Raw genomic sequence first — 230,686 nt, 5'->3', positions numbered from 1 at the left:
ATTTGTTACAGGGCCTGGGCCTCAAATATGATAATGGAAAGATTTCCTATAGCAACTCCAATGTACATTCCGTTAAGATGCTCCTTGACAATTATCAAATTCCAAATGAGAATGAGGCCTACATATCCTTTGGGAGTATCAATCAAAATGAAAGGGTATTGCAACTGTTAACGGAAGTACAGGGCGCCAAGGGTACGGATTTAGGCGCTACCGCTTTTTTCCTTCCCATGCTACTGCCCCAAATTTATAGCTCAATGGCTCCGGACTATCGAAAGAAATTTGAAGAATATAGCTTAAAGGCATACCTCCGTAATGCGGAAGGAATCCATTTGTCTTATGAAAAATCTCCAAGAGATTATATACAACTGTTCAACGCCAAAGGGTTTTATTTCGAGCAAAGAGAGGATGAAATTTATATCAGCTCAATATACTCCAATCAAGGGGTCAGTAGTCCGTTAGGATCAAAAAATCAGGCATATATTAAGTCGATCAAGAATTTGGATACGGTGTTGAACGATCAATCCAAAACCATATCCAACATTACGGACAAGGGTAGGGGAGAGTTCAAAAACTTATGGCTTTCTTGTTTAATAGAAAAAGGATTATACAGGAAAGCTTCTTTTATGATGGTCTATGATAAATTACGTCCAAATTTGGATAAGGACATAATGGAGTACCACTTGGAAAAAGGATTACGGGAACAGTTACTTGATGTATCCAAACAAAAGTTGAACTCACAACAGGCAACTATTTTACGTAGGAGTGCCTTTGCTTTCAGTTCCCTTTTAGGAGGTAGCCATTATAACGAGGAAGAAGTCTTTAATGGGTTTAAGGACGAGCTTACGGATTATTCTAAGCGAAATGGAATTTACCTTTCTTGAAGAGTTGAAATTGGATATAGGAGATCATAGCAATGATAATTCAGAAGGCGAGAATAGAATAATCTTAATAAAGAACAAGAGTAAGTTTTACCCTTGTAGCACGAACAAAGGTAAATTTTCGTTATATTTACCCTTGTTAACCATACGTAAGTAATTATTACCCTTGTTCAAAATGACAGCATTTAATAGAGATACGCCATACAATAGCCTACCATTATTGCCACCAAAAGCAGCCTTGGAAACTACTAAGGTGTTGCGTAAGACCATTGATGCCAGTAGGGCATTGGCACAACTAAATGGTATGCTGACCAATTTACCCAACCCAACGTTGTTTTTGGACACCATACATTTACAAGAAGCAAAAGCGAGTTCCGAAATAGAGAATATCATTACTACTAATGATGATTTGTACAAATCTATAGTTGCTGACAAAAAGTTTGATAACCCTGCAACAAAAGAGGTGATTAGCTATAAAGAAGCACTTTGGAATGGATTACGCGACATAGAAAAACGCCCATTTATAACTACCAACTTGTGCATTGAAATTGTACAAAGTATTAAAAAGAATACCGCAGGCATTAGAACAACGCCAGGAACTGCATTAAAAAATGAAAAAGGTGAAACTATCTACACACCTCCTGAAGGTGAAAATGTGATAAGGGAGAAATTAGCAAATCTTGAGACCTTTATAAATGGTGAAGATTCAATAGATCCTTTAATTAAAATGGCTTTAATGCATTATCAATTTGAAGCAATACACCCCTTTAGTGATGGCAATGGTAGAACCGGGCGTATTTTATTGCTGCTCTACCTAAAACTTGAAAAATTGCTGGATACCCCTGCTATTTATTTAAGTGAGTATATTATAAAAAATAAAGCCGACTATTACAACAAGCTACGTGAGGTAACCGAAAATAATGCTTGGGAATCGTGGATATTGTATATGCTTGAAATGGTAGAGTATACCGCTAAAAAAGGATTGCAACGTTTAAAGGATGTAACCGATTTAATGCAATTGATGGCATCTGAAATTAAAGAAATCTTGCCAAAAGTATATACTAAAGAGCTTGTGGAAATATTATTTAGATTGCCATATACAAAAAGACAATTTTTAATTGATGCCAAATTAGGAACACCCAAAACGGTTGGTAATTACCTAATAGCCTTAGAGGAAGCTGGGTTTTTAATATCTGAAAAAGTAGGCAAAGAGAAATTATATCTCAACCATAGATTAATGGCTGTTTTAGAAGCCTCTTAGCTACAAAATACAGGATTACGAAATAAAGTTTAACGTGAAATTTATTCGCTTTAATGATACTACATTTTTTAAAGATTCACATCAAAATCGTGCCTAGAGAATTCCTGAAAACCGTGACACTTAGAGAAACGGATAATGGTTGGAAGCATTGTAGTAAATAAAATTGAATTTTGTAAATAAAAGACTTACACCATATGGGTGTTTAAAGTGTTAATGCTCATTAAGTTTTACTATTTTAGAGGCATACTAACTCACCTAAATAGTTAATGGCATTATTTCAAACATCCGTACTTAAATCACATCTCGCTTTACTTAATCAAGAAGCAGTCGATAAAGCATATAAAAAGCACCAAAAATACTTCTGGAACACTACGATACAGGAAAATATCAAAAGTGCAAAAGAAGAACAATATCAAGCAACATTTCTTAATGAATTATTCGTTAATATATTAGGCTATACCCTATTTCCTAACCCTAATTCAAACCTGACTACAGAGTTTAAAAACGAAAAGAATGCACGCAAAGCAGACGGTGCAATTCTTAAAGACGGAAGTGCTATTGGAGTTATTGAATTAAAAGGCACCAATACAAAGGACCTAGAGAGCATCCGTAGACAAGCGTTCGATTATAAAGCAAATCAAAAAGGATGTATCTATGTAATCACATCAAATTTTGAAAAGCTACGTTTTTATATCAACGATGCCACTGAGTTTGAAGAGTTTGATTTGTTTACACTTTCACCTGAGCGTTTTAAATTGCTTTATTTGTGTCTGCACCAAAGTAAAGTACTCAACAATATTCCGCTCAACATTAAGGAAGCATCTATTGCTGAGGAAGAAGAAATCACCAAAGCTTTTTATAAAGATTATTCGGTATTTAAACGTGAACTGTTTAGAGATTTGGTGCGCAACAATTCTAAAACCGTCAAGGCGAAGCTCAGTACCAACATCGATGAAGATGAACAGCTTGCCATTGCGCGATTAGAGAAGAATGTGAAACTCACTTTGTTTAAAAAATCACAAAAACTGATAGACCGTTTTCTGTTTATATTTTTTGCTGAAGACCGGATGTTATTGCCATCTAATTCCACCTTGCAAATCCTTAAAAAATGGAAAAATGATCAAGATTTCGGGGATGACCGTCCGTTGTATGATCTGTTTAAACAGTATTTTAACTTTTTAGATACCGGAAGAAAAGGAACCCAAAACCGTGCTGAAATTTATGCTTACAATGGTGGCTTGTTTAAACCAGATGCTATTCTTGATGCCGTAGAAATTGATAGTGATCTATTGTTCAAATATACCCTTAGCTTATCCAATTACGATTTTGAAAGTCAGGTAGATGTGAATATTCTGGGACATATTTTCGAAAACTCGCTCAACGAGATTGAAAGTGTGAGTTCAGAAATTGAAGGTGGGGAGTTTGATAAACAAACCAGCAAGCGTAAGAAAGATGGTGTCTTTTATACCCCAAAATACATTACCAAATACATTGTAGAAAATACGATTGGCAAACTATGTGAAGAGAAGAAAATAGAGCTAAGCTTTCATGAAGAAGAATATTTCAAAGGTCGTAAAAACCGAAATAAAACAACTATAGCCAATCTTGTCAATATTCTAGATGAATATCGTGATTGGTTATTACAACTGACTATTTGTGATCCTGCCTGCGGTTCTGGCGCATTTTTAAACCAAGCATTAGATTTTCTAATTAAAGAACACAGTTATATTGATGAATTGAAAAACAAAATTTTAGGTGGTGGTTTACAATTCTCTGACATAGAAAATACCATTTTAGAAAATAATATATATGGGGTTGACCTGAACGAGGAAAGTGTAGAAATAGCTAAACTTTCCCTTTGGTTACGTACTGCCCAACCAAGAAGAAAACTGAACGACTTAAGCAGCAATGTAAAATGTGGGAACAGTTTAATTGATGATAGAAAAGTAGCTGGAGATAAAGCATTCAAATGGGAGACTGAATTTCCTCATGTTTTTAAAAAAGGTGGTTTTGATGTGGTGATTGGGAATCCGCCTTATGTTAGGGTACAAAATTTGAGATATGATGAAATAGATTTTTATAAAGAAAAATATGAGGTGGCTCACAAACGAATAGATGTCTCATTAATGTTTTTTGAATTGGGGTTCCAAATCATTAAACAAAACGGGCTACTATCATTCATAACTTCTATTCAATTTGTAAATGCAGAGTATGGAAGAAAAATTAGAGAATTGCTTCTAAATTATAGAATAAATGAATTTATAGATTTCGATGGTTTAGGAGTTTTTGATGGCGCAACCACTTATCCAGGGATATTAATGCTGCAAAAACAAAAACCATCTGATTTTGACTACTTCAAAATTCATGAGATAGGAGCAACCAGTCTTTTTGAAAAACATAACCAAGATTCTTTATTTTCATTAAAAAGGACGATATCACATAGTTCGTTAAATGATGATGTCTGGGTTTTCGGGTCAAAAGATTATCAAAATGTTTTAGATAAGTTAGAGGAGAATTCAATAAAACTTAAATCATTTGCTAATCCTTGCACAGGTCTAACTAGTGGTAAGGACAAGGTTTTTATTTTTGACAAGTCACAAGTTGATGCACTCGATCTAGAGAAAGAAATTTTATTACCCGTCGTTAGGGGAAGGAATATTTCTCGTTTTTATATAAGTGATGAAACCGACTTTGTACTGTATCCTTACAGATTAATTAACGGAGAGACTAAGATGATACCTGAAGATGATTTGGCCTTAAATTATCCAAAATCTTATGCTTATTTGAAGGAACACCGGATTGAATTAGGAAAAAGAAAGGATTCTCGAAAGTTACTCTCCGAAACAGGTGATTGGTACAAATTAATACGAAAAGGTAGGTTAGAGCTCTTTCGATCTCAAAAAATTCTTACTCCTGGTATTAGTAAAGAAAATAGATTTGCTATTGACCATGACGGTTTTACTTATTTATGTGGCGGTGCAGGTGTTTTTGGTTTAGTTCAGGAAAAATTTAACATTTATTACTTAACTGCCATACTTAATAGTAAAGCAGTTGAATTCTTTCTGCATTCGATTAGCACTAAAAAGCAAGGGGGTTACTATTCATATCTAAATAGTTTTTTAGAACAAATCCCTATTCCCATAAAACAGAATATCGATATTTTATCAGCTTCAGAAAATATTGAAAGATTGATTAAAAAATCTGTTGATATCAACGAAAAGTTGAAAAAGTATATGAGTGAAAAATTCAACATTTCAAATTTTTCAACTAAACTCCAATCTTGGCACGAACTCTCCTTCGGTGATTTCATTAAGGAGTTAATCAAAGCTATCAAAGCCAACAATAAATTAAGAGCGGCAGAAGATTTGGCGCCTGTTCCAGAGTTGACCAAAAAGGATGAGTTCGAATGGATGGAACTTTTTGAAGAGAACAAGAAAAAAGCACAGGACCTTCAATCTCAAATTGCCAAAACTGAGAAAGAAATTGACCAGATGGTTTATCAGTTGTATGGGTTGAATGAGGAGGAGATTAAGATTGTTGAGAATAGTTAAAAAAGGTATTAATAAATAAGGCTTGTAATTAGAATATAAATAATATCCAATATGCACATAAAGTTTTTCCATCTTCAAAATTTCAGGAAACTTAAGGATTGTAGAATAGATGTCTCGGCAAAAGAAACGGTTTTTGTTGGGGCAAACAATAGTGGCAAAACATCGGCTATGGATGCTTTGATATTATTTCTAACAAAAAATAGAGATTTCGACTTTAAAGATTTTACGCTTTCCAATTGGGCTGAAATAAACAAAATAGGAGATAATTGGCTTAATGAAAAAGATTTAGCAAAAATCGAATTTTCATTAAATTCTTGGGTTTCTGAAATACCCACTCTCGATATTTGGTTAAAAGTTGAGAATAATGAATTACAGCACGTTAGCCATATCATCCCTACGTTAGGTTGGAAAGGAGGCATTTTGGGGGTACGATTAAGATATGAGCCTGCTGATTTGAAAGCTTTGTTTAGTGAATTTGTAGAAGTGACTAATAATACACGAAAAATTTATGATACGGAGAAAGATAAAGAATCTACTTTCAAATTGTGGCCAAAAAATTTAAGAGATTTTTTAGATAAGAAATTAAATAATCACTTCAAAGTTCAGACATATCTTCTGGACCCAACACAGCACGAGCATCCTCAATTGCTCTCAGATAAAGATGTTGCAATTCAAGGAGATGTATTGGACAAACTTATTAACGTAGATATAATTAATGCTCAACGTGGATTTACAGATGCTAATGCTGATTCTGGGGAAGGTGGAAATTCAAAAAATTTATCAACTCAATTGCGTGGGTACTATGAAAAACATCTTAACCCAAGTATAAATCCAACCGAAGCTGATATAGATGCATTAAAACAACTTCATCAAGCTAAAGAGGCCTTCAATAAGAATCTTCAAGACAGCTTTGTTGATGCATTAGATGAACTGGGAGATTTAAATTACCCTGGTTTCGGAAATCCGCGCATTAGGTTAAGCAGTGAGATAAACACAGCAAATAGTCTTCAACACGATTCTGCTGTGCAATATTCTATGAATGATGGTATTTCTGATTTGTCCTTACCAGAAAAATACAATGGACTTGGATATCAAAATCTTATCTCAATGATTTTCAAACTGATAAGTTTTAGGGATAAGTGGATGAAAAAAGGAAAAAGTTTCAATCCAGCAGATAGTGAGATGATTTTTCAACCTATTCATTTGGTTTTAATAGAAGAACCAGAAGCTCATTTACATGCACAAGTACAGCAGGTTTTTATAAGAGAAGCCTATAAAGTGTTAAGAAAACATGAAAATCTACAAGAAAAGAAGGAGTTTGAAACGCAATTAATAATAAGTACACATTCTAATCACGTTGCGCACGAAATTGATTTCACTTCATTACGTTATTTTAAGCGTAATATTACTGATACTAGCACAATCAATACGTCATCTGTCGTCAATCTTTCTAAAACGTTTGGAGGGGATAATGAATCTACAAGATTTGCTAAAAGATACCTCAAGACAACTCATAGTAATTTGTTTTTTGCTGATGCAGCAATAATGGTTGAAGGTCCTGCGGAAAGAATGCTGATACCCTATTTCATTAAGCATCATACTCAATTGAATAAATGCTACTTGTCAATTTTAGAAATCGGTGGTAGTCACGCCCATACCTTAAAACCTTTAATTGAAAACTTGGGGCTAATTACTTTGATTATAACAGATATAGATTCAATAAATCCGAAATTAAGTCGAAATAAAGTACAACCGGTTCTCAAAAATCAATTTGAAACAGGAAACACCACTTTATCGAATTGGATACCTAAAGAAAAAGATTTGGATGCCTTACTATCAATGAATTCACTAAAGAAAGAGGACGATAATAACCCTATTAAGGTTGCCTACCAAATTCCAGTGGAACTAGAAGATGACAAAAAGAAAATCATAGTTTACCCATATACATTTGAAGATTCATTAGTACTCGAAAACAGAATAATATTTAGAAAGCTTACTAATTCAAAAGGTCTACTTAAAAGAATGGTTGATGCTACAAACGAACAGACGGTTCAGAAATCAGCAGATAAGATGTATGACATAATAACAAACCCTGCAGCAAAAAAGGCGGAGTTTGCTCTGGAACTATTTTATTTTGAAGAGCCTAATGTTTTAAGTACCCCAAAATATATTGAGGAGGGGCTAGAATGGCTTGAAGAAAAACTTATTTCTAGAAAAACTGGATTTCAAAATTTACAAAAATAGATATGGGTGCCTCGCTAAAAGACAATAATATTGATGATTCTGTTGATATTCAAATATCGGAATGTTTAAATCCTCACAACCCAAAAAGTTTTTTTTTGTTCGCTGGAGCAGGTTCTGGAAAAACTAAATCCCTTGTCCAAGCATTGATGAGATTTAAAGACTCTTTTGGATATGGATTCGCTCTAAAAAGTCAAAAAATAGCGATTATCACCTATACTAACACAGCAGCTGATGAAATAACTCAAAGGTTAAAATTCGATCCAATTTTTAATGTAAGCACCATACATAGTTTTGCTTGGGAATTAATAAAGTCACTTACTTCTGATATTAAAATATATGTAGAAGGTCAATTAAAGGAGGATTTGGAAGAATTGAATGATGCCCAAACTAAATCGAAAGATTTAAATAACAAAACCTCTATCCAAAGGGCAAAGAAAATTGTATCAAAAGAAAGGCGTTTAAAAAACTTACCAGAAATAACACAATTCACATATAACCCGAATGGCGATAATATCAAAAAAGATTCACTAAATCATACCGAAGTAATTGGTATAACCGCACATTTTATGGAAAATGAACCGTTGATGCAAGATATTATTGTTGCTCGATTTCCAATAATATTAGTGGATGAAAGTCAGGACACTAAAAAAGAGCTAATTAAGGCACTATTTTCTCTACAAAATAACAAGAAAGCTGTTTTCTCTTTAGGATTATTTGGGGATACCATGCAACGAATCTATGCTGATGGTCAGCCAAATTTGGGATTATCTCTGCCAAAAGATTGGTTGCTTCCGTCAAAACAAATGAATCATCGTTCTGATAAAAGAATAATAAAGCTCATAAATGATATTCGTAAAGGCGTAGATAAGCAAGAACAGTTACCTAGAGTTGAGAAAGCAGATGGTGTTGTTAAATTATTTATTTCGAGTAGAGATAAAGACAAAACTTCGGCGGAAGAATTAGTTGCTGAAAAAATGTCCGTTTTATCAAAAGACAAAAACTGGTTAAATGCCGATGAAGTTAAAATCTTGATTTTAGAGCACCACATGGCAGCAAAGCGAATGGGGTTTCTTGATTTATTTCAACCATTGTACAATGCAGATAAATTGAAAACGAGTCTATTGGATGGCTCCCTTTCGGCTTTAAATATTTTTAGAAAAATAATATTGCCATTAGTTGATGCTAATAACACAAACGACAAATTTGCAATAGCAAGAATAGTAAAATTAAATTCCCCGCTTTTTGATAAAAAAAGAATAGAGTCTACAAAAAATCAACTGGAGTATATTTCAACTATTAACAACCACGTAGAGAAATTACTTAAATTATGGGAAGATGAAGCAGACCCATTACTAATGAATATAGTTGAAGTCATAAAAGAAACAAATCTGTTTTCCTTGCCGGGAGATTTAAAAATTAGTGTTTCAAAAGAATCGGAGGACAGAGATGATACAGATGAAGAAGAAATAGATGATAATAGTCAAAGCTCGGTTGAAATAATTGAAGCCTGGGAAGCTGCTCTTCAAACACCCTTCTCGCAAGTATTTAATTACAATGAATACTTATCAGAGAAGTCTAGATTTGCCACACATCAGGGAGTAAAGGGTTTAGAATTCCCGAGGGTTATGGTAATAATCGATGATGAGGAGGCAAAGGGATTTATGTTTAGTTACGATAAATTATTTGGTTCAAAAGGATTTTCAGCTACTGATATAAAAAATTTACAAGAGGGAAAAGAAACAGGTATTGATAGAACAAGGCGATTATTTTATGTCGCTTGTAGTCGGGCAGAAAAAAGTCTTGCAATAGTTGCATATACTAATCATCCAGAAACGGTAAAAGCTAATGCTCTTGCATATGGTTGGTTTGAAGAAAGTGAGATAGAAATTATATAGCTTATCATCGATTATGAGAAATAAAACAAACGATAACGACTATCAAAACGATTGGGCATTCAACGACGATTTCACCAAAGAAATCCATATTTCTGAGGCTAAAAGCGGACTCAATGGTTATTATTGTTTGGGCTGTAAAAAGGAAATGCAGGCAGCTAAAGGTTTAAAAAGAGTTCATTATTATAGGCATCACGCAAAAAATGTAGATAAAGGCAATACAGAATGTGTCGTAGCTAGCAGAAATTATAGAGAACGTTTAGCCAGAGATATACTTCAAAGACTAAAGGAATTAAAAGTTCCAGAAGTATTAAAATTTCCAGCTATAGGAGAGGAAGGTGTGCCAATGCTTTTAAAATTACCCGAGACTATAAGAGCTTATAAAGTGAAGTCTGAACTAACTTTTTACGAAGATGAGAATTGCCAAATTAATTTTGGTAAAAACCCAGATATAGACGAGAGGTTTTTATTGATAAGACCAGATATTACTTTTTTCAATGAGAAAGACGAGCCTGTTTTGCTCATTGAATTTGTTTTGTATCATAAAATAGATATTGAAAAGAAGTTAAAACTTAAACGTTTAGGTTTAAATACTGTACAAATAATCATTCCAAAAAAGCCTGGGAATGAAATTGAAAATGCACTAAAATCAAGAACAAAAGTTAAATGGGTTTACAATGAAATCGAAGCCAACACCAAATATATATTCGTTTCCGAAGCAACTGATAACGGAGTATGGTCTATTGATGACGACCAGAGAAACATTTTCGAAGAAAATTACAAGTGCAGAGCAAACCAAATTAAATATCTTATACGAACAGTTAAAAGAGCTTTGGAATCGCAATCTTACAAAAGAGCTGAACAACACTTTGAATCAGAAATATCTAGAGTTGAGAGAGCTACAGAAGCTGAGAGGAAGGGACTGGAAGAAATGGAAGCAAGAATTGATGAAGAGGTACGAGAGCAATTTAGAGACAGAGCTTTCGATGTTGAATCACAGAGAGGAAATCTTAGTATTAGAGAAAGAGGATTTAGAGAAAAATTTAATGACTTGGACGATAGATATCAATCTAAAAAAGAAGAACTTAGAAGGGAGCAAAAAGGAGTTGATAGAGATAAAGAGTCAGAACTCGAAAACGGAGGAACTGAGGAGTCAATTAGAGAAAGATTTAAGCGTTCAAGCGAGGAATTACGAGACGAGTTTGAAGAAATATCAGAAGGCGATAAAAGAATTATCCATAATAGAATGGAATCTAACGGAAAAATATCAGAAAAAACAGAGCAGCTTACAGAATTATTTGGACAGTTTGAAAGTGAAGAACAAGGAAGCTTTACAAATAGAAAAAATGATATTGGAAAAAGCTTCAAAGACCAGTCTAGACTTGAAGAAGAAAGCCTATCAGAAAATAATAGAAGAGAAGAAAGAAGTATTAAAGAATTACAATTCAAAGAGAGAACCTTATCAGAAGAGTTTAGAAAACTTGAAGAACGAGAACAAGAAAGCTATAGAGAAGGAAGAGCTGAAATTGATCGAGAAGAAAAAGGATTTGAAGAATCAATACGTGAAGAACTTATTAGAGAACTCGGACAAACCGCCAACAAATTACCCAAAAGACTTAAGTTTGTATTGGAAGCACAGCGAGTGGGACGCGATTACGAAATTGCTCATCGCGAAGAACAATACTATAGAAGGGCACGAGAGATTTTTAACAAGGGAACTTGGAAAACACAATAGATCTTTAGATTGGTTTTTAGAAGTGTTTGAAGATGACATTATTGATCGGTAGCATGCAAATTTGAAGGGGCTTTCCCTTAAGGTTTTTCTCGCATGTTTTGATTTATGAGAAAAACCAAGCCTCGTAAACAATGGTTAACGCGGCTTTTACCAGTGTAGTTATAGTAGGAGACCAACACTTTCCTCACTCTGGTAACCCAGCTATTTTTTAAATCTTCTTCTTAAACTCCGTCAAAGCGTTAACAATGGCAGTCTCCATATCTCTGTACTCCTCTTGAACATCGGCCTGGTACACTACATTTTCCCCAATATTGTCCTTAGGTATAAACTCGTTTTCCTCTGTGAGGATCCATGCGGGGTTATAGCCCAAAGAATAGTAATACAAAATCAATTTGATGGTAGTCAAAGATATGGCCCCACGTTCTACGTTGACCAAGGTATTATAGTCCATGTCAAAACGTTCCGTGATCGATTTTATGGAAAATGCACTTGAACGTTTGTTGCCGGTATCCTTTTCGATCAGTTCTTCGCGAATCATCTTTAAACGTTCGCTGATGTACGCAAAATCCTCTGTGGAGGCTCTCATCATCTCATCTAAATCTTTCATGTGTATGATTTTAATTATTATTCCTATCCATTTCTATAGGATAGCTTGAAAATAAGGTTTCCAAATTCCCCAAAGAACCATCAAACACATCGGTTTGGTTCAACGCTGAAACTTTTTCAAAAATAGGTATTTCATGTTGCCTACGAAAAGCATCCGCCAACTCCCTACTTGGCCTACTGCGATATTTTTTTATAAAATCTTTAGCTATGATTTCGTCTTTTTTCAGGGATGCTGCTATTTCATCGGTTATTTTATGTTTGTCAAAAACTGCCAGTTTTGGTTTATTCCCCGTACATCGGACATATTCCCGCTCCACAAGCACATTGATATCACTGATTACCTTCATAAAATTGGCGTCCAAAACCCTATCTATTTCTTGGTCAATGTACATTCGATCTACCAGGGCAGTAATATACTGTTCTATCTTTTGTGTAGCAGCAGAATCCTTTTTTGTCAATTCCTCTAGCTTTTGTAGATGGTCGAACAGTTTCAGTTCATTAGCCAATGGAATGAACTGCATTCGTTGTATATGATTCCCATATTGAACTGCCGCAAACTTTTTGATGTATTTAGTATAGAAGTCCAAATAATTCGTCTGACCAAAATCAAGATCTCGCACTACCTCAAAAAAGTTAAGACTGTGTATTAGTTTCATTTTGGACTCCACCAATTCCGGATGATCTTTACTTTTAAATTTGGTGTGGACGGGTATTTCGTATTTTCCTTGGATTTTTTTGGATTCCATATTGGGCTTTAGTAACCCAAAACACAGCTTTTGTTCAATAGGATTTTCAAAGGTATCTGCTACAATCCCCCCAAAATGGCCTGTAGACATACAGGTAATCTTGCTTTTTGGCAGTAATTCCGAAAGGATGGTGCTGAAATTGACCGTTGTATCGTTGTTGGATACAGCCCTGCTCTTTTTTTCTTGATGGATGCGTCCAAATATCTCGCTGATTCTACGTGCTGTTTCTCCTTTTGCCGCCCCACTGAACACATTGGAGCAGTTGTCGAAGATGACTTCCGCCAGTTCCCTGCCGTAATCTGCTATTAATTGTGTAATGCTCTGTATGCCCAACACCGTGGCTACGTAATGAGACCTTCCTGTGTCGATTATCTTGCGCAGTCCCATAATGAAAACAGTAGGGAGTTCATCCAGGATCAGACCCATTGGTCTACATCCAGGTTTGTTTACCACCTGTAAAATCTTATTAATGTAAAGGCCTATTGGAGCTGCATAGATTTCGGAACGGTCGGGATTATTCTGAATACAGACTATTTTTGGTTTTTGTGGGTTATTAATGTCCAATCGAAAATCGTTGCCGGTCATGATATAATAGATTTCCTTGTTAGCTAGCATGGAAAGGGATATCTGGGCACTTGCGGTCTGGCCGGCCAACTGCTGACCCGCTTGCCGTTCCATGGCATCCTTGAAAGGAATCATCAGACTGCGAACTTCTACTTCCCTCATCATAATTTCCAACAAGTATTCAATGTTTATGGTGGATAAGGTTATAACATGGGGCAAAGTGCAGATATTCTCACCAGTCTCCTCGGATTTTTTCTTCAAGTACCAGATCAGGCCTGAAACAAAACTAATGGCACTCTTGGAAAAGAAATCACTGCGTTTTATCCATTCCTTATTTAGATTTTTCATGATAATGGTAGCAGCATCTGCAGCATCGGTCTGGTTTCGCATTAAATAGGGGTCAATAGGATTACAGCGATGCGATTTCTCAATATTATCAAAACTCAACGTATAAAAATCGGGTAGGGTAGAAAGTTCGTTGTCACCGGTTATACGTTCCTTTTTTCTTCGCCAGTAGTTATAGGCAACTTTACTTAGGGTATCGAACTTAAAATCATATATCAAAAGTGTAAAGTTTTTTTCAATCATTTGCTCTATAATCTCTTCGATCAAAGCGAAGGATTTTCCACTACCTGGAGTACCTATGACCAACAAAGCCCGGAACAGGTTGACAAAATTAATCCAACCTTTCCGTAGTTGTCCTTTGTATTGGTATTCATAGGGGATGTTTACGGAATACTTGGTATCTATGCGATCTTCCATTTGTTGAAAGGTTTCGTTCTGGTCGTTGAAAGGATCCTCTTCGGCCTCATTAGAAAAGTCCATCACTTGAAAAAGATGCATTGAGCCAGAAACAGTTAATAGAAAACCGATACAATATAAAGTCAAGGAGTACCAAAGCAAACTGAGTTGTAGAGTTCTAAAATAGCCTGTTATAAATAATAATATACAGCCGATCCCTAAATAAGATAGCCCGGTCATTAAGGATCTGTCTTCTTTTTTTCTGGGGTTATAGAGCATGACCGAACCCAAAATAATCATCACTAGCATAACTCTACTGATATAAGGCTCTTGAAAAGCTTTAAATCGTATAAGGAAATTGTGGATAATCTCTGAAAGTTGTGAATCCCATTTCAGATATTGCACAATCGGGAAATAGGTGACAAAACCTATTACTGCAAATGAGATTGCCGATAGTAACATTGCCGAGTATGCTAGATTCTTGTCGTTCATGATGAAAGCAAAAGGTTTGGGTGTTTATACCCATAACAGACTATTTGAACATGCGTCCTTTCCAGAGTTCAATTACATGTGAAGACGCAATCTGGAAGGAAACATCGTTTTCGCTGACATAATCGATGGTTTGGTCCTTAAGGAGCCCTGCCTGTTCATTGATGAACCTCGCATAGGTATCTGCCTTTTGAAGTCTGTGTTTTAAGGACATATCGGTTTCCTCGATAAGTTGGTCCAAAAGTGTAATGTAATATTGATTGTCCTTTAATTCTATAGATATGGATTCCATGAGTATCATTTTATAAAGTTTTGTAAGTTATCATTTTTCCTCACTTTACCATTTCTTTTTTCAAGTATAAGGGAATCCTTTTTCCTTAAGTGCATGCTGATTTCCTTTAAGGGAATGGTGTAATTATTTTCCAATCCAAAATCGCATTCCACACTATTGTTATGTACAACCTTAATGATGCCAATGTTGGGAGTACCCTGAGGACCATAGGTTGTTTTTAATTTAATTTGATCCCCGATGGCCATTGCATTCTGGTTGATGGTCTCCATCTCAATATATTTAACCTTCTTAGAATCCATAAGATCATCGTTCCAGTCCTTTCCTTTAGATTTATGAATAGTGGCCTTAAACGGTAGATAGAGCTCGCTAATGGTTGCTAACAACGTTTTGAAGAGGTTTTTGTCTCCGTCAATCTGAATAGTATTAATAATTTCTGGCAAGTAGAATTCCAGGAGGATTTTGTCCGAAGTTATTGTCCATTGGAGCCAATTGAACATAAGCTTATCCCATTGGAAATGGGCAGTCAATTTTTCTTCTATAAAAGTGGCATGATTGTTCAATAAAATCCCATTGCCTGCGGAGTAGTTAAACAGTAGGCTTACAGATCTGTTCCTATAAGAATATTCCACATAAATGTTCGGATTATAAAGGTTCATAAGGTTGGTAAATAGTATTAAGTCAAATTCGTAACCTTTGATGTCATTATCCATTATGGATATTAAGGTCACCATGTTTGACTTTAAGTAAGTTTCGGTTAGCTGACCGAAAAACTGAAGTTTTTTTTGATACAGGTTACCACTAAAGGAGACATAAAAGTTATCCAGACTACCATGGAGTTCGTGATAGGAGAGGAGGTCTATGCTGCTTTCCGCGACTATAATTTTTGAAGGATCTTTAATGGGGCTGGAATGGAATAGAAAATGATCCTTTTGGTTCAGTACCAAGCGAAATTTTTTTATTTTGTTGTCGCTTCTGCTTCTATATGATTTGTTGTAGAGAATGTAATTTTGGGGATTTCTATCCAAATCGTACTTTGGAAAGGCAATGTTGGCTATTTTATTGACATTTTCCCCATTGGGATAAGCATTATATATACGGCCCTTAAATATTGGATTGTTTAAAGTTGTCCTTGAAATACCTCGTTGCTGTCTTAGATAACTGGAGTTCCGTAATGGAGCAATAGTAAAATTATCTTCCAAGGATTTTTTTGTTACATTGGTATTTCTCACTTCCATCGGTATATTTCCCATATAACCAGTCCCGTTCACAATTTCTAGTCCGGCTTGCACCGCCTTATAAAAATTAGTATTCCTCAGCATCAAATACCCGAAAAATAGCCCTTTGTCCTGGGAATCATTTCTGTTGAAATAGGTTACTGGCTCCCGGGCCGTTTGCAGTACAATGCGATCTTTGTGGTTCTTGAATTCCATAGAACCTGCACTTTTCTTTATTAATTTGTACCCATTTTGATGTAAGTACATTGGAAAATTGGCCTCAACATTGATTTTTGAGATCAATCTTTTATAATGTTCAGGATCATCTATGTAGTTCGGACTTTTCATCGGAAGGATGTAAAATAGCCGACATGCCAAGCAGGTCGGCTATTAAATTGAGTTAGTATAAAAGGGTTACATGCTTACGGCCTTGTTAAGCTGACTCTTTTTTTTTTCGCCCTCAACAGTTACGTTCTCCTTGGTCTCTTTCTCCTTTACATTGGTTTTATCCAAATTTTTGTAGAGAAAACGTTGGCCTTTGGCACTCCATCGGACCATATAGGTCAAAGGTCCTTTTTGGGTCTTTCGAATAGTGATTTTCACTTCTTCCCCCTTGTTTAAATTGTCCGCCTGTTGTTTGGACAATACTTGGCCCAAAACATACATGTTGGCGGAGACAGCAGATTTTGTACGGATGTCGTTCAGTTTTGGCTCATAATAGGCCAATTTCTGGAAGGAATCGCCGTTTAAGGAAGTTCCGGTGAACTGAATGGTTTTACCCTCGTTTACCATAGCTTGGTATTCATCCTTGGTAAACTGATATTGGTAGGCGTTCGCCTCTTTTAGCTTAACCAGTTCCTTGCGTTTAATCTGAACGTCCAGTCTAGAACCGTAAGTGGAGTTATATAACATTTGAACCATCTTAATCGACTCCTTCAATTTGCCATCATTGATGTACGTTGTCTCGATCAACTGTTCTTTACCTTCTAAAATTGATTCTTGAATGTTGGGTTCTAACTTCTCAAAACTTATATAGGCCCCTTCCATCCGTCTTTTTGTGTCGGCCTCAGCAAATTGTTGCTCCATATTCTTTTGAACTTCAACATTCCTACTGTCCTTGGACATTACAAATGACGGATTATTACCGGCTTTAATTTTGAAGGTTTTATCATCTATGGATATCGCTTCGCCCTTTTGCCAAACTTGGTTGACATTGACGAATACTTTTTGAATCGTGTTTTCTACTTGCTTTTCCATTTTTGAGTGATTTTTAATTGTTACGGAATTTGAATTTGTTACTTTTGAATAACTTTCAAATCAGGAGTGATTTGTGAGTTACGGAATTTGAAGGAAAGAGGGCGGGAGCGCCCTTTTTCCATTTTATAGGGCAATTCTATATTCTTTCAATTGCACCTCCTTCCCTTCATTGACTTGATTTTGAGTGTTTTCCCATTCAGTATGCCAATTGTTTGACTTTGGCTTTAGAATATCTATCGTTTTGTTTAAATAGTTTTTGTAATACGACCAGACCAATAATTTGATGGCGTTTGATTCTATGGGCAACCGGACCTTAATATCTTCTTTGTCTTTGGAAACCAGAATACTGTATTTGTTCAGCCTATTTTGGTCGATGATTTTATTGAAATTCAAAAAGCTTTGGGTCAACTCTTTGTTAAAACGTCTTGTATGATCGTAAAATCGGGAGAAGGATTTTTCATTTTCCATGGGGAAACGCAATAAAATATCCCTATCGGTCAAGGTCAAATTAAAATCAGAATCGTTGATATACGATATAAAGTGGAGGTCCCTCAAATACCCTTCTATTTTTTTGTTACCCGTAAAGCTTAAAAAGAGTTTGTCCACTTTCGTTAGCCGTTGTATCTGGAAAAGTATGTCAGTCGTTTGGAGATTTATTTCTCCCAACGCCATGTAAACCACATTTTTTAATTGAAATTTTCTATGGAAGGCCAAAGCCTCCTTAGGATTGTTAAAAAGAAAGAGACCCTCAATTCTCTTTGGAATATTGGAGTACCAAAGAGAATGCTTTATAGCCGACTCTCGATAGGGAACCACTTCTTTACCTAAATCTTGGAAATAACCGCAGACCTCGTTTTGCAAATTGAACATGGGAAACAGCGGGGAACCTTCATCGCTTAAGAACACACGCCCTGAAAAGGGATTGGAGTTTTCCACACCGTAATAAAGATTTTCTGAAACCTCTTCCAGTGGTAACTGGTAAGATAAAAAATGATTAAAGTCCGGTTGAACTGTTATGAGAGTGTCCTCTGGGTTATTCTTTATTAACAGGGCTGTGGTTTGCAGTACTTTGTTATAGTAGTTATCCACCTTATCCCATATCAGTTCCTTACCGAGTGCCTCCACCTTTGATACATATTCTGTAATTAGATCTGATGCGGATAGTTTTTCCTGTGGGCGTTGTACTTTATAATAGAAATATTCCTTTTCGGTATTTATAATCACATAGTGCTCACCACCGTTTTTAAATATATGATGGGAATTGTCGGATCTCACAAGCCGGAACCCCAAATATTCAAAGAGTTTAGGAAGGTGTATCAGGTGGTCTTTTAGAAGCCAGTTGTTCATCTTATTTGTAAATATGTCGTTAATTGTATTTAAATAGTAAATTTGTATATAAATACAAATATATGATATTTTTTGAATCTACAACGTTTTGGAGTAAAATATTGGGTGTCACTAAACCAAAACGGGATAAATCTTTTGGGAATAAAGAGCTTGCCTATTTTCTCTTTTTAATCCTAATGTGCCTATTCTATATAATATGGCACAGTCCTTATGTTTCAACACAACGACTTAAGGACACCACGGTAACAATGGATTTTTATGAAGAACGTCTTAAATTGAATCTGGAATCAAGCTCAATGGATGTGGATCTTACAGAAAGGGAACGCGATCAATTGCTACTAGCCATAGAAGAATTAATAGTTGGTTTTCTATACCAAATACCCGATTACTCCTATATAAGCTCATTAGAGACATACCTTCAGTACCGACCTAAGTTATTGGAGCAATTTCCTTCTGCCGTCCCTTTGGAAAAAGGCAATTATACTATTACAAGCAACTATGGCATTCGTATCCATCCAATTTCAGAAAAAGAGAAGAAACACTATGGAATTGATTTGGCCACCGCTCGTGGAAAATATGTTTATGCATCGGCATCAGGTACCATCCTGAATATCTTATATTCCAAAAAAGGGTATGGCACACACATTATAATCAAACATCGCTTTGGTTTTATAACATTGTATGGACACCTGGAAAAGGTGCTTGTCCAAAAAGGGCAAATTGTTAAGCAACACGAAATTATTGGTACGGTGGGTAGTACAGGAAGTTCTACAGGGTACCATTTGCATTATGAGATATTGAAGAATAAAAACAAAATAGACCCAAAACCTTCGTTCAATCTAAAGAAGGATGTTTATACACATTTAATTAAAACAAGTACGATTAAAGGTGGAGCAGAGTAGGAGAGAAAGGGTGGATAAAGGGTTGCATATGAACAATTCCCCAAAGATACCTGGTTGAGTCCAGTATTACGGATGGATTAGCCGCAGGCGCTTTTAACCTGTTAAGTATCCTAGCCAACACTTTTGTAATCGACGACTGGGAATAGAGCTTATCCCTTCCATGGTAATTAATCAAGTATTTCCCGAATGATAGCAATCTATAAACGCTTTTAGGCACTTGCCTAATAATTTGGACAATATTACATATCGGATAACTCCATGTTTGTGGCTTATTGTTTCCAAGTTGGAGGCCTGGCCTAGACAGACTCTTAAAATTCTGGATATTCTTTGCCGACATGTTTTGGAGGACACTAGGTCTCAAGGATACCAGCAAGATGACAAGAACCCGATCAAGATCATCGATGCTAAATTAAAAAGGACATTTAAGTCTTGGTTGCCCTAGCTCTTATCATTAAATTACAACCTCAAAATATAGATGAATTGGTTTTGTATTATTATATATGTTCGATTTTAGGTTAAAAGTTTTTTATACTGTTGCAAGAAGGCTAAGTTTTACTAAGGCTTCTGAAGAATTATTTATATCACAACCTGCTGTTACAAAACATATTAAGGAACTGGAAAGCCAGTTTAACCTCGCGCTTTTTGATAGAAAAGGAAATAGGGTTATTCTGTCCCCTGCAGGGGAGGTATTGTTAAGACATACCGAAAACATTCATGAAATATATAGACAAATAGAATTTGACTTAAATCAGTTTAATCATACTCTTAAAGGTATTTTACATATAGGTTCCAGTACTTCAATTACCCAATATGTCCTACCGCCATTACTAGCCCAGTTTCACAGGATGTATCAAGATGTAAAAGTAGAATTGCTCAATGGTAATTCTGAGCAAATAGAAAATGCACTGCAGAATAAAAGCATAGAACTAGGGGTTATTGAAAGCAAGTCTAAAAGGCGTGAAATTCACTATAGTCCATTTTTAAAAGACGAAATAGTGCTGGTGTGTAGCAATAAAAATCCTTTGGGCAAAAAGGATGAGATAGGACCAGAGGATTTAAAAAAAATCCCCCTTCTCATGAGGGAACCAGGGTCAGGAACGTTGGAAGTAACTTTAGATGCCTTAAAACAAAAAGGAATTCGCTTAGCCGATTTAAAAGTAGAAATGCAATTAGGTAGCACTGAAGCTATTAAATCCTATCTCCAACACTCCAATTGTATGGCATTTGTTTCCTTACATGCCATTCTTAAGGAATTGGAAAGTGGCGTCTTAAAAATAATTGAAATCAAAAAACTACAGATACATAGGAATTTTTATTTTATTACTCCGCAAGGAGCTGAAGGTGGGCTATCTGCCTTATTTATTCAATTCTTAATCCGTAATAAGAATTTATAACGGTCACTCTATCGTTTATCGATTCTTATAATTATAACAATAAATTTATTCCTAATTCTTCCGAAAAATCGGCATCATTATAACCTTAGGTTATACTAGATTAGAAATTGTTATTGGTTACTTATGTATTTCCCCGATACCTTTGTTACGTTAAAGAGAAGCTATTAATTGCGATAATATCTTTACCTGTAACTAAAAAACTAGAAAATCATGAGTTTAAGAATTGGAGATGAGGCACCAAATTTTACAGCACAAACTACCGAAGGTGAAATTGACTTTCATTTATGGTTAGGGAATAATTGGGGGGTAATTTATTCACATCCGGCAGATTTTACCCCTGTATGTACAACAGAACTTGGACGTACTGCGCAGTTAAAGAATGATTTTCAAAAAAGAAAAACAAAAGTCATCGCGGTGAGTGTAGATGACCTGGATTCCCATCATAAGTGGATAGTGGATATCAATGAAACTCAAAATTGCACCGTAGAATTCCCAATAATTGCAGATTCAGATAGAAATGTTGCAACTCTATATAACATGATCCATCCGAAAGCTTCAACAAGTACCACGGTAAGATCTGTATACTTTATTAGCCCGGATAAAAAGATTCAAGCGATTATTACTTATCCAGCTTCAACGGGAAGGAATTTCACGGAGATCCTTAGAGTGATAGATTCTCTGCAACTTACAGCCGAATATCTTGTGGCTACTCCAGTTGATTGGGAAGTAGGGCAAGATGTTATAATTCCTCCTAGCGTAAAACAAGAAGATGTTGAAAAGCAATACCCCAAAGGTCATCGTGTTATAAAGCCATATTTACGTTACACTCCACAACCAAACAAGTAATTTGATTTACCTATGGAATTGATAAAAGCACTGGGAAGAGGTCCGTTTAATGATAATCAGGCAGAAAAGCTTAGTGAAGCTTTGACTGGACTAGATTCTGGACAACTCAATTGGTTAAGTGGTTATTTTTCCGGCCTAGACCAGACATCCTCTTTAAGCGAAATGATTGCAGCAACTTCTACTGATGTTGTTAAAGAGATTCCAAAAAAATTAACTGTATTATTTGGGAGCCATACCGGAAATAGTGAAGCACTGGCTCTTAACCTAGCTACACTTGCAAAGGAAAATAGGTTGGAAGTTGAGGTTTTCGATATGGCTTCCTTTAAGACAAAAGAATTAAAGAAAGTTGATAATCTAGCCGTAATCGTAAGTACACATGGGTTGGGAGATCCCCCGATCCAAGCAGAGGACCTCTATAATTATCTACACAGTAAAAAAGCAGCTGATCTTTCCCATATAAAATTTTCTGTGTTAGCTCTTGGTGATAGTAGTTATGTAGATTATTGTAAAACGGGAAAGGATTTTGATGTGATTCTTGAGAAATTAGGTGCCGAACGTATTATAGAACGCATAGATTGTGATGTAGATTATGAAGACAATGCAGCTGCTTGGCAGCTAAATTTTCTTAATCAGATAAAGCAAATGACTTCCTCTGTGGTCACGATAGAGAATGCTTCCTCTGATTCCTTGAGCCCTTTACAGTATTCCCGAAAAAATTTATTTGAGGCCACTATCCTTAATAAAATTAATCTGAACGGGACGGGATCTTCGAAAGAAACAGTGCATTTAGAACTGGACTTGGGAGGGTCTGGGATAACCTATGAACCAGGTGATGCCTTGGGCGTTTATGGGACTAACGCTAGCCAACTAATAGACCAAGTTCTAACTGCCACTAATTTATCCGGCGAGGAAATGGTAACCACACATAAAGGAGAAAAAACGTTATACGAAGCACTTACCGATGATTATGAATTAACCCCCTTAACTAAAGTTACGCTATCCAAATACGCTGAATTGGCGGATAATGGGGAGTTGAAAAATACTCTAAAAGATAATGCTGCGGTTGTAGCATACCTCTCTGGTAGGGATATTTTGGATTTAATTACAGAAGCACCCTTTGAGTTTTCTCCAGATACCCTTATTTCAATATTAAGAAAGAATACACCTCGTATGTACTCTATTGCCTCTGCCCAAGAAGCAGTAGAAGAAGAGGTACACTTGCTTGTTTCTGTAGTTCGTTATAATGCTTTTGGTAGGGATAGGGAGGGGCATTGCTCTACTACGCTTGCAGATAGGTTGGATGTAGATGACAAGGTTAAAATATTTGTTGATAAAAACACTCGATTTAAGCTTCCAAAAAATCCCGACACCCCAATTATAATGGTAGGGCCCGGAACCGGAGTGGCTCCTTTTAGATCCTTTATGCAGCATCGGGAGGTAGCAGAGAAGAAAGGATTGTCATGGCTCTTCTTTGGAGATCGAAATTTTACCACAGATTTTCTATATCAAACAGAATGGCAGCAATATCTAAAGGAAGGGATATTAACCAAAGTAGATGTTGCGTTCTCAAGAGATCAAACAGAAAAAATGTACGTTCAGCATAGAATGCTAGAAAGTGGTAAGGAGCTGTACAACTGGTTAGAAAACGGCGCTCACCTATACGTATGTGGAGATGCTACCCAAATGGCCAAGGATGTAGATCTCGCCTTAAAACAAATAATTCAACAACAAGGTGGAGTGACGATAGAAAAGGCAGAAGAATACATTAAAAAACTTCAATTATCCAATAGGTACCAGGCTGATATTTATTAATAGACGAGGACCGTGGCATAAAACCCTTGTATTTCAAGTTATGAATTATCAGTATTAACGTAATGCCCGTTACAAAGTGAATACTTATGTAACTATTAATTTTTTAAACAATTGAATTCCTCAGAAAACGCCAATATGACAGAACAACTTGATAAAGATAAATTATCTGAAGATGAGCATATTAAAGATAAAAGTGATTTCCTTAGAGGAACCATTATCGAAAGCTTAAAGAATCCCATAACGGGTGCGCTACACCCTGATGATGTGAAACTTATTAAATATCACGGATCGTATCAACAACATGATAGAGACCTTGAAAGAGAACGGAAACTTAAAAAACTAGAACCTTTACACCAATTTATGGTGAGGGTAAGAGCTGCGGGGGGTATAACGACTCCTGCGCAATGGCTTGCCCTAGATGGACTTTCTGACAGCCTTGCCAATGGTACCTTGAAATTAACTACCAGGCAATCATTTCAGTTTCACGGCATCCTAAAACGAAATTTAAAACCTACGATCCAAACAATAAATGAAGTATTATTAAGTACACTGGCGACCTGTGGTGATGTCAACAGAAATGTAATGTGTAGCCCTAATCCATACGAGTCTACTATCCATGAAGAAGTGTATAAGCTGGCAGGAGAGATCAGTGATTATTTTCTTCCCAATACTACCGCATACCATGAAATTTGGCTGGACAAGGAAAAAGTAGTAGGCGCCCCTGATGTAGAACCATTATATCACCATACCTATTTACCTAGAAAGTTTAAAATAGCATTGGTAATTCCTCCAAATAATGATGTGGATGTTTTTGCAAATGACCTTGGATTAATAGCTATAGAAGAAAATAACAAAGTTAAAGGATGTAATATCTGTGTCGGAGGAGGATTGGGTAGTACTTTTGGTATGGATACCACCTATCCGCGTCTTGCAGATGTTATAGGTTTTGCACCAAAAGAAAAAATTATTGAGGTAGCCAAAACTATTATCGAGATACAAAGAGATTACGGGAATCGGGAGGAAAGAAAATTATCTAGGCTAAAACATACGATCGATGATAGGGGACTGGAATGGTTTGTAACTGAATTACATACGCGTCTTGGATGGAATCTCAGTAGACCATATCCATATAGCTTTACGTCTAATGGAGATACCTATGGATGGTTGAAAGGAATAAACGAAAAGTGGTTTTATACGCTTTTTGTAGAGCACGGAAGAGTGAAGGACGAAAAGGGGTATACCTTAAAAACCAGTTTGAAAGAAATAGCTCAACTTCATAGAGGGGATTTTAGATTAACAGGGAATCAGAATCTTATTATTGGAAATGTAGCGGAAAAAGACAAGGAGATAATTGAAGCTATATTGGAGAAAAATGGCGTTAAAAATCACCCCAAATTAACCGGACTTAGAAAAAGCTCAATGGCTTGTGTGGCATTGAATACCTGCGGACTCGCTTTTGCCGAATCGGAACGCTATCTGCCTTCTTTAATCGATAAGCTCGACGTTATAATGAAGGATAATGGGCTTGAGGACGATGAAATTACAATAAGAATGACGGGCTGTCCCAATAACTGCGCAAGATCATCCCTCGGTGAAATAGGATTTGTGGGAAGAGCGATTGGTAGGTATAATTTATATTTGGGTGCTAGCCATAACGGGGATAGACTAAACTCGCTTTATAAAGAAATGTTATCTGAAAAAGATATTATTAAAGAGTTGGAACCCATAATAGCCACCTATTCAAAAGAAAGAAATAAAGGAGAACATTTTGGCGATTTTGTTATAAGGAAAAAAATAGTTAACAAAACTGATCGTCCATTAAAAGTGCTGTCTTCCTAAAAAGCCATACTTAACCAGTTCTTAAAGATTACTATTCTAAACAATATTTCTCTTTATTATTAACCTGGGTATAGATTAGATCCTAAAATAAAGACTAATTAATAAACCTTTGAACACACCTTATGAGCCACCAACATGGACTCTTAAAAACCAAAATTGTATTGATTAATTCAAATTTTATAGAATTTACACCTTCATTTATACTTCGAAAGTTCTTTGCATTCATCAATCATAAAAGGTTTTAACTAAAAGTAGTTTAATAGGGAATCGTGTGTAAATGACGAACTGTTGCGCATCTATAAGTAACATACCAAAAGTTTTCATCCATGAGTATCCACTGAAAAAACGGGAAGGACGATGAGAAATGTTATATGTCAGTATACCTGTTTATTCCGAATTGACAATGCTTTCGCGATAAGAAGCTTTGGTCGGACAAGTAGTTTTTTTAAGCAAGTCAGCTATCTTGGAATTAAGATAATTATACTATGTTTATCTATGAACTAGCTTTCTTAAAATTTCTTCTTACATAAAGCATTACGAAGTTCTGCAAAAGAGCTTTTAACTCATTACTAATCAATTTTTAAAGCTAAAAGAAGATGCAAACTCAGAATCTTGGCTATCCGCGAATTGGTAGCAACAGAGAATATAGTAAGTCCAAAACGGGCAAGGGCAAAGAACGGGGCATTCGTCCCAAAAGAATTCAGCAAAGGGAACACTAGAAAACAACTCTTGGCCAGAAGAAGGTACCTGCTATATAAATTGGCTAACAACTGGTCGCAAAGCCAATCCTAAAGAAGTAATATATAGTTAGCCCAATATCCCGATATAAAAGTCGCCTTCGCTCTTGTGAAAGGGCTCATACTCAGGCATATATTCAATACGACTACTTCTATTCAAGTAGCATATACAAAGCTGGCACATTGGTACAAAGACGTAGAAAATACATGCTTTAGGGCGTTCAATACTATTGCAAATGCGATATCGCTCAATTGAAGGTGGATCCTGAACTATTTTATAAACAGGAGCACAAATGCATCGGCAGAATCCTTCAACACAAAAATAAAAGCCTTTAGGGCCCGGTTCATAGGTGTGAAGTATGTGGAATTCTTTCTATACAGATTAACGATAATTTTTGAATAAACACAACAATTGGTCATGATCTCAAGTTAACCTATATCCATTTTCTATATACTAATCCAAGACCTTTTTTATGTTCTGGAAAGATATTTGGTCTTTCTTAGGATTAAAATGGATGTAAATCCTAGATGTTTTACTTAAAATTCCAATGGAAAAACGCAAAATAAATTTTATTTTTTCTATAAATGGAATCCAAAACAATAGAGATATGCCTTTTGTAGTGATTGTGTCAACGTTAAATTTGACCTCAAAAATGTTGTACATATGTTGTACAGAAGAAAAAAACCCAAGAGTATAAACTCTTGGGTCCCTTTGTTTACTGGTAGCGAGAACGAGAGTTGAACTCGTGACCTCCGGGTTATGAATCCGACGCTCTAACCAACTGAGCTACCTCGCCATAGTATTTTTTAACGGCTGCAAATATATAGTTTAATTTCTTGTCTTTCAAAATTAGATTGCAAAAAAATTTAAATTCGTGATTTATTTTTTTATCATTTTTAAATATATATATTGGCGACCATAAACAATACATTGGAATGAACGATAAAGTTAAATATGAAGTTGAATTTGTGATACAGTCATCACCGCAGTTGCTGTACCAATATATATCCACTCCCTCGGGACTGTCGGAATGGTTTGCCGATAACGTAAATTCTAGGGGGGAAATGTTCAATTTTATTTGGGATGGATCGGAAGAACAGGCAAAATTGCTCAAACGAAAAAGTGATGAGTTTGTTAAATTTACTTGGATTGCAGAAGAGGACGATAGCTTTTTTGAACTCCGCATTATTGTGGATGAGATAACCAAAGATGTTTCTTTATTTATCACCGATTTTGCAGATGAGGATGAAGTGGACGAATCTAAAATGCTTTGGGAAAACCAAGTATCTAGTTTGAAACAAGTTTTGGGATCGGCTTAGCCCTTTGGCAAAATAAATGTACCTTTGGCCTTGATTTTTCAAGGCTTTTTTTATGATCAATTTTAATGGTGACCTACTTTCCAAAAATTCATTTTTTCTTAACCATGAGAATAGGGGACTGCGTTATGGGGATGCACTTTTCGAAACAATAAGGGTCGTAAATGGCAAAGTGTTTTTTTGGGAAGACCACTACCTGAGGCTTATGGCCTCTATGCGGATCTTGCGTATGGAAATTCCAATGACTTTTACCATGGAATATCTGGAAGAACAGATAATGGCAGCGGTTACCGCAAACTCCTTGGAAAATAGTCCGGTACGAGTACGGCTAACGGTTTTTAGAAATAATGGTGGACTCTATTTGCCGCTCACGAATGATGTTTCTTACTTTATTGAGGCCAATGCCCTAGAATCTCCCTTTTTTGTGCTCAATAAAAACACCTATGAGGTTGAGCTTTTTAAGGACTTTTATGTCAATCCCGACATGCTGTCTACCCTAAAGACGAATAACAAGCTTATTCATGTGGTTGGGAGTGTGTTTGCCGAAGAAAATGGCTATCAGAATTGTTTGCTATTGAACAGCGAAAAGATGGTTGTAGAAGCCCTTAATGGAAATCTATTTTTGGTAAAAGGCAATCATATTAAAACACCTCCAATTAAAGATGGCTGTCTAAACGGTATTATCCGTAAAAAATTAGTGGGTATTTTAGGGGCTTTGGAGCAGTATACGATTGAGGAATCCCATATCTCTCCTTTTGAACTTCAAAAGGCGGACGAATTGTTTATTACGAATGCCATTGTAGGTATTCAGCCAATAAGTAACTATAGGAAAAAGGAATATTCCACTGTTGTGGCCATGGATCTTTTGGGCAAATTGAATGCTACGGCAAGACTAGGGTAACATAACACCAGACTAATTTAGATTGGGGTTTTCAGGGGAATTGCACCATATTAGATAATTTCCACCCAATTCCACCATTTTTTCCTTCCAAAATGCATTGGCAGATTTTTGAATGATGCTACTTTGGTAGGCATTTTTTAGAACGATCCAAGATTTGGAGTTTAATTCCTCCTCCAATTGAAGGGACGACCACCCAGAATATCCCAAAAAGAAACGGATATCATCTTCAGAAATAATCTTATTGTTTATTAAGGCTATTATAGAGTTAAAATCGCCTCCCCAATAAATACCATCGGAAATTTCAATACTATTTACAATCAATTCCGGTACTTTATGGATAAAATATAGATTGTCCTGCTCCACAGGACCGCCATTGTACACCTGAAAGGGCAGATCAATTTCAGTGACCAGATCGTTTATATTATAACTTAACGGTTTGTTTAGGATAAAACCAACAGATCCTTCCTCGTTATGTTCCGCCAGCAGTACAATAGACCTGTGAAAGGACACATCACCAGATAATGTTGGTTCGGCAATAAGTAGTTTGCCTTTTTTTGGTTTCTCTGCTACCATATAATTATCTTATGTTCCCTAATTTACTACAAATACCTTAGTTTGAAAAAAAAAATAAACAAAAAAAGCACTTCTGATTGGAAGTGCCTTTTATGTATTATGTAATTATGACTAGTTTACAGCACTACTTAATTCAGAACCTGCCTTAAACTTAACAACATTTTTTGCTGCAATCTGGATAGTCTTTCCAGTGGATGGATTTCTACCTTCTCTAGCATTTCTTTTAGATACAGACCAAGATCCGAAACCTACTAAAGATACTCTACCACCATTTTTAAGTGAACCTTCAACATTTCCTAAGAAAGATTCCAATGCCTTTTTTGCTGCTGCTTTTGTAATGCCAGCATCAGCTGCCATTGCATCGATTAATTCTGTTTTGTTCATAATTTCGATAAATTAATAGTTAATATTTATAATTCAATACTTCAACAAATTTATACGGATTTGCCAGTAACACAAGTAAAATAGGGGGAAATCGCTATTTTTGTTAATAACTTCGGGCCATTGTTGATAAAGTTGGAGACTTTTTACGATTCTCGCTACCGTCAATGTACATGGGGGTTTAGCGCATAAAGGCATTTTTTTTCAATTTTAGCCCGTTCAAGACCTCCTTGGTTGTCATTTTTCGCTTTCCCGGTAATTGAATTTCCATTAGATTTATATAGCCCCCTGCCACAGCAACCTTTAGTTCACTTTTGGTAGCGACTACCGTGCCAATCTTCAACGGATGCGCTGCTACTTCCTTAGTGGAAGCATATATTTTAACAAATAGCTCTGCCTCGTCATTGTATAGGGTACTCCAAGCGGTAGGGTAGGGACTTAATCCCCTTATCTTATTATTGATTTGGTCTAAAGATTGACCCCAATCAATTTCACAAGTTTGCCTATGAAGTTTATGTGCCACTTTTAAGTGGCTATCCGCTTGCTGTTTTTTCGGGCTTATTTCCCCAGCTATCAATTTATTTACGGTTTCAATGACTAGCTTGGCCCCAAGCTCCATTAGCCTATCATGTAGAGATCCTGCGGTATCTCCCTCCGAAATTTGTATTTTTTCTTGTAATAATATTTCCCCTGTATCTATTTTTTCATCGATAAAGAAGGTGGTGGCCCCGGTTTCCTTTTCCCCATTTATAATTGCCCAGTTTATGGGTGCAGCCCCTCTATAATCGGGGAGGAGGGAGGCGTGAAGGTTAAAAGTCCCCATATTAGGGATCTCCCAGACTGCTTTTGGCAACATTCTAAAGGCAACTACGATCTGCAAGTCTGGCTTTAAGGATTTTAGATGGTTCAGAAAATCATCATCCTTTAAATTGGTAGGCTGTAAAACGGGAAGCCCATTTGCCAGGGCGAATTGTTTCACGGCAGATTCGTTTAATTTCCTACCTCTGCCGGCAGGTTTATCCGGGGCAGTAATAACCCCCACTACGGAAAAGTCATTTTTATGAAGGGCAGCTAAAGTGGCCACCGCAAAATCTGGGGTGCCCATAAATACGATTCTCGGCTTTTTCATCATCTGTTTATTGTGTATTGATTTGTTGTATTTACGCTGATTTTCCCATCTTCCAATAATCCTTGTAACGCTAAAATAACTGAACTCTCCTTATAGGTCAGAAGTCGTATTAGATCTCGGGAACTGTAATTAGTGCTATTTAATAATCTGAAAATTTCATGTTGAATAAGGGTAATGATATCGTGATCTACGGGATTCTTTTGGATACAGACATCACATTTACCACAATCAGCGGTCGTTTTTTCACCAAAATAGGCGAGGATTTGGGTGTTTCTACAAACAGACCTATTTTTTACGTAAGCCAGTATTTGAGACACATTATCCGTTTTTACAGCTATGATCTGTTTTATTTTTTTTGCAAAAATATTAATGGTTCGTTCATCTTCCCTAGGAACTAAAAAGGTGATTTCTAGGTCGCTGTGTTGTGCATTATAGACTATAATTTCATCCTTCTCCAATTTCTCCAAAGTACGAATCACCTCTTTTTCCGTTTTATTGACTTTTTTGGCGATCAAAAGCGTGTTTATTTTGGTTTCGAAATCGAACACCCCGCCATAAGTTCTTAAAATGGTCTGTATTATGGGAGCCAATACCTGTTGTTTATCCAAGTAATTGAATATGGTGCTTTTGGAGGTAATAAACTGGATACTGGTTTTTTGGGAAAATGATTCTGTTAGGGATATAACCGAATTTTGGTCCAACATCCGTAACCCATTGTAAGTCAGGTTTCCATTTAATTTATAGGTATCACAAAATGAATTAAAGGGTAACTGAAAGGTTTCACTACTTCCTTCCCCAAAAGGAATCTGGAAATAATTATTTAGCTTGTTGTATAGCAGTTTTATAAAGTCTACATTGGGTAGGGCTCCTAAAAATTGATTGCGTACTTGAGTCTCATCGTTTTGATTTACGATCATGGCAGCACGTGCGGGTTCCCCGTTACGTCCCGCTCTCCCAGCTTCCTGGAAATAATTTTCCATACTGTCCGGAATCTGGTGGTGGATCACTAGACCAACATCGGCCTTGTCTATTCCCATGCCAAAGGCATTGGTTGCCACCATGATCTTTACTTTATTTCCCAGCCAGTTGTTTAGTCGATCTTCTTTTTCTTTTTTGCTGATACCGCCGTGGAAAAAGGTGGCCGTATGGCCTTGATGTGTCAAAAATTTGGTTATCTCCACCGTCATTCTTCTACTTCTTACATAAACAATGACACTGGACTTGCATTCCCGGCATAATTCTTTAAGCCTATAATTTTTATCCTCCTCCCAAAAAACACTGAAGGCAATATTGTTCCTGGCAAAAGAATCCTTTACTTTAAGAGGGTCTTGTAGGTTTAAATTATCGCAAATATCCTGCACCACTAAATCGGTTGCAGTGGCGGTTAAGGCAATTACAGGCGCATTTGGGGCCATTTCCCTTAGGAGGGAACATTCCAAATAGGCCGGTCTAAAATCGTTTCCCCACTGCGATATACAATGGGCCTCATCTATGGCAATAAGGTTAACGTTCATCTGCTGTATGCGGTCCCTAATAAGGTCTTGTTGCAAGCGCTCTGGAGAGAGATACAGAAATTTATAATTGCCGAACAGACAATTGTCCAATAGTTGGTTCACCTCTTCGAAGGAAATACCCCCGGTCAAGGCTATGGCTTTTATGCCAAGAGATTTTAGAGTATCTACCTGGTTTTTGATCAGTGCGATTAAGGGCGATACCACAATACAGATTCCGTCTTGCGCTAAAGCTGGAATTTGATAACAGAGTGATTTGCCACCACCCGTTGGCAGCAAGGCCATAACATCTTGACCGCGCAATACGGCATGGATAATTTCCTCCTGCGAATTTTTAAAATCCTGGAATCCCCAATATTGTTGTAATATCTCCTGTGGATGCAGCTTCACTAGTAATTTTTTAATTTATTAAGTATAAAATTAACCCTTCCATCCACAGTTTCTTTGGGAACATCTATAATAGAATAGCCGTATTCCCTATAGGTGGCTTCTAAAAATGAATGAATGCGTAGGGCTTCCTCATAACTTTCATAACGCACGTTGTCCGATGCGTGTATTTCTTTCCAAGGAGGTAATAGAAATATATAATCGTACCTATGAGCTTTGCAATTGTCTTCAAAATGTTGATCGTAGGTTTGACCGAAACAATCCATATAAGCCACAACATCCGGAATTCCTCGATCGTAGAAAACAATTGGTTTTTCTATTTTATCCCCTGCCTTAAATTGTCTTATTCTTCCCTCCATAATACGTTCACTAAAAAGTAAGGGATCCGATTTAAATAAATGTGGAATTCCCTCATTCCTAGCTTCCAAGGTGATTTCCCTAGATATTTCCTCAAAGCAGAAGTACCCAAGCGCTTCTATTTTATTGATGATAGAAGTCTTTCCAGTGCTAGGTCCTCCCGTGATTACAATTTTTTTAATATTCAAAGAATGTGATTTAGTGTTGCACAAATACATGCAAAAATAGTCGTGTAAAGTAAGGAAATACCATAAAGATTAAAAAATTGACAAGGATACTTTATATATTTGCAAAAACATTGGCATGGATCAAAATCAATCGGACGATTTTTACAATCGATTAAAAGAGCAATTATCAGCGGTAAGCAAGTGGCCTTCCAATTACTTGTATAAGTTTATTTTACCTACGGATACTGAAAAAATTAAGCAGATTCAGGATATCTTTGATAATACAGGTGCTGTAATTGAATCCAAAAAATCCAAAAACGCCAAATATACTAGCTTGTCCATTACGGTGAATCTAAAAAATCCGGACCAAGTTATTGAAAAATATAAGGAAGTAGGGGTGATAGAAGGGGTAATATCGCTATAAACTAGCATATCTGGCATAATTTTATTATTTTGCAACCGTTATTAGATTACTCCACTTATCATAAATCATAAGCAATAAATATTTCACTTTGAATTTAGTAGAAAACTTAGAATACAATACTGAGCGCTCAAAGCTCATTATACCCGAATACGGGCGCCATTTCCAAAAAATGGTGGACCATGCCATTTCCATAGAGGACGATGAAGAGAGGAATAAGGTGGCACAGGCCATAATTAGCGTTATGGGAAATATTCAGCCGCACTTAAGGGATGTCCCCGATTTTCATCATAAACTTTGGGATCAGTTGTTCATTATGTCAGATTTTAAACTGAACGTAGCGTCTCCATTTCCGATCACTTCCCAAGAAACCTTGCAAAAAAGACCGGAACCTTTAGAATATCCCCAAAATTTTCCAAAATATCGATTTTATGGGAATAATATTAAACGTATGATCGATGTTGCCGTAAAATGGGAAAAGGGCGATATGAGGGAAGGTTTGGAGTTTGCCATTGCCAATCACATGAAAAAGTGCTACCTAAATTGGAATAAGGACACTGTAGATGATAAGATCATATTTAAGCATTTATATGAACTTAGTGACGGACAGATAGATCTTGCCACAGAAGGAGAGAACTTAACGGAAAGCGGGCAATTCCTAAAAAACAGGGTTGCAAAGACCCCAAGGGTCACCACAAAAAAAAATACACAAAGAACTCATAATCGCGGTAAAAAGCGTTACTAATATTTTCCACCTTTAATGGGAACATTTAAAATAGAGGGCGGACATCAGTTGCATGGTGAGATTACGCCACAAGGGGCAAAGAATGAAGCACTTCAAATACTTTGTGCCGTACTGCTCACTTCAGAAAAAATATCGATTACCAATATCCCGGATATAGTAGATGTTAATAAACTAATCTCCTTACTGGAAGATTTAGGGGTTAAAATCCAGAAAAAAGGTCAAGGTTCCTATACTTTTATAGCCGATGACATTAATTTGGATTACCTTCAATCGGCCAAATTCAAAGAAGATGGACGAGGATTGCGAGGTTCAATAATGTTAGTAGGTCCTTTATTGGCGCGTTTCGGAAAAGGGTATATTCCAAAACCGGGAGGCGATAAAATAGGCCGAAGACGATTGGATACCCATTTTGAAGGCTTTATAAAACTAGGAGCCAAATTCAGGTATAACAAAGAGGAGCACTTTTATGGGGTAGAAGCCAAGCGATTAAAGGGCAGTTATATGTTATTGGACGAGGCTTCGGTTACTGGGACTGCCAATATAGTGATGGCGGCCGTGCTTGCCGAAGGAACAACCACCATTTACAATGCCGCCTGTGAGCCATACTTACAACAATTATGTAAGATGCTCAATAGAATGGGAGCAAAGATCAAAGGAATAGGGTCTAACTTATTGGAAATAGAAGGTGTTGAAACCTTGGGTGGGACCGAACACCGAATGCTTCCCGATATGATTGAAATTGGGAGTTGGATTGGATTGGCTGCCATGACCAAAAGTGAACTTACCATTAAAGACGTGAGTTGGGACGATTTGGGACAAATCCCCACTATTTTCAGAAAAATGGGCATTCAATTGGAACGCAAGGGAGATGATATCTATATCCCAGAACACAAGGATGGTTACGAAATACAAAATTATATAGACGGTTCTATTTTAACAGTATCTGATGCACCCTGGCCAGGGATGACTCCAGATTTGTTAAGTATTATCTTAGTGATGGCCACCCAAGCAAAAGGAGAGGTCTTGATCCATCAGAAAATGTTTGAAAGTCGATTGTTTTTTGTAGATAAATTGATCGATATGGGCGCTAAGATTATCCTATGCGACCCACATAGAGCTACCGTAATAGGGCATAACTTTAAGTCGAGCTTAATGGCCACCACCATGGTTTCCCCGGATATCAGGGCAGGAGTTTCTCTATTGATAGCCGCGTTGTCGGCCAAAGGTACTTCTACCATACACAACATAGAGCAAATAGATCGTGGTTATGAAAATATAGATACCCGTCTAAGGGCTATAGGAGCCAAAATCACAAGGGTCTAGTTCGTTTAAATCACCATAGTTGCTGTTGATTTTTAAGAAACAGATTTAATATAAAAAAAACTCCTGTGAAGTTGATTCACGGGAGTTTTTTATTTGACATGTCCAGGCCATACCTTTCTTTTGTCCAACTCGGTTCCTTAGTTCACTCATGGTTGTAAAGGGGTACGAAAAAAGGAGGGAAACCACCCCCTCCTTCAAGTAAAAAACTAACTCAACTATTACTCAACTAGTAATGTTTTAATTATACCCGGGTGATTGTACCAACAAGGGGTTTCTTCCGATCATATCAGTAGTAATGGGTAAAATCATTTTAAATTCATCTCCTGGACTTAAGAATTCAATATTGTCAAATACAGAATTGGTCCCAGCTCTTCTTAAGTCCCACCATCTTTTACCTTCACCTATAAATTCTTTATATCGTTCATTTAAAATGGCATTAGCGTTATCTGTTTGTGAACCGTTCACGTAGGCATGGATAATTGGAGTAAAGTTATCTCCATAGGCTCTTTCCCGAATTTCGTTTATTTCTCCTGAGGGGTCTTCACCCAAATGGTTTTTAGCTTCTGCTAAGAGTAATAACACATCCGCATATCTATAAACTGGTACGTCATTCTCAAAAATTCGTTCAGAACCAATTACCTGTCCCAAGAATTTATTAAAAATAGCGCCAAAATATTTAGGTTCGTTATAGGTGGGATACCCTAAACCTCCGTTGTCATCGATATACAGACTAATGAAAGTGGCATCCTTACGACTATCATCATTGTTGTCCAATAAAAGGATGGTTTTTTCAGACGGACCATATCTATTGGCGCCTGCAATTACAAAGCTACTCATAGACTCCCCGCTGTTATTAAACTGAGGGTTAATTTCGGTACTTCTACCGGTTAAGCTATTGTAAAAGTTCTCTGCTTCGTCTTGCTTATAATTCAAGGCAAAAATAAACTCGCTGTTATCTTCATTATCCACTCCCCATAAATCTTCAATACTAGGTGCTAAACTTACCCCTAAACTGGCAATTTGCTGTAAGGCAGATTTGGCTTCCGTAAAATCTGCATTCCCTCCGCCAAGTAAATTCCCAGACCAGATGAAGACGTCTCCTTTAAGAGCTAATGTTGCTGCTATGGACCAATAGGACCTACTCCCTTCAAAAAAGCTGTCATCGGATCCAAAGGCACTTAAAGAAGCTGTTAGGTCGGACTTTATCAAAGTCATTACCTCGCTTTGGGACGACCTTTCCCTAGCCAGGGTTGCTGGATCTACCTTGCCCAATGGCTCTAAAGTAATTGGCACATCACCCCAAGTCTTTAGTAAGGTGTAGTAGTATAACGCTCTTAAACCATAAGCCTGTCCAATAAGGTGGGTCTTATCGTCTTCATTGATAAAGGTTACATTTGAAATATTTGTCAAAAAGTCATTTATCCTATGGATTCTGGTGTATAACTCTGCCCAACCACCAAAAGGTGCTGTGGCGACTGTAATGTTAGATTGGATTAAGGAGATGTTAGCTTCCGACTCGTAAGTCCGTCCACCCCAAATATCACTCCTTATTTCTCCTAATAGCCATAATTCATCGGCTGAAGATCTTAAGTTCGCATATAATCCTGTATGCGCGGTTCTCGCTCCTTCTTCTGTATCCCAGAAACCAGCGGTGGTTAATTCACTTGGGTTTGGTAAATCGAGTTCACTTTCACATGAACTAAAAGTAACAAGAGCTAGTAGTATATATATATAATTCTTCATTTTGCTACTATTTAAAAAGTTAGATTAAGTCCTATTGTTATTGTTTTTGGAAGTGGAAATGCTCCATTTTGAACACCACCAATTTCTGGGGTATCACCACTCATACTTTTAAAGTAATGTAAGTTAGATCCTGTAAGGAAGATGTTAAGTCTTTTGATGGTATTCTTAAAGTATTCTGCCGGTACATTATAGCTTAAGGTTATCTCTCTAAGCGCTAAATAATCTCCTTTTTCCCAGAATTGTTGGTTGCCAAAATTTTGTAGACTTTCATCAGATTCACTACCTCTCCATACATTTTTCGCGTCATTTACAAAAACAAAACGTGGCCAATCTGTAATTGTATTAGTAGGGGTCCAAGAATCTAATACTTCAATAGGTTGATTTAGGTTACCCTGCGTTTGTCCGTAACCTTTATTTTTAATATGGTTCCATATTAAATGTCCAGTTGCAAAATCGGTTTTAACAAATAAACCAAAATTCTTGTATTTAAAATTAGTAGTTAAACCTCCAAGGAAGTCTGGCGTAGTGCGTCCTATAACTTTCCTATCAAGGCTATTGATAACGCCATCATTATTTTGGTCCTTCCATTTAACATCACCGGCCCAACGTTTATTTCGGCTAGCTGCTGGCATGAAATCGTCCGTGATGGCATTGTCTGCATCAGCTTCGGCCTGAGTGGCATAAATACGCTCTTGTTCAAAAGCTATCACAAGATCGTGACCCGATCGTTGTCCTTCTTGAAAACCACCCGTCCATTCTTCTTCACCAGTCTTTGAGTTCCAGATCAATTCTCCTCCTTGTCTGTTTAAGTCATTATCGTTTTCAGGAAGATCTATCACGTAATTTTTGTTGGAGGTAAAAGTAGCACCAACATTCCAGCTTATATCTTCAGTTCTAATAATATCACCATTGACCTGTAGTTCAAAACCTTTATTCCTAATGGTTCCGTTGTTGGTTAATATACTGCTAAATCCTGTGTAAAAAGGTAGGGTAAGGTTTGCAAGTTTGTCCTTAATATCTCTAGAGTAAAGGTCAGCAATAAAAGAAAGTCTGTTATCTAAAAACGAGATGTCCAACCCGACATTAAGTGTGGTCGACTTTTCCCATTTTAGATCCAAGGTAGCTAGGGAAGAATTAGCATAGCCAGTTTGACCATTGTATACACCTTGACTTCCGTAAGCACCGAAAACACCATAATTACTTAAAACATCCTGGTTACCATTAACCCCATAACTTAATCTTGGTTTTAATCTAGTGATGTATTCGTTTAAATTAGCTTCATTGAAGAAACTTTCATTATGTGCATTCCAACCTACAGATACTCCTGGGAAAAATCCAAATTTCTGGTTTCCCAATCTAGAAGATCCGTCACGTCTAAAAGTACCACTGATTAAATACTTGTTGTCAAAATCATACAACAAACGTCCAAAGGTAGATACGATTACATATTCTGTTTCAAAACTGGAAGGAATACCTTCAGCTTCTGCTCCAGCATTAAGGGTTTCAATTAAATCTGAAGGAGAATTTCTTGTTCCAGCAGAAGTAGTAAAGTAATTATCTTTAAAGTATTCGGCCCCGATTAGGGCGTTAAAATTATGGTTGCCAAATTTTTTGGTATAATTTAAAGTACTGGTCAACTGATTTCTTAATGTTCTCTCTAGCCTAACCGATGCCTCGCGGCCAGTTCGTAGAGGTCCAGAAGTGCTTCCTACCCTGTAAGCTCTGTTAAAACTCTCGTCGTGATTGTTGATGGTAAAGTGGCTTCCGTCTACAGATAAGATAAGGTTGTCAAAAACATTCCAGTCGATTCCAACCGAAGCGGATAAGCGTTGTTCAAGGTTTTTTCTAACAAACTTATCCTGATAGTATAATGGGTTTCCAAATCCTTCGTTTTGTCCTACTGCATATATATCTGAAAACGTCCCGTCTGGGTTATTGTCAAAATCCCTAGAGGTAGGAGCCTGACCTTGAAACCTTCTAAAGGCGAAAATATCACTTCCCAATGGACTTCTACTTAAGTTAGAATGAGAGTATAATACGTTGGAATTTACTTTTAGATTGTCTGATATTCTATAAGTCCCTGTAAATTTTCCTGAATATCTTTTAAAACCAGATCCTAAAATTAAACCGTCATTATCCAAAAGTCCCAACCCTAAATAGTAGGTACCTTTTTCGTCACCACCGTCAAAAGATAAATAATGATCTTTTGTTTCACTACTTTGGTAGATACGGTCTCCTACATTTTTATTATTGTAAAATAAAATCTGTCTGGAAGGGTCTAAAATGTCAGGAATAGAGCTCCATCCAGGTTGATTCAATAAATATTGGTTGTCCGATGTTAACAATTGGGTAGTGAAGGGAGAATTAGTAGTGTTACCTCCTATACCAAATGAGTTGTCTCCATTGATGAATTGACGGATGAAATTTGGATTTCCACGTGTTGCTTCAGAGTATGCATGTCCTTGTCTGTTGTAATTTAAAAAATCAGCAGCTTCTAGGTACTTTTGACTATTTCTCTCCTCATTCATGCTATATTTATATTTATAATTAATAGAGGATTTTCCAGGCTTACCAGATTTGGTGGTTACCAAAATAACCCCGTTGGCAGATCTTGCACCGTAAATAGCGGTGGCCGCAGCATCTTTTAATACTTCAATAGATTCAATATCATCAGAGTTTAATGCATAAAAAGAACCAGGAATACCATCTATTAAAATTAGTGGTGAACCAGATCCGTCAAAATTAGTACCTCCCCGTAATACAATGGATGGTGTTGAACCGGGTTGACCGGTATTGTTGGTGACCCTTAGGCCAGCTATGGTCCCTTGTAAGGCCGTTGCAGCATTGGATCTCGTAGAGGTTTCCAAAATTTCGGTATCCAGTTTAGAAACCGAGGTGGTTAAAGTTCCTCGGGTCTGACTGCCGTAACCGGTAACAACTACTTCATCTAGCATGGCAGCGTCTTCCTGTAGGGTAACATTTATAGTGCTTTGATTTCCCACGGGAATACTTTGTGTAGTAAATCCTAGGTAGCTAAATACCAATACATCGTCTTGGTTGGTTTGGATGGAATAGTTACCATCAAAGTCAGTCTGACTACCGGTGCTAGTGCCTTTTACCAAAACGTTAGCACCTGGGAGGGGTTTGTCCACTGCCATCAGAAATAGTTCCGGTGACCGTTCTTTCTTGTGCATACAAACCCCCTATAAATAGAAAGGCAGCAAGTGTAAGCACATACTTTAAAAGTTTGTTTTTGTATATCATTCCGTTAGTTATTATGTATTACATAATGCAATATTATCAAAAAACTAAATATCAGCAAAACTTTTTTTATTGTTTTTTGGCGAAAAAATTACATTTATCTTAATTATGTAAGTTTTTAAATATTAAATTAATAATAATTCTTATGTTTTTGTAAGAAAAATTGAATATTTCTAAGTTGAATTTGCACTGTATTTGTAGGTTTAAGAATTTAAGGATGCAATTCATAAATTATTATGAATCATATTTTATTTAAATCCCTAATAATATATATTGTACACCTCAAAATGTTTGATTAATTTTGTATTATGTACAACATAATTAAAGAATAGATATGAAAGGACTTATAGCAGCGACCTATGCACCCATGCATCAGGACACTTCGCTAAATTTAGGGGTGATTCCTAAGTATGCGAAATTCTTAAAAGGAAATGGGGTGAAAGGCGCATTTATCAACGGATCCACTGGTGATTTTGCTTCTTTGTCCATAGCCGAAAGAAAACAGATTACCAGTGCTTGGGGAGAAAACAAAACTTCAGATCTTTTTGTAATCGATCATGTAGGTCATACCAGCCTAAACGAGGCTAAGGATTTGGCTAGGCATGCTGCAGATAAGGTAGACGGTATTGCCGCACTTGCTCCCTACTACTTTAGACTCTCTAATATTCATAAATTGGTGGAGTATTGCAAGGAAATTGCCGCATGTGCCCCCAATACCCCATTTTTCTATTACCATATTCCTGTATTGACAGGGGCAAATTTCAATATGGTCGAGTTTTTGGAACTGGCCACCCCACAGATTCCAAATTTGGCAGGTATAAAGTTTACCAACAATAACCTAATCGACTATAAGTATTCCAAGGAATTTAACAATGGTTCCGCTAATATTTTATTTGGATTTGATGAAGTTTTTCTTTCCAGCCTGCCTTTTGGCGCAGATGGTTGGGTAGGGAGTACCTATAATCATTTAGCCCCCTTGTACTTGGCAATAGTCGAGGCTTTTAATAACAACAATCATAAGTTGGCTGCAGACCTTCAGCAGAAATCCATGAAATTTGTGGATGTACTAAATGCTAAAGGCGGATTTAACGGTGCGGCAAAGTCATTTATGAGGGCACTGGGTGTAGATCTTGGTCCTAGTAGATTTCCACATACTACACTTACCGATGCTCAAATAGAGGAGGCCAAAACTGAATTGGACGCTTTGGGAGTAACACCTTATTTAAGTAAAACATAGAGGAGGTAAGATTCCTAGTTAGTTTGGAGTCCACTCCTAGTTGAAGATGAATAATTTATCAGTATTAAATTGAGAATTGTTTGTTTACAGTTCCTATGCCAATGGGAATTTAACTCATGTTGCTGAGATTCCGGCAGCTACTTTTACCAATTTGGCGGATTAGTATTTTTCAAATTATGTTTACCTTTTGTTCAACATTAAAAATAGGCATGGAAACTATAATCAAAAAAAAATATTTTCAAAGTTTTAAGATAGGAGTATCCATCTTGTTTTTGGCCTTTTTTGCACTGAGTGCTAATTCTCAGGAGAAATCAAATGGGCTCTCTATGAAATATCCCATAATTCCGACTCCGCAGGAATTAACTTATGGGAATAAAGAGGTTTCGTTTTCTGCCTTAAATATTAGTAACAATGATTTTATAGCGGTTGGTCTGCAGCCACAAAAAGTGTTAGGTAAGGAGGGATTGTGGTCCGATTCCAAAGGCTTTAGTGTCGAAATATTACTGGACAAAAAAATTCCCAATAAGGAAGGGTATACTTTAAGTATCGATAAAAAGGTGACCCTTGCTGCCCACACTATAAAGGGTGCTTACTACGGGCTACAGACTTTGGGCCAGCTATTAAGGAGGGAAGGAGGACACTGGAGCCTACCACAATTGGATATAAATGATTGGCCAGCCTTTAAGATACGTGGTTTTATGCACGATACCGGGCGAAATATCCAAAGTGTGGATCAACTTAAGGAACAATTGGATATCCTAGCCCAGTACAAATACAATATTTTTCATTGGCATTTGACCGATGATCCGGGATGGCGCTTGGAAAGTAAATTGTATCCAGAATTACATTCGGACAAAACTTTTAGCCGTCATGTAGGTAAATATTATACCCAAGAGGATTTTAAGGAAATAGTGGCCTACTGTAAGGAGCGCCAAATAACCCTGATCCCTGAATTTGATATTCCAGGACATACCGTTGCCTTTAGAAAGGCTTTTGGGTTTACTAGCATGAAAGATGAAAGGGTACTGCCCATTCTCATAGATCTATTTGAGGAGCTGATGGGACTTGCGGATGCTGAAGAAATGCCGTATATCCATATCGGAACCGATGAAGTAAGGAATGCACCCGAATATGTGGAGGATGAGATGATCCTCACCCTAATGGATCACATTAAAAATAAGGGTCGGGAACTAATAGTATGGAAAGAAGGTATTGTCATTGAAGAAGATGCCACTTCCATTAATCAACTTTGGGCCCAGCATGAAGTTCGCGAGGGTCACCGATTTATAGATTCTAGAGCTAATTACATCAATCATTTGGACCCTTTTGCTGGGATGGCACGCTTGTTTTTTCAGCAACCCTGTAGACAGTCTGCTGGAGATTCCTTGGCGTTGGGCGGTATACTTTGTGCTTGGCCAGACAATAATGTAGCGGAGGAACGTGATATATTAAAACAGAACCCGATTTATCCTTCAATAGTTTTTTATTCTGATGCCATTTGGAAGGGAAGGGAGAAAAATTATCCCGAGTATTGGGCCAAGCTCCCACCGAAAAATACGGAGGAGTTTAAGAGGTTTAGGAATTTTGAACAAAAGGTTTTAGAACATAGGGATCTGTTCTTTAAGGACAAGGAATTTCCCTATGTTGAGCAAACAAATGCTTTTTGGAAAGTGATTGGCCCTTTTGACCATAAGGGAGACTTTTCGGCCGCATTTCCAGTTGAAAAGGAACTTGCACCTTCTTATTCGGTAGATGGCAAAGAGTACACATGGGACGATAGTCCAGTTGGGGCTACCGTACATTTGAGGCATTTTTTTGGTTTTCCTGCAATAACCGATGCGAAATCGGGTACCTACTATGCGCATACCAAAATTTATTCCCCAGAGGCAAGGGAACAGACATTTTGGGTAGGGTTCTACGGTTGGTCTAGGTCTGGAGGTAGAAGGGGAGGCCCAGCTCCTAAATTAGGGCAGTGGCACACAACCGAGCCTAAGGCTTGGGTGAACAAGAAAGAAGTCTTGCCTCCAGTTTGGAAACAGCCAAGTTTTGCGGTAAACACGGATGAAATTCCTTTTGTGGATGAGGATTATTTTTATAGGGAGCCTGCCCTAATAAATTTAAATAAGGGATGGAATACGATTTTGCTTAAGATTCCACATGGAGGGAATTCCTGGAAATGGATGTATACCTTTATACCAGTAACACTAGATGGTAGTAATGTGAGGGAAGTAATGGATTTAAAATTTGACCCCTCTTTTTAAATGATATAACGGTATGAAACGATTATTCTTTTTTTTAGGATTGATGTTGGTGTGTTTAAATTTGGAAGCACAGACTTTTTCTGACCATTACTATCAACGAAAGGCACAATTTGAAGCGGCACCGGATACCGAGGATGAAATAATATTTTTAGGGAACAGTATCACTGAAGGAGGGAATTGGGAGGCTTTGTTCCCAAATAAAAATGTAGTGAATAGGGGGATAAGCGGGGATGTAACAGCTGGCATTCTCAATAGGCTATCGGAAGTAATCTCCTCCCAGCCCCAAAAAATATTCCTACTGATCGGGACCAATGATCTTGCCAGGGGAGAGACGGAATCGTATGTGGTAGATCATGTGGCATCCATTTTGCAAGAAATAAAAAATGAATCAGAGAACACAGAATTATTTTTACAAAATATCCTTCCAGTAAATCCTGCGGTAGGTGATAAATTTTCAGGACATAAAAAGAATCAGCAATTAATCGTCTCCGTGAATAGGGTGTTGAGCGAACTTTCTAAAAGGATGAATATCACTTTTATAGACCTCCATAAAAACTTCAGCAACTCAAAAGGAGTGTTGAAGCCGAGATATACCGATGACGGTTTGCATTTGAATAAGAAGGGATATCAAAAATGGAAAAGGGTATTAAAAAACTATATGAGATGAAGCAGCAGAATATAAGACCTTATGTATTGTCAGAAAACAATTGGAAATCCGTTAAGGAGATCGCTTACCAAGTTGCAGTCTTACCATGGGGGGCAACAGAGGCGCATAATTATCACTTACCATACGCAACAGATAATATATTGGCCGAGAATATAGCGGTGGAAGCGGCAAAACAAGCTTGGGAAAATGGATCGAAAGTGGTGGTGTTGCCAACTATCCCGTTTGGGGTGAATACTGGGCAGATGGATGTTAAGCTTTGTATGAATATGAGCCCTAGCACACAATATGCGGTCTTAAGGGATGTGGTTCAGGTGTTGAATGCCCACAACATTCAGAAGCTGGTCATAGTGAACGGCCATGGGGGAAATCACTTTAAACAATTTATAAGGGAATTGAGCTTAGAGTTTCCAAAGGTGTTTATTTGCTCCTTAAATTGGTGGACTAGCACGGATCCCAAACCTTATTTTAACGAACCTGGAGATCACGCCGGGGAATTGGAAACTTCGGTAGTGATGCATTTAACCCCAGAATGGGTTTTGAATTTGCAAGAGGCAGGATCTGGAGCGGCCAAAACCTTTAAAATTAAAGGATTAAAGGAAGGCTGGGTGTCTTCTCAACGCAAATGGACACAAGTAACCGAAGATACCGGTGTTGGAAATCCAGAATTGTCGACCGCAGAAAAAGGGAAACAGTTCTTTGAGGCTTCTGCCAAAACTATTGGCGAATTTTTTAAATCGCTGTCCCAAACGGATCTCAATGATATGTATGAGTAATTCAAAATGGTATTGTAATAAATTAAGGGAAATTATTGAGGAGGGCTTAAGGGTGCCTATGGTGTATTCCTCGGATAATTTATTGGAAACTGCTAAGCTAGATAAGAGTAGAATAATTATAATTTAATAAACAGAAAATGAGAAATTTTTTTATTGGGCTGTTAATATGTAGCAGCATGGTCCTAAGCGGACAGACGGAGAAACATGAAATTGCAGATGGGGTAATAGTTTATCAAGACCTTTTTAATGCTGCAGAGGTAGAAGGAGTAGCCTGTTTTAGAATTCCGGCAATTGTTACCGCTCCCAATGGCGATCTTATTGCTGCTATAGACGAAAGGGTACCCGGTTGTGGTGACCTTAAATGGAGCAAGGATATCAATATTGTAATCAAAAGGAGTAGCGACAATGGGAAGACTTGGAGCGATATGGAAACAGTAGTGGATTTGCCGTATGGACAGTCCGCCTCCGACCCCTCAATGATCGTAGACCGAGACACTAAGGAAATAATTATGTTCTATAATTATATGGACTTGGATAAGGAAAAGGATGTCTACTATTTTCAAGTGGTTAAAAGTTCCGATAATGGAAAAACATGGACACAACCAGAAGATATTACCAGTCAGATAGCCAAGGAAGAATGGCATAACGACTTTAAATTCATCACCTCAGGACGTGGAATCCAGACCAGAAGCGGTAAATTATTACATACTATGGTAAATCTTAATAGTGGACTCCATCTTTTTGCCAGTGATGACCATGGGAAATCTTGGTATTTAATAGACACACCTATCCAACCGGCAGATGAATCAAAAGTGATTGAACTGGCCGATGGGACTTTGATGATTAATGCCCGTGTAAACAAGGCGGGGATGCGTTATGTGCACCGTTCTTCGGATAAGGGAAAATCGTGGACTACTACTGAAGAACCAGATCTTATTGATCCTGGTTGTAATGCCAGTATTATTAGATATACCGCCATTGAGGACGGATTTAAGAAAAATCGCCTACTTTTCTCAAATGCGAAAATGGAAAAAGGGAGAATGAATATGACAGTCCGTGTTAGTTATGATGAAGGAAAGAGTTGGACCGAAGGAAAAACGATATATTCAGGAAGTTCTGCCTATTCTTCTATGACGGTATTAAAAAATGGGGATATAGGGTTGTTTTTTGAACAGGATGAGTATACAAAAAACCCATATGTAAGTTTCTCACTAAAATGGTTGACGGACGGTCAGGATAAATGGAAAAAGCCTTCTAAGAAAAGAAGAAAGTAATCTTAAGAATTTCTTTGAGGCTAGGTATTAGAAATGGTTTTAAAGAATGATGTTTTTGGAAAAGAAGCAAAAAAAAATAGCGGGCAATGCCCGCTATTTTTTTTCATTTTTAAATATTCTGTCGAAATGCGGTTCCAAATGTCTTCTCATGGCAACCCGAAACGTTTCAGGTGTGCCTACTTTTAGGTTGTCCAATAGCATTCTGTGGGTTACAAATTGTCCACTGGAATATTTGTAATCTTTTAGATTGGGATCGCTTTGGTGGACAAATTCAAAAACGGGAAGTAGTAGGTCTTGAAATTTTTTGAGAGTAGTATTATTGGACATTTCATAGAGTTTTCCATGAAATGCAATTTCTTTGTCCAATGTAAATACTTTCATATTGTAACTAGTTTCTTCTTCCAAGACTACAATTTCTTCCAATTCCTCCATCTGCTTTTGCGTTTTATGCTCATAAAGGAAGTCGGCCATCCCCATTTCCATAATCAGTCGAAATTCAAAAAGATTTTTCAATGTACCCGACGCCAAAAGAGTGGGGTCTAACATGCGCTCAAAATTATGCATGATATCTGGGTTGGTCAAGATCATTCCCCTGTGCTTTTTTGACTCGATTATTCCTAAGGTTCGAAGGCGTAAAATAGCTTCCCTTACCACAGTGCGACTTACACCTAAAGATTGTGCGAATTCTAGTTCCTTGGGAATAGAATCTCCTGCCTTTAAGTTGTTTTCTTTAATGAATTGCAACAAACGCGCCTCTACTTTATCAGCTAAGGATAAAGTCTCCAACGGTTCCAATTTCGAAAGTTTATTCATGGTTATGGTAGGTTTTAGTTTTGACAAGAAAGAAGTCAAGAGCGCAAATCGTAAAAGTAATATTGTTATTGATATTAAAAAATTAATTTTTTATTGCCAACTATTTAAAGAAAGAACCCTCTAATATAAGAATAATATTTAAATTTGTATTATGTACAACATATTAATGTTATGAAAAATTCGAAACTTTACAAAAACACCCTTTTAAATGATATTTTACCATTTTGGGAAAAGCATTCCCTCGATTTAGAGAATGGAGGTTATTTTACTTGCTTAGATCAAATGGGACAGGTGTTCGATACCGATAAGTTTATATGGTTGCAGGGGCGACAGGCTTGGACGTTTTCCATGCTTTACAACCAAGTGGAGAAAAATCCAAAATGGTTGGAAATAGCGAAATCTGGAATCGATTTTATCAGGGAGCATGGAATGGATAAAGAAGGAAATTTCTATTTTTCGGTAACTAAAGAAGGTAAACCCTTGGTACAGCCGTATAATATTTTTTCGGATTGCTTTGCGGCAATGGCCTTTAGTCAATATGCAAAAGCAACAGGAGATGAGGATATCAGGGCTTTGGCAAAACAGACCTACTATAATATTTTAAAGAAAAAGGACAACTCAAAAGGAGTATATGAGAAGAATACGGACGTAAGGCCGCTTAAAGGATTCTCCTTACCCATGATCCTCTCTAATCTAGTGTTGGAGTTGGAAGATGTGTTAGATAGTGAAGAAATTGAAAAAACCTTAAACTTCAGTGTAAGCGAAGTAATGGAGGTGTTTTTACAAAAGGATTCCGGAATTATCTATGAATTTGTAAATCCAGATGGATCCCTTAGTAATAGTTTTAACGGTCGGTTATTAAATCCAGGTCACGGTATTGAGGCCATGTGGTTTATGATAGATATAGGAGCTCGGAGAAACGATACTGATCTCATAGAAAAGGCAACCAAGGTTATTTTAAACATTTTGGAATACAGCTGGGATAAGGAATATGGTGGAATCTACTATTTCCTAGATGCCATGGGTAAACCCCCACAGCAGCTAGAATGGGACCAGAAGCTATGGTGGGTGCATTTGGAAAGCCTAGTGGCCTTGGCCAAAGCCTATGAACACACCGGAAACAAGGAAATAAAGGAGTGGTATCAAAAAGTACACGACTACTCCTGGTCCCACTTTTCGGATCCTGAAAACGGGGAATGGTTCGGTTATCTCAACAGGGAAGGAAAGCCATTACTAACCTTAAAAGGAGGTAAGTGGAAAGGATGCTTTCATGTCCCAAGAGCCATGTTTCAATGTTGGAAGAGCTTTGAGAATATAGAAGGCAATGTATTAAGTAGTTAGTACATAGTAGTGAGTACAAAGTATTGAGATGTGAGTATTGTACTCCCTCGGTCAGGTCTGAGGACACGAACTTTATCGAACCATTATTCCTGTATCGGGAATAGCATCAAACGCCTATTTAAATAAACATTAGGAATAAGAATTTAAAACATAAGTTGTACGGTTTTTCCGTGGTAATGCGATGTGGGTTAGCGCGCAGTTGAGAACTCTTTTTATAGTTGTAACCACCTTCATTTTTAAAGTATATTTCTGTTTTTTTATATCATTTTCCCAAAATCATTTATCTTAAAAATAAAATCAAGTTTATATGTCCTACATAATACTTGATTTATTATCTTGTGGCTTTGAAAGTATTGAAAAACTGTTTCATAATGAAAATTCGTAAAGTTCTCTCCTGTTTGGTATTTTTATTTTTATTTTCAACTTCCCTATTTGGGCAAGGGAAATCCAAAATAAATATGTCCAATTTACCTTCCTTGCCTGCCTTGGAAAAAGGGAGTAGTTCCCTTGGATTTGCTGGAATGATGGGCGGCATGCACAATGGTATGGTCATCGTAGCCGGTGGGGCCAATTTCCCATCAGGGTTACCTTGGGAAGGAGGAGCTAAAAAATGGTACAATTCCATCTATATTTTGGAGAAGGACAGATGGAAATTATCCTCCCAAACCCTACCTATTCCACTGGGGTATGGGGCATCGGTTTCTACCGAAAAGGGAATTTTAATTATTGGCGGGGATAACCAAGATCAGGTAAGAAATAACGTTATTTTATTAGCCTATAATCAGTCTAAAAAAGATATTGATATTATATCCTACCCAGACCTTCCAGAGCCATTAGCCTATTTATCGGCAGTGTTTACGGATGGGTATGTCTATGTGGCTGGGGGGATGAATTCAGAAACTAGCAGCAATTCTTTTTATCGACTAAATTTAGAAGGAAAAAGTACATGGGAAAAATTACAAGACTTTCCTGGGGAACCTCGTGCCTTGCAAGCTATGGTGGTTCAAGAAACCTCGCATTCCAAAAATATATTTTTAATTGGCGGTAGAAACCAGAGAAAGGGACAGCTATCAAAGCCGTTGACCCAGTATGTTTCCTATGACTTGGATAAAAAACTGTGGATCAATAAAGGGGACCTAATCGTAAATGGGAAGCCAAGGATAATAATGGGTGCAGTAGCAGAACCCATGGGTTCTATGCATATTTTGTTATACGGAGGGTCTGATGACCTCCTATTTACGGAACTCGAGAGCCTAGGTCAGCAACTAAATCAAGTAAATAATGATAGCCTTGCCAAAAAAATAATAGCACAAAGAGATCAAATATTAAATACCCACCCAGGATTTAGCAAGGAGATCCTGGCATTTAATTCCATAACGGATAAATGGTTTGTGTATGATACGGTTAGGGTGAAGCTGCCTGTTACTACTTTAGGGATAAAAAAGGACAATAACTTTCTGATCGTTTCAGGAGAAATTTCTCCAGGAATTAGGACACCGGAGGTGTATAGCTTTACCGTAGATGAACCTGCGCATGCCTTTGGGGCTCTAAATTATACGGTATTGGCCCTATATCTGTTTACTTCGTTAATGATCGGGGTATATTTTGCTAGAAAACAAAAATCTACAGATGATTATTTTATGGGAGGCGGACGTATACCGTGGTGGGCGTCAGGATTAAGTGTTTTCGGAACGCTATTAAGTGCCATTACTTTTATGGCCATCCCGGCAAAAGCCTTTGTAACGGACTGGTCGTTCTTTCTTTTGAATATCGCCGCAATTATCATTACCCCTCTGATCGCATTTTTGTTTATTCCATATTTTAACCGAATGCACATATCCACGGCCTACGAGTATTTGGAGAAGCGTTTTAATTATCTGGCTAGAGCCATAGGCAGTATTTCCTTTATTTTATTCCAATTAGGGCGAATTGGGATTGTTTTATTACTGCCTTCGTTGGCAATTTCCATTGTTACTGGGATCTCAGTAGAAACTTGTATTCTGCTAATGGGATTATTGTGTGTTCTCTATACCACTTTTGGGGGAATAGAGGCCGTTATTTGGACCGATGTTTTACAAGTGATTGTACTTATGGGTGGAAGTATTGTAGCTATTGTATGGATTATGTTGCATACGGAAACTCCTTTTAATGAAATGATTGCCTACGCTTCTGAACGGGAAAAATTTAATATTATAAATTTCGATTTTAATTTCACCGATTCTACCTTTTGGGTAGTATTAATTGGGGGATTGGCTTCGGCCATGGTTACTCAGGGAACAGATCAGACCATCGTACAGCGGTATTTAACGAGTTCTAGTATAAAAAATTCCCAAAAGACCTTATATACCAATGCTTTATTAACGCTTCCGGCAACTATAATATTTTTCGGTATCGGTACGCTGCTTTATATATTTTATACAGAAATGCCAGAACGACTATCCCCTGCAATCTCCAATAACGATTCTCTTTTTCCATGGTATATCGTAAGGGAACTGCCAGTTGGGGTGTCTGGACTATTGATAGCCGGAATTTTTTCTGCGGCTATGTCGAGTATTAGTAGTAGTTTAAATTCGGTTTCCACAGCTTTTTGTAATGACCTTTATAAGCGTCGCTTTCCAAAATTAAGTGATCTTGGGATGCTTAAAGTAGCACGAATAGTTACCGTTTTTGTGGGAATTATTGGGGTGCTATTGGCCCTGTGGATGGCTAATGCCAATATTAAATCGCTATGGGACCAGTTTTATAGATTTCTAGGCTTGTTTACGGGTGGTTTGGGAGGAATGTTTCTCCTGGGAATGCTTACCAAACGAGCCAACAGTACCGGAACACTTATGGGATTGGTAGTAAGTGGTATTCTGTTATGGTATATCAGTGTGTATACTTCCGTAAACTTTTTAATGTATTCCTTTATTGGGGTAGCTTCCTGTTTTGGTTTTGGGTACGTGTTTAGCCTATTCTTCACAGACAAAACGCCCAAGGTTATAAGGAAATAACACCCTTATTTTATAAATCTAAAAAAATTAATGGTTTGAATTTCTTGTTATAAAACAGCATAGGAATACGCAGATCATAAGTTGGTTTAGTTGCCAGACTAAGGGGCCTTGAGGAATTTTGGCAGGAATAGGACAAGGGTTGGGGATTGGGATTTTTGGTGAAATTACAAATCAAATCAAGGTCTCAAAAAAATCCTCAAAACTATCGTTTCCGGCAATATTCAATTTTTTCCGCAATCTGTGTCGAGCAACCTTAACCGAGCTTAAGGAAATATTAAAGAGGGTGGCAATATGCTGGGAATTAAAATTTAATTTGATCAAGGCACACAATCTAATTTCCCGGTCACTAAGCTGCGGACAGTAACTTTTTAAGTTCTTAATAAAGTTAGTATGTATCTGATTGAAGAGATGGTAGAAGTTTTCCCAATCGTCATCGAGCATTAAACTGTCATCAATTAGGTGAATAATCTTTTTTAGGTTCGCTTTTTTGGGAGTAGTTTCCTTGCTTGCTTTAAGAAGGTTATCCTTAATTTCGGTAAGTAAGTGGTTTTTGTGAACGGTACGTAAGGTGTAATTGGTGAGCTCCTCGGTTTTGAAATTCAAATCTTCAATCAGCTTCTTCTGATTTAAATCCTGATTATCCTTTTCTACCTTTAATAGGGCAATCTCACCTTGATAGACCTTCTCTTGTTGGGTCTTTATCACCTCGGTTTTAGATGCTACCAACAATTGTAATCGTTCCTGTTGTTTCTTAATGGTAGATAATCGGAATCTTATAAATACTATCACAAGAAATACTCCAAATAAAACAATTACAGCCTTAACCCAGGATTTTTGCCAAAAGGACGGGAGTACTGTAATTCCAATAACTGCGATGGAGGTCTCGTCCTGATCGATATTTTTGGCAGAATTTACTTTTAAGGAATACGTGCCAGGTTTTAAATTGGAAAAGGTGAGCGCCTGCTGATTGCCAATTATTTGCCAATCTTTATTTAAGCCTTCTAATTTATAGGCATAGTTATTTTTTTTAGGATTCCAATAGTCAGAACTGGAGTAATGGATAGAGAGGATATGATCTTCTGGGTTTAGAGTTATTTGGTTATTTCCTCTAGAATTAATAATTAAATCCCTTGTGCCATTTGCGCCCAAAATAGTCCCTGATGTGAAAAACATTTTTGATGTACCCGTATTATTTTCTTCTAGCTCAGATGCTTTAAAGTAGGAGAGTCCCAGTCGTCCTCCCATTAATATATGATTGCTTTTGGTAATAATGGCACTCCCGCCTTTGTAGGATTGAACTCCATATCGTAATCCAAAGTTTTCTACTGTTCCATCTGGTTTAATTTTGCTCATTCCTAAATTGGTGCTACACCATATATTTTTATCATGATCCATAAATACACCCCCAATAATGCTGGCTTCCAAACCCTTATCTTTGCCTACTCTAGTGAATTTGTTATTACTTCTTTCGTATCTGTTTAAACCATGACCATACGTACCTATTAAGATAGAAAGATCGTCGTCTTCGGTTATAGATCTAATACGATTACTGCTAAGAGAGTAAGGATCGGTTTTGTCAGATTTAAAGGATAGCACAGTATCCGTCTTAAAAACATTTAGCCCTAGGTTTGTTCCCACCCACATATCACCCTTTATGTCATTATATAAACTGGTAATAAAGTTTGCGTTTAAATTCTTCGTGTTTTCTGATGTGAATGTCCGAACAATTTTTAAATCTGAATTATAGACTTTAATCCCGGTACTAGAACCTACCCAGATATTATTTTCAGTATCACTTGCAATAGCAAAAATGGCTTTACACTGAAATCTGTCCTCAGCATTTAAAAAAGTATTACTCTTGGTATCAAAAACATTTAATCCACCACTGTAAGTTCCTATCCAGATTCGTTCATAATTGTCTTCAAATAAAGATATTACATTGTTTCCACTAAGATCATCATCCTTATCAGGATTGTTTATATAAACAGTAACCTTTCCGTTTTGTGGATTATATCGTCTTAACCCATTTCTGCCTGCCGTAATCCAAATGTCTCCGTTGGAAGCCTCCAATATTTGGGAACCTTGTTCATCTATTTGATCAAAAGCTAAAACTGAAGGGGGTATATGACTAATAGTGATATGATTTTTAAAGTAGCTTACGCCACCATGCACAGTACCAATCCATATTATGTTGTTTGTTCCTTGATAGATGCTCAATATAGTGTTGTCCGCAATGGGGAAGTTAGTATAAGTATTCTGTTTGAAAGTGTAAAACTTGTTTTCGTCTGGTTGGTACAGGTTTAATCCGCCTCCATCGGTACCTAACCATATATTATTGTCCTTATCTACTAAAACATCCAATATTATATTGTTGGAGATGCTATTTGATCTGCTGTTATTGGAGGTAGTATAATGTAGCGTGGTATTGTCTTTAGTATTGTACTTAAACAATCCGTTACCGTTGGTTCCAATCCATAATTGATCATTTTTGTCCATGGATATGGCGTTAATATAGGTGTTGTTGTTTTGAAGATTTACCTGTGTAAATGTCGATTCCTGATATTTAAAAACATCCCCTCTGCTGGAAGCAATCCAAACAACTCCATTATTGTCCTGAAAAAGATCGGTACCATTGCTGATACTGTTGTTAGATTCCTCTAGGGGCATTTCATGAATCACTGTATCTTTCTTTGAATTGGGTTGTAGTGCTATAATCTCACTATTTGCATTGGTACACCAAATAGCACCATTATCAACTTCCAATAGACTAAGAATATAGCCACTTATGCTGCTGTTTATTACTGGATCCGAAGAAGTATACCGTTCAAAACGATCTTCCTCCACATCAAAATAAAATAGCCCACTGGAGGTAGCTGCCCAAATCACACCAGTCCGATCTTGGATTAAGTCATTTACCTGATCATCTTCATTAGGCAGATGATATGATTTTGATTTTTGTCCATCATATTTGTCGATACCTAATTGAGTGCCAAACCATATAAAACCTTCGTTGTCCTGTAAAATATTATTTATTCTGTTATCGGAAATCCCGTCTTCAAATGAAATTTTTTGAAATTGGATGATTCGGTCTTGGGTAAATCCGTTAAAACTTAAAAGCATTATTAAGAGGGAGACTGTTAACTTAACTTTAACCATATGTTACCTTCTTTAAATTCTAAACAAAGATATATAAAAATAGCTATGGACCCTGATAAATATACGGTGTAGAGGAAGATTTGTAAATAAAAGATTAAGGAAATGTAACCTAAATGTAATTGGATGTAACCTATAATTATACCCCTATAGCTTTAAGTTTTGTTTAACATATTATAATTTAGCAACCGAATTTGTGAGCCTGGACATAAAATTAGGTCTGGGTCTCCACTTTAATATTTAACCTAAACTATTCAAATGAAGAAAATTGCAATTTTATGTTGCTTGTTGATGGTGCAGATGCATTTATTTGCACAGCAGCCCGTAACCTCCGTTAAAGGATTGGTTTCGGATGCGGAAACAGGTGAGCCCGTTCCGGGAGCTAGTGTTGTCGAAAAAGGGACTACTAAAGGAGTAGTTACTAATTTTGATGGAGAGTTTGAAATTAATGTTCCAGCAAATGCTACATTGGAAGTAAGTTATTTGGGATATGCCGCCACCACAGTTAGTGTAAAAGGGCGAACACAAATACAAATTAGTCTAGAACCTCAAGCCGAGGAACTGGGAGAAGTGGTGCTAATAGGTTATGGTACTCAGAAAAAGGAAAACCTAACTGGGTCTATAAGTACTATTTCAGCCGAGCAATTGGAAAGTCGGCCTGTAAACAATGTTATGCAGGCTTTACAGGGAGCAGCTCCCGGTCTATTGTTGACGGTTGGTAATTCTGGTGGAGAACCAGGGGCCAACATGAATATTAGTATCCGTGGGGTTGGTAACCTTCAAGGTACCGGATCTCCTTTAGTAATTGTTGATGACATTCCACTGGATAATCCATCTGACCTTAATGATGTTAACCCAGATGATATAGAGAGTATTTCGGTACTTAAGGATGCGGCTTCTTCTGCCATTTATGGATCACGTGCTGCCTTTGGGGTAATCATAGTGAAATCTAAAAGTGGAGAGCTTATGGATGGAAATAAAGTTACCTATTCCAATAACTTTATCTATTCTTCTCCCCTGAATACGCCTAATATGATGAATTCTTTGCAATTTGCGGATTATTTCAATCTAGCTTCTACCAACGGTGGTAGTGGTCCGGTATTCTCAGATGAGGTTATAGGTCGTATAAAAGCCTATATGGCTGATCCTGTAAATACCCCGGTTACGGTTCCTAACGCGGATGGTACCCGTTGGCAACAGTATACTGGTTCTAATGGTAATACGGATTGGTTTAAGGAAATGTATAAAGGTGTTGTTATGCGCCAACAGCACAACTTGAGATTTTCTGGCAAACAGAAAGGTATTAGTTACAACGTTTCCGGGTCTATATTGAATGCTCCAGGTATTATGAATTTTGGTGATGATTCTTATAAGCGTTATACCTTCAATTCTAGAGTGTCTAGCAAGATAAACGATTGGATTACCTTTGCCGCAAATTTAAGGCTATCCCGTACCGATACCGAACGGCCAAGTTATGATAGAGGTCTTTATCTGCACAATATAGCCAGAAGATGGCCTACAAACGGAGTGGTAATGCCCGATGGTGGCTATAGCGATGGTTCTGAAATTCCTTTTCTATTACAGGGTGGACGTTATACTGAAATCGATCAAGGTATGGATGGTTCAGTGAATTTTGTTCTAGAACCAGTGAAGAACCTTAAAATTAAACCAAGTATCCTATATCGAACTAATAATTTTAACTACAAAAATCATAATGCCAAAGTATCGGTTTTAGAGCCAGATGGAGTGGAAAGATTTATTAGAAGTAACAATAGCTTTTCAAAATATTATAGCGAAAATTCCTATATATCTCCTAACTTGGTGGTGTCCTACGATAAATCTGTTAACGACGTCCATAATTTTGCGGGATTAGTTGGATACCAACAGGAGGAAACCAGATATGGTAGCTTATATGGCTCCAAAAATGATCTTATCACGGACGGTGTTCCTTCTATTTCAACTGGGGTAGGTGAGGATAATGTAAATGATGGTGCTGGATCATATGCTACACAAGGGTATTTCGGTAGATTTACCTATAACTATAAAGAAAAATATCTTTTTGAAGTAAATGGGCGTTATGATGCTTCATCGCGTTTTGCATCAGATAGTCGTTGGGACTTCTTTCCATCTATTTCTGCAGGTTATAATGTTGCCAAGGAAAATTTTTGGGGTATTGATCAGATCAGTATGTTTAAGTTTCGATATTCCACCGGTAGCATTGGTAACCAGAACGTACCTAATTACCTTTATGTTGGCCGTATGCCAATTAGAACCAATTTATGGTGGTTGGGCAACAATGGGAGACCTAACTATACGTTAACTCCAAACATTATCAGTCCAAATATTACTTGGGAAACGGTATCTACAGACAACTATGCTTTGGATATAGCTGCCTTAAACAATCGTTTACAGTTTTCTTTTGAATATTTCATAAGAACTACTAAAAACATGTTTGGTCCAGCAGAACGCTTACCAGCTGTTTTGGGTACCAATGCACCACAAGCCAATAATGCGAACTTAGAGACTAAAGGCTTTGATTTTAACGTATCATGGAAAGATAGAATTGGAGAGGTAAACTACAATGTTGGATTGGTGCTTTCAGATGCGGTAACCACGGTAACAGAATACTCTAATCCCAACAATTTATTGAATACCTATAGAGCAGGTCAAAAATTAGGGGAAATCTGGGGCTTTGAAACCGAAGGTTTATACCAGAACCAAGCCGAAATAGATAACGGCCCAGATCAAACTCCCGTTTACGGAGGTGTTTGGTTTCCTGGGGATGTACAATACAAAGACCTTAATGGTGATGGAAAGATAGATTATGGTGATTCTACCTCTGATAATCCAGGTGACCGAAAAGTAATTGGAAACGCTACACCTAGATATAGCTTTGGATTCCACGGAGGCCTAGATTATAAAGGATTCGATTTTTCTATGCTTTGGCAAGGAGTTGCTAAGAGGGAAGTGTGGACCGGTGACGCCTATACTTTCGGAGCGGTTGGTAACCTTTGGCAGTCTGCAGGGATGAAAGAACATCTAGATTATTGGTCAGAAGATAATCCTGGTGGATTTTTCCCAAGACCTACCTTTAGGTCTACTTGGAGAAATCAACAAACTCAGTCTAGATATCTTCAGAACGGTGCCTATGTTCGTTTAAAGAACGTAAGCTTAGGGTATAATTTACCATTTGGTGTAATTGACGCCCTTGGACTTTCTAAATTTAGAATCTTTGTGACAGGGGAGAACCTTATTACCATCTCCGATATCTCGGGAATATTTGACCCTGAAGCTACCGGAGGGTACTGGGGTAGCGGAAAAATTTATCCATTGCAAAAATCATACTCAGTGGGTGTGAACGTACAATTTTAAATTATAAATTAACATGAAAAATATACGATACATTACATTTTTGCTACTTGCGGTCTTTGCCGTATCCTGTAGCGATGATTTGTTAGATAAGCTTCCGGAAGATGAAATTTCTCCGGAGCAATACTGGAAAACTCCTAATGATCTGGCGTTGTTCCTAAATCAATTTTATACATCTTTCCCTGTACACCAGGGTTGGAATGGTGGAATTTTCGAATTTGACAATAACAGTGATAACTTGGCCGATGTTAGCATTAATACCAGGTTTGTTGGTAGCAATAACACCGCACCTACTTCCGATGGTAATTGGAATGGGAGTTACAGTGGTATTAGGAGTGTAAACTATTACTTGGAAAATAGTGCTACCGCAGAAGGTCCGGCAGATCTTATTGAGGCTTACAACGGTGAAGCATACTTTTTTAGGGCAATGTATTACTTTGAATTATTGCAAAGATTTGGAGGAGTACCTTATATAGATAAGGTTTTAAATACCGATTCTCCAGAATTGATGTCGGCTAGAATTCCAAGGAATGAATTAGCCACCAAAATTGTTGAGGACTTGGATAGGGCTATTGCCAAACTAAAGCCCAAAGCATCTACTGAAGCGTTTAGGGTTCATAGGGGAATGGCGTTGGCTTTAAAATCTAATGTATCTCTTTACGAAGGTACTTGGGAAAAATACCATCAAGGAACTCCTTTTGCAGCTTCTGTTAACGAAAGTGCCAAATTTCTACAATGGGCTGCAGATGCCGCCGAAACATTGATAAATGAAGGTAATTATACCCTTTATAATAACGGAGAGGCTAATACCTACTGGGATTTATTCACCAAAGTGGATTACTCCAATATTTCAGAAGTAATGTTTTGGAAAAAATATGATATTAACGAAGGTGTAGATCACAAGGTTGGTCATTATATCCCGCAAAATGGAGCAGGTACCGGGGTAACAAAATCTTTGGTAGATTCTTATTTAAGTATAGATGGACAGCCTACAGCTGTAAGTCCTTTGTACGATTCCAGTCGAGAAAGCAGTCTTTCTGATATTGTTTTGAATAGAGATCCAAGGCTTGCTCAAACCATTTGTACGCCTGGAGACCTAATTACTGAAAGATCTGGAAATCCAGATATATTTTTCGATTTTCCAACATTCGGAGAAAATAATGAAGTAGATTCTACTACGGGATATCAAATTTATAAAGGTGGTAATACCGATGAAGCTCAAAGATATGACAGTTTTATTGGCGCCATTATTTACCGATACGCAGAGGTGCTCTTGAATTATGCTGAGGCTAAAGCCGAATTGGGAACTTTAACACAAGATGATCTAGATAAAACAATCAACTTGTTAAGAGCCCGTGTTGGAATGCCTGCACTTACTCTTACTCCAGTTGCTGATCCAAACAAAGCATTTCCTGGAGTTAGCGACCTTATTAATGAGGTAAGAAGAGAGCGTAGGGTAGAAATGGCTTTGGAAGGTAAGCGATTTGATGACCTTATGCGTTGGAAAGCAGATCATCTTATTATTGGAAAAAGACATCAAGGATTCAAAATTATAGGGAGTGATATGGAAACTGAATTTGAAGATTTGATCACAGGTGGTTCACTTCTTGTAAATGCTGATGGCTACATTGATCCATATATCAATGCATTACCAACTGGCTTTGGTTTTAATCCCAATAGGGACTATTTATCAGCTGTTCCATCCGAGCAAATTATTTTGACCGGTGGTGCAATAACCCAAAACCCAGGTTGGGAATAAAGCCTTAAGACATTTCCATTATATTATTTGTGTAATTGGATATGAATATTGTTAGTGGTTAATTAATAAATCCCGCCCGGCTCATATTTGCCGTGCGGGATTTATTTTTTTTCCTGCCCATTCTGATGGATTATTTCAATCCTTTTTTACTGGTAACTTTAACGATCTACAAAAGGTAAGGATTTAGGGTGATTTGTAATTTCTGAGCGGTGGTTTTTATAACCAATAGTAGTATTTGTGTGCTATTTATTAAATGATATTACATTTAGGACAATTTAAAAATAAGTACATGTTTTCTATGTTTATATTGCACGGCGAATCTGTTTTTAATCTATTTACCTATTTAGTTATGAAGTATTTGTATGTTCTTAGTTTACTGTTTCTTTTTACATCCTGTTCTGAGAAGAATAAGGAAACAATTGAAAAAAGTAAGCCAAACATTATTTTTATCATGTCAGATGATCACGCCTATCAGGCTATTAGCGCCTATAGTGATAAGCTGATCCAAACGCCTAACATAGATCGGATTGCAAATGAAGGTATGCTCTTCACCAATGCCAGTGTCACTAATTCTATTTGTGCACCGTCTAGAGCGGTGATTCTAACGGGAAAACACAGTCACCTTAATGGAAAAATAGATAATCTCAGTAAGTTTGATACTACCAATGTTACTTTCCCGCAAATTCTACAAAAGGCTGGTTACCAAACCGCCATGTTCGGAAAACTTCATTTTGGCAACAACCCTAAAGGGTTCGACGAATTTAAAATCTTACCGGGACAGGGGAGTTATTACAATCCCAAATTTATTACACAAAAAGGGGATACCATAATTAATGGGTATGTCACCGATATCACCACCGACCTTGCGTTAGATTGGATGGAGCATCGAAGGATCCCAGAAAAGCCATTCTTATTGATGTATCTACATAAGGCACCACACAGAGCTTGGTATCCGGACGAAAAGCATTATAGAGAGTTTACCAAAAAAACATTCCCATTGCCAGAAACTCTATTTGATAACTATGAGGGTAGGGTAGCAGCTAAAACTGCAGAAATGAATATTTTAAACCACATGCACTTGTCTTATGACAACAAGGTGGAGGAAGATGTTTTAAAACGATTGCAAATTAAAGGTGGGATGGCTAGGTCAGAAGTAAACAGAATGACTCCAGAACAACGAAGTAGTTGGGAAAGCGTGTACCATCCGATTAATGAGGATTTTGAAAAGCGCTACCCGTCCATGGATGATAAAGAGCTGATGGAGTGGAAATATCAGCGCTATCTTCAGGATTACTTAGGGACTATAGCCTCCGTTGATGACAATGTTGGACGATTGTTGACGTATTTGGATGATAATAACCTGTCTGATAATACCGTAGTAGTCTATACTTCGGACCAAGGGTTTTACTTAGGGGAACATGGTTGGTTTGATAAGCGTTTTATGTACGACGAATCCTTTAAAACCCCATTACTAATAAAATGGCCCAATAAAATAACCCCTGGAACCACCGAAGATGAAATGGTTCAGAACCTCGATTTTGCTCAGACATTCTTGGAAATGGCCGGTGTAAACGCGCCAGAAGATATGCAAGGGGAAAGCTTGGTACCAATACTGACGGGTAAAAAAGAACTTTGGAATAGGGATGCCGTTTATTATCACTATTACGAATATCCCGCCGAACATGCGGTAAAAAGACATTATGGTATTGCCACCAAAGAATATAAGATCATTCATTTCTATTACGATGTGGATGAATGGGAGCTTTACGACCGTATTAATGACCCACAAGAGATGAACAACGTATACAGCGACCCTGAATATGCAGAGGTGGTTGCGGAAATGAAACAAAAGTTGCAAGAAGTCCGTGAAAAATATAAGGATTCTGAAGCTTTGGACAATCACTATATCCAGTTATACAAAAAATAAATCCCATAACAATTTGGAAGGATTACCAATTGATATACATGAGAATAGATTTGATTCTGGATTAGTATATTCGTCCCCACTTCGTCTAATAGGTTTTTTAGATGCGCTATATTATATAGGAATGCGCTATGTGAAAGCCAGAATTTTTCTATTCAATATATAGTTATATAGCTGTGCAGTAATCAAAAGGCGGTATTTTATTTGTTAAAAGAGGTAACAAACCAACAATAAAAAAAAGTATGTACAAGTATTTGGGTGTGGGACTAAGTTTGGTGTTAATAGCTTGTGGATCTCAGCAAAAAGGGGTCTCCCAGCATCAAAATAAAATAAAGCAAATACAAGGTGAAGAGACTAGTTTTCAGCCCCCTATGATGGGCTGGGCAAGTTGGAACAATTATAGGGTCAATATCAATGAACAAATAATTAGGTCCCAAGCAGATGCCATGGTCTCTACCGGGTTAAAAGACGTGGGTTATTCCTATATCAACACAGACGATGGTTTTTTTGGCGGTAGGGATGAAAATGGAAAATTACTACACCATAAGGAGCGTTTTCCCAGCGGCATGAAATCGCTTTCGGAATACATCCATTCAAAGGGTTTAAAAGCAGGGATATATTCCGATGCAGGTCCCAATACCTGTGCCTCCTACTGGGACAAGGACACTATTGGATCAGGAATGGGGCTCTTTGGTCACGAGTATGATGACCTTAGTGTCTTTCTAAAGAAATGGGATTACGATTTTATAAAAGTAGATTGGTGTGGGGGCGAATGGATGGGCCTAGATGAAGAAAGCAGGTATACCGCCATCGGAAATATAATAAAATCTATAAAACCATCGGCCAAATACAATGTTTGTAGATGGGAATTCCCAGGGGAATGGGTGACAAATGTAGCCGATTCTTGGCGTATTTCTGGAGATATAGATAATACCTTCGGATCTATTTTACATATCATCGATCTAAATGCCGACTTGTGGATACATAGTACCGCTGGCCATTATAATGATATGGATATGCTACAAGTAGGTAGAGGGATGACCTATGAAGAAGACAAGGCGCATTTTTCCATGTGGAGTATGATGCATTCCCCACTGTTGCTAGGAAACGATCTAACGGCAATGAGTAATGAAACCATTGCGATTATCACTAACGAAGAAATTATAGCCGTAAATCAAAGTCCATTTGTTTACCAAGCAAGGAGATTGGTAGATGATGGTGATTTGGAAGTTTGGGCAAAGCCTATGATCTCTACGATGAGCGGGGAAATAATAGTCGGACTGCTCAATAGATCGAAGGAAGTTGCTACCATGACAGTGAACTTGGAGACTATTGGAATAGATGACTCCGTAGGGTACCACATGCGAGATTTATGGGGCAAAGAAGATTTTGCTAGTTCCACAGAGCCCAATAGGTCATTTACGGTTCCTTCTCACGGAATTGTAGTGTTGAAAGTGAAAGGTAAATCTCTTCCATACAACAAGTTTCAATATAAGGATGAAGAGTAATCATACGGAATGCTTTTAAATTTGGGTTTTACCTATAATTAATTATTTCCACAATTTATTTTGAGATAGGTAACTAATTTAAAGCCTTTTCAGAAATAAAAAACCTGAAAGGGTTATTGCCTATTCCCTCCAGATAACAAGGATCTTCAATAGCAATAGCTCTTCAGCAATGGTAAAAATCAGCTAACTGTCCCTAGCTTTGAACCGATGTATTTTAAGTATCTGGTTTTCGGCTAAAGCCATATCCTGATTTTCTTGGTCCCATGATAAATTACAGGGCAATAGAATGCACAAATTTCTAATCTTTTACAGACCGCAGGAATTTAAATCAAAAGTGATATTGTTTAGACCTCCCATCACTGCATTACATGAGCTCTGTCCCCAGTTGGGGATTGGTGGTTTCACATTAAGACAGATGGGTTTAACTCCCCTAAAACGCGTTTAGGACAGACCAAGTGGAAATTTAATTTAAGAATTATAAATTATTCTACAGGTACATGTTTTGGTTCTTTCTTACTAACTTTTACAGTACTAGTTAGCCTTAAAACTATGTATCCGATGACTCCCGAAATACTCGAACCAACAATAATGCCCACTTTTGCGGAGTCTATATAACTTATGTTATCGGCAAATGCTAGGTTGGCGATAAAAATCGACATAGTAAAACCAACGCCGGCAAGAATAGCAACTCCTATAATTTGCTTAAAAGTTATATCACCAGGCAAAATTGCAAGTTTCAATTTCACTCCAATCCAGGACATTAGTGTAACCCCTATTAATTTACCGAGAAATAAGGCAATGGCAATATGGAACAATAAATCGGTATCCAGTTCTATGTCCGTACCCAATGCCACTCCCGCATTTGCTAGGGCAAAAACAGGCATAATAAAATACGCAACCCATCCGTGTAGCTTATGCTCGGATCGTTGTAAGGGCGATTTAAATTTGTTACCCAAAGCCTCCAGTTCGTCCATTTTCACGATTTGTTCACTCGATAGAACAGGAAGATAATCCCTTTTAGTTTGAGCAAAGCCTTTTGAAATATCTGAAAGCTTCTTCATAAAAGAATCCATATCGATCCTTTGTCTCAATGGGACGGTGAATGCCAGTAAAACACCAGCGATTGTTGGATGGATACCCGATGCGAAAAATAAGATCCAAATCACAAACCCTAATAGGATCATGAGAGGTCTGGAGTACAAATTGCGATAAGATAGATAGAAAAGCACACCTAAGAGGACAAAGGCGTAAAAAAGTAGCATCCAATCGATTCCTGTGCTATAGAATAAGGCGATTACAATAACCGCACCTAAATCATCCACTATGGCAAAGGCAGTTAGAAATATCTTTAGACTTAAGGGGACTCTATTACCCAAGACCTTCAGGATAGCTAGGGAAAATGCGATATCTGTTGCCATTGGAATACCCCATCCAGCATGTGTTTCTGGCGAGTTGTTTAGAAAAAGAAATATACTCATAGGGATCAACATGCCACCTACGGCCGCAAACATTGGTAATGCGGCTTTACGTAAACTGTTTAATTCCCCAATCAAGAGCTCCCGTTTAATTTCTAATCCAATTAAAAAGAAGAAGAGCACCATTAAGGCATCATTGACCCATAGGATCAGCGGCAGACTAAAACCAAAAGTCTCTGAACTAATACCTAAGTGAAATTGCCATAAGGCTTGATAGGATTCGCCATAACTCGAATTTGCCCATAGCATTGCAATGATGGTTGCAGTAAATAATAAGATGCCACTAAAACTTTCTATTTTAGAAAAATTTAGTAAAGGGGTAAGTATTCTTTTTTTTATCATTATAATTATTTGATAAAGTAATATGCAGTTCTAGTCAAAAATACTAATATTCTTTAAAATTCAATTGTGAGGTTATAGTTATTTCTTCACTTTTAGTAATCTTATTCTAAAATAAAACGATCAGGATTTTTATCGATAGCCAAAAACGACTTTCTATTCATTATTTGTTTGGAATCACTACTGTGCAGATCTCGAAATTTATTAAGAAAATAATATCCTCAATTTCACCGGTACTTTATAATCCATTCAGTATAAATGCGATCTAATTCCAGTACTTTTTCCTTTTTCTCTTCTGCTAGATTCTGGATCTCTGTAGGATCATTTGTCATATTGTATAAATCCCATTGGGAATTTTTACCGTTCCGTACAATTTTCCAGTTGTTTAGTCGTACGGCCTGACTACCTCTCCATTCCCAGAATAAAGGACCTTCCCGGTCCATATCAGGATTCTTAAAAACAGCTACTAGGCTTTTTCCTCGTAAGGGAGTAATTTTCTCTCCATTGTATACATCTGGATAACTAGCCCCAGATAATTCCAGAAAAGTGGACATGAAGTCTATAAAATGCCCTGGGTAGTTGGTAAAGGTGTTGGGTTTAATCTTGTTTGGCCAATAAGCAATAAGGGGACTGTTGATGCCTCCTTCGTAATTGTGATTTTTGTAAAGTCTAAAGGGGGTATTGGCTACATTGGCCCAGTCCTTTCTCAGGGAGGTCCATCTTGCCATAGCGCCTAAGGGCGCAGAATTATCATCGTTTTCTAAATCCACAATCTCCGCTGAGGCCCCGTTGTCCGAAACAAAGAGGATAATGGTGTTTTCGGCAGCTCCTATTTTATCTAGTTTCGCCAAGAGTCGACCTATATTCTGATCAATCCGATCTACCATAGCAGCGTATACCTCCATGACGGAAGCTTCATACTCTTGCTCGATAGGGGATAGGCTATCCCAATTCTTATGAGTGGGTTCAGGGAGTGTTATCATATTATCCAATAGTCCAAGTGACTTTTGTTTTTCAAACCTTTGTTGTCTAATATAGCCATAACCAAGGTCGTATTTCCCCTTGTACTTCGCTATGTCCTCTGGCCAAGCCATTAGCGGATCATGTGGTGCCGTATAGGAGAGGTATAAAAAAAAAGGTTCATTTTTCATTTTGCTTTCCTCCATATAATCCAAGGCATAGTTGGTGAAATAATCCGTAGAATAAAAATCCCGTTCCTTTGGGGTATAGGGTTTAAAAATAGTGCTATCTATTCCCCATTGCCGATCATTCCTCTTTTGTGCAGGTTTTGGTTCTCCTTCTCTTTGCTTTCCAGGGTTAAAGTGGTTGAATGCCCCATCTATTAAACCGTAAAAACGTTGAAATCCCCTATTGTAGGGATTATCAATTCCGTGATGCTTCCCAGAAAAATAGGTGGCATATCCCGCATCCTGTAAAACCTCTCCCAAAGTTACCGCATTGCGGATGGGATTGGTATGTGTTTTGTCATAGCCACAATCTTGGGCATACACGCCAGTTAATAAGGCGGCCCTAGAAGGAAAACATTTTCCTGCATTATAGAAACTCCTAAATCGCATTCCATTTATGGCCAGCTTATCAATATTTGGGGTACTTATTTCTCCTCCATAACACCCTAGATCGGACCAGCCCATATCGTCAACGGAAATCAGGATAATGTTGGGTCTAATTGGCTCATTTTGACCAGAACAGCTTAAGAGAAACAAAAAAAGGAAAAAGAAGCTTAAGGCGGACTTCCAATGATAGTGGAATCTGTATAAACCGTGACTGTAATTTAGCGGGGTCATTATAAACTGATGAAAAATAAATAATAGTTAAAGATAGAAAATCATATTGAACGTGGTCTAAAAATAAGTGCTAAGGAGAAAGGCATTGAATAATCTCAGTGCTTTAAACAGAGAAAAAAGGAAGGTTTACCTTTTTTAGATGATCAAGGGCAATAATTATAACTTCCCCGGTTTTCCTGCACCTATCCCCATATACATTTTAAAGATGATAACTACAAAAAGCAGGATTAGGGAGTAGGTCCACCCTCTGGTAAAATCAAAAAGACTGCCAAAAATAATGGGTCCAGTAGCGGCTACTAGGTAGCCGATGGATTGTGCCATCCCTGAAAGTTCCGTAGCGGTATCTGCATCCTTGGATCTTAAGACGATAAAAAGCAACGCCAGACCAAAAGTACCTCCTAAAACAAACCCGATTAGGGAAACCCATAGTGCAATAAAACCAAGAGATGGAAGTAACAAACCTAAAACACCAATACTCTCCACTAGCATCAAAATAACTACAATATTGCGTTGATCTCGTTTTTTTCCAGCCCACTGTGGAATAATTATAGACCCAAGAATTCCCGTTGCCTGAGATAGGGAAAGCATCCACCCCGCATAATCTGCATCATACCCACGGCTTTGGACAATAGCGGGGAGCCATGCTAGGATTACATAAAAGGTAAAGGATTGCAAGCCCATAAAAAAGGCAATTTTCCATGCTTTAGGTGCTTTGCCTAGCGCTTTCATTGCTGCCCTATAACTGCGTTTTTGGTCAGATATACCCATCCGGGAAAGTTGGGGAATCCATAGTAATAAACCGATCAAAGCCAATATGGACCACACTGCCAAAGAGCCCCTCCAGCCCAAATCCGTCCCATCGGCCAAGGGTACACTGATTCCTGCGGCCAAGGAAGCTCCGATGGCCATTACACTAGAATAAAGACTGGTAACAAAACCCGAGTTTGATGAGAAATTTCGTTTCGTAAGACTAGGTAGTAATACATTGCCAAAAGCTATGGCAATACCAAACATGAGGGTCCCCAAATAAAGGGGTAATATGCCTTGCAAGGATCTAATACCAATCCCTATAGTCATTAATAATAAGGCACCAAATAAGGTGTAAGCGATTCCAAAACGCCTTGTAAACAAAGGGGTCAGGGAAGAGACTACCCCAAATGCAATCAACGGCAAAGTAGTCAATAAACCCAACATAGAACTGGAAAGCCCCGTAGCAACCCTAATATGGTTTATCAATGGACCTACACTAGCAAGAGCCGGGCGTAGGTTAATGGCAATAAAAAGGATGCCGGCAATCAATAATATATCGTTGGCACTAAATTTTCCCTTCTTAATAGTTGGCCTTTTTTCTGGCATTTTATTACAATTGGATTAATTGTATTGGTAATACGAAAATATACAAAGCATTAAGATGATTTGTATTCGGCCCCGTTTAAATTTGTCCTTCGTTGATGTAGCACGATTTGACGGCCTATAAAATCAATGGACTTTAATCGTATCCGCTGCTGATCCTTGCAATAGATCAATAATCCGAGTAAATAGTTAGGAAAAGAGATATAAGTTTAACATTTTAGTATAGATTGAGGTACTTTTAGAAGTAAAGGAAGCAACCAATGGCAATAGAGAACATCCCCGAAATATATCTTAGCGAACCAGAAGTAACCATGGATCTATTTGTGCACGACTTTAAAATGACCAGTAATGTCGTTAAAAGTAAAGTTAACCTAAGCATGAATATGTTCAGTTTTTTAAAGGAGGGTAAAAAGCAGGTCCATTTTGCCGATACTTCGGTCGCCGTGAATAAACAACAATCCCTTTTGCTTAAAAAAGGCAATTGGTTATGGACCGAACTGTTGGATACAGACGCTATTTATTATTGTAAACTTTTCTTTTTTTCGGAAAAAAAGCTCACTGATTTTCTAAGTAAATATACCAATGGCATAAAACCTTTTCAAGAAGAAATCCCCTATTTCATTATCGAAAACGACGATTATATTGCTGCTTATTTAAATTCTTTGTCATCTAACATCTATACAAATCACAGTTATAGCGATGCTTTATTATCTTTAAAATTTGAAGAAATAATGCTCTATTTACTTAATAAGTATGGTAATAAACTAGAGTTTTACTTACAATCCTTAATCTCTAAAGAGATTTCCCCCTTTAAAAAAATTGTAGAAAGCAATGTGTATTCTAATTTAAAATTGGAAGAAATAGCCTTCTTATGTCATATGAGCTTATCTACTTTTAAGCGTCATTTTAGCTCGGAATATAATGTAGCGCCCGGAAAATGGCTGCAAGACAAACGACTTCAAAAAGCTAAAACACTCTTGCAGGGAGGCGATTTAAAAGCATCTGATATCTATTTAGATATTGGCTATAACAACCTGTCTAACTTTAGTATAGCCTTTAAGAATAAGTTCGGAATTAGTCCAACTGATATTTAAAATCAGAACAACTGTATACAAGTAGCTGTATTTTAGCTCATTAATGGCTTGATATTTTTTCTACTTCCCATAAAAACCCACATTGACCTGTTTTCATAAGTTATTGAACTGTATCAGTAAATAGTAAGGTAATAACTCTGCCTACCTTTGTAGTAGTACTGCACAAGGCTTGTTTTAGCAAGCATTAATTAAGAACTAAAATTAAATATATAACTATGGCAAATGTAACAAAACCCAAATTTAAAGAGAGATACGGGAACTTCATCGGCGGAAAGTTCGTCGCTCCCGTAAAAGGACAGTATTTTGATAACGTATCGCCGGTAGATGGAAAAGTATTTACCCAAGCGGCCCGTTCAACTAAAGAAGATATCGATCTTGCTCTTGACGCAGCACACGAAGCATTCCCAACTTGGAGTACTTCTTCAGCTACAGAACGCAGTAATGCGCTTTTGAAGATTGCACAGGTAATGGAGGACAACTTTGAATACTTGGCAACTTTAGAAACTATCGATAACGGAAAACCAATTCGCGAATCCCGTGCCGCAGATATTCCTTACGCAATTGATCACTTCCGTTATTTCGCAGGCGTTATACGTGCAGATGAAGGAACAATTTCAGAGCACGACAAAAACACGGTAAGTATTGTATTGCACGAACCAATTGGTGTTGTTGGTGAAATTATTCCATGGAACTTCCCAATGTTAATGTTGGCCTGGAAAATTGCTCCTGCTTTGGCCGCAGGTTGTACCGCTGTGGTTAAACCAGCAGAACAAACCCCCACCAGTGTCATTGCACTAATGGAGCTTATAGGTGACCTACTGCCTGCAGGTGTTTTAAATATCGTAACTGGTTTTGGTGCAGAAGCTGGACAAGCCTTGGCAACGTCTACCCGTATTGCAAAACTTTCATTTACTGGGTCTACAGAAACAGGTCGTAAAGTTTACCACAATGCAGCCGAGAACATTATCCCTGTAACTATGGAACTAGGTGGGAAATCTCCAAACATTTTCTTCCCATCGGTAGCAGATCACGACGATGAATTCTTTAGCAAAGCTATTGAAGGCGCGTTAATGTTCGCACTTAACCAAGGAGAGATTTGTACTGCTCCATCGCGAATTTTAGTACACGAAAGTATAGCGGATCTTTTCATAGAAAGGATGCAGGAACGCTTAAAGGCGGTTAAGACAGGTAACCCATTGGATCCAGAAACTATGATCGGTTCCCAAGTATCCAAGGCGCAGTACGATAAAATACTTAGCTATATCGACATAGGTAAAGAAGAGGGTGCAACCGTATTGGCAGGTGGAGACGCCGGTAATTACGATGGGGAACTTTCTGAAGGATATTACATCCAACCTACGGTATTGAAAGGACAGAATAATATGCGTGTATTCCAGGAAGAGATTTTTGGACCGGTTGTAGCCTTGACAACCTTCAGCTCTACTGAAGAAGCCATCTCTATAGCCAATGATACCCCTTACGGATTAGGTGCCGGTGTTTGGTCCCGTGATGCTCACGAATTGTTTCAGGTACCACGTGCTATCCAAGCGGGTAGGGTCTGGGTTAACCAATACCATACCTATCCTGCACACGCTCCCTTTGGTGGCGTTAAGGAATCAGGATTTGGTCGTGAAAACCATAAAATGGCCTTAGATCATTACCGTGTTGTAAAAAACATGTTGATCTCTTACGATAAGAAACCTATGGGATTCTTTTAATTGAAATATAAGTTTAAGCACTTTGCATAACCCCGGACAACCGGGGTTTTGTTGCTTTTATCAGAAGTCGGCTCACAAGCCGTGAACACAAAAATATAATTATGAATAAACCGTTTTACGCCTTTCGCTATATCAGTTGGATAGCGATATTGTTTTCACTTTTAGGATCCCTGCTCCTTTTTATTATGGGGGCCTTAAAAACGCTGAACGCGTTTCGGGTATTCTTTTTGGGGTATATCCCAAAGGACAAGGCCCATTTGCACACCGTAGATATCGGTATTACCTATCTTATCAAATCATTGGATACCTTTCTGATCGCTTTGGTGCTGTTCATTTTTGCCCGCGGGGTGTATACCCTATTTATTTCCAATACCACTAGCAGCGAGAGCAGCGGGGTCCTTAACTGGATCAAAACCCCAAACATTGGCCATTTAAAGAACATTTTAGGTGAGGTAATCGTGATCATCCTTTTTGTAAAATTCTTGGAGGTGGTATTTGTCAATATTGGTAACCTGAGCTGGGAATTATTAATACTACCTATCTCTATAGTATTGATGGCAGTGGGACTAAAAATCCTAAAACTCAACAAAGTAGAGGGGGAAAAGGAAATGAAATGAATTCCTATTGGGAGGTTTAATCGTGAAAATTTCGTTTTATTTGTTTGTATAGAAGATATTTAATAAACTGTAATAAGTTACTAAATTAGTAGGAATAATAATAGGTAAGGTTATTACAACAAAAGCAAAATCATGAGCAGGGGATTTGTAAGAGAGGATGATCAAGAAGAAATTCCGTTAGTACCACCTAGGGCCGACTTACCAGATGGGGTTACCAATTATGTGACCCAAACAGGAATGAATGCACTATTGGATGAAAAAAAGGAACTTATGGAAGAAATTGCGAATTTAGACAGTGCCAACGAAAGTGAACGTAGAATAGCGGTGAACCATATCAATGCTAAATTACAATTACTGAACAATAGGATTTCTACGGCCAAAATAATCCATTTGCACGAGCAACCAAAAGATGAAGTTAGGTTCGGCGCAATGGTTGTCCTGAGGGTAATGGCGACAAATAAAACTCAAAAATTTCAGATCGTTGGTGTGGATGAAGCTGATATTACAAAAGGAAAAATTGCATTTATCTCTCCTATTGCAAAAATTCTGATAGAAAAAAGGGTAGGGGATAAGGCAGTATTACAATTGGCAAATGAAAATCGTGTTTTTGAAATTTTAGATATTAGTTACCGATAATGGGTTCATTGCAAAATCAATAGACCATCATCCGTGAAAAGTTCTGCATTTCCCTAAATCTAGGTTTATAAAGTAAATAAGTTTACTATATTGTTAACTAGTTATACCTTAGCAGAAACTATCTAAAGAATCATTAACTTGAATATTACAGAAGTAAAAAAACAACTTATTGAAGAGATTGGTCTAGGTATTGGAGACCGTATGGGGGTGTCCCCACTTGCAGCGAGAATTTATGCGCTCTTGACACTTTCGTCTTATGATGGTTTAACTTTTGAGCAGGTGAGGGAAGCCTTAGGTTCCAGTAAGAGTTCAACCTCAATTAATCTCAATGTGCTTACACAGCTTAAATTTGTAGAATACTATACCAGACCTGGGGATCGTAAAAGGTACTTTAAAGTCGCTAAATATTTTCAGAAGAATTATTTAAATCAATATGCACTGACCTTAAATAATGAAGTGGGCCTAATTGCCAAAATAAACACGTACAATCAGGAACATTATCCCGAGAAATTCGTAAATGAAAAATCTATGGGCACCATTATGCAAGATTACCTAAAGGCGCAACAAAAACTAGTAGAAAGCACCCTGAAGAAAATGTCCGATTTTCTGGAGGATAAAAACCCATAGTCACAGTACCGAACTACCTTGCTCGAATTTAAATTTAACAAAATTTTATTTTAGTTAGTTCTAATAGTTACGAACTAATAAATATCTTTGCAAAGTATACTAAACATTATATAATTTATGAAGACAAAATTGATTCCTATATTGCTATTGACCATTAGTGCCATTAGTTGTACTACTCAAAAAAAACTAGCTACTGAAACAGCCTCAAAAAGTGAAATGGAAATACAAGCAAGTTTAACCGATACCCAATGGATACTTACGGAACTTGAAGGGGAAAAAGTAGATGTAGACCAAGGGGAGAACAAGAATATTAATTTTCTTTTAAACAGTAAGGACAATACCTTTAGTGGTTTTTTCGGATGTAATACGGGATTTGGTAGCTTTATCTTGGAGGATGGGAATAGAATTCGCTTCACTAATATGGGGACAACTCGCATGGCCTGTCCAGATATGACCATTGAAGAATCTCAAGTTTTGGAGGCGTTTCATTTGGCAGACAACTTTACCCTTAATGGAAATACTCTTTCATTGAATGTAGGACGAAGGGCTCCCTTAGCGGTTTTTAAAATGGCAGAAATACAAAAAGATCTGATAACGGAAAAATATTGGAAATTGAAGACTTTGGAGGGCAAGGAAGTGAAAATGGCTGATAATCAAGAGCGTGAGATTTATTTTATGCTTAAGACTGATGAAAATAGAGTTGTTGGTTTCGCAGGCTGTAATACTTTTGGAGGTGAGTATAGCCTTGAAGAAGGGAATCGCATCAGATTTACACAACTACTATCTACACTTAAGGCCTGTCCTGATATAGCGGTGAGCGAAGCCGAGTTTTTAAAAGTTTTCGAATTGTCCGACAACTATACCATTGATGGTGATACCTTAATGCTCAATGTGGGTAGAAGGGCACCTCTGGCCGTGTTTGAGGCAGTTTATCTAGATTAAGGTTAACCATACTACTTTTATCAGGAGGTAAGCTACCCCTGAGAATAAAGGGAATATTAAATATTTTAAAAAGCAATTGCTCCGAGCAATTGCTTTTTAACGTTACCGGATTATGGAAAAAATAGTCGAAAACAAATGGTTTCTCCTCATTGTTATAGCACTGACTTGGGGTAGCTCTTTTATTCTGATTAAAAAATCTTTATTAGTATATACTCCTTACGAAATTGGCGCCATCCGTGTTGGCGTATCTGGCCTGATTATGGCATATATTGGGATTCCTGCGTTGAGAAAAATGCCTAAGAAATTGTTGTTTTGGGTTATCCTGACTGGTTTTTTTGGAAATTTTTTCCCCATGTTCCTTTTTCCCTTGGCGCAAACCCAAGTAAGTAGCTCCCTTGCTGGAATATTGGATTCCTTGGTCCCTGTTTTTGTGCTGATATTCGGATTTTTATTTTTTGGGATCCGCAGTAGATGGATACAATTTATTGGAGCAATTATTGGTTTTATCGGGGCAGCAAGCCTCATGTTCTTTTCGGAAACCAGCACAGAGGATTCCCAATTTTTCTATGCCTTATTAGTTGTTCTGGCTACCGCTTGTTATGCTATAAGTGCCCTTATCATTAAAGAAAAATTACAGGAGCTTCCCTTCCTAGAATTATCTAGCGCAGTATTCACGGTATGGATGGTCCCTTCGTTTATGATTCTATTTTCTTCTGGTTTTTTCCAAAACTTTGAGGCAAACGCTGAATCCTATGAAGCCTTGAGATACTTAGGGATTTTAACCATTTTGGGGACTGCCATTGCCATGATATTATACTATAAACTTATACAAAATACTTCGCCCGTATTTGCTAGTACCGTTACGTACTTACTTCCAGTGGTGGCAGTAATTTGGGGTTTATTGGATGGGGAGCGTTTTACTATATGGTATATGTTGGGTGGAATCCTGATTCTTATCGGAATCTATTTAATTGGGAAAAACAAAGATCTTAAACGTCCTCCCTTAAACTAATTGGACTCTTTTTTGATGACAGCTATCATATTAACAAAAATTTATATTTCATTGGTTCGTAAATTTCCGAACTAATCATACCTTTGCGTTAAAATTTGATAGGTATGTCAATGGTAATCCAAGAGAAAAAAGTACTAATAGAGGAGATCGGCCTTATTTTAAGTGAAAGGGCAGGTCTAGCCCCCTTAGCCGCACGTATATATGCCACTTTAATACTCTCCTCTAATGAAGGCTTAACTTTTGACGAGATTATTGATATTACAGAAGCTTGTAAAAGTTCGGTTTCCAGTAATTTAAATGTCTTGTTACAACTAGATTATGTAGAATTCTATACTAAGTCGGGGGATAGGAAGCGATACTTTAGAACCTCCCCAAACTTTGTAAAGAATGCGATGAAACAACATGGAAATTTGCTTAATAAGGAGTTAGAAGTTATCAATAAGATCAGGGATTATAATAAATTGAACAATCCTGATAAATATAATAATGATGAAACTGTGGGAAATATGTATCAAGATTATTTGGTAGCACAGTTAGAGTCTATCAATAAAAAGGTACAGGAAATCAGTGATCTACAGAATCAAACTTAAATAATCCATTAACATATTCAATACCCAATACTGGAGAACTTCCGGACTATAATTTAATTGCTCACTTTAAACTAAGAATAATTTACTCACCAAATGAAATGAGCATGACCGAAAACTGCTCGCAAATACGAATGAAGATATGCGAATCGCATATGCCCGTTAAAAAGCAATAAATATCTACATATGAAAACAACTTTTAAAACTGCTATTCCCATTTTATTATTAACGATTTTAGCTTCCTGTGGTAGCGATAAATCAGGACAGATTAGTGCGCAAGCAAGACCTGCGCTTCCATTTCCAGTAATGAATGTTCCTACTAAAACCGTAACTACATATGCCTCATATCCTACTAATATAGAAGGAATTGTAAACAGTGAGGTGAGGGCCAAAATCTCTGGCTATATTACTGAAGTTTTAGTTGATGAAGGGGAAAAAGTACGAAAAGGTCAGGCGCTCTTTAAATTGGAGACTCAATCTATGAACCAAGATGCGGAAGCGGCAAAGGCCAATGTTAACGCGGCGCAGGTGGAGGTAAATAAACTACAACCATTGGTAGCTAAAAATATCATTAGCGAAGTACAATTGGAAACCGCCAAGGCAAAATTACAACAAGCGAAGAGTGGATATAACAGTATTGCGGCAAATATTGGCTACGGTACCATTGTTAGTCCGGTAGACGGATATATAGGGGCAATACGCATGCGTACAGGCGCCTTGGTGAGTCCTACCAATCAGACTCCACTTTCTACGGTTTCTAATATCAGTAAAGTATATGCATATTTTTCCATGAACGAGAAGGAGTATCTAAACTTTTTACTAAATGCATCTGGTAATACCAAGCAAGAAAAGATAGCAAATTTACCCGAGGTAACTCTGATATTGGCCAATGGTAAGGAATATGACCAAAAGGGCACCATAGAAACTATCAACTCACAGATAAATCCCAATACAGGAACAATAACTTTTAGAGCGTTATTTGACAATACCGCGGGCTTGTTAAACAATGGCAATAGTGGTACTATAAAAGTACCTTCTGTTTTTGAGAATGTCCTTGTGGTGCCACAAGAGGCCACTTTTGAGCAACAGGAAATGACTTTTGTCTATGTGCTTTCCGAAGATAATACGGTAACCTCCAAAGCCATAAGAATTAAAGGTAATGCCGATAGTATGTACATCTTGGAGTCTGGACTACAAGAAGGAGAGACCATTGTTGCCAAAGGTGTTGGAAAACTTAGAAATGGAAGTTCCATTACACCACAGAAGGTAGAATTTGAACAAGTGGCTCAACTTAGACAAACTGAGTTTCAATAAAAAATAGGAAATACAGAGAAACCATGATTAAGACTTTTATCACCCGTCCCGTACTTTCTACGGTAATATCCATAATTATTGTGATTTTGGGGCTGTTGGGTTTACGATCCCTATCGGTCACCCAATATCCCGATATCGCCCCCCCTACTATACAGGTAACGGCTAGTTATCCTGGAGCCTCAGCGGCAACCATATTAGAAAGTGTTATAATTCCTTTAGAGGAACAGATAAATGGGGTGGAGGGAATGACCTATATTACCTCTACTGCCACCAATAACGGAACTGCGGCCATTACCGTATATTTTAACCAAGATGTGGATCCAGATATTGCAGCGGTAAACGTACAGAACCGTGTTGCACGGGCAAATCCCATGCTACCGCAGGCAGTAAGGCAAACAGGAGTGCTTACCCAAAAGCAGCAGACAAGTGCTTTAATGTTCATTAGTTTCTATTCTGATTCAGAAGATTACAATGATGTTTTTCTACAGAATTACCTAAAGATCAATGTGGTGCCTACCTTCCAGCGTGTAGAAGGGGTAGGAGACGTAAACGTATTTGGAAGTAAGGACTACGCCATGCGCGTGTGGTTAAAGCCTAATAAAATGGCTGCATATGGCTTATCTCCCTCCGATGTTACCGCGGCCATAAATGAACAGAGTCAAGAAGCTGCTGCAGGTACTATTGGTGAAAACCATGGAGAGGCTTTTTCCTATGTAATTACCTATGATGGTCGTTACAGGACCGAAAAAGAATATGGAGATATCGTGATTAAGGCCCTAGGTGACGGGGAGTATCTCCGATTAAGGGATGTGGCCACTGTTGAATTGGATGCACAATCTTATTCTAGTAGTGCTAAAACGGACGGACACCCCAGTGTAGCAATGGCTATTTATCAGACTCCTGGTTCCGATGCTCAAAAGATAATTGAGGAAATAAGGAGTGAACTGGGAAGTTTGGAAAAAGGCTTCCCAGAGGGCATAAAATATGTTATCCCTTATGACACTAACGAGTTTTTGAATGCTTCCGTAGAGAAAGTGGTGCATACTTTTATAGAAGCCTTTATTTTAGTCTTTATAGTGGTCTTTATTTTCTTACAGGATTTTAGATCCACCTTAATTCCAGCGATTGCTGTTCCAGTATCGATCATAGGTACCTTCTTTTTCTTAAACCTTTTTGGATATTCCATTAACCTATTAACGCTTTTTGCCCTATTGTTGGCTATTGGTATTGTGGTAGATGATGCCATTGTGGTAGTAGAGGCGGTACACGCCAAGATAGACGAAGGAGCAAAGGATATAGAAAAGGCCACCGTTGAGGCAATGGAGGAAATTACAGGGGCTATTATTTCTATTACCCTAGTTATGGCCGCGGTATTTATACCAGTGACCTTTATTACTGGTCCTACTGGAGTATTCTATGAACAGTTTGGGATAACCCTTATTGTGGCGATCCTCATTTCTGCCGTTAATGCCCTTACTTTAAGTCCAGCATTATGTGCTCTTCTTTTAAAACCTCATACAGAGGAAGAAAATAAAAAAACCTTCCTACAGCGCTTTTTCCGTGCTTTTAACGCTGGCTTTGATGCTACCGTAAGGCGATATGGAAAATCACTTGGATTTTTGTACCGTAACAAATGGATCACAGGAGCTATTCTTGTAGCTTCTATTGTGGGAATTGTTTGGGCTTCCAATACTACTCCGTCTGGATTTGTACCTGATGAAGATAGGGGATTGGTATTTGTCAATATCGAATTACCTCCAGGGGCGTCCATAGACCGGACGGCGGAAGTAAACCGTGAAATATACAGTAAAGTTAAAGATTTACCAGGGGTCAGTAGTGTTACTCTTATTAATGGAATTAGTATCATTAATGGAGCGGGAAACAACTATGGTCTAGGGTTTATTAAACTAGATGAATGGAAAGATCGTGAAACCGATGATCTTTCTACCAAGGCTATTACCGGAAAATTATTTGGTATTGCAGCAACAGTTTCCGATGCTAACATTATTTTCTTTTCCCCTCCGAGTATTCCAGGTTTTGGAAACTCGTCGGGAGTAGAAGTGAATCTTTTAGATCAGTCCGGAGGTGATTTTAGTGAACTGGATCAGGTGAATAAAGAGTTTATAGGAAAATTGATGCAACGACCAGAACTTATGTATGCGCAGTCTTCCTTCAGCACTGAATATCCACAGTACAAGTTGGATATTAACGTACCCTTGGCAAAGGATTATGGCGTAAATATAAACAGTATATTCAATACGCTTCAAGGGTATATAGGAAGTATCTATGCGGCTGATTTCTCTCGTTTCGGGAAGCAGTACAGGGTCTATATTCAATCCTTACCGGAAAGTAGGGCCGAAAAGCAAGATTTAAACAGTCTTTATGTGAAGACGAAAAGTGGGGAGATGGCTCCTATTACTCAGTTTGTGAGTGTAGAGCGAGTCTTTGGACCGCAATCGGTAACTCGTTTTAACCTTTTTAATTCAACCAAAATAACAGCTGCCGTAAATCCAGGATTTAGTACTGGGGATGCTATTTCTGCTGTGGAGGAAGTTTCTACAGAGTTACCTGCCAATTTCAGCACTGCTTATTCTGGACTAACTCGTGAGGAGATCAATGCTGGGAACCAAACCACCGTTATTTTAATATTGGTAATTGTGTTTGTGTACTTCTTATTAAGTGCCCAGTACGAAAGTTACTTATTACCTTTTGCCGTATTATTTTCCTTGCCACTGGGAATATTTGGAGCCTTTATATCCACTAAATTCGCAGGTTTGGAAAACAATATTTATTTCCAGATTGCTTTGATCATGTTGATTGGGCTCTTGGCTAAGAATGCTATTTTGATTGTGGAGTTTGCCATACAAAGAAGAAAGAAGGGAGAAACAATCTTCGATTCCGCAATTGACGCTGCAAAAGCTAGATTGCGACCAATTTTGATGACCTCTTTCGCCTTTATCTTTGGTTTATTGCCTTTGGTCTTGGCTACTGGTGTTGGTTCCGAGGGGAACCGTGCCATTGGAACCGGAGCTGTTGGAGGATTATTGATAGGTACTATTTTAGGCGTATTTGTTATCCCTATCCTCTTTATTTTGTTCCAGTGGTTGGATGAAAAAGTGAGCAGAAAGCCTAAAAATCAACATTTAGAAATTCCAGAAGAAGTATAAAACTATGAAATCAGCACGATTAAAGAAATATATAATTATTGCCAGTATGCCAGTACTATTGGTATCCTGTTTTTCAGCAAAGGACTATGTACAGTCAGATCAGGTTCAGATTGAAGAAGGTACCTTTAGAACGGACCAACTTTCTCAGGACAGTCTTTCTGTTGCAGAAGTCTCATGGAGAGCACTTTTTACTGACCCGGTACTTACCCAGTATATAGAGCAGGGACTTGCCAATAATATAGATATACGGGTGGCCTTGCAGCAAATAGTTGCTGCAGAGGCTTACCTAAAGCAAGGAAAAGCTGGGTATCTCCCAACTCTTTCTGCCAATGCGACGTATACCCATCAGGAACTGTCTAAGAATAGCAGTTTAGGTGCTTTAAGCAATTCTCAAGATCTGTACGGGCTTAGCGGAAATCTTGCTTGGGAAATAGATATATGGGGGAAGATCCGCAGTAATAAAAGAGCTTTTCAAGCTTCATATTTACAAACAGTTGCTGCCCACCATGCTGTGAAGACAAGGCTAATAGCCAATATTGCATCGGTCTATTACCAGTTGCTCACCGTGGACGAGCAAATTGAGGTTACCAAAGAGACTATAGTTACACGTAAACAAAGTCTGGAAACTACTAAAGCATTGAAGGAGGCCGGGAATGTTACCCAGGTTGGTGTAAAACAGACTGAGGCACAACTCTATACTGCAGAGGCCATATTGGTAGACCTGAATAATCAGGCATACCTATTGGAAAACACCTTATCCGTGCTACTTGGTGAGGCACCAACGGCTAAGGAAAGGACCCTTTTAGAAGACCAGAACATTTCCACAGAACTAGTTATTGGGGTGCCAGCACAGCTTTTGCACAATCGCCCAGATGTTATGGTTGCGGAATTGGAATTGAGAAAGGCGTTTGAACTTTCTAATGTAGCAAGGAGCAGTTTTTATCCCTCCCTAACTCTTTCGGCCACAGGAGGCTTTCAGAGTCTGGATTTAGACCAATTGTTCAATGCCAATTCCCTTTTTGCCAATCTAGTAGGAGGCTTAGCACAGCCTGTATTAAATGGACGAAAGATTCGCACTCAATATGAGGTTTCCAAGGCACAGCAAGAAATGGCCAGTTTAAATTTTAAACAGTCAATTCTAATTGCAAGCAGGGAAGTATCGGATGCTATGTATTCCTTTGGTACGGCAACCGAAAAAATAGCCATAAAACAAAAGGAATATGACGCTTATGCCTTGGCTACGGAGTATTCTCAAGAATTATTGAATAATGGTCTAGCAAATTATTTAGAGGTCTTGCGGGCACAGGAAAACACCTTAAATTCTAGCTTGGATCTAGTAAATACAAGAAATAGACAATTACAATCCGTTGTAGATTTATATGAAGCATTAGGGGGCGGATGGAAATAAGTTATATTTTTGGCTACTGTAACTTTGTTACCACCATAAAAAGATGACTGATTTTTTTGAACTTTACAGACCACACTTAATTTTTGGTCTATTAATTATTATCACGGTTTTGGTACTGCGGGGGTTAACTAACCTGCTTTACCACTGGCTACTAAAAAAGGGAGATCAAAAATTTCCTGGAGAAAGGCCTAAGGCAATTCATTTGGTAAAGCGTATCCTTAATTCGTTATGGATTCTACTTGGCCTAATTGCCTTAGGCTTTATTTTTGTAGGGGAGAATAGGTACGGGATACTTAAACACAATTTTCTCCTACTATTATATTTGGGCTCGGTGGCGGTGATTACTATAGCACTGACAGCCTTTGCCAATTTATGGTTTAAGCGTGAAATTCAACGGAAGGCCGTCACAAATGCCGATGCGACAAGCATCAAGTTTTTGGGCTATGTGGTAGTTTTTGCTATATATACGGTAGGATTGCTGTTTGGACTCCTTGCTTTCCCAGCTTTCCGGGGAGTTACACAGACCGCTTTGGGCGGGGCTGGGGTACTGGCCTTAATAGCAGGGGTGGCTTCCCAAGAAGCTCTCGCTAACCTAGTGGGAGGTATTTTCATCATCAGTTTTAAACCCTTTAAAATAGGAGATATTATTAAGATAACGGATAGTATGGTTGGGACTGTTCAGGATATTACCCTACGGCATACGGTAATCCGTAATTTTGAGAACAAAATGATTGTAATCCCCAATGCTATAATCAATAAGGAAAAATTGATCAATTACAACTTAGGGGATCTCAAATGTTGCGAGCATATAGAGATCGGTATCTCTTATGATAGTGATATTGCCCTCGCCAAAAAGATTATGCAGGAAGAATGCGAGAAACATCCCTTAATTCACGATAACCGCTCCAAGCTAGACATAATAGATGATAAACCTATGGTAAGGACAGCGCTCACAACATTAAACGACTCATCCGTTACGCTAAGAGCTTGGGCATGGACCAAGAATTATGGCGACTCCTTTAACTTGAAATGTGATGTCTTGGAAAGTGTAAAAACGCGTTTTGACAACGAGGGAATTGAAATCCCCTTTCCTTACAGGACTGTGGTTATAAAAGAAAACACGAAGAAAGAAGACCAATAGGATATTGAGGAAATAGCTTGTAAATCGGAATCATCGCCATTTGAAAGACCTTACCATCCATAAAAAACAATATTTTGAAGCTTAAACGCAGAAGAAAACTTGTAACCTACCTAAATATTCTAGATCAGCCTATTCGATTTAATCCCTTTGTTTTTAGTCGTACTTTCCTCTTATGGGCATTGTTAGGGTTAATTGGTGGTGTTATTGCTGGTCTCTATTGGATTGTGTTGCAGTTTTTAACACATAAAATCGCTTATTTTGAAGGTTGGGTAGTGATTCCAGTTATGGCGATATGCGGTCTCTTGGCAGGATTAATCATTCATTTTATTGGAGATCCAGGCGAAATCCATTTAATTGTAAATAACATCCGCTTCAATAAGGGAAAACTAGACCCCAAGAACAATCCATCCATGATCCTATCCTCCCTGCTGTGTGTGGCATCTGGAGGAAGTTTGGGTCCGGAGGCACCTTTAGTACAAGTAACGGGTTCTACAGGCACTTGGTTGGGGAAGATATTTAGATTAAAAGGGGAAGAATTGCGCTCTTTAAGCATTGCTGGGATGGCTTCCGGATTTACGGCCTTGTTTGGGGCACCTTTGGGGGGAAGTTTGTTTTCCTTAGAAATATTACACCACAAACATGCCGTGGAATACTACAAGGCTATTATCCCAGCCTTGGTGGCCAGTAGTTTCAGCTATGTTATTTTCGCTTTGATCATTCAATTGGGGCTTGGAGCTACTTGGAACTTAAAAACGTATGAGTATTCTGGTCTGTTCGATTTTGGACTGGCAGTGCTATTTGCTATGATCGCCACCTTTGTGGGTTGGGGATTTATTTACTGTGTGAAATTTTTTAAAGCCTTATTTCAAAAAAAACCACTTCCCATTTACATAAAGACTTTGATCGGAGGGATCTTGTTGGGGACTATAGCTTATTATTTTCCATTGACCAGGTATTTTGGGCATCATGAAATAAATGAACTGTTGGATTCCCAAGCCTCACTTACCTTATTGTTGGGGCTATTGATTTTTAAAATACTGGCGATTTCCATTACGGTAACTTCCGGTTGGCGCGGGGGATTTATCATTCCTCTATTCTTTGTGGGGACTACCCTTGGGTTGATTATTCATCATATTTTTCCGGCTACCAATCCTACTTTGGCCATTATTAGCTGTATGGCCGCAATTAATGCCTGTGTCACCCGGACTCCTATGAGTACTACTATCCTACTTGCTACATTAACTGGGTTCACTTATTTTATCCCCATTCTGTTCGCTAGCTTAACAGGGTATTTTTTAGCTCCTAGGATTCCTTTTATCGGGTCACAAGGGGAAGCTGAGAAAGCTTAACTAATATGTTTTATTTAATTAATTTACAACCAGTTGATTACGATGTCTTACCGAAACTATAGGATTATTTAATTTGGAGGAGGAAATTCTGTTCTATTGGAACCATATATCAGCTTTGATGGTCTGCTTCTGAATGGTAGGAGGCGTAGAAAACTATGGGATAAATTGATTCGAGAACGGTTTATTGATCTCCCTTAAATTTTAAATAATAGATTCATTTCTTGACCAAATTTATAAAGAAGGGTTATTTTTGCAAAAATTGTAATTAGAGCAATATGAATTTAACCATCGAAAATATACTGTTAGTTGGCTCATTGCTCCTTTTTATAAGTATTGTTTTAGGTAAGACCTCCTATAGATTTGGTGTCCCCATCTTATTGCTTTTCCTAGCGATTGGAATGCTGGCAGGTTCTGAAGGTATCTTAGGTATTCGGTTCGACGAACCAAAAATTGCCCAATTCATTGGGATTGTTTCCTTAAATTTTATTTTATTTTCTGGTGGACTCGACACCAACTGGGGAGAGGTTAGGCCCATTCTCAGGGAGGGTATTGCATTGTCTACCATTGGGGTGCTACTGACCGCAGTTTCTATTGGGACCTTTGTATGGTTTATTACAGATTTCACTATTTATGAGAGTATGTTATTGGGATCTATTGTTTCCTCAACGGATGCAGCAGCAGTTTTTTCTATTCTCCGGTCCAAAAATTTGGCACTCAAAAAGAACTTAAGACCTACTTTGGAATTGGAAAGCGGAAGTAACGATCCTATGGCCTACGTGCTTACCGTTGCTTTCTTGACCCTAGTGGTGAATCAGGACCAAAGTTTATGGTCTATTATCCCAATGTTTTTACAGCAAATGATTGTTGGAGCCATTGCTGGATTTGCCTTTGGAAGTGTAAGCAAATACGTCATCAACAAAATTAAATTGAGTTTTGAGGGACTTTACCCTGTATTGGTAATAGCCCTTATGTTCATTACTTTTTCAGCAACCGATTTTTTAGGTGGTAATGGGTTCTTATCTATTTATATATGTGCAGTTTATCTGGGCAATCAGGATTTAATACATAAAAGATCAATATTGAAAATGTTCGATGGTCTTGCCTGGTTAATGCAGATCGTACTGTTCCTTACTCTGGGACTGTTGGTTTTTCCTTCGGAAATTGTTCCAGTTATGGGAATCGGACTGCTCATTTCCCTATTCCTGATCATTGTAGCCCGACCAGTTAGTGTGCTCCTTAGCTTAATGTTTTTTAAAATGAAATTCAGGAGGAGGGCCTATATTTCCTGGGTAGGTTTGCGAGGGGCAGTTCCTATTGTGTTTGCGACTTATCCGCTCCTTGCAGGAATAGATAAGGCAGATATGATCTTTAATATAGTTTTCTTTATTTCCGTTACTTCAGTACTTATCCAGGGCACCACACTTTCTATTGTGGCTAAATGGTTAAGGGTTGCTTTACCTGCACAGAAAAAGAGGATGACCGCTACAGATTTATTATTAATGGACAATCCAAAAACATTGCTAAAGGAAATACCTATAGATTCTGATTGTAATGCCGTTAATAAAAAGATTGTAGAATTAGGTTTTCCCAAGCATGCCATAATTGCGATGATTAAAAGAGAGGGCGAATTTATAACCCCTAATGGTTCCACTAGGATAGAGGATAAGGATACACTTTTTGTTCTTGCGGATAAGGATGAGATTATTGATGAGGTAAAAAGGGTGCTTGGAAAAAAGTAATACGATAATTGGGTGGTTTCACCCGTTCATTATAACTCCTTATTGTACAGGCGTCCTTAGCATTTTTATTGTTTTAGTCCATCAGAATCAGTTAAACCGTAAACCAGGTCGAGCTACACCACCTATTTTTGTCCCTATTTACTTTAAATTTTAAGCGGTAATAATAGTGTTTTGAGAAATGGTTATCGATTTTCCATTGACCATAATTTGCAGCTGTTCGCCCTTTGTCAAGGTAAAATTGGACTCATTTTGTGAGATAGTTACCTGAATGGTATGGTTTCTAAAATTGACCTTAAAGGTATAGGCATCCCATTGTTTTGGAATTTTTGGTTGAAAGGATAAAGTATCATTAACCACCCTCATTCCGCCAAAGCCCTCCACTATACTCATCCAAGTACCCGCCATAGAGGTGATATGCAAGCCTTCTTCCACTTCCTTGTTATAGTCGTCTAGATCCAATCTAGAAGTTCTTAAATAGAAGCTATAGGCTTGGTCCATCCTATCTAATTTAGCGGCAATGATACTATGTACGCAAGGGGACAAGGAGCTTTCATGTACGGTAAAAGGTTCGTAGAAATTAAAATGACGTTCTATTTCCTCCCTACTAAATTGGTTTTCAAATAAATAGAAGCCTTGCAAGGTGTCCGCTTGTTTAATATAAGGGGATCTTAAAATTCGGTCCCATGACCATTTCTGATTTATAGGGCGTTGTGACTTGTCTAAGCCCGCAACGGTGGTAAGCTCTTTATCCAAAAACCCGTCTTGTTGTAAATACACTTGGTGCTCTTCCGAATATGGAAAATAGAGATTGTCTGCCACTGTTTTCCACGTTTCAATTTCTTTTGAATCAAGAGCTACTTTTGTAATGATCCTATGGTAATCGTTGTTATAATCAGTTGCTACTTTCTCTAGGGTTTCCATGGTAAAATTGAGGCACCATTGGGCAATGTAATTGGTGTACCAATTGTTATTGATATTGTTCTCGTATTCATTAGGACCTGTCACCCCTAGGATAACATATTTGTTCTTATCCGTGGAAAAAGTGGCTCTTTGCTTCCAAAATCGAGCAATAGCGATCAGAACTTCCAACCCTTTTTCTGGAATATAAGAGTAATCGCCTGTATAACGATAATAATTAAAAATTGCAAAGGCAATGGCTCCGTTTCTATGGATTTCCTCAAAGGTTATTTCCCATTCGTTATGGCATTCTTCCCCATTCATTGTAACCATGGGGTATAATGCCGCACCCTCGGTAAAGCCTAATTTTTCTCCATTTTCAATGGCCTTTTCCAGATGGTTGTACCGATACTCCAAAAGCTTTCTACCTACCTTTTGCTCCTTTGTGGCCATGTAGAAGGGCAGGCAATAGGCTTCCGTATCCCAATAGGTGCTCCCGCCATATTTTTCTCCAGTAAAACCTTTGGGGCCTATATTTAATCTGGCGTCGGTGCCTAAATAGGTTTGGTTTAATTGAAAAATGTTAAAGCGTATGCCCTGTTGCGCCTTTATATCGCCCGTTATCATAATATCGGATGTATCCCAAATCTTGGACCAAGCAATTTTCTGCGCTTCTAATAGCTTGTAAAACCCCAATTTAATAGCTTTTGATAACGCTTTCTTGGCTGCAGGGATCAATTGGTCCTTATCGTGATTTCTATCCACGGTATACCCGGCATATTTGTGAATAGTGAAAACTTGATGCTGTTCAATTTCCGAACTGTAATGAAAGTAAATTTTTTTATCCAGTTTTTCTACAGTAGGGGATAGGGTAGCGGTAGTACCATTCACAAAGCATTGAGACTGCATAAAAGTGCAGGTGTTAAAGTTGGTCTTTAGGGTATGTGCCTCAATAAAGGCCATATTGTTTTCATAGGCTATATTGGTGATTTCCCAAAACTTGTCGTCCCAATTACTATCTTCGTTAGTAATACCAGCATCAAGATAGGGGGTATAGGTGATTTTAGCGTCCCCAGAAATAGGGGTAATGGAATAGGATATGGCGCCAACTTCATCTAAAGACAGACTTAAGAATCGTTTGGTTTCTATCTTTATTGTCGTATCATTTTTTAAGGTGGCTGTGAGACTTCTAGACAACCAACCTTCTTGCATGTTTAGCTCTCGTTTAAAATTAGATACCGAACTGCAATTGAATAAATCCAAGATTTCTCCATTGACAGCAATATTAATACCGATCCAATTAGGGGCATTCAGAACCTTTGCAAAATACTCCGGATACCCTTTTTTCCACCAACCTACCTTTGTTTTATCGGGGTAATAAACTCCCGCGATGTAGCTCCCTTGGAAAGTTGGTCCTGAATAATATTCCTCAAAATTAGCCCTTTGTCCCATGGCACCATTTCCCAAACTAAATAAGCTTTCCGAAGATTTGACCATGTCCGGATTAAATCCCTCTTCTATAATGGACCACTCGTTTGGAATAATATAATCTTGATTCATAGGTAATTCTTTTATTTACAATAAGATAGTGTTCTTAAATGATGTATGCTAACACCTTGTTTTTATGGTCTTAAATCTAATTACTGTATCCTCTAAAACAAAGCTTTTTTAAAGTGCTTTTTTCTAAAGGTCCCTCCTTTCAAAATAAGTCCGCCAAACCATAAAAGTATTCTTTCCTAATCAATTTCCCTCCTTAATTTGGTAAGAAATGGCATGTTTATCGGTAATTAATAGATTACAGAGACCTGCTATAAGTAGGCTTATTCCGGCAATAATCATGGCGTTTATGGTTTCCTTCCCCAAAAGATTGGATACTAAATTTATCCCTCCCAGGGCGGCTATAATTTGTGGCAGAACGATAAACATATTAAAGATACCCATAAAAACACCCATTCTATTCGGGTCTACAGCGCTAGACAACATGGCGTAGGGCATAGATAAAATGCTGCCCCAGGCAAACCCTATTAAAATAAAACATCCGGAAAGGTACGCTGGGGAAGGGATATAGTACATTAAAATAAATCCTATTCCCCCAAGGAAAAGAGAAAACATATGTACCCATTTTCTGTTGACATTTCTTATGGCGGTATACAAAACCAGGATTAGGGCAAATGCCATTGAGGACAAGCCGTAAACACCCATATAGGCGCCCACTAGATTGGAAGATTTTTGAAAAGCGGTGTTTTGTACTTGAAAATCTGCCAGTTGAATGGGGTCCTTAAAATTAAACGACGCTTCTATTGGTGCTGGGTTGTTGAAGACATGTTCGGTTAAGGCGGGATTTGCCAAACTCCACATAGTAAAGAAGGCAAACCAGCTAAAAAACTGTATGACGCCCAATTTCTTCATGGTTGAGGGCATATTACCAATATTATCGACAATATCCGTGACGAAATTATTCTTTTTTGTCTTTTCTATTTTAAAGGCTTCCATATCTTCTGGAGGATATTCCGAAGTAGTGAATATGGTGTAAAGAATACTCAATAAAAACACGAAGGCCCCAATAGCAAATGCTATTTTCACCGACATAGGGACCACTCCTGAAGGTGCAGAATCGCTAACACCCAATTGGGAAATCATCCATGGTAAATTACTGGCGATCCAAGTACCTATCCCTATTATTAATGTCTGTATTACAAAACCGTAAGACCGTTGAGAATCTGGCAGTTTATCAGCTACCAATGCCCTAAACGGTTCCATGGAAATATTTATGGATGCATCCAAGATCCATAAAAAACCTGCTGCCATCCATAAGGTAGGGGAATAGGGTACAAAAAATAAAGCTATTGAACTTAAAATGGCACCTATTAAAAAGAAGGGCCTTCTCCGCCCCCAACGGGCGCTCCACGTTTTATCACTTATATACCCAATGATTGGCTGAACAATTAAACCAGTTAAGGGAGCTGCGATCCATAATAGCGGAATCGCATCTTTTTCTGCACCTAATGTTTGAAAAATTCTGGACATAAAACCCCCTTGAAGGGCAAATCCAAATTGAATTCCTAGAAATCCGAAACTCATATTCCAGATTTGCCAGAAACCAAGTTTCTGTTTTTCCATAATATTGAACTAAAATAAAATGTACATACTTTAGATATAGTGCGTATAATTGGAGGGAAGAGTGAGTAAATATATAAAAATTAATTACAAGTTGATCCACCACAGATTTTGAAAAAGATTTCATATTGATGAGATCAGTAATGATCACTTTTCGCGTATAAATCCTGTTCTTTCTACTTAGTTATATTGGTGCCGAGAATAATTCAGTAGCTAGTTCCCTTTTGGTACACCCATATGGTTTCACTGTGAAAAGCACTAGTGTTGATAATAGGAATATTTCAATCTAAAGTGAAATAAGTGATGCAAATGGTTCAGTTTTAAGAAATATTTAATACCATAATCCATAAAAGTAAGGTTATTCTTAAAGCAATCACGATTGTTAATTTTTAATATTGTTTACTTTTACATATTGCTTTTCACAAATTGTTTATTAGAATGAATTTAATCGAGAATCCACTTGTTTACATTATTGATGACGATCTGGTTTCCCAGTTCGCCACGCAATACAGATTGAAGCAGGAAATGGATAGCTGTGCCTTTATCAGCTTTGATTGTGCAAAGGATGGATTGAAAACTTTCGTAGATCAATTATCAGATAGTAAACAACTTCCAGATATTTTACTGTTAGATCTGGAAATGCCTATAATGAACGGGTGGGAATTTCTTAAGGAATTTGGGAATATTTATAATAGCAAAATACCGACAGAGATCTATGTCCTTTCGTCATTTTCCAATCCTGATGATAGGCTGAAAGTAAAAAACCATCCCTTGGTAAAAGGGTATTTTAATAAACCTCTCACCAGATTAGATACGCAACAGATTATTGTGAATAAACGAAACTTAAAACTAAAAACTCGCTAACTTCTAGTTGTATTCCTCAACATTAATTTCAATCTTTTATAATGCTGGGTAGGTTCTATGATGCCTGAGTTGCTCTTGTTTTATCGCTAATTTAAGCAAACTGGGTAAGTCACATACTTCCAAACAGTCACAAAGTCTAAACAAAATCATACCAATGACTATTCTCTTGATAATCATTAATTTGCACCACAGTATTCTTACTTTGAAAAGAATTGACCAATTGCGAGACGTCACATTTTAAGACCTCTGTACAGTTTGCTATTAAATCCTTTCGGAAACCCTTTTCTTCCATTTCAAACACGAAATTTAAAGAAATGATCCTTGAGAATATTTTCCCTAAATCCACCAATTTCCTTTGGTTTAACCCTGGGCTAAAGGTGAAATCCATTTCATTTTTGAAATGAGCATGTGATTTATCGGTAAGGCTAAAATCTTTTAGAAAAGCATAGACATTGTATTCGTTTTTACGCTTCATAAGCTTACCAATTATTTCAGCAATCTGAGTATATAGCATTTCATTGGAGCCCTCAAATATTTGAAAAGCCCTAGTGTCCATAATTCCCCTTCCCGCTATGTTGTCCATCTTAAAGCCTGTAGATCCGTATAATTGCGTTGCAATTTGTGCCGACTCTTGCATAAGGTCGGTTACAAAGGCCTTCATGGAGTTGGCTTCTATGCCAGCATCCGAAAGATCGTTATCTATACTGCTATGTTTGCTACTTCTAAAGCACATGGCCGAGGCTATCGTAAAGGCGCTCTGGATTTTCGAAATCTGATATTGGACCATATCGAGTTCATTCAATTTTTTGGTACCAACGATTCTTTCCTCGCAATGTTTTATAGATTCGTCCAGCATTCTTTTGATGAAACCAAGTGCCATCCCTGGAAATTGCATTCTACTTCTATGTAGTATGTCCAGCATCATTTTAACTCCTGAGGTAGCCGGTTCTAGTTTAAATTGAGACGGCACACTAATATCTACCTTATTCTTTCCATAGGGAATCATATAGAGACCTAGATTGTCATAATATTCCTCCACCACGATCTGCTGCTTAGGCTGGGTAACATCGCAGATGAAAAAATCAATATCCCTATTTAGATTTCCCTTACTGTTTTTTCCACGTGATGCGATAATCCAATAATCGGCCATTCCTGTTAAGCCTTGCCAATGTTTTGTTCCTTTTATGGCATAGCTGTCCCCAATTTTTTCATTATAGGTCTCCATACCCAGTGCATTGCTGCCAAAATCTGGTTCGGTTATCATTAGACCGCCCATATTCTGTTTTTCCAAAAATCTATTGAATATGTTGGACTTTACGTCCGCATTGGCATATTTTGCAACCGGTTCTAAGAACAGGGCTATATTTATCCCAAAAGTCAGAGATAGAGAAAGAGATTCATAGGAAGCAGCTGATAAAATCCCTAAACATTCCTTTACCTTTAATCCGCGTCCCCCAAAATTTTCTGGAATTGCCACCGACAATGGAGATTTATCCATGATTTCCCTCAGAGCAACTGGAGGGATGCCCCGTCCTTTGCTGAATTGGTCTATGTCATACCTTTCGTGAAAAACGCTTTTTAAAATACTTTCAAACTCTTTAATGTACTCGGGAAAATTTTTATGCATGCTGTAATTCAATTCAATTCAACGGATATTTTATTCTATAAGCAAAATTAACTCACGCAATTTAAACTAAAACTGATAATTATCAGTTTTAATTCCTTAGAAATTATCAATCTCAAAATTCCAAAAGAATTGTTGTTTTCCATATGAAAAAGAGAAGCGCGAGAGATACTGCAAATATAGCGATTATATAGGGTTGTTTTAAGCTGATAAACATACTATCTTGGGCGACATGAAAATAAAAACACTTGCTATAGTAGGTTGTGGTAAACTTGCCCATATTGTGGTTGAAGCCATGAATTCGGGTCTCTTGTCCCATTATCAACTTATTGGGTCCTATTCCCGAACCTTTGAAAAAGCGGAGGAAATAGCCAATTTGATTTCTAATTCACAGCCTAGTGATCTATGTATACCCTGTAAATCCATAGATGAGTTATTGGCGCTTCAACCGGACTATATCATTGAGGCGGCTTCTCCAGATTCGTTTCGGGAATTTGCCTTGTCCGCATTGAAGAACGGTTCTTCCATAGTTACCCTTTCCATTGGGGCTTTAGCAGATACATACTTCTATGAAGAGGTGAAGAAAACGGCAAGTGAAAACGATACCCGGGTACATCTCGTTTCTGGTGCCATAGGTGGTTTTGATATAATGCGGACCATTTCCCTTATGGGAAATTGTACCGTAACTTTCGATACCGAAAAAAGTCCGAATTCCCTTAAAAACACCCCGGTATACAAGGATTCCTTGCAAACTGAAAAGAAAATGGTGATGAAAGGGAACGCTATGGAAGCCATTTCCCTTTTTCCGTCTAAGGTAAATGTGGCAGTTGCAGCCTCACTTGCTACCGTAGGTCCTAAGGATATGAAGGTTTCCGTTACCTCTACACCAGATTATGTTGGAGATAGGCATCGTATAGAGGTGAAAAATGATCAGGTACATGCGGTAGTGGATGTCTACAGCAAAACGTCACAGATTGCTGGATGGAGCGTTGTGAATACCTTACGCAATATTACCTCGCCTATTGCTTTTTAAGATAAGCTTTAATATTGTACACTACCTTTTTACTTAGTCTGTTAAACGCCTGCCGTGTTCTCCCTACGGACACCTGCATGCAATATACGTTGGGGTGGTCTAAAAACCTTTCGCTCCCTAGAGCTCCTATAAGGTTTAGACTTGAACTAGCAGAGTCGAGCTATTTCACGATGACTTAAGAAATGAATTCCCATTAAATTTCTATAGCTATATGTGGGGTGGATGGAATAAAATCTATACTAGTAAACAGTATCCCTTAATGGTTATACAAAATCCACCATTTAGAATATTCCTTTCGATATTTGAAATGATTCTCCAAGAACTTTAAGTTTTTGGTTAAGGGTCTTTTTTTTCGGATTAGTAGAAATGTATTGGGCTTGTAACTGAGCGAATCCATACGGGCAATCATCCTATCATCCATCATATCCCAAAGGTTTTTTCTCCATAGGGAATCATGTTGAAACATCACTTCTCTATCTGTGGTGTTATGTGAAGATTTTAAGGTTATTTGTGTAGAAAGGGTATAAAACGGAATAGAGGATAATAAATAATCGTAGACCACTATGGTCGACTCCCTTTGGGAGGTTTCGTTAGTGATAAAATTCACCATCTCATTGGTGGAGTTAATTGCCTCGCTATTGTATGACAGCATAGAGGTTGCAGTTACCAGTAATCCCGCGTTAAAACTAGCTGCTAAAATGGCTGGTTTAAATGGGGCATTTTTGTTTACAACAAAATAGATCCCCATAAAGGCGGCAACAGAAATAGATTCGTGTATTACAGTACCATAAGAAATCCGAATAAATTCTGGTTTCAGTAACCAGCCGCATAAAATCGCTATGTACAAGACAATTAGAAAATATAAAAATGCTTTATTTAATATCGTACGAACTCTATTTCCAGTCCTAAATAATTGCGCTGAAAGAAAAATGGCCAGCATCCAAAACATAGGGAGTATATAAAAAATTAATTTATTACTGAAAACGGAAAATATAATTAAAGAGAAAATGCTTGAGTATAAAAACAATTTCGTTTCCTTTCCTGCCCTAAAAAAGATCGGGAGCTTTCTCCTATATCTTCCTAGCAAGGGTAGCCACCAAGGGAATAGTAATCCCATCACTAATGGGATATAATACCAAAAGGGTTTGGATCGATGAAAGGACTCTAGAACCACTCGCGAAAAAAGTTGCTTCTCCATAAAATAATTCCACAACTTAGGATTGTCCATCAGCACGAAGAAGTACCAACTGCCGCCTAAAAGAAGGCACAATATAAATCCTAAAATATGGTGGAAATTCATCTTATAACTTTCTCTAAAAAGAATTTTATAGGTGAGGATATAGGTGAAGATAAATATGAGGGCAACCGGACCTTTGGTAAGTAGTCCAAAGGCAGTTAAAATATAGAACAGGTACAGGGCAAAAAACGTTCTTTTAAGGGTGTAGTATTGCCAAAAATAGATTGCCCCTAGGATAAGTGTGGTAAGATAGGCGTCCGTGGTTAAATTCCTACTCGATAGCAACACTATCGGCATAGAAAAATAAATGAGGCCTGATACAAAAGCTATTTTTTTGTTTTTGAACAGCAAATTGGCTATTCCGTATACAAAGAGTAATTGTAGTACAACAGCTATTTGTAGAAAGAATCTAGCGCCAAATTCATTCACTCCAAAGATGCGGTATCCTAAAGTAGTAATATAGTAGGTAAGGGGAGGTTTATGATAGTGGTATATCCCCAGAAGTTCTGGATGTATATAATCACCAGACCGGAACATTTCCCTACTGATTTCAGCATACCGGGCCTCACTGGTTTCCGCTAAACCATAAGAACCTATACCAGATATGAGAAGTATAAAAACAAGAGATAGAAACAAAAAATAATACCGAAATGTAGTTATTCTAGATACTATTGCTTCCATCACGGTTGTTCATGTCATGGCCTTGATCCTGCCCGCCCAATCAAGGTACAAAAAACTTAGTGATCACAATGATTTGTATCCCAGAAAACTACGTAGATAATTATAGGGCCGACCTTTTTTATAGGGGTCGGGTCGAGTGATCTATTGCCTACAATTATATAAGATACAACCCTTTTTGGCAAGCTATTTGATAACTTTATAATTCACATAAAAATAAAAATAAAAGTAAAATGAGAAAAACGATTTTGGTATTTGGTATGCTTGGTATTTTGGTAATGTCCTGTAAAAACAACGAAAAAAAGATGGACACCACTCCTAGTGTTGAAAAATCGACCGAAAATCCTGCCGTGCATAATAATGCTTCCGATATGCACACTTCACAGATTGCATTGGACTGGGTGGGAACCTATGAGGGAACATTGCCTTGTGCTAGTTGTGAGGGCATAAAAACCAAAATATCCCTAACGGCTGATGGCACCTATAATAGTGATATTGAATATATGGGTGAAGAAGACGGAAAGTTTACTGAAAATGGAAAGTTTAAATGGAATGCCAAGGGGGATATTATTACACTCCAAATGGCAGACGGAGGTAAACAAATGTACAAGGTGGAGGAGAATGCTATTGTATTCTTAAATTCTGATGGGGAAGTCAATACAGGACAATTGGCGGCCTATTATGTGCTTCCTAAAAAATAGAACACCTAATTTGTGCCAGCTATTAGGATTTTAGATATCTCAATAGCTGCGAATAATGGCATCGTACCCGAGTTGGAATAATAATAAATTTCGGCAATAAAGGCATTAATAAAATTAGCTTTTGGCGTATATTAGCTTTAATACCTACTGCTACCCTATCTTTATGTAAGCTATCGTTCTAAAAAATTATACAATGAATTTAACGAACAAATATTCTGGCTTATTTACCGATCAATATCAACTATCCATGGCCGAAGGTTACTTTTTAACGGGAAGGCGAAGTGACAGTGTCAATTTCGATTATTTCTTCAGAAAGAATCCCTTTGGTTCTGGATTTACCATTTTTGCGGGATTGCAAGATCTCTTTGAGCTGATTCTAGATTTTAAGTTTGATCAGGATGCCATCGATTTTCTTCACAAAAGAGGATTTCATAGTGATTTTCTCGATTATTTAAAAGACTTTCAGTTTCAGGGGACTATATATGCACCCAAAGAAGGAGAGGTTATCTTTCCCACAGAACCGGTGGTCAGTGTGGAAGGAACTATTATTGAATGTCAATTATTAGAAACTGTTCTACTCAATACGCTTAACTTTCAATCGCTTATAGCAACCAAAGCAAATAGATTGAGGCACTCTGCCGGTGACAGGACGTTAATGGAATTTGGCATGCGCAGGGCGCAGGGGTGGGCAGTAATTCACGGTAGTAGGGCAGCCGTAATAGGCGGAGTAGATAGCACCTCTAATGTGCTAAGTGCCTATTTGTATGGTTTGGAATCTTCAGGGACCCAAGCCCATTCATGGATACAAAGTTTTGAGGACGAGTTAACCGCCTTTAGAAAATTCGCTGAAACCAGACCAAAACATTGTGTGTTGTTGGTAGATACCTACCATACTTTAAATAGTGGAGTTCCAAATGCGATTATCGTAGCTAAGGAGATGGCAGAAAGGGGAGAGCAACTTTCCGCCATTAGATTAGATAGCGGGGACCTGGCCTACCTTTCAAAAAAAGCACGAAAAATGTTGGATGATGCCGGATTAAAAGAAGTGAAGATAATGGCCTCTAACCGGTTGGACGAGTATATTATTAAAAGTCTAATAGATCAGGGAGCCAAAATAGACGGTTTTGGGGTAGGCGGTAATTTAATCACTGGTCAAAAGGATGGAGCGTTGGATGGGGTGTATAAATTAAGCCAAGTTAATCATAGACACACGATAAAACTATCGGAGGATGTTTATAAGCGGACGCTTCCTGGCAAAAAAAAAATTGTGAGGTATTATAACGACGATGATAAATTCTACGCAGATGCCATTGTGTTGGCTGAAGAAAATGTAGCGGATATAGCGACTATCTATCACCCCCAATACACCGATAAAAAATCGATTGTAACGGGATTAAAAAGTGAAGTCTTAATTTCAAAAGTGTTTGAAAAAGGAAAGGCACTGTTTAAGGAAAAAGGAATACACGAAATTTCGGAATATAGGAAATTAAGGGTTTCTCAATTAACTGAGGACCATAAACGGTTTGAGTTTCCACATAGATACAAAGTAGGTTTAAGTGAATCCCTAATCGATTTGAGGGATACATTAATATCGGATATTAAAAATAAATAATACGGATTATTTTTTATTGCTTTTGGGGTGTTGTAGGCAATCACCCCATGGTGAATACTTTAGCAAATAACGCCAATTGTTTAGTTCTCTGCGGTTTTTTGCCATCCTAACAATTAGCATAAATGATAAAAAAGATTTCTATTAAAAATTATGTGTGATAAATCTTGAAAATTGTTACCTTGTTAAGTTATATCAGTGATTGTAACATAATATAAGCCTGTAAGGGCGTCAATTTTTTCCTATTAAAGGTTTACCGTATTGGATGGGAAATAACTATCACTAAATAACCATCATAAACAACTTTATTTTATGGATTCGTTTCGTTTTATACCCTTTCTGTTCCTATTTTTTTATCTAGCTATAATTTTCGGAATCCTGTATGTGATTTATAAATGGGTAAGCCGATTTATCGCTTTAAAGCAAGAGCATAACGATCTCCTCAGAGAAATTATAAACAGAATGGATAATAAATAATGTTATTGGGCTTTAAGGCGCAAAAACCACTTTAATTTTTTAAACACCTTCTGTTTTAATTCTCGTAAAGGATTAAATACTTTAAAGTCTGTAATCTTCATTTGCGACCTAGTTTGCAAAGTGGTCAATACTATGCAAATACTAGATTAACTTAAATTAAGATGCCTAAGGAATGGGTCGAGGACTTAAGGAAATCTTTACCAGTAGGACATAAGGCCAAAATACCTTCACATAACAATGAAAATAAGAGAAACAAATGATCTTATCGCAAATAGTTGAGCTAAGTCTACCTCTGACCAATCCAGTATTAAAATTTCTTTTAATACTAGTGATCATCCTATTTGCGCCAATCCTACTTAATAAATTTAAAATACCTCCTCTTTTAGGACTAATCATTGCAGGTGCGGTGATAGGACCTTTTGGGTTTAATTTAATGGAGCGCGATAGTAGTATCATACTTTCGGGAACGGCGGGACTTTTGTATATTATGTTTCTGGCTGGATTGGAAATTGACCTGGTTGATTTTAAAAAAAACAGAAACAAAAGTATTGTTTTCGGCCTATATACTTTTACCATTCCCATGACCTTAGGAATACTATCTGGCCTATATATATTGGGGTTTTCTACCGAAACTTCTGTACTATTGGCAAGTATGTTCGCTTCTCATACACTTATAGCTTATCCTTTGATTAGTAAATTAGGGGTTGCAAAAAATAAAGCGGTAAATATCACCGTTGGCGGCACCATGATTACGGATGTCTTAGCACTTTTAGTGCTAGCGGTAATTGTTGGAATGACCACCGGGGAGGTAAATACAGAATTTTGGCTAAGGTTGTCCATCTCTATTGTAGTTTTTGGCCTGATTGTTACGCTTCTTTTTCCTATTATTGGAAGGTGGTTTTTTAAACGATTTGACGACAATGTTTCCCAGTATATTTTTGTTTTGGCAATGGTCTTTCTCGGTGCGGTGCTTGCTGAAATAGCGGGAATAGAAGCCATAATAGGAGCGTTCTTGGCCGGATTGGCCCTTAACAGACTCATTCCCCACACCTCTCCCTTGATGAATCGAATAGAATTTGTGGGGAACGCCATTTTTATTCCCTTCTTTCTCATTGGCGTGGGCATGCTCATTGATTACCGAGTTTTTTTTAAGGATATGGAAACGATTAAGGTGGCCTCGGTAATGATAGTTGTAGCTACTTCTTCCAAGTTTCTTGCGGCTTGGCTGACCCAAAAGACGTATAAATTATCTGTTAATCAACGAAGATTGATATTTGGTTTGAGCAATGCACAGGCAGCTGCAACCTTGGCGGCGGTATTAGTGGGGTATAATATTATTTTGGGAGAGACTGAGACGGGGGAGCCTATCCGATTGCTAAGCGAAAGTATTTTAAGCGGGACAATATTAATGATTCTGTTTACCTGCACCATAGCCTCATTTGTGGCTCAGAAAGGTGCTAAAAATATTGTACTTGCAGAAAATCTAGACGCAGGAATAGAGGAAGAAGAAGAGGAAGAAAAAATACTGATCCCTATCAGTAATATTGATACCATGGATGAGTTGATCAATTTAGGGGTAACCATAAAGTCTAAAAAAAATAAGGAAGGATTGTATGCGCTTAGTATTGTTGATAATAAATCAATGGACGGTTCGGCCCATAAACAGGCTAAAAAATTATTGAATATGGCAGCCGTTACCGCCTCGGCTACAGATCATTTGGTGCACCAACTTCTTAGGTACGATTTAAATATTGTAAATGGAATAACAAGTGTGGTCAAGGAGCATAAAATGAGTGATTTAATTTTAGGCCTTCATATTAAAAAAGGTATCTCAGACTCCTTTTTGGGGCACCTCACCACGGGAATATTGACCAAATGCAATACCACAACTTTAATTTATAAGCCCGCCCAGCCTTTAAATACCATTAAAAGACATATTATCATAGTTCCTGAAAATGCAGAAAAGGAAACAGGGTTTTTATTTTGGTTGATAAAAGTCTGGAACATTGCTAGAAACTCGGGTGCGAAACTGTTGTTTTATGGAAATATAGACACCCTAGAGGTCATTAAAGTAGTGCAATCAAAACACCCTATTGAATGTGATTTTATAGAGTTTAATGATTGGAACGATTTTTTAATACTGTTGAGGAACTTTCACAAAGATGACAATCTTATTATTGTGATGAGCAGAAGAGACAAAATTTCTTATCATAGTAATATGACCAATATTCCAACTTATCTCAATAACTATTTCAAAGATACCAGCTATATATTGATATATCCGATGCAAGCAGGGATAACTGATCATTCTAAAATTGATTTGACAAATCCGACCTTTCTTGAACCCTTAGATAAACTGGAGGATATGGGCAAAACGATTGCGAAATTGTTCAGGAGTAAATAAGGGCTGCTAGTTGAAAACAAAATTGGTAATATTAAGTTTTGTGATATCCGGTAGGTGGGAAGAGGGTTTGAAAATGTGACTCTTTTTTAGTCGATTTAATTCAACTCCTGACAGGAATCCAGTAGTAATTTTAAAGTTAAAAAATCCCTGGGACTAGCCTCTCCCGAATATATATATAATGGAGTATATCTTTTTAATTGGTACAATTCATTGGTGTACTAACTTCAACTAAAGCTAGAAAAGCTTAGGGAAATTAGGCACAAAATCGATTAAATTAAGTTCCAGAAAAGGATTAAAGTCGCATTAGACCGTAATAACCTGGATTCCCATATCCTCTAGTTTAGTCAATATCTTAGGGGAAATTCCTTTGTCCGTAATTATTTGATCAATTTGATCGAGATGGCATATTCTAGCAAAACTCTTTTTCCCAAATTTCGAAGAATCTGCCAACACTATTGTTTTCTGGGCGGAGGCCAACATTTTTTTATTCAACTGAGCCTCTTCCAAATTGGTGGTAGTCAGCCCGTAATCTAAGTCTATTCCATCCACACCTAAAAAGAATTTACTACAGGAAACATTCTCCAATATGTGTAGCGCATAGCTACCTACTACAGAAGCAGAACTATGTCTAACGTATCCACCCAATTGCAAGACGTCCACATCTTTGAATTTTATAAGCTCCAATACCACAGGAAGGGATGATGTAATTGCCATTAATTTTCCGATCGGTCTAATACATTTGGCCAAGGCCTGTACGGTGGTACCCGACCCGATTAGGATGGAATCGTTTTCTACAATAAGTGCAGCCGCAGTCTGGGCTATTCCGCTTTTTTCTTCAACGGATATTTTTTCTTTTTCGGTTACATGCCTATCATTTATATAGGGATCCTCCAAAGAGGCACCTCCATGGGTGCGGAATAAGAGTCCTTTGTCTTCCAAGAACTTTAAGTCCTTTCGTATCGTAACTGCCGAAACCTTTAACGCTTTACAAAGATCTAGTACTTCAACATACTTATCTTTTTCTAATTTATCCAATATATACTGGTGTCTTTTCATGACTGCACGATAATCGATATAATGGGGTTTTGGTCCCTTTTAATATTTTTCTTTATGGTCCTCTTTAGAGGTATCTAATTTTTCCTCAAAGTACGAAATAAATTGTTTTAAGACTACTAAAGTACAACAAAACGGAACTAATTATTATATTTGAAGACTCTTTTCCCATATTATATGGCAATTTAAGCCTATTCTTTTTCGAATGTATCTAACTAAATGCTTCATTAATTTTCATTTTCGCTTTTAAATGTTTTGAGTTAATATTATTTTCATTAATATTGACTAAAATTGAAACATATCGTAAGTGAATATATTTGAAAGAAAATCAATATTACAACATCTGGATTCCTCTGAGAAATGGGATGTAATAATTATTGGAGGTGGTGCCACTGGATTGGGTGTAGCCTTAGACAGTGTAGTACGTGGCTATAAAACGCTATTACTTGAGCAGGTAGATTTTGCAAAAGGCACCTCGAGCAGGAGTACAAAACTCGTGCATGGTGGGGTTCGTTATTTGGCCCAAGGTGATTTGGGACTGGTAAAGGAGGCCTTGTACGAAAGAGGGTTGATGTTGAAAAACGCACCCCATTTGGTAAAAAACCAGTCCTTCATTATTCCTAACTATAAATGGTGGGACGGAATGTTTTATACGGTAGGCTTAAAGGTATACGATCTTCTGGCAGGCAGGTTAAGTTTAGGGAAATCCGTCCATATTGGCCGCAAGGAGATTTTAGGGCGATTAAAAACACTTAAGGAGGGTAAGCTAAAGGGAGGAGTGCTCTATCATGACGGTCAGTTTGACGATTCCCGACTGGCTGTAAATATTGCGCAAACCTGTGTAGAAAAAGGAGCCACGGTATTAAACCATTTCCAGGTTGTAGAATTAACAAAGGATGGGCAAGGTGTCATAAATGGTGTTGTAGCCAAGGACATGGAGACAAATCAAGAGTATGTGCTACCTTCCACTGTGGTCATAAATGCCACGGGAGTCTTTACGGATCAAATATTGAAAATGGATAATAAGGATGCGATAAATATGGTCCGTCCTAGCCAAGGGATCCATCTTGTTCTGGATAAATCTTTTTTACCAGGAGAAGACGCAATCATGATTCCTAAGACCGATGACGGTCGGGTGTTGTTTTTGGTTCCCTGGCATAACAGGGTGCTAATAGGCACTACGGATACGGTATTGAACGACCATAGCCTTGAGCCAGTTGCCCTTGAAGAGGAAATCGATTTTATACTCCAAACAACCAATAAGTATCTCACCAAAATAGTTTCAAGAAAAGACGTGCTAAGTATTTTTGCTGGACTTAGGCCCTTGGCGGCGCCGCAGGATGGATCCGAGAAAACCAAAGAAATATCCAGAAGCCATAAAATAATTATTTCAAAATCTCAACTGGTAACCATTACAGGTGGAAAATGGACGACGTATAGAAAGATGGCACAAGACACATTGGATAAGATTATTCGTATCGGAAAACTCCCCAATAGGGAATGTGGTACGGAACATCTTCCGATTCACGGTGCAACGGTAGACATTGATACCAGCAATCATCTATATATTTATGGATCTGACCGCAAAGCCATTTTGAGAATGCTGAAAGAATCTCCAGAATTAGGTGAAAAATTACATCCTAATCTAGAATATCTCTGTGTAGAAGTGCTGTGGGCTGCCCGCTATGAAATGGCAAGAACAATTGAAGATGTACTTGCCCGTAGGGTAAGGATATTGTTCCTTGATGCTAAAGCTTCCATTGAAATCGCTCCAAAAGTAGCAAGAATCCTAGCTATGGAATTGGATAAGGACCTAGAATGGCAAGAAAAACAAGTTATAGAGTACAGGGCCATGGCAGCGCAATATGTGTTGCTAAAAAATACCACCCTAGCTTTTGATGATCACTCAAAAATTAATCAATAAACCTAGACTTCCAATATGGAGAAATATATACTTGCCCTAGACCAGGGCACCACAAGTTCCCGAGCTGTTATTTTTGACAAAAAGGGGAATATTGTTTCAACCGCTCAAAAAGAATTCACGCAATACTTTCCCAAGCCGGGTTGGGTAGAACACGATCCAATGGAAATATGGTCTACTCAGGCTGGAATGGCGGCAGAGGTGGTCGCAAAAAGAGGGCTGAGTGGTGCTAATATTGCTGCTATAGGTATTACCAACCAACGTGAAACTACGGTTGTTTGGGATAAGAAAACAGGGGAACCTGTTTATAATGCTATCGTATGGCAAGACAAACGTACCGCAGATTTCTGCGATGAGCTTAAAGCAGCTGGTAAGATGGACCTTATAAGGGAAAAGACTGGATTAGTTATTGATTCCTACTTCTCTGCAACAAAAGTGAAATGGATACTAGACAATGTTAGCGGGGCTAGAAAACGGGCCGAAGCTGGCGAGTTGTTATTTGGAACCATAGATTCTTGGTTGATTTGGAAAATGACTCAGGGAGAACTACATATTACCGATGTAACCAATGCGAGTAGGTCACTTATTTTCAATATTAATACGTTGGAATGGGATGAAGAGCTATTAGACCTGTTCACTATTCCTAAAAATATGTTGCCACAGGTTAAGCAATCTAGCGAGGTCTATGGTTATACCCACCCCAATTTCTTTAACCAAAAGATCCCCATTGCCGGAATTGCAGGTGATCAGCAAGCAGCGCTTTTTGGACAGATGTGTACAAAACCAGGGATGGTAAAAAACACTTATGGAACGGGTTGTTTTATGCTGATGAATATTGGCGATAAACCTATAATTTCCACAAATAACCTTTTAACTACCATCGCCTGGAAAATTAATGGCAAGACCCAATATGCTCTAGAGGGAAGTATATTTATTGCAGGGGCAGTAGTTCAGTGGCTGAGGGATAGCCTGAAAATAATCAACACTTCATCGGAAGTAGAGAGTTTGGCGGCATCAGTGGAATGTTCCGAAGGTATCTACTTTGTCCCAGCCTTTGCTGGTTTGGGAGCACCGCATTGGAACCAAAGAGCACAAGGCACAATTTTTGGACTTACCCGAGGTAGTACCGATGCGCATATTGCACGGGCGGCATTGGAATCTATCGCATATCAGACCATGGATGTTTTAAAGGCTATGGAGGCTGATTCTGGGGTATCTATAAAAGAACTTAGAGTAGATGGAGGGGCAACAGTGAACGATCTTATGATGCAGTTTCAATCTGATGTCCTGAATACAAAAACAGTACGTCCAAAAGTGGTTGAAACCACAGTGATGGGGGCTGCATATTTGGCTGGACTCGCGGTTGGCTATTGGAAAGATCTCGAAGAAATTCAAAAAATATGGCAAACGGATGTCCATTTTACCCCAACGGAAAATCGAAAGGAAATAGAAAACGGAATCAAAGGATGGTACAGAGCGATTGATGCGCTTCAGTATTGGACGGAACAAAAATAACAACCACAATTTTTAAATTATGACACCATTTATAGCAGAAATTATCGGTACAATGTTGCTAATCCTTTTAGGAGGGGGCGTTGTCGCTAATGTAGTATTAAATTTAACCAAAGGTCAAAATAGTGGTTGGATCGTTATCACAACGGGTTGGGCATTGGCAGTCTATGTTGGAGTAGTAGTCGCTTCCCCATATAGCGGCGCACATCTTAATCCGGCCGTGAGTATAAGTTTGGCGGTTGCAGGTATATTTCCTTGGCAGGAGGTGCCTTCCTATATTTTAGCACAGTTTATTGGTGCGATGATTGGGGCAAGTCTGGTTTGGGCGATGTACAGAAAACATTTTGAAGCCACCAGTGATAGTGGATTGAAAAAGGCGGTATTCTGTACAGATCCAGCAATTCGGGATACGGGCGCCAATTTTATAAGTGAAACTATAGGTACTTTCGTTTTAATGTTTGCGGTACTTTATTTTACTAATGCCACAATTACTGATCAAGAAACTGTTATCGGACTTGGGTCGCTAGGGGCTTTGCCTGTCGCATTGGTAGTCTGGGCTATTGGGCTGTCACTGGGAGGAACAACAGGTTATGCCATAAATCCGGCGAGGGACTTAGGGCCTAGGATTGTTCATGCTATTTTGCCTATAAAAGGAAAGGGGACTAACGATTGGAGTTACGCATGGATCCCGGTATTGGGGCCTATCTTTGGAGGTACATTGGCAGCACTGCTTATGTTGTCGCTTTCTTAAGCCTATTGGTACAGCCAGCTTCACTATTATAGTTAAGGTAGTAATGCATAAGTAGTTGTAAACATTGAATTATACTAATTTCGTTTTACTTCATTATATATTTTAATCTTTCATTTAATTTTAGTAATCAAATTATTTTATGTATTATTGAATTTGTTTATAATTATTCGAAATAATAGTGGTAATCCCATAAACTTACATCCATTAATGAAAACGTGATTCTAAATCTAAAAGTGTATGCAAGCATCGCAAAATAACCATGTGAAGGATAATGAAAGAACTTAATGTTCTCTTAATGTCCAAATTGGTTTAAGAAATTACTTTTGATCCGAAAATTTTATTAAATAATTAAATTCAAATGAAAAAAGTTAACCTACTATTTACACTACTGTTGTTATTTTCGATAACATCGTTTACGTATGGACAAACTATAACCGGCACTGTTTATGCCGATGGAAGTCCATTGCCAGGAGCTACTGTTCTTGAAAAAGGCACAACTAATGGGGTTATTACTGATTTTGATGGTGTTTTTAAATTAAATACTCCAAAGAAGGAAACCACATTGATCATTTCCTTTTTGGGATACACTACTAAAGAAGTAGTGGCGACCACAGGGAAACTTCAGGAAATTACATTGACTGAAGATGCAAGCGCCCTAGATGAGGTGGTGGTCACCGCACTTAACATTACTAGGGAAGAAAAGTCTTTGGGATATTCCATAGCCACAGTGGATGGGGAGGATATAAACAAAGCAGTAACTGGGAACTGGTTGAATGGTATGTCTGGGAAAGTCGCCGGATTAACCTTTGATCAAGCTGGTACTGGGCCAAGCGGATCCATTAGGGTGACTTTAAGGGGAGACCAATCTTTAAACTATGGGAGTAATGAAGCTCTCTTCGTAGTAGATGGGGTTCCCATAACTTCTGGGTCAACGGCAACCAAAAGCGTAAGTAACTATGCACAGGGCGATGCCCCAATCGATTATGGAAACGGGATAAGTGACCTTAACCCCGATGATATTGCATCTGTATCCGTGTTAAAAGGTCCTGCCGCAGCCGCATTATATGGCTCAAGAGCCGCTAACGGAGCTATTGTAATTACCACAAAATCTGGAAGAAAAAGTAAGGGCCTTGGTGTAACCGTAAGTTCCTCGGTAACCTTTGAACAAGCTGGATACTTTCCAGATTTCCAAACAGAGTATGGGAATGGTTCTGATATGGGACAAGGAGAGTATTCCTTATGGGAATTAACTCCCGAAATGGCACCCGATGGTGTAGCCGTACCTAGACGTTATTCTCGTTATACCTTCGGGGAAAAATTTGATTCCAATAAATTACGTTATCTATATGAATCTAAAAACTGGGATACAGGCGAGTTTACAAAACTGCCATGGGAGTATAAAGACGATTGGTATACCGGACTGTTCCAAACCGGACTTACTACTAGTAATACGGTTAGTCTAAGTGGGAGCAATGGTAAAGGTACTTCAACACGATTTTCGGTAACCGATTATAAAAATGATTGGATCCTACCAAATACTGGTTTTGATAAGAAAACCATCTCCGTGGCCTTTAATACGCCTATCAGTGATAAGATAAAATTTAATACAAAGATCAATTATTACCTTCAGAGCAGTGACAATATGCCAGGTGGAGGATATAGCGAAAGTAATCCAATGTATGCATTGGTATGGGGCTTTAACGTAAACAGTACGGATTCCTGGAAAAAAGAATATTTTGACGGACGCTTTAATTACGCCAACTGGGATGCACAAGGTGAAAATGGACAGGGACTTGTTTTCCCTTCTACTAGTGGATTTAATCCATATCGTACCTTATATGAAGCTGTTAACGGCTACGATAAAAACAGGGTTTTTGGGAACGTTGGCCTAACCTTCGATTTAATGGAGGGCCTAACCTTAGATGTGGGCGCAGGATTGGATTGGTCGGATGAGTTTAGAACGCAACAAAGACCTTTCTATACCACTGGCAATCAAGACGGTTTTTATAGGGAACAAACGGTTCGCGTTATAGAGAACAATAACGATTTTATGTTGCGCTATGTCAATAACAAACTGGCGGATGGTCGTTTTGGTCTTTCCACTTTCGTAGGAGGAAATAATAGAATCAACCAATATCATAACAACAGACTTACCTTAGACAAACTTGGGGAAGAGGGAATCTACCATACTACCAACCTACCTACAGGAGTAATTCCAGAACCGTATAATTACAGAAGTAAAAAAATTGTAAACAGTTTATTCGGGATGGCGTCATTAAGCTGGGACGACACTTATTATTTAGATATCACTGGCCGAAATGACTGGTCCAGTACGCTTTCTAGAGGTAATTGGTCGTTCTTCTATCCATCAGTAGCGACTAGTATTCTGGTAGACAGAATATTGGATTTTAGATCGAATGTCCCTTGGATAGATTTCACCAAATTAAGATTTTCTTGGGCAAATGTTGGGAATGATACTTCCCCTTATTCCTTAGATCAGTATTATGGAAACTCTTCTTACCCTGGAGGTTACACCCTGCCAGGTACTATTCCGGACCCGTTAATTAAACCCGAAAACGTGGAAAGCTGGGAAGCGGGAATAGAAGCCAAACTTTTCAAAAATCGTGTGGGGTTCGACGTAACTCTGTATCAGTCTTCAACAACCAATCAGATAGTTTCGGTTGATGTGGATCAAATTACAGGGGCCACTGGAATGAAAATAAATGCTGGAGAAATTACCAATAGAGGTATTGAAGTTACGGCCAACTTTGCGCCAGTAAGAAGTCAGGACTTCGATTGGTCCTTTGATCTCAACTGGTCTAAAAACAAGAATAAATTGGTGAGTTTACAAGATGGTTGGGATCCAAACGAACCGCTTCAAACCGATATGGGAACTACCATTGGAAATAGAACCTATATCTATTCCTATGTAGGTCAAGAAATGCACGTTATCTACGGTAGAGGTTTTCAAAGAGCACCTGAAGGGTCTTTTTATACCGATGAAAATGGCGAACAGGCAGATGCATCAGGAATGCACCTTGTTAATGCTAGCGGGTATCCTATTCTAGATGAATCTCCAGATCGCAAAATTGGAAATGTAAATCCAGATTGGCGAGGAGGAATGGTACAACGTTTTAGGTACAAGAACCTTTCATTGACGGCTGCATTCTCAGGGCAAATGGGCGGAAACACTTTTTCCGTGACCAATTTTGCCTTGTCTTACCAAGGGAAATTAAAAAACTCTCTGGAAGGTAGGTATGATGGACTGGTACACCCAGGGGTGAATGTGGTAACTAATACCGACGGATCAATGAGTTACACCAAGAACAATACAGTAACCCAAAATATTCAGACGTATTACAACTCCTATATCTGGAACCGTAACAATACGGAGATGAATACTTTTGACACTTCTTATTTGAAATTAAAGGAAGTGCGTCTTGACTACAAACTCCCTCAACGATTTTTAGAAAAAACAAAGCTATTTCAAGATATCAGTTTAGGGGTTTATGCAACCAATATATTTACCATTACCGATTTCCCACAATATGATCCAGATACAGGGATGCTAAATGGATCAAATATTTACAAAGGAATAGAATCCATGTCATTCCCAATGACTAGGTCTTATGGTTTTAACGTAAAATTCTCATTCTAATTAATCAGGATATGAACACATTGAAGAAAATTATATTTATTGGAGCTATAGTAGGGATGTCTTTTTCCTGTACTTCTGATTTTGAAGAGATAAATACCAACCCCAACCGAACAACGGTTGGGAAAATAAAAACTAGTGGAATGTTCGAGCCGTTGTTATATAACGGTGCCAATGCATGGATGAACTATTCTTGGTATTGGAACAATGAGCTGATTCAGTTCACTGCATTTACAGGAGGAACTACGCGTCAGGAACACAGATACTTTATTAGTGATGGAAACTGGCAAAATGTTTGGGATCTTTACACCCGTTATGCAAATAACGCGTTACATATGCAAGATCTGAGCATAGAGCAAGATGAAAAGTCGTTAGAAGCCATTGCGATGACACTTAAAGTCTTATACATGTCCAACCTTACGGATATGTTTGGAGATGTTCCTTATTCCGAGGCCTTTACCGCACGGAAACTAAATGGAACCACCAAACCGAAATTCGACTCCCAAAAAGAAGTGTACGAACATATGTTTGCTGACCTTATGGCGGCCAATGAAATATATGCCAGCAAACCCATTTTTCAAAAACCTGCCTTGGACGGTATGTATAAAGGATCTATGGAGCAATGGCAAAAATTCAACAATTCATTGTATTTAAGATTGCTCAATAGGGTTAGCGGTCGTAGTGAGATGAATGTTGGGGCAAAAATGAGCGAGATTCTTAACAATCCCGCTAAGTTTCCCATATTCACTTCAAATAGTGATAATGCAACGGTAATATTCTCAGGGAACGATCCTTACCGTAGCCAGTTTTCTGATAGTAATGAGGGTAGTTTTACGAGCTCTGGTAGAAAATTGACCGAGCAACTGATAAAAATGACTGTACTCACCGATAATAACGATAACCAAGTTTATGAAGATCCGCGCCTTTCAATTTTTGGAAAGAAGAATCCAAATCTAAGTGTAAATCCTAATAATATATGGAAAGGTACTATTGCAGGAGTTTCGGAACAAGATCAGAGCGCTGCCGACCGTGGTTCCTCATGGCTCAACGCTGCCGTATTTGTAAGATCTGATGCTCCTGGCACTTTTATGGACTATGCCGAAGTTCAATTCATTTTGGCAGAAGCCGCTTTAAAAGGAACTATCCCTGGAGGGGAAAGCGCAGCAAAAACATATTACGAAAACGCAGTTGAGGCTTCCGTAGAAAAATGGGCGGAAATGGGACAATACAGTCAAATCCCAGTAAGTATTCAAAGCACGGATATTACCGCGCTGCTGACTTCTGACTTGGCATCTTGGGACGCTGCTTCCAATAAGGAAGAATTAATAGGAAATCAAAAATATTTATCCCTATTCTTTATCGGGATGGAAGCTTACCATGAATACCGACGTACTGGATATCCTGAATTAACAATTGGGAATGGCGCTAATTTTAATGATTATATCCTTCCTACCCGTTTTGCATACCCTACCACAACCATGGCTACTAATAATGAAAACGCGCAAGAGGCCTTACAGAGAATGGGGGGGGAGAACAATATGAAAACTCCAGTATGGTGGAGCAAACAAGCTATTGAGGAAGGAAAATAATAACCGTTTAAATTTAGAATAAAAAATAACCAACTAAAAATGATGAAAGAAACTATTAACCTTAAAAACCAAGGAAGCATGTTCACTAAGAATAAAGTAAGAAAAAAAGGAATCCGGTTACTGTTTGTGCTAACCTTGTTCGCTTTACCTCTAATTTTTACCTCGTGTAATGAAGATGAGGCCGAGTTTTCGGGAGAGCCTTTTTTCATGATCGAAGAAAATCCGACCGGACTTTCCGTTGGGGTTGCTGGGGAAACAAAAACCTATATAGTACGCTCCAATCGCCCTTGGAAAATTGTTTCTCAGGGAGAAGTAGAATGGGTAAAGGCCTTTCCAGCTGAAGGGAAAGATGATGGAGTTTTTAAAATTGTTGTGTCTGAAAATGACGGTTTTGATCCCCGTACAATAAATTTTGCTTTTGTGGTTGATGGGAATGAGCAACCGCTTCTTTTTCGTGTAGACCAAGAGGCCAATGTACCTTATATTACACTGGAAGTTTCGGATAATGGGGTAGCTACTCCCTCTGCCCAAGGCGAAGTAAACATAGCAGTGAAAGCAAATGTGATATGGACTTATGCCTTAGAGGACGCTAGTTGGCTTTCCGAAATAGAGATGACGGAACAAGGAATTAAATTACTTGCAGATAGGAATTATGGTGAAGAACGCTCCACCACGGTAACTATCAGCTCAGCACTACACCCTACTTTGGCAAAGGAAACTGTTATTACTCAATCTGCCGGAAATATAATTCTAGAGGAAGACTTTAATTGGTTAACCTATGGAAGCCCTATATTTTATGCTTGGAACGATCCCAACGAGATAAGAATGGATCAGTGGACCGATGAAGAAAAGGCCAAAGGATGGACCAGTACCGAAAGCGAACTTTCAAGCGGTCAGCAAATAGTATATGCCCGTCCTGGATTTGTAAAGTTAGGAAAAACCGGAGTTGGAGGAGATCTAATATCTCCAGCCTTGGCTGCTTTAGAGGGGCCAACCAAAGTCCTTGTTACTTTTAAGGCTGTTCCTTATAAAACTAAAGGAGGTTCACAAGATGATAATATCCTTCACGTTAGTGTTATTGGCGATGGAGCCACCAACGTGAGCACGTTTACCATAGACAACTGGCCAGAGTACGATGAGAATTTTGATGCAGCTAAAACATGGCAAGAAGAATCGGCACATTATGAATTTATCATTACAGGCGCCACTGCTGCGACAAAACTTAAGTTTTTAGGGGGAGATTATAACCTCGTAGGTATTGGAGCTGGTAAGAACCGTATTTTCATTGACGATATCAAAGTAGAAATAATCGATTGATAAAACTAGATTTTAAATGGACCATACAAGAAGAAAATTTATAAGAATAGGGGGCCTGTCAACCATCGCGGGTTTAAGTGGAATAGGGTTGGCGTTTACTAGTTGTCAAGATAATGACCCTATTGTTATTGATGAAAATAACAATTTAAATATCACAGGGGTTTCCATCCCTTCCAGTCTAGATGTAAAGCAAGGGGAAACCATTACCCTAACAGGAAAAGGGTTTAAAATGGGGGATAGGATAAAGTTAACCTCTACGCTGGATAGCAGTATAACCTATAGCAGTGAGGTGACCGCCATTAATAATGGAACGGTCACCTTTACCGTACCCGACGGATTAACTACTGGAAACTACCAGCTTAATGTGATCCGTGGGACAAAAGACCTTCTTTTGGGCGCAATGCTCCTTAATTTGACGGCAGATATCAATATCCCAGATATTGCTGGGATGACCGTAAAAGGGCAAGTGTATTCTGATGGAGAAGGGATTCCCGGGGTGGTTGTTTCTGATGGTTATGAGGTGACGGTTACGGATGAGCAGGGGGTATATTACCTTCCATCTCAAAAGAGAATTGGATTTGTTTTTATTTCCATACCGGCTAATTACGAAGTAACCAATTCGGGGAAAGCACCACAATTCTTTAAACGATTAAGTAATAACACCACCACCGTTGAACAAAAGGACTTTTCCCTAATCAAGGTTGACAATGAGAATCATGTGGTTATTCCTTTGGCAGATTGGCATTTGGCCAATAGAAACAATGATTTACAACAATTTACTGGTACGGTATTGCCAGATGTGAATACCACTATAGATCAGTATGCGGCAGACGGTACCAAGGTATATCTCCTGACCCTTGGCGATATGACTTGGGAAACATATTGGTATGGAAATGGTTTTGGGCTGAATGAATACCTTCCCTACATGAATATGTTAAATAGTCCTGTTTTTAATGTCATGGGGAATCATGATAATGATCCCTATTATTCTAATAACTGGGACGCAGAAAATAAATATAGGGAAGTTATAGGCCCCACTTATTACTCCTTCAATTTAGGGAAGGTGCATTATGTGGTGCTGGATGACGTGGAATATATTAATACCGGTGGATCGGTTGGAAACGTAGGTGATCGAAATTACAATACTATTATCACTCCAGATCAGATAGAATGGTTAAAAAAGGATTTGGCCGCCATTACGGATAAAAGCACACCTATTGTAGTAGCTATGCATACGCCTTTGTATAGAAAACCCACCTTGGACTCCAATGGAAACCAAGAAAACAGTCATGCCTTGGACAATGGGAGTACCCTGATCAATTGCTTAAAAGATTTTTCCTCGGTCAATGTACTATCTGGACATACCCATGTGAACTATAGGGTAGAAGAAGAGGAGAACCTCATGGAACATAACACAGCTGCTATATGTGCTACTTGGTGGTGGACCGGTAGAAGTGGTTATGCAAATAACCACATTTGTAAAGATGGTAGCCCTGGGGGCTATAGTATCTGGAAAATGAACGGAAAAGATATTCAATGGCGTTATAAGGGGATAGGGTATGAGGAAGATTACCAATTCCGCTCCTATGATCTAAACAGGGTGCATATCACCGCTGCAGCGTTTGCCCCTGGAACTACGGAGGAGAAGCTTGCTCCTTATGCCGGGCCATATAGCCAAAAAAATGTCAACAATGAAGTATTGATCAACGTATGGGGCTATGATAGCCAGTGGCAAATTGAGGTGACAGAAAATAGCAACAAATTAAATGTCACACGGGTAAATACCAAGGATCCATTGCATATTGTATCCTATGATGCCTTACGACTTAATGCAGGGGCTACACCAACAGGAGCATTTGCAACCAATGATACGGCGCACTTATTTAAGGTTACGGCTTCTGCACCAGACACTACGATAGAAATTAAGGTTACGGACCGTTTTGGGAAGGTCTATACGGAAAATATGGAACGTCCAAAATCGTTTTCGTTACATATGAGCTAATGTTAAATTTTAAATAAAAGCTATTCTTATAACGCACCTATACGTTGGACGATAAGTTTTTACTCAGAAATGAATAATTAAATATTAAATACCATTACAAGGTTCGCTTCTGAAGATAAATTCGGGAGCGAATCCTTAGTTTACTAAATATCAAATATAGCACGCAATGATATCAAGATTTTTTACCAGTAAAACGATTAAGATTTATGGTTTATTTTTAGTTTTTGTAATTCTATTTGGCAGTTGTGCTGAGAAGAATTACAATCCTGTCATAGCCCATAGAGGCGCATGGAAAATGCAAGAAATACCAGAAAACTCCATTGCAGCCCTTAAAGAGGCTATTTCATTGGACTGTTATGGTTCGGAGTTTGATGTCCATCTTACTAAGGACGACATCCCTGTAGTGAATCACGATAAAGACTTTTTAGGAATAGATATTGAAACCTCCACGTATGAAGAGTTATTAGCTAAACAACTTCCGAATGGTGAGAATATACCAACTTTGAAAGCGTACTTGGAAGAAGGTTTAAAACAAAAAAACACCAAATTGATCCTAGAGATCAAATCGGCTCCATCAGGAAAGGAAAGAACCTTGTTATTAACCAAACTTGCTGTAGAAATGGTACATGATTTAAATGGACGGTCCATGGTAGAATACATCTGTTTTGATTATGATGCCGGTATATTGGTAAGCCAGTTAGACCCCAATGCAGAAGTAGCCTACCTCAATGGAGACAAAACACCAGCCGAGGTAAAGAAGGTTGGTTATACAGGCCTAGATTACAATTATATGGTTTACAAAAAAAATCCAACATGGATTAAGGAAGCCCAGGAACTAGGTTTAACGGTTAATGCATGGACGGTGAATAAAGAAGAAGATGTGAAAGAACTTTTAGAGCAAAAAGTAGATTATATCACCACCAATGAACCTGAGCTTGTTTTTGAAATATTGAATAGGTAATACCTGCTAACCACAACTATTATACTAGCGTAATGGTCAAAAATATGCGGTCATAATAAGGTAATATAAAGCCTCTTTTGGTCTTATTAAAAGTAGTGTACATTAATTGACCGATTAAATTTGTGAGGCTTTAGCTGCAATTAGTCACCATCTTAAACGGAAGTAACCCTATAAGGTATATCGAGAAGAACACTACAATGATTATTTACTAACCTAAAATTATAAAGCCCATGAACTAATGAAAAATTGAATTTATCTCATCTAAAAAAACTAGAAAATGATCGAAACACTTTCTGGTATTAGTAAGTACTTAAAAATAAGTTAATCCACCAGAACTATTTTAAATATATGAAAAATTACAACGATTATCTGAATCGTATTGGTATTCCTTTGCGATTTAATTTTAAATTGAAACTCTCACTTTTAGTCCTGTTTTTTACCCTTTTTCAAATTCAGGCAAATTCATATTCAAAAGATCTGCCATTACAATCCAAAGTAACGGGAACAGTAACCGATACTAAAGGAGAACCCATTGCTTTTGCCAACGTACTGGTTAAGAGTTCTACCATAGGAACAATTACCAATGAGTTTGGGTATTATGAAATAATGGCCAAAAATGATGCTATCCTTATGTTTAGTAGCATGGGGTACAGGGAAAAGGAAGTACACATCAACGGAAAGGACATCTTAGATGTAGTTTTGGAAGACGATGTAGAGGCCTTGGATGAAGTTGTTGTTTCCGTTGGATACAACGCCATAGAAAGAAAACATATTGCCTCTTCCATTTCGGTTATGGACATGGATAAGATTAGCTCTCGTCCAATAGTAAAGCTAAATGAAGCTTTTAGTGGAACGATACCAGGAGTAACTCGTATGCAAGGAAATAATTTACCAGGGAGTTCTGGAAGCCAGATTTCCATTAGAGGTTTAAGTACCTTACAAAATGCATCACCCTTGGTAATAGTTGATGGTATGGAGCAATCTTTGACCGACATAGACCCTAATCAAGTAAAAAGCATTAGCGTTTTAAAAGATGCAGCCGCTGCTTCAATGTACGGTTCTAGAGGAGCCAATGGCGTAATTATAATAGAAACCAATCGTGGTGCCACTGGCGAATTTAAAGCAGAGGTTCATACCTGGCTTTCTACTCAAGATCCTATTGACAATCCTAATTTGGTTAATTCTGCAGACTACATGAGGCTCAATAATGAAGCTAGAATGATGCAAGGCCAAAGTTTATTGTTTTCGGAGGCTGATATCATACAATCTGAGAATGGGGAACTGCCAAATGTTAATTGGTTTAATGAAGTAATGAGACAACAAGCTCACTCGTATAATACATCTGCAAATATTTCCGGAGGTGGTGGAGTAGGTACCTTTAACCTTATGCTTGGACATGTTAAGGAAAATGGGTTAAATGTAAATGAAGGAACTGAAAAGTTTAGTGCCCGATTTAATACCAATATCAATATGGGGGATAAATTTGTTCTATTGGCTGATTTTTATGCCCATAGGTTACAAGTTGATAGACTATATATGAACAGTGATGGTCATGGATTATACCAAAGAGCCTGGTGGATGAATCCTACACAGGATGTATATTATGATTCAGAATTAAAGGATCATTATATGTTGCATAATAATAACATGAACCCTGTAGCTCGTATTTTTGAGGGGGGGCTATCGAACAATCTTCACGATCGTAGCACCATTAACCTTAGACCTCGTTATTACATTAATGATAAACTGCACATTGCAGGTAATGTGTCTTACATGATGAATAAATCTGCCTCAAAACATAAGCGGGAGACCTTTAAATTCTATGATGGCGATGGTGTACCTGTAGAAACATGGGGACATACTGTAGGATCTTCACAGGGAGTTAGTCAGAGTCAGATTACTGCTCGTGCACTTTTAAACTATGAGACAAAACTAAGAGGCAATAAGGATCAGATTTATTTAGTACTTGGTACCGAGGCAATGAATTATACCTATTCTGATTATAGGGAAATAGCTAAATCTTCGTTCTTCACAAAATTGAATTACTCCTTCGATAATCGATATCTTTTAGAAGGCACAATTAGGGCAGATGGTAGTAGTAAATTTGCACCAGGTAATAGATGGGGAATATTTCCTTCTGGTTCAGTGGGATGGAATATGCATAATGAACAATTTATGTCCGGATTAAAAGAACAGGGGATTGTAAATAATTTAAAGTTACGAGCTTCTTACGGTAAAATTGGAAATGAAAATGTTGACCCCTACCTTTGGGAGGAAATAGTGAATACTTGGGGTTGGACAATGAGGGTTCCTAACCTTTCGTTTACTTGGGAAAAACAAAAGCAGACCAATGTTGGATTGGACCTAACGCTTTTGAACAATAGGCTGGATATAACTTTTGACACCTATAAGAAAGACTCTTACGATTTAATATATTCTAATTTCCCGGTTCCTCCATTAACTGGTTCACACTCCTTAGAATCTTCAGTAAATATTGGTGAAGTTCAAAATAAAGGATGGGAAGCCTCTGCGAAATGGTCGGATAAAATTGGAGATTTTTCCTATAGTGTAGAAGGAATGGTTTTTGATAATAAAAACAAGGTGCAAAAAGCGGGTTATTCCCAAAATGACACCTTGATCTTTAAAGGGGACAATGATAAAATTTGGTTCCGCGGGATAGCCGTAGATAACTATTACGGATATAGAAGCGATGGCTACTTCCAATCACAAGAAGAAGTAGATGCCACAGACGCCAAATTACCTAATACCCTGCCTGGTGATATAAGGTATGTTGATCAGAATGGGGATGGAATTATTAACGATAAGGATAGAGTTAACCTTGGTGATCCTTTTCCACATTTAAATTTCTCTGTCAATATAAATATGAGGTATAAAAACTGGGATTTTTCAATGCTTGGCCAAGGCGTGGGTAAACGCTTGGGTAGACTTAACGGAATGGAGGGATATCCTGTAATGATGGACGGATCAAGTAATAGCTTAGGGGTTCCAAGACAAGAATACATGGATAACCGTTGGACACCTGAGACTCCTAGAAGTAGGTTTCCACGAGTATGGACAGGCTCTAGCTCCAATGCAGTATTGAGCGATGTTTGGTTAAGTAATGCTTCATTTTTTAGATTTAAATCTCTTCAATTAGGATATACTATCCCAAAATTGGGCAATAGTATTAAGAATATCCGAATATATATGAATGCCCAAGATGCTATCACCTTCACAAAGTGGGAGGGTCTTGAGCCGGAAAGAGATGGAGGTAATGGAAACTATCCAAGAATGGCGACATATACCTTAGGCGCCAAATTAACTATATTTTAATTATTGAATATGTATAAGATGAAAAATATATTATATGTTATCGTACTCTTCACATTGTTCGCATGTGAAGATTATCTAGATAAAACGGACCCCAATGCTACTACATTTGTAGAGTTTTTCAACGATGAAGGCGATCTAAGTCGAGTAGTGTATAGTAGCTATAGGGATGTCTTTACCGACAATAATAATCGCAGAATGAACTTCTATATGAAGGATGGAAGATCGGATAATGCCTATAGTCGTATTCAAGGGGATCATCATCAAAACGTCGCGAATGGCAATTTTAACAGTTCAACTAGTGGTTTCTTGTATTATTATGAACTACATATGAAGCATTTGGGCCGATTAAATACGTTTATCGCCAATATTGATGTGCCCTATGTGGAGGATGAATCAGTTAGGTTACGATATAAAAGTATATTGGAAGCCCTACGTTTTTGGCACTATTTTGAACTGACTTTCCGATGGGGAGATGTGCCATTTACACTAGAACCTGCAGATTTAGATTCCGCAAGAAAACCAGTTACTCCGAAAGCAGAAATTTTGGATTATTTGTTTTCAAACTATGAGGAAATAGCCAATAGATTGCCAAAAGAAGAATATTCTTCAGATAAGTATATGTTTAATCAATATTCTTTTAAAGCATTGGTAATGCGTTATGCGATGTATAACAAAAAGTATGCTCTTGCAGCAAAATTGGCAAAGGAGGTAATGGATAGTCAAAACTATGAACTTCATCCAGTATACGGTGATTTATTTAACTATAATGCATCCTCTAACAACAAGGAGTTCATCATGCATTTTAATAGAGAAAGTTACTCAGGTAGTACATATTCATTTAAGGATTTAGGCCCACATTTTAGAACTGGAAACGGACAATCTTATGTGGTTCCTTTGAAATCATTGGTAGATTCGTATTGGACCTTGCAAGGAGAAACTATTGATAATAGTAACCTACATACCAAGAAAGAATACGAACTAAATCCTAGCTTAAATAGAGATCCTCGCTATAGCGCAAGTATTATGGGTCATGGTGATTGGTTTTACAATGAACAAATCGATATTTTTAATGAAAATAATCCCATGTATCATGAAAAGGAAAGAGCAAGTGCTTCAGGTTATTGGTTTAAAAAATTCGTAGATGAAGCAGATGCATTTAAATCTAGTGGCAATATGGAGTTTGGATTATTACGCTATGCAGAAGTTCTCCTTACCTATGCCGAAGCTAAAATTATGCTTAATGAGATTGATGTTACAGCCAAATCAGCTATCAATGATGTGAGAAGAAGAGCTGGGTTGGATATGAATTTCGCAGATGTAACCTTGCCAACTTATGGTTCATATACTAAAGACCAATGGATAGCCCTCATTAGAAATGAGCGTAGAGTGGAACTAGCTGGAGAAGGTTTAAGATATGACGACATTATTCGCTGGGAAATTGCGGATAAAGAACTTAATAAACCAGCTCTGGGTTATACCAGGGAAGTAAACGGTGAACTTCAATCTATAAAGATTGAGGATCGATCGTTTAAAACCAACAATTACGTGTGGCCATTTCATGAGAATACCTTAAAGGTGAACCCTGGCATCAAACAAAATCCAGGTTATTAATTTATTATCAAAATAAATGGGGGTGGGGTTAATCCCACCCCCATTATTTTTGAAGAAGAATCAACTCATTAGAGTTAATCAGGATATTTGGACACACTAGCGTAAAGGTTTATACCTAGCGATCCAACGTAATGAATTGATAAGTAATCAATAACAAAAACAATAAATACATGAAGAAAATTACGGTTTCAACTTTTTTTATGATTCTACTATTGTCAACTGCATTCGTAAGTTGCAATTCTGGAAAGGGCATGAAAGAAAACAGTGATGAAGAGAATTTAGAAAGTTCAGAGGAACAAAATATCATTCGTTTTTTATCCTACAACATTCATCATTGTAATCCTCCAGGGACGAAAGATGTCATAAACTTGGATGCCATTGTGAATACTATCTCAGCACAAAAACCAGATATTGTAGCCCTACAGGAGGTAGATGTAGATACAAAACGATCTGGAGAAGGAAATCAGGCAGAAATGATAGCAAAAAAATTGAATATGAATTACTTCTTTGCCAAAGCAATAAATTACGATGGTGGGGGATACGGCGTAGCGATTCTATCCAAGTTCCCGTTGTTGGAAACAAAGGTTCATGAGTTGCCTACTAAGGGGAATGAAGAGGATCGGGTATTGGCCACCGCTACAATCGAAATTGCTCCAGACACCCATATTTTATTTGGAAATACTCATTTAAATTCATCGAAATCATCAGAAAACAGAATGCTTCAGATGAAGGAAATAGTTACTATATCCAATAAAGCAAAAGATATGGATATAGTAATAGCTGGGGATTTTAATGCTACTCCTGATTCTGATGTAATGAAGATTTCTGACGCCACCTTTACCAATACATGTGAAAACTGTAAACCTACCTTTCCCGCTACAAAACCAACTAAAATTATAGACTATATTGTTTACAAAGCCAATAAAAGCAACATGTCTGTAGAAAAAGTGGACGTAATTAATGACGGCTATTCCTCGGATCATAGACCTGTCTTAGCGGACATAAAATTCTCTAATTAGTCCGAAGTTAAATCTTTGTTAGCCTCTTTTATTTTTACCTATGGCTATTTCATGAAAACACGCTCAACATAAACCTGGGAATGAATCAAAATCCAGGTTATTAAACTCAATGGACAAGTAGGAGTAGACTAGATCCACTCCTACTTATTTCTGATTTTTATAATCCACGGAATTCAATCTAGAATTTAATTAGTGGTCACTTTTAACACCTATACATACAACTGTTTAGACGGAATATAAAATTCACAGGAAATCCCTTACTAATGAACAAGAAATTAAATCCAACTCTATTTACCCTATTTTTTGCATTCACTCTATTGGTAGGATGCAGTTCTGAAAAAAATACGGATCAAGAGTTAGCTGAAGATACTTCGGTTAACTCACAATTGAATACAACCATTCGTATATTATCTTATAATATACATCATTGTAATCCTCCCGGACAAGAAGACTTTATAGATATAAACTCCATCGCAAAAACAATTTCGGATCAGCAACCAGACATTGTTGCTTTACAAGAGGTGGATGTAGATACAGAACGCTCTGGTAAAGGTAATCAAGCAGAACTGATAGCAAAAAAACTGAATATGAATTACTTCTTCGCCAGGGCGATTGACTATGGTGGCGGAGAGTATGGGGTAGCAATCCTATCCAAGTTTCCCATCAAGGAAAGAAGGATTCATGAGTTACCAACCAAAGGAAATGAAGAGGACCGAGTGTTGGCAACTGCTAAAATCGAAATTGCCCCAAACACTTATATTTTATTTGGGAACACTCATTTAAATGTACCAAAATTATCTGAAGATAGGATGCTTCAAATGAATGAAATAGTAAATATTACAAAGAAGATTAAGGATATGGATGTTATAATAGCCGGGGATTTCAATGCTCTTCCAAAATCGGATGTAATTAACCATGCAGAAGAAAATTTCACCAACACATGTGAAATTTGTAAACCAACTGCTCCAGCTATAAAACCAACCAAAATTATAGACTATATTTTTTACAAAGCCAATAATAGTAGTATAACAATAGAAGAATACGAAGTAGTTAATGATTCATACTCCTCTGATCATAGGCCCGTTTTAGCGGCGATTAATTTTCAGAATTTAATAAAGACGGGAGGTAATTAATTTCTTTCTTAATGCCTACCTCTACACATGCAATTAAAAGGGCAATCGTCCCTCTAATAAAAGTTTAGACTTTTGTTTTATTTTTGAAATGCTTTCCTTTTGATGTATTATAAAATGTGATAAATGTCACGGTTCTATTCATGTGTCCATCGTATATTTATGATAAGAAATTAAGAAATGTCAGATTTTGAAGATGATTATTTAGACAATCACTATATACACCGCAGTAATTGGTTGAGAGCAGCTGTGCTTGGTGCAAATGATGGGATTCTATCAACAGCCAGTCTGGCCATAGGAGTTGCCGCTGCTAGTAATTTTAGAGAGCCCGTTATATTGGCAACGGTAGCTGGATTAGTTGCTGGTGCTCTATCCATGGCAGCAGGAGAATATGTTTCTGTGAGCTCTCAAACAGATATTGAAAAATCAGACATTGAGAGAGAAAAGCAAGAACTAGAGGAAATGCCCGAAATTGAATTACTACGCTTAGCTGAGATATATGAAAAAAGAGGGTTAAAAAAGGAGACCGCATTAACCGTTGCGAAAGAACTAACGGAAAAGGATGCATTAGCGGCTCACATTAAGGATGAGTTAGGTATTAATGAAATGAGTCAAGCCAAACCAATCCAAGCTGCTTTTGCCTCTGGAGCAGCCTTTACAGTTGGAGGCATACTTCCATTATTGGTAGTGCTATTTCTACCCTTAAATCATATGGAATATTATCTCTATGGCTCTGCTATTGTATTCCTAATTATTTTAGGAGCTCTAGCCGCAAAAACAGGAGGTTCTAGTATTGGAAAAGCAATAATTAGAATCACTTTTTGGGGAACAGTCGCAATGGGATTGACAGCATTGGTGGGATATGTATTTGGGGTTAACTTAACTTAAAAAATGAAAGCGTACTTTTTTTTAAAATTTGTTTTCAAAAGTTGCCCAATATGATGTAATTATAAAAAACACATGTCATGGAAAAAACAAGGTATTCCAAAATATATCGAATAATTCACTGGGCAATAGCTGTTTTATTCCTACTACTGCTAATTACCATTTTTTTGCGATTAACCTGGATGAATAAGTTTAATATGGCAGCTATCATTCAAGATTATTTGAGTAGTACAGATCAGGTTTTATCTCAAGATCAACTTATAGCTTTATCGAAAAAGATTAGGCAGCCCATGTGGGACTGGCATATTTACATTGGTTATGTATTAACTGGATTATTTAGCTTGCGTTTTTCACTTCCACTTTTTGGACATATGAAATTTCAAAATCCATTTAGCAAGAATCAAAGTATAAAGGAGAGATTTCAAAAATGGACCTATATCGTTTTTTATTTATGTGTTGTTATTTCGTTAATTACTGGACTTATAATAGAATTTGGCCCAAAGGAATTAAAGAAGCCAATGGAAGAGATTCATATACTTGGGATTTATTACTTGATTGGATTTATCATAATCCATCTTAGTGGTGTCCTTATAGCAGAGTTTACAAATCAAAAAGGAATTATTTCAAGAATTGTTAGCGGTTCTAAAAAGGAAAATTAAACCTGCCCTAAAATTATGAAATAACACTATCAGCACTAAAGCAAAACCAGTGTATATGCCAGGTTTTGTATGAGCCACACAACTAGATTTCTTAGTTTGTTTATTATGAGATGGTAATCCAGATGGGCGCCAAGGAGCAGTTCCTACGCAAAACACTCTGCAACAGGATGCAAAGACATCTATAGCCTCAGGCCGCACATGGACAGCTTTGAGGAGCTGTACGATTCTCTTCTCCACCATCTATTGGTCCATGCGGGCTATAGCAGTAAAGGAGATTATATCTACTTGGAATTGCAAGAAGTACAGAAGCATGTAGAGTCTAACACTTTCAACAATGAAGAGGGTCTGGCCAAGACTAAGAACTAGAATAGAAAGTATGACTTATATAGTAGTAGTGGTAGTAGTAGTAGTAGTAGTAGTAGTAGTAGTAGTAGTAGTTTTTACTTACATGAACGGATTGGGTTAGGAAATGAAAGAAATAGGGGAGGGGTACAAAAAAATAAGTGTATACATTGAATAATACTGCCAGAGCTGCCCGTTGTTCGGGGGATGCTTTAATGAGATTTACAATATACAGGTATATCTCAACCACAATCTAGTGCGGTACAAAGGAATTGTTCGAAAAAATATATCGAGTGAACTGGGTGAATATAACAGGAAAAGTAGGGCCGCCAATGTAGAAGCAGCTACAGTTTTTTTTCGATAAATAGGCTATTACATGAAATTCAAAATAGGAAAAAAAAAGCCGTCCCATTTTTTAGTTAATAAGACGGCTACTTTTTTAAGTAAAATATATTTTTTTCAACCTAAAACGTAAAAATTACTTAGAAGCGTAATTATTTTACATCTTTTTTAATTGGTCAAAATACTGCATATAATCATCAAAATATCTTTTATTTCGTGATTCTATAATAAATTCATTGGCATATTTAAGTCCTCCATCAGTGTAATTCTGACTACCGGACAATATAATCTCTTGTTCTATACCTCCTATGGTTCCTTTAATTATCATACATTTTGAATGTACCAATTGTTTTGACCCATCCAATAAGTTCACGTATCCGCCTGAATCTTTTAAGTTTTTTAACTCATCATTAACTTCGGCACTATACGTATTCCTAGCAATGACCTCTACGGTACCGCCTCTTTTGGATATTTCGGTTAATTTTCGAATTATATCGTTTCGTTCTTTTTCCCAAAAAGCCATCATCACACGAATAGTAGTCCTCGAATAATTTCCCTCATCAAGTTCATTTAATACGTCAATTATATCATCTCCACCATCCCAAAAACCATCCTTCCTTCTAGGGAAAAAACGAACAGTAAGACCGTCACCGACTTCTTCTACTGTGTGTTCATAGTTTCTCATGCCTTGGCGATCATGGGCTAACGCAGCAACCTTATGCCAATTATTTTTAAAGGAGTTATATAAGTTTTTATTGGTTATAAGAAGCCCATCTTGTACTTTTTTACTTTCCCCAAAAGCAAAATTATGAGATGAAGCGAAAACCACATTTTCAGCAATTCCATCTTCCAATTCAACTTTAGAGAATATCATGTATTTTTCATGATTGATAGCTGATGCACCGTTTCTTAAGTTATTATTAACTCCGATTGTTTCTGAGGGTTTCTTTAACTTTCCTAATTTAGAATAGGCCAATTGGTTAGACTCTCTTTGATTAACAGTACTGGAGTCAATCAAGGCACGCACCTCAACCCCCCTCTTGTTAGCTTCTAACAACGCATCCATAAGAGGCTCATAATCAAAACCATATACGCTTAAGAAAATGGAAGAACCTATTGGGGAATTCTCCGTTAACTTAATCATTTGATTTAAGAACTTGGGGTCACTTGTTTTATTCCTGACATTATCTGAATTAATAAAAAATGCTTTCTCAATATGCAAAGTCCCATCTTCATTTTTTTCTGGTTTGTCTGAAGGTAATTCCTCCTTGTCATCGGAGGAATTTTCAGTTAGACCACTATCACTGCTGCAAGAAGACAAAAAAGTCAGAATTAGAGCAAGGAATAAACTTTTTACAACCATCGTTTGTAATTAATATTTAAAAACTGTTATACTATTTTTCACCTACTATGGCACCCATTATAGCCTGTGTTCTACTGTTAGAATGATAATCAATGCTAAGGTATTCATCGTTCGAAAGAGTCGGCATTCCAGTATCGGAAGTTAAATCGCTCCCGCTCATTCCTTTATCTGTAACTGGGCTACCAATAGGGAGTAGCTCTGAGTTTAAGATATCAGCAATGTTAATTGCACCAGGGTTTTCAACCCTAGCACTATCATAAAACTTGCCATCAACTACAGAGGACTTAGAGGAATTGATAAGACTTCCGGAAGCTTTATATACTTCTGTATCACCCTCCTGACTATGGTTCCCAGAAATTATGCTGTTATAAACATTTAGGTATACATCACCTGAAAGTCCCAATACTCCACCGCCATATGTGGCTTTATTTCCAGTAATGGTGCTGCTAATTACATAAGCCGTTGAATTATCCTTATACAACATCAATGCGCCTCCACCTTTAGTTCCTTCGTGATTATTAATGTTGTTAATGATCAGGCTATTAACAATATAGGCTACCGATCCCCATGCAATATATAAACCTCCACCATATTCAGCACTCATATTCTCCTTTACTACAGAGTTATACAAATGAAGTTCGGTACTACTACCAGTTGCATACACGCCGGCCGAGGTATTTGATGAATTATAAGAAATCTCAGAATTATACATATAGACCGTTGAATCATCAATACGCATTCCGCCATGATTACTCGAAACAGAATTCTTAGTTATAAAACAATTATTGAAAGTCACCCGAGAATCATCCTTAATCATAACTCCTCCTGCTCTTGAACTTTCATCATTACCAACATTATTATTTTCTGTGATTGTTACGTCAGTTAAATTTACAATCGCATTGGCGATATTAATTCCCCCTCCGTACCAACTATCATACGATGAATTATTGATGTCAACTTTACCTTTATTTGCAGAAGCTCCATCTCGAATTGTAAGCGCACTGATATTGACTTCTTCCCCTGGTACAAGAGGAGCTGAAACCACCACGGTATGATATGCATTTACCCCTTCCGCTAATTTACCTGAGAGAATAGTTTTATAGTTCGATGGATCACTTTCACTTGTTTTTATGGCGTCAGAAGGGAACCCTCCCACTATAGTGATGTTTTTAGATATTTCAAAAGTCTTATTTCTATCATCATTTGAATCGCCATTTGTGATCGTTTTGCTGGGCTTATAAAAACCCTCTGCTAAATAAATAGTGTCTCCAGCTATTGCAAGATCTAGCGCAGATTGAAGATTTATAGCTCTTTTCCAGGATCTACCGCTCCCGTCTCCGTTTTCTTTCACATGAAATAATGTCTGAATGGTAGACACATCTTCAGGCTCCGCTTCTTGAATAATTGTTATCGTTCTAGAAAGTTCTCCATTGAGGCTAGATATAGTTATTTTGCCTTCTCTTTTCTCCTCCGTCTTGTTCGGCTCAATTAGGATATCAATATTGTTACCACCTTGTTTGCCAGTCTTAAACTTATCTTCAATGGTTATCCAATTTACATCAGAGGTTGCTTCCCAATCAATACTGGTAGTAAAACCTAAACTCACACTGCCTTCTATCTCAGCTGGAACGATAATTTCAGAGCGATGTGGTGTTATATTATCACTAAAAGTTCTTTCCAAATCAATATCACATCCATACATCAATCCCAATAGGATAAACGGTAAATAAATAAATTTCCATGGATTTTTAGTGTTTTTTTGAGCCATAATTTTACTAGTTTATTTCGATTAGTTATTTAATATTATCTTTTTTTAGTAGTCAGTATTGAATTAAAGCTTAGACTCTTCAAGAAAACAATGTCTTGATAGCCCTAAAATAATATTTGACAACTCCTCTTGAAAAAATATGAATCGTGATTAAAAAAGATTTTAACTGCATATTTCACAATATTTCATAATGTTTCACAAGTTTAGAAAAATTTTTTAACGAAACAAAACAAAACCTTAAAAAAATCTTAATTTAATGATGTAAACGGAGGTCAATTAAAACATAAGTAGTTGAGTTGTTTACTCGCTGCGCTAAGTCACCCGACTTAGTGCTGGATTCACTTCGTACATTCGAAAAGGCAATCCTGTGTAAGAATGAAAGCCATAACAAGCCATGTCTTGTTAATTTTTATTTTCTTTCACCTAGTATTGTTCGTTGAAAACACAGGCTTCTTTACAGGTTAACAATAACTTTCGCAGAAACACAATACTTGGTCATGATTCATTGAAATTTAGAAATTTCAGAAAACAAGAAACCCATAACTTTCGTTATGGGTTTCCTTTTGCGTAGAAAGAGGATCTACAACGAAATATGTAATTATTGGTATTTCAGCTAATTACAAAAAAAAACACTATTTCGGATAAAGTACATCCCTCCGTTAAGGGAAGTAACAAAATGGCAAAAGCATGGTTTAAAAAGTTGCGAAAATTCTTAGCAACCAAAAATGATTAAAGCGATATGCTTTGATTTTAAAGTTGTTCATATTTTATAAAAGCACTGTTTATATAAACGCTAACTCGAAAATGCTATTGCAGTAGATTAGAATGAAATAGACTCGTGTGGTTAATTAACTCACTAAACTTCATTTTAAATACAGTAAGTAAAGCGTGTATTACATTATTCGATGAAAGTGGACGGGCATTCCTTATAGTTTCAGAAAAGCTGTCTTTCCTCTTTGGAATTAGGAACTTGATTATTGTATTACGATACTATCGATAACTGTAAAAATCATTTAAAGAAATGAATGGCAATGTTCGTAGCGAAGTGCTTCCATTAAATTAAATTTTCGAATCTATTTACTCACTAAGCTAAATTTGAATTCCCCAACGCTTGCCCTGCTCGAAATGTTATCGGTAGTTTCCGTCCTATGCCTCATGGGCTTTCCATGAGGTAGTTGACTTTATCATTAAAGCAGTTAATTTTAATTTTTTTACAATTAATTAAGTGCCAACGGTTACAGTATCTTTCTTAAAGATTTAATAAAACACTTTAAAACAAAGGAAATATGAAAAAATATACATTTATGCTCGGTATCACTCTCGTTTTGGTAGCTAATGTAGGGTGCAAGTCAAGTAAAATAAACCAGTCTGCGATGCAAAATGAGACGACAAAGCTAACAAAAACAGAAAAGATAAGGCCTGCAGTTGCTCCTGAAGATTCTGGACATGAACCGATAGATAATGATAATACTACCAATCTGGTTCAAGGTTATAACGGTTCTACTGGTTCTAATATTTCTGTAAATTCTGAATCTTTAGAAGTACCCATATCCACAAAGGAGGATTTCACTATAATGTATAAGGAGTTGAAAATGTCCGAAAATCAGATCAATCAATTTGAAAAAGCAATTAAAGATTTTGAAAAACGGCAACGCAACAAACCAAATGGGGAAATGTTGGGCACTGTTGCCAGTGAAAGACAAAGGCAATTAAAACAAATATTAAGTCCGGAACAATATACGTCTTATGAAAAATGGAAAAAGAACAGGCAGTAATATTTATATATCAAAGGCTTACTTCTCCATAGGTATATTTTAGTTGAGAATAAGGTTTATTAGATCGTTTCGCTATTTTAATCGCATCTTATTATGGAAAGAATGAATAAGGGAAAATGAAGGCGAGCGAAAGCGCTCCTATGTAAACAAAACAGAATAACAATATTTATGTAATTAAACCTCCAATATCCTATAACTAGGTTTCCATGGACCATAATAATTGTCATAGGAGTAATCCTTATGATAATTGGTTATATAATATTGATGACCAGTTAAAGATTTGGAATTTAGGAAGTATCAATCTTTATTTACGGGCTCTATTTTGGAGTCGATGTAACCAAAAACAACATTGATTAGTATTACCAAAACTGTTAATATGGCCAATTCTGCAAACATTCCTGCGGCTGCAAGGCAACCTGCACTAGCACTGCACCATACTGTAGCCGCTGTAGTAAGCCCTTTAATTTTATTCTCCTTTTGGAGGATTACTCCCCCTCCTAAAAATCCAACACCAATGATTACCTGACTTAGTACCCTCGTAATATCAACATTTTCCTCACCCTGATACCTAAGCGAAATTAAAATAAATACTGCTGCACCTATAGCCACCAAGGTGTTTGTTTTTAACCCTGCATGTTTCCCTTTAAATTCTCGTTCCAAACCTATGCACAATCCCGAAATCATGGCCAATGCAATTTTAATACTGAATTGTATCACTTCCTCATATGTGCTTGTTTCTAACATTGAATTCAAGGTTTTAGATGTTCCAGCAGATTTTAATATATGTTTGTATCATTAGTTAATACTAGAAAAAGGACTTGAATAAATAATTATTGGCACTAAAGATAAATTGGAGATTTTAATACCCTTTTCTCAAAAGGATTGAATTTTAACTGTAAAAATTATATTTTAAATATTTTAACCCCACCAGAAGTGGGAGTAATAACAAAGGTGTTTTGAATAGGTATTTCATTTCACCGCAGAATACTAGGTATAATTATAAAGTTATAAATTGGCGTTGCACCTTTAAAGGATTAATATTCTGGAAACCATAATAAGCTCGAATTTCAACAATAAAAAACCCCCACTTTTGGTGAGGGTTAAGTTGATAAATAAGGATGCTGATTAGCGACTCCAATTGTCAATTTCTTCTTCCAATTCTTCTCTTCGCTTACCAGTCTTTTCCTGTAGACGACCCATCATTTCATCAAATTTACCTTCAGTATAGGTAAGGTCGTTGTCTGTAAGGTCTCCATATTTCTGTTTGAATTGACCTTTTACTTGTTTCCATTTTCCTTCTAATTGATCCTTGTTCATAATATTTTTAGTATTAAACTAGACCTGTAACAATCCAGTAGGTTAAAAGTTACTTTCTTAATTCTCAATACAATTTATACGTATTTTTCTGTATTCATTATTTCAAAAAAAATCATTATTGACTCATTTCATATCATTGTAGATTTAGTAAATACTTTAGCCCCCAATAAGTTCGGAGTGATATTTTAAAATTTTATTGCTCCTATCTAGCTGTTTTCTAAAAATGGATCAATTCCCTATGAATAATAAATTGGTAATCTGCGTAGAATTTAATATCCAATAACATCTCAACTACCTTCGGTTATGATTTTCCTAGCTAGTTTTTCACTTGCCGATAGCGCATAGTCACTTTTAGATTCCCTGTAAGGATCGGGGTTGGGTATATTTTGTTCGTCAACTCGTTTAAAAATAATTGGGTGCACGTAATAATCCCGACAAACAGTTGGGGTATTCCCCAATTCTGAAGCCACCATTTTTATTACGATATTGCTAAATTTTTTTCTACTGCCTTTTTTTTGGTCTTCTAGGGCAATCGGATAAAGTTCTACTGCCAATCGGTTTGCTGTCCATGTTCTAAAATATTTACAGGAATACTCGGGCGACATGTATTTGGCAATATAGGTATTAACATCGTCACTGTCCACATCACAATAATTCCCATTTTTATTCTTGTATTTGAAAATTTCATAACCTGGTAGGGAGGCGGCTTTGGCTATAAAGGGCATCAATTCCCCATCATCTATATGAACTTCCTGCTCTTGACTGCTCTTTCCCTTAAATGAAAGAATTAGTTCATCATTCTCAATGGTCAAATGTTTTCTTCTAAGTGTAGTAAGTCCATAAGAACCATTTCTTTTCCGATATTCTTTATTTCCTATTCGAATGCCATACTCATCTAGGAGCAAAATAATTAAAGCAATCAATTTGCCTTTCTCCTACCCTTTTGTGTGTAGATCTGTGTAGGCCCTTTTACGGATTTTCGGCAAAGAACCTGAGAAATCGACCATTCTTTTGAATTTTTCCTCCTGTTGTTGCTTTTCAAAAAGTGAATGATAAATATATTGTTTTCTGTTTTTAGCGTCCCTGCCTATTGCCTTGATATGTCCATCATCAAATCGGCATATTAGGACATCGCTCCACATTGGAGGGATTACTAGTTTTCGAAGGCGTTTTAAAGATTTGTCATCAACAATTCTGTCTCCTTTTTCGTCATAGAAACAATATCCCTTTCCACGTTTCCTTCTAGAAATAACCATGGCGGAATCATCAATTTCTTTAATTGTATTTCTCTTGTTCGACTTATTCATAACATTATAAATAAATTACCAGACGTTTTTGAATCAAACTCCCCGATAAATAATTCAATAATTACCTATAGGTCTTTGTTTATTTAATTAAGGCCCCGTAATAAAATAGAAATGATAATTAGGCATAGTTTAAATTAATTTAGATATGTTGATTCGAGGTGTTTAGAAATAATATATTTTAATCCAACGAGTTAGGGGAAGGGTACATAGACTGATGAATTTTAGAAATTTACAATCAAAATAAAACCTAATATTTGCCGAATTTTCGACAACCATTAAATTTTATCAATAAGAGCGGGAATACTTGAATACATATTACAAGCTGTTCTCCTTTAAGTTTGCATATAAAAAAGGTTCCAAATAGCTTATATCTGGAACCTTATCAATAATACAACTGGGATTATTACACTTTTCTTCCTGTAACCAGTTTATAAACGATCAATATTACAGCGACTACCAATAATAGATGTATAATACCACCCACATCTGGGAATACTGTAAATCCAACCAACCAGCCAATTACTAAAATTACAACGATAATCCATACTAGTTCTCTCATAATGTAAAAAATTTTGGTTAATAATTAATTAGGAAATTTATAGTTAAAGTTTGTGAAATTGTTTTGAATATTAAACTGGGATATGGGTTGCTTTTTCCATTCTTTCCCAATTACGGTGCTTCGCGATTGCACTTATAAACTTCTGTGGATCGCCATTAATTAAAACTGCCGGATCATTTTTAAAATCTTTCCCATAGGTCTGTTCCAAAAGTTGACCTGCTTCATTATCAATAGCTATGGCCTTACAGTGCTTAAGCGCTTCGTTAATAAACTTGATATATTTAGAATGTCGTAGAAGTTTTTTTATTGAGGCCTCTCCTCCTGGAATATATACGGCATCATATAAGACACTTTCCGTGGTGCTTATGGCTGCATTAACCTCATGTTCGTCGTTGGAATCGCTAGTAACGACTCCTCCCGTGGGAGCAATCAGTTTTACGATTGCCTTTCCTTTACTTAATGCTGCTTTCATTTTGTTGAAATCTCTGCTACTAAAGCCATCCGCAACCAACACGGCAATTTGTCGTGTTGCGATACTTTCAAATTTTGTATTTGCCTGACTCAAGGCTGGGGATTTTTCTAAGTAATTAATTTTGGGCCCCGGCTGAAAATCGTCCACATTACTATCAGCACCAATAGCTTGATTGATAGGTTGGTCTATATTTTTGGGTATTACCAGACCAATATTTTTAGAAACAGTTTGAGCCAATTCGTCATCAATTTGTTCTATAAGCCATAGCATTCGTTCCTTTATATGGTTGTGTGTGCATTTCCCCAATTCAAATGAATAGGCATCTGCTATATGATCTTGCTCCCATTTAGATAAACTGCGATAAAAAAGAGCAGGTTGTGAAAAATGGTCGCTAAAACTTTTGCTTCTAGTTCTAATTTTTTTGGCATCAATTCGCTCTTCATAGGATGAAAATCCACCTTCGGAAATCTGGGAGAGGTAAGGACAACCACCACCTAAGGTGTTTGGGAAATAAGCAGTCTGGCCCTTTGGAATATTCATTTGCATATGCCCGTCACGTTGATTGTTATGGGCATTCACTAATGGTTGATTAATGGGAATTTGATGGAAGTTGGGAGAGCCCAACCGCGATAGTTGTGTATCGCGATAAGAGAATAATCGGCCTTGTAACAAGGGGTCATTCGTAAAATCTATTCCGGGGACAATATTTCCTGGTAAAAATGCCACTTGTTCCGTTTCAGCGAAAAAATTCTCCGGATTTCGGTTTAAAGTCATTTTACCTATTATTTTAACAGGCACCATTTCTTCGGGGATAAGTTTTGTGGGATCCAAAAGATCAAAATCGTACTTATGCTCATCTGCTTCAGGAATAATTTGGACCCCAAGCTCCCATTGGGGAAACTCGCCAGCCTCTATAGCGTCCCACAGATCTTTTCGGTGAAAATCGGAATCAGCTCCACTAATCTTTACAGCTTCATCCCACGTAATGGAATGTACTCCCAAAAGTGGTTTCCAATGAAATTTAACGAAATGGGATACACCTTCTTCGTTGATTAGTCTAAAAGTATGTATTCCAAAGCCTTCCATCATTCGTAAACTTCGAGGGATAGCCCTATCGCTCATAACCCATATATGGTTATGGAGGGTTTCGGTAGCAAGGCTTACAAAATCGTAAAATGTATCGTGGGCAGATGCAGCTTGTGGGATTTCTTTATTTGGTTCTGGTTTTACCGAATGCACCAAATCTGGGAATTTCATTGCATCCTGGATAAAGAATATGGGCATATTATTGCCCACTAGATCCCAAGTGCCTTCTTGTGTATAAAATTTCACAGCAAAACCTCTAACATCCCTGGCTAGATCCGTAGATCCTTTGGAGCCCGCTACAGTTGAAAATCGTACGAAAACAGGTGTTCTTCGCTTGGTATCGGTAAAGATTCCTGCTTTTGAAAACTGCTCTATACTTTCTTTAAGTTCAAAATAACCATGGGCGCCACTTCCTCTAGCATGGACTATTCGCTCTGGAATTCTTTCGTGATCAAAACTGGTTATTTTCTCCCTTAAAATAAAATCCTCTAACAAACTGGAACCTCTAGTGCCAGATTTTAAGGAATTATTGGTATCATTTACTCGAACACCTTGACGAGTGGTTAATCGCTGATCGTTTCCATCAACCATATGTTGCTCTAATTGACTGATTTTTGCGGACTTATTATTTTCAGTGGTCATATCAGAAAGTTTAAGAATCTCAATGGTCTAAAAATACAATCTCTTTTTCCTCATTACTGTCTTATTTAAAACTTTAATTGCCTTAGATGCATTATTATCAGGGTTCTATAAGATGTTGTCTTTAAAAATAGTGACATTAAATTCTTATTATACTACATCTATTATTAGGAGGGGGAATTATTGGTGATAAGGTTAATCAATATTTTTATTGAGTTATTTATAAGTCTATGATTTAACTAAATTTATCATCTAAACTTAGCGTTATTTTAATTTTCATATAAATTCATATAAATAGAACTGGTTGGTCATAGCTGTTTACGAATTGATTTTTTATTATTTGGTTATTAACTATGTTGAACCATGTTGTTGTAGGTGAAAGTTTTGAAGAAATAAAATTTAAAATACGTTAACTACTCTTTTTCCCTTAACTTAATAATAGCGCTTGTGATCAATAATAATCTAACCGTATTTTTAGCAGACGATGATCAAGATGATCGATCATTATTTTTGGAGGCTCTTGTTGGATTACCATTTAAGACCAAAATAAAAATATTTGATAATGGTGTCGATTTAATGGCAGATTTATTGGATCCGAATTCAAGTTTACCAGATATATTATTTCTGGATTTATATATGCCCTTAATGACTGGAGAAGAATGCCTCCAAGACATTCGCAATGAGCCTACATTGGTTAAAATTCCCGTTGTTATTTACTCTGGTTATTTTGATATAAGTAAAATTAATTTACTCAGAAATAAAGGGGCAAATAGATTTTTGCAGAAACCGTCATCATTTAATGAACTTCAAACATTACTTGAGCAAAGTATATTATCCATAATAAACCCTATAGAAAGTGAGTCTTTTGTTATAAAGTAATCGAATTGAGGGTGGTGACCATACTCGTAAGTATTACGCAAATAGTGTGATTTTTGGGAGCTGTAAAGTAAAATGTTAGTTATCTGTTTTAGCAAATATTTCGCATTTGATGGTGGATTAAATAGAGCTAACCTTAAAAACATGAAATTAAACAAGTATACCAAGCGAGCATTTATAGGAGGAGTAATTTGCATGTTATTCATAGCATTAGGTACTATCCTATTGGGGAGGTTGAGTGGGTATGAGGCTAAAGTCCTTATAAAAAGTTCGCTGGACGGAATGAATACGTTGTGCAATACTATTGCTTTAGCATCTGCCACTATCCTTGCCCTCCTATTAACATTGTTAGGACTTAGTTCTAGTTCTAAATCCGAACTTAAAAAGGAATTTTACCTTGATGTACTTCGGATTGCTAAATTAGACACCATAATCTTCATAGCCGCTGTAATCACTTTCCTCTTATTTAATTTACCCATTACCGAATCGGATAATGTGCCCAATAATTGGTTCAACATCCTTTATTACATTTCATTGGGAATTTCCAGTATTTTAAGTGCTGGTCTTATCGTTGTTGTTCTGTTGCTCTACAATACTGTTGTTAATTTAATTAAAATTGTGGGATTGGGTGTTAAGAACCATCCTATGGCAATTAGTGAGGAAAAAAAGGATAGTAAGGAGAACATTGAATAAATTCTGAATTATCTATATAAATCTAGCGATCCATTTGAAGACTTGAATAAAGTAACGCTGTTGGAGCCATAAAACATCGGAGTATCTAAAAATACGATAAATTAAAAATGATTTAGATCCAATATGGTAATTTCTATACAAATTTCCATTACCGATAATAAAATAATGTTTTGGATACCTTTCTGAAATACAATGTAGTTAATTTTATAAGAATATATTTCTCATTTAATTTAATCTATTCAACCCAATAGTCATGGAAAATAAAAATATAGATAAAAAACAAGCTGAAGAAAATACAGAGCTAATTAAGGAAGAGCATAACCCTAAACGCAATTACATATTTCAAAAGAATCCTATTACCAAAGTCGGATTTGTCATCATCCTAGGTATTTTGATTCTGATAATTATTGGGATTGTATTAACTGGTTCATTTTTTGATTCGACTATTAAAAATCCATAAATTTCATCTTCTTGATATAAAAAGATTTGAGGTAGAAAGACTTACGTCTTCCCAAACGACTGTTATTAAGAATAAAATGCTGACCTGGTTTAAAATGTTGATTAAACGCCTCTAATTATTACTTTATCAGGCTTTACTAAGGAAATAGTATCCTTTTGCGACTACCCTTTTGGAGTTTAAGAATTTCAACTAAAATCAAGTACCTTTTAATAAATTGAACTACAATGCCTTTTATTTTTCGTTCTAAATATAAACCTCTTACCTGCTATTTTAGTTTACCGGTCAATGATGAAGAATGGACTTGTACATGATCCTACGTAATCCTATACTAAGAACTATGATTTAAAAAAACAAAGGGAACAAAAACGATGTTACACGTTCCTAGTTCCCTTTGCGATCATATTTTCCTTTATTCAGAATTACCTGATTAGTTCAATGGGTATAATCTCAGCCATTGTATGTACAACAGCACCCCAAAACATGATAGTATAAATATAGCTATAAAAAATCATATCTCAAAAAAAATAATCGAGAATTAACCGATATAATGCTATAGGGTTAATAAAAATTCCAATTGCGTTAATGTTGTAGAGAATTTGGAATGGTAAAACAAATATTATTTTTTCTTTGGTCACAAAATGAATGGAGTATGAGTTTCTATCTATCACACAAAATTTCATTTATGTGACATGTGTGATTTGGACCAACTGTGGAAGACCAAAAATTAAAATTAATTTATATCATATTCAAGTCAATTAACTGTTGGGAAAATTTTTACATATATATCGTTTAAACATCATAAAAATAAAGCACCCTTTTTGGGTGCTTATTTATACTACTTAAATAATGGAGTCAGCTATTTTATTTGGCTTTTTTATTGAGCCGACCTTCTGCAAGCTCATCCAATTTATTATCAGCATCATATTCCTCGTCCAAAGTTTGTTGGAGCTTTTTAGCGATTGAATTATGACCAAGTTCCTTGGCAAATCTAACGGCAGTACCATAGCCGGAGATTTCGTAGTGTTCTACGCGTTGGGCTTCAGCGATAAGGCCAGCATCCATGACCTCTTTGCCTTCGGCCTCCTGCATAAAACTTTCTGCCTCCTTTATTAGCCCTTCCATAGCCTTACATTTTTCTCCATCTGGCTCAATACCCAGTTCTTCACAAATTTCTTCCAATCGCTCTTTTTGTTCCTTTGTTTCTTCCAAATGGTCTTCAAAAGCTTTTTTCAATTTCGAATCAGAGGCTTTCTTAGCCATTTTAGGCAGGGCAACTACCAATTGATTTTCGGCACTATACAAATCTTGAAGCTGATGTTCAAAAAGTTCTTTTAGATCTTTCATAATAGTTATCTTTTTAAGTTAAATTCTCTAACTAAAATACTAGCTAGCATTGTAAATCGTGATACCAATCAAAACTAAATTTACCTCAATAAATAAAATTCTAATGTCTCTAAATTAAGGGGTTAAGCACTTCATTTTAAGCTCTTTAATTCAAGTGTAAATTGCGATTTTACATGTTCATTTTGAGATATTTATCCTTCAGGGAATTAAACATAGAAAAGTTAAGAAAGCCGATGACTAATTTTTTGGGAGGGATTTTCTATTCTTTATGAAATCATCAAAAAAAATATAATTCCTGGACACTGGAAAAATTTCACACACTTCAACCTCTCCTTTTAATTAAAGAGTTAGTGGACCTGTAATTCCTGTCTCGGCAACGACATTTAAATTATGGTACCATTCAATGTCAGCACAACAGACAAAGTTGCCCGTTTTCTTGCCATCAGGCGAAAGGATATTATGATTATATACTACTAGGTAATAGATATCTGGAAAATCTATTTTTTTTCAGGGGTCCAATACCATCAATTTTCTAAGGGTTAGAGTTAACGATGGTTATTTAAATCAACGAATTTTAAATAAAAATTTAGTTGATTGCCTTTTCCAGAAATCGTTAGTATTGGTTTTTGGGGAAATGGCAACTTAGTATTAAATCTAACACAATGTGTAATGAGTAATTGGACTAGAATAAAATACCTTCCTTTTTATGCCTTTTCTTTACTACCCATGTCAGTTTTATATCTGATATCCGATTTGCTTTTTGTTGTAATTTATTATCTTATTGCGTATCAAAGATGGGAGGTTAGAAAAATCCTCCTAACATCATCCTCTTTTATAAGTATTAAACAAATAATAGGACTTGAAAAAGCATTCTATAAGCATTTTTGCGATTCGGTGGTTGAAGCCATGAAAACCCTAACCATTAATGAAAATGAGGCAAAAAATCTATTTGCAGAAAATAATCCAGCGCCTTATACAATGGCTTTGAGAAAACAGATAAAAGTCCTATTAAACCCAGCTCATCATGGTAATTTGGGGTGGCTTGTTAACTTCCCCATGATTATTGATGATTCTTTAAATTCCTATAAACCATTGCCAAATAAATATCTTAATGGGATCTTATTCTTGATATATCAGAGATCAAGGGGCAATGGTTCTGATTTAAAATATGGAAATGGTACTTTAAATAATCAACAACATCAAAAAATAAAACAGGTTCATTGGAAAAATAGTGCAACTACTTGTGAGGTAAGGTGGCATTCATTACCGTAACCAATAAATTAAAAAATCAACTCGGATCTGTATTTAGGGGTTCCGCCATAAAGTATACTTGTTAGTGTGAAATTGATTTTTAAAAAGGGCTGGAAAAATACGTGAAATAAAGGGGCGAAGGATATTGAGAGGATTCTTAAATCTAGATATCCTTAATAATTACGTCAAAATTCTAGTGTTTTTTTGGGGTATTTGGTAACTTAGATAAAGTGGATGTTCAATTATAGAAATAAAAAAATAAGAAGCAATGTTAACAAAATCAAAAGCTTTCAGCGGTTTTTCCGTGGACGACGTGCAAAAGGCGAAAATATTTTATAGGGGAATCTTGGGATTGCAAGTAAGGAGCAATCCTATGGGGATGCTGGAACTAGATCTTGAAGGAAATAATCCAATTATTATTTATCCTAAAGAAAATCATATTCCGGCAACCTTTACTATCCTAAATTTTCCCGTGGAAGATATTGAAGTGGCAGTTGATGCCCTCCTGGAAAAAGGAATTGTATTTGAACAGTACAAAGAGCTACATACCGATGAAAAAGGGATATCACATAACGAAGGACCGTTGATTGCCTGGTTTAAGGATCCCGCAGGTAATATTCTTTCCATATTTCAACAAGAATAATTGAAATGGACATTCTTAAGGTTGAAGGAGTATTGGAAACAGCACTATATGTATCCGATTTAAAGGTGTCTATTACCTTTTATAAAAGGCTCTTTAATTTGGAAACCCTTATGACGAACGAAAGCTTCTGTGCGCTAAATGTATCGGAGAAACAGGTTTTGCTTCTGTTTCTTAAGGATGGAGCAGCCTGGTCCAAGGAAGAAATTAATGTTCATAAGGGGCCAATACCTCCGCATGGTGGAACTGGAAGTCTTCATCTAGCTTTTTCAATTATGGAAAGCGACCTTATACCTTGGAGAAATTTGTTGAATACCAATAGAATTAAAATTGAAAGTGAATACAAATGGGAACGAGGTGGGACAAGCCTATACTTCCGTGATCCAGATAACCATTTATTGGAGTTGGCCACTCCAGGCTTGTGGTCCATATACTAGTAATTAATGGAGCTTAATTATTGGGAACGATAAAACAATTCTACCACAGAGGATTATGCTTCAACTGAATTAATAACGCTAAACCCTTTAAAATGAAAAACTCCAATTATACCAATTTTATTCTAATGTTGATTTGCTCTGCTATTTCAATGTATATAACGATGTATTTTAATACCTATGAATTTAATCATATTTACTTTAGTTGGACTAGAATGTATATGACCTTTATAGGAATTGGAGGAATGGCAATTGTTATGCTTTTGTTTATGCTTAAAATGTATCAAAACAGAATAAAAAATACAAGCATAATACTTGGCAGTATTTTGTTAATGACCATTTCAACTTATTTGGTCCGGCAACAAATTCCTATCAATGATATAAAATGGATGGAAGCAATGATACCGCATCATTCCATTGCCATACTAACTAGTGGTCGTGCAGATATAAAGGACCCAGAAGTGAAAAAACTGGCAGAAAAAATTATCAAAGCGCAAGAAAAGGAAATAAGGGAGATGAAAGAAATGATAGATAGATTGGAAAAGAATTAAATCCATTTAACTCCCATTGACAGCAACCAGCAATGTCAGTTGTAATTTTAGATGAATTATATATAGAGCTTGATAGGTGTTGTAGGCTTATTATAAAATTTTGCAACTTTTATCTATGGAGAAGAGCAACAAATGGACTTTTGCCTCATTCCAACTCAAATTGAATAAGCTTGAACCTAAAACATGCGACAAGGCGTTGGAAATAGCAAATAAGTGTAAGGAATCTGGTGAATTTTATGAAGAATCTGCCATAGAAGAAGGCATGGTACAAGCGATGCAATTGTTCTATGACCTAGAGGGGTAAATCGTGGGTCTTTATAGTCTTGAAAGGGTCTTAGTATAAAAACTATGGGAACTGGTGATTTCAATACATTGAGCTGTGTATAGATCCGTCAAATAACCAGACTCAATTTGGGATTGGCGGTGGCTAATAGCTAACAGGTATCTCCATCAAGTTTTCAGGAGTAGTTTTCCCACTAAGTGAGATTTGAATGCTCCGACGCTTGCCTGCCCGTTCAGTTCAGGCGGGCGTTGAAATGTTATCGGCAGTTTCCGACAGATGTCTCATGGGCTTACCCTTAGGTATTTGATTTATAATTAGTGATATGGGTTTTAATTAAAAAAAGTAAAAATGACAAAATTCAAGGTAGGCAATCATGTAAAATGGAATTCCGAGGCGGGCTATGTTACAGGTAAAATAATAAAGATTCATCATTCAAATTTCAACTACAAGGGATATACCCACCACGCCAGTAAGGATGAGCCCCAATATGAAATTAAAAGTGACAAATCCGATCATATTGCAGCCCATAAAGGGTCCGCACTTACCAAAATTTAGAGTGATACTTATTCCTGATTAGACCTTGTTCCATGCCCATGATTTTAAAGTAGATTGAAATATAATCTACCTACAATGGCAATTACTAGGTCCTAAATTAGTGTATAAGGGAGATTAAATTTGTTTACATTAAAATAATGGGTAGTAATAATGAGGTTTTCCACGTCTATCTTAAATGGAAATACGGGTATTATAAAGGCTCAATGAATGTTAAATTAAAATCGGAATTTTCAATGAAAAAGAGAGCCTCTAAAAATAGAGGCTCATGTATCATGTAAAGGTAGGGAAGTAAAGTATTTTACCTCAAATCTTCTAAAGTTTTAATTCTCTCTAAATCTTGCATTAACCAATCCCGTTGTCTTCTTATTATGGACGATAAAGATGGTGGTACAAGCGTATTGGCTAACACCTCGTTGTATTCCTCTATTGCAGCCTTGTCGCCCCTAATTGCCTCTTCTAACATGGCTTCAGCATCATCTCCGGAGAAAAATGCCTTAACATCCATCCACGTTCTATGTAATGCCCCGGCCGTGCTTCCGTCTATTTTATCCCGTGTATTTAGAGTGGGTGTGGAAGTCTTCAATTCAACTAGAAAAGTTCGTCGCTCCTTGGCCTTATTCCAAAAATAATTTTGCAAGCCAGCATTCTCTGTATTCTCGGCAGCTTTTTTATATCCCTTTACGGAATCTTCATTCTTTTGAATGATGTCATTCAAACGGTCTTCAATTTCTTTTATATCTGTATTCATGTTATTTGAATTTAAAACGGTAACTAATATGCCTACCGTATAGCATTTAGCATTATTATAAAAATAGGTAGTTAGATTAATGCTGTTTAATCCTAACACAATTTTTATGAACTCAATACACAAGCAATTGAATCTTCGTTGGGCGTTTTAATGGGCTTAAGTTATTTCCAGGGTAATTCAGATTATATTTTAATGGAATTTATAGTAATTACCATGAACTGAGCTTTGGTATACACTGTTAGATAACAGAATCTATTAGGGCACTATTGCCAAATACGGGACGCCAGAAGTACACAACTCCGATCAGGGGTCTCAATATACCAGTACCCAATATATCGATGTCCTCAAAGAACATGACGTACAAATATCAATGGATGGTAAAGTAAGGGCCTAGGACAACATATTTATCGAACGTTTATGGAAGTCGATCAAATACGGAAAGATATATCTGAATCCGCTAAACGGGGGTTTAGACCCCTATCAAATGGTAAGGGAATACCTCGAGTTAAACAACACCAAAAGGAGGCATACCGAAATAGGAAGAGTGCCGCCAGATCAAACTTACAACAGTAAAAAAATATTTTAATAAAAAAAAGCACCCTTTATTTGATTTTAAGATTCCAAACAGATGTGCTAACAGTTTGGTAATGTATTGAACCCGTTAAATTGAAAGATTTTTTAAAAATCTTGAAACCAATTTGACTCTATGATATGCATATACCTTATTGGATGGATATGCCAAAAAGTTGAAATTGGTCCTGTTCATATAATAAACTCCGAAATTATTCTACTTTTAAACAGTTCGGTTTTAAGGGAAGCTTACAGTGATATTTTGGTAGAAGAAACTGTACGTGGTATGAATAAGTTTTGGGAGGAGAACGATAATTAAAATTACATGAAAGATGTTTTAATAACATTGTTAACTCTTTAAGTTAAGATTAAGATTAAAAAAACACTAAATATTATGAGACAGACTTTAACGACTTTAGGTTTATTACTTACTTGTATGAATATGTTTACCCAAGACTTATATATCGGCGTATCAGAGATGGATATTACTCCGAAATTACCAGTAGCACTGGCGGGGCAATTTCATTTACGGATAGCCCATGAAATAAGTACACCACTCACTGCAAACATTATAGTCTTGGAATCCAGGAGTGGCAAAAAAAGTCTAGATAAGACCATTTTTGTTTCCTGTGACCTGGTAGGAATACCCAACCAAGTGTGGAATATGGTGAGGCAAGAAGTAAAAAAAAGGATTCCTGATTTTAATACTGATAAAATCATCATTAATGCAACTCATTCCCACACGACTCCTGTCCTAAATGATGCATCTGATAAGACCACGTTTCTATATAAGCTACCGGAACAAGGGGTTACACAGGTAGGAGAATACAGATCGTTTTTGGTCAATCAGATTACAACAGGAATTGTATCAGCCTGGGAAAAGAGAGTAAAAGGGAAAATGTCCTGGGGTCTGGATCGCGCAGCGATCCCATATAATCGCCGGGTAGTTTATAAAGATGGCGAAGCAGTGATGTATGGCACAACGGTAACCCCTAATTTTAATAATATTGAAGGTTATGAAGATCACGACGTACATTCCTTGTTTTTTTGGAACGGTTCTGATAAATTATTAGGAATGGCCGTTGAAGTAGCATGTCCGGCTCAGGAGGTGGAAGGTGATACCAAAGTGAATGCTGATTACTGGCACCCAGTACGTGAAAAATTAAAAAAGCAATTTGGTAATGACGTTGTTATTGCCGGTTTGATCGGTGCGTCAGGAGATCAGTCTCCACATCCTATTTACCGTAAAGAGGCCCTGGAAAGAATGCGAAAATTAAGCAATACCAGCCGGATGGAAGACATTGCATTACGTATTGCGGAGGCGGTGAACCGGACTTATGAGATTGTTGAAAACGATAAACACTCAGAAGTAATTATGGAGCATCAGGCACGAAAAATTGAATTGCCCATGCGGAAAATCACCGTGGATGAATACATCGAGTCCAGACTAATATCTAATGAGGCTGCGGAGCAAATTTCCAGAGATCCAGCAAAAGCGGAGCAATTAAATACGAGGATGACCTGGTATGGAGATGTTGTAAAGAGATATGAAGTTCAGAAAACTAACCCTAATCCTCAGTATGAAACGGAGATCCATGTAATTCGGCTAGGGGATATTGTGGTATGTACAAACCAATTTGAATTGTTCACAGATTTTGGATTGCAAATGCAATCCAGAAGCAAAGCCTTACAAACCATAGTCGTTCAATTGGCAGGCCCGGGAACTTATTTGCCCACTTCAAAAGCTGCTAAAGGCGGAGGATATAGCGCGGTGTGCCAGAGTAATGTAGTTGGCCCCGAAGGAGGCGCTATCCTGGTCGAGGAAACGTTGGAACTTATAAACGCCATGTGGAATGAAAATTAAATTGTGAAATTAATCAGATGATTCAACATATGAAAATTCGCTTTCTAAGAATACCTTTATCAACGACATTCCGAATAACATTGTTATTCCTATGTTTGCCTTCATCCATGGTCATTGGATCGGAACTGTACATTGGTGCCGCGGAAGTTAATATCACACCAAAATTACCGGTGGCTCTTATGGGGCAATTCCACCTTCGAATCGCAGACGAAATCCATACACCTCTTAGAGCAGGCATTGTCGCTTTGGAGACCCGGAATGGAGCTGTTGGACAGGATACTGCTATTTTTGTTTCCTGTGATCTGATATGGATATCCACCAAAATGTGGAATCAGGTGCGAAGCGCAGTGGAGGAGAAAATACCAGGCTTTAATGGAAATAAAATCATCTTGAATGGTACGCTTACCCATACAGGCCCGGTGATTGAAGACTTAACGGATGAAGCGGCTTATTTTTACTACAATATCCCGAAAGAGAACGTTACTCAGGTTTCAGAATATCGACAATTTCTGGTTTCTCAAATCACCAAGGGAATTTTACAAGCCTGGGAAGGCAGGCAAAAAGGCAGCACTACTTGGGGCGTAAGAAGGGCTGCTATTCCTTATAATCGTCGGGTGGTGTATAAGGATGGCAGTGCTGCGATGTATGGGAATACAATGACTCCGGAGTTTGAGGGAATAGAAGGGTATGAAGATCACGATGTAAATTCGCTGTATTTCTGGAATGAGAAAGGCGGTTTGATCAGTATAGGAGTCAATGTAAGTTGTCCATCTCAGCAGGTGGAAGGCGATACTCGCATTGATGCTGATTTTTGGCATCCGGTCCGTGAAAAGTTGAAGGCAAGATTTGGATCAAAATTAGTAGTAGTGGGATGGGCAGGAGCTGCAGGAGATCAGTCTCCCCGACCCATTTATCGAAAGGCGGCATTAGAACGGATGGCGGAATTAAGCGGCGAAAACCGGATGGATGATGTTTCCAGGCGGATTGCGGATGCAGTTGAGATTACATATGAAATAGTGAAGGACGACCTACAAAAGGATATCCTTCTGGAACATCATTACAAAGAGATCGAATTACCAATGCGGCTTATTTCAGTCGACGAATACATCGAATCAAAAAGAGTTTCGGAAGATACCAGAATGCAAATTGAACAAGATTCTGCTCAATCTGATCAGCTTTACGTGAAGATGCTGTGGAATGATGCGATTGTTAAAAGGTATGAAGTACAAAAACAAATTCCCAATCCACAACATAAAACAGAAATTCATGCTATTCGATTGGGAGATATTGCGATTTGCACTAATCAATTTGAGTTATTCACCGATTATGGTATTCAAATAAAAGCCAGAAGTAAAGCATTGCAAACATTCGTGATACAATTGGCGGGGCCGGGCAGTTATTTGCCAACGGAAAAAGCGGTTTACGGTGGTAGTTATAGTGCAATATGCCAAAGTAATTTTGTAGGCCCTGAGGGTGAGCTATTTTGGTTGAAGAAACGCTGGAGATAATCAACAGTTTGTGGCTGGAAGATTGAACATAAAAATGAAACTATTAATGAAGAAGCTACAAAACCTTATCGAATTGATTTTTTTTATGGGCATGTTGGTGTCCTGTAATCAGAATGGAATACTGTACGAAAACGGTGCGCTTTCACCGAAAGATGGATTGGCGAGTTATGAGGTTGTAGAAGGCTTCCAGGTCGAGTTATTTGCAAGCGAGCCTTTGATTTCCGATCCGGTGGACATGGCCATAGATGAGAACGGGCTGATGTACGTCGTTGAGATGTCTGGTTATCCTCTCAATAAAAGTCATACTGGCAAAATCAAAATATTGAAAGACAATGATGGAGATGGGATAATGGATGAAAGCATTTTATTTGCGGATGAACTGATGTTCCCGAACGGGGTGATGCCCTGGAAGAATGGCATTATAGTTACCGATGCACCATACGTATTGTACCTGGAAGATGTGGATAGAGATGGCCGTGCGGATGTACGCGATACCTTATTGACAGGTTTTTCTTTATCCAATCCACATGTAAATGTCAATAATCCTATATATGGTCTGGACAACTGGATCTATTTGTCTCATTTTGGCCGGATCGGCTCACGGAAATATGAAGAAGACTTTGGCGACTTGGGGGACGAGATTCGTTTTTGGAACGACCCCGATGGACCATTTTTACCTCAAAATGCAAACGGTAAAAATGTACGGTTTAAAACGGATGGCGAGAGCCTAGAAATATTGTCAGTAAAAGGTCAGTTTGGACATACCTTTGATGAGTGGGGACATCATTTTCTCACTCACAATCAGAATCATATCTATGAGGAGGTTTTGGCTCCGCAATATTTGAATCGTAATCCTGATGCTGGGATAAGTAAAGCGGCTGAAGACGTCTCTGATCATGGCAATTCTACTGAAGTTTTTCAAATTACCACCAATCCGGATCGTCAGTTATTTTCGGAGGTTGGATTGACGACTTCTACAAGTGGAATAACCTATTATTCGGGTGGTATATTTCCAGCACCCTATGACAAAGAGCTCACTTTTGTGATGGAATCCGTGAGTAATGTGGTTCATTCAGATAAATTAACTCCGAAAGGAGCCAGCTTTACTGCCTCTCGAATGGAAGAAGGGAGGGAGTTTTTTGCATCGCGTGATTATTGGGCGCGGCCCGTGAATATGTACATCGGTCCTGACGGAGCTTTATATGTTTTGGATTATTATCGTCGGATTATAGAACATCCTGAGTGGATGTCAGACGAGGCGATTGAAGGCGGCGATTTGTATGATGGTCATAATATGGGGCGGATCTACCGTATAACTCCGAAGGGTACACCTTCAGCCCAATGGACGGGAGGATTGGAGCTGGGGGAAAGTACGAGTATTGAATTAGTCAAATTTTTAAGTCATAAGAATCGATGGTGGCGCAGCAATGCACAACGGTTGTTGGTAGACAGGAAGGATACGGAAGTGACCCCATTACTAAAGAAGGAATTAAGAACCGGAAATGCGGTGATGGGGCGATTACATGCTTTGTGGACTTTGGAAGGCATGAGTGCTTTGGAAGAAGAAGATATCATAATCGCTTTACATGACCCGTCTGCAGGACTCCGGGAAAATGCGATTCGGATTGCGGAACGATATATGGAAGGAGACATGGAATTACAAGCAGAACTGATGAAAATGGCAGGTGATGCGTCAGCAAAAGTTCGTTTTCAATTGCTGTGTACATTAGGCGATCTTGATGGTAAAAATGCGAAAGTCGTCCGAGAGCAAATTTTATTTCAGGACATAGATGATGAATGGGTGCAACTGGCTGCTTTGTCAGCAGGTGAGTTAGGTGTGGAGGGATTGTTGAGAGAAACTATTCAGCGACGGGGTCGGGGTAAAGAATCTAAATATGATCCTTTTATCAGCCATTTGACAGAGGCGCTGGGGGCGAGTGAGAATCAGAAAATGATTGTTTCGTTGTTGAAACAGGGCTTGATTATAAATTCCACTGATCCAGTATCACTGCAGTCTGCCATTCTAAAAGGTTTGTCCACGGGGATTAATCGCAATAAATCAGGCAGGGATTTTTTCTCCCCTGAAACAGCATTACTATTGCGCGCCTATTTTGATCATGAATCGGACGAAATTCGTAGCTATACCTTTAGGCTATTGGAAATATTAAATGAGAAGAATGATAATCCGGATATTGAAAAGGCAATTCAGAAAGCACTGGGAAGAGGTCAAAATAAGGAATTAAGAGTGGGTTACCGGTCTCAGATGTTGAAATTATTGTTGTTGGGAGATCCTTCTACATACGAATCTGAAATAAAGGCTTTAATTAATCCTTCAGAAGATCCGGTTGTTCAAAAAGTAGCCCTGGAAGTGTATGACCACATTCCCGGTGCCAGTGTATCGGAATTTGTATTGAAATATTGGGGTCAAATGACTCCGGGTGTACGGGAAGCGGCCCTTCAGAGTTTTATGAGAAACAAAGAACGAGTGGTGTTATTATTGGATGCCGTGGAGAAGGAGAAGATTCCAAAGTCAGCGCTGGGGTGGTCCAGGACCGTTCAATTGAATCAATATCATGTGGAAGAAATACGTGAACGAGCCCGTTCAATTCTGGCACAGGATGATATGCAGGAAGTGATAGCAAGTTATAAGTCTGCATTGGATATGCCGGGCGATGAAAAGAAAGGTCTGGAAGTATACAAGACTAATTGTACTATCTGTCACCAGGTAAGAGGTGAACTGGGCGTCAATTACGGACCTGACCTGGGGACGGTACACAATTGGGATGCTAAGGCACTAATGGCAAATATATTGGTTCCTGGTTTGTCGATTGCACCAGGATATGATTTGTGGAAGATAGAGATGAATAATGGTGAGATCCTACAGGGTGTGATAAGCAATGAAACATCAAGTGCAATTGAGTTGCATACAGGGCCGGAACAGATGCAGACTATTAACAGACAAGAAATTGCTAATATTGAATCGATTCCGGGAATGTCCATGATGCCTGGTTTTGGCGGAGTATTGAGTGAGCAGGAAATGGCAGATTTGATTGCGTATTTAAGGAATAGTGCGGGGTTATAAGTATTTGGAGGCTTTGAAGGAGATGTACTGCCCGTGAAATTGTTAAGCCTGGTTTATAAAATTTAGAGTGTTAAAAAAATAAAAAAATGAACAGAAAAGAATTCTTACGAAACGGAATGCTAGGAGGAGCAGCCCTGACGCTGTTTTCAGGAAGGGCCTTATCCAACGAACCTGAGCATTTGGAACCATTCGATGCCATGGCTCCATTTAATATGAAATTTTCACCAGACTTCGATATATTTAATCAAGGGGATGGGGCGAGCTTCGAGGAGCAGCTCGAGTGGGGATATGATAGTGGATTCAGAGCCTGGGAGAGTACTTGGTTGTCGAGAAGTACTGTGAGCGAACAGAAAGAGATCAAACGGGTAATGGACCGTCTGGGAATGGATTTTGGCCAGTTTGTAGGGACGATGTCGTTTAAGGAAGTCACCTTTGCGGGAAAAGATAAAGCTATAAGAGAGAGGGTATTGAGGGAAGTAAGGGAATCGGTAGAAATAGCAAAACGCATGGATACAAAATATATCCATAATGTATTGGGGGTGGCTGATCCGAAGTTGCCATGGGATTTTCAGATGGCCAATGCTATTGAACTGTTAAAGCAGGTAGCAGAAATATATGAACCGCATGGATTGGTGATGGTGATGGAAACAATGAACCATAAAATTAATCATCCAGGTATGTTTTTGCACGAAATACCTCAGGCTTATGCCATGGCCAAAGCGGTGCAAAGCCCAAGTGTAAAAATATTGTTCGATGTTTATCATGTTCAGATACAGGAAGGAAATCTGATTCCTACGATGGATTATGCCTGGGATGAGATTGGGTATATACAGATTGGAGATACCCCTGGTCGAAACGAGCCCGGGACAGGTGAGATTAACTTCAAGAATGTATTGCAACACATTCAAGATAAGGGCTACAGGGGATTTGTAGGGCTTGAACATGGAATAAGCGGTAATGGAGAGGAAGGAGACAAGGCTGCATTGAAAGCATATCGAGAGGTGGATCCGAAGTAAACAGAAAAAATTGAAATTGGCCTTTCTTTTGTTTTTTTTTTGACTAGCTCCTTATCCTTTCCCATGAAAGGAAAAAGATGGCTGGAATGAAAGCCGTTTTCTTCTAATGGCATTTGCAAGGACATAGTTCTTGACATGATGGGGTCGACGGGGAGAGTGGTTATTGAAAGTTAACTTATTAAATAAAAGATATGAATCAGAAAAGTTATTTTGGCGCTTTAATTACGGCTATTTTTACTTTAACGATATTATGGTCCTGTGGTTCGAACGGAAAGAAAGCATCCGGTGAGATAGCAGCTGATAATGCAAGTGGAGGAATTCAGATTGGCGTGGCCCTGTACTCTTTTAACCGGTTTCCATTTCACGAAACGCTAGATAAATCAAAGGGGGCGGGAGCAGAAATTGTCGAAGGATTCTTCTTTCATAAGCTGGGCGAAGATTTTGAGAATAAAACGATGCAAAATCTGAATGATGAGGAACTTCAAAAGATGAAGAGAATCATCGATGAAAAGGGGTTGAGAATGCCTTCTATATATGCCGATGCAAAGACGCAGGAAGAATGGATTAAGTTCTTCGAGATTGGAAGAATACTGGATATTGATTTTTTAGTAGGTGAACCAGAACCCAAATTTTTGAATCTATTGGATAGTTTGGGGGAACGAGCGGAATAAAATTAGCTATCCATGAACATGCTCGAGGAAAGAGCCGATATTGGCATCCAGATTCTGTTTTGGTGGCGATAAAAGGCCGACCCAATTTAGGAGCATGCGGCGATTTGGGGCATTGGGCTCGTAGTGGGTTAGATCCTGTAGAATGTTTGAAGATTTTGGAGGGTCATCTAGTCGGAATTCACGCCAAGGACCTCGATGAGGCGGGAAATATGGATGCTCAGGATGTAAAGGTTGGAACCGGAGTAATAGATTATGATGCTATACTGAAAGAACTAGATCGACAGGATTATACCGGACCTATATATATCGAATGCGAGCACGATTGGGAGAATAATCTGGGTGATGTGAAATATGCAGTGAAATATTTAAGAGAGTTAACCAATTGAGTAACTCAGCCTAAATTTAATTATTCATTCCAGAATTAAAATAATAAGTACTTGCTTTTTTAAAGGGATCCTGCCAATTAATACATTTGAAGTATCGCTTATCAATTCTTAAGGTGGGTATTCAGTCAATATAAAACTTTATTTGGTGAATTTCAATCTTTTGTTCGTTTTTCCATATTTTCAAACAACAAAGGGAATTTAGAAACTATACTCCAAAAACTATCGTACGGTTTAAAAACATAAGGGTTATAATATAATTATCATGATACATCATTCGGTTATTTTTAATTTAAAACATGTAAAAGGTTCAGAGAGAAAAAAACGCTTCTTTGAAGCAGTAAAAAAACTTGGTCTATTACCGGGAGTGCTTAATTTTAAAATTCTTAAACAAACCAATTCAATGAACACTTTTGATTACGGCATATCAATGGATTTTGTCAATCAAATAACTTATGATAACTACTCCAATAATCCAGAACATTCCAAATTTATTGAAGAATATTGGTCAAAGGATGTAATCGATTTTATTGAAATAGACTATGAAATTTATAATCCTTAACAGTAACAGTATTCTTATTTTGTTACATGGTAAAGGTGAAAATCATCATTTATATATTTGCGAATCTATTCAGTTTACCTTTGGGCTACCTATATGTAAATCAGCATATTGAACCGGATATTTCTAGAGTAGTATGCCATCCCCCTCCTTTTTTTTAATTGATTTTTATAAATAGTTGCTCAGGAAACGTGTCTGTTCTCGGGGAAACATTTATGGATAATCAGTTTTATGCGGGTGATTCGCCCGCGGTTGTCAAGGAAATCAAAGAAATTTTGAACCATGATAATATTACGGTGTACGTTAAGGCAATCTGTGAAAACTATCGAATTGAGAAAGATTTATTATTGAGACCTTCTCTTGGAAGTTACTTCATAAAGAGAACCTTTGAAAATGACCATAATCTTTTATTTCCCCAACCTCCATCCCACATCCCTAGCACCATTCATCTCATCCAATTTCACTAAAAGTTTTTCGCCCTTTCCCAAAGTAAATTTAGGATACACAAATACGAATTGGATTTGCTAGCCTTTTGGAATTCGCTATTATACGATATTGTATAAAATGAAGAAGGCCCGTAAACGTAGTGTTTACGGGCCTTTCGGTGGAATTTGACTATTCCTAAGCGGAGAAAGAGGGATTCGAACCCCCGGAGGTGTGACCCTCAACAGTTTTCAAGACTGCCGCATTCGACCACTCTGCCATTTCTCCTTAGCGGGTGCAAATATAGAAACCTTTTTCAACTTAATAAAATGATTTTGAACTTTTATTTTTTTTAATTTACTATTTCTTAAAACCTCAGTTACAATTTAAGCATAACCCCTATCAAAAATTAAACAGATGTGTTTTCTTAATGCAATAAATACCACAGTAGTAGTATTTCTTTTCGGGTCTATTGCTTAGCCGATTTAGGAAATAGGCTTAACTTTGACAATCCAGCAGGAATTTGTAATAGGGTCATAAATTGACCGCGTGTATTGCGAATTGTCGGATATTTGGGGAAGGGAGTAGTAGACCAGGCATCATACCTCCTAGAATATAGATTTTTAAATTAAAGATTAGCGATTTGGATATTAAAAAGCAATTGGAATGGCGTTATGCAGTTAAAAAATTCGATTCTGATGAATTATTGACTCCGGAAAAACGGGAAATACTAGAGAATGCCTTTAATCTAACGGCAACTTCATTCGGACTTCAGCCTATTAGGCTGGTAGTGGTTCAAAATAAAAAACTTCAAAAGGAATTAGTAGGACATACCTACGGACAGCAACAGGTAGCACAAGCATCCCATGTTTTTGTCATTTGCATAGAACAGCAAATCGATAAGGAATTTATTCACGACTATTTTAAAAGGGTACAACAGATCCGAAATACCTCGGATGAAATCCTCAATCCTTTTAAAGGGGCCTTGGTGGATAGTTTTTCTAAAAAAGAGATGGACGAAGTACGGGTTTGGGCCACAAACCAAGCCTATCTTGCCTTGGGAACTTTATTAACCGTTTGTGCCCTGGAAGGGGTAGATTCCTGTCCTATGGAGGGTTTTAATCCATCTGGCTATGATACACTTTTGGGACTGGAGAAAAGGAAACTTACCTCGGTGCTGGTCCTTCCTGTCGGGTACAGGGCGAAGGATGATATGTTCGCGGCCCTTAAAAAGGTGAGAAAAAATCTAAAGGATAGTATTATCAATATTTCATAAGCAACTGAGTTTCAATCAAAATAAAATAAATATAAATATGCCAGGTTTTGAACTTTTTGGAGAAAAGGAAAAAGCACAAGTTAACGATGTATTGGATTCAGGAGTGTTGATGCGATACGGTTTTGATGGAATGCGAAATGGACATTGGAAGGCCAAAGAACTGGAGAAGGCCCTTGAAAATAGAATGCAGGTAAATCACGCCCATTTGCTAAGTAGTGGCACAGCTGCCTTAACCGTAGCTTTGGCCTGTGCAAAGGTTGGGGCGGGGGATGAGGTTATAATACCCACTTTTACCTTTGTAGCAAGTTTTGAGGCAGTTTTGTCCGTAGGTGCAATTCCCGTTTTGGTAGATGTTGATGACACCCTTACCCTAGATCCAAAAGCAGTGGAAAAAGCAATCACCACGAAGACTAAAGTTGTGATGCCCGTTCATATGTGCGGCTCAATGGCTGATTTAGCCGCTCTAAAGGCAATTTGCGACCAACATGACCTCTTGATGGTAGAAGATTCCTGCCAAGCCATAGGAGGCAGCTATGAGGGCAAGCCACTGGGGAGTTATGGTGATCTTGGTTGTTTTTCATTTGATTATGTAAAAACCATCACCTGTGGGGAAGGGGGTGCTCTAATTACAAATAATGAGGAATTTTATACTACAGCCCATCAGTTCTCCGATCATGGTCACGATCATATAGGAAACGATAGGGGAGCGGAGAACCACCCAATCCTTGGTTATAATTATAGAATTTCTGAATTACACGCAGCTGTAGGATTGGCGCAAATAGATAGATTGGATAGTTTTATCGATATCCAAAAAAAGAATTATACCATCTTACGGTCGGCCTTAGATGTGCTTCCTGGGGTTGCATTTAGAAGGGTTCCGGAAAATGGGGTAGAAAACTATTCTTTCCTAAATTTTTACATGCCTACAGAAGAGTTGGCCCGAAACGTCATTTCGGCTTTATCTGAAAACGGCGTGGATGCTTGTTTTTATTGGTATGACAATAATTGGCATTACTATAAAAAATGGAGCCATTTAAAGAATCTGAATAGTTTGAGCCCGCTATCCGATCAAATTAAAAACGGACTCACAGATTTCAGCAAATCTAATTTCTCACAGTCTGACCACTGGGTAGGACGAAATATTTCTTGCCTAATAAAATTGGGATGGACAGAGGAGGAGGTTAAACAAAGAGCAGAGAATATGATAAATGCAATAAAAAGCGTTATCAACTAAAAATTAATTTATTAATCCAGTAGCTGTTTTAATGAAGAGAGTGTGCTGTTTTTAGTAATAAAGCAACAGGGTTTAGTTGATTGGGTTCGTTTTCCAGAAAGGGCAAGGGGGAGTCTGAAATAAATTATTGTTTGTGAATTTATAGGTATGCGTAGTCCAATTCTATGGACTATTTAACCACTTAAAGTTCTAAGCCAGATTCAATTGAGTATACTGGTAGATATACTATTCCAAGAAATTGCCTTTCTAACATTCAGAGACTACTTAAAGTTATTCTATAATTAATAAGTCACATAGTCCACAATTTGAAGACCATACCCCACAATTCCAACACGTTTTGTAGCAGTGGAATTGGTTAAAAGTCTAATTTTGGAGATATCAATATCATGTAGAATTTGAGCTCCTACACCAAAATCTTTAGCATCCATATCTACTTTTGGAGCCTTATAAATTCCTTGTTTTTGGAGTTCCTTTAATTCCCCTAATCTACCCAATAGATTTAAGGATTCGGATTCCTGGTTAATAAACACTATAGCACCCTTACCTTCTGTATTGATGGCGTTGAACATGTCCTCTAATTTCTTGTCTGGGTTATTCGTTAAGGTACCGAGGATGTCATTATTTATTAAGGTCGAATTGATCCGTGTAAGCACCTTTTCATCTTTTTTCCAAGTTCCCTTGGTCAATGCTATATGAACTTGATTATTGGTGGTCTGCTGATATGCTCTCAATCTAAATTCGCCAAACCTCGTTACAATATTAAAATCTTCCTTTTTACGAATAAGACTATCGTGCTCCATACGATAAGCGATCAAAGATTCGATGGAAACAATTTTAAGATCAAATGTTTGGGCTACTTTTATTAATTGGGGTAATCTGGCCATGGAGCCATCTTCGTTCATAATTTCAACAATAACACCGGCTGGTTTTAGTCCAGCTAAACGGGCGAAATCGATTGCAGCCTCGGTATGCCCCGTTCTTCTTAATACGCCGCCTTCTTTGGCGACAAGAGGAAATATGTGCCCAGGCCTTCCTAGATCATGGGCCTTCATACTTTCATCGGTCAACGCCTTAATCGTACTTGCGCGATCTGCTGCTGAAATACCCGTAGTCACCCCGCGACCTCTTAAATCAACTGAAACCGTGAATGCAGTTTCCAATGGATCCGTATTGTTATGAACCATCATATGCAAGCCAAGCTCCTTGCATCTACCTTCGGTAAGCGGAGCACAGATGAGTCCCCTGCCATGGGTGGCCATAAAATTGATCAATTCTGGGGTAGCCAATTCTGCAGCAGCCAAGAAATCCCCTTCATTTTCCCTATTTTCATCATCCACTACAATTATCACCTTCCCTTGTCTAATATCCTCAATAGCCTCTTCAATGGTATTTAACACAATGGTATCTTCCACTTTAGTTGTCATTTTGTTGCAGTTTTAATCACCTTTTTAAACAATTTCTTAAAATAATCCACGATATTTCCTCCGGATATTAGCCCTTTATCTGCGGTTGCCCGTCTAGTTAAAAAAACACCTAAAGGTAACATTATTAAAGTAGAAAGCCATGCCCCTATGATTGGATGAATATTACCCTCTTTGGCATAGTTACCAGCAAAAACTCCAATAAAATAATAGGTAAGAAATAGCACAATGGCAATAACCATAGGTAAGCCTAGTCCGCCTTTCCTAATTATGGCCCCTAAAGGTGCACCAACAAAAAAGAGGATAATACAAGATAGGGCCAGTGCATATTTTTTATGTAGTGATAAAATATGTAGGCGATAGATCTTATATTTGATTTGTAATTCCTTTTTCTTTCCTTGAATAGTGGTCAAAATATTGGCAGTGGAAGTTTTTGCAGTAGATAGCAATTGCATTTTTTGGTACTCAGGATATAGCGTAATAATACTGTCTAATGAAACAGTAGTGCCTAGAGAATCTCGTTCCTTTTTTTTATTTGCAATAGCTATTAAGGATAGGGAATCTGGCTTGCTCACGAACATAAAGGCCCCAATTCTGTTTACAATGCTTTTAGAGAACGCCTTAACCACCTTTGCATTGTCTTCTTTAAGAGAATCTATATCCTTGGATAAACGGGAAATATTTTTCATTTTATCCGTACTAACGTCCCGTTCCTCATTTAGATCCACATCGTTTAGATCTGAAATATCCTTGTTTATAGTATAGGTTTTAAAATTGGCCTTGGTAAACGGATATTTTAATTTTTCCTTATTGTTGGTAGTGGGCATTTCCTCGTAATAATGCCCCTCTTTAAGCACTAGTTGTAAAATATCGGATTGCTCGCTACTAATTAGTTCTCCTGATTTTGCTTTAATTACCGTAGTATTTACGCTTGACCTGGATTTATTATGGATAATTACATTATCCAAGAAACGATCCTTATCTCCAAATTTCCGATCCACCTTCATATTCATATCGGTGCCTTCCAAATCGCTGAATACCCCTTCAGAAATTATAGCTGCGGGTTTAACTTTGGCTATATTCCTTCGTAAATTATAAATTTTCTGTTCCGAAATTGGGATGATGTTGTTTGCAAAGTAAAAAGTGACCCCGCCCAAAAATGTAACAAATACTATAAGCGTAAGCATAGCCCTTTGAAGGGATATACCCGAGGCCTTCATGGCGGCAAATTCATAATTCTCTGCAAATGACCCAAAGGTCAAGATAGATGAAAGTAGTACCGTTAACGGAATTACCCGTTCCATTAGGTTAGGCATTAGGTAAAACAAGAATTTTCCGATAATAAAGATATCTAATCCCTTACCTGCAAAATCATCAATAAAAAGCCAGATCGTTTGAAATACGAAGATAAACATCAGTATTACGAACGAGCTGAAAAAATTAAAGAGGAAACTCGATAATATATATCGGTCTAGAATTCTCAACGGCTTAATTTCTTATAATGTAGTACCCATCATCCTTGTACTTACTCTCATCAAAAGTAAATAAGGTTTTGGACAAAGGTTGGTCAATTTTAAAAGAATTAACAGTAATTGTAGTTTTGGTCCCATTCTTACCGGTTTCAATTAACTTGTAAATATGCTTGGTCTCCACATCAATTCCCAAAAGAATGGATTTAATTTCAGAATTGGTGTCAATGGGGGTCAATTTAACAAATTGAATTTTTCTTCCTTGTACGTTCTGGAGCACATCCCAGGCATAATTATGTCCTTGCTTGTAAAACGTCAACATTTTGGAAGGGGTAATGGTGTTTTCGTCATCCATTTTTTCCTCAACGGTAACCTCTTCATTTTCGGGAACCACTGTATACACCTTTTTGCCGTCGTACAATTGTTTGGCACCCATGTAGTTGAAAACGTATTTATCCCCCTGCATGGTCACATCTCCACGGGTATCCGTATTTATTTTCGCTTCCTCATTTCTCAAGGAATATTTAAAATCCACAAAAATATTATCGTAACTCTTTACTTTGTTATATACTTCATCTAACAATGATTTGGCCTTATTGAAATCTTGGGCCATGGCTATTGTTGAGGAAAGCGTAAATAGTACTAAAAATAATAGTCTTTTCATTGTTCTTTATTTTAATCTGTTTATGTCCCTTAGGGAGTTTCGTTGCTCAATAATTGGTCAAGGGCATAAATATCCTGAACCAATACCTGTCTAGCCTTACTACCTTCAAATGGTCCAACAATACCTGCTGCTTCCAGTTGATCAATTATTCTGCCTGCACGGTTATATCCTAATTTTAGCTTTCGCTGAATAAGGGAGGCCGACCCTTGTTGTGCAATTACAATAACTTCTGCTGCTTCCCTAAACTTGGCATCCCTATCGGATATGTTGTAATCAATACTTGTGCCAGACTCGTCATTACCTACATATTCTGGCAACAAATGGGCATCTGGGTAAGCTCTTTGAGAGCCTATAAATTTCGTGATTTTTGCAATCTCAGGGGTATCCACAAAAGCACATTGAATTCGCGTAACGTCATTGCCCTGGGTGAAAAGCATGTCTCCACGACCAATCAATTGGTCCGCCCCTTGGGCGTCTAGAATGGTCCTGGAGTCGATTTTAGAGGTAACCCTAAAAGCTATCCTAGCTGGGAAGTTTGCTTTTATAATACCCGTAATAACATTCACGGAAGGTCTTTGTGTCGCAATGATCAAATGGATTCCGATCGCCCTCGCTAACTGTGCCAATCTGGCTATTGGGGTTTCCACTTCCTTGCCAGCTGTCATGATCAGATCCGCAAATTCATCGATGACCAAAACGATATAGGGTAAGAACATATGCCCATCATTGGGATTCAACTTACGGGCCTTAAACTTGGTGTTATATTCTTTAATATTACGGACCATGGCCACTTTCAATAGTTCGTACCGATTATCCATTTCGATACAGAGCGAATTTAAGGTGTTAATTACCTTGGTGTTATCGGTGATAATGGCGTCTTCGGAATCGGGCAACTTGGCCAAATAATGTCGTTCTATCTTATTGAATAGGGTAAGCTCTACTTTTTTAGGATCGATCAGAACAAATTTAACTTCTGCTGGATGCTTTTTATAGAGTAGGGAGGTCAGTACTGCATTTAATCCGACCGATTTACCTTGCCCTGTAGCACCAGCCATTAAGAGGTGGGGCATTTTCGCCAAATCCACAACAAAGGTTTCATTGCTAATGGTCTTACCAAAGGCAATAGGTAGCTGCATTTCCGCCTTTTGAAATTTACTAGACGCAATAACTGAACGCATAGAAACTATGGTAGCATTTTTATTGGGCACTTCTATACCTATGGTTCCTTTTCCCGGGATAGGGGCAATAATTCGAATTCCTAATGCAGCAAGCGATAGTGCAATATCGTCTTCCAAGTTTTTTATTTTGGAAATACGCACCCCGGCATCGGGAACAATTTCATATAGGGTTACCGTAGGTCCAATGGTAGCTTTGATCTGTGCGATCCCTATTTTGTAGTTTTTTAAGGTCTCTACAATCTTATTTTTATTTTCTTCAAGCTCCTCTTGGTTAATGGTGATACCTCCTGCAGCCCCGTGCTGATCTAAGAGATCTAAGGTTGGAAATTTGTAATTTCCCAATTCCAGAGTAGGATCAAATTCACCAAAATCGGCTACCAATTTATCGGAAATATTATCTTCCTCTTCGGTTTCCTCTTTTATTTTTTCTACTTCCATGGCTATGGTGTCTTCTTCCGCACCAACATTGATCTGAAAATCATCCTCTATATCCTCTTTTTCTAAGGCGGGAATGTCTTTTTTATGGGTATAGGTATTTATTACGATAGGTGATTCTTCTTCTTCTTTCGCAATCATTTTACCCCCATTCGTACTAAGCTCGGGGGCGTTGTTTTTAGTAATAGGGGGCGATTTTAATTCGGAGGCTAGGGATTTTCCTTTCTTATTGATATAGTTAACCGCCGTATCGGGTGAGAATTGAAAGAGCCTTACCAATATTATGATCAGTCCAAACAATAGCATTAAGAATACTCCGACTTTACCGCCATAGTCCTGCAGGAAATCGTTCATTTCAAAACCAACCATTCCACCCAAAAGAGGTTTGGAAGCTGCGAAAAAGCCCAATGCTATAGAAAACCAGATTATAAAGACCATACCCCATATCCATCTCCTTAGTAGTCCTTTTTTGGTAATACTAAAAAATAAATGCAGTCCGGAAATGAAAAGTAAGAAGGTGAAAATAATGGAAGAAATACCGAACCCTTGATAGATGACCACATGTCCTACATTGGCCCCAAATTTATTCAACAAGTTTTCTGCTTGTTCATTTCTATTGGAAAATTCGCTGAGTACGCTTTGATCGTCTTCCCAGGTGAAGTAAAAAGAGACGAAAGAGAAAAACAGGGCAACGCCCAATATCATTAGTAAACCTCCCAGAATAATTTTATTCTGTTTTGATAATTTTAAAGTAAAGCCTTTTTTTACGGGAGTGGACTTTGGTTTTCTTACCTTCTTTGCCATTAAATCTTTTATTCTGGGGGCTAAATTACAAATTTACTTATGAACTTATACTCCTCCCAAATAGAAAGTCGGGAATTTTACGGAAGATGCTATCCGATAATCTTAAACGTTCAATACTGCCTATGCCGAACAACTACATTTGTCCGCAACGATTTTACGAAGGTTAAAAAAAATGCTTTTAAAATAATTTCGGACCATATATTATAAGGCCTATAGCACAGGCAGCAACGGAAACCAACATTACCGCACCTGCAGAGACATCCTTGATTAGTCCGATTTTTGGGTCAAAATTAGGCTGTACAAAATCGGACAATTTTTCTATTGCCGTATTCATCCCCTCAATTCCAAGCACTAGGGCAATAGCCAGAATTTGAATGGTCCATTCTGTGTTTGAGATTTCGTAATAAAATCCCGCTGCAGTCATTACTATCCCTATAAAAACTTGGACCTTAATGCTAGCCTCGGTCTTTATAAGTAAAAGCGCACCCTTGACCGCAAACCCCACACTGCGGATACGATTGGTTAGGAAACTTTCTTTAGGCATTCATCAGAGCTTCTAATGCTGCCTTGTAATTTGGCTCCTCTATGGTTTCTTGTACCTGCTCTGTGTAGATTACCTTCCCTGATTCGTTCAATACTACTACCGACCTGGATAATAAGGGAGCAAGAGGTCCATCTACAAACTGAACATTATACGCCTTACCAAAGTTACCGTCTTTAAAATCGGACAACATTTCTACATTGGTGATGCCTTCAGCGCCACAAAAACGAGCTTGGGCAAAAGGCAAATCCTTTGAGATACACAAAACCACGGTATTGTCCAATTCTGCTGCCTCCTTGTTAAACTGTCGTACAGATTGCGCACAGGTACCAGTATCTATACTAGGAAAAATATTCAACACTATTTTCTTTCCTTTGTAGTCAGATAAATTTGCGGATGAAAGATCTCCTTTTGTCAATGAAAATGAAGGAGCTTCACTTCCAGTGGAAGGTAGTGTTCCTATTGTATTTATGGGGTTTCCCTTAAGTGTTACAGTTGCCATGGTTTTATGTTTTAATTTGCTGTGAAAATAAAAAATATATAGCGGATATGTAAGTAATAATTGATAAAAATATTGACGCTACCTAAACGATTAATTTAATCATAGGATTTTAAGTAAAAAACCGTTTGCAAAAGGGCGTATACCTTCTACAAACGGTTTTATTAAAGGGTGCCTACCGGTAAGGTAAAGCCGTATTGCCTAGGCAATATCTTTTATTTGTCAATTGACCCCAATACCCGTTGCATAAATTCGTTTAGGGCATCTTTTTGGGATTTTCCTTCTTTTATGGATTTGTTGACTTCCAAGGCTCCATAAAGATTTGATATCAATTCGCCAATTGTATCCAGCTCCTCATCCTTTAAGGAGGGGACTTCTGTGATGGATTCCAAGGTCTCTATTGTTTCCAATACAAAATCCTCGTCATTATCGGCAATAAACTGTGTTAGGTGCTTAATTACTGGTAATTTCACTGATCAATTCTTTTAAAACATCATATTTATTCGTCTGCACCTGATTTTTGATCGTCCCGTTCTCAAAAATTGCAAATGTGGGTAAATTGTCCACATTGGCCAATTTTCTAGAATCAGGAAACTTTTCAGCATCCGCCAACACAAAGGTAATACCTTCATTCTCGGTAGATTCTTTTTTAAACTTCGGTTTCATGATCCTGCAATTCCCACACCATGTGGCGGAATATTGAACCACTACCTTATTATTCTTATCGATAATCTCTTGGAGATTATCACTTTCCAATTCTAATAACATACCTATAAATTTTAAATTCGTTATAAAAAATAGGAGTCCATTTCTAAGAGAATGGACTCCTTAAATTTATTGCCCGTTCTTAGTTGGCATGCGTAGAAAGGTAGCTAGCAACCCCTTTTCTGTCAGCGGTCATAGCTTCCTTACCTTCTTCCCAGTTTGCAGGACATACCTCACCTTTTTCTTGAACGTGGGTGTAAGCATCTATCAAACGTAAATATTCATTTACATTTCTTCCCAAAGGCATGTGGTTAATTCCTTCGTGGAAAACGGTACCTTCCTCATCAATTAGGTAAGTAGCACGGTAGGTTACGTTATCACCTTCTACAGTAACAACTCCGCTTTCTTCGTTGTACTGCTCGTTGGTGATATCCAAAATACCTAAGGTAGAAGCAAGGTTTCTATTGCTATCCGCAAGGATTGGGTAAGTAACCCCTTCTATACCACCGTTGTCCTTAGATGTGCTCAACCAAGCAAAATGTACTTCTGCAGTGTCACAAGATGCACCGATTACGATTGTGTTTCTCTTCTCAAATTCTCCTAAAGCCGCTTGGAAAGCATGTAATTCTGTTGGACAAACAAAGGTAAAATCCTTTGGATACCAGAACAAGATTACTTTTTTGTTATTTTTCTGAGCTTCTTCTAAAACATTCAGTTTAAAAGTGTCACCCAATTCATTCATTGCATTTACACTAAGATTTGGAAATTTTTTACCTACTAAAGTCATATGTATAATTTTTATTATTGATTTCTAAATACAAAATTACAGCTTATATCAAGTATAAGGGGGAATTGGGATTTAAAAAATTTATAAGGTTATAGCTTTAATAGATGCCTGCCCCGCATCGTGGAAACTGTTAAGATTTCGGAAAAATTACGAGCATACTTATGTTAAATCTTCAAAATTAAGGAGTGAAAACTGACAATAAACGAATCTGGATTTTTCTATGTAATTATTTTTTCTCTATTCCAGCTTCTGTTGTGGCAAGTTGTTTGATTTTTATATTTAAAGCTGCAAAAAATAAGGTCATAAAGGGGCTAAGCCAATTGAAAATGGCATATACAAAATATTCGGCGACACCTACTCCCAACACCCCCGAATGATAGGCCCCACAAGTATTCCATGGAATAAGCACCGAGGTTACAGTACCTGAGTCTTCCAAGGTTCGACTAAGATTTTCGGGAGCAAGTCCCTTATCCTTATATGCTTTTGCAAACATTTTACCAGGTACTACAATAGCCAGATACTGATCAGAGGCGGTGACATTAAGCGCCAAACAACTGGCAACCGTACTAGCAAAGAGGCTAAAAGTAGATTTAGCCATGCTTAACAGGGCGCTGCTAATTCTAGATAACGCCCCAATACCATCCATAATTCCCCCAAATACCATTGCACAAATAATTAACCAAATGGTTCCCAACATTCCTGTCATGCCTTTGGCAGAGAATAGTTCACTAAGGACAGCACTTTCGGTGGCAATATTGGTCTGAACGGTTATAGCGTTCATTACTCCCTTGTACCCAGATTCAAATGTCAACGCTTTGGCACCGGTTAGGCCCATTACTATCTCGGGTTGAAAAATTAGGGCGAATAACCCTCCCAACAAGGTCCCTATCAATAAGGCTAGAAGGGGAGGGGCCTTTTTTAAGATCAGAAATATTACGATCACCGGTACTAAAAATAACCAACCATTAATATTGAAAGTATTCTCTATGGCAGACATTATGCCTTTCGTGTCCGTTGTTCCACTGGTATCTATAGTAAAGCCTAAAATCACAAACACCAGAATGGTAATAATGATGGTGGGTATGGTGGTGATGGCCATATACTTAATATGAGTAAAGAGCTCACTGCCAGCCATTGCTGGTGCTAGGTTGGTGGTATCGCTCAGAGGGGACATTTTATCCCCAAAATAGGCGCCAGACAAGATAGCTCCTGCGGTCATTCCCATAGGGATGCCAAGTGTGCTCCCTATTCCGATCAATGCAATACCAACCGTTGCTGAAGTGGTCCACGAACTCCCTGTAGCTACCGAAATTACAGCACAAATAATCACACAGGCCGCTAGAAATATCGTCGGATTTAAAACTTGTAACCCATAATAGATCATTGTTGGAATTATTCCACTGATCAACCAAGTTCCAGATAGTGCCCCTACCATAAGTAAAATCAGTAAGGCTCCAGTGGTAGATTTTAGGTTTTCGGCCACCTCCGAAATCATTTGTTCGTAGGAGACCTTATTAAATACGCCTACCACAGCAGCAACTGCACCTCCCATTAAAAGAATAAACTGATTGGATCCGCTGAGGGCATCGTCCCCATATATAAAAACATTATACGCCAACATCCCTACTAATGCAAAAACGGGTATTAGCGCCTCCCAAATGTTTAACTCCTTATTTTCTACAATGTGTTCATTTTCAGGCCCACTGGGGTTGGTGCTTAGGTTTTGCATCTAAAAGTTCTTTGTTACCTCGTAATATTACGATTTTGCCTCCTGTTCTGCAAACCTAAAATTATTCCCCATCAATTTTAAGGTAAACCTTATGGCAGCCAAGTTATTCCCCTTTCTATAACAATGGGTTGCAAAAAGAATGCTGGAATTTATATCTTAATCTTTAGAGGTAATCTAACCGGAAAGGATGCTTTTACCTATTGGGTATATTGGTTATAAAAGTTTTATGATTTTATGTTTAGTTCTTTTAGGCAGCTTTTCATGGTGTTGTAGGTCCGCTCTATATTATCGTCCAAACCTATTGAAAATCGGATTAGACCATTGGAAAGGCCCATTTCCAACTGTTCTTCCATGGGAATTTCGGAGGAGGTGGAAGTGCCTGGGGCACTAAATAGTGTTTTGTAGAACCCTAGGCTTACCGCTAAATAGCCTAGATGTTTCTTTTGCATCAGTTCCATTAAGGAATTGGCATTTACCAACGACCCTAAATCCATGGTCAATAATCCTCCATAACCATAGTCGGAATTGTATTGCTTTGTCATCACTGAATGGCCTTTGTGAGAACTCAATCCTGGATAAACCACTTTTAGTCCGTCCTTTTCAAAATTCTGTGCCAAAAACAGCGCATTTTCACTGTGCTTTTTCATTCTAATATGAAGTGTTCGCATATTTTTCAATATCGATGCGGCCCTCATACTATCCAAAGTACTTCCCAGCAACATTCCGGCACCAGAATTCACGTCTTTAAGGCTCAGGCAGAATTCCTTGGTACCACAGACGGCACCCGCTACGCAATCACTGGTGCCATTGATAAATTTGGTAAGACTATGGATTACAATATCGGCACCTAATTTTGCGGGACTAATGGATAAAGGGGAGAAGGTATTGTCTACCACCAAGGGAATACTATTGTTTTTAGCAATTTTAGACATTTGTGCTATATCGGTCACCTCTAATAAGGGATTACTGACGGTCTCGCAATAGATCATTTTTGTTTTTGGGGTGATGGCTTTGCTAACCGACTCTTCATTAGTGGTATCCACAAAAGAAATATGAATATTAAATTTTTTAAGAAAATTCTTCATGAAAGCATAGGTGCCGCCATAAATAGTCCGACTGCTAACAATATGATCGCCGGCATTACACAATTGTAAGATTACCGAAGTAATGGCACCCATTCCACTGCCAGTGACATTGGCGGTTTCGGTACCTTCAAGTGCTGCCAAAGCCTCACCCAAATATAAATTAGAGGGGGAAGAGTGCCTACTATACAAATAACAGCCCTCCGTATTCCCTTCAAAAGTATCAAACATGGTCTTGGCTGATAAAAAAGTATAGGTAGAAGAATCAGAAATAGAGGGGTTAACCCCTCCAAATTCTCCAAAATATTGTAAGTCTTGCAGGTGATCCGCTCCTTTATATTTCATGATGTTTAGGTTTAATTTCTCATGAAACTAAAGATTATTAGGTATAATATCAATATAAACCTCTATATTTAGTATATAAAACTATTAATTTTAATTATAGTAGATTAAATTACCGTATAATAAAGAGTTGGCTTTGGAATACGGAAAAAACATCAGTTTGAAATGAGCATGACCGAAAACTGGTTACAAATACGGTTGAAGATTTGCGATTCAGACTGCCGTCAGGCAAGTTTACCTGCCTTAGGCAGGCGCAGTCGAAGAATGACCGTTAAAAAACGATAAATATCTACCTATGAAATTAGATGGAACGGATGAAAAATTATTAGGGTTGCTGCAAAAAGATAGTAAACGAACCACAAAGGAATTCGCCCTGCAATTAAAATTATCGGTAACCGCTGTTTATGAACGGATAAAGCGCTTGGAAAAAACGGGTGTCATTACCAAATATGTCGCTTTGGTAGATAAAAAGAAGGTAAATAAGTCTTTTGTAGTCCTTTGTCATGTTAAGTTAACCCAGCATACCAAAGAATTTATTGCGAAGTTTGAGCAGGAAGTCTTAAAATTGAAAGAGGTTGCGGAATGCCATCATATAAGTGGCGATTACGATTACATCTTAAAAATTTACGTAGGCAATATGGAGGAGTATCGCGATTTTATGGTTACTAAGCTCACAGCACTTAACCATATCGGTAGCACTCAAAGTGCATTTGTGATTGAGGAGGTTAAAAATAGTACTGAAATAATTCTTTGAGTTCCTCTGTTGTTTTTTGGGGCTATTTTCACAAAGCTGCTTTGTTGTCCAACCATAAAACATTTGTATTTTTGTTTCAATTATATTAAAACTAATCTTTTCAATACATTAATAATATGACCCAATACGATGTAGCCATAATTGGCTCAGGTCCTGGAGGATATGTCGCCGCTATTAGATGTGCCCAATTAGGAATGAAAACCGCAATAATAGAAAAGTATTCGACCTTAGGGGGCACCTGCCTAAACGTAGGGTGTATACCATCTAAAGCCTTGTTGGATTCTTCTCACCATTATGAAGATGCAGTGAAGCATTTTGAAACGCATGGTATTGAAATCCCAGGGGAAATAAAGGTGAATCTAGAAAAAATGATTTCCCGTAAACAAGCTGTAGTAGACCAGACCTGTGCTGGTGTGAAATTCTTGATGGATAAAAATAAGATTACCGTCTATGAAGGGTTGGGGAGCTTTAAGGATGCCAATCATATCAATATTGCCAAAACCGACGGAGAAACAGAAACCATTGAAGCGAAGAATGTAATTATCGCTACAGGTTCTAAACCGTCGACTCTTCCATTTATCAAATTAGATAAGAAGCGGGTAATTACCTCCACGGAGGCCTTAAAGCTAAAAGAAATCCCCAAACATATGATAATCATCGGAGGTGGTGTTATCGGTTTGGAATTAGGCCAAGTGTATAAGCGATTGGGTGCAGAGGTAACCGTGGTAGAGTTTATGGACCGTATTATTCCTGGGATGGATGCTGGATTATCCAAAGAATTGACTAAAGTGATGAAGAAACAGAAAGTAAAGTTCCTTCTATCGCATAAAGTAAAATCTGTTGAGACTAAAGGTAGCGAAGTAATCGTCAAAGCCGATGATAAGAAAGGTGCTGAAGTAGCGCTAAAAGGAGATTATTGTTTGGTAGCTGTAGGGAGAAGGCCGTTTACCGATGGCTTAAACCTAGAAGCTGCTGGGGTTAAGATGGAAAAAAACGGCACTGTTGCGGTTAACGACCACTTACAGACCAATGTTTCCCATATTTACGCCATAGGCGATGTGGTTAGGGGTGCTATGCTAGCTCATAAGGCCGAAGAAGAAGGCGCCATGGTGGCTGAGATTTTGGCGGGACAAAAACCTCATATCGACTATAACCTTATCCCTGGAGTGGTTTATACATGGCCAGAAGTAGCTGCAGTAGGAAGAACCGAAGAGCAGTTAAAAGAATCTGGAATCGAATATAAAGTAGGTCAGTTTCCGATGAGAGCGTTGGGACGCTCCCGTGCCAGCATGGATCTGGACGGTTTTGTAAAGATATTAGCGGATAAAAAGACCGATGAAGTATTGGGCGTGCATATGATAGGTGCCCGTGCGGCAGATCTGATTGCCGAGGCCGTTATTGCAATGGAATTTAGGGCATCTGCAGAAGATATTTCAAGAATAAGCCACGCACATCCAACCTATGCGGAAGCAGTGAAGGAAGCGGCTTTAGCAGCAACCGATGACCGTGCGCTACATATATAACAAGAGTTTTTAATTGTTGACCAGAATCAAAAAGACCTGTTGGAAATCCAACAGGTCTTTTATTATGTCCAAAGACCTAGGTTCAAAGTCCGAGACAAGACGTTTTTTGAATTCTTCCGAGTATTTATTTTAATCCCTCCGGTTTGCACTTTCAATAAAGGGAGGAGCTCTTAATTTTTTTCCTTAGTAGTGGTCAACCCTTATCAGAGACGTACATCACTGCAAACTGATTATTGCGTTAGCTATTGCAGCGGCATCCTTTTTTGGGTTTTGTAAACCTTGTGGATATTTTGAAAAATGCCCCAATAAAACAAAATTACCGGTTTAGGACGATAGCCAAAAAAGATATAGCGGAAAGAGCGCCCCGATAGGGGAACGCCCAACAACAAATAATTTAAAGAAAAGAGCCACCCGATTTTATATCGATAAATAAGGTCTATAATCAGAAAGTCCTGTTGACATCTGCCAACAGGACTTTCTTTTATGTCCAGAGTATTATGTAATTGAAGCATCTCACTATTCACTACTCAATACTTTGTACTCAATTCTCAACACTATCCTTTATGAGATCCATCACAAAATGGAGGGTTCTTAGTAAGTTTACAAGTGCAGAAATTGGCAGTTTTTTCTTCTGTAGCTACATATGCTAGGGGAGGAGTGGCTTTTTCCGCTCTGTGAGATCCGTCGCACAATGGTTGGCTGCTACTATGGCCGCAAGTACACCAAGAATATCTTTTGTCTTTCTCCATGGCTATTGCAATGGGGGAGAATTTTTTAACTGGTTCGCTCATGATTATATTTTTGCGCGAAAATAGGCCAAACCGGTATGGTAAACGGTATAATAAGTCTAATTCTTTACCAGTCTAAATAAGCGACGTAAGCTCAATTTAGATTTTGTCCATATAGAGTTAACACTGGGCAAATTATCAACGCCAATCAATAAGACTACTTTGTCCTGCACGACTTTAATTCCAGTGGCCAAGTGTAGTTTAATCTGCACCTTATTGGCCTCGTATTTTAAGGCCAACACGGTAGTGGCAATAATAAATGCCAATGCCCCCGGAACAACGATATAAGGAGGAAGGGAATGGTTTAAAAAGTAATATACTCCTAATCCTGTAAAACTCCCATAAAGGATAATATAATGGAATACATAAATAGATAGTGTGCTCTGGCCAATTTTTAATAAGGTAGTGTTGATCAAAAATCTTCTGAATAACATAAAAACGGCAAATACTAGAAATACATCCCCCAATCTAATGAACAGGTAATTGTTTAGATAGACCTTGGAAAACAAGGCCATCCCCGTTAGGTTGGAGAGTTTTAAAAAGAATCCTGAAGAATAAAATAAGAGTAAGGTCCCTATGGCCGTAAAGCTTAAAATAGCTACTGGATACAAATAAGCGTGACTTTTAAATCGGTTGAACCAAACAGATAGAAATGCCCCTATACTCGCATACCCAAACCATGGGATAATGGTAAATACGGAACCATTGGCCTTGGTAAGGTAATTGGCTAATAAACTAGGTAAATAATGATGTGCATATTGCTTGTAATAAGGTTCCATTACAAATAGGGCAAGGGTGATGATTAGCAAGAGGCTGGGAAACAAAAATTTGTTCCTGTTGGCTGTCAACAGATATATTCCAATGATACCCAAGATAGATAGCCCTATGCAGTGTAATACATCTACTAAGTAAAAAGAGCCGTAGATTTGTCCTTTCAATAGGCCAAAAAAGTTAAGTCTCAGCAAGTAGCCGATGACCAACAATTGTAGTCCCCTTTTAACGCCCTTTTTTACCCTAGGGTTATTAAATCCAATTTTATCCCCTTTAATGAGAAGATAAGTGAATATAAACCCGGATACGGTAAAGAAAACTGGAGCGGTGACCCCTCTAAAGTACTTCCAAATGGAGTAATATATATTGGAGTTGTCCCTATAGGCATTGTCCAATAAACCATCTACAAAATGCCCTTGTAGCATCATCAAGATGGCCCAGGCTCTTATAGCGTCAATAAAGTAAAGTCTCAGGTTGGCGTTCCCCATTTATAATTTATATATACCCTATATACTTGCAAAACAGTGGTTTTGGATGTTTGGGCGTGCAAAATTAGATAAATAACTCGCAATTCAATCTATTTTACGGTATTTTCGTTGCAATTTTATATATTATAGATAAAAAGATGTCGCATTTAGTAGCTTTCGCAGGAAGTAATTCCACCCAGTCCATCAATTTTAAATTGGTAAAACACACTGCTTCCCGTATTAAAGATCATGAAGTCCGCTTATTGGATATGTCCCAGATAACACTACCCGTTTTTAGCGAAGATCTTGAAAGAGAGGAGGGATATGCACCTATTTTAAAGGAGTTATTGGATAAAATTAAACAGGCAAATGGGCTTATTATTTCTGTTAACGAACACAACAGAAATCCATCCGCTTTTTTTAAGAATCTAATCGATTGGTTATCACGGGTGGATAAGGAATTCTTAAATGGAACAAAAATTTTATTGATGTCCTCTTCCAGAGGCAGGGGCGGGGCTTTAGGGTCACAGGAAGTAGCTAATAAATTATTATCCAGATTTGGGGGAGAAATAGTGGCGACATTTTCTTTACCCTCATTTAATCATACCTTTTCAGAAATGGAAGGAATCACGGATTTGGAACTAAAGGAAGTACATGATACTGCGTTGCAAAGCTTCCTTTCTAAAATTTAGAATCTTTTGCGAAAAAAGTTATCGTTTACGGTTGCGGATATTAAAGGATTTAAAAACTACTTGCTGCAATGGGCTCAGCAATTTAATGAAGTGGTTTGGCGAGATAGTAATGGACACAATGAAAAATACACTTCCTTTGATGCTGTCTTGGCTGTAGATGCGCTAACGTCCATTGTTACTGATGCCGCGAACGCCTTTGAAGATTTAAAGACCTACCAGTCCAACTCGGGGGATTGGATTTTTGGCTATTTGTCCTACGACCTTAAAAATGAAGTAGAGCGACTAACTTCTTCCAATTATGACGGATTGGATTTTCCAGAACTATTCTTTTTTCAACCCAAAAAAATCATTTTTATTGAGGGCAACACGGTCAGTTTTCATTATCTGAATATGGTGGATGATGAAATTGAAGCTGATTTCAAAGAACTTACCGAAGGGGAATGCACAGCATCTTACAAAGACACCCAAGAATCGGTTGTTCACATAAAACTTAGGATCTTTAAAGATCAATATTATGCCAGGGTTACCCAAATCTTGGAACATATCCATAGAGGGGATATCTATGAGGCCAATTTTTGTCAGGAATTTTATGCTGATAACATCCAAATAGATCCTTTAGCGATATATTTAAGACTAAATGCAATCTCACGCCCGCCTTTTGCTACATTCTTAAAATTGAACGACAACTATCTTATGTCCGCCTCTCCAGAACGCTATCTTAAAAAGGAGGGAACTAAAATAATATCCCAGCCAATAAAAGGCACCGCAAAAAGAGCAATGGACCCGAAAGAGGATTTGGTCTTGGCAACTACCTTGGCAAGAGATCCAAAAGAACGTGCAGAGAACATAATGATTGTAGACCTTGTGCGGAACGACTTGTCCAAAAGCGCCTTAAAGGGCAGTGTAAGGGTAGAGGAGCTTTGTAAAGTGTACTCCTTTGACCAGGTGCATCAGATGATCTCTACCGTTACCGCAGAGGTGGCAGAAACTGCAAATCCCGTTGATATTATTAAAGAAACCTTTCCCATGGGAAGTATGACCGGTGCTCCAAAAGTTTCAGCCATGAAAATAATTGAAGCCCTGGAAGCCACTAAAAGAGGACTATACTCAGGAACTGTAGGTTATTTTACACCGAAAGGGGATTTTGATTTTAACGTGGTTATTAGGAGTATTCTATACAATAAAACAAAGGCCTATGCCTCTTTTTCGGTGGGAAGCGCTATAACGGCAAAAGCCTCCCCAGAAAAGGAATATGAAGAATGCCTATTAAAGGCGAAGGCCATGCGGCAGGTTTTGGAAAATGAGAATGGTATTAGGAATTGATACAATTTGGAGTTTCGCAAGAAGTAATGTAAATAACCATTCTAACAAACGTAATTTAAATTGATTTATGGAAACTATAACTCTTCCATTAAAATATAAGGACACCCCTATTTACTGCTGGTATGTACCACCACCTATTATAAAGGGTATTGTAATTTTGGTGCACGGATTTGGCGAACATTCTGGTCGCTATTTTCCAAATGTAGTGCCAACCTTCCTTAAAGCGAATATGGCAGTAATTAGTTATGATAATATAGGTCATGGCAATTCTGGAGGAAAAAGGGGGGATTGTCCAAGTTATGGGGCGTTATTGGAGTTGCTGCACCTAGTAGTCGTAAAGGGAAAAGCACTTGTTCCCAATACTCCGATATTCCTTTACGGACATAGTATGGGAGGAAATCTTGTGCTGAATTATGCTCTAAGATCAAAGGTAGATCTTAAGGGAGTAATAGCTACCAGTCCCTATCTAAAATTAGCGTTCCAACCTCCAAAATGGAAAATGGTATTAGGAAAGGCAATGCTTGGTCTATTTCCACATATCACGCTAGCCTCAGGATTAAGTCCAACTGGTATTTCCAGGATACCTGAAGAGGTAGAGCACTACAGGCAAGATCCCTTGGTGCACGATAGGGTGAGTCCAATGTATTCCTTCCCAGTAATGGATGCTGGACAGTGGGCAATTGACCATGCTTCTCAATTAAAAACAGAAACCTTATTGCTACATGGTACCGGAGATAAAATAATAGATTATAAGGGTACCGAAAGCTTTCACAATAAGGCTTCCGTAACCACATTGGAATTGCTGGAGGGCGGGTATCACGAATTACACAATGACCTTTGCCGTAAGGAGGTACTGCTGATAATTTCCACTTGGTTGAAGAAAAAACGCTTATAAAACACTCCTTTAAACGGTGAAGATGAAAAGGTAGGGGTACTAGTGCGAATCAATTTTTCTTCCGTATTTTAGTGCCGTGCTAGACAGTTTTAAAAATCATATAGAAAGTAAGTTTCCCAATCTTAAGAAAGAGGTATTTATTCTGGCCGTCAGTGGCGGGGTAGACAGTGTAGTTTTAGCACGACTTTGTGCTTCCTGCAAAATGGATTTTGTATTGGCGCATTGTAATTTTCATCTACGAGGTGAAGAAAGCAATAAGGATGAGGTGTTCGTAAGGGAATTAGCCGCTGAATTGAAGAAAAACTTGCACGTAACTCATTTTGCTACAAATGATTATGCCGATAAAAATAAATTATCAGTTCAATTAGCAGCCAGAGACCTTCGCTATACTTGGTTTGTGGAATTGATGAAGGACCATAACATAAAAACCTTGGTCACAGCTCATCATGCAGATGATAATCTGGAGACATTTCTAATCAACTTGTCCAGAGGAACTGGAATTGAAGGGTTGATTGGAATTCCAGCTAAGACAGAGACTATTTCTAGGCCGCTCCTTACTTTTTCTCGGGACGAGATTATGGCTTATGCCAAAGAACATAGGTTACTATGGAGGGAAGATGCCAGCAATAAGGATACGAAATATCTAAGAAATAATATTCGCCATACTATTGTCCCACATTTGAAAGAATTACACCCTACTTTTTTGGATAACTTTTTAAAGACACAGCAGCATTTATCAGATACCTTAGAAATTACCCAAGTCTATTTAAAAGACCTTAAGAAAAGGCTTTTTCATTTTGAAAACGGACAGGAAAAAGTCAAGGCTGCATCACTTTTGGCCCTAAAGCCCACCAAAAGCCATCTATTCCATTTTTTTAGAGATTATGGATTTACACAATGGGATGATATATATGGTCTTTTAACAGCGAATAGTGGGAAAGAAGTGCATTCTCCAACACATCGCCTGCTTAAGGATAGGGAGTTTTTGTTGTTACAAAAAAACACTTCGGAAGATGATTATACTTACGAAATAACGGAAGATCAGCTCGGAATAACAAGTCCCATACCCGTAAAAATTACGAAGGTGAATGAAATTGGGAAAATTTCCCAAAATATTCTGTATGTAGACAAAGAAAAGTTAAAATACCCCTTAACTATCAGGAAAAGAGAAAAAGGGGACTATTTTTGCCCACTTGGGATGGTAGGTAAGAAAAAATTGTCCAAATATTTTAAGGACGAGAAATTAGATACCTTTTCCAAGGAAAATCAGTGGTTACTGTGTTCCGGAAACCAAATTGTTTGGGTGATAGGGAAACGTGCTGACGATCGATTTAAAATAACGCAGTCAACAAAAATAATAGTAAAGTTTAGTCTGGAATAATGAGAAAATTAGCGGTAGTACTTATTTTTATATTCGGAATATTTTTGGGCCATGCCCAATCAGACGATAATCCGACCGTTTGGACCTATGAGACGGAAAAAATAACCGATACGGAATACAATTTGATCATTAAGGCCGACATCTTTGAAGGTTGGCATATCTATTCACAGTTTACAGATGAAAACGGCTCACTGCCAAGTGAACTTAGCTTTGTAAAAGTCGGGGAAGATTATGAATTGGTGGGACCCACCACAGAAAGTGAAACCCGAACAGAATATTCAGATATTTTTGAAGTGGAAGAAACCTTTTTTAAGGATGAAGCCATCTTTACCCAAAAAATTAAAATTTTAAATCCAGAGGTCACCCAGGTAGAAGTAGGGATGTTTTATCAAATCTGTAAGGAAGTCTGTATTCCCAAAGATGAAGTTTTTTATATTTCCCTTACCGGGGAAGAAGTAGTGGTTGTAGAAAAGGAGATAGATGAACGCAGTAAGGAGCTAAGTGCTGCGCTTATAGTGGATCTTAAGAACAAAGAGCTGTTGGTTGAAGGCGATAGGGACCATGTGGATGAAAAGACGGGAATGTGGGTCATTTTCGGATTGGGTTTCCTAGGAGGCTTAATTGCATTATTGACTCCATGTGTATTTCCTATGATTCCGCTTACCGTGTCCTTTTTCACCAAACAATCTGGCAATAAATCCAAGGGAATTGCCAACGCGTTATTGTATGGCTTTTTTATTATCTTAATATACTTTTTATTGAGCCTGCCTTTTCATCTTTTCGATTCGGTAGATTCACAGATTCTAAATACCATTGCGACTAATATCTGGCTAAACATTGCCTTCTTTGTCATATTTGTATTCTTCGCCTTCTCCTTTTTTGGATATTATGAACTGACCTTACCAAGCTCATGGGCCAATAAAATGGATTCCGCTTCTTCAAAAGTAGGCGGGGGGATCGGTATATTCTTTATGGCAGTAACCTTGGCGATTGTATCCTTCTCTTGTACCGGACCTATTTTAGGCGGATTACTGGGAAGTACGGCCTTGGCTGACGGTGATGTGGCTACCAATCTTACGATTGGAATGCTAGGTTTTGGAGTTGCTCTGGCCTTGCCATTTGGATTGTTTGCCTTATTCCCAGCATGGTTAAATTCCTTGCCAAAATCTGGGGGATGGATGACCACAGTAAAAGTTACCTTGGGCTTTTTGGAACTGGCTCTCGCATTTAAATTTTTGTCCAACGCCGATCTAGTGGGTAACTGGGGGATATTTAAAAGAGAGATATTTCTTGGGGTCTGGATCTTATTGTTTGTATTGCTGACCCTTTATCTATTCGGAATTCTAAGATTCCCCCATGATGGTCCAAAACAAAAATTATCCACAGGGAGAAAAATCACTGGCTTTTTATCCGCCGCATTCGCCATATATCTTATTTTAGGAGTTGCAAAAATCACCAACCTAAAATTATTGAGTGGTTTTCCACCACCAGATTTTTATAGTGTTGTAGCCCAGAAGAGCGACTGCCCATTGGGGATTGATTGCTTTAAAGATTTTGACAAAGGGGTGGCCCATGCAAAAAAGGTAAACAAGCCTATTTTATTGGATTTCACAGGATGGGCCTGCGTCAATTGCCGAAAAATGGAGGAAAACGTATGGAGCGAACCGGATATATTTCCCATAATAAATGAAGAGTATGTTTTAATTTCTTTATATATCGATGATCGAAAGGAGCTTCCAGAAAACGAACAGTTTAATTTTAAATATGAGTCGGGCAGAGTGAAGGAAATTTCTACCATAGGTGAAAAATGGGGTACCTTCCAAACCCTAAATTTCAATGCGGCATCACAACCTTACTATGTGCTGCTCTCGCCAGATTTAGAGGTGTTGAATCCAGCAGTGCAATACACAGATAGAGATACTTATAAGGAATGGCTTAAAACAGGAGTTTCCAATTTTAGGAGGTTATCCATTTTAAAATAGGCAGAAGGAGTTTTGTGGTAAATCTACGGATACTTCTAAAAATAACCCATCCTTATATATAGAACTTCAGATCATGAAAATCTTGAGGAAAGTTAATGGTATACTTGTGATATCAAGTAATTGTAAACTAAGTGATTGTACATCGCTATCGAAATGATTACTACAATCATAAACCATTGGTCCCCAACACGGAAATAGCGTTCAATATTTAGTTACGAGAGGTGTTTCATACCTAAAAAAGGACATAAACTTCAAGTGCAGGTACACAGCAATTTGTTCCCTGTATCAACCTTAATCCGCAAACTTATGTCGACAATATATTTAAGCCCAAGGAGACGGATTTTAAAAAGCAGACACACAGGGTCTACAACAATGTTACAGTGGAATATACCGATTACAACTATAATTTAGGTCTATTATCATTGAATTTTAAGATGCAAAAAAGCACTTTCAAAAGTGCTTTTTTTATCAGCAGATTTAATCTACCTTTAGCTATTAATCTACGCTGGTGAGGATATTCAAGAAACTGATTTGGGGCATTGTTGGCTTGCTACTTGTTTTGGCAATTATTATTGCCATCGGTATATTTTTACTTTCTCCAACTTATTCTGGGGAAATGGAACTTTCTCAATTAAACAATAAAGTAGATGTCTATTATGACAATTATGGTATTCCACATATTTATGCCCAAGAGGAAGAGGATGCCTATAGGAGTCTAGGGTATGTACATGCTCAAGACCGACTTTGGCAAATGGAATTGATGCGAAGGATCGCAGCAGGGAAACTTTCCCAAGTATTCGGAGAAGATTTAGTGAATACGGATAAGTTTTTCCTATCCTTGGGGATTGATGATGCCTCCCAAAAAACGGTGGATCAATTGGATCTTAATGCACCCATGGTGCGACTCTCCCAAGCCTATTTGGACGGAATAAACCAATTTATGGATAATGGTCCAACCCCAGTAGAGTTTTACCTCACAGGAATAGAAAAAAGACACTTTACCACCAAGGATATCTATAATACAGTTGGTTATATGGCATTTAGTTTTGCCATGGCCCATAAAACGGATCCCTTATTAACCAACATTAAGAACAAGCTTGGAAAGGAGTATTTAAATGATCTTCAAATCGATGTAGATTCCAATACCACCAGAATAAGAAATAATAAGCCTTCACTAAGAGATACGTTGAGGAATCAAGTGGCAGAAATGGTTCACCATGTACTGAACAAATTACCATTACCACAATTTGAAGGGAGTAACAGCTGGGTAATTGCCCCATTAAAAACTAAAAATGGGAAAGTTATTTTAGCCAATGACCCACATATTGGTTTTGCTCAACCAGCGGTATGGTATGAAGCCCATCTGAGCACCCCTAATTATGAAAAATATGGATATCATTTGGCAGGAGTTCCTTTCCCCTTGTTGGGACACGATAGGAAATTGGCCTATGGCATCACTATGTTTGAAAACGATGATATAGATTTCTATTATGAGGAAGAAAACCCCTCCGATCCTTCAAGCTATAAGACCCCCACTGGATGGGCCAAATATGAGGTGGTTACCAAAACCATTAAGGTGAAGGATGGCGAAGACGTATCCTTTTCGTATAAAAAAACCGCACATGGCCCCATTTTAAATGGAATTTTAGAAGAGGTAAGCGGGGATCGGCCCATTGCAATGTCTTGGATTTATACCAAATTGGAGAATAAAGTGTTGGATGCACTTTATGAAATTACACATGCCCAAAATCTATCGGAATTCCAAGTGGCACTTCCCAAGATACATGCCCCTGGACTGAATTTAATGTATGGAGATGCTGTAGGTAATATAGCTTGGTTTGCCGCTGCAAAACTCTATAAAATGCCAGATAGTACCCACACCAAATTTATACTTGATGGTAGTACGGGAAAAGATGAGCCACTTGGTTATTTGGATTTTTCGGAAAACCCCATGGCCATTAATCCTCCTTGGAATTATGTGTATTCCGCTAATAACCAACCAGATTCTATAGCCGGAATGTTGTATCCTGGATACTATCTACCGGAAAATCGTGCAAAGCGAATTGTAAAGCTTTTGGAACCAAAGGACGATTGGACAAGTGAAGATGTTGAAAAAATGCTAATGGATGGTGTATCTGATATAAATGCAGAAATAGTAACCGATTTGGCTAAATTGATGGATGTTTCCCAACTGAATAAATCACAGATAACGGCCTTGGACAAAATAAGCTCTTGGAAAGGCGAGAACGAAATAGATAGTATAGCTCCCACAATATATCACAGGTGGATCTATGCCCTACTAAAAAACACCTTTGAGGACGAGTTAGGGCCAGAAATGTTCCAACAATTACTGAGCACCCATTTACATAAGCGAATGATTGCCCCAATGGCCAAAAAAGAAAATTCTATTTGGTGGGATGATATTAACACTTCTGATACCGTAGAAAGCAAGGCCAACAGAGTAAACCATGCCTTTAAATCTGCATTAATGTCCTTGGAATCCGACTTTGGAACCAAGAAAATGAATTGGAGCTGGGGTAGGGTACATACCTTGGAACATGAACATCCCATCGGGCAGATTAAAGCGCTAAGATCATTTTTTAATGTGGGTCCCTTTCCTATAGGAGCAACTAGGGAAGTAATTAATAATATGGCCTTTGGGTATAATGAAACTGGAAAGTATTCAGTAACATCCGGCCCTTCCACTAGACGGGTAATCGATTTTTCAGACATAGAACACAGTACCAGTATTCTACCTACGGGGCAATCTGGGAACCCTTTTAGCAAACATTATGAAGATCAGGCTAAAATGTTCAATAGGGGTGAGTTCAGAAAAATGATGATGAATAAGGCAGAAATTATCAGTACTAAAAGATCGCTTCTCACCTTAAGTCCACAAAAATAATTCTTAACTAAAAGGATGGTTTAGTATATGCTTCTATGGGACAAGCAAACTAAGCGTATTATCCTATGGAAACCCAAAAACCTTACGCAATCCTTTTGTCAATGCTGATTTCTAGGTCATTGTAAATAATTATTACGGTGATTCACGTAACTTTTGGTGGACTAATTCGACCTAAAATGTTTAAATTACTTACATTTAGGTAAAATAGAACGGTATGCTTACAAAGGTTTACGGGAGTGCGGTCTTTGGCGTGGAGGCTACAACAATTATAGTAGAGGTGAACATTGCCAAGGGAGTAGGATATCATTTGGTGGGTTTGCCAGACAACGCCATAAAGGAAAGTAACTACCGTATTGCCGCAGCATTACTAAACAATGGATACCGGATACCTGGAAATAAAATCACCATCAATATGGCGCCAGCAGACCTTAGGAAAGAAGGTTCTGCCTATGATTTAACCCTGGCATTGGGCATTTTAACCGCCTCTGGGCAGATAAAATCGGAATCTATGGAGAACTACATTATCATGGGTGAACTCTCCTTAGACGGTAGCTTACAACCTATAAAAGGGGCACTGCCCATCGCTATTAAGGCTAAGGAAGAAGGGTTTAAAGGGTTTATACTCCCCAAGGAAAATGCCAGAGAAGCCGCTATAGTAGAAGGCTTGGAGGTATATGGTATAGAAAATATTATAGAAGTAATTTCTTTTTTCGATAAAGGAACTCCATTAGATCAAACCATTATAGATACCAAGGCCGAATTCTATAAAACCTTGGATTTCCCGGAGCACGATTTTTCAGATGTGAAAGGGCAAGAAAGTATTAAACGTTGTATGGAGATCGCTGCTGCTGGGGGTCATAATATTATTCTTATCGGTCCCCCTGGGGCCGGAAAGACTATGCTAGCCAAGCGGTTGCCATCTATCTTACCTCCAATGACCATTCAAGAAGCCTTAGAAACCACCAAAATTCACAGTGTTGTAGGGAAGGTCAAGAATATGGGACTAATGAACCAAAGACCTTTCCGGAGCCCTCATCATACTATAAGCGATGTTGCCTTGGTCGGCGGTGGCGCCTACCCACAGCCTGGGGAGATTTCCCTCTCCCATAATGGCGTATTATTCTTGGACGAGCTGCCCGAATTTAAGAGGGGCGTGCTAGAAGTAATGCGCCAGCCCTTGGAAGATCGGGAAGTAACCATTTCTAGAGCCCGTTTTACGGTAACCTATCCCAGTAGTTTTATGTTGGTAGCCAGTATGAACCCCAGTCCTGGGGGCTATTTCAACGATCCCGATGCCCCGGTCACTTCTTCCCCTGCAGAAATGCAGCGATATCTGAGCAAGATTTCTGGGCCTTTGCTAGACCGAATCGATATCCATATAGAAGTAACACCTGTTCCCTTCGAGAAATTATCCGAGGATCGGAAAGGGGAGGGTAGTGTAGCGATCAGAGAGCGTGTAACGGCGGCTAGAGAAGTACAGACCCTGCGTTTTGCTGATACGGACACCGTACATTACAATGCTCAAATGAATACCAAACAGATCAGGAAACATTGTAAAATGGACGATGCCTCCAAGGAATTACTAAAAAATGCAATGGAACGCTTAAACCTTTCTGCCCGTGCCTATGATAGGATCCTAAAAGTAGCCAGAACCATTGCCGATCTGGAAAACGTGCCCGAAGTGACCGGAAATCATATTGGAGAGGCCATCCAATATAGGAGTTTGGATAGAGAGGGCTGGTTGGGGTAGTAATCAGTAAAGTTGGTCCTGAAACATTAGAAGGAACGAACCATGAAAGATGGGTCGTTTATTATAAAGATATTGATGTTACACTTGAAACTAATAAATCAACAAACATGGTCCAAAAAGCCAAAAAAGGAAGAAATCCAAAAGACGATACGTGGGCTAAATAATTTATAAACCTTATAATAAGTACTTAATATAAAACATATACCTTACTAATATTTGAATATTCAAGCCTTTACTAGCGAGCGTGACACGCCTATCCGCCATTCAGGCAGGCTCGTACTATCAGTGGGTTTTCTTAAGCTAAAAACTATTAGTTAATAGTCTTGTACCAGTACCTCGGTTGGAATATGTAAAATCGTGTTGAGTTTTCTTATCATATCCAAGTTGAGTTTGCGTTTTTTGTTTAGAATCTCGCTAACCCTGCTCTTAAAACCAACAACCTCTGCTAAATCTTTTTGTTTCATTCCCATCTGCTCCATTCGGAATTTAATTGCTTCAATAGGGTCCGGCATTCCGATCGGGAAATTCTCGTTTTCATAACGATCGATCAGAATAGATAAGATTTCGAGCTCGTCACCATGTTCGGTATCTTTTTTTGCATCAAAAATTAGTTCGAGCCTTTCCAGAGCATTCTGATAATCCTTTTCGTTTCTGATAGGTGTAATTTTCATCTTAAATTTCGTTTGCGTTTATCTTGTCATATTCTGCATGGGTTCCGACAAAGCGAATCCAGCAAATTTGGTACTCGAAATTGACCTTTACGATTAGCCGGTATTTGTTTCCTTTTATATTAAAAACAATCCGGTTGTCGTTCAATATGCTGGCGCTCGGATAATTTTTTTTTAATTCGTTCAAGTTCTTAAATTCCGATTTTTCAGTCTCCCTGTACCAAGCTGTCAATTGCTGTTCGCTATCTGTGTGCTTCGTCCAAAAGTCCCTCAATGTCCGTTTTGCAATTACCCTCAAAATATGTTCTTTAAGGTAAAGATATGAAAAAGTTACCAATATGGTAACTTTTTTAATAATTCTTATTTTGCGTCTGGCCAACACATTAGAAAGAATTCCAAATGTGCCTCATGTACGTAGTCGAAGCGATCCAATAAAGAAGTTTGGATAGGGAAGGCTGGTTGGGGTAGTAATTTAATGTAACAATTTTTTAATGTATCAATATTCCAATGTATTAATGTAACAATTTGCTAATTTGAAAATGAGGAAATTTGATAATGCTAATCTAATAGCAGAACCGGATGAATAATATATCTAACAATGAAACTACCTAGTAAGCCAATCAGCGGAGTTTTGATATAGAAGAATTGAATAGCCATGGTCTTTAGTCCAAGCTTGTCCCGTGGATTCATTACTCACGCTAGCTGGGGCGAACAGATATCAGGCTCTGGCATAAAATCACTGCACCACTTTTAAGGTAGAATACCCTAAACTTCCTTTTTCTAACTGTATTTGTGTTGTGATACGCTCTTTTAAAGCCCCTACGTGCGAGATTACTCCAACCGATTTATCGCCTTCATTTTGCATTTTTTCCAATATCGTAATTGCTTGATCCAGGGTTTCAGGATCCAACGTTCCAAACCCTTCATCGATAAAGAGCGATTCTATCTTTACATTTCTAGCGGCAATATCCGATAGCGCAAAGGCCATTGCTAAACTGACCAAAAAGGTCTCACCACCAGATAAGGTGCGTACAGAGCGACGGGCATTTCCCATATACTTATCAAACACCTTTAGGGTATCGCTTTTTTCAGCCTCATCTGCCGTGGGAATATCTAGTAGATATCGATCGCTAAATTCTGAAAGTCGTTTATTGGCATACCCTATAAGTTGCTCCAAAGTAAGATCTTGCACAAAATTCGAGAATTTATTGCCCGTGGCATCCCCTATTAAATCGTTCATGGTTTTCCAAAGCGACAAATCTTTCTTTAGGAGGTTTATTTCGTCCTGTACTTTTTGTTGGCGTTGCTTAGCTTTTCCATCATCTTCCAAGCTTTGGGTGATTTTACCAATAGTTACGGAAAGTGTATCCCAACCTGACTTTGCTTCATTGAAAAGCGTAGTTAATGCTTCAAATGAATGTGCAGGGTCATCCTTCTCCGTTAATTCGGTTAAGACTTTTTTCAGGGAGTTTTCTTTTTCAGATATTCTTGTATTTAGTTCCTTGAGTTCATTTTCACGCTTCCTGATTTTACTGGCACGCTCTTCAGGTAGTATAGCTGTCCGCAGGGCTTGTATGTTTTCTAAGTGTTCATTTGCAACAATACGATGAAGCTCCTCTTCCTTTATTATTTTTTGTTCCGAATTTACTTTTAGTTTTCCTGCACTTGCTTTTAACTGCTCATCAATAGAAGAAATAGATGTAACGGAACGGGTAATGGAAGAAGATAAAATATTGACCTTTCCATTAATATCTGGCCCGTCAAAAAGGGCTGTTCGCTCTCGTTTAACGCTATTATAAGTTGTTAGCGCCAACTCCCACTGTTTTAAACTTTTTTCCAAATCCTTTAAAATGGAATCTGCTTGAAATGCCTGCTTGGACTTTTCCATTTTTTGAATACGGCGGTTTAAATTGAGTCGATGGATTTTTAGCGTTTCTAAACCCTCCTTATAATCCCACTTTAGTTGGTCGGAAAGTTTTGTTAGTATTTCCAACTGCTGGGCCTCCTCTTCTTTAAGGGATGCTATTGCCGTGTTTATGTCGTTTATTTCTTTTGTCTGGAATTTATTTTTAGCATTTAAAGTGATAAGGTAATCCGACTTTGTTTGGAGCGACTTCTTTTTTTCTTTAACCAACTCCTCCTTAGTGTCAAAATGAGGCACTTCGGTAGCATAGGGATGAACTAGAGAACCGCAAAGCGGACAAGGTTGCTCTGGGTCTAATTGCACGCGATATTCCTCCAAGCTTTGGTGCTTGAGTTGTTGCGCTAAGGCTTTCTCCAGATTTTCTACCTCCTTTGTTCCTTGTAGCACCTCTTTTCCTAAAGATGCTATCGTATTGGCATCTTTACCCAGCTGTTCTTGAGACAGTTTTAATTTGTTTAACTGAGTTTTATGGTTTTGTTGAAGCTTCTCAAATTGTTCTTTACTAGCGAGAAGTTCCCCAGCCTTTTCATTTAAAAGACGGTGATTCTCCAATTCCAAATTCAAGTTTTCCAGAGAATTTGAACCAGAATGCTCTATGGTTTCCTGAACTGTTTTGCGGTTTGCCTCAACTTGTGGTTTAAACAGTTCGGGTTGGTCAGCCATGGGCAATGGGTACCCCAACTGATTTATATTCTTGACATAGCTATTGAGTTGACTTAAGAATAAAGAGGCCTCACTTTGCTTCTTTTTCTCCTCCGCTTGAAGTTGCACAATTTTATTTCGGAAAGTGTCCAGTTTTTCGTTGGCTGTCTTAACATCCACCTTTTCTTTAAGGAGCTTATCGGCTGCTTCTAAATAAGAATTTAGTTGGTTTTCTGCTTCCGATTTAGACTTTCCGAGTCGATCGTTGTCCTCCTTAAGTTGACTCACTTGCTTGCTTACCCCATCATAATCTGCTAAGATTACTCCGTATTTTGCCAGTTTATCATGCAGCTCCAACTGGCCTTTAAAAGGGTTGAAAACAGCCCAGTCCTTTTTTAATTGAAGCTGTTGTGTCTGCAGTTCTTTTTGTTCACCTAGTTTTTTCTGAAGCTCTTTTCTGTTGGTTATTTTTTCTGAGGCAGTTTGATAGGCCTTTTCTGTTTTGGGCTTTGAATCTGTTAATAATTTTAGTTCGGTTTTCTTTTCTGCAATCTGCTCAGCGGTTAGCAACTCAATGGTTTCCAGTCCTGCTTCTTTAAGTGCTATATTCTTTTCCACCTGTTTATAACGGAAATAGACTGTCCTACCTATTTCGCGATAGGAGCGAGCCCCAGTAATGTCTTCCAATAGCTTATTGCGTTCGTTTCTCGGGGCCTGCAGTAACTTACTGAATTCTCCCTGCGACAGCACCATGGCTTTTACAAACTGCTCATAGCTAAGGCCAATGATCTCCTGGTTTTTATCGGGAGTCTTGGTGCCAGCTTCGAGAATTTGATTGGTAGCGACTTCCACCAATTCCTGTTTACGAGCGTTTAAATTGTTGTTCCTGTTGCGTTCTATGGACCAGTAGCTGCGATAATCCTTGCCATTAACACGATATTCTACCTCGGCATAGCAATGCCTCATATTGCGGGTCATTATGCCGCCATCGTCCTCCAAAATAGAATTGCTTACCGCCTTGTCCACTCTGGCAATCCGATTGTAAAGCGCAAGAGTAATTACATCCAGTAAGGTGGACTTACCAGCTCCGGTTGGCCCGGTAATGGCGAAAAGTCCTGCTTCGTCTAGGATACCATCGCCAAAATCTACCTGGTGCTCCCCTTTTAAGGAGTGAATGTTTTCAAATCTAATTTTTAGAATTTTCATGGACTATAATTTCAATTCTTCCAAAATTTCACGAAAAGCGTTCTTTAATTCTTCTGTGTTTTCCAAGTCGCTCTGTAGCTCCAATTTTTTTTCGAACATCTGCATGGGGGTAACATCTGCTACATCGGTACCCACAGCAAAGGCATCACTGGCACCACGAATCTTGCTCTTAAAATTGAGTCTCGATTTAACAATTTCGATATTCGCATTGGGTTGTGAATTGGTAAGCTCGTCAAAAGCTTGACGCTTCTCCAAACTTTCGTGCTCCTCATTTACGATTATCTCGGCTAGGGATGTCAAAGTGGTTACTTCTAAATAAGCATTTAATTTGTCTTCTACTTCTTGTAAACAACCCTCAAAAGTGACTAGGTTTCTGTGCTTGGGAAGGGGAACGATGTCTACATTGACAATTTTATTATCTTCTACCGTAATCACATTAATTTGCTTGTGATCTTCTTTTTCGGAAAAGCTCAATGGAATTGGAGATCCACAATAATGGATATTTAGTGCTTCCGAAATAACCTGAGGTTTGTGAATATGACCGAGGGCCACATAATGTGGGATTTCCCCAAACATATTGGCCTCCACTCCAGCTTGATTCCCAATCTGTATATCGCGCTCACTTTCTGAAAGTTCGCTGCCCTGCACATATAAATGGCCCATCAAGATAAACACCTGATCGGCATGGTGCTGACTGTAGTAGGTAGTTACATTTGAAAAATAAGTTCGTAATCCCGATTTAATCTGTTCAATTTTAGTGGCATAGCTTTCCCCTGCGGCGGACTTGCGGATATCGCGATCCTTGAGGAAGGGAATGGCAGCCACCACTAATTTTTCATTGGCTTTTTCTACGCTTACAAACATATCGCTCAACGCTTCTGTGGCACCACCAATTACGCTGATATCAAAGGCTTTTAGCAGTTCGGCAGGTGCATTTAATACCGTTGCGGAATCGTGGTTCCCACCGGTAAGTATAATTTTACAATCCAGGGTTATAAGATTTTTCAATAAATCATAATACTGTTTATAGGCTGATTGGGAAGGATTTGCCTGATCAAAAATATCCCCTGACACCATAAGGACATCAATGTTTTCGGTTTTGATATAGGTTATTAGCCATGTAAAAAACAACTCAAGATCCTCAGAAAGATCGTATTTATGAAGTTGTTTCCCGATATGCCAGTCGGACGTATGAAGGATTTTCATGCAATTGGTTTATTTAAGATAGTAAAATTACAAGAAAATAGTCCAAAGCCGAATACCATGTATGGTATTGTAAGTAGTTATTTTCTTTTATTCAATTCGGATGTAATTAAATCAACTAATTCCTTAAATCCTATTTTAAATGCATTAGTAGATATTTTAATTGGGGAACCATATTTTTAAGATTGGTTGCAACAGGCTGTACTAGAGAGACGCCTGTCTGTTGACATGGCCTGCCTGCCGATATAGGCAGGCTTGCACTAGCGGGGGCTCACGCCGTGATACAATAGAACTCATTCGCTGGCGTGAGCGTCACGGTCGTGCCGTGGATCTTTTTTTAGTGCGAAAGTCACTCTTGTGTGCAGATACAGGCCAGCTCGCACTAGAGAAAGAGGCCTTCATTATGGTTATTTGGATAAAGAGGGCTGTTTAGGATTAGTTGTAGGGCTTAAAGTACGAGGGTGATGCTCGATTTACCGAGAAAGGCAGATTAGCGTTAGCCCGGGGAAGTTCACTTCATCAATTGATAGCGGAGTCATCCACTCGATACTGCGTTCGTATTATTTTTACCACGGACCACTCCGTGTAATATTGAGAAATTTTCCGTTTTCTAATCGATATGCACCACCATAACCAACGAACCATAGCCTGTCTTCCTGATCGCTATAAATTTTAAAAATTACTGGTCCTTTATTGTCTTCTGATTTTTGGTATTCAATAATTTTTTTTCCATCATAAACATATAAATTATGCTGATTAGAAGTAAACCAAATATTTCCCTTTTTATCCTCAGCAATACTGCCTATCCCTTTACCAACTTCAATGTTATCTTTTGTAATATTGGTTAGTTCCTTTCCTCTGAGACGGAATAAATCCTTTTTTGTTGAAATCCATAATACACCTTTTTTATCTTCAAATACTTCATTTACAAAATTGGTTTGAATGTCAACTTTGTCAGAGACGTCAATTAGTTTATTATTAGAGTATGATAACAACCCGGCATTGGAGCTAAGCCATAATGTACCCTTACTATCTTCCACGATACTATGAACCATTTTGGAGCTAGATACCCCGAGAGTTGCATCAATTTTTCCTTTAGGTAATTTGAAATTTATAAACTCATGCCCATTATATACACAAACACCTGCTATTGTTCCAATCCAAATATTTCCATTAGTGTCTGCAGTAATACACCAAACATCATTGTTTATTAAACCATCAGATTCATAATAATTGGTAACTAACTCTCCATCAATGCTACTTATGCCGCCTGTATGTCCAAGCCATATTCTGCCATCTTTGTCTTCCGTAATGTCTTTTATTGTAACCCCTTTGCCTGATTCATTTTTAATCCTATCAATGTGAATTAATGACTTCCCGTTAAGTCTAAACGCTCCGTTTTGACTTCCAAACCAAATATCTCCTCTACTGTCTTGAAATATTGTTCGGACAACTTGACTTATTTGATTGTTAACAAATGGAGACTGAAAGGAAGTTTGAGTACTTTGATTATTAGATTGTTTGTCTTCCAAATTTGAATCATGAGATACTTTTTCCTTTTCTGTAATTACTTTTTTTATAACACTCTTTTTCTCTTGTTCCTTACAAGAATGCACAATAACACAAAGAGTAATTACTATAAATAATTTCATGTTGTCAAATGGTGTTTTCACTATTCCCATTGATCCCTTATTTGTTGACGTAAGACTCTTGCCTAAAACGAACAGAGAAAGGCATTCATCCATGGCCTATCAGCGGTCGGATTACTTCTTAGTTATTAGCCACTGGCTTTCCCTTTCAAATATGTTTCGGGTGTAAATATGGCTAGTTTGCTTTTTTTTAAATCGTTTATGTTTCTTGTCAGGATAATCTTTATTTTTCCGTTCTCCACGGCCGAAAAATTTTGTAAAGCATCCTCAAAATCTTTAAAATCGGAGTTAAGTGAGTTTAAGACAACCTTCTTATCCATTTTGACAATATCGATTATTGTTAGAAGTTGCTTTATTTTTTCAATTATTACTTCGTGCTTGGCTACTTTATTAAGCAAATAATAAATGTTAGAAATTATTACAGGGGTTATAAATCCGTTTAGCTTTTTCTCTTCGCAGAGATTAAGGATTTCAGTGGCATATTCAGCGAAGGGTTCTCGGTCAAAAAAGAAGTCCAATAGTACATCCGTGTCGATTAGAACATTGTCCATTTATAAATATTTTTTATCCAATCGATTTCTAAGCTCTTTCTTGTAGTCCATTTGTTTATTTGTTTTAAAGGATCCCTTCAATGATTTTACAACAGGATTAAGCGGTTTCCCGATATCTTCACGATCTTCTTTGGTAATAATTTTCAAATAGTTTTCGATAATATCCGTCAAGCTGCGATTTTGTTCTTTAGCATATTTTTTCGCACGTTCAATTATTTCTCGTTCGATTGTTAAGGTGAGCTTAGTATTCATAACATTTCTTCTTGGGTTCCACAGAAATTAAAGATAATTATTTTTCACACGTGTAATATTAAATAATTTAACACGTGTGTATGGCTTTTGGAAAACAATCGGGTAAAAGGAACTAGCACCTGTGCTACCCATATAATCCTCAAAATTCAACCCATCAAAGTAACAAAATACTATAATCCACCTTCCATAGCGCAAAAAATCCTTCAACAATTGTAAGTGGAGGAGCGGGTGAGATCCTTAATAGGAAAGTAGTTTTTTTGAACTAACCATAAAAGCAACCGTGTGTATCCTCCTTAATGATTTCGATAATTTTTTCTATATGTGTCGATTTCGGAAAGGGGTTGTAAAGCACCCATTTTCCGCTTGCACGCATCCAATATAAATTCCATTCTTGTCTCAACTTATAGAATCTAATTTTCGCATATTCATTATGCTGTATTTCTTTTGGATTGCTCCAAACAGGTCTAATTTCATAAAGTATTACAACCTTTCCGTCATAAGAATACCCAAAATCGAGTTGCGCACGAATTTCTGGGTCGTCCGGACGTAAGGATTCGATATACTTTTTTATAGTCGATTCGTTGATGTCGATTGTTGTGTTTTTCATTCAGTCAAAATATTGTTTTAGCTTCTTCCTAATGGTAATTATAAACCCGCCTTTCACTGGTGTTTATAATGGTTGGTTTATATCTAATTTCTAACTTCAGAAAGCGCTTCAAATTCGCTTCTTTTATCTTCCCGCCATTCGTTCATGGCATCAGAATCAGAGGTTTTCATTAAATCTCGCATTTTATGCATGGCCTCTACATGTGCTTTGTCATTTTTTTGAAACATTTCCATTCCGTGACTTTTACTCATTTCTTCAATTTCATCAAAAGTATTTGCATGGAACTCTTTATCGCAAGCCCCTCCCAGTTGTTTACAAGTCATTGTTTTCATTTTTCTGTGTTTTAATTCGATTAATTACAGTCAACGGGGGTGCCTCAAAAGGTTACAATATACCAAAATTTATGCTACTACTTAGCTTCCATGGACCACAAACCCTACTGTAAAGCCATTGTGATTTTTATAGGTTGCCAGTTTTATAATAGTTGTTATTCCTTAAAATCTGTTTGGTTAATATTTTTTTACATCTAAATACTTATAAATTTGCTTTAAGTGTTTCTACAAACCAATAAGGTGTTTATGGAGAAGAAGGAAAATGGAGATAAAAGGATAAAGAAACCATGGCCAACCAAAGAGGCCATGGAACAGGTGTATGAACGGAAACTTTGGGGGGATAATAAAACCGATTTTTATTCTGGTGAGGGATCGCATCATCCTGAAATAGTAACTCCATATATAACTACTTTAACCTCATTTTTAACTTCTTTTGAAAGTCCGCTTGTGGTTTGTGATCTAGGGTGTGGCGATTTTAATATCGGAAAACAATTGGTGAAGTATACTAAGAAATATGTCGCTGTAGATATTGTTACAGACCTTATAGCAAATAATAAAGAGAGATATCAAGAAGAAAATCTCGAATTCCTTTGTTCGGATATCGCATTGGATGATTTGCCTACTGGCGATTGTGCTTTGTTACGGCAAGTACTCCAACATGTATCCAATGCTGAAGTGCAACGTATACTGGATAAATTAACGGACTATAAATATGTTATCCTTACAGAACATCTACCTACTGGCGATTTTGTCCCCAATAAAGAGATTATTTCGGGACAAGGAACTCGACTAAAAAAGCAAAGTGGCATAAACGTATTAGCACCACCCTTCAATTTTACGGTAAAAGAGGAAAAACAGTTGTTTTCTGTGGTTTCAAATGAAGGCAAAGGGGTAATAGTAACTACACTTTATAAATTATAAGCTCCATTATAGTGTCACCCAGGGTTCTATTCTAAGAGATATCCTTGGTTTAGCTATGGGCAGAAATTTGAACCGTTATAGAAGTCTTTTACTTCAGGACAAGCCATGAGGCATTGGACGGAAACTACCGATAAAAATTCGACGCCCGCCTAAACGGGCAGGCAAGAGTCGGAGCATTCAAATCTCACTTAGTGTGTAAATATTTTCGTAAACCTTTGAGGAAATTCATCTTTTATATAGACTTGTTTATTTGTAAATGGATGTATAAAACTCAAGGAATAGGCATGTAAATACAAACCCTTGCCCCTTAAAATTAAATTTTCAATTCCATATGTTGTGTCTCCAAGTATCGGATTATCAATTCTGGATAGATGTTTACGCAATTGATGCCTCCTGCCTGTTTGCGGGTACAATGCCACCAAATTTAGTTTGCCAAACCGTATAGAGGTAACGGATTCGGATAAGGAATAATTCGATTGTGACTTCTTACCATCAATTTCTGAAGTAATTTGCCCATGATCGTTCATTTCACCAATAGTAACTGCAAAATAGGTTTTCTCCACCTTTTTGTCTTCAAACATTTTATTTAACGCGCGAATACTACTATTCGTTTTTCCAATCAATAAAATACCTGTGGTTGCATAATCTAATCGATGAACTGGCTGTGGTTTTGTAGCATCAGGAAGATTACTTGGTTGAACGTTTTGGCCCAAGGCATTGGCGATAGTTTTAAAACTATTCCCACTGACTAAAATTCCCGCAGGTTTATGGATTACAGCTAAATGTTCATCTTCAAATAACACGTTAAGTAGAAAAACCAGTTTTTTATTCGGACTCACCTCCTTAGGAATGGATAAACTTATTCGCTCACCGCCCTGTATTAATGTAGCCGTAGTAGCAACAACATTATTAACCGTAATGAATTTTTTCTTTATTACTTTTTTTAGTGCCGATTTCGTTAAGGCTGCAATGAAAATTCCAACACCGTATTCCTGTAATCGAATTGGTGAAGGTAGGATGGGAACAATATGTGTTTCAGTAGAATTGATTATGTATTTAATTTTTTGTTATCTGTTCTAGCAAAATTAACCTTGTGTTTGTTATATCCATAGTTTACGTAACAATATATCAAAATAAATAATTTTACTTCGCAAAGGGCCCTGCTACTATAGCATAAATGTTCGTTGGGCTTATCAAGAAAAAAGATCGTTAGATTATTATTTGGAGTAGGCTAGGGTTAGACCCAGCCTGTATGCGTGATGCATCCATCAGCGGGGGGGAGGGTTAGCCATATTGTAGCAGCTAAAGTACTTTTGGTGATATTCCCTCGGAGAACTAGGTTTGTTGGAAAGAAATAGTATTACCTCCATGAGCAGCCACATACTATTCTCAGAGTTCTCTTTTTATTTCGCAAGGATTTCCAAATGCCAGAACATTATCAGGAATACTTTTTGTGACTATACTTCCGGCACCAATGGTTACATTATTACCAATGGTTACACCAGGGAATATCACAGAATTACCACCAATCCAAACATTGTCGCCAATTGATACAGGTTTCGATGAAGTCAGATAACGAGAATCGGTCCCTTTTGTAATTATTCGTTCCGATGCTTTTAAAGGATGGTTCGCAGTATATATTTGTACATAAGGAGCAATTAATCCGTTTTTTCCAATGGTTATTTTATTGTTGTCCAGAAACATACAATTCGTATTGACGAATGTGTTTTCTCCAATTGAAATATTCTCTCCATAATCGCAGAAAAATGGCGTTTCAATCCAAACGCCCGACCCTCTATATTCGAACAGTTCGGTTAAAATTTGTTCTCTTTGTTGCGTTAATTCTGAATCGAGATAATTGTACTCTTTCAATAATTTTCGTGCCTTATGGTACATTTTTAACAATTCCGAATCTCTGGAATCGTAATAATCTCCAAATAGCATTTTCTCTTTTTCTGTCACATGACTCTTTTTTTCTTAATAAATGGTAGCTATTGGCTCAAATGAATTAGTATTGTGACACGTCCATTTTTCATAAACCTTTTAACGTTTCAAGATAACGAAATAAATAATACTGCTGGTTTCTAATTAGGGTAATTAAGAATTAAGACCACAGTTCTTTTAATCTAGACCATAAATTGTTTTTATCGTTTTCTTTGGGTTTAGTGCTACTGCCTTTGTTATTTTCATGGGGTAGTGGACTCTGTGTATCCTGCTCGGGCTTTGCTACATTGCCTGTATCTTTTTCTTCAATTTCTGATGCTGCGATTGGTTCTGGTCCAAGTCTTTCTTCTCCTGTTGCTTCAGATGGATCTTCAATCTTGGTCAGTCCTTTAAATTCAAAAGTTATCGGTTTAATTTTACCGGTTTCTAGAAACTCAATTTGGTATTCTCCTTTTGCCTCGTTTACCGCTATTACCTTGCCTTGATTCCAAATTTGATGGTTGACAATATCCCCAACCTCAAATTTCTTCTGAATTAATTGTCGAGTTGCATCTAGTCTTAGTTGTTCCTTGGCTGCCTTAATGATCTCTTGGCTCAACTCTCCTTTGCTAACATAATAGTTGTCGCTTATTTCAAATAGAAACCGGGATGGATATTTACTTGTTCCAGAACTAAAATTATAACCCTCGGATTCGGTCATATAAAATGCCTTTTCAGCTCTTGTTATGGCAACATACGTCAATCTTCTTTCTTCTTCAATTGCCTTTGCCCGCCTTTCTTTAATAGACATGGCACTTGGCAAGACTCCTTCCGTAAAACCACAGAGAAAAACGTAAGGAAACTCCAATCCCTTAGAGGTGTGGATGGTCATTAATTTAACTCTATCATTTCTATCATCATCAATATCCATATCGGTATAAAGAGCTATCTCTTGAAGATATTCCATAAGGTTTATGGGCTCATCATCCTGAGTTTCCAATAAAATAATGGAGTTCTGAAGTTCTTTAATATTGTCTAGCCGGTCCGTATCCCCATCGCTCCTGTAATAGGCAGTAAGACCACTTTCGTCCATTATTGCCTTTACCAGATCAGATATAATATAAGCTGTTTTTGCTTTTTTATATTTTTCTATAAGGTCAACAAACGCTATAGCCCCTTTACGATTGATTTCTTTTTGAGATAGGTTATCCTTTAATGCCGTATAAAGCGAAGTGTCTTCTTTTTCAGCAATTTTGGCCACATTTTCAATGAATTTTTTACCCAAACCTCTGCTTGGGGTATTAACTACTCTAAGAAAAGAAAAATCGTCTTCAAATTCGATCAACCGTAAATAAGCCAAAACATCTTTGATTTCTTTACGTTCAAAAAACCGTATCCCACCAAAAACAGAATAAGGAATATTCTCCCGTATTAATGATTGCTCGATACTGCGTGAAACATGATTGGCCCTATATAGAATGGCAAAGTCGGAATACGTATCGTTTTCCTCAGCTACAAGCCTTTTAATTTCATTGGCGACCCATAATCCTTCTTCATAATCATTCTGACCATGAAAATGAACCACATCCACTCCTTCCGCGTTTTGAGTAAACATATCCTTATCTACGCGGATCTTGTTATTTTTTATAATATGGTTTCCAAGACTTAAAATATTGGGCGTTGAACGATAATTTTGATTCATTATAATGGTCTTCGAATCAGGAAACTGCGTATCAAAATCGACCAAAATTTCAGGCTTAGCACCTCGCCATTCATAAATGGTTTGGTCTGGATCACCAACCACAAATAGGTTCTTATGGTATTGAGAAAGCATCTCAATTAGCATAAATTGTTTTTGTGAACTATCCTGAGTTTCGTCAACCTGAATATAGTGCAGCCTTTTCTGCCATTTTTCCAGGACGTCCAGGTTGTTTAAAAATATGTAAAGCGCAAAATTTAATAGGTCGTCAAAGTCAAGAGCAAAATTCCGTTGTTGTTTTTCTAAGTATCGAATAAATACTTTTTCAATTTCATTATCGGTTTCTTTTTTCTTTGATTCAAGGATATATTGCAAGTATTCCTGCGAGGATTTTTGCTTGCTTATATAACGTAATACTTGTTTAAAAGTGAGGATTTTGGAAGTTAAACCTAGTTCAATATAAACTTGTCGAAGAACAGTCTTTTGGTCTTCAACATCCATAATGATAAAGTTTTTTGGGTACGCTATTTTATTGATATCTTCTCTTAAAACACGAACACAAAATCCGTGATAAGTGGTAATATAACTCAAGTCAGAATTCACGCCAACCAACCTTTTTACTCGTTTTCGCATTTCTTGTGCGGCCTTATTGGTAAAGGTTACACAAAGTATATTAGAGGTGTTGATTCCCAATGCTTCAACAATGTAGGCGTATCTTTGAGTTAGCGCTTTTGTTTTTCCTGAACCTGCACCAGCAATCACTCTAACATAACCTTCGGTTTCTGTTACAGCCTCCAACTGTTGTGGATTCAAATTTTCTTTTAGTCTTTCAATGCCATTCATTCAGCATGCAGTTTTAACATATTTATGTCCAATAAGACAAGTACCGTAGGGCAATCCCATGTGGCATTGGACGGAAACCACCGATAACATTGGGGCGCCCGCATGAACGGAACGGACAGACAAGTGTCGGAGTATTCAAATCTCACTTAGTAAGTAAAGATAGGACTATTCTAATCTAAGAAGGATGAATCGGCACCTCCATCCAAATATCCATTTACAACAAGGCCTCCATCCTGTCATCATTAAAATCAGGTCCTATTGTCAATTGGTCTCCACGTAATTCTTGAAATTCTCTAATATAGCTTGCCAACAAGCTCTTTGCTGTTCCTCAGAATTTGTTCTTTCTGCTTCAAAGGTTTCGGTTAGCAACACATTGTCTCCCTTCTGTAAGAAAGTAATACTCACAAAGCGGCCATCGGTCATATTATAGGAAATCAACTCTTTTCCCATAATCTCAATATAGGTTCCCGTAAAATCGAATCCCATACTACCATCCTTGGCTTCCATTCTCCAAACAAATGCTCCCCCTGGTCGTAAGTCATTGGTAGCAGAGGGACAGCACGAATCTTCCGAAGCGAAATTCCAATGGGTAATATGCTCGGGTTTTGTCCATAAGTCCCATACCTTTTCAATAGTACTATGAATTGTGGTATTCACAGTAATCGTCTGTTTGTTTGCCCTCATTTCGGTTTTTTTAAGGTCCTACGTCGATTTAGCCTAGTTAGTTCACGGAAAACATTCGCTGGGACGTAACTGCTGGAGTCCTAAGTTAAAAAATATGGTGGAGTTTTCCATAGAAAAACTACTTGAAATGAATTTTTTGGGGATTAGTTTTTCGCAGTTGTTATCTAATGATCAGAACATTTCACTCCCTTCACATTCCCATGCTAGCAGATGATTCGCGCTTGTGCCAACATTTTTTTAATAGCTTATTTTTAGTATTGAAATAGATTTATATTTGGCTCCATGATATAATACTAAATTCATCCTGTTTAATTTTACATATCCTTTAAGATCTCCAATAAACCAATGAAAAGAATAGTTTTGATAATTATGGTTTCTGCACTTTATTCATGTGGTGGTGCCAAATACAATTACTTTTTCGATACAGGAAGGCAATTGGATTTTAGCCATGGAAAATGGATATTGAACAGTACTAAATCTAATTCAAGAATATTCGATAACGAACTTTACGACACTTCCTTAAAAGGCTTTAAAAATATTCTGGGGGACTCCTTGGTAGAAATGAACGATTTAAGAAGTACGAACCTGATAGCTCCAAAAATTAAGTTCGAATTATCGGAAGCCGATTTAAATGAATTAAAAAGGAATACGGATTGTGATTATATTATCAATATTGGCGGAAATGTGATCAGTGACGGCTTAGGCACCTTATCATTTTCTGATCAAAATGAGAATTCAAGTAATAGGGCATCTGTTTCAATCTCCATATATGATTTAAATACCAAAACACTTATTTCCTCCTCACAAGTTTATGGGAAAATTGAAAATAGGGAATCTGTATTTCCAGAAGATAATAAACACTTGCCTTCCATAAATCCCAGTTCCCATATGATAATGTTAAAAGGCGCAGAAAAACTTATCCGAAAATATGGCAAGAACCAATTGATTTACAATAAATAGTCAGGCCATCCACAGACAGCTATCCCGTACATGTCCGTAGCCAAGCACCACCCTCGTGTTTTTACATAAAGGCCAACCGATATAGTAAACCCCTTACTTTATTAAGGGCAATCCTCTAAGTTCAGTATCCCTGACCGATAGATTATATTTTTAATACCTACAAACCAAAATATAATTGCCTTAAAACGCTGTATATCAGCTGCTAATTTCTTAACTTCTACTCTTAATCAATACAATCTATCCTATGAAAACTTCCAGTTTTTTATTCGTTGTCCTTTGTTTTTTGGTACTAAGTTGTGCAGAGAAAGAAAAGAAAATAGCTGAAGTCACTATCCCTGACCTCGTGGATCGCGAGCTGTTTTTTGGAAACCCCGATAAAATACAGGTGAGGATTAGCCCGGATGGTAAATACTTTAGTTACCGTGCTCCGGTTAACAATGTAATGAACATTTGGGTAGCCCCCATAGATAATCCAGAAGGTGCCCAGCCAATTACCCATGATACGTTACGCGGTATTCAAGGCTACCAATGGAGTTACAAATCGGGAAGTATCCTATATGCACAGGATAAGGGGGGAGATGAGAACTGGCACGTTCACCTAGTGGATGTGGAAAGTAAAACAGATACTGACCTTACGCCCCAGGAAGAGATTATAGGAGCAGATGGGAAACCACTTACAGATCGCAATACAGGACAGATAGTTCGTCCAAGGGCCGATATTATGCAAGTCTCTAGGGAAAAACCAGAAGAGATCTTAATCCAAATAAACAATTCGGACCCTTCCAATATGGATGTGTACAAAGTAGATTTAAATACTCATAAAATGAAATTGGTATTAAAAGATGAGGCCTTTCTACAGATTGTTGCAGATAATAATAACAATATCCGCCTAGCTACTCGTACTAATCCTGAAGGCGGACAGATCATTTATAAATTTAAGAAAGGATCTTGGGAGGAGTATTTTAGGGTACCACAGGAGGATATGCTTTCTTTTGGTTTCTTTGGATTCGACAAGAATAATGAGAATGCCTATATGATAGATAGTAGGGGCAGGGACAAGGCGGCCCTATACGCCTTAAATTTATCCACTGATGAAAAAAAGATAATAGCAGAAAATGAAAAATCGGATATAGCTGATCTATTAATACACCCAACCAATTATGAAGTAGAGGCCTATGCCACAGATTATTTACGCAAAGACTGGATTCCGTTAACCGATGATGTGAAAGCAGATCTTGATTATCTTAAAGGTTTTAAAGAGGGTGAACTTAGTGTATATTTCCGTTCTACAGATGATAATACCTGGATCCTGTCCTATGATTCACCACAGGAATTCTTAAAGTATTATAAATACAACCGGGATGCAAAAAAAGCGGAACTTCTGGTTTCGGCCAAACAAGAATTTGACGATGTGGAGCTCGCAAATATGTATCCCGTTGAAATTGAGAGCAGGGACGGATTAAAATTGGTCTCTTATCTCACTATACCACGAGAGTTAGATGTGAACGGCCGAACTTCTAAACCAGCTCCAACAGTATTGCTCGTACATGGTGGACCATGGGGCCGCGATAATTATGGGTTTAATAGCCTTCACCAATGGCTGGCCAATAGGGGATATGTGGTATTGAGCACTAATTTCAGGGGCTCTACAGGTTTCGGAAAGCATTTTGTAAATATCGCTGCGGAAGAATGGGCAGGTAAGATGCATGATGACCTTATAGATGCCGTAAACTGGATGGTGGAAGAAAAGATTGCCGATAAGGAGAAGGTGGCTATTATGGGAGGTAGTTATGGAGGTTATGCCACTTTGGTGGGCCTTGCTTATACTCCTGATGTCTTTGCTTGCGGAGTCGATATTGTAGGTCCATCCAATCTAACCACATTGCTGAATACAATTCCTCCATATTGGAAATCTTTCCGGGATGTTTTTGTACACCATATTGGAAACCCAGATACCGAAGAAGGGGCGACCCTATTGGAAGAACGCTCTCCTTTGAACCGTGTAGATAGTATCGTGAAACCATTGCTGATAGGCCAGGGCGCGAATGATCCTAGAGTAAAACAAGCTGAGTCAGATCAGATCGTAAAAGCTATGAATGAGAAGCAAATTCCTGTAACCTATGTGCTCTATCCAGATGAAGGTCATGGCTTTGCAAGACCAGAAAATAATCTTTCATTTTTTGCCGTTTCTGAAGTATTCCTTGCACAGCACATTGGCGGGAGGTATCAGGAAATTGGTGACGATTTTAAAGGTAGTAGTATTCAGATTATCGATTCAGGCAATCTTAACGGTTTAAAAACTCCAGAAGGGAGATAATAATATTCAGTCATTAATAAAAATAGAATATTTTGCCCATTTGGTGGTGCGAGGGTCGTGCTTCTTGCGGTCCCCGTAAAGTGGACAGAAGCGTTAACAGCGAATTATTCTATTGTTTAAGATCTAAATACAGTAGTTTTTTTATAATGGAGGATTTCTATTTTTATCTGTGTTCAAGGCAAGTTTAGGGATAGATTTTGCATAGACGTCCTTTATGATCTGATGCAAATCGGGAATCACTGTTTTTGCAATTTTGGAATTGCTATTCAAAAGCACACAGATTCCTAGATCGGCTTCTGGGTAGACCGCAATTTCATTTCTATAACTGTTAACGCTTCCACCATGATGCCAAACGGTTTTTTCCGCCACACTGTCGTCTTCCAAAAAGGTGTGGATCCTCCATCCAAAAGCATAATAGGATTTTAAATGTCCTGGCCAACGTTGATAGTATTTGCTGCTGCCTTTTATTTCCACAAAAGGATTAAAAGTTTCTTTCAAAGCTGTTTTGTTCATCAACTCTGGATTATGGCCTAACAAAAATCGCATCCATTTGCCCATGTCCAATGCGCTGGCATTAATACCTCCGGCTGCAATAGCATTGTAATAATGGTCATTAAGAGGTATGGTTTTCCACCCATTTCGTCTTTGTGAATGTGGCATAGCTACATTATCCTCATGTGACAGAGCTTCATAATCCATGGTGGTGCTCGACATCCCCAAGGGCTTAAAAAATCTATTGGTAAGGCTAGTGCTGATATCTTGTCCAGTAGCTTGTTGCACCATTACCCCACAAAGGGCAAACATGGCATTTTGATAGCTATACATAATTCCGGGCTTACTAATGGGAACCACGTTTTTAAAACGTTCTGCAATAGTTGTTAACGGTAATCCAGCCTCAATAAGATTGGTATAGCTATGGTAGGGAGTCCCTGAAGTGTGTGATAGAATATTGGCAAGGGTAATATTATCTGTATTGCTTTTGTCCCCCAACTGAAACCCTGGAATAAAATCGCTTACCTTATCCTCCCAATGTAATTTACCTTCACTTTTTAAATTGGCTGCCAATACCCCGGCAAATCCTTTGGATAGGGAACCGAGCCTAAATACCGTTTCTCCATCCACGCTGTTTTTTTGGTTGATATCCCGTTTACCAAAGCCATCCGAAATTACAATAGAATCACCTTTTACAATACTTACCCCTGCACCTACAATATCGCCTGAGGCAATCGCCTCCTCAAAATAAGCCTTTAGGGCAACCTTTAAATCGTGCTGATGCATTTTATATAATTGAGCCTCGTAGGGATCAACCAGCGATTTTTCTATTTTAACAGTTAAATCCGAGGTATTGGATTCCATATTAGTTACAGTTGAAAAACCAATTAAGGAATAGACAAGAAGGGTAAAGAATAAAAGGCAGGCTCCTATTAATATTTTATTTCGCTGCATCTAGATATTGGGGTTAAGTAAGAAAAAAATTAAGTGAATATAGGTTAATCTACTTCAATAACGGATGAAAAGTAATAATCTTATATTTATTGTAATTTTTGTGTTTTTTAAGATAATGGGATACTACCAATTGCTTCTTTGAAATGCTCCAATTCTTTATTTGATGTTATTAATTGTATTTGGAAAATTTTCAATTTGTGTTTACATTGTAATCAGCAATAGTCCTTTAAAGTAATCTTCACCCAATTTATCCTAGGCTAAAATGGGTGAGTACACTATAAAATAACAGCTATTAATAGACCACACATACTGTTTTTAGCCACTATCCTTAAGCCATGGGTCAACGAAAACTTTTAATCACTCTTTGTATAATGTTCCATCTAGGATTATTTCCAGTTTTAAGTTTTGGGCAGCAAGTAAAAGATGTGCCCGAAGCTTTTAAAGCTCTTAGTTCCAATCCTGAAATTATTTCGGTGAGGAACAAAATAAACGTTCCCAGCAAGAGAGGTCATTTTCAAGGAGCGCAGGTTATTCAGCATAATGGAACTGAAAAGCTTCTTGTATCTGGAAGCTCATTTTCGCAAGCCTATATTTTACAAATAGACCTGACCACAATGGAGACAGATACGCTTATTCCATTAATGAAAACTCCGTATAGACATGCTGGTGGATTCCAAGTCAGTAATGGCTATTTAGCTGTTGGAATTGAAGATAATTTCATCAAAACCTCGTCAAAGGTTTGCTTATATAATTTCAGCAATAATAATCTGTATAATACTCAGCCAACAATTACTGTTGATAGGCATGGCAAGCCCGAACAGCAAACTGCTGGAGCTGTTGGGTTACTGGCACTGGATAATCAGTATCTGATGGTAGTTGCTAATTGGGATTCCCGTAATTGGGACTTTTACCATATTGATCCCAAAAATAAGGTGCAAAAAAAGCTTGGAAGCTTTTCAGCTCTTTTAAACTGGGCATCCTATCAATCTATTAATCTAATTCGGGATGAAGAGGCCATTTACGCTATAGGGTTCTACAACGGTGATGATAATGTGGGTTATGCCGATTTAATTCTGGTAAGTGAGACGGAATCCTTTTTTCCTATTATGGATAAGATGCTTACCAAGTCTTTTAATGGTAAAAAGAAGGTCGATTTTGGTACTGCAACCGGTTTACAAGTAGATGAAGAAGGGAATTTACATATTTGGGCAATACAGAGTTACCCACTTAAAGAAATGGTCATCAACAAGTTTTCCCAGCAATTATAATTTAACCGCACAATTCTGTGCCGCTGATTTATAAATAGCCTCCAATACGGTAATATCTCGAAGTCCTTCCTCACCGGGCACAATCAAATCCGTTTTATTAAAAATTGCCAGGGCATCCTCATCCATCTGCTTGGCCTGTTGGTTTTGGATTGAGAAATTTATTAACGTTCCATCAGACATACTTCCCTTGTTGCCGTTATAACTGGAATGAGGTTCCATTTTTAGCCATCCTTTTTCGTAAGTGATATGTAAATGGTTCATATTGATGCCGAAACTGGTATGACATGCCGCTAAGGCACCACTGGGAAATTCCAGTTGAAACATCATGGTCTCCTCTACTTCGTGATATATTTTGGGTCGGGTAGTAGAAGCTTGTGCCAATACGGAAATTGGTTCCTCTCTAGTAGCTAAACGGGCACCTTGCAGGGCATAGACGCCCATATCGCCCATTGCACCCCCGCCCAATTTTTTGCTTTGTTTCCAATGATCCGAGCGCCCATCAAAATATCCCGCAGCCGAGCTTATCATTTTAGCCTTCCCAAATGGTCGCTCTTTGCCTACCTTCATATAGGCTTGTATATTGGGATCGTGCTGACAACGGTAACCAATGGCCAATTTCACCATATTATCCTTACAAGCCTTAATCATGGCCTCACAATCAGCTACTGATGGGGCCATAGGTTTTTCACACCATACGTGTTTTCCCGCTTTGGCTGCCCTGATGGTATATTCTGCATGCATGGAAGGAGGTAGCACTACATAAACTACATCAATATCCGGGTTATTAGCTATACTATCAAAATTCTTGTAATCATAAATATTCTTGTCCTTTATCCCATATTTGGTCTTCCATGCGGGAATTTTTTCAGGACTTCCCGTAACTATCCCTCTTAATTCACAATTCGACGTCAATTTAAGGGCAGGGGCAAGGAGGTCGGTACTATAATATCCTAACCCTACCAAGGCAATACCAAGCTTCTCTTTTGATGCTCTGGTTGCAGATAACAATACATTTGGGGAAAACGCCGCAGTGGCAGCGATTATTCCCGTGTTTTGGATAAAAATGCGTCTTTTATTTTTCATAGTCCAAATTTGTGTGTATAAATTACAACAAGAAATCCAATAAATCAATTTTGAGTTAAAATGTTAAACCCTGTTTGGAACTCCTTGAGAGTAAGAGTGTTGTCGTTAGCGATATATTTAGGGAAATAAAATTTATTCTTAACTCGGAATCATTAAAGGTGTGCTATAGAAATCGGTCAAGTACCTATATAGGTTCTTAGCTTATTCTTTGTAAAACTATATTTGGTTATCCCATTAAAGTGTATTTTACGGGTATAAAAAAAGCTGCTAAATAGCAGCTTTTTAATGATTATTTGGAATATGAGTTATTCTATAATTCCAGCACAACTTACTCTTCCACCTGCATCTCCAGTAGGTTGTGTAACAAAATCATCTACTCCTTGGTGAACGATCACCGCTTTGCCCAAAAGATTTTTGGTTTCGTCATCGCAGCCTAAACACCATTCGTCAGTAGAAAACTCTACAGTAGCATTACCGTCGGCATCGGCTGTGAAGTTACCGATATCGCCACGGTGATAACCTTCTTCAGCACCCCATTTACCGTGTTGTGCAAATGTAGGGTTCCAATGTCCGCCAGTAGATTTACCATCTGCAGAGGAACAATCTGCCTTTTCATGTATATGAATGGCGTGCTCACCTGGTGTTAATCCCGTAAGAGTAGCTGTCATGCTTACAGTTCCGTTTTCTTCGGTAAAACTCACATCTCCCTTCACATTACTGTCACTTTTAGGTTCCAATGAGAATTTAAGGGTCTTCACCTCTTTATTTTCTGTCATTTCTTTGGCAGTAGCCTCAATTTCATCCATTGCTTCCTTGCTTTCCTTTTTCACTTCCTTACAACCGTAAGTTGCAATAAATAGAAGGCTCAAGGATAATAATTGTATTTTTTTCATGTGTCCTAATTTTAAAATTTGTTTTGAAGGATTAAAGTTAAGGATATTTTTAAGGGGTATCAACCATAAATCAAATTGATTTTAACACAATCCATTAAAGCCTCATATTTTTAAACAATTTTGGTGTTAATTATGATTTTATTGTGCAAGGTGCGGTGAACAGGGCATTTATCAGCAATTTCCAATATTTTTGAAATCTGCTCTTCATCCAAGTTTCCTGTAAGCTTTATTTCCCTTTCAAAAGTATCTATCTTGGATTGGGGTGATTCGCAATTTTCACAGTCACTAGCGTGAACTTTTTGATACGTAATGTGCACTTCCACGTTTTCCAAGGGCCATTTTTTTCTTTTTGCGTACATCTGTATGGTCATCGCGGTACATGCCGATAGTCCCGCTGAAACAAATTCGTAGGGAGAAGGCCCAAAGTCGTTCCCCCCAAAGGAAACGGGTTCGTCTGCGGTAATATAATGGTTGCCCATTTTCATTTCGGTAGTAAATCCATCGTCCTTATCTAAGCTGGCCACTACCTGATGTTTGGTGTCCAATGTTTCAATTTTGGAGATATCCAAATACCGTTTTACCCATGATGCAATAAGATTTCCAGCATAGATTCCATCTTCAGATCTGCTTAGTAAATGGTCTGCCCCATCTAAAGTGACAAAGCTTTTTGGGTGATGGGCCTCAAGGTAGATTTCCTCTGCATTGTTAACCCCAACAACTCCATCTTGGGGAGAATGAAGTATCAACAACGCTTTTCTATTGTTTTTAAGAGTTTCCTTTAGGGATTTCGATTGTAAATCGAGTAAAAATTGATTTTTAATGGTAAAACTTCGCCCGCCAATATTTACTTCTGCAAGACCATCTTCCTTAATGGCTTCCAGTTTATTTTTAAAAATATGTGTTACATGTTTAGGGTCTGATGGCGCGCCAATGGTTGCAATAGCCTTAACGGAATCTATTTCTTTGGATGCCAGGATCGCAGCCGCTCCACCTAGTGAATGTCCTATGATTAAGGAGGGGGCAGCGTAATTATCCTTAAGATATTTGGCGGCTTCCACGAGGTCTTCTACATTACCTGAGAAGTTGGAATCTGCAAATTCCCCTTCACTTTCCCCTAAGCCACTAAAATTGAACCGCAACACCCCAAAACCGTTTGAGGTTAAAGCCCTACTAATATTTCGGACGGCGGAAAAGTTTTTATTACAAGTGAAACAATGGGCGAATAATACAAAATTGTGGGGATGTCGGTTGGCAGGCAATGCTAGTCGCCCTACCAAAGTATCTCCCTTTGCATTGGAAAACGTAATTTTTTGAAGGTTCATTGGTTTACTTTTTTTTAAAGATACCCCTTAAGTCGGGATTATAGTTGACACCTATCACCAGCCGTTCATAATTGATTTGGGAAAAGTGGGTTTTTAAAAATCCGGCCTCCACGCTCAAATTATGGGTGACATTGACACCAAGTCCTGCATAAAGTCGGTTTTGATCAAAAATATCATCCTGTAGGTTTAGCAGTACTTCTTCGGAGAGGTTGATAAAGAAAATATCGGTCAGGGGGAAAGTCACCTGTAAGCGATATCTTCCCCGATGTTGAACGTCGGTACGATTCCCAAAATCTAAAAATCGCTGTTCCAGACCATATCTATGTTCCATATCTATTTCCCAAATTCGGTTCTTAAGGGTAAATTGTTCAAAAACACGATGCTCATTTACCTTGATTTCACCAGGGAATTCGTCAAAAGTTTCATCGGTCCTGAGGTAAGCATATCCTACAGTAAAGTGGGCGTTTTCAACAAAGTGGTAATTCACTCCGGTGCGTAGGACCATCTCATTGAAATTTTCTGCCTGATCGTAAAAGCGAAGCTGAACCTCCGTTAACAGGCTTATTTTTTCAGAGATTATAGTATTGCCAATATAATTATGCCAAGAACCTAATTTATGATCTCCGGTTTCTTGTGCACTTAGATTAAAAACGTAAAAAAACAGGCACAACCCTAAAATTCTCCTCATACTTTATTTGATTTTTTGATTATCTATTTCTTACATAGATAAGTTTAAAACGCCCCTTGACATTTTCCCTTTGATCTATCTCAAAATTTTTGATAGATTTAATTAAAGGAGTTAGTTTTTGAAATCCGTAATTCCTAGAATCAAAGTTGGGTTGTTTCTTTTGTAAAAGACTACCCACATCCCCTAAAAATGCCCAGCCCTCTTCATCTGCCAAATCGGATATAGTAGAAGAGATCAGTTTTATTTCCTTCTGGGTAATCTTGTCCACATCAGATTTTTTATCTTTTTTGCGATCTGTACTTCCGGAATTACTTTCTTCGTTCTGATTCTTAAGAATTTCTATATAAATAAACTTGTCACAGGCAACTATAAAAGGGTTGGGTGTCTTTTTCTCCCCAATTCCTATCACATTCATGCCCGCTTCCCTCAGACGGGTCGCTAATCGTGTAAAATCGCTATCACTGGACACAATGCAGAAGCCGCCTACCTTGTTGGAGTAAAGTATATCCATTGCATCTATAATCATAGCTGAATCTGTTGCGTTCTTCCCCGTGGTATAAGCGTATTGCTGAATGGGTGTAATGGCGTTCTCCAGTAATAGGTTTTTCCATTTTGCTAATTTAGGATTGGTCCAATCCCCATAGATCCGTTTTATTGTAGGGTTGCCGTATTTTGCAATTTCCTCCATCATTTCCTTTACATAAGCAGATGGAATATTGTCGCCATCGATTAATACTGCAAGGTTAATTTCCATAATTTAAATGATTTTTAAGTTTCTCGATAAAGTTAATAAATGATAATGTGCCTCCAAGCTTTACTAGAAGATTTTTAGCCCATCAGGCTATACAGACACCTAATTTCAGAAGGGTGCACTATATTAAAATGAAAAAATATATTTTATTCTATTTTTGTCGATTTTACGAAGAAATTTTCATCAACCTCTATAGTTTTTATCGTTGTGTTAAAAGATTTAGTTTTCCATTCTCTCGTGGGAAATATCCATTCTTCCATAGTATCCATAACAATTTTCAATGGCATATCAAATCCATCGACTATATCAGTATATCTGAATCTGATTTTATTGTTATCCACATCATACTGTAACATCGGTATTTGTGTAGTGCGGAGATATTGATCAAAGAATGCGGTAAGATCAATACCCGAATGCTCGCTAATATAATTCTCAATTTGAGCTGTGGTTACTGTTTGATGGTAAAACTCTGTATTTAATCCCCTTAAAATAGACCGCCATTTCTCATCATCCTCCAAAAGCTGTCGTAAGGTATGCACCATATTGGCACCTTTGTAATACATGTCTCCAGAACCTTCCTTGTTTACATTATAAGTACCGATAATGGGTATGTCGTTTTTAATATTTGCCCTAGTCCCGATTACATATTCCGCGGCTGCCTTTTTTCCAAAATGATAGTCCAAATACAAACTTTCTGAATATCCCGTAAAACTCTCATGGATCCACATATCAGCTACATCCTTGTAAGTAATGTTATTGGCAAACCATTCGTGTCCAGATTCATGTACAAGGATAAAATCGAATTTTAAACCCCAACCTGTACCAGAAAGGTCCCTTCCCAAGTATCCGTTTTCAAATCCGTTTCCATAGGTTACCGAGCTTTGGTGTTCCATCCCCAAATACGGGACTTCAACCAACTTATAGCCATCCTTGTAAAAAGGGTAGGGGCCAAACCAATATTCAAAGGCCTCCATCATCATTGGGGCTTGTTGGAACTGTTTTTTTGCTTTTTCTAAATTCCCTTCAAGTACATAATAATCCATGCTCAATTCACCCTTCTCCCCATTGTAAGTTTCCCCAAAGTGCACATAGTCGCCAATGTTTGCATTTACCCCATAATTGTTTATGGGATTCTCCACAACCCAATGATAGGTGGTTGTCTCAGTGTGATTTTCTACCTTCTTCAACCTCCCATTAGAAATATCCATAAGACCCTTGGGTACGGTTACGCTAATAGCCATACTATCTACTTCATCGTACATATGATCCTTATTGGGCCACCATACACTGGCGCCTATACCTTGACAGGATGTCGCAACAAATGGCTTACCGTTAGCATCCTTTTTCCAAGAGAATCCACCATCCCATGGTGCATTGATAGCCTCTTTTGGATGCCCTGAATAATGAACAACAAGCTCATTGGTATCCCCTTTGCGTTGTTTTTTTTTTAGCTTGATAAAATGGGCGCTACCATTGGTCCTAACTTTTAAACGTTTGCCTTCCTGCAACACTTTTTCTATAACTAAGGGGGCTTGTAAGTCTATTTGAAGCTCTTGGGATTCGTTTAGAACAGTATACCGAATGATATTACTTCCCGAAATATATTTTTTATCTGGCTTAACCTCTATTTTAAGGTGATAAAAATCTACGTCCCACCAAGCGCGTTGTGGGGTTATACTACCTCGGAGCGTATCTTGTTCCGTAAAATCCTGATGCTGTCCGAAGGCGTTAAAAATAATACTGATAAGTATAATAGAGAATAGCTTGTTCATTCTAAAATTGATCATTATATGTGTTGATGCCGTTTAATGGTTATGTATTGTGATATACAACCGCCCATTGCGGCAAATTTATTATTTTATTTTGGTACCTAAACAATCAGGGCACTTCAGTTTAGGCTAAAGCCCGTTTTTGCGAGATAGCTTTACCACGGCTTAAAAGCCGTGGCAAGTGAAAGCCGAACCCAAAAAATGTATTGCCACGGTCTTTAGACCGTGGTTTCATGATCTGCAACATTAATGGGCTTTAGCCCAACCTTCGATGCTGAACTAAAACTAATTATGATGTCCCATGTAAATTTATTATCTCATAATTTTGTTTGGAAAAACAACTACACTTTCAAAGTTATTCTCCCCAACAGCAGATACCCCAAAGAAAAAATTATCGATTACAATTCCCTCCAAAGTAAATTTGGTAACATCGCCAACATACCTACTGTGGTCCCAGGTAGGGGAGGTGGTATCCCGCCAATAGATCTTATAGCCTATTGCACCTTCTACGGGACTCCATTGGAGCCTGACTGAAGGGGCTACTACACCCCCAATACCCACCTCTTTTGGGGCAGGAGGGGCCCATGCCAGTGAGGCCATATTTATGGCATTTACCGCAGTTAGTTTCTTGGCGTATCCAAAATTCACATGTTCTAGTACATCGCCATAGGCAATTCCTCCTTCAACTCGAATATCCTGATGTTGTTGGGTGTAATTCTCATGTGCTTCCATAATCCGTATCCCAGCATAACCAGCATCGTTAAAGGGCCTATGATGTCCGCCTCTTCCAAAGCGGTCTAACCTATAGATCATTATCGGGTTCATTTCCGGCATATAGGTTTCCACATTTCTGTGTACGTAGCGTGCCAATTGCCTAGATATTCCGTCTACCTCTCCTCCGTAAAACCTACGACTATTCCGCTCTTTTTCAGTTTCTGTAGGGGGCACGGGTTCGGAAAATATCCTAAAATCGGTATTACTGATGATTCCATCTACGCCACTTATATTTCCAATCATATCATTGTTAAATACACCAATGATATCCCATCCCATTTCCTTGGCATATTTTGCAAATCCCTGCCCTCCAAATAGACCCTGTTCCTCACCCGATAGCCCTAGGTAAACGATGCTACTTTCAAATTGGTATTTAGACAGCACCCTTGCGGCCTCCAAAGCACCCGCCATACCACTTGCATTATCATTTGCACCGGGAGAATCCGAGGTAAAATCGTTGGGGTCGCTAACGCGGGAATCTATATCCCCACTCATAATAATATAACGATTAGGATATTTGGAACCTCTTTGGACGGCCACCACATTTACCACCAAAACATCGTTTCCAATACGCTGATTTTCACCTTTTTTAACCAAGTCTGTTTGAAAGGACACTTCAAGACAATTATTGCAGTTTTTGGAGATTTCCTCAAATCCCTTCTTTATCCATCTTCTTGCGGCGCCAATACCACGGGTACTTGAGAGGGTATCACTTAAAGTATGCCTTGTGCCAAAATTGGCAAGAGTTGTTATATCTATTTCTATCCGATCTGCTGAGACCTCTTCAATTATATTGTAAATACGCTGATCGGTCTGGGCTTCGGCACAATAGACCAGCAAAAACACCAATGACGTAAGGAGTATTCTCATAGGTAGCTATTTATTGTTTTATAACGGTACTACTTCGACTGCGCTTAGTACGGGGTCCTTCGGCTACACTTACCTTGCGGTAGATAAACCTGTCTGGCTGCAGTCTGATTCGCTTATTTTCATTCGTATTTGCGACCAGTTTTCGGTCATGCGCATTTCTTAGTGAAATTTGGTTAAAATTGAGTTTTATAAAACACAGAAAATGATCATAACTTAAGGGATCAATTAAAAAGTAAATCATTTCTGGATTCCCCACAGAATTCCCCCCTGTTCCATAATCAATCTACATCGATAAATTTATTGAGCAAATCTCTTACATTTCCATTACTTTCCACATAATACTTGGCTTGGGTCTTATGGCGACCAACCTTTACTGTAATTGCGGACTCAGGTAGTTCCTGGAACATAAACTCGTCCGTCCAGTCATCCCCAATGGCAAATACAAAATCATATTCCTCTTCGGAGTATACGCGCATGGCCGCACGTCCTTTGTTTACATTACTACTCTTAATCTCCATCACCTTATTACCGTTCAGAACACTTAGGTCATCATTGGCAATCAGGCTGGTGAGTACGGTATTGAGTTCCGTGGCCCGTTTTATACCAAAATCTGGATCCGTATTTCGGTAATGCCATGCCAAAGAATAGTTTTTCTCCTCAATAAAACTGCCGGGGGTGCGGTCTACAAAAGATTCCAGCACTGGTTGAATCTTCTCCATCCAGTCCTTTTTAACGTTTTCCAACATTCTAAATTCTTCCCCGTTTTGCGAGATCCATACCCCGTGCTCTACGATCATATTGTATTTCTTGGGCAAAAACCATTTGGTAAAGGTTTCCTTATCCCTACCACTTATTAAATAAAGGTCAGTATTTTCCTGTGCCGCAAGCTTATCCAAGAGGGCATACAATTCTTTATCCGGACTTGCTTTTTGGGGATCATTGTGAAAGCCGACCAGAGTGCCGTCATAATCCAGAAACAATAACTTTCTTTTGGCAGATCTAAATTTCTTGCCCACATCCTTAGCACGTGTAGGGGTAAGTTTGCGCGACTTATGTTGGGTTTCGTTTTGTTTTTGGTTGAGAAGGGAAGTCATAAAGTCGTTCGCCCATTTTTCTACATTATACCTTTCCAATCTTTTTTGCAATATGGCGTTTCTAGCCTGTTGTTCCTCTTTAGGCATATTTATCGCTTGGAACAATGCTTCTGAAATCTCCTCAAAGTTATTGGGGTTTATAAGAAGCGATTCATTCATTTCGTTGGCAGATCCGGCCATTTCACTCAAGATTAAAACCCCGGTCTTATCTGTCCTAGTAGCAATATATTCCTTTGCCACCAAATTCATCCCATCCCTTATAGGGGTCAACCAGGCAATATCGCAGGAAGTATAGAGATCTATAAGATTTTCAAATGGCATGGATCGGTAAAAATACCAGATAGGAGTCCAGCTTACCGTTGAAAACTCTCCGTTGATCCTCCCCACTAATTCATCTATTTCCTTTTTTAATAATTGATATTGGGGAACATTGGAACGGGAAGGCACCGCTAAAATAATAAGCCTTACCTTCTCCTTATATTCTGGATGCTTGTTTAGAAAATATTCGAATGCATTAAGCCGTTTGGCAATCCCCTTGGAATAATCCAACCGGTCAATGGACAGTAAAAACTTGGCCTCGGGTTGGTTTGCTTTGTGCATATCCAATCTTTTTTGTAATTCCGAACGTTCTTCCGCCTTATTTTCATCGTGTTTTTTAGCGGCATCTCTAAATTTCTTATAATCGATCCCCATTGGAAAAGAATCAACCTTAATGACCCTGTCATCCATATAAATGTCATTAAAACTAACCTCCAGACTTAGAAGTCGCCTTACGGAACTCAGAAAGTGTCGTTCGTAATCATAGGTGTGGAAACCGATCAGATCCGATCCCAACAACCCTTGTAGTACCTCTTTACGCCAGGGGAGCGTCCTAAATATTTCATAGGAGGGAAAAGGTATGTGCAGAAAGAAACCTATAGATACGTTGGGGCGTTGCTCCCTAACCATTTGGGGCACCAGCATCAATTGGTAATCGTGTACCCAAATAATATCGTCATCATCTGCTTTTTCCAAAATGGCATCTGCAAACTTTTGGTTAACAGACTTGTAAATCTCCCAACTTTCCAGTTCAAATTCAGAATACTCCAAGAAATAATGAAAAAGCGGCCAAATAGTACGATTGCTAAAACCGTAGTAAAAGCCATCTACTTCTTCTGAAGTTAAATTAACTTTAGAGGACCCGTGTTTCGCCAATGCTTTGTCTATTTCAGGAGCCAATCCCGGAGGAATTTCGTCGTCCGTTAATCCACTCCATCCTATCCAAAGACTATCGCCTCCAGAATGTACAGATTTCATTCCAGTAGCCAATCCACCAACACTGGGGGTCGCCGTAATTTTGCCATTATCAATTTGTAATTGTACTGGCAACCTATTTGAGATTATGATAGTTTTGGACATAAAATGAGGTTTTCAGATGTTTTTGGTATTATATTTTCCTAAATTTCGACAAAATCAAGGGTAAATCCTATTTTTAAATCCTTACAATTACAATTTTATGGATATGGATAATTTAGATTATGGTATAATAGGAAATTGTAGAAGCGCCGCTTTGGTCTCAAAATTCGGGTCTTTGGATTGGTGTTGTTTACCTGAATTTGATTCAGCATCCATCTTTGCAAAACTATTGGACGAGAAAAAAGGAGGTAGTTTTGAGATATTGGTCGATGATAATTATTCCATTAATCAGGAATATATTCCTAATACCGCCATTTTGGTTACCCGTTTCTCTGACGGAAGGAACATTTTTGAAGTCCACGATTTTATGCCCCGCTACCACAAAGAGAAAGAAGGGTACAATGCTCCCCCGGAAATCGTGAGATTTATAAGGTATGTATATGGAAGCCCGGTCTTTAGAGTGTTGTACAACCCGAAGTTGGAATATGCCCAAGGCTCAACAAACACTTATATAAAAGAGGATTTCATCGTTAGCCTCACTCATGAAATAAAATTTGATACCGTTTTCCTATATACCTCTTTTAGCAATCAGAAAGTGTTAAACGGGGAGGAAATAACCTTGGAACAGGACGGTTACTTCCTATTGGGGTATAACGAGAAAATTCTAAATCCTAGTTTAGAAAAAGTGTATCTTGAAATGGAGCGCACCAAGGTTTATTGGTTAAATTGGTCCAATAAAACGCCTACCTACCACAAGTACAATACACAAATAAAACGCAGTGCCCTTACCCTTAAAATGCTCAGTTATGATAAGTCTGGCGCAGTGTTGGCAGCAGCTACCACTTCCTTGCCCGAAACTATAGGGGAGGTAAGGAATTGGGATTACCGATTCTGTTGGATTAGGGACGCCTCCATGGTCATTAAGGTAGTTTCCGATCTAGGCCATAAAAATATTGCCAAGCGATACCTACAATTTATAATAGACCTTATCCCGGACAAGGATGAAAAATTACAGATTATGTACGGCATCAACAAGGAAAAGAAGCTGACAGAGCACACCTTGGATCATTTGAGCGGCTATATGGGGTCTAAGCCAGTAAGGATTGGTAACGCAGCCTACGAGCAACGTCAGCACGATATTTACGGTATTTTAATGGATGTTATCTACACCCAACTGGAAAAATTCACTACAGATATTGAAAACGGGGAGGAACTATGGAACATTACCAAAGGTATTGTATGGATCGTAGGGAATCATTGGCAGGAACCGGACAAGGGTATTTGGGAATTTAGGACCGAAAATAGGCATTTTACCTTTTCAAAGGTGCTATGCTGGACAGCCATCGATAGAGCGATAAAGGTTGCTGAGATTTTTGGAAAAAAACGCAAATTGAAAAAATGGCGTACTTTGGAAAGGCAAATAAGAGAGGATATTCATAAAAATGCCTGGAACGAGGAGAAACAAGCCTTTACACAATCCTATGGATCTTCGCATATGGATGCTTCCGTGCTTTTAATGGAATCTTACGGGTTTATAGATGCCATGGATCCAAAATTTGTGCGTACCGTAAATGCCGTTGAAAAAGAACTTTGTCATGAGGGACTTCTATACCGTTACAAAAATGAGGACGATTTTGGGTTGCCCTCTTCCTCCTTTACCATTTGTACCTTCTGGTTTATCAATAGCCTGTTCAAGATAGGAGAGGAAGAAAAAGCTATAGCACATTTTGAGCAACTATTGAGTTATAGTAATCATTTAGGTCTATTTAGTGAAGATATTGATTTTAAGACTAAAAGGTTGCTTGGTAATTTTCCACAGGCCTATTCTCATTTGGCATTAATTGAATGTGCTATGAACTTTTCTAAGAAGCATAGTGAAATGGGTATTATCGAATCTTTGGAAAATAAGGAGTAGTAATTATTGATCCATCAATCTATCAGTTCGCATCTTCCTTCCCTTAATCCCCTTGGGATTATAAGCCTTCTGTATGCTGCTTTTTAACCCTACCAACTTAGATTATGATCAACAAGGGGTAACTTAAAATTAGAACCACCTCATTGTGGCCTAAAATGAATAATAAAGCAAAATATCCTAACATTTTATCGGTGAATTGTTAATTTTGGGGTTAAATAATGTAAAATAAACAAGCGAAATGAACGTAAAATTAATGGCAGGTGCTTTACTTTTGATAGTGGGGCTGATATCCTGTAATAAAAAGAAAGTTGCCGAAAAACCTGTATTGGAGACGGAACAGGGCTTTGATTATTCGGTAGATCAATTTGCCGACATCAAAATTTTAAGGTATCAAATCCCTGGATTTGAAGAATTGACCCTAAAGGAGAAAAAATTGGTTTACTTCCTTACCCAAGCCGGATTGGCAGGTAGAGATATCATTTGGGACCAAAACTATCGACATAATCTGGGTATAAGGGAAGCTTTAGAGCATATTTACACCCATTATAAAGGTGATAAAAACACGGACGATTGGAACGCCTTTGAGGTTTACCTTAAGCGAGTATGGTTTTCCAACGGGATCCACCACCACTATTCCAACGACAAGATAATTCCCGAATTTTCTGCAGACTACTTAAACCTTCTCTTGACAGAAACTGGTACGGAATTAAAAGGTGAGGCTTTTGAGGTTATTTTTAACGACAAGGACAACAAAAAAGTGAACAAGAAAAAAGGGGTGGACATAGTAGCTTCCTCAGCAGTGAATTTTTATGACCCTTCGGTTACCGATGCAGAAGTGGAAGCATTCTATAAAACAGCTTATAAAGGACCCAAAAACACTCCTATAGAGGCTGGTTTAAACTCCAAATTGGTAAAGGAAAACGGTAAATTGGTAGAAAAGATCTGGAAATCGGGCGGACTCTATGGAAGTGCTATCGATGAAATTATCAAATGGCTGGAAAGAGCACAAGGAGTTGCTGAAAATGAAAAACAGGCCAATGCTTTGGGACTTTTAATGGAGTACTACAAAACTGGAAGTCTGGACACTTGGGACAAATACTGCATTGCATGGGCCACATCTACTTCAGGAAATATAGATTGGATCAACGGCTTTATTGAAGTTTACAACGATCCAAAGGGATATAGGGGTTCCTATGAATCAATCGTACAGATCAAAGATTTTGAAATGTCGAGAAAAATGTCGGTACTAACTGAAAACGCACAATGGTTCGAAGATAATGCACCCTTGCTTAAAGAGCACAAAAAGGAAAAAGTTGTGGGAGTTTCCTATAAAACCGTTAATGTGGTCGGGGAATCCGGAGATGCATCTCCAAGTACTCCTATAGGGGTGAATCTTCCCAATAACAACTGGATCAGACAACAACACGGAAGCAAATCGGTTTCCTTGGGGAATATTATAGATGCCTACAATCATTTTGGTGGTACGGATAGGTTAAAGGAATTTGCCAACGATGCCGAGGAAATAGAATTGGAGGAAAAATATGGGGAAATAGGGGATAAGCTGCATACGGCGCTGCACGAAGTAATAGGTCATGCTTCGGGACAGATCAACCAAGGAATTGGTCAACCTAAAGAAACCCTTAAAAACTACGCCTCCACCATAGAAGAAGGAAGAGCGGATTTAATAGGGCTTTACTATTTGATGGATCCTAAGTTGCAGGAACTTGGTTTGGTAGACGATTGGGAGAAAGTTGGCAAGGCCGCCTATGATGGCTATATCAGAAATGGCCTGATGACCCAATTGGTCCGAATCAACCTAGGTGATGATATAGAAGAAGACCATATGGTAAACAGGCAATGGGTTTCTGCCTGGGCTTATGAAAAAGGGAAGGCGGATAATGTAATCGAAAAAATTACTAGAGACGATAAGACCTATTACAATATTAATGACTATTCCAAATTGCGGGAACTCTTTGGTCAATTGTTACAGGAAACGCAGCGGATGAAATCTGAAGGCGATTTTAAAGCTGCCCAGGACCTAGTAGAGGGATACGGAGTAAAAGTGGATCAAGCGATTCACGCAGAGGTACTGGAAAGAAACTCCCAGTTTAAATCTGCTCCTTATAGCGGATTTGTAAATCCAGTGTTGGTTGTAGAAATAGATGCGTCCGGAGAAGTATCGGATGTTAAAGTGACCCAGCCTGAAAACTTTGTGTCCCAGATGTTAGAATATGCCAAAACTCATAGCTTCTTGACTTCTAACTTAATGAAAGTAGCACATTAAATGATGTGTTATATATTGCTATAAATAAGTGGAATACATTTTATTTAAAATTAAAAAGCCGTTCCCAAAAGGAACGGCTTTTCGCTTCTGCTTCATTACAAAGCTCCTATTTGAATTAGTCAAAGGTATATCCATTATCCGCAGCTACTCTATCAGCAATTTGAGTGCGTAGCGCTACTACGTTAGGATGATTTGTATATTTCGTGAAACGTTTAAGTCCCATAAGCATCATTCGTTGCTCATCACCTTCGGCAAAAGAAACAATTGCTTCCTTACCTTTTTGAATGATGATGTCCACTGCAGTGTACAAATACAATCTGGACATGGCAATTTGAGTGTCCTGGGCTTCTTCCCCAAAACGCTTGGCATTCTTTTCCGTTCTAAGCAAGGTAGATTCTGCCATATAAATTTCTATCAGAATATCTGCGGCAGACAACATAAGCTGCTGGTGGTTCTCCAATTCGGGGCCATATTTTTGTACGGCACTACCTGCAACCATTAAAAACACCTTCTTTAGTCGAGCTAACAAGTCTTTTTCTTCGGCAAATAATTCCGAGAAATCGGGGACATCAAAGGATGGTATTCCCATTAATTCCTCACCTACCTTAGTTGCTGGTCCTAAAAGATCTACATGACCCTTCATGGCTTTTTTGACCAACATACCTACGGCCAACATTCTATTTATTTCGTTGGTTCCCTCGTATATTCTAGCGATACGGGCATCTCTCCAAGCAGATTCCATTGGGGTATCTGCAGAGAAGCCCATTCCCCCAAAAATTTGGATTCCTTCGTCGGTAGTATTCTGTACGTCTTCCGATGCAGCTACTTTTAAGATGGAACATTCTATAGCATATTCTTCAACACCTTTTAATTCTGCTTCTTGATGTGTGTTACCGGCTGCTTGACGCATGGCAATCCTGTCCTCAATATTTTTAGCAGCCCTATAACTTGCAGATTCATCTGCATAGCAATTGGTTGCCATATTTGCAATCTTTGCTTTTATAGCGCCAAAATTGATGATAGGCGTTTTAAACTGTATTCTTTCGTTGGCATATTTGGTAGCCTCTCCAATTACACGTCTTTGCGCTTCCAAACAGGCAGCAGCCAACTTTATCCGACCAATGTTTAAGGCATTCATAGCAATCTTAAAGCCGTTGCCCCGTTCCGATAACATATTTTCTACCGGTACCTTGGTGTCGTTAAAAAACACCTGGCGAGTAGAGGAGGCGTGGATCCCTAATTTCTTTTCTTCCTCGCCCATACTGATACCGTTACTGGCATCATTCTCTACAATAAAACCGGTAATATTCTTATCGTCCCCAATCCTTGCAAATACAATAAACAAACTACAGAAACCAGCATTGGATATCCACATTTTCTGTCCCGTAATGCTGTAGTACTTCCCATCTTCGGAAAGAACCGCTTTTGTTTTTCCTGAGTTTGCATCGGAGCCAGCACCTGGTTCAGTTAAGCAATACGCACCAAACCATTCGCCAGAAGCCAATTTGGGTACGTATTTTTGTTTTTGTTCCTCGCTACCATAAAGGGTAATAGGCATAGTGCCTATACCTGTATGGGCGCCAAAAGCGGTGCTAAAAGAACCCGTAGCCCCAGAAATATAATCACATACCAACATGGTGGATACAAATCCCATTCCCATTCCTCCGTAAGATTCTGGTACGGCCACGCTTAATAATCCCAGTTCCCCAGCTTTTCGCATGGTTTCCTCGGTATAGGCATAATCTTTCTTTTCAAATCGTTCCCAATGAGCCCAAAGTTCCCTATCCACAAATTCTTTGGTACTCTCGCGCATCATTTTTTGCTCTTCGGATAAATCCTCGAGCGTAAATACATCCTCACATTTGGTTTCTTTAACAAGGAACTGACCTCCCCGTAATAATTCTTTATCTATTGTTTCCATAGGCCTTTTCCCATCCTGCTCCTTAAAAGGCAAGTATATTGGGGATTTTTTAGTTTAACGTTTTTATTATAATACTGTTGATCTATAATAGCTTAAATGAGCTTATTAGTTCAGGAACTCATAAATACCTGCTGCTCCCTGACCTGTTCCAACGCACATGGTGACCATACCATACTTGCCCTTCATATTGCGTTTTCGCATTTCGTCGAATAATTGAACGGAAAGCTTGGCGCCTGTACATCCTAATGGATGCCCTAAGGCTATTGCACCTCCGTTGACATTTACTATATCGGGATTAAGGTTCAGTTCTCTGATCACTGCGATGGATTGCGAGGCAAAAGCTTCATTAAGCTCTATTAGTTCTACATCCTCTTGCTTCAATCCAGCTTGCTTAAGGGCTTTTGGAATGGCCTTTACAGGTCCAATTCCCATAATCCGTGGTTCTACCCCAGCTGCAGCGTAATTTACTAGTCTGGCAATGGGCTCTAGGTTTAATTCCTTAACCATTTCTTCGCTCATCACCATAACAAAGGCTGCGCCATCGCTCATTTGTGAAGAATTCCCTGCAGTAACGCTACCTCCAGCAGCAAACACCGGACGTAGTTTGGCCAAGGCTTCCAAACTAGTACCCTTACGTGGACCTTCATCTTTGGTAACGGTATAATTTTTGGTGGCTTTTTTTCCATTTTCATCCACATATATCTGCTCAATAGCTATAGGTACGATCTGACTTTGAAAACGGTCTTCTGCCTGTGCCTTTAGGGCTTTCATATGAGAATGGTAGGCAAATTCGTCCTGATCTTCCCTAGATACCTTAAATTGCTTGGCAACCGCTTCTGCAGTATTTCCCATACCCCAGTAGTAATCTTCGTGACCCGATTTCGCCAAATCGTAATTGAGCTCGGTTTTATACCCGGTCATGGGTACGGCACTCATACTTTCCGCACCTCCTGCAATGATACAGTCGGCCATGCCAGCTTGGATCTTTGCGGTAGCCACCCCTATGGTTTCTATTCCAGAGGCGCAGAATCTGTTAACGGTTACTCCTGGAACGTCCACGATATCCAATCCCATCAAGGAGATCAATCGCGCCATATTTAGCCCCTGTGAACCTTCCGGCATTGCGTTTCCAACGATAACATCATCTATTCGTTTTTTATCCAATTGAGGCAACTCCTTCATCATATATGCTATGGTTTCCGCTGCCAATTCATCTGTACGTTTAAAACGGAAAACCCCTTTTGGTGCTTTACCTACTGCCGTTCTATATGCTTTTACTATATATGCTGTTTTCATGAATGTGAGTATTAAGTACCTAGTACAAAGTACCAAGTAGGTTATTATTGATTGTTAGTTATTGTTGTTTGAGTGATTTTATCAATGCATAATTCATTTTTTGTACTTCCTTAACATTGGTTAGTATATTTTTCACGCGTTCCTGTTGAACCAATTTTAATCGATAAGCCAGTAATAATTGAGTATACAATTCATCGGAAGACCCACTTGCCATACTTAGAAAATTTCTAAATTCACCATTTGTATTCCTTCCGGCACCCTCAGCAATATTTGATGCAATTGAAACTGCACTTCTTCTAATTTGGCTCTTTAATCCAAATTTCTCTTCTTTTGGAAATTCCGCGGATAAGAGATATACCTCTTCAGTTATATTCATCGCTTTTTGCCAAATTATTAATTCTTCAAATCGATGCATACAATCTTATTATATCTCTTTACCATTTACTTAATACTTGGTACTTAATACTTTGTACTATAATTAGTTTCTCAACGGCTTCCCAGTCTTCAGCATATGCTGAATCCTTTCCAAGGTTTTTCTTTCCGTACAAAGCGACAGGAAGGCTTCCCTTTCCAAATCCAATAAATACTGTTCAGTTACCAGGGTAGGTTCAGATAAATCTCCCCCTGCCATAACATAGGCCAGTTTATTGGCGATTTTTTTATCGTGTTCACTTATGTAATTACTGTCTTCCATGGCATCGGTCCCTACTAAGAACATTCCAAGTGCCTGTTTTCCAAGTACTTTTATATCTTGTCGCCTTATGGGTTGGGTATATCCGGCTTCGGCCATTAACTTGGCATGCGCTTTGGCAGTAGCTATTTGTCGGTCTTTATTGACCACAACAATATCCTTACCGTGTTGTAAAATTCCCAAGTCATAGGCTTCATAGGCAGAAGTAGAAACCTTAGCCATTCCTATAGTGAGGAAATATTCTTGGAGAACATTGAGCTCTACATCATTTTTCTTAAAGGTATCCTGGGCACGTAAGGCAAATTCTTTAGAGCCGCCACCACCTGGAATAACACCTACACCAAATTCCACAAGCCCAATATAGGTTTCTGCCGCAGCAACTACCATGTCTGCATGCAGTGAAAGCTCGCATCCTCCACCCAAAGTCATCCCATGAGGTGCCGAAACAGTTGGAATTGCAGAATAGCGCATACGCATCATAGTGTCCTGGAACATTTTAATGGCCATGTTTAGCTCATCGTATTCCTGTTCTACGGCCATCATAAAGATCATGCCAATATTGGCTCCAACCGAGAAATTAGGAGCTTGGTTACCTACGACCAAACCTTGAAAATCTTTTTCGGCCAAATCAATTGCCTTGTTCAGCCCAGCCAGCACATCGCCACCAATGGTATTCATCTTGGATTGGAATTCCACATTTAAAATTCCATCTCCTAAATCCTCGACAACAACACCGCTGTTTTTAAATACCTCTTTGGTCTTACGAATGTTATCCAAGATTATAAAGGCATCCTGTCCTGGAATTTTCTCTATTTTTTTAGTCGGGATGTTGTAAAAATAAGTAGCTCCATCCTTAACGCTGTAAAACGATTTATTTTCTGTTGCAAACATTTCCGAAACCCATGGGGCAGCTTTCAAACCTTCTTTCTCTATCAATTCCATTCCTGCTTGGACCCCAATGGCATCCCAAATCTGAAAAGGTCCGTGTTCCCATCCAAAACCAGCCTTCATGGCATCATCAATTTTATAGAGATCGTCGGATATCTCTGGGATACGGTTGGATACATAGGCAAAAAGGGCAGCGAAGCTTTTTCTGTAAAATTCCCCGGCCTTATCTTTTCCTCCAACCAGAACCTTATATCGGTCCATTACCTTATCTATAGTTTTTGTAAGCTCTAAAGTGGCAAAACTTGCTCTTTTATTGGCCCTATACTCCAGAGTATTTAGATCCAAGGTCATTATCTCACTGGAGCCATCTGCATTTTTTATCTTTTTGTAAAACCCTTGTCCTGTTTTACTTCCCAACCACTTGTTTTCCATCATGGTATTGATGAAGTTCGGTAGTTGGAATACCTCATGTCGTTCATCACTTGGGCAGTTCTCATTAATACCATTGGCAACATGCACCAAGGTATCTAGCCCCACAACATCCACAGTTCGGAAAGTGGCAGATTTTGGCCTTCCAATCACTGGTCCCGTTAGTTTATCAACTTCTTCAACGGTAAGTCCCATCTCCTTAACCATATGGAATAGGCTTTGTATCCCAAATATACCCACACGGTTTCCTATAAAAGCGGGGGTATCCTTGGCTACCACCGAGGTTTTACCCAAAAACTGTTCACCATATCCATTTAGGAATTCCAAGACTTCCGGAGATGTCTTTGGTCCAGGGATAATTTCAAATAATTTTAAGTATCTAGCAGGATTAAAAAAGTGGGTCCCACAGAAATGTTTCTGGAAATCCTCACTTCTTCCTTCACTCATAAATTTTATCGGAATACCGGAAGTATTAGAGGTGATTAAAGTCCCTGGTTTTCTGTATTTCTCCAAATTATCGAACACCATTTTCTTTACATCCAAGCGCTCTACGACCACCTCAATGATCCAGTCTACCTCACTAACTTTTGCAATGTCATCCTCAAGATTCCCGGTGCTAATACGCTGGGCAAACTTTTGATGATAAATAGGGGAGGGCTTGGATTTAAGAGCCGCCATAAGGGAGTCGTTCACCAATCTATTGCGCACTACCTTATCCTTTAAGGTTAGTCCACTGGCTTTCTCTTTTTCAGTAAGTTCCCTTGGTACAATATCCAACAATAATACTTCTACGCCAATATTGGCAAAGTGGCATGCTATACCGCTTCCCATGATGCCGGAGCCAATTACCGCTACCTTTTTAATATGTTTGTTCATCAATAATAAATATTAATTAGTTATGGTCTTTTTATTGTAAATTTTCTTTTCGGTAACCAAGTGGTTAATCAGCTCAGCAACCTCAAAAAAGGAATTTAATTGCTCTTCGGAAACATGTGACCTTACTGTTTCGTTAAAGCGAAGCACTACCGCTTTGGAGTCGTCTCTTTTTTCAAGTCCAAAAGCGGTCAAATGTATCAATACGCCCCTACCATCATTAGGATTAGGTTTGCGTACTATTAACCCTTTTTGTTCCATGCTTTTTAAAATTCTGGACAAACTGGTGGCCTCCATTCCCATTTTAGGCCCTAAAGCAGTGGAAGGGGTTCCCGTCTTGGGGTCTATGCTCAGCAATGTAAATCCGACGGCCATGGTGCTTTCAAACTTTTTAGCCTCTTCGTTATACATTTTTGTTACTGCTTGCCAAGTGGCACGTAACGCATAATCTATTGTTATATCTTTCATTTATTTGGAACCAGAATTCCAAAGATAGGAAAATTTATTATGCATGCATAATAAATTTTGTAAAAAATATTAGGGATAAAAAAAGCCCCTTATTTTTATAAGGAGCTGATTGTTATTAGGTAGCGGGCTGTTTTTAATGCCCGTATATATCATTGTAAAGAATTTTGTACTTCTCTTTAATAATTTTTCTTTTCAGTTTTAGGGTTGGGGTTAAATGCCCTTCCTCTATACTCCAAGCATCTGGAGTTAATCTAAATTGCTTTACTTTTTCCCATTTTGCGAAATTCTCATTGGCAATATCAACCTCCTCTTGGTACCGTGCCAACACTTTTTCATTGGTGACAATATCCTTATCGTCGCCCACTTCAATATTGTGTATTTTCGCCCAATCACGTAAAAAGTTGAAATCGGGTTGAATTAGGGCAGCAGGCATTTTTTCACCTTCCCCAACAACCATTATTTGTTCTATAAATCTGGATTGTTTAAATCGGTTTTCCAGTAATTGAGGGGCCACATATTTACCGCCGGAGGTTTTAAACATCTCCTTCTTTCTATCCGTAATCTTCAGGAATCCGTCCGAATCTATTTCGCCTATATCTCCAGTTTGAAAATACCCGTCCACTAAAACCTCGGCCGTTTTTTCTTCATCCTTAAAATATCCCATCATAACTTGGGGTCCCTTAACACAGATTTCTCCATCTTCGGCTATTTTCACTTCAGTACGGTCTAGCAACTTGCCTACTGTACCAATTCTAAATCCGCCGTCACGAAAATCGTTCACAGAAACTACTGGCGAGGTTTCAGTAAGTCCGTAACCCTCCATAAGACCCATCTCCGCTGCATTAAATACTCTTGCCAGTCTAGGTTGTAATGCGGCACTACCGGAGGCTATAAGACTTATATTACCACCCAATCCCGCCTTCCATTTACTAAAAATAAGTTTACGAGCCACTCCCAATTGCCATTCGTACCACCATCCATTTTCTCCATACGGCTCATATTTCAAGCCAATATCCACCGCCCAGAAGAACAACATTTTTTTTATTCCGGTCAGGGCTGCTCCTTTTGCAATAATAGAGTCGTATACTTTTTCTAATACTCTTGGAACTGCCGTCATAACATGGGGGGCAACCTCCTTTATATTATCGCTGATCTTATCCATAGATTCTGCATAGTGAATGGAGACTCCTCTATACTGGTAGAGATAGATGATCATGCGTTCATATATATGGCATACCGGCAAGAAACTCAATCCATTCGTATCTCCATCCACAATAGGAAACCTTTTTGAACTTTCCAACGCATTGCTCACCACATTATCATGTGACAACATAACACCTTTTGGTTTTCCAGTGGTTCCAGAAGTATAAATCAAAGTAGCTAGATCGTGGGCCTTTACCGCTTTTTTATGTGCTTCTACCTCTTCTTGATTGGAGGTGTCTTCGCCCATGGACAAAATTTCGTTCCAATTTTTACAATTGTCCAATTGATCAAAAGAAAACACTTCCTTTAAATGGGGTGTATTTTTTCGTACTGCCTCTACCTTATTGTAAACCTCCTGGCAAGAGACAAAACAATAAATAGCCTCTGAATGATTGAGGACATATTCATAATCACACTCGGAAATGGTAGGATATATAGGGACATTTTGGGCCCCTAATTGAAGTATCCCAATGTCCATAATGTTCCACTCCGTTCTATTGGTCATGGATATCACAGCAATCTTATCATTTGGTTTAACCCCTAATCGCAGTAATGCGCGACTAGTTTGATTTGCTTTGTCCACATATTCCTGAGAAGAGGTGGCAACCCACTCTCCATTATACTTGGTTACCAATGATTTTTTTAAGTTGAATTTTTCCAATTGATAGTAAGGAAAATCAAAAAGGCGGGTAATGTCTTGCATATTTTATTCGATATTGGTAACGGCAAATTAAGAAAACGTAACGGTATAATAAAATGACATTCGTATAATTGAATTTATTTAATTGATGAATTTACATTTTTATTGTCGAATTTTCAAAAATTAGATATTGTATCCTTTTGGGTAAGATACTGTATTCACGTCTATTGGTTATTTTTAATGTATTATTAGTGGCTATTTTATTTTTAGGATTTATTTTTAATGAATTTATTCAGTCATAGGAAATAGGGACAAGGTTGATAAGGGAATAAAGATGCACATATTCACAAGCCAATAGTACTAAAATAATTGATAATTAAAATCAAATCTTAAAAAATAAATTTATTTTGTTCATGTTCTCGGAATGGTTATCATACTAGGATATGATCTATTAAGTTAATTTCCGAAAAGGAATCTTAGGGCGTATAAAAATCGAAAGATATCCATTGGATACTAGTGTTTTGTTTTAATTTTAGGCGCAAAAGAACAAGCCATTAATAAATCTTTTAAATCAAACGAATGAAAAAGTTAGTTGTTGCCCTTATCATTATTTTTAACCTGTATTCTTGTGCGGAAAAATCAAAGATCCCTGTCTATGCATGGACTGGAGGGCCTGGTGAAGCTACCGATCGGGAATTATTGGATACCTTTAAGGATTATAAGGAAAAAGGTATAGACGGATTAATGTACAACGGGGGGCAGGACCCCAAAACTTATAAAAGGGTAGGGAAATTGGTCAAGGAAGCTGGACTAGAATTCCACACCTGGGTACCGACAATGGTACAAGGGGAAAATCCTAAGTTGTCGCCAGAACTTTACGCAATTAATAGGAATGGGGAGTCTGCATTTGACAAACCTACCTATGTTCCTTATTATAAATTCCTATGTCCTAATAAAGAGGGGACCCATCAATTTTTGGCCGAATTATATGGAAATATTGCCTCGGTAGATGAAGTAGACGGTATCCATTTGGACTATATCCGGTTTCCCGATGTTATTTTAGCAGAGGGACTTTGGGATAAATACGGTTTAGTAATGGATGAGGAATACCCGGAGGCTGATTATTGTTATTGTGACGACTGTGTTGCTGGTTTCAAGGAAAAGTCGGGAATTGACATTAGGGAAGTGGAAGACCCATCGCAGGTAGAAGAATGGAAACAGTTTAGATACAATTTAATTACGGATGTCGTAAACGGTATCGCAAAAGTAGTGCACGAAAAAGGAAAAAAACTAAATGCAGCCGTTTTCCCAGGACCCAGTATTTCCAAAAAATTGGTTAGACAAGAATGGGATAAATGGGATTTAGATGCTGTATACCCCATGAATTACAATGACTTTTACCTAAAAGGGCCAGAATGGGTAGGGGAGATAACTAAGGAAGAGGTGGCAGCCGTAAACAATCAAAAGCCTATTTATAGCGGATTGTTTATCTGTCCCAATCCAGAGAATAAAACAGCGGAAAACGACCCTGAAAATCACGGTTTATTGCCTTCGGAGATAGAAACAGCCATAAGAGGTTCTATGGAAAACGGTGCTTCCGGAATTTGCCTGTTTACTCCAGAGCGAATGAAACCGGAACATTGGGTAGCATTTAAAAAAGCTATTTATGCAGATTATTCTAAAAAATAATAAGGTGCTTTCCAAAAACCCCGAAGGTATGTACCAACGGGGTAATTTAAATTAAATCACTAAATTAGAAATTTTACTTCCCGTTATTTTCGATCCATTTTCTAGCGTTGACGAATGCTTCTAACCAAGGAGAAACTTCATCTTTTCTATCCTTAGGGTAATGTGGCCAGTTCCATTGGAATATAGAACGTTCTATATGGGGCATAGTTACTAAATGTCGCCCTGTTTTATCACACATCATGGCAGTATTGTAATTACTTCCATTGGGGTTTGCTGGGTATCCTTCATAACCGTAATTAGCTACGATTTGATAATTTTCCTGAGATAGTGGTAATCTAAATTTACCTTCTCCGTGGGAAATCCAAACCCCAAGATTTGCACCTTCCAAGGAGGAAAGCATCACCGAATTGTTTTTCTGGATCTTCACTGAGGTAAATCCGCTTTCGTGCTTTTTGGAATTGTTATAGGTGAGTTTTCCATGTTCCGAGTGTTCAGGGTTAATTAGCTCTAACTCCATAAACAATTGGCAACCATTACAAATTCCCACGGAAAGCGTATCGGGTCTATCAAAGAAATTTTTCAGGGCCTTATTGGCCTTTTCATTATACTTAAATGCTCCTGCCCAACCTTTAGCGCTTCCTAGTACATCCGAATTAGAGAATCCGCCTACAGCACCTATAAACTGAATATCCTCCAAGGTTTCCCTTCCTGATATTAGGTCCGTCATGTGGACGTCCTTAACATCAAATCCGGCTAAAAACATGGCGTTTGCCATTTCTCGTTCAGAATTACTACCCTTTTCCCTTAAAATGGCCGCTTTTGGTCGTTTTTCTAGGGCAGGCTTTTCAGGTATTTTTCCATCAAAAGTTGCTGGAAAAGTATATTGTAAAGGCTGATTCTTATAATTGTCATAACGATCTTTTGCCAAATTATTAGCCGTCTGTCGCTGATCTAAAAGATAGGAGGTCTTAAACCAAGTATCCCTTAAAGATTCTATATTCAGTCCCATTTCCACTCCGTTATTCTTGATCGTAAGCGTGGCTTCTTTAGTGACAGCACCTATATTATAGAATGTAATTCCAGCCTCCTTTAGAATAGTTTCTACGGAAGCATCCTTGGCTTGAAATACAATACCCGAATTTTCGGAGAACAACAATTTGATAGTGTCCGTTTCTGAAATAGACGTCAAATCTAACTTGGCCCCTAAATTTTGGTCAGCAAAACAAAGCTCCAATAAGGTAGTGATTAATCCACCTGATGCAACATCATGGCCCGCTAGAATTTTACCATCTACGATTAATTTCTGAATGGTGTTGAAGGTATTCCTAAAGTTTTGGGCATTAAGTACGGATGGCGCTTCGTTTCCAATGGTATTGAAAATTTGGGCAAAGGAAGAGCCACCTAGTTTATGACTATCTTCTGATAAATTAATATAGTAGATATCACCCCCGTCTTTTTGTAAAACTGGCTCTACCACCTTAGTGATGTCATTACAGTTTCCTGCTGCCGAAATTATTACCGTTCCTGGAGAAATCACCTCGTCATTTTTATAACGTTGTTTCATGGAAAGTGAATCCTTACCTGTAGGAACATTGATTCCCAATGCGATAGAGAAATCAGAAACTGCGGTAACGGCCTCATATAATCGGGCATCTTCTCCTTCGTTTTTGCAAGGCCACATCCAGTTGGCGGAAAGGGATACAGAAGAAAGTCCATTTTTTAGGGGAGCCCATACTATATTAGTCAAGGCTTCCGCTATACTATTCTTGCTCCCTGCAGTAGGATCAATCAATCCAGAAATGGGAGAGTGGCCAATAGAAGTGGCAATCCCTTCCTTTCCTTTGTAATCTAACGCCATTACACCGCAATTGTTTAATGGCAATTGAAGTGGACCTGCACATTGTTGTTTGGCAACCTTACCACCCACACATCGGTCTACCTTATTGGTAAGCCAATCTTTGGAGGCTACGGCCTCTAACTGAAGTACGTTTTCCAGATACTCGTGAAAATGCTCCAAAGAATAAGATGGGGAACTGTATTCCCGTTTTATGGTAGTATCTGTCATAATGGTTCTTGGAGAACTCCCAAACATATCCGACAAATCCAGGTCCATTGGCTTTTCGCCCGTGGTAGCAGATTTAAAGGTAAAGCGCTTATCTCCGGTCACATCTCCTACCTCATACATGGGCGATCTTTCCCTGTCTGCGATACGCTGTAGCATAGCTACATCCTGCTGCCCAATTACCAATCCCATACGCTCTTGAGATTCGTTCCCGATGGTTTCCTTGGCCGATAAGGTTGGGTCTCCAATAGGCAGTTTGTCCAGATCTATCTTTCCTCCGGTATCTTCCACTAATTCGGAAAGGCAATTTAAATGTCC

The 230,686-nt window shown here is 38.0% G+C and carries 172 protein-coding genes, 2 tRNA genes, 1 pseudogene and 2 riboswitches (2 of these 177 cut by a window edge); of the genes and pseudogenes, 98 read left to right on the top strand and 77 right to left on the bottom strand.

Annotated elements, in window-relative coordinates:
- The 6 genes from KCTC52924_RS17155 to KCTC52924_RS17130 form a co-directional block, all read left to right on the top strand.
- Nucleotides 1-881 carry the final stretch of a relaxase/mobilization nuclease domain-containing protein gene (locus KCTC52924_RS17155; protein WP_251805985.1) on the top strand. It extends 1,414 nt beyond the left edge of the window, so only the last 881 of its 2,295 coding nucleotides appear in the window; its start codon lies beyond the left edge, outside the window; it ends in the stop codon at nt 879-881.
- Between the two features lie 172 nt (nt 882-1,053).
- Nucleotides 1,054-2,139, top strand: a complete 1,086-nt coding sequence (locus tag KCTC52924_RS17150) for a Fic family protein (RefSeq protein WP_251805984.1) — start codon at nt 1,054-1,056, stop codon at nt 2,137-2,139.
- A 266-nt stretch (nt 2,140-2,405) separates the two neighbouring features.
- A complete protein-coding gene (locus KCTC52924_RS17145; protein WP_251805983.1) occupies nt 2,406-5,690 on the top strand; it encodes an Eco57I restriction-modification methylase domain-containing protein in 3,285 nt (1,094 codons plus the stop codon).
- Between the two features lie 51 nt (nt 5,691-5,741).
- Nucleotides 5,742-7,934: an ATP-dependent endonuclease gene (locus tag KCTC52924_RS17140; RefSeq protein ID WP_251805982.1), complete on the top strand. Its 2,193-nt coding sequence runs from the start codon at nt 5,742-5,744 to the stop codon at nt 7,932-7,934.
- A gap of 2 nt (nt 7,935-7,936) precedes the next feature.
- Complete coding sequence (locus tag KCTC52924_RS17135; protein WP_251805981.1) at nt 7,937-9,829, top strand: ATP-dependent helicase; 1,893 nt, start codon at nt 7,937-7,939, stop codon at nt 9,827-9,829.
- A 13-nt stretch (nt 9,830-9,842) separates the two neighbouring features.
- Nucleotides 9,843-11,561 (top strand): hypothetical protein, encoded by a 1,719-nt coding sequence (locus KCTC52924_RS17130; RefSeq protein WP_251805980.1) that lies wholly within the window; start codon nt 9,843-9,845, stop codon nt 11,559-11,561.
- Nucleotides 11,562-11,769: 208 nt separating this feature from the next.
- Here the strand turns inward: KCTC52924_RS17130 and KCTC52924_RS17125 are convergent, their stop codons facing one another.
- The 6 genes from KCTC52924_RS17125 to KCTC52924_RS17100 form a co-directional block, all read right to left on the bottom strand.
- Entirely contained in the window at nt 11,770-12,168 is a 399-nt protein-coding gene (locus KCTC52924_RS17125) for a hypothetical protein (protein ID WP_251805979.1), read from the bottom strand.
- A 10-nt stretch (nt 12,169-12,178) separates the two neighbouring features.
- On the bottom strand, nt 12,179-14,710 hold the full coding sequence (locus tag KCTC52924_RS17120; protein ID WP_251805978.1) for a type IV secretory system conjugative DNA transfer family protein: 2,532 nt from the start codon (nt 14,708-14,710) through the stop codon (nt 12,179-12,181).
- Nucleotides 14,711-14,750: 40 nt separating this feature from the next.
- Complete coding sequence (locus KCTC52924_RS17115) at nt 14,751-15,008, bottom strand: hypothetical protein (RefSeq protein WP_370671480.1); 258 nt, start codon at nt 15,006-15,008, stop codon at nt 14,751-14,753.
- Nucleotides 15,005-16,561 carry a DUF3991 domain-containing protein gene (locus KCTC52924_RS17110; protein WP_251805976.1) on the bottom strand — a complete coding sequence of 519 codons (1,557 nt, stop codon included), beginning with the start codon at nt 16,559-16,561 and terminating at the stop codon, nt 15,005-15,007. The genes KCTC52924_RS17115 and KCTC52924_RS17110 overlap by 4 nt, the downstream gene beginning before the upstream one ends.
- Nucleotides 16,562-16,627: 66 nt before the next feature.
- Nucleotides 16,628-17,470 (bottom strand): hypothetical protein, encoded by an 843-nt coding sequence (locus KCTC52924_RS17105; protein ID WP_251805975.1) that lies wholly within the window; start codon nt 17,468-17,470, stop codon nt 16,628-16,630.
- 123 nt (nt 17,471-17,593) lie between these two features.
- On the bottom strand, nt 17,594-18,817 hold the full coding sequence (locus KCTC52924_RS17100; RefSeq protein ID WP_251805974.1) for a type II toxin-antitoxin system HicA family toxin: 1,224 nt from the start codon (nt 18,815-18,817) through the stop codon (nt 17,594-17,596).
- Nucleotides 18,818-18,879: 62 nt separating this feature from the next.
- Here KCTC52924_RS17100 and KCTC52924_RS17095 point away from each other — a divergent pair, with 62 nt between their 5' ends.
- The 6 genes from KCTC52924_RS17095 to KCTC52924_RS17070 all read left to right on the top strand — a co-directional run bounded on the left by KCTC52924_RS17095 (nt 18,880) and on the right by KCTC52924_RS17070 (nt 26,750).
- Nucleotides 18,880-19,719, top strand: a complete 840-nt coding sequence (locus tag KCTC52924_RS17095; RefSeq protein ID WP_251805973.1) for a M23 family metallopeptidase — start codon at nt 18,880-18,882, stop codon at nt 19,717-19,719.
- Between the two features lie 500 nt (nt 19,720-20,219).
- A complete protein-coding gene (locus tag KCTC52924_RS17090; RefSeq protein WP_251805972.1) occupies nt 20,220-21,113 on the top strand; it encodes a LysR family transcriptional regulator in 894 nt (297 codons plus the stop codon).
- Nucleotides 21,114-21,323: 210 nt separating this feature from the next.
- A complete protein-coding gene (locus KCTC52924_RS17085) occupies nt 21,324-21,959 on the top strand; it encodes a peroxiredoxin (RefSeq protein ID WP_285903340.1) in 636 nt (211 codons plus the stop codon).
- Between the two features lie 12 nt (nt 21,960-21,971).
- Nucleotides 21,972-23,771: an assimilatory sulfite reductase (NADPH) flavoprotein subunit gene (locus tag KCTC52924_RS17080; RefSeq protein ID WP_251805971.1), complete on the top strand. Its 1,800-nt coding sequence runs from the start codon at nt 21,972-21,974 to the stop codon at nt 23,769-23,771.
- Between the two features lie 135 nt (nt 23,772-23,906).
- A complete protein-coding gene (cysI, locus tag KCTC52924_RS17075; protein WP_251805970.1) occupies nt 23,907-25,610 on the top strand; it encodes an assimilatory sulfite reductase (NADPH) hemoprotein subunit in 1,704 nt (567 codons plus the stop codon).
- 216 nt (nt 25,611-25,826) lie between these two features.
- A riboswitch (cobalamin riboswitch) is annotated at nt 25,827-26,016 on the top strand.
- Between the two features lie 593 nt (nt 26,017-26,609).
- Nucleotides 26,610-26,750, top strand: a complete 141-nt coding sequence (locus tag KCTC52924_RS17070; RefSeq protein WP_353057451.1) for a transposase — start codon at nt 26,610-26,612, stop codon at nt 26,748-26,750.
- Nucleotides 26,751-27,067: 317 nt separating this feature from the next.
- On the opposite strand, the gene KCTC52924_RS17065 is transcribed toward KCTC52924_RS17070, so the two are convergent.
- Nucleotides 27,068-27,144 (bottom strand) — tRNA-Met (locus tag KCTC52924_RS17065).
- 139 nt (nt 27,145-27,283) lie between these two features.
- Here KCTC52924_RS17065 and KCTC52924_RS17060 point away from each other — a divergent pair.
- Both KCTC52924_RS17060 and KCTC52924_RS17055 read left to right on the top strand, forming a co-directional pair.
- The gene (locus tag KCTC52924_RS17060) at nt 27,284-27,667 is read left to right on the top strand and encodes an START-like domain-containing protein (protein ID WP_251805969.1); all 384 of its coding nucleotides are present in this window, start codon (nt 27,284-27,286) and stop codon (nt 27,665-27,667) included.
- Between the two features lie 52 nt (nt 27,668-27,719).
- A complete protein-coding gene (locus tag KCTC52924_RS17055; RefSeq protein ID WP_251805968.1) occupies nt 27,720-28,565 on the top strand; it encodes an aminotransferase class IV in 846 nt (281 codons plus the stop codon).
- 12 nt (nt 28,566-28,577) lie between these two features.
- Here the strand turns inward: KCTC52924_RS17055 and KCTC52924_RS17050 are convergent, their stop codons facing one another.
- The 5 genes from KCTC52924_RS17050 to KCTC52924_RS17030 all read right to left on the bottom strand — a co-directional run bounded on the left by KCTC52924_RS17050 (nt 28,578) and on the right by KCTC52924_RS17030 (nt 33,091).
- Nucleotides 28,578-29,138 carry a YqgE/AlgH family protein gene (locus KCTC52924_RS17050; protein WP_251805967.1) on the bottom strand — a complete coding sequence of 187 codons (561 nt, stop codon included), beginning with the start codon at nt 29,136-29,138 and terminating at the stop codon, nt 28,578-28,580.
- Nucleotides 29,139-29,249: 111 nt separating this feature from the next.
- A complete protein-coding gene (locus KCTC52924_RS17045; RefSeq protein WP_251805966.1) occupies nt 29,250-29,522 on the bottom strand; it encodes an HU family DNA-binding protein in 273 nt (90 codons plus the stop codon).
- 178 nt (nt 29,523-29,700) lie between these two features.
- On the bottom strand, nt 29,701-30,648 hold the full coding sequence (gene fmt / locus KCTC52924_RS17040; RefSeq protein ID WP_251806034.1) for a methionyl-tRNA formyltransferase: 948 nt from the start codon (nt 30,646-30,648) through the stop codon (nt 29,701-29,703).
- The gene (locus KCTC52924_RS17035; protein WP_251805965.1) at nt 30,648-32,549 is read right to left on the bottom strand and encodes an ATP-dependent DNA helicase RecQ; all 1,902 of its coding nucleotides are present in this window, start codon (nt 32,547-32,549) and stop codon (nt 30,648-30,650) included. The genes fmt and KCTC52924_RS17035 overlap by 1 nt, the downstream gene beginning before the upstream one ends.
- On the bottom strand, nt 32,549-33,091 hold the full coding sequence (locus KCTC52924_RS17030; RefSeq protein WP_251805964.1) for an AAA family ATPase: 543 nt from the start codon (nt 33,089-33,091) through the stop codon (nt 32,549-32,551). The genes KCTC52924_RS17035 and KCTC52924_RS17030 overlap by 1 nt, the downstream gene beginning before the upstream one ends.
- Before the next feature lie 115 nt (nt 33,092-33,206).
- Here KCTC52924_RS17030 and KCTC52924_RS17025 point away from each other — a divergent pair, with 115 nt between their 5' ends.
- The 3 genes from KCTC52924_RS17025 (at nt 33,207) to murA (ending at nt 35,559) form a co-directional block, all read left to right on the top strand.
- Nucleotides 33,207-33,494: a DUF493 family protein gene (locus KCTC52924_RS17025; protein ID WP_251805963.1), complete on the top strand. Its 288-nt coding sequence runs from the start codon at nt 33,207-33,209 to the stop codon at nt 33,492-33,494.
- A gap of 88 nt (nt 33,495-33,582) precedes the next feature.
- On the top strand, nt 33,583-34,236 hold the full coding sequence (locus KCTC52924_RS17020) for a DUF4290 domain-containing protein (protein ID WP_251805962.1): 654 nt from the start codon (nt 33,583-33,585) through the stop codon (nt 34,234-34,236).
- A 15-nt stretch (nt 34,237-34,251) separates the two neighbouring features.
- Nucleotides 34,252-35,559 carry a UDP-N-acetylglucosamine 1-carboxyvinyltransferase gene (gene murA, locus KCTC52924_RS17015; protein ID WP_251805961.1) on the top strand — a complete coding sequence of 436 codons (1,308 nt, stop codon included), beginning with the start codon at nt 34,252-34,254 and terminating at the stop codon, nt 35,557-35,559.
- A gap of 237 nt (nt 35,560-35,796) precedes the next feature.
- On the opposite strand, the gene KCTC52924_RS17010 is transcribed toward murA, so the two are convergent.
- Together KCTC52924_RS17010 and KCTC52924_RS17005 are read right to left on the bottom strand one after the other, a co-directional pair.
- The gene (locus KCTC52924_RS17010; RefSeq protein WP_251805960.1) at nt 35,797-37,302 is read right to left on the bottom strand and encodes a RagB/SusD family nutrient uptake outer membrane protein; all 1,506 of its coding nucleotides are present in this window, start codon (nt 37,300-37,302) and stop codon (nt 35,797-35,799) included.
- 11 nt (nt 37,303-37,313) lie between these two features.
- On the bottom strand, nt 37,314-40,496 hold the full coding sequence (locus KCTC52924_RS17005) for a SusC/RagA family TonB-linked outer membrane protein (RefSeq protein ID WP_251805959.1): 3,183 nt from the start codon (nt 40,494-40,496) through the stop codon (nt 37,314-37,316).
- A gap of 401 nt (nt 40,497-40,897) precedes the next feature.
- On the opposite strand from KCTC52924_RS17005, the gene KCTC52924_RS17000 reads away from it, so the two are divergent.
- The 5 genes from KCTC52924_RS17000 to KCTC52924_RS16980 all read left to right on the top strand — a co-directional run bounded on the left by KCTC52924_RS17000 (nt 40,898) and on the right by KCTC52924_RS16980 (nt 46,775).
- Nucleotides 40,898-41,800, top strand: coding sequence for a dihydrodipicolinate synthase family protein (locus KCTC52924_RS17000; RefSeq protein WP_251805958.1), 903 nt, complete (start codon nt 40,898-40,900; stop codon nt 41,798-41,800).
- Between the two features lie 209 nt (nt 41,801-42,009).
- A complete protein-coding gene (locus KCTC52924_RS16995; protein WP_251805957.1) occupies nt 42,010-44,061 on the top strand; it encodes a family 20 glycosylhydrolase in 2,052 nt (683 codons plus the stop codon).
- Between the two features lie 13 nt (nt 44,062-44,074).
- Nucleotides 44,075-44,728 carry a GDSL-type esterase/lipase family protein gene (locus KCTC52924_RS16990; RefSeq protein WP_251805956.1) on the top strand — a complete coding sequence of 218 codons (654 nt, stop codon included), beginning with the start codon at nt 44,075-44,077 and terminating at the stop codon, nt 44,726-44,728.
- Complete coding sequence (locus KCTC52924_RS16985; RefSeq protein WP_251805955.1) at nt 44,725-45,501, top strand: creatininase family protein; 777 nt, start codon at nt 44,725-44,727, stop codon at nt 45,499-45,501. The genes KCTC52924_RS16990 and KCTC52924_RS16985 overlap by 4 nt, the downstream gene beginning before the upstream one ends.
- A gap of 137 nt (nt 45,502-45,638) precedes the next feature.
- Entirely contained in the window at nt 45,639-46,775 is a 1,137-nt protein-coding gene (locus KCTC52924_RS16980; protein ID WP_251805954.1) for an exo-alpha-sialidase, read from the top strand.
- Nucleotides 46,776-46,868: 93 nt separating this feature from the next.
- On the opposite strand, the gene KCTC52924_RS16975 is transcribed toward KCTC52924_RS16980, so the two are convergent.
- A complete protein-coding gene (locus tag KCTC52924_RS16975; RefSeq protein WP_251805953.1) occupies nt 46,869-47,588 on the bottom strand; it encodes a FadR/GntR family transcriptional regulator in 720 nt (239 codons plus the stop codon).
- Nucleotides 47,589-47,759: 171 nt separating this feature from the next.
- On the opposite strand from KCTC52924_RS16975, the gene KCTC52924_RS16970 reads away from it, so the two are divergent.
- Together KCTC52924_RS16970 and KCTC52924_RS16965 are read left to right on the top strand one after the other, a co-directional pair.
- A complete protein-coding gene (locus tag KCTC52924_RS16970) occupies nt 47,760-48,929 on the top strand; it encodes an AGE family epimerase/isomerase (RefSeq protein ID WP_251805952.1) in 1,170 nt (389 codons plus the stop codon).
- Nucleotides 48,930-49,300: 371 nt separating this feature from the next.
- Complete coding sequence (locus KCTC52924_RS16965; RefSeq protein WP_251805951.1) at nt 49,301-51,922, top strand: sodium:solute symporter family transporter; 2,622 nt, start codon at nt 49,301-49,303, stop codon at nt 51,920-51,922.
- A gap of 171 nt (nt 51,923-52,093) precedes the next feature.
- On the opposite strand, the gene KCTC52924_RS16960 is transcribed toward KCTC52924_RS16965, so the two are convergent.
- On the bottom strand, nt 52,094-55,078 hold the full coding sequence (locus KCTC52924_RS16960) for a two-component regulator propeller domain-containing protein (RefSeq protein WP_251805950.1): 2,985 nt from the start codon (nt 55,076-55,078) through the stop codon (nt 52,094-52,096).
- A gap of 255 nt (nt 55,079-55,333) precedes the next feature.
- Between KCTC52924_RS16960 and KCTC52924_RS16955 the strand changes: the two genes are divergently transcribed.
- From KCTC52924_RS16955 to KCTC52924_RS16940, 4 genes are all read left to right on the top strand, one after another.
- Complete coding sequence (locus tag KCTC52924_RS16955) at nt 55,334-58,447, top strand: TonB-dependent receptor (RefSeq protein WP_251805949.1); 3,114 nt, start codon at nt 55,334-55,336, stop codon at nt 58,445-58,447.
- Between the two features lie 13 nt (nt 58,448-58,460).
- Nucleotides 58,461-60,203: a RagB/SusD family nutrient uptake outer membrane protein gene (locus KCTC52924_RS16950; protein WP_251805948.1), complete on the top strand. Its 1,743-nt coding sequence runs from the start codon at nt 58,461-58,463 to the stop codon at nt 60,201-60,203.
- Between the two features lie 289 nt (nt 60,204-60,492).
- Nucleotides 60,493-62,130: a sulfatase gene (locus KCTC52924_RS16945; protein WP_353057442.1), complete on the top strand. Its 1,638-nt coding sequence runs from the start codon at nt 60,493-60,495 to the stop codon at nt 62,128-62,130.
- A gap of 239 nt (nt 62,131-62,369) precedes the next feature.
- Entirely contained in the window at nt 62,370-63,635 is a 1,266-nt protein-coding gene (locus KCTC52924_RS16940) for a glycoside hydrolase family 27 protein (protein WP_251805946.1), read from the top strand.
- Between the two features lie 482 nt (nt 63,636-64,117).
- On the opposite strand, the gene nhaA is transcribed toward KCTC52924_RS16940, so the two are convergent.
- The 3 genes from nhaA to KCTC52924_RS16925 form a co-directional block, all read right to left on the bottom strand.
- Complete coding sequence (gene nhaA, locus KCTC52924_RS16935) at nt 64,118-65,452, bottom strand: Na+/H+ antiporter NhaA (RefSeq protein WP_251805945.1); 1,335 nt, start codon at nt 65,450-65,452, stop codon at nt 64,118-64,120.
- A gap of 224 nt (nt 65,453-65,676) precedes the next feature.
- Entirely contained in the window at nt 65,677-67,173 is a 1,497-nt protein-coding gene (locus KCTC52924_RS16930) for an arylsulfatase (protein WP_251805944.1), read from the bottom strand.
- A 237-nt stretch (nt 67,174-67,410) separates the two neighbouring features.
- Nucleotides 67,411-68,610: an MFS transporter gene (locus tag KCTC52924_RS16925; protein WP_251805943.1), complete on the bottom strand. Its 1,200-nt coding sequence runs from the start codon at nt 68,608-68,610 to the stop codon at nt 67,411-67,413.
- 257 nt (nt 68,611-68,867) lie between these two features.
- Between KCTC52924_RS16925 and KCTC52924_RS16920 the strand changes: the two genes are divergently transcribed.
- From KCTC52924_RS16920 to KCTC52924_RS16855, 14 genes are all read left to right on the top strand, one after another.
- Nucleotides 68,868-69,701: an AraC family transcriptional regulator gene (locus KCTC52924_RS16920; RefSeq protein ID WP_251805942.1), complete on the top strand. Its 834-nt coding sequence runs from the start codon at nt 68,868-68,870 to the stop codon at nt 69,699-69,701.
- A 215-nt stretch (nt 69,702-69,916) separates the two neighbouring features.
- Complete coding sequence (locus KCTC52924_RS16915) at nt 69,917-71,419, top strand: aldehyde dehydrogenase family protein (RefSeq protein WP_251805941.1); 1,503 nt, start codon at nt 69,917-69,919, stop codon at nt 71,417-71,419.
- Between the two features lie 101 nt (nt 71,420-71,520).
- The gene (locus tag KCTC52924_RS16910; protein ID WP_251805940.1) at nt 71,521-72,036 is read left to right on the top strand and encodes a YqhA family protein; all 516 of its coding nucleotides are present in this window, start codon (nt 71,521-71,523) and stop codon (nt 72,034-72,036) included.
- A 132-nt stretch (nt 72,037-72,168) separates the two neighbouring features.
- On the top strand, nt 72,169-72,672 hold the full coding sequence (locus KCTC52924_RS16905) for a GreA/GreB family elongation factor (protein WP_251805939.1): 504 nt from the start codon (nt 72,169-72,171) through the stop codon (nt 72,670-72,672).
- Between the two features lie 138 nt (nt 72,673-72,810).
- Entirely contained in the window at nt 72,811-73,299 is a 489-nt protein-coding gene (locus KCTC52924_RS16900) for a GbsR/MarR family transcriptional regulator (protein WP_251805938.1), read from the top strand.
- A 117-nt stretch (nt 73,300-73,416) separates the two neighbouring features.
- Nucleotides 73,417-74,241: an META domain-containing protein gene (locus KCTC52924_RS16895; protein WP_251805937.1), complete on the top strand. Its 825-nt coding sequence runs from the start codon at nt 73,417-73,419 to the stop codon at nt 74,239-74,241.
- A gap of 112 nt (nt 74,242-74,353) precedes the next feature.
- Nucleotides 74,354-75,253, top strand: a complete 900-nt coding sequence (locus KCTC52924_RS16890) for a DMT family transporter (RefSeq protein ID WP_251805936.1) — start codon at nt 74,354-74,356, stop codon at nt 75,251-75,253.
- A 104-nt stretch (nt 75,254-75,357) separates the two neighbouring features.
- Nucleotides 75,358-75,843, top strand: coding sequence for a GbsR/MarR family transcriptional regulator (locus KCTC52924_RS16885; protein ID WP_251805935.1), 486 nt, complete (start codon nt 75,358-75,360; stop codon nt 75,841-75,843).
- A 183-nt stretch (nt 75,844-76,026) separates the two neighbouring features.
- Nucleotides 76,027-77,154, top strand: coding sequence for an efflux RND transporter periplasmic adaptor subunit (locus tag KCTC52924_RS16880; RefSeq protein WP_251805934.1), 1,128 nt, complete (start codon nt 76,027-76,029; stop codon nt 77,152-77,154).
- A gap of 23 nt (nt 77,155-77,177) precedes the next feature.
- A complete protein-coding gene (locus tag KCTC52924_RS16875; RefSeq protein ID WP_251805933.1) occupies nt 77,178-80,321 on the top strand; it encodes an efflux RND transporter permease subunit in 3,144 nt (1,047 codons plus the stop codon).
- A gap of 4 nt (nt 80,322-80,325) precedes the next feature.
- Nucleotides 80,326-81,729 carry an efflux transporter outer membrane subunit gene (locus KCTC52924_RS16870; RefSeq protein WP_251805932.1) on the top strand — a complete coding sequence of 468 codons (1,404 nt, stop codon included), beginning with the start codon at nt 80,326-80,328 and terminating at the stop codon, nt 81,727-81,729.
- 43 nt (nt 81,730-81,772) lie between these two features.
- Nucleotides 81,773-82,870 carry a mechanosensitive ion channel family protein gene (locus tag KCTC52924_RS16865; protein ID WP_251805931.1) on the top strand — a complete coding sequence of 366 codons (1,098 nt, stop codon included), beginning with the start codon at nt 81,773-81,775 and terminating at the stop codon, nt 82,868-82,870.
- A gap of 74 nt (nt 82,871-82,944) precedes the next feature.
- A complete protein-coding gene (locus KCTC52924_RS16860) occupies nt 82,945-84,219 on the top strand; it encodes a chloride channel protein (RefSeq protein ID WP_251805930.1) in 1,275 nt (424 codons plus the stop codon).
- Nucleotides 84,220-84,494: 275 nt separating this feature from the next.
- The gene (locus KCTC52924_RS16855; protein WP_251805929.1) at nt 84,495-85,958 is read left to right on the top strand and encodes a potassium/proton antiporter; all 1,464 of its coding nucleotides are present in this window, start codon (nt 84,495-84,497) and stop codon (nt 85,956-85,958) included.
- Nucleotides 85,959-86,108: 150 nt separating this feature from the next.
- Here the strand turns inward: KCTC52924_RS16855 and KCTC52924_RS16850 are convergent, their stop codons facing one another.
- A complete protein-coding gene (locus tag KCTC52924_RS16850; protein WP_251805928.1) occupies nt 86,109-88,415 on the bottom strand; it encodes a glycoside hydrolase family 65 protein in 2,307 nt (768 codons plus the stop codon).
- A 180-nt stretch (nt 88,416-88,595) separates the two neighbouring features.
- Complete coding sequence (locus KCTC52924_RS16845; RefSeq protein ID WP_251805927.1) at nt 88,596-89,975, bottom strand: MFS transporter; 1,380 nt, start codon at nt 89,973-89,975, stop codon at nt 88,596-88,598.
- Between the two features lie 435 nt (nt 89,976-90,410).
- Here KCTC52924_RS16845 and KCTC52924_RS16840 point away from each other — a divergent pair, with 435 nt between their 5' ends.
- Nucleotides 90,411-90,836, top strand: a complete 426-nt coding sequence (locus KCTC52924_RS16840) for a two-component system response regulator (RefSeq protein ID WP_251805926.1) — start codon at nt 90,411-90,413, stop codon at nt 90,834-90,836.
- A 136-nt stretch (nt 90,837-90,972) separates the two neighbouring features.
- Here the strand turns inward: KCTC52924_RS16840 and KCTC52924_RS16835 are convergent, their stop codons facing one another.
- Nucleotides 90,973-92,463 (bottom strand): acyl-CoA dehydrogenase family protein, encoded by a 1,491-nt coding sequence (locus KCTC52924_RS16835; RefSeq protein ID WP_251805925.1) that lies wholly within the window; start codon nt 92,461-92,463, stop codon nt 90,973-90,975.
- 229 nt (nt 92,464-92,692) lie between these two features.
- Here KCTC52924_RS16835 and KCTC52924_RS16830 point away from each other — a divergent pair, with 229 nt between their 5' ends.
- Nucleotides 92,693-93,493, top strand: coding sequence for an aspartate dehydrogenase domain-containing protein (locus KCTC52924_RS16830; RefSeq protein WP_251805924.1), 801 nt, complete (start codon nt 92,693-92,695; stop codon nt 93,491-93,493).
- A 256-nt stretch (nt 93,494-93,749) separates the two neighbouring features.
- Here KCTC52924_RS16830 and KCTC52924_RS16825 read toward each other — a convergent pair whose 3' ends face one another.
- Nucleotides 93,750-95,411 (bottom strand): glycosyltransferase family 39 protein, encoded by a 1,662-nt coding sequence (locus KCTC52924_RS16825; protein ID WP_251805923.1) that lies wholly within the window; start codon nt 95,409-95,411, stop codon nt 93,750-93,752.
- Nucleotides 95,412-95,641: 230 nt separating this feature from the next.
- On the opposite strand from KCTC52924_RS16825, the gene KCTC52924_RS16820 reads away from it, so the two are divergent.
- The 3 genes from KCTC52924_RS16820 (at nt 95,642) to KCTC52924_RS16810 (ending at nt 100,599) form a co-directional block, all read left to right on the top strand.
- On the top strand, nt 95,642-96,109 hold the full coding sequence (locus tag KCTC52924_RS16820) for a copper resistance protein NlpE (protein ID WP_251805922.1): 468 nt from the start codon (nt 95,642-95,644) through the stop codon (nt 96,107-96,109).
- Nucleotides 96,110-96,302: 193 nt separating this feature from the next.
- Entirely contained in the window at nt 96,303-97,721 is a 1,419-nt protein-coding gene (locus KCTC52924_RS16815; protein ID WP_251805921.1) for a nicotinate phosphoribosyltransferase, read from the top strand.
- A gap of 730 nt (nt 97,722-98,451) precedes the next feature.
- The gene (locus KCTC52924_RS16810; protein ID WP_251805920.1) at nt 98,452-100,599 is read left to right on the top strand and encodes a cation:proton antiporter; all 2,148 of its coding nucleotides are present in this window, start codon (nt 98,452-98,454) and stop codon (nt 100,597-100,599) included.
- A 303-nt stretch (nt 100,600-100,902) separates the two neighbouring features.
- Here KCTC52924_RS16810 and KCTC52924_RS16805 read toward each other — a convergent pair whose 3' ends face one another.
- Nucleotides 100,903-101,655 carry a DeoR/GlpR family DNA-binding transcription regulator gene (locus KCTC52924_RS16805; protein WP_251805919.1) on the bottom strand — a complete coding sequence of 251 codons (753 nt, stop codon included), beginning with the start codon at nt 101,653-101,655 and terminating at the stop codon, nt 100,903-100,905.
- Nucleotides 101,656-101,959: 304 nt separating this feature from the next.
- Here KCTC52924_RS16805 and KCTC52924_RS16800 point away from each other — a divergent pair, with 304 nt between their 5' ends.
- From KCTC52924_RS16800 to KCTC52924_RS16725, 16 genes and pseudogenes are all read left to right on the top strand, one after another.
- The gene (locus KCTC52924_RS16800; RefSeq protein WP_251805918.1) at nt 101,960-103,576 is read left to right on the top strand and encodes a glycerol-3-phosphate dehydrogenase/oxidase; all 1,617 of its coding nucleotides are present in this window, start codon (nt 101,960-101,962) and stop codon (nt 103,574-103,576) included.
- Between the two features lie 15 nt (nt 103,577-103,591).
- Entirely contained in the window at nt 103,592-105,088 is a 1,497-nt protein-coding gene (glpK, locus tag KCTC52924_RS16795) for a glycerol kinase GlpK (protein WP_251805917.1), read from the top strand.
- A 19-nt stretch (nt 105,089-105,107) separates the two neighbouring features.
- Nucleotides 105,108-105,836 (top strand): MIP/aquaporin family protein, encoded by a 729-nt coding sequence (locus tag KCTC52924_RS16790; RefSeq protein ID WP_251805916.1) that lies wholly within the window; start codon nt 105,108-105,110, stop codon nt 105,834-105,836.
- Nucleotides 105,837-106,194: 358 nt separating this feature from the next.
- Nucleotides 106,195-109,494, top strand: a complete 3,300-nt coding sequence (locus KCTC52924_RS16785) for a SusC/RagA family TonB-linked outer membrane protein (protein WP_251805915.1) — start codon at nt 106,195-106,197, stop codon at nt 109,492-109,494.
- An 11-nt stretch (nt 109,495-109,505) separates the two neighbouring features.
- Nucleotides 109,506-111,080 carry a SusD/RagB family nutrient-binding outer membrane lipoprotein gene (locus KCTC52924_RS16780; RefSeq protein ID WP_251805914.1) on the top strand — a complete coding sequence of 525 codons (1,575 nt, stop codon included), beginning with the start codon at nt 109,506-109,508 and terminating at the stop codon, nt 111,078-111,080.
- A gap of 39 nt (nt 111,081-111,119) precedes the next feature.
- Nucleotides 111,120-112,397 carry a BACON domain-containing protein gene (locus KCTC52924_RS16775; protein ID WP_251805913.1) on the top strand — a complete coding sequence of 426 codons (1,278 nt, stop codon included), beginning with the start codon at nt 111,120-111,122 and terminating at the stop codon, nt 112,395-112,397.
- Between the two features lie 16 nt (nt 112,398-112,413).
- On the top strand, nt 112,414-114,399 hold the full coding sequence (locus tag KCTC52924_RS16770; RefSeq protein WP_251805912.1) for a calcineurin-like phosphoesterase family protein: 1,986 nt from the start codon (nt 112,414-112,416) through the stop codon (nt 114,397-114,399).
- Nucleotides 114,400-114,565: 166 nt separating this feature from the next.
- The gene (locus KCTC52924_RS16765; protein WP_251805911.1) at nt 114,566-115,360 is read left to right on the top strand and encodes a glycerophosphodiester phosphodiesterase family protein; all 795 of its coding nucleotides are present in this window, start codon (nt 114,566-114,568) and stop codon (nt 115,358-115,360) included.
- 348 nt (nt 115,361-115,708) lie between these two features.
- Nucleotides 115,709-118,693: a SusC/RagA family TonB-linked outer membrane protein gene (locus KCTC52924_RS16760; RefSeq protein ID WP_251805910.1), complete on the top strand. Its 2,985-nt coding sequence runs from the start codon at nt 115,709-115,711 to the stop codon at nt 118,691-118,693.
- An 18-nt stretch (nt 118,694-118,711) separates the two neighbouring features.
- Nucleotides 118,712-120,304 carry a RagB/SusD family nutrient uptake outer membrane protein gene (locus KCTC52924_RS16755; RefSeq protein WP_251805909.1) on the top strand — a complete coding sequence of 531 codons (1,593 nt, stop codon included), beginning with the start codon at nt 118,712-118,714 and terminating at the stop codon, nt 120,302-120,304.
- A 170-nt stretch (nt 120,305-120,474) separates the two neighbouring features.
- Nucleotides 120,475-121,323, top strand: a complete 849-nt coding sequence (locus tag KCTC52924_RS16750; RefSeq protein WP_251805908.1) for an endonuclease/exonuclease/phosphatase family protein — start codon at nt 120,475-120,477, stop codon at nt 121,321-121,323.
- Nucleotides 121,324-121,586: 263 nt separating this feature from the next.
- On the top strand, nt 121,587-122,456 hold the full coding sequence (locus KCTC52924_RS16745; protein WP_251805907.1) for an endonuclease/exonuclease/phosphatase family protein: 870 nt from the start codon (nt 121,587-121,589) through the stop codon (nt 122,454-122,456).
- 177 nt (nt 122,457-122,633) lie between these two features.
- Entirely contained in the window at nt 122,634-123,341 is a 708-nt protein-coding gene (locus tag KCTC52924_RS16740) for a VIT family protein (RefSeq protein ID WP_251805906.1), read from the top strand.
- Between the two features lie 77 nt (nt 123,342-123,418).
- Complete coding sequence (locus tag KCTC52924_RS16735) at nt 123,419-123,997, top strand: cytochrome b/b6 domain-containing protein (protein WP_251805905.1); 579 nt, start codon at nt 123,419-123,421, stop codon at nt 123,995-123,997.
- 198 nt (nt 123,998-124,195) lie between these two features.
- Nucleotides 124,196-124,363 carry a hypothetical protein gene (locus KCTC52924_RS16730; protein ID WP_251805904.1) on the top strand — a complete coding sequence of 56 codons (168 nt, stop codon included), beginning with the start codon at nt 124,196-124,198 and terminating at the stop codon, nt 124,361-124,363.
- Between the two features lie 169 nt (nt 124,364-124,532).
- A pseudogene (locus tag KCTC52924_RS16725) lies at nt 124,533-124,703 on the top strand (hypothetical protein); the annotation flags it as partial.
- Nucleotides 124,704-124,838: 135 nt separating this feature from the next.
- Here KCTC52924_RS16725 and KCTC52924_RS16720 read toward each other — a convergent pair.
- The gene (locus KCTC52924_RS16720; RefSeq protein ID WP_251805903.1) at nt 124,839-126,044 is read right to left on the bottom strand and encodes a phospholipase D-like domain-containing protein; all 1,206 of its coding nucleotides are present in this window, start codon (nt 126,042-126,044) and stop codon (nt 124,839-124,841) included.
- 31 nt (nt 126,045-126,075) lie between these two features.
- Nucleotides 126,076-127,812, bottom strand: a complete 1,737-nt coding sequence (locus KCTC52924_RS16715) for a BACON domain-containing protein (protein ID WP_251805902.1) — start codon at nt 127,810-127,812, stop codon at nt 126,076-126,078.
- Nucleotides 127,813-129,098: 1,286 nt separating this feature from the next.
- On the opposite strand from KCTC52924_RS16715, the gene KCTC52924_RS16710 reads away from it, so the two are divergent.
- On the top strand, nt 129,099-129,587 hold the full coding sequence (locus KCTC52924_RS16710) for a hypothetical protein (RefSeq protein WP_251805901.1): 489 nt from the start codon (nt 129,099-129,101) through the stop codon (nt 129,585-129,587).
- Nucleotides 129,588-129,884: 297 nt separating this feature from the next.
- Here KCTC52924_RS16710 and KCTC52924_RS16705 read toward each other — a convergent pair whose 3' ends face one another.
- The 6 genes from KCTC52924_RS16705 to KCTC52924_RS16680 form a co-directional block, all read right to left on the bottom strand.
- Complete coding sequence (locus tag KCTC52924_RS16705; RefSeq protein ID WP_251805900.1) at nt 129,885-130,331, bottom strand: MgtC/SapB family protein; 447 nt, start codon at nt 130,329-130,331, stop codon at nt 129,885-129,887.
- A gap of 381 nt (nt 130,332-130,712) precedes the next feature.
- Nucleotides 130,713-130,904: a CsbD family protein gene (locus tag KCTC52924_RS16700; RefSeq protein WP_251805899.1), complete on the bottom strand. Its 192-nt coding sequence runs from the start codon at nt 130,902-130,904 to the stop codon at nt 130,713-130,715.
- A 287-nt stretch (nt 130,905-131,191) separates the two neighbouring features.
- On the bottom strand, nt 131,192-131,827 hold the full coding sequence (locus KCTC52924_RS16695) for a hypothetical protein (RefSeq protein ID WP_251805898.1): 636 nt from the start codon (nt 131,825-131,827) through the stop codon (nt 131,192-131,194).
- 12 nt (nt 131,828-131,839) lie between these two features.
- Nucleotides 131,840-132,211: a hypothetical protein gene (locus tag KCTC52924_RS16690; protein ID WP_251805897.1), complete on the bottom strand. Its 372-nt coding sequence runs from the start codon at nt 132,209-132,211 to the stop codon at nt 131,840-131,842.
- 403 nt (nt 132,212-132,614) lie between these two features.
- Nucleotides 132,615-132,770: a lmo0937 family membrane protein gene (locus tag KCTC52924_RS16685; protein WP_251805896.1), complete on the bottom strand. Its 156-nt coding sequence runs from the start codon at nt 132,768-132,770 to the stop codon at nt 132,615-132,617.
- A gap of 70 nt (nt 132,771-132,840) precedes the next feature.
- Nucleotides 132,841-134,970, bottom strand: a complete 2,130-nt coding sequence (locus KCTC52924_RS16680; RefSeq protein ID WP_251805895.1) for a catalase — start codon at nt 134,968-134,970, stop codon at nt 132,841-132,843.
- Nucleotides 134,971-135,414: 444 nt separating this feature from the next.
- Here KCTC52924_RS16680 and KCTC52924_RS16675 point away from each other — a divergent pair, with 444 nt between their 5' ends.
- The 3 genes from KCTC52924_RS16675 to KCTC52924_RS16665 all read left to right on the top strand — a co-directional run bounded on the left by KCTC52924_RS16675 (nt 135,415) and on the right by KCTC52924_RS16665 (nt 136,996).
- Nucleotides 135,415-135,846: a response regulator gene (locus KCTC52924_RS16675; protein WP_251805894.1), complete on the top strand. Its 432-nt coding sequence runs from the start codon at nt 135,415-135,417 to the stop codon at nt 135,844-135,846.
- A 141-nt stretch (nt 135,847-135,987) separates the two neighbouring features.
- Nucleotides 135,988-136,536 carry a hypothetical protein gene (locus KCTC52924_RS16670; protein WP_251805893.1) on the top strand — a complete coding sequence of 183 codons (549 nt, stop codon included), beginning with the start codon at nt 135,988-135,990 and terminating at the stop codon, nt 136,534-136,536.
- A gap of 253 nt (nt 136,537-136,789) precedes the next feature.
- On the top strand, nt 136,790-136,996 hold the full coding sequence (locus tag KCTC52924_RS16665; protein WP_251805892.1) for a hypothetical protein: 207 nt from the start codon (nt 136,790-136,792) through the stop codon (nt 136,994-136,996).
- Nucleotides 136,997-137,384: 388 nt separating this feature from the next.
- Nucleotides 137,385-137,482, bottom strand: a riboswitch (TPP riboswitch).
- Nucleotides 137,483-137,857: 375 nt separating this feature from the next.
- Here KCTC52924_RS16665 and KCTC52924_RS16660 read toward each other — a convergent pair.
- Nucleotides 137,858-138,340 carry a ferritin-like domain-containing protein gene (locus KCTC52924_RS16660; protein ID WP_251805891.1) on the bottom strand — a complete coding sequence of 161 codons (483 nt, stop codon included), beginning with the start codon at nt 138,338-138,340 and terminating at the stop codon, nt 137,858-137,860.
- A 594-nt stretch (nt 138,341-138,934) separates the two neighbouring features.
- Between KCTC52924_RS16660 and KCTC52924_RS16655 the strand changes: the two genes are divergently transcribed.
- The 6 genes from KCTC52924_RS16655 (at nt 138,935) to KCTC52924_RS16630 (ending at nt 142,054) form a co-directional block, all read left to right on the top strand.
- Nucleotides 138,935-139,612 carry a hypothetical protein gene (locus KCTC52924_RS16655; protein WP_251805890.1) on the top strand — a complete coding sequence of 226 codons (678 nt, stop codon included), beginning with the start codon at nt 138,935-138,937 and terminating at the stop codon, nt 139,610-139,612.
- A gap of 247 nt (nt 139,613-139,859) precedes the next feature.
- Nucleotides 139,860-140,234, top strand: coding sequence for a VOC family protein (locus KCTC52924_RS16650; protein ID WP_251805889.1), 375 nt, complete (start codon nt 139,860-139,862; stop codon nt 140,232-140,234).
- A 5-nt stretch (nt 140,235-140,239) separates the two neighbouring features.
- Nucleotides 140,240-140,668, top strand: a complete 429-nt coding sequence (locus tag KCTC52924_RS16645; RefSeq protein WP_251805888.1) for a VOC family protein — start codon at nt 140,240-140,242, stop codon at nt 140,666-140,668.
- Nucleotides 140,669-140,760: 92 nt separating this feature from the next.
- Nucleotides 140,761-141,216: a DUF305 domain-containing protein gene (locus KCTC52924_RS16640; RefSeq protein ID WP_251805887.1), complete on the top strand. Its 456-nt coding sequence runs from the start codon at nt 140,761-140,763 to the stop codon at nt 141,214-141,216.
- A gap of 115 nt (nt 141,217-141,331) precedes the next feature.
- Nucleotides 141,332-141,520: a hypothetical protein gene (locus KCTC52924_RS16635; protein ID WP_251805886.1), complete on the top strand. Its 189-nt coding sequence runs from the start codon at nt 141,332-141,334 to the stop codon at nt 141,518-141,520.
- Nucleotides 141,521-141,847: 327 nt separating this feature from the next.
- Complete coding sequence (locus KCTC52924_RS16630; RefSeq protein WP_251805885.1) at nt 141,848-142,054, top strand: DUF2945 domain-containing protein; 207 nt, start codon at nt 141,848-141,850, stop codon at nt 142,052-142,054.
- A gap of 298 nt (nt 142,055-142,352) precedes the next feature.
- On the opposite strand, the gene KCTC52924_RS16625 is transcribed toward KCTC52924_RS16630, so the two are convergent.
- On the bottom strand, nt 142,353-142,802 hold the full coding sequence (locus tag KCTC52924_RS16625) for a PA2169 family four-helix-bundle protein (RefSeq protein WP_251805884.1): 450 nt from the start codon (nt 142,800-142,802) through the stop codon (nt 142,353-142,355).
- A gap of 964 nt (nt 142,803-143,766) precedes the next feature.
- On the opposite strand from KCTC52924_RS16625, the gene KCTC52924_RS16620 reads away from it, so the two are divergent.
- From KCTC52924_RS16620 to KCTC52924_RS16590, 7 genes are all read left to right on the top strand, one after another.
- Nucleotides 143,767-145,236, top strand: a complete 1,470-nt coding sequence (locus tag KCTC52924_RS16620) for a hypothetical protein (protein ID WP_251805882.1) — start codon at nt 143,767-143,769, stop codon at nt 145,234-145,236.
- 29 nt (nt 145,237-145,265) lie between these two features.
- Complete coding sequence (locus tag KCTC52924_RS16615) at nt 145,266-146,744, top strand: hypothetical protein (RefSeq protein ID WP_251805881.1); 1,479 nt, start codon at nt 145,266-145,268, stop codon at nt 146,742-146,744.
- A gap of 46 nt (nt 146,745-146,790) precedes the next feature.
- Complete coding sequence (locus tag KCTC52924_RS16610) at nt 146,791-149,826, top strand: PVC-type heme-binding CxxCH protein (protein ID WP_251805880.1); 3,036 nt, start codon at nt 146,791-146,793, stop codon at nt 149,824-149,826.
- Nucleotides 149,827-149,912: 86 nt separating this feature from the next.
- Nucleotides 149,913-150,842: a hydroxypyruvate isomerase family protein gene (locus KCTC52924_RS16605; protein WP_251805879.1), complete on the top strand. Its 930-nt coding sequence runs from the start codon at nt 149,913-149,915 to the stop codon at nt 150,840-150,842.
- Between the two features lie 191 nt (nt 150,843-151,033).
- Nucleotides 151,034-151,513 (top strand): hypothetical protein, encoded by a 480-nt coding sequence (locus tag KCTC52924_RS16600; protein WP_251805878.1) that lies wholly within the window; start codon nt 151,034-151,036, stop codon nt 151,511-151,513.
- Nucleotides 151,510-151,899, top strand: a complete 390-nt coding sequence (locus tag KCTC52924_RS16595; protein ID WP_353057450.1) for a TIM barrel protein — start codon at nt 151,510-151,512, stop codon at nt 151,897-151,899. The genes KCTC52924_RS16600 and KCTC52924_RS16595 overlap by 4 nt, the downstream gene beginning before the upstream one ends.
- A gap of 262 nt (nt 151,900-152,161) precedes the next feature.
- Nucleotides 152,162-152,458: a Dabb family protein gene (locus KCTC52924_RS16590; RefSeq protein ID WP_251805877.1), complete on the top strand. Its 297-nt coding sequence runs from the start codon at nt 152,162-152,164 to the stop codon at nt 152,456-152,458.
- A gap of 623 nt (nt 152,459-153,081) precedes the next feature.
- Here KCTC52924_RS16590 and KCTC52924_RS16585 read toward each other — a convergent pair.
- A tRNA-Ser gene (locus KCTC52924_RS16585) sits at nt 153,082-153,166 on the bottom strand.
- 355 nt (nt 153,167-153,521) lie between these two features.
- Between KCTC52924_RS16585 and KCTC52924_RS16580 the strand changes: the two genes are divergently transcribed.
- Both KCTC52924_RS16580 and KCTC52924_RS16575 read left to right on the top strand, forming a co-directional pair.
- Nucleotides 153,522-154,154, top strand: coding sequence for a nitroreductase family protein (locus tag KCTC52924_RS16580; protein ID WP_251805876.1), 633 nt, complete (start codon nt 153,522-153,524; stop codon nt 154,152-154,154).
- A 37-nt stretch (nt 154,155-154,191) separates the two neighbouring features.
- On the top strand, nt 154,192-155,388 hold the full coding sequence (locus tag KCTC52924_RS16575; RefSeq protein WP_251805875.1) for a DegT/DnrJ/EryC1/StrS aminotransferase family protein: 1,197 nt from the start codon (nt 154,192-154,194) through the stop codon (nt 155,386-155,388).
- 281 nt (nt 155,389-155,669) lie between these two features.
- Here the strand turns inward: KCTC52924_RS16575 and ribB are convergent, their stop codons facing one another.
- The 11 genes from ribB to KCTC52924_RS16520 all read right to left on the bottom strand — a co-directional run bounded on the left by ribB (nt 155,670) and on the right by KCTC52924_RS16520 (nt 167,047).
- Complete coding sequence (gene ribB / locus KCTC52924_RS16570; RefSeq protein ID WP_251805874.1) at nt 155,670-156,812, bottom strand: 3,4-dihydroxy-2-butanone-4-phosphate synthase; 1,143 nt, start codon at nt 156,810-156,812, stop codon at nt 155,670-155,672.
- Entirely contained in the window at nt 156,809-158,272 is a 1,464-nt protein-coding gene (locus KCTC52924_RS16565) for an LptF/LptG family permease (protein ID WP_353057449.1), read from the bottom strand. Before KCTC52924_RS16565 ends, ribB begins: the two co-directional genes overlap by 4 nt.
- A gap of 25 nt (nt 158,273-158,297) precedes the next feature.
- Nucleotides 158,298-158,942: an outer membrane lipoprotein carrier protein LolA gene (locus KCTC52924_RS16560; protein ID WP_251805872.1), complete on the bottom strand. Its 645-nt coding sequence runs from the start codon at nt 158,940-158,942 to the stop codon at nt 158,298-158,300.
- 29 nt (nt 158,943-158,971) lie between these two features.
- Nucleotides 158,972-161,359, bottom strand: a complete 2,388-nt coding sequence (locus KCTC52924_RS16555; protein WP_251805871.1) for a DNA translocase FtsK — start codon at nt 161,357-161,359, stop codon at nt 158,972-158,974.
- Between the two features lie 178 nt (nt 161,360-161,537).
- Nucleotides 161,538-161,903, bottom strand: a complete 366-nt coding sequence (locus KCTC52924_RS16550) for a diacylglycerol kinase (RefSeq protein ID WP_251805870.1) — start codon at nt 161,901-161,903, stop codon at nt 161,538-161,540.
- Nucleotides 161,896-162,402: a thiol peroxidase gene (gene tpx / locus KCTC52924_RS16545; protein WP_251805869.1), complete on the bottom strand. Its 507-nt coding sequence runs from the start codon at nt 162,400-162,402 to the stop codon at nt 161,896-161,898. The genes KCTC52924_RS16550 and tpx overlap by 8 nt, the downstream gene beginning before the upstream one ends.
- A gap of 212 nt (nt 162,403-162,614) precedes the next feature.
- The gene (locus tag KCTC52924_RS16540) at nt 162,615-162,872 is read right to left on the bottom strand and encodes a DUF6952 family protein (protein WP_251805868.1); all 258 of its coding nucleotides are present in this window, start codon (nt 162,870-162,872) and stop codon (nt 162,615-162,617) included.
- Nucleotides 162,853-163,167 (bottom strand): co-chaperone YbbN, encoded by a 315-nt coding sequence (locus tag KCTC52924_RS16535; RefSeq protein WP_251805867.1) that lies wholly within the window; start codon nt 163,165-163,167, stop codon nt 162,853-162,855. Before KCTC52924_RS16535 ends, KCTC52924_RS16540 begins: the two co-directional genes overlap by 20 nt.
- A 79-nt stretch (nt 163,168-163,246) precedes the next feature.
- A complete protein-coding gene (locus KCTC52924_RS16530; protein ID WP_251805866.1) occupies nt 163,247-163,891 on the bottom strand; it encodes a peroxiredoxin in 645 nt (214 codons plus the stop codon).
- Between the two features lie 226 nt (nt 163,892-164,117).
- Entirely contained in the window at nt 164,118-165,620 is a 1,503-nt protein-coding gene (gene nhaC / locus KCTC52924_RS16525) for a Na+/H+ antiporter NhaC (protein ID WP_251805865.1), read from the bottom strand.
- 224 nt (nt 165,621-165,844) lie between these two features.
- On the bottom strand, nt 165,845-167,047 hold the full coding sequence (locus KCTC52924_RS16520) for an aminotransferase class I/II-fold pyridoxal phosphate-dependent enzyme (RefSeq protein WP_251805864.1): 1,203 nt from the start codon (nt 167,045-167,047) through the stop codon (nt 165,845-165,847).
- A 292-nt stretch (nt 167,048-167,339) separates the two neighbouring features.
- On the opposite strand from KCTC52924_RS16520, the gene KCTC52924_RS16515 reads away from it, so the two are divergent.
- Nucleotides 167,340-167,798, top strand: a complete 459-nt coding sequence (locus tag KCTC52924_RS16515) for an Lrp/AsnC family transcriptional regulator (protein WP_251805863.1) — start codon at nt 167,340-167,342, stop codon at nt 167,796-167,798.
- A gap of 116 nt (nt 167,799-167,914) precedes the next feature.
- Nucleotides 167,915-169,321, top strand: a complete 1,407-nt coding sequence (gene lpdA / locus KCTC52924_RS16510) for a dihydrolipoyl dehydrogenase (protein ID WP_251805862.1) — start codon at nt 167,915-167,917, stop codon at nt 169,319-169,321.
- A gap of 554 nt (nt 169,322-169,875) precedes the next feature.
- On the opposite strand, the gene KCTC52924_RS16505 is transcribed toward lpdA, so the two are convergent.
- Both KCTC52924_RS16505 and KCTC52924_RS16500 read right to left on the bottom strand, forming a co-directional pair.
- Nucleotides 169,876-170,112 carry a CDGSH iron-sulfur domain-containing protein gene (locus KCTC52924_RS16505; protein WP_251805861.1) on the bottom strand — a complete coding sequence of 79 codons (237 nt, stop codon included), beginning with the start codon at nt 170,110-170,112 and terminating at the stop codon, nt 169,876-169,878.
- Nucleotides 170,113-170,168: 56 nt separating this feature from the next.
- Nucleotides 170,169-171,368 carry a heparan-alpha-glucosaminide N-acetyltransferase domain-containing protein gene (locus tag KCTC52924_RS16500; protein ID WP_251805860.1) on the bottom strand — a complete coding sequence of 400 codons (1,200 nt, stop codon included), beginning with the start codon at nt 171,366-171,368 and terminating at the stop codon, nt 170,169-170,171.
- Between the two features lie 137 nt (nt 171,369-171,505).
- Here KCTC52924_RS16500 and KCTC52924_RS16495 point away from each other — a divergent pair, with 137 nt between their 5' ends.
- From KCTC52924_RS16495 to KCTC52924_RS16465, 7 genes are all read left to right on the top strand, one after another.
- Nucleotides 171,506-172,039: an NADPH-dependent FMN reductase gene (locus tag KCTC52924_RS16495; protein WP_251805859.1), complete on the top strand. Its 534-nt coding sequence runs from the start codon at nt 171,506-171,508 to the stop codon at nt 172,037-172,039.
- Between the two features lie 6 nt (nt 172,040-172,045).
- A complete protein-coding gene (locus tag KCTC52924_RS16490) occupies nt 172,046-173,362 on the top strand; it encodes an anthranilate synthase component I family protein (RefSeq protein ID WP_251805858.1) in 1,317 nt (438 codons plus the stop codon).
- A gap of 67 nt (nt 173,363-173,429) precedes the next feature.
- Nucleotides 173,430-174,257: an alpha/beta hydrolase gene (locus KCTC52924_RS16485; protein ID WP_251805857.1), complete on the top strand. Its 828-nt coding sequence runs from the start codon at nt 173,430-173,432 to the stop codon at nt 174,255-174,257.
- Nucleotides 174,258-174,333: 76 nt separating this feature from the next.
- Nucleotides 174,334-175,638, top strand: a complete 1,305-nt coding sequence (gene tilS / locus KCTC52924_RS16480; protein ID WP_251805856.1) for a tRNA lysidine(34) synthetase TilS — start codon at nt 174,334-174,336, stop codon at nt 175,636-175,638.
- Nucleotides 175,638-177,620 carry a thioredoxin family protein gene (locus tag KCTC52924_RS16475; protein ID WP_251805855.1) on the top strand — a complete coding sequence of 661 codons (1,983 nt, stop codon included), beginning with the start codon at nt 175,638-175,640 and terminating at the stop codon, nt 177,618-177,620. Before tilS ends, KCTC52924_RS16475 begins: the two co-directional genes overlap by 1 nt.
- A gap of 508 nt (nt 177,621-178,128) precedes the next feature.
- Nucleotides 178,129-180,525, top strand: coding sequence for a penicillin acylase family protein (locus tag KCTC52924_RS16470; RefSeq protein ID WP_251805854.1), 2,397 nt, complete (start codon nt 178,129-178,131; stop codon nt 180,523-180,525).
- A 214-nt stretch (nt 180,526-180,739) separates the two neighbouring features.
- Nucleotides 180,740-182,275 carry a YifB family Mg chelatase-like AAA ATPase gene (locus KCTC52924_RS16465; RefSeq protein WP_251805853.1) on the top strand — a complete coding sequence of 512 codons (1,536 nt, stop codon included), beginning with the start codon at nt 180,740-180,742 and terminating at the stop codon, nt 182,273-182,275.
- A gap of 314 nt (nt 182,276-182,589) precedes the next feature.
- On the opposite strand, the gene KCTC52924_RS16460 is transcribed toward KCTC52924_RS16465, so the two are convergent.
- From KCTC52924_RS16460 to KCTC52924_RS16420, 9 genes are all read right to left on the bottom strand, one after another.
- A complete protein-coding gene (locus tag KCTC52924_RS16460; RefSeq protein ID WP_251805852.1) occupies nt 182,590-182,946 on the bottom strand; it encodes a type II toxin-antitoxin system HigA family antitoxin in 357 nt (118 codons plus the stop codon).
- 1 nt (nt 182,947) lies between these two features.
- Nucleotides 182,948-183,241: a type II toxin-antitoxin system HigB family toxin gene (locus tag KCTC52924_RS16455; protein WP_251805851.1), complete on the bottom strand. Its 294-nt coding sequence runs from the start codon at nt 183,239-183,241 to the stop codon at nt 182,948-182,950.
- A 438-nt stretch (nt 183,242-183,679) separates the two neighbouring features.
- Entirely contained in the window at nt 183,680-186,715 is a 3,036-nt protein-coding gene (locus KCTC52924_RS16450) for an AAA family ATPase (RefSeq protein ID WP_251805850.1), read from the bottom strand.
- 3 nt (nt 186,716-186,718) lie between these two features.
- Nucleotides 186,719-187,921, bottom strand: a complete 1,203-nt coding sequence (locus tag KCTC52924_RS16445) for an exonuclease subunit SbcD (RefSeq protein WP_251805849.1) — start codon at nt 187,919-187,921, stop codon at nt 186,719-186,721.
- A 563-nt stretch (nt 187,922-188,484) separates the two neighbouring features.
- Nucleotides 188,485-189,600: a two-component regulator propeller domain-containing protein gene (locus tag KCTC52924_RS16440; protein WP_251805848.1), complete on the bottom strand. Its 1,116-nt coding sequence runs from the start codon at nt 189,598-189,600 to the stop codon at nt 188,485-188,487.
- A 95-nt stretch (nt 189,601-189,695) separates the two neighbouring features.
- On the bottom strand, nt 189,696-190,118 hold the full coding sequence (locus KCTC52924_RS16435; RefSeq protein WP_251805847.1) for a PIN domain-containing protein: 423 nt from the start codon (nt 190,116-190,118) through the stop codon (nt 189,696-189,698).
- A complete protein-coding gene (locus KCTC52924_RS16430) occupies nt 190,119-190,370 on the bottom strand; it encodes a DUF6364 family protein (protein ID WP_251805846.1) in 252 nt (83 codons plus the stop codon). It abuts the gene before it with no gap.
- Nucleotides 190,371-190,632: 262 nt separating this feature from the next.
- The gene (locus KCTC52924_RS16425; protein WP_251805845.1) at nt 190,633-190,977 is read right to left on the bottom strand and encodes a DUF3024 domain-containing protein; all 345 of its coding nucleotides are present in this window, start codon (nt 190,975-190,977) and stop codon (nt 190,633-190,635) included.
- A gap of 83 nt (nt 190,978-191,060) precedes the next feature.
- Nucleotides 191,061-191,309 carry a DUF1059 domain-containing protein gene (locus tag KCTC52924_RS16420; protein ID WP_251805844.1) on the bottom strand — a complete coding sequence of 83 codons (249 nt, stop codon included), beginning with the start codon at nt 191,307-191,309 and terminating at the stop codon, nt 191,061-191,063.
- A 246-nt stretch (nt 191,310-191,555) separates the two neighbouring features.
- Between KCTC52924_RS16420 and KCTC52924_RS16415 the strand changes: the two genes are divergently transcribed.
- Nucleotides 191,556-192,230 (top strand): methyltransferase domain-containing protein, encoded by a 675-nt coding sequence (locus KCTC52924_RS16415; protein ID WP_251805843.1) that lies wholly within the window; start codon nt 191,556-191,558, stop codon nt 192,228-192,230.
- Between the two features lie 188 nt (nt 192,231-192,418).
- Here KCTC52924_RS16415 and KCTC52924_RS16410 read toward each other — a convergent pair whose 3' ends face one another.
- The 4 genes from KCTC52924_RS16410 to KCTC52924_RS16395 all read right to left on the bottom strand — a co-directional run bounded on the left by KCTC52924_RS16410 (nt 192,419) and on the right by KCTC52924_RS16395 (nt 197,379).
- Nucleotides 192,419-193,069, bottom strand: coding sequence for an RluA family pseudouridine synthase (locus tag KCTC52924_RS16410; RefSeq protein ID WP_353057439.1), 651 nt, complete (start codon nt 193,067-193,069; stop codon nt 192,419-192,421).
- Nucleotides 193,070-193,619: 550 nt separating this feature from the next.
- Nucleotides 193,620-194,192: a sugar O-acetyltransferase gene (locus KCTC52924_RS16405; RefSeq protein WP_251805842.1), complete on the bottom strand. Its 573-nt coding sequence runs from the start codon at nt 194,190-194,192 to the stop codon at nt 193,620-193,622.
- Between the two features lie 142 nt (nt 194,193-194,334).
- Nucleotides 194,335-196,695, bottom strand: a complete 2,361-nt coding sequence (locus KCTC52924_RS16400) for an ATP-dependent helicase (RefSeq protein ID WP_251805841.1) — start codon at nt 196,693-196,695, stop codon at nt 194,335-194,337.
- 261 nt (nt 196,696-196,956) lie between these two features.
- Nucleotides 196,957-197,379, bottom strand: coding sequence for an SRPBCC family protein (locus KCTC52924_RS16395; RefSeq protein ID WP_251805840.1), 423 nt, complete (start codon nt 197,377-197,379; stop codon nt 196,957-196,959).
- 345 nt (nt 197,380-197,724) lie between these two features.
- Between KCTC52924_RS16395 and KCTC52924_RS16390 the strand changes: the two genes are divergently transcribed.
- A complete protein-coding gene (locus tag KCTC52924_RS16390; RefSeq protein ID WP_251805839.1) occupies nt 197,725-198,339 on the top strand; it encodes a hypothetical protein in 615 nt (204 codons plus the stop codon).
- A 244-nt stretch (nt 198,340-198,583) separates the two neighbouring features.
- Nucleotides 198,584-200,656, top strand: coding sequence for a S9 family peptidase (locus KCTC52924_RS16385; protein ID WP_251805838.1), 2,073 nt, complete (start codon nt 198,584-198,586; stop codon nt 200,654-200,656).
- 141 nt (nt 200,657-200,797) lie between these two features.
- Here KCTC52924_RS16385 and KCTC52924_RS16380 read toward each other — a convergent pair whose 3' ends face one another.
- Entirely contained in the window at nt 200,798-202,102 is a 1,305-nt protein-coding gene (locus KCTC52924_RS16380) for a serine hydrolase (RefSeq protein ID WP_251805837.1), read from the bottom strand.
- 371 nt (nt 202,103-202,473) lie between these two features.
- Between KCTC52924_RS16380 and KCTC52924_RS16375 the strand changes: the two genes are divergently transcribed.
- Complete coding sequence (locus KCTC52924_RS16375) at nt 202,474-203,370, top strand: hypothetical protein (protein WP_251805836.1); 897 nt, start codon at nt 202,474-202,476, stop codon at nt 203,368-203,370.
- Here the strand turns inward: KCTC52924_RS16375 and KCTC52924_RS16370 are convergent.
- From KCTC52924_RS16370 to KCTC52924_RS16335, 8 genes are all read right to left on the bottom strand, one after another.
- Nucleotides 203,365-204,453, bottom strand: coding sequence for a Gfo/Idh/MocA family protein (locus KCTC52924_RS16370; protein WP_251805835.1), 1,089 nt, complete (start codon nt 204,451-204,453; stop codon nt 203,365-203,367). The two genes, KCTC52924_RS16375 and KCTC52924_RS16370, sit on opposite strands and share 6 nt — an antisense overlap.
- A 305-nt stretch (nt 204,454-204,758) precedes the next feature.
- Nucleotides 204,759-205,346 (bottom strand): superoxide dismutase family protein, encoded by a 588-nt coding sequence (locus tag KCTC52924_RS16365; protein WP_251805834.1) that lies wholly within the window; start codon nt 205,344-205,346, stop codon nt 204,759-204,761.
- A 110-nt stretch (nt 205,347-205,456) separates the two neighbouring features.
- Nucleotides 205,457-206,668 (bottom strand): bifunctional alpha/beta hydrolase/OsmC family protein, encoded by a 1,212-nt coding sequence (locus tag KCTC52924_RS16360; protein ID WP_251805833.1) that lies wholly within the window; start codon nt 206,666-206,668, stop codon nt 205,457-205,459.
- Nucleotides 206,669-206,672: 4 nt separating this feature from the next.
- Nucleotides 206,673-207,356 carry a DUF2490 domain-containing protein gene (locus tag KCTC52924_RS16355; protein WP_251805832.1) on the bottom strand — a complete coding sequence of 228 codons (684 nt, stop codon included), beginning with the start codon at nt 207,354-207,356 and terminating at the stop codon, nt 206,673-206,675.
- Nucleotides 207,357-207,375: 19 nt separating this feature from the next.
- On the bottom strand, nt 207,376-208,110 hold the full coding sequence (locus KCTC52924_RS16350) for an NYN domain-containing protein (protein ID WP_251805831.1): 735 nt from the start codon (nt 208,108-208,110) through the stop codon (nt 207,376-207,378).
- 143 nt (nt 208,111-208,253) lie between these two features.
- On the bottom strand, nt 208,254-209,879 hold the full coding sequence (locus KCTC52924_RS16345; protein WP_251805830.1) for a M1 family metallopeptidase: 1,626 nt from the start codon (nt 209,877-209,879) through the stop codon (nt 208,254-208,256).
- A gap of 309 nt (nt 209,880-210,188) precedes the next feature.
- Nucleotides 210,189-211,520 carry a M28 family metallopeptidase gene (locus tag KCTC52924_RS16340; protein ID WP_251805829.1) on the bottom strand — a complete coding sequence of 444 codons (1,332 nt, stop codon included), beginning with the start codon at nt 211,518-211,520 and terminating at the stop codon, nt 210,189-210,191.
- Between the two features lie 278 nt (nt 211,521-211,798).
- Complete coding sequence (locus KCTC52924_RS16335; RefSeq protein ID WP_251805828.1) at nt 211,799-214,012, bottom strand: bifunctional alpha,alpha-trehalose-phosphate synthase (UDP-forming)/trehalose-phosphatase; 2,214 nt, start codon at nt 214,010-214,012, stop codon at nt 211,799-211,801.
- Nucleotides 214,013-214,115: 103 nt separating this feature from the next.
- Between KCTC52924_RS16335 and KCTC52924_RS16330 the strand changes: the two genes are divergently transcribed.
- Together KCTC52924_RS16330 and KCTC52924_RS16325 are read left to right on the top strand one after the other, a co-directional pair.
- The gene (locus KCTC52924_RS16330; RefSeq protein WP_251805827.1) at nt 214,116-215,924 is read left to right on the top strand and encodes a glycoside hydrolase family 15 protein; all 1,809 of its coding nucleotides are present in this window, start codon (nt 214,116-214,118) and stop codon (nt 215,922-215,924) included.
- A 238-nt stretch (nt 215,925-216,162) separates the two neighbouring features.
- Nucleotides 216,163-218,208, top strand: a complete 2,046-nt coding sequence (locus KCTC52924_RS16325; RefSeq protein WP_251805826.1) for a dipeptidyl peptidase 3 — start codon at nt 216,163-216,165, stop codon at nt 218,206-218,208.
- A gap of 115 nt (nt 218,209-218,323) precedes the next feature.
- Here the strand turns inward: KCTC52924_RS16325 and KCTC52924_RS16320 are convergent, their stop codons facing one another.
- The 6 genes from KCTC52924_RS16320 to KCTC52924_RS16295 form a co-directional block, all read right to left on the bottom strand.
- On the bottom strand, nt 218,324-220,129 hold the full coding sequence (locus KCTC52924_RS16320; RefSeq protein WP_251805825.1) for an acyl-CoA dehydrogenase family protein: 1,806 nt from the start codon (nt 220,127-220,129) through the stop codon (nt 218,324-218,326).
- Nucleotides 220,130-220,234: 105 nt separating this feature from the next.
- Nucleotides 220,235-221,425: an acetyl-CoA C-acyltransferase gene (locus KCTC52924_RS16315; RefSeq protein WP_251805824.1), complete on the bottom strand. Its 1,191-nt coding sequence runs from the start codon at nt 221,423-221,425 to the stop codon at nt 220,235-220,237.
- 58 nt (nt 221,426-221,483) lie between these two features.
- Nucleotides 221,484-221,840 (bottom strand): four helix bundle protein, encoded by a 357-nt coding sequence (locus KCTC52924_RS16310; protein WP_251805823.1) that lies wholly within the window; start codon nt 221,838-221,840, stop codon nt 221,484-221,486.
- A gap of 63 nt (nt 221,841-221,903) precedes the next feature.
- Nucleotides 221,904-224,309, bottom strand: a complete 2,406-nt coding sequence (locus KCTC52924_RS16305) for a 3-hydroxyacyl-CoA dehydrogenase/enoyl-CoA hydratase family protein (protein WP_251805822.1) — start codon at nt 224,307-224,309, stop codon at nt 221,904-221,906.
- Nucleotides 224,310-224,321: 12 nt separating this feature from the next.
- Nucleotides 224,322-224,774, bottom strand: coding sequence for a MarR family winged helix-turn-helix transcriptional regulator (locus tag KCTC52924_RS16300; protein WP_251805821.1), 453 nt, complete (start codon nt 224,772-224,774; stop codon nt 224,322-224,324).
- 133 nt (nt 224,775-224,907) lie between these two features.
- Nucleotides 224,908-226,680 (bottom strand): long-chain fatty acid--CoA ligase, encoded by a 1,773-nt coding sequence (locus KCTC52924_RS16295; RefSeq protein ID WP_251805820.1) that lies wholly within the window; start codon nt 226,678-226,680, stop codon nt 224,908-224,910.
- 516 nt (nt 226,681-227,196) lie between these two features.
- Here KCTC52924_RS16295 and KCTC52924_RS16290 point away from each other — a divergent pair.
- Nucleotides 227,197-228,306 (top strand): hypothetical protein, encoded by a 1,110-nt coding sequence (locus KCTC52924_RS16290; RefSeq protein ID WP_251805819.1) that lies wholly within the window; start codon nt 227,197-227,199, stop codon nt 228,304-228,306.
- A 73-nt stretch (nt 228,307-228,379) separates the two neighbouring features.
- On the opposite strand, the gene purL is transcribed toward KCTC52924_RS16290, so the two are convergent.
- Nucleotides 228,380-230,686, bottom strand: the 3' portion of a protein-coding gene (gene purL / locus KCTC52924_RS16285; protein ID WP_251805818.1) for a phosphoribosylformylglycinamidine synthase. 1,362 nt of this gene lie beyond the right edge of the window; 2,307 of the gene's 3,669 nt are visible here — the last part of the coding sequence; its start codon lies off the right edge, out of view; its stop codon occupies nt 228,380-228,382.

Source organism: Arenibacter antarcticus (assembly GCF_041320605.1).
In the GTDB taxonomy this organism is placed as follows: domain Bacteria; phylum Bacteroidota; class Bacteroidia; order Flavobacteriales; family Flavobacteriaceae; genus Arenibacter; species Arenibacter antarcticus.
The sequence above is the reverse complement of the archived record's forward strand: the minus strand, read 5'-3'. Positions and strand labels throughout refer to the sequence as shown.

Bases quoted from the DNA above. Each gene is read 5' to 3' on its own strand.
- KCTC52924_RS16550 (WP_251805870.1), bottom strand. From the start codon at position 161,903: ATGCCTAAAGAAAGTTTCCTAACCAATCGTATCCGCAGTGTGGGGTTT.
- KCTC52924_RS16300 (WP_251805821.1), bottom strand. From the start codon at position 224,774: ATGAAAGATATAACAATAGATTATGCGTTACGTGCCACTTGGCAAGCA.
- KCTC52924_RS16560 (WP_251805872.1), bottom strand. From the start codon at position 158,942: ATGAAAAGACTATTATTTTTAGTACTATTTACGCTTTCCTCAACAATA.
- KCTC52924_RS16420 (WP_251805844.1), bottom strand. From the start codon at position 191,309: ATGAAAACAATGACTTGTAAACAACTGGGAGGGGCTTGCGATAAAGAG.
- KCTC52924_RS17100 (WP_251805974.1), bottom strand. From the start codon at position 18,817: ATGAACAACTGGCTTCTAAAAGACCACCTGATACACCTTCCTAAACTC.
- KCTC52924_RS17060 (WP_251805969.1), top strand. From the start codon at position 27,284: ATGAACGATAAAGTTAAATATGAAGTTGAATTTGTGATACAGTCATCA.
- KCTC52924_RS16775 (WP_251805913.1), top strand. From the start codon at position 111,120: ATGATGAAAGAAACTATTAACCTTAAAAACCAAGGAAGCATGTTCACT.
- KCTC52924_RS17000 (WP_251805958.1), top strand. From the start codon at position 40,898: ATGAAAGGACTTATAGCAGCGACCTATGCACCCATGCATCAGGACACT.
- KCTC52924_RS17145 (WP_251805983.1), top strand. From the start codon at position 2,406: ATGGCATTATTTCAAACATCCGTACTTAAATCACATCTCGCTTTACTT.
- KCTC52924_RS16875 (WP_251805933.1), top strand. From the start codon at position 77,178: ATGATTAAGACTTTTATCACCCGTCCCGTACTTTCTACGGTAATATCC.
- KCTC52924_RS16630 (WP_251805885.1), top strand. From the start codon at position 141,848: ATGACAAAATTCAAGGTAGGCAATCATGTAAAATGGAATTCCGAGGCG.
- KCTC52924_RS16305 (WP_251805822.1), bottom strand. From the start codon at position 224,309: ATGAACAAACATATTAAAAAGGTAGCGGTAATTGGCTCCGGCATCATG.
- KCTC52924_RS16985 (WP_251805955.1), top strand. From the start codon at position 44,725: ATGAAGCAGCAGAATATAAGACCTTATGTATTGTCAGAAAACAATTGG.
- KCTC52924_RS16535 (WP_251805867.1), bottom strand. From the start codon at position 163,167: ATGTTATTAGAATTGGAAAGTGATAATCTCCAAGAGATTATCGATAAG.
- KCTC52924_RS16390 (WP_251805839.1), top strand. From the start codon at position 197,725: ATGAAAAGAATAGTTTTGATAATTATGGTTTCTGCACTTTATTCATGT.
- KCTC52924_RS16440 (WP_251805848.1), bottom strand. From the start codon at position 189,600: ATGGGAATAGTGAAAACACCATTTGACAACATGAAATTATTTATAGTA.
- KCTC52924_RS17045 (WP_251805966.1), bottom strand. From the start codon at position 29,522: ATGAACAAAACAGAATTAATCGATGCAATGGCAGCTGATGCTGGCATT.
- KCTC52924_RS17095 (WP_251805973.1), top strand. From the start codon at position 18,880: ATGATATTTTTTGAATCTACAACGTTTTGGAGTAAAATATTGGGTGTC.
- KCTC52924_RS16645 (WP_251805888.1), top strand. From the start codon at position 140,240: ATGGACATTCTTAAGGTTGAAGGAGTATTGGAAACAGCACTATATGTA.
- KCTC52924_RS16785 (WP_251805915.1), top strand. From the start codon at position 106,195: ATGAAAAAAGTTAACCTACTATTTACACTACTGTTGTTATTTTCGATA.
- KCTC52924_RS16635 (WP_251805886.1), top strand. From the start codon at position 141,332: ATGGAGAAGAGCAACAAATGGACTTTTGCCTCATTCCAACTCAAATTG.
- KCTC52924_RS16610 (WP_251805880.1), top strand. From the start codon at position 146,791: ATGAAGAAGCTACAAAACCTTATCGAATTGATTTTTTTTATGGGCATG.
- KCTC52924_RS16425 (WP_251805845.1), bottom strand. From the start codon at position 190,977: ATGAAAAACACAACAATCGACATCAACGAATCGACTATAAAAAAGTAT.
- KCTC52924_RS16520 (WP_251805864.1), bottom strand. From the start codon at position 167,047: ATGAAATATAAAGGAGCGGATCACCTGCAAGACTTACAATATTTTGGA.
- KCTC52924_RS16380 (WP_251805837.1), bottom strand. From the start codon at position 202,102: ATGCAGCGAAATAAAATATTAATAGGAGCCTGCCTTTTATTCTTTACC.
- KCTC52924_RS17125 (WP_251805979.1), bottom strand. From the start codon at position 12,168: ATGAAAGATTTAGATGAGATGATGAGAGCCTCCACAGAGGATTTTGCG.
- ribB (WP_251805874.1), bottom strand. From the start codon at position 156,812: ATGACAACTAAAGTGGAAGATACCATTGTGTTAAATACCATTGAAGAG.
- KCTC52924_RS16960 (WP_251805950.1), bottom strand. From the start codon at position 55,078: ATGGTTAAAGTTAAGTTAACAGTCTCCCTCTTAATAATGCTTTTAAGT.
- KCTC52924_RS16840 (WP_251805926.1), top strand. From the start codon at position 90,411: ATGAATTTAATCGAGAATCCACTTGTTTACATTATTGATGACGATCTG.
- KCTC52924_RS16460 (WP_251805852.1), bottom strand. From the start codon at position 182,946: ATGAAAATTACACCTATCAGAAACGAAAAGGATTATCAGAATGCTCTG.
- KCTC52924_RS16345 (WP_251805830.1), bottom strand. From the start codon at position 209,879: ATGAACAAGCTATTCTCTATTATACTTATCAGTATTATTTTTAACGCC.
- KCTC52924_RS16650 (WP_251805889.1), top strand. From the start codon at position 139,860: ATGTTAACAAAATCAAAAGCTTTCAGCGGTTTTTCCGTGGACGACGTG.
- KCTC52924_RS16450 (WP_251805850.1), bottom strand. From the start codon at position 186,715: ATGAAAATTCTAAAAATTAGATTTGAAAACATTCACTCCTTAAAAGGG.
- KCTC52924_RS16310 (WP_251805823.1), bottom strand. From the start codon at position 221,840: ATGCATCGATTTGAAGAATTAATAATTTGGCAAAAAGCGATGAATATA.
- fmt (WP_251806034.1), bottom strand. From the start codon at position 30,648: ATGAAAAAGCCGAGAATCGTATTTATGGGCACCCCAGATTTTGCGGTG.
- KCTC52924_RS16810 (WP_251805920.1), top strand. From the start codon at position 98,452: ATGATCTTATCGCAAATAGTTGAGCTAAGTCTACCTCTGACCAATCCA.
- KCTC52924_RS16505 (WP_251805861.1), bottom strand. From the start codon at position 170,112: ATGAGCGAACCAGTTAAAAAATTCTCCCCCATTGCAATAGCCATGGAG.
- KCTC52924_RS16780 (WP_251805914.1), top strand. From the start codon at position 109,506: ATGAACACATTGAAGAAAATTATATTTATTGGAGCTATAGTAGGGATG.
- KCTC52924_RS17120 (WP_251805978.1), bottom strand. From the start codon at position 14,710: ATGAACGACAAGAATCTAGCATACTCGGCAATGTTACTATCGGCAATC.
- KCTC52924_RS17090 (WP_251805972.1), top strand. From the start codon at position 20,220: ATGTTCGATTTTAGGTTAAAAGTTTTTTATACTGTTGCAAGAAGGCTA.
- KCTC52924_RS16620 (WP_251805882.1), top strand. From the start codon at position 143,767: ATGAGACAGACTTTAACGACTTTAGGTTTATTACTTACTTGTATGAAT.
- KCTC52924_RS17005 (WP_251805959.1), bottom strand. From the start codon at position 40,496: ATGCACAAGAAAGAACGGTCACCGGAACTATTTCTGATGGCAGTGGAC.
- KCTC52924_RS17055 (WP_251805968.1), top strand. From the start codon at position 27,720: ATGATCAATTTTAATGGTGACCTACTTTCCAAAAATTCATTTTTTCTT.
- KCTC52924_RS16360 (WP_251805833.1), bottom strand. From the start codon at position 206,668: ATGAACCTTCAAAAAATTACGTTTTCCAATGCAAAGGGAGATACTTTG.
- KCTC52924_RS16705 (WP_251805900.1), bottom strand. From the start codon at position 130,331: ATGTTAGAAACAAGCACATATGAGGAAGTGATACAATTCAGTATTAAA.
- KCTC52924_RS16575 (WP_251805875.1), top strand. From the start codon at position 154,192: ATGCCAGGTTTTGAACTTTTTGGAGAAAAGGAAAAAGCACAAGTTAAC.
- KCTC52924_RS16495 (WP_251805859.1), top strand. From the start codon at position 171,506: ATGTCGCATTTAGTAGCTTTCGCAGGAAGTAATTCCACCCAGTCCATC.
- KCTC52924_RS16745 (WP_251805907.1), top strand. From the start codon at position 121,587: ATGAACAAGAAATTAAATCCAACTCTATTTACCCTATTTTTTGCATTC.
- KCTC52924_RS16325 (WP_251805826.1), top strand. From the start codon at position 216,163: ATGAACGTAAAATTAATGGCAGGTGCTTTACTTTTGATAGTGGGGCTG.
- KCTC52924_RS16885 (WP_251805935.1), top strand. From the start codon at position 75,358: ATGTCAATGGTAATCCAAGAGAAAAAAGTACTAATAGAGGAGATCGGC.
- KCTC52924_RS16995 (WP_251805957.1), top strand. From the start codon at position 42,010: ATGGAAACTATAATCAAAAAAAAATATTTTCAAAGTTTTAAGATAGGA.
- KCTC52924_RS16445 (WP_251805849.1), bottom strand. From the start codon at position 187,921: ATGAAAATCCTTCATACGTCCGACTGGCATATCGGGAAACAACTTCAT.
- KCTC52924_RS16920 (WP_251805942.1), top strand. From the start codon at position 68,868: ATGGCAATAGAGAACATCCCCGAAATATATCTTAGCGAACCAGAAGTA.
- KCTC52924_RS16670 (WP_251805893.1), top strand. From the start codon at position 135,988: ATGAAATTAAACAAGTATACCAAGCGAGCATTTATAGGAGGAGTAATT.
- KCTC52924_RS16605 (WP_251805879.1), top strand. From the start codon at position 149,913: ATGAACAGAAAAGAATTCTTACGAAACGGAATGCTAGGAGGAGCAGCC.
- KCTC52924_RS16685 (WP_251805896.1), bottom strand. From the start codon at position 132,770: ATGAGAGAACTAGTATGGATTATCGTTGTAATTTTAGTAATTGGCTGG.
- KCTC52924_RS16975 (WP_251805953.1), bottom strand. From the start codon at position 47,588: ATGAATAAACTTTCGAAATTGGAACCGTTGGAGACTTTATCCTTAGCT.
- KCTC52924_RS16485 (WP_251805857.1), top strand. From the start codon at position 173,430: ATGGAAACTATAACTCTTCCATTAAAATATAAGGACACCCCTATTTAC.
- KCTC52924_RS16665 (WP_251805892.1), top strand. From the start codon at position 136,790: ATGGAAAATAAAAATATAGATAAAAAACAAGCTGAAGAAAATACAGAG.
- KCTC52924_RS17105 (WP_251805975.1), bottom strand. From the start codon at position 17,470: ATGGAAAAGCAAGTAGAAAACACGATTCAAAAAGTATTCGTCAATGTC.
- KCTC52924_RS16395 (WP_251805840.1), bottom strand. From the start codon at position 197,379: ATGAGGGCAAACAAACAGACGATTACTGTGAATACCACAATTCATAGT.
- KCTC52924_RS16950 (WP_251805948.1), top strand. From the start codon at position 58,461: ATGAAAAATATACGATACATTACATTTTTGCTACTTGCGGTCTTTGCC.
- KCTC52924_RS16350 (WP_251805831.1), bottom strand. From the start codon at position 208,110: ATGGAAATTAACCTTGCAGTATTAATCGATGGCGACAATATTCCATCT.
- KCTC52924_RS16855 (WP_251805929.1), top strand. From the start codon at position 84,495: ATGAATTTAACCATCGAAAATATACTGTTAGTTGGCTCATTGCTCCTT.
- KCTC52924_RS16690 (WP_251805897.1), bottom strand. From the start codon at position 132,211: ATGAATAAGTCGAACAAGAGAAATACAATTAAAGAAATTGATGATTCC.
- KCTC52924_RS16990 (WP_251805956.1), top strand. From the start codon at position 44,075: ATGAAACGATTATTCTTTTTTTTAGGATTGATGTTGGTGTGTTTAAAT.
- KCTC52924_RS16400 (WP_251805841.1), bottom strand. From the start codon at position 196,695: ATGAATGGCATTGAAAGACTAAAAGAAAATTTGAATCCACAACAGTTG.
- KCTC52924_RS16625 (WP_251805884.1), bottom strand. From the start codon at position 142,802: ATGAATACAGATATAAAAGAAATTGAAGACCGTTTGAATGACATCATT.
- KCTC52924_RS17080 (WP_251805971.1), top strand. From the start codon at position 21,972: ATGGAATTGATAAAAGCACTGGGAAGAGGTCCGTTTAATGATAATCAG.
- KCTC52924_RS16340 (WP_251805829.1), bottom strand. From the start codon at position 211,520: ATGAGAATACTCCTTACGTCATTGGTGTTTTTGCTGGTCTATTGTGCC.
- KCTC52924_RS17135 (WP_251805981.1), top strand. From the start codon at position 7,937: ATGGGTGCCTCGCTAAAAGACAATAATATTGATGATTCTGTTGATATT.
- KCTC52924_RS16375 (WP_251805836.1), top strand. From the start codon at position 202,474: ATGTTCCATCTAGGATTATTTCCAGTTTTAAGTTTTGGGCAGCAAGTA.
- KCTC52924_RS16475 (WP_251805855.1), top strand. From the start codon at position 175,638: ATGAGAAAATTAGCGGTAGTACTTATTTTTATATTCGGAATATTTTTG.
- KCTC52924_RS16515 (WP_251805863.1), top strand. From the start codon at position 167,340: ATGAAATTAGATGGAACGGATGAAAAATTATTAGGGTTGCTGCAAAAA.
- KCTC52924_RS16710 (WP_251805901.1), top strand. From the start codon at position 129,099: ATGAAAAAATATACATTTATGCTCGGTATCACTCTCGTTTTGGTAGCT.
- KCTC52924_RS17050 (WP_251805967.1), bottom strand. From the start codon at position 29,138: ATGGTAGCAGAGAAACCAAAAAAAGGCAAACTACTTATTGCCGAACCA.
- KCTC52924_RS16805 (WP_251805919.1), bottom strand. From the start codon at position 101,655: ATGAAAAGACACCAGTATATATTGGATAAATTAGAAAAAGATAAGTAT.
- KCTC52924_RS16720 (WP_251805903.1), bottom strand. From the start codon at position 126,044: ATGGTTGTAAAAAGTTTATTCCTTGCTCTAATTCTGACTTTTTTGTCT.
- KCTC52924_RS16895 (WP_251805937.1), top strand. From the start codon at position 73,417: ATGAAGACAAAATTGATTCCTATATTGCTATTGACCATTAGTGCCATT.
- nhaA (WP_251805945.1), bottom strand. From the start codon at position 65,452: ATGATAAAAAAAAGAATACTTACCCCTTTACTAAATTTTTCTAAAATA.
- KCTC52924_RS16365 (WP_251805834.1), bottom strand. From the start codon at position 205,346: ATGAAAAAAATACAATTATTATCCTTGAGCCTTCTATTTATTGCAACT.
- KCTC52924_RS16925 (WP_251805943.1), bottom strand. From the start codon at position 68,610: ATGCCAGAAAAAAGGCCAACTATTAAGAAGGGAAAATTTAGTGCCAAC.
- KCTC52924_RS16765 (WP_251805911.1), top strand. From the start codon at position 114,566: ATGATATCAAGATTTTTTACCAGTAAAACGATTAAGATTTATGGTTTA.
- KCTC52924_RS17150 (WP_251805984.1), top strand. From the start codon at position 1,054: ATGACAGCATTTAATAGAGATACGCCATACAATAGCCTACCATTATTG.
- KCTC52924_RS16500 (WP_251805860.1), bottom strand. From the start codon at position 171,368: ATGGGGAACGCCAACCTGAGACTTTACTTTATTGACGCTATAAGAGCC.
- KCTC52924_RS17110 (WP_251805976.1), bottom strand. From the start codon at position 16,561: ATGAAAAGTCCGAACTACATAGATGATCCTGAACATTATAAAAGATTG.
- KCTC52924_RS16315 (WP_251805824.1), bottom strand. From the start codon at position 221,425: ATGAAAACAGCATATATAGTAAAAGCATATAGAACGGCAGTAGGTAAA.
- KCTC52924_RS17115 (WP_370671480.1), bottom strand. From the start codon at position 15,008: ATGATACTCATGGAATCCATATCTATAGAATTAAAGGACAATCAATAT.
- KCTC52924_RS16890 (WP_251805936.1), top strand. From the start codon at position 74,354: ATGGAAAAAATAGTCGAAAACAAATGGTTTCTCCTCATTGTTATAGCA.
- KCTC52924_RS16415 (WP_251805843.1), top strand. From the start codon at position 191,556: ATGGAGAAGAAGGAAAATGGAGATAAAAGGATAAAGAAACCATGGCCA.
- KCTC52924_RS16295 (WP_251805820.1), bottom strand. From the start codon at position 226,680: ATGCAAGACATTACCCGCCTTTTTGATTTTCCTTACTATCAATTGGAA.
- KCTC52924_RS16915 (WP_251805941.1), top strand. From the start codon at position 69,917: ATGGCAAATGTAACAAAACCCAAATTTAAAGAGAGATACGGGAACTTC.
- KCTC52924_RS16845 (WP_251805927.1), bottom strand. From the start codon at position 89,975: ATGGAAAAACAGAAACTTGGTTTCTGGCAAATCTGGAATATGAGTTTC.
- KCTC52924_RS16740 (WP_251805906.1), top strand. From the start codon at position 122,634: ATGTCAGATTTTGAAGATGATTATTTAGACAATCACTATATACACCGC.
- KCTC52924_RS16385 (WP_251805838.1), top strand. From the start codon at position 198,584: ATGAAAACTTCCAGTTTTTTATTCGTTGTCCTTTGTTTTTTGGTACTA.
- KCTC52924_RS16815 (WP_251805921.1), top strand. From the start codon at position 96,303: ATGAATTTAACGAACAAATATTCTGGCTTATTTACCGATCAATATCAA.
- KCTC52924_RS16530 (WP_251805866.1), bottom strand. From the start codon at position 163,891: ATGACTTTAGTAGGTAAAAAATTTCCAAATCTTAGTGTAAATGCAATG.
- KCTC52924_RS16290 (WP_251805819.1), top strand. From the start codon at position 227,197: ATGAAAAAGTTAGTTGTTGCCCTTATCATTATTTTTAACCTGTATTCT.
- KCTC52924_RS17130 (WP_251805980.1), top strand. From the start codon at position 9,843: ATGAGAAATAAAACAAACGATAACGACTATCAAAACGATTGGGCATTC.
- KCTC52924_RS16835 (WP_251805925.1), bottom strand. From the start codon at position 92,463: ATGCATAAAAATTTTCCCGAGTACATTAAAGAGTTTGAAAGTATTTTA.
- KCTC52924_RS16555 (WP_251805871.1), bottom strand. From the start codon at position 161,359: ATGGCAAAGAAGGTAAGAAAACCAAAGTCCACTCCCGTAAAAAAAGGC.
- cysI (WP_251805970.1), top strand. From the start codon at position 23,907: ATGACAGAACAACTTGATAAAGATAAATTATCTGAAGATGAGCATATT.
- KCTC52924_RS16330 (WP_251805827.1), top strand. From the start codon at position 214,116: ATGGATAATTTAGATTATGGTATAATAGGAAATTGTAGAAGCGCCGCT.
- KCTC52924_RS17010 (WP_251805960.1), bottom strand. From the start codon at position 37,302: ATGAAGAATTATATATATATACTACTAGCTCTTGTTACTTTTAGTTCA.
- tpx (WP_251805869.1), bottom strand. From the start codon at position 162,402: ATGGCAACTGTAACACTTAAGGGAAACCCCATAAATACAATAGGAACA.
- KCTC52924_RS17085 (WP_285903340.1), top strand. From the start codon at position 21,324: ATGAGTTTAAGAATTGGAGATGAGGCACCAAATTTTACAGCACAAACT.
- murA (WP_251805961.1), top strand. From the start codon at position 34,252: ATGGGAACATTTAAAATAGAGGGCGGACATCAGTTGCATGGTGAGATT.
- KCTC52924_RS16830 (WP_251805924.1), top strand. From the start codon at position 92,693: ATGAAAATAAAAACACTTGCTATAGTAGGTTGTGGTAAACTTGCCCAT.
- KCTC52924_RS16750 (WP_251805908.1), top strand. From the start codon at position 120,475: ATGAAGAAAATTACGGTTTCAACTTTTTTTATGATTCTACTATTGTCA.
- KCTC52924_RS16770 (WP_251805912.1), top strand. From the start codon at position 112,414: ATGGACCATACAAGAAGAAAATTTATAAGAATAGGGGGCCTGTCAACC.
- KCTC52924_RS16430 (WP_251805846.1), bottom strand. From the start codon at position 190,370: ATGAATACTAAGCTCACCTTAACAATCGAACGAGAAATAATTGAACGT.
- KCTC52924_RS16600 (WP_251805878.1), top strand. From the start codon at position 151,034: ATGAATCAGAAAAGTTATTTTGGCGCTTTAATTACGGCTATTTTTACT.
- nhaC (WP_251805865.1), bottom strand. From the start codon at position 165,620: ATGCAAAACCTAAGCACCAACCCCAGTGGGCCTGAAAATGAACACATT.
- KCTC52924_RS16730 (WP_251805904.1), top strand. From the start codon at position 124,196: ATGGACAGCTTTGAGGAGCTGTACGATTCTCTTCTCCACCATCTATTG.
- KCTC52924_RS16760 (WP_251805910.1), top strand. From the start codon at position 115,709: ATGAAAAATTACAACGATTATCTGAATCGTATTGGTATTCCTTTGCGA.
- KCTC52924_RS16370 (WP_251805835.1), bottom strand. From the start codon at position 204,453: ATGAAAAATAAAAGACGCATTTTTATCCAAAACACGGGAATAATCGCT.
- glpK (WP_251805917.1), top strand. From the start codon at position 103,592: ATGGAGAAATATATACTTGCCCTAGACCAGGGCACCACAAGTTCCCGA.
- KCTC52924_RS16355 (WP_251805832.1), bottom strand. From the start codon at position 207,356: ATGAGGAGAATTTTAGGGTTGTGCCTGTTTTTTTACGTTTTTAATCTA.
- KCTC52924_RS16955 (WP_251805949.1), top strand. From the start codon at position 55,334: ATGAAGAAAATTGCAATTTTATGTTGCTTGTTGATGGTGCAGATGCAT.
- KCTC52924_RS16660 (WP_251805891.1), bottom strand. From the start codon at position 138,340: ATGAAAGATCTAAAAGAACTTTTTGAACATCAGCTTCAAGATTTGTAT.
- KCTC52924_RS16940 (WP_251805946.1), top strand. From the start codon at position 62,370: ATGTACAAGTATTTGGGTGTGGGACTAAGTTTGGTGTTAATAGCTTGT.
- KCTC52924_RS16465 (WP_251805853.1), top strand. From the start codon at position 180,740: ATGCTTACAAAGGTTTACGGGAGTGCGGTCTTTGGCGTGGAGGCTACA.
- KCTC52924_RS16850 (WP_251805928.1), bottom strand. From the start codon at position 88,415: ATGAATCAAGATTATATTATTCCAAACGAGTGGTCCATTATAGAAGAG.
- KCTC52924_RS16820 (WP_251805922.1), top strand. From the start codon at position 95,642: ATGAGAAAAACGATTTTGGTATTTGGTATGCTTGGTATTTTGGTAATG.
- KCTC52924_RS16755 (WP_251805909.1), top strand. From the start codon at position 118,712: ATGAAAAATATATTATATGTTATCGTACTCTTCACATTGTTCGCATGT.
- KCTC52924_RS16905 (WP_251805939.1), top strand. From the start codon at position 72,169: ATGAGCAGGGGATTTGTAAGAGAGGATGATCAAGAAGAAATTCCGTTA.
- KCTC52924_RS16700 (WP_251805899.1), bottom strand. From the start codon at position 130,904: ATGAACAAGGATCAATTAGAAGGAAAATGGAAACAAGTAAAAGGTCAA.
- KCTC52924_RS16335 (WP_251805828.1), bottom strand. From the start codon at position 214,012: ATGTCCAAAACTATCATAATCTCAAATAGGTTGCCAGTACAATTACAA.
- KCTC52924_RS16715 (WP_251805902.1), bottom strand. From the start codon at position 127,812: ATGGCTCAAAAAAACACTAAAAATCCATGGAAATTTATTTATTTACCG.
- KCTC52924_RS16680 (WP_251805895.1), bottom strand. From the start codon at position 134,970: ATGACCACTGAAAATAATAAGTCCGCAAAAATCAGTCAATTAGAGCAA.
- KCTC52924_RS16970 (WP_251805952.1), top strand. From the start codon at position 47,760: ATGAAAAATTCGAAACTTTACAAAAACACCCTTTTAAATGATATTTTA.
- KCTC52924_RS16910 (WP_251805940.1), top strand. From the start codon at position 71,521: ATGAATAAACCGTTTTACGCCTTTCGCTATATCAGTTGGATAGCGATA.
- KCTC52924_RS16640 (WP_251805887.1), top strand. From the start codon at position 140,761: ATGAAAAACTCCAATTATACCAATTTTATTCTAATGTTGATTTGCTCT.
- KCTC52924_RS16825 (WP_251805923.1), bottom strand. From the start codon at position 95,411: ATGGAAGCAATAGTATCTAGAATAACTACATTTCGGTATTATTTTTTG.
- KCTC52924_RS16435 (WP_251805847.1), bottom strand. From the start codon at position 190,118: ATGGACAATGTTCTAATCGACACGGATGTACTATTGGACTTCTTTTTT.
- lpdA (WP_251805862.1), top strand. From the start codon at position 167,915: ATGACCCAATACGATGTAGCCATAATTGGCTCAGGTCCTGGAGGATAT.
- KCTC52924_RS16965 (WP_251805951.1), top strand. From the start codon at position 49,301: ATGAAAATTCGTAAAGTTCTCTCCTGTTTGGTATTTTTATTTTTATTT.
- KCTC52924_RS17025 (WP_251805963.1), top strand. From the start codon at position 33,207: ATGGATCAAAATCAATCGGACGATTTTTACAATCGATTAAAAGAGCAA.
- KCTC52924_RS16790 (WP_251805916.1), top strand. From the start codon at position 105,108: ATGACACCATTTATAGCAGAAATTATCGGTACAATGTTGCTAATCCTT.
- KCTC52924_RS16945 (WP_353057442.1), top strand. From the start codon at position 60,493: ATGTTTTCTATGTTTATATTGCACGGCGAATCTGTTTTTAATCTATTT.
- KCTC52924_RS16735 (WP_251805905.1), top strand. From the start codon at position 123,419: ATGGAAAAAACAAGGTATTCCAAAATATATCGAATAATTCACTGGGCA.
- KCTC52924_RS16980 (WP_251805954.1), top strand. From the start codon at position 45,639: ATGAGAAATTTTTTTATTGGGCTGTTAATATGTAGCAGCATGGTCCTA.
- KCTC52924_RS16590 (WP_251805877.1), top strand. From the start codon at position 152,162: ATGATACATCATTCGGTTATTTTTAATTTAAAACATGTAAAAGGTTCA.
- KCTC52924_RS17140 (WP_251805982.1), top strand. From the start codon at position 5,742: ATGCACATAAAGTTTTTCCATCTTCAAAATTTCAGGAAACTTAAGGAT.
- KCTC52924_RS16880 (WP_251805934.1), top strand. From the start codon at position 76,027: ATGAAAACAACTTTTAAAACTGCTATTCCCATTTTATTATTAACGATT.
- KCTC52924_RS16870 (WP_251805932.1), top strand. From the start codon at position 80,326: ATGAAATCAGCACGATTAAAGAAATATATAATTATTGCCAGTATGCCA.
- KCTC52924_RS16865 (WP_251805931.1), top strand. From the start codon at position 81,773: ATGACTGATTTTTTTGAACTTTACAGACCACACTTAATTTTTGGTCTA.
- KCTC52924_RS16615 (WP_251805881.1), top strand. From the start codon at position 145,266: ATGAAAATTCGCTTTCTAAGAATACCTTTATCAACGACATTCCGAATA.
- KCTC52924_RS16320 (WP_251805825.1), bottom strand. From the start codon at position 220,129: ATGGAAACAATAGATAAAGAATTATTACGGGGAGGTCAGTTCCTTGTT.